This is a genomic window from [Ruminococcus] lactaris ATCC 29176 (assembly GCF_025152405.1).
Lineage (GTDB): Bacteria > Bacillota > Clostridia > Lachnospirales > Lachnospiraceae > Mediterraneibacter > Mediterraneibacter lactaris.
Genome location: NZ_CP102292.1, coordinates 1,903,160 through 2,133,845, shown reverse-complemented (window position 1 = coordinate 2,133,845; position 230,686 = coordinate 1,903,160). Strand labels below are relative to the sequence as shown.

The window sequence follows — 230,686 nt, the reverse complement described above, 5'->3', positions numbered from 1 at the left end:
AAGGGAGTCGGCGGTGTTGTAGAGATGAGCGAATATAAGGCAAATCTCGGACAGCCGATCTATATTGATGGAATGTTTGTGGGATCAGAATTCCCGGAAACTGATACACAGATTGAATCAGGTTTGGGACATGTACGCTACTATACAGGAAAGAATTTTACAGATTTTGAGAGAGACGGACAGCTGACTGAGGATGGAAAGTATATTTCCTGGCAGACCGTTGTTGGTGCAAGCCATAGTGACGGAAGTGATCAGGGAGTCATCCAAAGTGATTTTTATGATTATATCGACAGTATTGCAACTCCGTCAGATTTCCGTCTGCAGTACAACTCCTGGTTCGACAACATGATGAGAATTGATGATGATAATATCCTTTCCTCATTCATTGAAATCGAGAAGGAACTGACACAGACCGGAGTTCGCCCGATGGATTCCTATGTAGTGGATGATGGATGGAACAACTACAATGATACATCGGTTGTAGATTCCGTACGTTCAGGAACGACCCTGAATACAACAGGATTCTGGGAGTTTAACTCCAAGTTCCCGAATGGACTGACGACATCCAGTTCCCTGGTAAATAAACTGGGATCTGATTTCGGTGTATGGATTGGACCAAGAGGAGGATACAACTTCTTCGGTTCTCTGGCAGATATCCTGACAAAGAGCGGAACAGGAAGTAAATCCGGTGGTTCCATTGATGTTGCAGATGCAACTTATGTTCAGAAGTTTGAAGAAATGGCGATCAACTGGATGCACGACTATGGAGTGAACTACTGGAAGTGGGATGGATTTGCAGATGTTGCACAGTATAATGCATTCCCGTCAGGAGAAGGTGTTGTAGGATACAGTGAGGAACACCGCCATATGTATGGTGGACAGAATCAGATGTACCATGTGACAGACCTTTGGGAGAAATGGATCGTGCTGATGGAGAATATCCGTCAGGCTGAGAAAGATTATAATATTAAGAACTTGTGGATTTCCCTGACCTGTTATGTCAACCCAAGTCCATGGTTCTTACAGTGGGCAAACTCTGTATGGTTACAGTGTGCAGGAGACCGTGGAGAGATCAGTAATGGTACGCTGAATAATAAGATGGACAATATGCTGACTTACCGTGATGCGAACTACTATGAGTTTGTTCAGGTACACCAGTTTCAGTTCCCATTGGCAAATCTTTATAACCATGACCCGATCTACGGAAGTGAAGGAACAGGAATCGTAGCTGACTCCATGACAGCAGAACAGTTCAAGAATTACCTGTATATGATGGGAACAAGAGGAACTGCATTCTGGGAGCTTTATTACTCTGATTCACTGCTGGACAAGGATAAATATCTTGTAAATGCAGAGTTCCTTGAGTGGGAGGAAGAAAATTTCTCCAAGCTGAAGAATGCGAAGATGATCGGTAGCCATCCATCCAGTGCAACAAGACTCAGCACTTACAGAAATGGTGGAATGAGCAGCGGTGAAGTACAGAATCCATATGGATTTGCATGCTTCGATGGAAATGCAGGAATCATTTCCATGAGAAACCCGTCTGCAACAGAGAAGACGATCACATTTACACTGAATGATGCAATCGGAGTTACAAAAGCCGGTACTTACCACATGAGTACAGTACATACTTATTCTCCGAATGGAACGATTGCGACAGCAAAAGATACTTATACAAAGGGTGAAGAAGTATCCGTTACACTTCAGCCGGGTGAAGTACAGGTATGGTCTCTGAGCCAGGATGCAGATACAACTGCACCGACATTCAAGAGTCTGACAAGTGTTTCAGGAACAGAGCTTCGGGTACAGTTAAGTGAAAAGATCAAAGGAAATGCAATCCTGAAGGTCAAAGTAAATAATGAAGTTGTTGATAATGTGACAGTTTCAGAGTATGCAGACCTGCGTACATTTAAACTGACATTTGCTACAGCACTGAATGATGGCGATGTTGTAGAAGTATCCGCAGAGAGTGGAGCAGATGCAGCCGGAAATCAGATTACAGGAAAGATCTCAGCTCCATACTATGCAGAGAATAAGATTGCAGAGAAAGAAACTGTAGAGGGAAGCAACAGCGAGATCAGTGGAAAAGACCGCAGCGTAGAAGGAACCAACGGATTCACAGTAGCAGCACAGGTTCAGACAGCAGACAGAAGCGTTGTCCTTGTAAAGCAGGGAGATGCTTATGAACTCGGAATCAATGCGGAAGGACATCCGTATTTCACGGTAAACGGTGTGACAGCAACAGCTGATGCAGTTATTTCCGATGCAACAGAATCTATGATCGTTGGTGTAAAAGAAAATAACGGACTGGTTCGTATTTATGTAGACGGACAGATAAGTGCGTCTGTATATAATGCAGAGAACAAAGAGTTCGCAGTTCCGGCAGCAAAGATCGTTGGTAACGGTGTAAACGGAGCTGTGACAAATGTAGCAGTTTATGACAGAAGTCTTGGTTACGATGAAGTTCCGACATCAGGACTGGCAGAGACTGTGAAGAAGATCACAGCAGAAAAAAATAACTGGACAACAGAGTCCTGGACAGCAGCCAATATGGATACGCTTCTTTCCAATGCAACGAGTGCCATCTCAGGTGGAGATGCTTCAGCGATCCAGGCAGCAAAAGAGGCACTGACAGCAGGTTATGCAACACTTGTGCCGAAAGTAGTAGAAAATCTGGCATATCAGAAAAATGTAACAGCTGCATGGGTAGATGCAAATGAGACAACAGATATGACCAATACAAGAAGTCCGCTTTCCAAGGCAGTAGATGGTCTTAATAATGATTCTGACAGCTATGCAATTTACGGAAAAGACGGAAAAGATAAAGGTTCTTACATTACAATTGATCTCGGACAGCAGTGCAGGATCAACAATGTAAACTTATGGCGTTACTGGACTGATGGAAGAACTTATAAGGCAACCGCACTGGTAGTATCTGATACAGCAGATTTTGCGAAGAAGACAGTTCTCTATTACAGTGGAGATTCTGATGTATATAATTTAGGTGTGGATCCGACAGATACATTATATGCAGAAACTTCAGCAGGAAAAGCATTATACAGCGGAGAAGCTGTGACAGGAAGATATGTACGTCTGTACGCAATGGGTAAAGTTGGAAGTAATACTACAAGCGGACATGAGAACCATATCGTAGAGATTCAGGTAAATGGAAGTGCAACAGATTCAGATCCATACGATCTGACAGAATACCGGAAGATATTAAAAGAAGCAAAGACAGAGGCGGCAAAGGATATTTATACAGCAGAATCTGTAGCAGCCCTGAATGAGCAGATCACAGCATCTGAAGCACTGATCACAGAACTTGATGCAGCGATCAATGCAGGAAATCAGCCGGATAAGTCCTGGTCTGAAGTAGCCAATGCGAAGGCAGCTCTTGAGGCAGCCGTAGCAGCACTGGCAAAAAATGACGGACCGGTTGTAGAAGAAGATGCAGATTATACAGCAGTAAATTCAGCAAAAGAAAAAGCTGCAGGAGTAGACAGAAGCAGATATACAGATGAGAGTCTGAAAGCACTGGATGATGCAGTTGCAGCGGTAGTAGAAGGACTGAAGAAATCCGAGCAGAGCAGAGTCGATGCAATGGCAGCAGCAATTAACAATGCCTATGCAGCACTGGTTGAAAAAGATGCAGACTACACAGCAGTAAATGCAGCAAAAGAAAAAGCTGCAAGAGTAGACAGAAGCAGATATACAGATGAGAGTCTGAAAGCACTGGATGATGCAGTTGCAGCGGTAGTAGAAGGACTGAAGAAATCCGAGCAGAGCAGAGTCGATGCAATGGCAGCAGCAATCAATAATGCGTATGCAGCACTGGTTGAAAAACCGGCTGTAGAAGAGGATGCAGACTATACAGCAGTGAATGCAGCAATTGCAAAAGCAGATAAGATTGACAGAAGTAAGTATACAGAAGAAAGTCTGAAGGCTTTGGATGATGCAGTCGCAGCGGTAGAAAAGGGTCTGAAAGAATCCGAACAGGATAAAGTTGACGCAATGGCAGCAGCAATCGAGAAGGCACTGGATGGTCTGAAAAAGAAACCGGCAGCTGACGATGATAAGAAGAATGATTCAAAGAAAGATGATTCAAATAAGAATGACTTAAATAAGAATGATTCTGATAAGAAGGCAGATGCCGTTAAGACTACTACAGTGAAGACCGGAGATGCAGCCAATGTAATTCCATTCTTCGGAATGACATTGCTTGCAGCAGGTGCAGTGATCGTAATTGCATTTAAAAAGAAACGCAGAGCTTAAGAAATGCAGACAGGATGAAAATGAACTGAGCTGCGAAAAGCTTTGTTAAAAAGAAAAGAGTCTGGATATACAGAAAATGTATGTCCGGACTCTTTTGTTATCCTCCCCCAAAAAAATTATCCACAATTTTATCGACAAAAAAGATGAGTTATGAACAAAATACAAATTGCAATTCCAGTATTTGTCATGTATTCTGTAATTACTCCGATTCATGGAGCATCTGAATTCAGAACAAGGTCAACTGCTTTTATTCAAAGCATCGATTCAATGTAATTAAAATAAATGGTCAAAATGAAAATCTGCAGAGAACAGTCAGAAAAAAATCATCAGAAGAAAGGAATTGCCTATGAAGAACAAACTGCAAAATTATTTTCCAATCATAAGGACAAGAGGGGAGGTGCTTGAAGAATTAAGAGAAAATAAAGAGTTGTGGAAAACTTTTTGTGGATGGAAAGAAACCTGTCAGCAGGAATATCTCGATCTATGTACGGGAGTGAAGGGAATCAAATTATTATATGATACTTATTTTAAAGCTATTATGAATCCTGATACCAGACCGGATCGGTTTAATGATTTTATATCAGAGATGTTGGGACAGAGAGTGAAAGTATTAAAGGTACTGCCAAATGAGTCTGCAAGGATTGCGGCTGAAAGTTCCCTGCTGGTGATGGATGTTGTAGTACAGCTGGAGGACGGAAGTATTGCAAATGTAGAGGTGCAGAAGATCGGGTATCTGTTCCCGGGAGAGAGAAGTGCGTGCTATTCGGCGGATCTGCTACTGAGACAGTATAAAAGAGCAAGGGAGGAACTGGGTGCAACATTCAGCTATAAAAATATAAAAAAAGTATACACAATCGTCTTGTTTGAAAAGAGTGGCAGTGAATTCAGAAAATTTTCAGCAGAGCTGTACCTGCATCGATTCCGACAGACAAGCGATACCGGCGTGGAGATCAATCTATTACAGGAGTATACATTTGTATGTCTTGACATTTTTAATAACATCATCCACAATAAAGATAAAAAGATAGAGAATAAATTGGAAGAGTGGTTGGTATTTCTAAGTCAGGATGATCCGGATATGATTATGAAACTGTTGGACAGGAATCCTGAATTTCAGAAAATTTATGAAGAAATCTACACTCTGTGCCTGAATATGGAAGGGATGATGGAGATGTTTTCAAAAGAACTGGAAATTATGGATCGAAATACAGTAAAGCTGATGATCGATGAGATGGAAGAAGAACTGAACGAGACAAAGCGGAAAGCGAAAAAGGAAGTTGATGAGGTGAAAAGGAAGGCAAAAGAAGAAATTGAAGAAGCGGAAAAGCGTGCAAAAGCAGCGGAGGAAGAGACTGAAAGATTACGCAGGACTTTGGAGGAGCAAAAAGGTAAGAGGGATATTTCTTGACAGATCTTCAGGGAAGGTGTTAGAATATCCCCGTTACAATTAAATGAAAGATGCGTAAGGTGTCAGTCGGACAAAATGTCAGGACTGGTGAAAAGGGAAACAGGTGCGAATCCTGTACGAACTCGTCACCGTATTTCGTGAGCAACAGCCGTAAGACCACTGGGAGACCGGGAAGGTAAGCTGGATGCGTCTGAACGATCAGCCGGGAGACCTGCCTTTCGCAGTACAGGAACGAAGAGTTCAGGCCACGAGGAATTGGCGGTACGAAAAAGATGACAGACTGTTTTTTATAAGAAGACGGTTTATTCGTGCGAAGCAGATGTTATTTGAACCCTCGTTTTTTAACGGGGGTTTTATTTACTTATTTATGCAGACAAAAGCCAGAGTCGGTGTATATCTGTATATCTGAACCGTTCTGTTCCAAAAAGCATTGATCAAAGATCAGGGAGGAAAAGATGAAGAAAAAATTATTGACAGCATTTCTGGTAACTGCACTTGGAATATCCATGTTAAGTGGATGTGGTGGAAAGAACAGTGACGACAATTCAACCAAATCTGAACAGTCAACCAAAGAAAAAGATCAGGAGGCGGCAGATAAAGTGGCAAAGCTGATTGATGATATTTATGTGCAGGAGAGGACAGACAAGACAGATGAGCAGTGCGAAGCTGCAAAGAAGGCATGGGATGCATTGACAGATGCACAGAAAGAGTTAGTAGAAGGTGAAAATGCAGACCCGGATTATTTCGGAAGAGATACGGGAGACGCATCAAAAGATGATCCACTGAATGAGGATGAGATTGGGGAAAATGAACTTTTAGTTGTAAGTTTCGGAACTTCCTTTAATGACAGCCGTGCAGAGGATATTGGTGGAATTGAAAAGGCACTTCAGGCAGCTTATCCTGAGTGGTCTGTAAGAAGAGCATTTACGGCTCAGATCATCATCAACCATGTTCAGGCACGTGACGGAGAAAAGATTGATAATATGGATCAGGCTTTAGAAAGAGCTGTAAAGAACGGTGTCAAGAATCTGATCGTGCAGCCGACGCATCTGATGCATGGTGCAGAATATGATGAGCTGACAGAAGCAGTGGAAAATTATAAAGATAAGTTCGAGTCAGTAAAAATTGCAGAGCCACTGCTTGGAGAAGTTGGTTCCGATGCAACTGTGATCAATGCAGATAAGGAAGCCGTAGCAAAAGCGATCACAGCAGAGGCAGTAAAAGTAACCGAGTATGAAAGCCTGGATGCTGCAAAAGAAGCAGGAACAGCATTTGTATTTATGGGACATGGAACATCCCATACAGCAAAGATCAGCTATTCCCAGATGCAGACGCAGATGGAACAGCTTGGATATGAGAATGTATTTATCGGAACAGTAGAAGGTGAACCGGAAGAGACTTCCTGTGAGTCAGTGATTGAAAAGATCAAAGCAGCAGGATACAAAAATGTTGTACTTCGTCCGCTGATGGTTGTAGCAGGAGATCATGCCAATAATGATATGGCAGGCGATGATGATGATTCCTGGAAGAGCCAGTTTGAAGCGGCAGACGCATTTGACAACATTGAGACTCAGATTGCCGGTTTAGGTGAGATTAAAGAGATCCAGCAGCTTTATGTAGCTCATACAAAAGCAGCAATGGATGCAGAATAGGAGATTATTTTTCATGAGAAAAAGACTGTTGGCAGTGACACTTTCTGTTATGATGACTGCCTCAATGCTTGCAGGATGTGGCGGTAAGGCAGATACGAAAGATACTAAGAAAGTACAGACAGAACAGGATTCTTCAAAAGAGGAAGGAACAGCAGAAGAATCTTCGGAAAAGAAAAATGCAGCAGAAGATGCAGGACTGGAAGATGGTGTATATACTGCAGAATTTCATACAGACAGTTCGATGTTTCATGCAAATGAGACAAAGGATGGAAAGGGAACTTTGACTGTGAAAGACGGAAAGATGGTCTTTCATGTCACCCTTCATTCAAAGAATATTGTCAATCTGTTCCCTGGTAAGGCAGAGGATGCCCAGAAGGATGGAGCAGAACTTCTGCAGCCGACCGTAGATACGGTGACCTATTCCGATGGAACTACGGAAGAGGTTTATGGATTTGATATTCCGGTTACAGTGATCGATCAGGAGTTTGATCTGGCTCTGATCGGGAAAAAAGGCGTGTGGTATGATCACAAGGTAAGTATTGAAAATCCGTTGAAAGATGAATAAATCTTCTTATAAAGCAGATTTGTACAGATGGCAGAGTCGGGGACTTTTGCCCCCGACATCTATGAATCTGTATAAAGAATAATTCGAGCTTAAACGGAGCATACTGAGTACGATAAAAAGGAAAGGTATGCTCTTTTATTATGAAAAAATCGCATCTGTATGATTTCTTATATAATATAGCAGGAAGTATTTTGTATGCGGCAGGGATTGATACCTTTGCCGGGGCAGCAGGATTTGCACCGGGCGGTGTATCAGGACTTGTCCTGATCCTGAATCATCTGTGGGGACTGCCGGTGGGGATCATGACCCTGATTTTAAATGTTCCGCTAGTTCTGATCAGCTATAAAGTAGTAGGAAAAAAGTTTCTTCTGAAGACGGCGGTGACCATGCTTATTTCAACCTTTTTTCTGGATCTTGTATTTCCCTTTTTTCCACTGTACCGCGGACAGCGTCTGCTGGCAGCAGTTTATTCAGGAGTCTTGCTGGGCGGAGGAATGGTGTTGTTCTATCTGCGGGGTTCGTCCTCTGGAGGAATCGATTTTCTGACTATGGCAATAAAAAAGAAGCATCCGTCGTTTTCGCTTGGGAAAATCACCCTGATGATCGATCTTGCAGTCATTCTTCTTGGCTGGCCGGTATTCGGGGATGTGGATGCAGTGCTGTACGGACTGATCTCTACCTTTGTGTCGGTGGTGGTGATCGATAAAGTTCTTTACGGGATCGGGGCAGGAACACTTGCGATCATTATTACGTCTGACGGGGGAAAGACGGCAAAAGCGATCCGGGAAAATGCAGACCGGGGTGTGACCATTTTAGAAGCTACCGGAGGGTATACCGGACAACAGAAAAGTGTACTGCTGTGTGCCTGCTCCAAGTCGGAAGCCTATATGGTTCAGGAGGCAGTGAGAAAGACGGATGAGACCGCATTTCTGATGTTCACTGAGACGAGTGAAGTATTCGGGGAAGGGTTTAAGCATTCCTGAAGAGATGGGGATATCCGGAGAAGGCTTTCAGCATTCCCGGCTTGCAAATTCCCGTGTCATACCGTACAATAAAATCCGTTGGATAAATGAAATTAGAAACTCGATGAAATACGATTCAGGAGAGGCGGTATACCATGGGCATGATACGTGCTGAAAAGCTTGTATTTGAATATGATAAACGAGACGAAGACGGCAATGTGATCGGAAGCCGCAGAGCCATTGACGGAGTGGACATCGACATTCCGCAGGGGTCTTTTGTGGCAGTGCTGGGGCATAATGGTTCAGGAAAATCCACACTGGCAAAGCATATGAATGCGATCCTTGTTCCGACAGACGGGACAATGTGGGTGGACGGAAAAGATACAAAGGATTTGGAGAAACTGTGGGAGATCCGGCAGAGTGCCGGAATGGTCTTTCAGAACCCGGACAACCAGATCATCGGAACGGTGGTAGAAGAGGATGTCGGATTCGGACCGGAAAATCTCGGAGTTCCGACAAAAGAGATATGGAAAAGAGTAGAGGACAGTCTGCGTGCTGTCGGGATGCTGGACCGGAGAAAAGATTCTCCCAATAAGCTTTCAGGCGGTCAGAAGCAGAGAGTGGCGATCGCAGGAGTGATCGCAATGGAGCCAAAATGTATTGTACTGGATGAGCCGACTGCCATGCTGGATCCAAATGGAAGAAAAGAAGTAATTCATGCAGTGGAAAAGCTTCGGAGAGAAAAAAATGTGACTGTGATCCTGATCACTCATTATATGGAAGAAGTGGTGGATGCAGATCAGGTCTTTGTCATGGATGATGGCCGGATCGTTATGCATGGCACACCACGGGAAATTTTCAGCCGGGTTGATGAACTGAAAAAATATCGGATGGATGTACCACAGGTTACGATGCTGGCAGATGAGCTGATCCGCCGTGGAGTGGATCTGCCAAAAGGAATTTTAAGAAGGGAAGAACTGGTAGAAGCATTATGTCGATTACGTTAGAACATCTCAGTTATGTATACAATCCGGGAACCGCTTACGAGAAGCACGCATTGAAGGATGTCAGTCTTGAGATTCCACAGGGACAGTTTGTCGGGATCATTGGTCATACCGGTTCAGGAAAATCTACTCTGATCCAGCATCTGAACGGATTGATGAAAGCGACCTCAGGAAGGCTGCTCTATGAAGGAAAAAATATTTATGAAGAAGGATACGATATGAAGCAGCTCCGCACGCAGGTCGGACTGGTGTTCCAGTATCCTGAATATCAGTTATTTGAAGTGGATGTATTAAGTGATGTCTGCTTTGGTCCAAAGAACCAGGGGCTTTCAAAAGAAGAATGCGAGGCACAGGCAAAAGAGGCATTGCAGTTAGTCGGATTCCCGGAGAAATATTATCATCAGTCTCCATTTGAACTCTCAGGAGGGCAGAAAAGGCGTGTGGCGATCGCAGGGATTCTTGCCATGCATCCAAAGGTACTTGTACTGGATGAGCCAACTGCGGGACTTGACCCGAAGGGAAGGGACGAGATTCTGGATCAGGTGGCACAGCTTCACGAAAAGACCGGGATGACAGTAGTTCTGGTATCCCACAGCATGGAAGATGTGGCAAAATATGTAGACCGTCTGATCGTGATGAACCAGGGGGAAAAAATGCTGGACGGAACACCGCAGGAAGTCTTCCGGCATTATAAAGAACTTGAGGCAGTCGGTCTTGCTGCACCGCAGGTAACTTACGTGATGCATGACCTGAAAGAAAAGGGATTTGAAGTGTCAGCAGATGCGGCAACGGTAGAAGAAGCCGCAGATGAGATCATGAAATGCCTGAAGCAGACCCGAAAGGCAGAAAGAGAGGTGCAGGCATGATCCGTGATATTACAATAGGACAATATTATCCGGCACAGAGTCAGGTACATAGGTTAGATCCACGGGTGAAGATCGTCTGCACGCTGGCATTCCTGGTTTCCTTATTTTTACAGAACAGTATTTTAGGATATGTAGTTGCATTTGCATTTCTTGCAATGGTGATCCGACTTTCAAAAGTACCGGTAAAATTTATTGTCAGAGGACTGAAACCCATCGTGATCCTGCTGCTTTTTACGGTGCTGATGAACCTGTTCCTTACGAGGAATGGAAATATCCTCTTTCATTATGGAATCCTTACGATCACGGAGGGCGGTCTGCGGACATGCGTTTTTATGACGGTGAGACTGATCTTTCTGGTGATGGGATCTTCCATCATGACATTTACGACGACCCCGAACAGCCTGACAGACGGAATCGAAAAGCTGCTTCATCCGATGAACCGGATCCATGTTCCGGTGCATGAGATCGCGATGATGATGTCGATCGCTCTCCGCTTTATTCCAATTCTTTTGGAAGAGACGGATAAGATCATGAAAGCACAGATCGCAAGAGGGGCAGATTTTGAATCGGGAAATATCCTGCAAAGGGCAAAGGCGATGACCCCGATCCTTGTGCCACTGTTCGTATCTGCATTCCGACGGGCGAATGATCTTGCAATGGCAATGGAAGCAAGATGTTACCATGGCGGGGATGGAAGAACAAAGATGAAACCATTGCAGTATCATAGAAACGACAGAGTTGCTTATCTGATCACACTGCTGTATTTAGTGGCGATTGTAGGTGCAGGAAGATATATTCCATTTAAGATATGGATTTTTTGATAATCAGATAATAGAAAAAGAGGACAGGAAAAGAATGAAACGAATCAGACTGACAGTTGCCTATGACGGAACCGATTACTGTGGCTGGCAGGTCCAAAATAATGTGGCAACGATAGAAGGAGAACTGAATACGGTACTGACTCAGCTGACCGGGCAGACAGTAAAGGTGATCGGGGCGAGCCGGACAGACGCAGGGGTTCATGCGAGAGGAAATGTAGCGGTATTCGATACGGAATCTTCCATTCCACCGGAACGGTTTCTTTATGCCGTGAATGCGTTGCTCCCGGAAGATATCGTAGTAGTTGATTCCTGCGAGGTGGCGGCAGACTGGCATCCAAGACACTGCAATACAGAAAAGACCTATGAATACCGGGTGCTGAATCAGAAACTTCCCGATCCGATGAGGAGGAGAGATACTTATTTCGTCTCTTTTCCGCTGGATTTGGAGCGGATGAGACAGGCAGCAGGATATCTGGAGGGGGAGCATGACTTTAAAAGCTTCTGTAATGTGCATACGCACGTAGAAGATACAGTCCGCACCATATACCGGCTGGAAGTGATCCGGGAAGAAAATGTGATCACATTCCGGGTCAGAGGAAACGGATTTCTTTACAATATGGTGCGGATCCTTGCCGGAACACTGATCGGAGTCGGAAGAGGACTGATCGATCCGGAAGAGATCCCTGCGATGTTGGAGGCAAAAGACCGGCAGGCAGCGGGAATGACCGTGCCGCCGCAGGGACTGACACTGATGAAGATCGATTATCTGGATGGAAGAGTGCAGACGGGCGGTAAGGGCCGACGGTTGAAAGCTGAGCCTGGTGAGGGTCAATTATTTAGAACGAGTTTATAAGGGATGGGGGAATGGAAAGTTGAAGGCAGTGGTCTGCGAAGATGAAGAGGCACTTCAGCTTTTTTTAGAAAAGCAGGTATGTGAGTGTATGGAAGAAGCCGGGATCAATGGGAGTTGCGAAGTATTTTCATCGGCAGAAGAATTACTGGACAAAGGAAATCCTTTTTATGATCTTTATCTGCTGGATATTCAGCTTGGTCAGATGACGGGAATGGAACTGGCGGAAAAGATCAGGGAGAAAGATGACCATGCAGTGATCCTTTTTGCAACAAATTATAAAGAAATGATCCGTAAGGCATTTCAGGTATCGGCACTGGATTATTTGGTGAAACCATTGGATGAGGTGGAAGTAAGACAGGCATTATTGCGTTCTTTCCGGTATCTGTCAAAAAAAAGAAACCGGATTGCTTTAAAAAATCAGTCAGGAGTGGAGATCTTTTATCACGAAGAGATTGAGTACATAGAAAGTGAAAAAAGAAAAGTGCGGATCTGCAGCAGGCGAGGCAGCGGTGAATTTTATGTGCGGCTCAATGACCTGGAACAGGAGTTAAAAGGCAGTCTGCTTGTGAGAGTTCATACTTCTTTTATCATTAACCTTGAGAAAATACGAAGTGTGCGGAAAGATACGATCACGATGGAGTCAGGAAAAGAAATTCCGGTGACAAGGAAATATAAAGATCGGTTTAACAGGGCATTTCAGAATTATTGCCTGGAAATGCGAAGATGAGAGTGGGAATGATATGATAATACCAATAATTGAGGTGATACAGACCTATTTATTCGTATCGTGCTTTTTAAAAAGAAAAGTAAGGTTTGGAAAGGTGCTGGACTGGTTGGTTCTGATTGGAGTTTCGGAAGTTGGAACAATCGGAAATCATTACTTTCAGGATGCGAATATAAATATATTGATTGCAGTGATAGAACTGTTCATTCTTTTATCCTTTTTTGAGGGTGGGGTGAAGAGGAAAATTCTGGCTGGACTGCTCTATTTAGTCTTTGCATTTTTAGCTGAAGGTGTTGTGGCTGTGGGGCTGTCAAGAGCATATGATATCCGGATCAGTGACATGGGAAATCAGGAGGAGGCAGTGATCCTGCTGGGAAAGAGATATTCCAGAGAAATCCGGATTATTGCAACAATTTTCTTCTATTTGCTGTCAAGAAAAAAGAGAGATACAGAGAAAAGGGATATACAGGGACAACTACTGGTCATCCCGGCACTTAGTGCGGTTCTGCTTGTAATTGTGACAGAGGATCAGTTTGCAAGAGAGCAGATCAATGTGTGGATGGAAGTGATGCTGATCCTGTTTATTCTGATTATCAATGTAGTATTATATGTGCTTTTTCGCAGGCAGGAAGTTTATTTCAGGGAAGAGGAAATGATCCGGAATCAGTTAAAAGAACTGGAATATGAATCAGCCCATTACAGGGAATTAGAACAACATCAGCAGGAAATCCGAAGAATCAGGCATGATATAAAAAATGAATTGTCGGGCATTTATGGTTATCTTGAAAATGGAGAAGTGGGAGAAGGAAAAAAGGAGATTGAGACACTTCTTCAGCAGATGACTGCGGCAGAACAGAAAATTTTTACTGCAAATGCAGTTGTAAATGGAATCCTGAATCTGAAGTTACAGAAAATGGAAATGGCTCAGATAGAATATGAGTTTGATATTCACATACCGGAACAGTTAAAAATTCAGGGAACAGATTTAGGCGTACTGCTGGGGAACTTACTGGATAATGCAATCGAGGCATGCCAGGAGTTTCAGGGAGAAAAAAAGATCCGGCTTCTGATGGAATATCAGAATAGCGGAGTAGTGATACACTGCGAAAATCCATGCAATGAAGATACAGAGACACTTCAGACAAAGAAGAAAGATAAGATAAACCATGGATTTGGGATGGGAAGTATTGCACAGATTGTAAAAAAATATGATGGTTTTTGGGAATATCAGATGAAGTCAGGTTTATTTAAAGTTACGGTAAATCTGTGGGAAAGAGAAATGATATAGAAGTATATTGATATAGAAAATAGATGGATATGGTATAAAATTGAAAATAATACCCTCTTTTTGTGTGAATTATTACATAAAAAGGGGGTATTTGTTACATTTTCGGAAATGAGAGGGGAAATCCAAATATAATACAAAGTAAAAGAGACTTTATATACCGGACGGAGGTGACAAAATGAAAAGAAAGTTATTTTTATTAACTGGAATTATTTTTGTGCTTTTGAGCGGATGTGGGAAAGAAAAAAATTCTGCTGTGAAAGATCAATTTGAATCCGGGTATATGGAATTATTTGGAACGCATCCTGCTGTAACAAAAAAAGGAGATTTTCAGGTAATGGAAGGAATTGCATATTTTACAGATTACAAAAATCAGATTTGTACCCCCATCTGTAATAAACCGGATTGTCGTCATTTGTCGGTATATGAAGATGAAGATACACAATGCAATGCAGTTTGTGATGGGGTAAGAATTTTTCCATATAAGGAGAAGCTTTATCGTATCAGGACAGCAGAAAATGGGAAGAGTGAACTGGTTCTGTCAGACTTAGATGGGAGCAATCCCAAAAGTGGAGGAACTTTTGATACCGGATCACTCTTGACGGATGCAGTTGTGAGAAAAAATAAGCTGTATTACGTCAGTATGGTGATGAATGATGCAACAGGAGAGATAACCGGATCAGGAGAAGCGACTGAGACACCTGTCTGGAAGTTATGTTCACTGGATTTAGATACCATGGATCAAAAACTAATTTTAGAAATAAAGGATGCACGAAGTTTTTGCCTGTTGGGAGGGAATGAGGAGTATCAGTTTTATGCGGTAATAAAAGACCGTGGTGCAGAGTATTACAGATTTGATTATCTGAATGAAGAGACGGTTTCGATACTATTGAATACAGGAAGTTATTCAAAAATAAAAATGTCAGATGACGGAAAGGCTCTTTACTATGTAGGAAATGATGGAAAAGAGATTTATAAATATGAGACTGAGACAGAAAAAATAAGTTCTGTTGTGGGAGCGGGAGAACTGAAAAAAATTACTGCGGCTACGGAGATAGAACTTGTGATAGAAGGAGAGCATGAGGGAACGGTTTTATTCAGGATATTACCCGAAAATGAACTGTATGTAAAGAAGGGGACGGAAATTCTGAGAACAGGGCTTAGTGAGCGGCTGCCGGAAGAAGCAGCGTGGCTGAGCGGAATTAGAAGTACCACAAAGGAAGGCTTTTTCTTTTCTTATCAGGCGAACAATGAAAAATCAGATACAGAGGGAGATCTTATTAACTGGTATGCGTATATTAGCTGGTCGGAGCTGTTCGATAAAGAGGGAAAAATAAAAGTAGTACATAGTCCGCATATTTCATCCGCAGGAAATCTTCTTTAGAAATTCTTTCATTTTCTCCAAAGGCTCTCTTAAGTCATACTTGATAAATTAAAAGAAAAAGGGGTGTTAGAGATGAAGAAAAGGGGAAAAAGGCAGTTCGGATCGAGAATCCTTGCAGGAATGATCGTGTTGTCTGTATGTGGGTGTGCGGGGCGTATCCCTCAGGAAAAAAGAGCAGCGATCGGGTCGGATTATATGGAAATATATGGCGGGAATACAATAACCAGGACAGGCTATTTTACAAATGCAAGCGGAATCCTTTATTATGTAGATTTCACAACGCAGGATGCAATTCCGGTCTGCAATAAACCGGACTGCAGGCATCTTTCAAAAGCGGAAGATGCTGATACAGAATGTGATGCAGCGATTGACGGGGCAAGAGTGTTTCCATATAAGGGGAAGCTGCTCGGAATCAGTGAAGATTCAAAAGGAAATGAAGAAATCTACAGTTCTGATATAGACGGGAGCAACCGGAAGGTGAAGAAAAAACTGGAAAGTTCTAATATGTTCATTAATGAAGGCGTAATTGCGAAAGATTCATTTTTTTATGTAGCAACAATGCCTGAAGTGGATGACCAGGAAAATATGAAGTGGATTTCAGTATTGAAAAAACTAAATTTAGATACTTTTGAGGCAACGCAGTTAGATTCTGTAGAATGTAAAGACGCTTTGGGATTTCAATTACTTGGAGGAACTGAAGAATATCAGATTTATTCTTTGATCAATGATAATGAAACTTTATTTTACAAGCTGGATTATGAGTCATGTGAATCGGAACAGATTGAATTATTTCAAAGCGGATATGAGCGGATTTTACCTGAAGAAAATGAAAACAGCTTTTATTATCTGAGTATTGAGGGCGGAGAAAGAAATCTTTATCAATATGATATTGACAGTAGAAAAAATAAGCTTTGCCTTGAAAATGAGAAAATTCTGGAGAATGCCGGAGGGAATATTGTAGGATCAGACCTGTGTGGAAAATGTCAGGAAGGAATCGTGTACTGGGTCAGAACATGGACTGAGGAGCGAGAAGAGAAGATGTTCTTACTGGATCATAATGGAAAAATACAGGAACTGTCGATGCCACAACAACTTCCGGTTGCAGGTACTCATTTCTATGATGTGATATGTGCAACAGAGAAAGGAATGTACTTTTGGTATTTAAAGGATTTTGAATCCAATGGTTTTCAGGACAATGTCGACTGGCAGGCATACACGGAGTGGGAGGATTTAGTCAATGAGAAAAGTGTCATAAAAAATGTGATAAAGCCACATATGACAGCTATGGGTGAACTGGTTGACGAAAATGGAAATCCGATAAACGGACAGTAACTGGTTGGTGATATTAAAAAAAGGGGTGCTGGAGATGAGGAAAAGGGGAAAAGTTTTCGTTTTAACAGGCAGTATCGTTGCAATGCTGATCACAGGAACCGGATGCTCGAAAAAGAATACAGGAATCAAGAATCCGGTGGATGAAGACGGCAATATGACCGGCAGCAAATGATTTAGTATTAAAAGGGTCAGGGGATGTTTCGGGAGGAGGGGATGCGGATGCGGCATCTGAAATATGAATGGGAGAAGTTTTTCTCTTTTCGTTATTTTTGGTTTTTATGTGCAGTATTTTTGTTATTTAATTTATGGAATCTTTCGGAGCAGATCCGGATGGAATTTCCGGCATCTTCTGTCCGGCAGCTTTATACAGATTTTCAGGAGCAGCCGGAAGAATCGAAAGGACAATGGCTGGAAGAGCAGAAAGCGAAGAAAAATGCCCACTATACAGGCAACCAGTATATGGAAGAAGAATTATTTAAAAAGCTTTCGAGAGAATGGATCCAGACAGAAAAATATGATGAATATCTGGAGGAGATCAAAGAGAGAAGTGCAAAAATGTCAGGTTCTATTTTCTCGGATGAAGGAACCTTTGCCTGGAGAAACGCAAAAGTGACTCCTGTGGCTTATGAGAAACTGAAAGGAACGAAGCTTTCCTTTGATCTGTCGGATGGTATTGTAAAGGCAACAAAGGCAGATTTTACTGATCTGTGCATGACGATCCTGTTGATGGCAGCAGTTTATTTCCTGATCCTTGATGAGAAAAAGAATAAATTGTATCCATTATTGAGGTCTGCCAGCCGTGGCAGGGCAGAGGTCATCGGTGCAAAACTGGGAGTGATGGCAGGGATTACGGGACTTTTGGTTCTGCTGCTATATGGAAGTAATTATCTTTTTATTTTCCATCAGTATGGTTTTGGAAATCTCACACGTCCCCTTCAGTCAGTGACAGCGTTTTATGAAAGTCCGTTCAGACTGACAGCAGGGCAATATCTGTGGATGTATCTGCTTTTGAAACTGGTGGTGTGCTATGCGGCTGCATTGCTGATGATATGGATCGCACAAAAGGCAGGGACACCGGCAGGAGCGATTCTCGCGATCAGCACAGGAGCAGTTGCAGAATATCTGCTGACCGTGCTGCTCCCGTCAGTCTCTTATGCGGACGGACTGAAGTATATCAATCTTGTGGAGTATATCAAAATATATCCGCTTTTTACGAAGTATCATAATCTTGATTTTTTTGAATATCCGGTCAATGCAATGAGGATTTTTCCGATTGTGCTGCCGTGTCTGCTGCTTCTTTTTATCGTGCTGAATCTGACCACATTTTGTAGCCACAGATATGGTACAAAATCTGGCAGACAGGGAGGTACAGAGAAACTATGGAGAAAACTCCGGAAGACTGCCCGGGGTAAAAAAAGAAGGAAGCGGAAGAAAAAAGGCTTTATTTCGGACAGCCTGGTATGGCATGAGAGTTTCAAAAGTTTTCTGACGAACCGGACAGTGTGGGTGTGCGTGGCAGTATTGTATGGAGCAATTCTTCTCGGAAGAGGTCTGATGATATGGAACAGCGTGGAAGAAGAATACTATAAATATTATATGACCAAAGGACAGGGAGAACTGACGCAGGAGAAACTGGAAACTTTTGAGAATGAAAAGAAACGTTATGATGACATTTATTCCATGACCCCGGAGCAGTGCGGACTGAGCAGTGAGGAGATCAGCAGCCGGCAGGAGGAAATACAGTATCAGTACAGTGGGTTCATGAGAGCATATGAACAGGTTCAGTATGTGGTGGAAAATAACCGGGCAGCAGGAACGGACGAACAGCAGCTGATCTATGAAGGTGGATATGAGCAGTTGTTTGGAGAGATTTCCATGAAAGGAAGGCTGATCGGAGAGTTGCTTTGTGTTCTTGTGGCAGTATACAGTGCTGCAGGACTTCTTGGGATGGAATATGACCTGAAGGTGATGAATCTTCTGCAGAGTACGAAGAAAGGAAGGGGAACACTTCTGCGGGTAAAACTTGGAGTGGCAGCGGGAGTCACTACTGTCATGTTCGTTCTTGTAAAGATACCGGTTGTGATGCGGATCGTTCAGAATTATCCACTGACAGGATGGACGGCAAAAGTCCGTTCCATGCGATTTGCAGGGACATCGGTTTTTAACTGTCCGGTGTGGGCGTATGTGTTGCTTTTGCTTCTGTTGCAGCTGGGAACTTTGTATGTGGTGATCCTGTGCGTGACAGCATTGTCGGCAGTCTTAAAAGATACGATGCTGACACTGATCCTGTCGGTTCTGTTATTTGGCGGTACGCTGGTCATGGAATGGGGCGGACTTGGAATGATTCATTCCTGGAGCATCAATACATTACTGGACGGACACCGTCTGCTACAGTCAGGAGGAATGCAGTTTGCACTGACGGTACTGGTCTTTTGGGGAGTCCTTCCATTGGCGGCAGGAACCGTTCTGCACAGAGTCTATAAGAAGAGGGGGCAGGCGATATGGAATTAAAGATACAGGATCTGTGTAAAAGTTATGGAAAGAAAAAAGCATTGTGGAAATTTACAACAGAATTTGAAAATGGTATCTACGGGATCCTTGGTCCCAACGGAGCCGGAAAAAGTACACTGCTGAATATTCTGACGGATAATCTTCTGCGGGATTCCGGGAGTGTCCTGTATGATGGAGAGGAAATATTGAACCTGGGGGCATCTTATCGGGAAATTATGGGATATATGCCGCAGCAGCAACAGCTTTATGATACCTTTACGGTTACACATTTTATTTCTTATATGGGAACGCTGAAAGGGATGAAAAGCAGGGACATCCAGAGAAGAATGGACGAGCTGCTCCCGCTTCTGAATCTGCAAAAGGTAAGAAAGAAGAAACTGAAAGAACTTTCAGGTGGAATGAAGCAGCGGGTGCTGTTGCTGCAGGCATTGCTGAATGATCCGAAATTTCTGATCCTGGATGAACCGACTGCCGGACTTGACCCGAAAGAGCGGATCAGGATCAGGAACCTGATCTCAGATCTGAGTGAAGACAGGATTGTACTGATCGCAACCCATGTGGTATCGGATATCGAATTTATTTCTAAAGAAATTTTATTAATGAAAAACGGGAGACTGGTGGATCAGGACAGCCCGGAAAATCTGCAAAAGAGGATTTACGGTCATGTTTATGAACTGTGCATCAGCCAGGATGAACTGGCGGAAGTGAAGAAAGAATATGAAATCAGCAATCTGTTCCGCAGAGACGGCGAGATCATCGTGCGGGTGATTGCGGACAAGTGTCCCGTTAAATATGATGCAGTGAAAGTCAGCCCGACGCTGGAGGATGTATATCTGTATGAATTTGAGGGAGTAAAGAGGCGGTAACATTTTCCCACAAAGGTCAAAGAGGTGTTGACAATAGAACGTTTCACTGCTAAGATTAACAGTAGTTGAAAATACTGGATTGTTACTTATCAGAAGGCAAAACCAGATTTCGGAAAATAAAGGTTGCTTTATGGACTGAAAGTCTGGTTTTCTTTATCTGACAGTGCAGAACGATATCTGCCGGATAAGAAGGATTGGATATAAGAAGTCAGGTCCGGTATTTGCAAAGAATCTAATATGATGAGACAAGTCAGAGCTGAGGAGGAAAAAAGATGAAGATTTATGAGACAAAAGACTATCAGGAGATGAGCAGACAGGCTGCTAATATTCTTTCAGCACAGGTTATTTTAAAGCCGGATTGTGTACTGGGTCTGGCAACAGGTTCTACACCGATCGGAACATACGATCAGTTAGTAGACTGGTATAATAAAGGAGATGTTGATTTCTCTCAGGTAAGAACAGTAAATCTTGACGAGTACAGAGGACTGACCCGTGACAATGACCAGAGCTATTATTATTTCATGCATAAGCATTTATTTGACCGTGTAAATATTAAGTTAGAGAATACAAATGTACCGGACGGAACTCAGGAAGATGCAGAGAAAGAGTGTGCAAGATATGAAGCACTGATCGAGTCCATGGGTGGAGTTGATATCCAGCTTCTCGGACTTGGACATAATGGACATATCGGTTTCAATGAGCCTGCAGCAGACTTTGCTGTTACAACTCACTGCGTAGATCTGACAGAAAGCACGATCGAGGCAAATAAACGTTTCTTTGAATCCGCAGATGATGTACCGAGACAGGCATATACAATGGGAATCGGAACGATCATGAAAGCAAAGAAGATCCTTCTGGTTGTTAATGGAGAAGGAAAGGCAGATATCGTTGCAAAGGCATTTTTCGGCCCGGTAACACCGGAAGTTCCGGCGTCTATCCTTCAGCTCCACAGAGATGTGACGATCGTTGCTGATAAGGCTGCACTGTCAAAGATACCTAGATAATTTTCAATATAGTTCGGTGCAGATTGTAAAAATCTGACAACTAAATGAGAATGTTTATTAAAAAAATATAAATAGTATAAAAATAAAATAAAATAATCGGTTGACTTTCCTCGTGATTTTTGATAGACTGAAGTTACGAAATAAGTCAACGGATTGTTACTGTAAGGCAGGCAAAACCAGATTCAATGAGCATACGGTGATGATGTATGTTCAGTTGGTCTGGTTTTTATTTTCACAGGAAGTTTTCTGGTGAAAGAGTTGCATTTAGCAGAAGGAACAGTAAGACATGAAAAGCGTGTCGGAGTCGGTACGTTATTTTGGAAGGTCGGTTGTATGACGATAGAAAAAGTGATCAATAATAATATTGTTTCAGCTTTTGATGAGACGGGAAGAGAAGTCGTAGTCATGGGACGCGGGATCGGTTTTGGAAGCAGACCGGGAGCAAAGATCCCTGAAGATAAGATAGAAAAGATTTTCAGGATCGAAAGCGGAAGCGTGGCAGATCAGTTTAAAGAGCTGCTTGCCGGAGTCCCGTTGGAGCATGCAAAGATCTCGAGTGATATTATTTCTTATGCAAAAGGTGCATTGAAACTGAAGCTGAATCAGAGCATTTATGTGACGCTTACGGATCATATTAATTTTGCACTTGCGAGATGTGCAAAGGGGATCAACCTTGAAAATGCACTGTTGTGGGAGATCAAGAGGTTTTATCCTCAGGAGTATGAACTCGGAAAATATGCGATTACCCAGATCAAAGAGCGTCTGAAGGTAGAATTGCCGGAAGATGAGGCAGGGTTTATTGCACTTCATTTTGTGAATGCAGAGTATGGAACCAATATCCGGGATGCGTTGCGTTTCCCGAATCAGATGAAAGAAATTCTGGAGATCGTGACGAGGGAGCTTGGTATCAAGCTGGATGAAGGGACGCTTCATTATGAGCGGTTTATTACTCATATGAAATTTCTGCTTCAGAGAGTTTACAGGAAAGAGCTTCTGCCGGACGAAGAAAGTGATCTGGCGGACATGATCAGCCAAAAGTATCCGAAAGAATTTGCCTGCAGTAAGAAAGTAGCGGATTATATAGAAAAGACCGCAGAGTGCAGGTTATCCGGTGAAGAAGTGATGTATCTTGCAATCCACATACGAAGGATTACAATGGCAGAAGAATAAAAATGCAATCAATATAAAAATAGAAGATAAAAAGCAGGAGGAAATGTAAATGTTTGGTGGACTTTTTAAGAAAAAGGATAATAAAATGATTCTTGGAGCTCCGGTAAAGGGAAAGGCAGTACCTCTTTCAGAGGTCAATGATCCGACTTTTGCAGAGGAGATGCTTGGAAAAGGAATGGCAGTCATTCCGGCAGAAGGAAAGATTTATGCTCCGGCAGATGGCGAGATCGGTATGGTATTTGATACACTCCATGCAGTCAGCCTTGTATCTGAAGAAGGGACAGAGATTCTGATCCATGTAGGTCTTGATACAGTCAAGATGAACGGAGAGGGATTTACAGGTCACGTAAAAGCAGGAGACAAGGTTAAGAAGGGAGATCTTCTCTTAGAGGTTGATCTTGATAAGGTAAAGGCTGCAGGATATGATACGATCACTCCGATGCTTGTCTGCAATACAATGGATTATGCATCAGTAGAAGGCGTGACCGGTAAAGAGGTAGAAGCCGGAGATGACGCAGTCATTATCGAAAAATAGGCGTGGCTGTTGCCTGAAAGCAGCGTACAACTTAGATTTTGACCGGAATCATGACCGGTTAAAATAGATAAAAGGGATTCAGCAATGAGAGATTTTGAGAAGGAGGAAAATTATGAAATTTTTACAGAAATTAGGTAAAGCTCTTATGCTGCCTGTTGCTTGTCTTCCTATCTGTGGTATCCTTATGGGTATCGGATATGCACTCTGCCCGGAAACAATGCAGGGTGGTGACATCACAGGTGTTGTTCAGCAGATTGGGTTCTTTCTTGTTAAAGCAGGTGGTGCCCTGATTGACCATATGGCAATTCTTTTTGCAATTGGTGTTGGTGTTGGTATGGCAGATGATAATGATGGTACAGCTGGTGTTGCAGCTCTTGCTTCCTGGCTGATGATCACAAACCTTCTGTCTACAGGAACAGTTTCAGTTATTAAGACACTGGAAGAGGGAACTACAAACTTTATCGCATTCAGCAAGATCGAGAACCCGTTCATCGGTATCCTTGCAGGTATCATCGGAGCTCTTTGCTATAACAAATTTAAGAGTGCGAAACTTCCTGACTGGCTGTCATTCTTCAGTGGAAAGCGTTGCGTAGCAATCATAGCCGGACTGGTTTCCATTATTGCATCTGCAATTCTTCTCTTTGTATGGCCTGTACTTTTCGGAGCACTGGTTGCACTTGGAAAAGGTATCGAAGGACTTGGAGCAGTTGGAGCTGGTATCTATGCATTCTTTAACAGACTGCTGATCCCATTCGGTCTGCATCACGCACTGAACAACGTATTCTGGTTCGATACAATCGGACTTGGAGACCTGTCTCACTTCTGGGCTGGAGAGACATCTGCTGATGTATCATGGAGCCTTGGAATGTACATGTCAGGATTCTTCCCATGTATGATGTTCGGTATCCCGGGAGCAGCTCTTGCAATGGTACATACAGCTAAGAGCAACAAGAAGAAAGCAGCAATCGGTCTTGTATCTTCAGCAGCAATCGCAGCATTTGTCTGCGGTGTTACAGAGCCATTCGAGTTCGGTTTCATGTTCCTTGCACCGGTACTGTACCTTGTATATGCATTACTCTATGGTATCTTTACAGTAGTTACAGTTCTGCTTGGATTCCGTGCCGGATTCAGTTTCTCAGCTGGTCTGACTGACCTGGTCTTCTCTGCTTCCCTTCCGGCAGCAGCTAAGACATGGCTGATCATTCCGCTTGGTATTGCAGCATTCGTAGTATTCTATGTAGTATTCCGTTTCGCAATCGTGAAATTCGACCTGAAGACACCTGGTCGTGAGGATGATGATGACAACGAAGCTGAGAAGTCAGCAGTTCTTTCTAACGATGACTTCACAGAAGTAGCTAAGATCATTCTTGAAGGTGTTGGCGGAAAAGAGAACGTTAAGTCTATCGATAACTGCATTACAAGACTTCGTCTTGAAATCAACGATTATACTAAGGTTGATGAGAAGAAGATTAAATCTGCCGGAGTAGCAGGTGTTATCCGTCCTTCCAAAACTGCAGTTCAGGTAATCGTTGGAATGAAAGTACAGTTCGTAGCTGATGAGTTCAAGAAACTCTGCAAATAAGAACGTATAAAATTGAATAAGTAATCCCTTTTAATGACCGGGGGCATGGCTGAAGGATTTGGCTGTGCACCCGGCTTTTCTATATAATTGGAAGAAAAAGAAAAGACCGGGGTGGAAAAAGGAAGGGAAATTGATGTAAAATGTGGATAAAGCAGTGAGAATAAGAAAAGCTGAAAATGTAAAAGCAGAAAGAGGGAAATGTGATGAAATATACTTTGGAAATCTGTACTGACAGTGTAGCATCAGCGGCAGCGGCACAAAAGGGCGGTGCAAAGAGGATTGAGCTTTGTTCCGGACTGGTGATCGGAGGACTGTCACCGGATCCTGCATTATTTAAAGGTGTACGGGCAAATACAGACCTGAAGATCAGGACTCTTCTGCGTCCGAGATTCGGGGATTTCTGTTATGATGAATATGAGTTTGAAATGTTGAAAGAAGAGGTTCAGATGTATCGGGAACTCGGGGCAGACGGAGTTGTGATCGGAATTTTAAGACCGGATGGGACAATGAATGTAGAGCAGATGGAAGAGCTTGTCAGGATTTCAGGAGATATGAAAGTGACGATGCACCGGGCCTTTGATGTGTGTAAAGATCCATATGAAACGCTGGAACAATGTGTCAGCCTTGGGATCGATACGATCCTGACCAGCGGACAGAAAGATTCTGCATGGAATGGAAGAGAAATGTTGAAAGAGCTGGAAGAAAGAGCGAAAGGCAGGATCGAAATCCTTGCAGGAGCAGGAATCAATCCGGGGGTGATCAGTAAGCTGCATGAATATACCGGACTGAAAGCATTTCATATGTCGGGAAAGACTGTGAAAGAAAGTAGAATGGAGTTTAGAAGGCAGGGAGTTCCGATGGGGATGCCTGGCATAAGTGAATTTGAAATCTGGCAGACAGACGAAGAAGCAGTCCGGGAGGCTGTGAAAGTCTTAAAGAATATTTCCGGTCTTGACAAAAGGGATGAGATAGTCTAATATCTGAGAGGAATGGACATGGGAATGTCCGAATATAATCAGGTAATAAAAGAAGGCTGTGAAGAGAAGAAGTAGCGGACAGAGGGACATACAGAAAGTTGCCGGCTGATGAGAGGCACATGGAAGACTGTCAGCGAATACATCTTGGAGCTTCGCATTGAAATCCACTGTATTTTGAGGAAAAGATAAATGCAGACAGGAGAGTAGGCTGCGACGGAGTTTGCACGTTATAGCACAAAAGAGGCTGACAGAGAAAGGTCAGCGAATTAAGGTGGTACCACGAGAGATTCGTCCTTATTGCGAGATGCAGTAAGGGCGTTTTTTATAGTCTTTAAGAGGAGAAAAGATCATGGGAATTTATGAAGAACTTCAGGCAAGAGGCCTGATCGCACAGGTAACAGATGAGGAGCGTATCCGGGATTTGGTGAACAACGGAAAGGCGACATTTTATATCGGATTTGATCCGACAGCGGACAGTCTTCATGTAGGACACTTTATGGCATTATGTCTGATGAAGCGTCTTCAGGAGGCTGGAAATAAACCGATCGCACTGATCGGAGGAGGTACAGGTTATATTGGAGATCCTTCAGGAAGATCTGATATGAGAAGTATGATGACACCGGAGCAGATCCAGCATAACTGTGACTGCTTTAAGAAGCAGATGAGCCGCTTTATTGATTTTTCAGAGGGAAAAGCACTGATGGTGAATAATGCAGACTGGCTGCTTGATCTGAACTATATTGAAGTGCTCCGGGAGATCGGACCGCATTTCTCAGTCAACAGAATGCTGACCGCAGAGTGTTATAAACAGAGAATGGAAAAAGGACTTAGTTTCCTTGAGTTTAACTACATGATCATGCAGGCATATGATTTCTACGAACTGTTTCAGAATTATGGCTGTAATCTGGAGTTTGGCGGAGATGACCAGTGGAGTAATATGCTGGCAGGTACAGAGCTGATCCGTCGTAAGCTTGGAAAAGATGCAAGTGCAATGACGATCACGCTGCTTCTAAACTCAGAAGGAAAGAAGATGGGAAAGACCCAGTCAGGTGCAGTGTGGCTTGATCCAGAGAAGACTTCTCCGTTTGATTTCTATCAGTACTGGAGAAATGTCGGAGATGCAGATGTACTGAAATGTATCCGCATGCTGACCTTCCTTCCACTGGAAGAGATTGATAAGATGGATGCATGGGAAGGTGCACAGCTTAATACTGCAAAAGAGATTCTTGCATATGAACTGACAAAGCTGGTTCACGGTGAAGAAGAAGCAAAGAAAGCACAGGAAAGTGCAAGAGCATTGTTCAGTCAGGGAAATGCTGATAATATGCCGACAACGGAATTGGAAGAGGGAGATTTTCAGGATGGAAAGATTGATATCCTTGCAGTTCTTGTAAAAGGCGGACAGGCATCATCCAGATCTGAAGCAAGACGTGCTGTGACCCAGGGCGGTGTATCTGTGGATGGAGAGAAGATCACAGACATTGCGACAGCGTATGTTCCGGCTGACTTTGAAGGCGAAGGAAAGATCGTGAAAAAGGGAAAGAAAAATTTCCGCAGAGTGATTGTAAAATAATAGAAAGAATATTAAAATAGAAATAACAGCGTTACTGGTCACAGAGGTTATGGACAGTAACGCTGTCTTGCAAGGAGGAAATAAAATGGCACTGAAAGAAGTAAAGATTGAAGACCTTACATTTAATCCTTTTACAAAGATTGGAAAAGAATGGATGCTGATCACGGCGGGAAATGAAGAGAAGCACAATACGATGACTGCAAGTTGGGGTGGCGTAGGTATTATGTGGGGAATGAATGTAGCTACTGCATATATCCGTCCTCAGAGATACACGAAAGAATTTGTGGATGCAGAGGATATGTATACACTTTCCTTCTTTAAAGAAGAGTACAGAAAAGCATTGAACCTGTGTGGTACAAAATCGGGACGTGACTGTGATAAAGATAAAGAGGCAGGACTGACACCGTATTATGTGGAAGGAACGACAACCTATGAGGAGGCGGATCTGGTATTTGTATGCAGGAAATTGTATGCACAGCCAATGAAGCCGGAATTTTTCACGGTAGATGGACCGGATGAAAAATGGTATCCTCAGAAAGATTATCATACGATGTATCTTGGAGAAATCGTAAAAGTTCTTGTAAGGGAGTAAGATCCGGTGATGAAAAAAGTTCTTTTACCGCTTGTCGGTGCAGGAATATTTCTGTTAGATGAAAGTCTGAAAAATTATGTAGAAGAGAATTTGCAGCCGGGAACAGAGAAAAAGCTGACCGGCAGGATCGTGCTTCGGAGAGTACATAACCAGGGGGTAGGATTTGAACTTTTATCAGAATGTTCGGAAGAAGTAAAAAAACTTTCCCTTGCAGTGACAACTGTGGTAACAGGAGCAGGAGCTGTTGTCGGTGCAGGAAAAGGAAGAATACTGGAAAAGCTTGGGCTGACTCTGACCGCTGCAGGTGCGTGGAGTAATACATGGGACAGATTCCGAAGAGGCTATGTGGTAGATTATATAGGAATCAGACAGAAAAATAAAAAATTCGACCGACTGACATACAATGTAGGAGATTTCTGTATCGTAGCAGGAAGTATTTTGTGGGTTGCGGGAAATACAGTGAAATCAGGAAAAAGCCGAAAAAATAAGCAGAAAGATTTAAAAATCAAATAGAAACGAAATAAAAATGGAAAATCCGGGGACTGCGATCAGTTCCCCGGACAGGTGATTTTTAATACTTGTTCGATCATAATATGCAGCAGTCGGCTCTGTTCTGTGTCGGCCGCTTTATAATACACTTCTTTTCCCTCACGCCGGCTGACGATCAGTCCGGCACTTTTAAGCTGACGCAAATGATGAGAGACAGCAGGACTGCTCATATCCATCATAGCGGAAATGTTAATGACACATTCTTCGCAATGGCAGAGCATCCAGAAAATACGGATACGGGTCGGATCTCCGAGAATTTTAAAAGATTCTGCAACGGTCTGAAAATTATCTGTCTGAGAGATTACATGAAGAATATGTTCGGTATTCATAGATTCACCGTGGCTGTGGGGAAGAATATGTCCTGGCATAAAAAGCCTCCTGTTCTTAATAAAAATTTCTCAAGATGTAAAAAGCTGTTAGTTCTATTTTATCATAAGATGTCAAGAGGGGAGAAATTTGTAGTTGTTGGGGTGAAAATATCGCGACAGCAAGAAGTGTTTCTGACAGAAGAGCGTCCATATCCACACTTGTTGTTGCATCGCAGTGCAGGACCCGCTTTACCTCAGCCCGTTGACAACTTGTAACAGGAATGTGGAAACACTCGTGCAGAGGCACTCCTGTTTACGTTCCTTAACAAGTTGGGCAAAGTGTCTTCGGAACGCTCCCTGTCAATGCACTGCTCACGCAACAACAAGTGTGGATATTAGGCTTTTCAAGTCAGAAAGAGTTCCTCGTACCGGGACATTTTCTCTCAACAATACGAAATTTCAATAAGAAATAAAGAGCCGGAAGGCTATCAACTAAGATGAATGATTAGTCAAATATTAAAGATGTTGGGGTCAAAAGCCCCCAACAATGATGCCAACGGATTGTTTCGTGCTACGCACTCCCACAATCCTACCCGCTATTCGCATATCCTGGTGCTTACGCCCCACTTTTATGCTCATATCGGGGCGGGTCTCAAGGTCATTCTACCACCTGTGTGCAAGCACACGTGGTTTCAGACCTTTTGATCCTGACATCATATTAAATACAATATCTATTATCTGATATTTATGATCGAATATCTTAGTCAATAGCCATCCGGCTTTTTTCTATTCTTTTTAAATTTGCATTGTTGGGTGGATACGCTGTGGAGCTAAAAAACTTCTTATCGAGATGGTCAGCGGAAAGCAGGGTGTTCCTAAGCAGGTGCATTAGCAGGAGCGTTCCGAAGACACTTTGCAGCGTTTGTTAGAGAAAGTAAATCGAGTGCCATTGCACGAAGATTTCCACTTTCGAGTTACAAACGGTCAACGGGCTGAGGTAAAGCGGGCCTGCACTGCGAAGGAATATCTCTGATTTCCGCGTCCGCTTCGCCATAAAGAGGTCTTTTGCTTTACAAGCGTATCATTCCAACAAATACAAATTTCCCTCTTGACATTTCCCTCCTGATTTGTATAATGAAGATATAACAATTAAACAAATATTTAATTGATACCCCTAAAAGATATTCTGATTGAAAAAGGAGACGGAACTATGAAAAAGACTTACAAAATCGAAGTAGACTGTGCAAATTGTGCAAATAAAATGGAAGAAGCTGCAAAGAAGACTGCAGGTGTCAAGACTGCAACAGTTAATTTTATGACTCAGAAAATGATCGTGGAGTTTGAGGAAGAACAGGATGTAAAGGCAGTTATGAAAGATGTCCTCAAAAACTGCAAAAAAGTAGAAGATGATTGCGAGATTTATCTGTAAGAGGCAGAATAAAAGGAGTGAAGGTTTATGACGAAGAAGCAGAAAAAGATGCTGATCCGTATTATCATTGCAGCAGTACTGCTGATCGCACTGAATTTTATACCGGTAAAGGGAATTTTGCGGATGATTCTTTTCCTGATCCCATACCTGGTTATCGGTTATGATATTCTGAAAAAAGCAGGAAAAGGAATCCTTAACCGACAGGTATTTGACGAGAACTTTCTGATGGCAGTTGCTACAATAGGAGCGATCGCCATTGCAATTTATGACCGATCGGGAAATTTCAACGAGGCGGTAGCCGTTATGCTGTTCTATCAGATCGGGGAATTATTCCAGAGTTATGCAGTTGGAAAGAGCCGGAGAAATATCAGTGAACTGATGGATATCCGTCCGGATTATGCAAACATAGAGCAGGATGGAAAGTTGGAAAGGGTAGATCCGGATGAAGTAGAAATCGGCACAGTGATCGTTGTTCAGCCGGGAGAGAAAGTTCCGATTGATGGAATAGTTATAGAGGGAACTTCAACATTGAATACAAGTGCTTTGACCGGAGAAAGTCTTCCGCGTGAGACAAAAGTGGGAGATGAGATCATCAGTGGATGTATCAATATGACCGGAGTGCTGAAGATACGGACAATAAAAGAATTTGGAGAGTCTACTGTTTCTAAGATTTTGGAACTGGTAGAAAATTCAACTTCAAGAAAATCCAGATCCGAGGACTTTATTTCAAAGTTTGCAAAATATTATACCCCGGCAGTGTGCTATGGGGCATTGGCACTGGCAATCCTTCCTCCGTTAGTCCGTATGCTGGCGATGGGAGCAGCCCCGCAGTGGGATATGTGGATTTATCGTGCGTTGACATTCCTTGTAATCAGTTGCCCGTGTGCATTGGTCATCAGTATTCCGCTGAGTTTCTTTGCCGGAATCGGTGGAGCGAGTCACGAAGGTGTGCTGGTGAAGGGATCAAATTATCTTGAGGCAATGTCTCAGACAAAATATGTTGTATTTGACAAGACCGGTACACTGACCAAAGGCGTATTTGAGGTAAATGGTGTTCATCATAGTGAAATGGAAGAAGAGAAGCTTCTGGAATATGCGGCACTGGCAGAGAGTGCATCCTCTCATCCGATCAGCAGGAGCATCCAGCGTGCTTATGGAAAAGAGATCGACAGGACGAGAGTATCCGAAATTGAGGAGATCAGCGGAAATGGTGTGACCGCAAAGGTGGATGGAAAGCTTGTTGCTGCAGGAAATGATAAACTGATGAAGCGGCTTGGAATCACTCCGATTGCGTGCCACAGTGCAGGAACGATCATCCATATTGCGATTGACGGAAAATATATGGGGCATATTCTCATTTCTGATGTGGAGAAACCGACATCCAAAGAGGCAATCAGAGCATTGAAATCTGCCGGAATCGAGAAGACAGTAATGCTGACTGGTGATGCGAAGCGTGTAGCAGACCAGGTAGCAGAAAAGCTGGGACTGGATGAGGTTTACAGTGAACTTCTTCCGTCTGACAAGGTAGCCCAGGTGGAAAGACTGCTGGCTGAAAAACCGGAAAAGGCGAAGCTGGCATTTGTGGGAGATGGAATCAATGATGCTCCGGTGCTTGGCAGGGCTGATATCGGAATTGCCATGGGAGCCATGGGTTCAGATGCAGCGATTGAGGCGGCAGATGTTGTCCTGATGGATGATGATCCACTGAAGATTGTAAAAGCAATCAAAATTTCAAAGAAATGTATCCGCATTGTCTATCAGAATATCATCTTTGCATTGACGATCAAGGCAATCTGTCTGATCCTCGGTGCAATCGGTATTGCGAATATGTGGGTTGCAATCTTTGCGGACGTAGGTGTTATGGTGATTGCAGTTTTGAATGCAATCCGGGCGTTGTATGTAAAAAATCTGTAGAAATGATTCTGTTGGTGTATTCTATGAGATGTTGTAGAACCTGGGGACAGACAACAGACAGGAAGAAGGCAGGATGGAAATTCTGCAGCAGCCCTTTCAGAAAATGTGGTCATGATTTTGGGGATAGTTCTTTTCCTGTTGCCAATTTTGTGGGAACAGGGAAAAAGATTTTACGAAGGAAAAGTGAAAAAAGAGCAGCCTGTGAATAAGCAGTAAAATGGCAGACAGTTCCTGTGCCGAAAAAGCAGAGGCTGGTACGAAACCGGCTTTTGGTAGAGAACTGTCTGCCTACCTATAGAATGATTAAAAATTGCAAAAATCGAAAAAAATAAAATTAGCACTTGCAATTTTTGAAAAGTATGGTAATATATTATTTGTGTTTGACACGCGGGTGTAGTTCAATGGTAGAACACCAGCCTTCCAAGCTGGATACGTGGGTTCGATTCCCATCACCCGCTTATTTTTATACCTTTGAAAGTCTTCGGTTATGTAACGGAAGACTTTTGAAGGTTTTTTCTTTTATTCAGAGCATATATTATGATGTAGGATTGTGGGAGTGCGTAGCACGGAGCAATCCGTAGGCATCAAAGTCGGGGGCTTTTGACCCCGACATCTATATTATAGGAAAAGGCGGGGGAAATTGCAGATGACAGACGAAAGAAAAAAAGTAACAGGGCATATACTGGCATGTGGAACGCAGATCATGTGGGGAGCAACTTTTGTATCGACAAAAGTATTGTTGAAATATTTCCTTCCTGTGGAAATCCTGTTCACAAGAGCGGTACTTGCATTTTTGGCATTGTGGGTTTTCTTCCCGCACCGTCTAAAAGTTGCAGATAAGAAGAGAGAACTGGGATTTGCGGCTGCAGGTTTCTTTGGGATTGTGATGTATTTCATGATGGAAAATACTGCATTAACGATGACTTATGCATCCAATGTAGGAATTATTGTTGCATGTGCACCGTTTTTTGTTGCGGTTATGGTTGGAATTTTCTTTAAAAGTGAACGACCGGGAAGAAACTTTTTTATAGGATTTGTGATCGCCATAACCGGAATTATTCTGATCAGCCTGAACGGGCAGAAAAGCCTGAATTTAAATCCGGCAGGTGATTTCCTCGCTTTTCTTGCAATGATTTCCTGGGGATTGTATTCTGCGACTGTTAAAAAGATTGAAGAGTGGAATTATCCAACGGCTGCGGTAACAAGAAGAATTTACTTTTATGGAATTATTTTTCTGATTCCGGTGCTTATTTTGCAGCATGCGATGTGGGATATGGACGCATTGAAACGACCGGAAGTAATCTCCAATTTTCTGTTCCTCGGTGTCGGTGCAAGTGCTGTTGGATTTTTCCTCTGGAATTTATCAACAAAATGGATCGGAGTCGTCAAGACCAGTGTATATATCTATGTTTCCCCTGTCGTGACGGTAGTATTATCAATGTTTGTATTGGATGAGAAAATGACCGTCGCATCCGTTTCAGGTTCGATCTTGATACTGATTGGACTGATTATTTCGCAGAAAAGAAAAAAAATTAATTAGAAAGCGAGGAAACCGGAATGAAAAAATGGCAGAAGACCGGATTACTGATCGTGTGGTGTATCATTATTGCAGGATGCTTTTATTTTAGAAAAGAACTGACAACTGAGCAGATCCTGAACCATACACCCGGAAATTTATTGGCAGCATTCTTTATGATGATGGGACTGTTTGCTGTAAAAAGCGTCAGTGTCGTTATTTATTCCGGTCTGCTTTTTGCGGTAAGCGGAATGATCTTTCCAATGAAATTTGCCATTGCCGTGAATTTCTGCGGTGCTGCCATCATGGTTACACTTCCCTGGCTCATAGGGAAAAAAGGTGGCGGTACGATGGTCAGTTCGATTATGAAGAAGTATCCGAAGACGGAGAAGTTAAAAGAGATCTGTACAGGAAATGGGTTCATACTGACATTTCTTCTTCGGGTGATCGGAAAAATACCGAGTGATGTCCTGAGCCTGTATCTTGGGGCAATTGGAATTGATTATAAAGTCTATTTTGCCGGAAGTATGCTGGGACTTCTGCCTCATTTATTTACATTCCCGATCATGGGAATGAATATTCAGAATATTCATTCAACGGAATTTCGGATCTCTGTAGGAATTGAGGCCATCTATATGGCATGTTCAGCCGGGTTTTACTGGATTTATTCAAAGAAAAGAAAAAGAAAGTAATAAAAATAAAAAGCAGCAGAAAAGAAATCCCAGTCCGTGAAGAGCCATCACTCCGGCATTTGTGCCGAGATTGCTGGTAAATATAATGTCCAGTTTATCAAAATCATTGCCAAACCAGTTGGCTAATTCACTTTGGATTGTGGTACGTTCCGGGAGAATCAGCGGAAGACCGAGCAGATCCTTTTTTGTGAAAGAGGATCATCTGCCTTCATAGTAACAACCCAGTGGTCGCTGCCCTGAATGCGTAGATAGTCTAATCCCTCTGTGCTGACAGGCTCATTATGAAGTCCAGGAAAATGTGCTTTATAAAAAATATGATGTTGGGGTCAAAAGCCCCCAACAATGATGCCAACGGATTGTTTCGTGCTACGCACTCCCACAATCCTACCCGCTATTCGCATATCGTGGTGCTTACGCCCCACTTTTATGCTCATATCGGGGCGGGTCTCAAGGTCATTCTACCACCAGTGTGCAAGCACACGTGGTTTCAGACCTTTTGACCCTGACATCAAAAATTTTTGAAAAATTAGCACTCAACTCTTTACAGTGCTAACAATACGTGCTATATTTCTACTAGAACACGAAAGAAAGACTCCGCAGATCATCTGAAAGAAGAGTTTCGTGGAGAAAGCTTGTGGTTCAAAGGAGGGAAAGACTATGAATATTAATAAATTTACGCAGAATTCTTTGCAGGCTGTTCAGAACTGTGAGAAGATTGCCGCAGATAATGGCAATCAGGAACTGGCACAGGAGCATCTGCTGTATGCATTGCTTACGCAGGATGACAGCCTGATTTTAAAATTACTTGAAAAAATGAGTATCCAGAGTCAGCTCTTCGTAAATCGTGTAGAGCAGGCGATTGGGAAAAGACCAAAGGTTCAGGGAGGCAAGGCTTATGTCGGCCAGGATCTGAATAATGTTCTGATTCATGCTGAAGATGAGGCAAAGCAGATGGGGGATGAATATATTTCCGTTGAGCATCTGTTCCTTGCCATGATGAAATATGCAAGTCGTGAGATGAAAGAATTATTCCGGGAATTTGGTATCAGCCGGGAAGGATTCCTGCACGCTCTTTCTACTGTCCGGGGAAATCAGAGAGTCACCAGTGATAACCCGGAGGCAACTTATGATACTTTAAATAAATATGGTCAGGATCTGGTGGACAGGGCAAGAGAGCAGAAACTGGATCCGGTGATTGGACGAGATGAAGAGATCCGCAATGTGATCCGGATCCTTTCAAGAAAAACGAAGAATAATCCGGTGCTGATCGGTGAACCCGGTGTAGGTAAGACGGCAGTTGTAGAAGGACTTGCCCAGCGGATCGTCAGCGGAGATGTACCGGAAGGACTGAAGGACAAGACAATCTTCTCATTGGATATGGGAGCATTGGTCGCAGGTGCAAAGTACCGGGGAGAATTTGAAGAGCGTCTGAAAGCCGTTCTTGAGGAAGTAAAAAATAGTGATGGAAAGATTATCCTTTTCATTGACGAGCTGCATACGATTGTTGGTGCCGGTAAGACAGATGGTGCTATGGATGCAGGAAATATGTTAAAGCCGATGCTGGCAAGAGGAGAGCTGCACTGTATCGGAGCAACGACACTGGATGAATATCGGAAATATATTGAAAAGGATGCGGCACTGGAACGTCGTTTTCAGCCGGTTCTCGTAGATGAGCCGACCGTGGAAGATGCCATTTCAATCTTAAGAGGATTGAAAGAAAGGTATGAAGTTTTCCATGGAGTAAAGATTACCGACAGTGCATTGGTAGCTGCAGTTACACTATCCAACCGTTATATTTCAGACCGTTTCCTGCCGGATAAGGCAATCGATCTTGTGGATGAAGCGTGTGCATTGATCAAGACAGAACTTGATTCCATGCCGACAGAATTGGATGAACTGCGTCGGCGTGTAATGCAGATGGAAATTGAAGAGTCTGCATTGAAAAAAGAAGAAGACCGTCTGAGTAAAGAACGGCTGGAGCATCTGCAGGAAGAGCTGGCAGAACTGAAAGAGCAGTATGCAGGTAAGAAAGTCCAGTGGGAGAATGAAAAGAAATCGGTTGAGCATGTTCAGAAGATCCGTGAGGAGATCGAGCAGGTCAATAAGGAAATTCAGAAAGCACAGAGAGAATATGATCTGAATAAGGCAGCAGAACTGCAATATGGAAAACTCCCACAATTGCAGAAGCAGTTGGAAGAAGAGGAAGAACGGGTGAAAGCCAAAGATCTTTCCCTGGTGCATGAAGCGGTGACAGATGAAGAAATCGGACGAATCGTTTCAAGATGGACGGGGATTCCGGTAGCAAAATTAAATGAAAGTGAGAGAAATAAGACGCTCCATCTTGCAGATGAACTGCATAAGCGTGTGGTTGGTCAGGACGAAGGCGTAGAACTTGTAACGGAGGCAATCATCCGTTCCAAAGCCGGAATCAAAGATCCGAGTAAGCCAATCGGTTCATTCCTGTTCCTTGGTCCGACCGGAGTCGGTAAGACGGAACTTGCAAAAGCACTTGCTCAGAGTCTGTTCGACGATGAGAATAATATGGTCCGTATTGACATGAGTGAGTATATGGAGAAATATTCCGTGTCCAGACTGATCGGAGCTCCTCCGGGATATGTCGGATATGATGAAGGCGGACAGTTGACAGAAGCAGTCAGAAGAAAACCGTATTCGGTTGTTCTTTTTGATGAGATCGAGAAAGCCCACCCGGATGTCTTTAATGTGCTGTTACAGGTACTTGATGACGGACGAATCACAGATTCTCAGGGACGCACGGTCGATTTCAAGAATACGATCCTGATCATGACCTCCAATATCGGAGCAAATTATCTGTTGGAGGGCATCAAAGAAGACGGATCTATTGACGAACAGTGTCAGAAAATGACAATGAATGACCTGAAAGCTCATTTCAGACCGGAATTTCTGAACCGGTTGGATGAGATCATTATGTTCAAGCCACTGACGAAGACCAATATCCGCTCGATTATTGATCTGCTGGTCAAAGATGTAAACCGTCGGCTGGAAGAAAAAGAACTTCAGATCGAACTGACAGAAGCTGCAAAAGATTTTGTAGTGGAAGGCGGATACGATCCGATGTATGGTGCAAGACCACTGAAGCGGTATCTGCAGAAAAATGTGGAGACGCTTGCAGCAAGACTGATCCTTGCAGGAAATGTCGGTCGGGGTGATACAATTCTGATCGATGTCAGAGATGGAAAACTGGAGGCTGTGGTAAAGCAGGGATAAGCTGGACGGCATAAATTGATAGCCGGAAGAGAGCAAAGAAGAAAGAGATGAAAAGCTCCCCGTGGTATGGTACAATAAAAGTACTGTATCACGGGGATTTTTTAATGTATACAAGAAATGAAAGGTATCTGACTAGAATATAAGAAGGGGAGCATCTTATGCGGAAAATAATTTTTCATATTGATGTCAACTCTGCATACTTAAGCTGGACAGCAGTAGAGGAATTGAAAAAAGGAGCAAAAGTAGATCTCCGGCAGATTCCTGCGATCATTGGTGGGGATCAGAAGTCCCGCCACGGAGTTGTCCTTGCAAAATCTCCATTAGCAAAAAAGTACGGGATCAGGACGGGGGAACCGGTTGTAAATGCATTCCGGAAATGTCCGAATCTTATCATGAAAGCACCGGATCATAAAATGTATCGTGAGAAGAGCCGGAGACTGATGGAGTATCTGCGTACATTTACTGAAGAGATTGAGCAGGTCAGTGTGGATGAGTGTTATATGGATTTTACGGAGATCGCGGACAGATTTCCATCTCCGCAGGAGGGAGCTGAATGGATCAGGAAGGGCGTGAAGAAGCAGTTCGGTTTTACGGTGAATATTGGTATTTCAGAGAATAAGCTGCTGGCAAAGATGGCTTCAGATTTTGAAAAACCGGATAAGACGCACACCCTTTTCCCGGATGAGATCCGGCAGAAGATGTGGCCGCTTCCGGTCAGTGAGCTGTATATGGCAGGAAGATCCAGTGTGGAAATACTGAAAAAGCTGGAGATCAATACGATCGGTGATCTGGCAAGGTCAGAGGAGGCACTGATCGAGCTTCATCTGAAAAGTCATGGACGTATGTTGTGGGAGTTCGCCAACGGGATCGGAGATGATCAAGTGCAGTCTGTACCGGATGAGGCAAAAGGAATCGGAAATTCAACGACACTGGCGGAAGATGCAGTCACCTATGAAGAAGCAGAAAAAGTGCTGAAGAATCTGGCAGAGAGTGTCGGCATAAGATTGAAGAAAGCAGGGAAAAAAGCCGGAATGCTCAGTGTGGAGATCCGGTATTTTGATTTTCGGAATGCATCGCATCAGATGCAGCTGGAAAAGCCGTCCGCACAGCCGGAGGTACTGCTTGAAAAGGCGGGGAAATTATTTCAGGAGTTATGGAGCGGAGAGCCGGTAAGACTGCTGGGGATCAGGACTTCTAAGTTGGTGGAAGAGTCCGCACCGGAGCAGTTGACCCTTTTTGACCTGAAGCCACCGGAAGAACCGGATGAAAAGCATAAGAAACTGAAAGCGGCACTGGAGGAATTGAACAGCCGTTTTGGGAAAGATACTGTTATAAAAGGAACTCTGTACCGTCCGAAGAAAAAGTGAGAGCAGAAAAATGCATTGCCCGGCACAGGCAGTGTGGGCAGCAGAGGCAGGAGAAAAAGTGGCACATAAAGAAAAATTATGTTATGCTATAGCAGTGAAAGTCTATGCAAGGAGGGAAGCGTTGTGAGATTAGATACATTATTGGAGCGATTGGAATATAAAGTGGTTCAGGGAAGTGCAGAAACGGAAGTGACAACCTTGATCAATGATTCAAGAAAAGTAGAGAACGGGTCTGTCTTTGTCTGCATCAGCGGTGCAGTGTCAGACGGTCATAAGTATGCGGCAGAAGTTGCAGAAAAAGGAGCGGCTGCAGTCGTTGTGGAGAAAGATGTGGAAGTGCCGGCAGATGTGACGGTCATTAAAGTCGAAGATACGAGATATGCACTGGCACTGATGTCAGCAGCGTATTTTGGGTATCCGGCAGAGAAGCTGAAGATTGTGGGAATTACCGGTACAAAGGGAAAGACGACGACCACTTATATGATCAAGTCTATTCTGGAGGAGACAGGACATAAGGTCGGACTGATCGGAACGATCGAGGCGATCATCGGAGAGAAAAAGATCCCTGCAGCCAATACGACACCGGAGTCCTATACGATCCATCAGTATTTTGCAGAGATGGTAAAAGAAGGATGTGACTGCGTGGTCATGGAGGTGTCTTCGCAGGGACTGATGCTCCACAGGACAGCAGGGATTCCGTTTGAGATCGGTATTTTTACGAATCTCGGAAGAGATCATATCGGCCCGAATGAACATAAAGATTTTGAAGATTATAAGAGATGTAAGGGACTTCTGTTCAAGCAGTGCAGACTGGGAATTGCGAATGTGGATGATAAATATTTTGAGGATGTTTTCTCAGGTGCAACCTGTAAAGTGGAGACCTTTGGATTTTCGGAAAAGGCAGATCTGCGTGCAGAGAATGTGCAGTTGGTATCCAGACCGGGATATCTGGGAGTGGCATATCATGTAGCAGGAGTGATGGATTTTGATGTTGAAATCGACATTCCGGGAACGTTCAGCGTCTACAATTCTCTGACTGCGATCTCAGTATGCAGACATTTTGAAGTGCCGGCAGAACTGATCAAAGATGCCCTGAAAAAGGCAAAGGTAAAGGGAAGAATTGAGATGGTCAAGGTGTCGGATGATTTTACGCTGATGATTGATTATGCTCATAATGCGATGAGTCTGGAGAGTCTTTTGACCACATTGAAGGAATATCATCCGAAGCGTCTGGTATGCTTATTTGGATGCGGGGGAAACCGTTCCAGAGACAGAAGATTTGAAATGGGAGAAGTTTCAGGAAGACTGGCAGACCTGACGATCATTACTTCGGATAACCCAAGATTTGAAGAGCCGCAGGCGATCATTGACGATATCAAGACCGGTATTGGAAGAACCAATGGAAAATACGTGGAGATCTGTGACCGTAAGGAGGCCATCAAGTATGCCATCAGCCACGGTGAAGTGGGGGACGTGATCGTGCTTGCTGGAAAAGGTCATGAGGACTATCAGGAAATCAAGGGTGTGAAATATCCGATGGATGAGAGAGTCCTGATTGCAGAAGTTCTTGAGGAACTGAAAGAAGAAAAGCAGGAGAAGGATCAGAATAAGTAGGTCCTGAATAAAAGCAGGGCAGTAAAATCGGGATAAAAAGTCAGAACCGAAAATAAGCAGGAAGTGTGGCAGGAAAAGCGTGTTTGCAGATGTAATAGTAGATATTCAACATGAAAAACTGGATAAGATCTTTCAGTACCGCATCCCGGAAGAACTGGAGTCAAGACTTCAACCGGGAATGGAAGTGGTTGTGCCATTCGGAAAAGGAAACCGGCAGATCAAAGGATACGTGACAGGTTTTTCGGAAAAATGCGAATACGACCTTTCCAAAGTGAAATCCATCCTGTCTATTTCTGAAAAGGGAATGGAGATTGAGACCAGGCTGATTGCTCTTGCAGCATGGATGAAAGAGCATTATGGCGGGACAATGATCCAGTCGCTCAAGACCGTTCTGCCGATCAGGCAGAAAGAGAATGCAAAGGTAAAGAAGCATTTACGGCTTCTCCTTTCGGAAAAAGAGGGAGAAGAAAAGCTTGCATTTTATAGAAAAAAGAACCAGAAGGCACGGGCAAGACTGCTGGAAGCACTGCTTGCAGACCGGCTTTTAGATTATGAACTGGTGACCGGAAAGCTGAATATTACCCTGCCGGTGATCCGTGCGTTAGAAGATCAGGGAGTACTGAAGCTCGAATCCGAGCAGATCTACCGTAATCCGGTGCAGCAGGGAACGCAGCAGGAGCGGACCATCACCTTTACTTCAGAACAGGAGCAGGTAATCCGGGGATTCCGTGAGGATTATCTGGCGGGAAAGCGAAAGACCTATCTCATCCATGGAGTGACAGGGAGCGGCAAGACGGAAGTTTATATGGAAATGATCCATACGGTTGTGGAACATGGCAGACAGGCGATCGTTCTGATCCCGGAGATCGCACTGACGTATCAGACTGTCATGCGGTTTTACAGGAAGTTCGGAGACCGGGTTTCAATTATGAATTCCAGGCTTTCTGCGGGGGAACGTTATGATCAGATGATGCGTGCAAAGCGGGGAGAGATCGATGTGATGATCGGTCCCCGCTCTGCCCTGTTTACACCATTTCCGAATCTTGGACTGGTGGTGATCGACGAGGAACATGAGCCGACTTACAAAAGTGAGCAGATTCCCAGGTATCATGCACGGGAAACTGCGATCCAGAGAGCAAAAGAAGAGGATGCAAGCGTTGTCCTTGGAAGTGCGACGCCCTCGATGGAGTCGATGTACCGGGCGAGGAAGGGTGAGTATGTTCTGTATGAAATGCGGCATCGTTCCAGAATGCAGCAGATGGCAAAGGTGTATACTGTAGATATGCGGGAAGAACTGAAGAACGGGAATCATACGATCCTGAGCGGAAAGCTGCAAAGTCTGATGGAAGAGCGGCTGGAGCGGGGAGAGCAGATCATACTGTTTTTGAACCGGCGTGGATATTCGGGATTTGTGTCCTGCAGGGAATGTGGACATGTGATCCAGTGTCCACACTGCAATGTATCCCTTTCCGTTCATAAAGGAGGGAAAATGGTCTGCCATTACTGTGGATATGAGCAGCCGAAGATTCGGGTCTGCCCGGAGTGCGGGTCCGGTTTTATCGGAGAATTTAAAGCCGGAACGCAGCAGATCGAGGAGATGGTGAGACGACGTTTCCCACAGGCAAAAGTCCTGCGGATGGATATGGATACGACGAAAAAGAAAGATGCACATACAAAAATTCTTTCAGCATTTGCCAATGAAGAGGCGGATGTGCTGGTAGGAACGCAGATGATCGTAAAGGGACATGATTTCCCGAATGTGACGCTGGTGGGGGTGCTGGCAGCAGATATGTCATTGTATACCGATGATTACCGTTCAGGGGAACGAACCTTTCAGTTGCTGACGCAGGCAGCAGGACGTGCCGGAAGAGGGATGCGGGAGGGAGAAGTGGTCATTCAGACTTATTCCCCGGAGCATTATGCAATCAAAGCTGCTGCGGCACAGGATTATAAAGCTTTTTATGAGCAGGAGATCCGGTACAGGGAGCTGCTGGGGTATCCTCCGGCAGAAGAACTGATGGCTGTGCTGGCAGCAGGAGAAGATGAACGGCTTCTGGAGACTGGGTGTAAATATTTGAAAGAATATGTCTTAAGGATCAAAGGAAAAGCACCACTGGAAGTGATCGGTCCGGCAAGTCCGGGAGTAGATAAGATTAAAGATATTTACCGCCGGGTAATCTATATTAAAGCACCGGAATACAGAACGCTGATCCGGGTAAAAGATCTGATGGAGCAGTATATTGAGATCAATTCAGGCTTTGCAAAGCTGAGGATCCAGTTCGATTTTAATCCGATGAACCTGTGAGAATAAAAGAGAAATTAAGGTAAGATTAAGAAGGAGAAGGTTATGGCAATCAGAGAAGTAAGAAAAATCGGGGATGAAATTCTCGGAAAGCAATGTAAAGAAGTAAAGAAAATGACCATCAGGACAAAGATTCTGATTGGTGATATGCTGGATACGATGTATGAAAAGATGGGAGTCGGTCTGGCAGCACCACAGGTAGGAATCCTCAAGCAGATCGTGGTGATCGATGTAGGCGAGGGACCGATCGTACTGATCAACCCGGAGATCATCGAGACTTCCGGTGAGCAGACCGGAGAAGAAGGATGCCTGAGTGTTCCGGGAAAATGGGGCATTGTGACACGTCCGAATTATGTGAAAGTGCGGGCATTGAATGAAGAGATGGAAGAATTTGAAATCGAGGGAGAAGGACTTCTTGCAAGAGCATTCTGCCATGAGATCGATCATCTTTCAGGGCATCTTTATGTGGATAAGGTGGAAGACGGACTGCATGATGTAGAACCGGTGGAGGAACCGGAAGACTGAAAATCTCTGAAATACAGACATTGCAGAGAAGAATAAAAAAAGGGAGGATCATGATGAAGATTATCTTTATGGGAACGCCGGATTTTTCAGTGGGAACGCTGGAGGCACTGATCGAAGCAGGACATGAAGTGTGTCTGGTGGTAACGCAGCCGGACAAGCCGAAGGGGAGAGGCAAAGAAATGCAGCCCACACCGGTGAAAGCAGCGGCAATGAAGCATGGAATCCCGGTGTATCAGCCGAAGAAGATCAGGGATCCTGAGTGTGTGGAAGAATTAAGAAAATATCAGGCAGATGTTATGGTTGTGATTGCATTTGGACAGATCCTTCCAAAGTCAATTCTGGAAATGACACCATATGGGTGCATCAATGTGCATGCCTCACTTCTTCCAAAGTACCGTGGTGCAGCACCGATCCAGTGGGCGATCATCAACGGAGAAAGTGTGACCGGAGTAACGACCATGCAGATGGATGAAGGACTGGATACAGGAGATATGATCCAGAAGACGGAAGTTGAGATCACACCGGACGAGACCGGTGAGTCACTGCATGATAAACTGGCAGCTGCAGGTGCGGCATTATGCGTGGAGACGCTGAAAGCAGTGGAAACACATACAGCAACCTTTGAAAAGCAGGGAGAAAGTCCCACCGCTTATGCACGGATGTTGGATAAAAAGCTTGGAAATATCGACTGGAGCAGATCTGCCGTTGAGATCGAACGGCTGGTTCGTGGTTTAAATTCCTGGCCAAGTGCCTATACTCACTGGGACGGAAAGGTGATGAAGATCTGGAAAGCGAAAGCAGAGCCGGGAGCGGGTGTGCAGGCAGGCGGAACAGAGACAGAAAAGTTTCAGGGAGAATCACAGACAGTGGCAGGAACTGTCGTTGCAGTGGAAAAAGACAGCTTTACAGTACAGACAGGTGAAGGACGACTGAAGGTGCTGCAGCTTCAGATTCCGGGGAAAAAGCGGATGGATGCGGATGCATTTTTAAGAGGATATAGCCTGAAGCCGGGAACTGTATTTACAACAGAAGCATAGAGCAGGAAAATGGACAGAATTTAAATTCAGGAGGCAGAGAAGATGTTCTACTATTATTATGACTGGACTTATATATTAGTACTGATCGGTGTGGTATTAAGCCTTTTGGCATCGGCAAAAGTAAAAAGCACGTTTGCAAGATATTCTAATGTACGCAGTTATTCAGGCATGACGGGAAGGGATGCGGCAGAAAAGATTTTGCATCGGAACGGCATTTATGATGTACAGATCATCCATATTTCAGGAAATCTGACAGATCATTATAATCCAACGAACAAGACACTGGCATTATCAGATCCGGTTTATCATTCGACTTCCGTTGCAGCAATCGGTGTCGCAGCACATGAATGTGGTCATGCAGTGCAGCATCAGGTAGGGTATGCACCGCTTTCTGTCCGTTCTGCTTTAGTGCCGGCGGCAAATTTTGGTTCTATGATCTCGTGGCCATTGATCATTATTGGACTGATGTTCAACGGGCAGATGTCCGCAATGCTGATCAATCTGGGAATCCTGTTGTTCTCACTGGCAGTCCTTTTTCAGATTGTGACTTTACCGGTAGAGTTCAATGCGTCACACCGGGCAGTAAATGTTCTGGAGACGGCAGGAATGTTGCATCCTGAAGAGATCAGCGGTGTGAAGAAAGTACTGGGAGCAGCGGCACTGACGTATGTGGCAAGTGCAGCGGCACAGATTTTACAGTTATTACGTCTTCTGATCCTTACAAGAGGACGCAGAGACGATTAAAGTGCAGAACAGAAATGCTGGAGGAAAAAGATGGGCAGACAGGTCAATGAGCGGGAAATCGTTCTCGCAGTATTGATGGAAATAACAGAAAATGGAGCATACAGCCATAAAATTCTCGGAGAGGTACTGTCGAAATATCAATACCTTGAGAAGAAAGAGCGTGCGTTTATTACCAGGGTGACCGAGGGAACGCTGGAGCATCTGATTGAGATCGATTATATTCTGGATCAGTTCTCGAAAGTAAAAGTGAAGAAGATGAAACCGGTGATCCGCAATATCTTAAGAAGCGGAGTTTACCAGTTAAAATATATGGACAGCGTACCGGATCATGCGGTGTGCAGCGAGGCAGTCAAACTGGCAGTAAGAAAAGGCTTTTCAGGATTAAAGGGGTATGTGAACGGAGTGCTGCGGAGTGTGGCAAGAGGACTGGATACATTGGACTATCCGCAGGAAGGAATTGAGGCACTTTCAATCCAATATTCTATTCCGACATGGATTCTCAGGCTGTGGGAAAAAAGTTATGGGGAGGAAGTCACCCGTACCATGGCAGCCGATTTCCTGAAAGAAAGGCCGGTCACGATCCGGTGCTGTCAGAATAAAGTAACTCCGGAGCAACTGAAAAAGGAACTGGAACAGGAAGGGGTAACTGTGCAGGAGCATCCTTATCTGCCGTACGCCTTTTTCATCAGCGGATATGATTATCTTGAAAGCCTGGACTGCTTCTGGAAAGGCTGGTTTACTGTGCAGGATGTAAGTTCTATGCTGGTGGCAGAGCTGGCAGCCCCGGAAGCAGGGAATAAAATTGTGGATATCTGTGCTGCTCCGGGTGGAAAATCCTTACATATTGCGGAGAAACTGTGGATAACTGACCGAAATGAAGCGAAAAAAGGCGAAGTAGAAGCCAGGGATCTGACGGAATATAAAGTAGGACTCATTGAAGAAAATATTGCCAGGATGGAACTTGAAAATATTCATGCGGTCTGCAGGGATGCAACCGTACCGGATGAAGCATGGAAAGAAAAAGCAGATATTGTCCTTGCAGATCTGCCCTGTTCCGGGCTGGGAGTCTTTGGAAAGAAACCGGATCTGAAATACCGGGTGAAAGAGGAAGACCTGAAAGAACTGGCTGGACTGCAGAGAAAGATTCTTGAAAATGCACAGGCAATGGTAAAAAAAGGAGGTACATTATTATATAGTACCTGTACCATCGACCCCATGGAAAATGAGGAGAATGTACACTGGTTTTTGAAAAAGTACCCGCAGTTTTCTCTGAACAGTATCAGAGAGAAGCTTTGCCCGCAACTGGCAGAGTCGGTAGAAGAGGAAGGATGCATCCAGTTACTTCCGGGTATACATTGCAGTGATGGATTTTTTATAGCAAGGTTAAAAAAGAACGGGGAGAACTGATATGAAGAAGGATATCCGGGCTTATGGATACGACAGATTAAAAGAAGAGATGGAGGCACTGGGGGAAAAACCATTCCGTGCAAAGCAGGTTTATGAATGGCTTCATGTAAAGCTGGCAGATGATTTTGATGAGATGACGAATCTGTCAAAAGCGTTACGGGAAAAGCTGAAAGAGGAGTATGTGATCCTTCCGGTGAAAATGCTGGAGCGTCAGATCTCGCAGATTGACGGGACGAATAAATTCTTATTCCAGTTATATGACGGAAATGTAGTCGAAAGTGTCCTGATGCGTTATAAGCATGGTAATTCCGTCTGCATTTCTTCACAGGCAGGCTGCCGGATGGGATGTGCATTCTGTGCTTCTACGATCGGAGGTCTGCAGAGAAACCTGTCTTCTTCGGAGATGCTGGGGCAGATCTATCAGATTCAGAAGATCACGCAGGAAAGAGTATCCAATGTGGTAGTCATGGGAACGGGAGAGCCACTGGATAATTACGAAAATTTCCTGAATTTTGTACATCTGCTTACGGATGAACACGGTTTGAATATCAGTCAGAGAAATGTGACAGTATCTACCTGCGGGATCGTTCCGAAAATCCTGGAACTGGCAAAAGAACATTTACAGATCACGCTTGCATTATCCCTGCATGGTTCTACGCAGGAAAAGAGAAAAAGGCTGATGCCGGTAGCAAATAAATATCATCTCCCGGAAGTGCTGGATGCCTGCGATACCTATTTCCGTGAGACAGGACGCAGAGTGACCTTTGAATACAGTCTGGTACATGGAGTCAATGATACAGAGGAAGATGCAAGGGAACTGACGGCACTTTTAAAGCCGAGAAACTGTCATTTGAATCTGATCCCGGTGAATCCGGTAAGAGAGCGTGATTTTGTACGCCCAAGCCGCAAAAATGCCCTGAATTTCAAAAATAAACTTGAAAAAAGCGGAATAAATGTTACTATAAGAAGGGAAATGGGCTCTGATATTGATGGGGCCTGCGGTCAGCTCAGACGCAGCTATGTAAAGGCGGATGTGGCAGAAGGAGAAGAAGTATGAGGACATTTTCAATAACGGATGTCGGAATGGTACGACAGGTGAATCAGGATTACGTTTTTGAAGGAGGAAGACCACTTGGTATCCTTCGGAATCTGTTTGTGGTGGCAGACGGAATGGGCGGACATCAGGCAGGCGACTATGCTTCCAAGTATACCGTGGAAGTATTGCAGCGTGAGCTGGAGAAAAGCCAGGGCGAAGATATCGAGAGAGTCCTTGTAAATGCTATTAAGACGGCAAACCGGGAGATCATCCGGGAGGCATCGAAGGACGAACATCTCAAGGGGATGGGAACAACGGTCGTAGCAGCTACGATCATGAATCAGATGATGTATTTTGCGAATGTGGGAGACAGTCGTCTCTATCTGATCAATCACGGAATACAGCAGTTGACGAAAGACCATTCACTGGTAGAAGAGATGGTACGTCTGGGCGGTATCAAACCGGAAGAAGCAAAGCATCACCCGGATAAGAATATTATTACCAGGGCGATCGGGGCAAAAGCAGATGTCGATGTAGATTTTTACGAGCATCGTCTGAAAAGGGGAGATATTATACTGATGTGTACAGACGGTCTGAGCAATATGGTGGAAGATGAAGAACTTTTCCATATTGTACAGGGAGCAAGAGACATTGTAGAAGCAGGGCAGAACCTTGTGAATGCTGCCAAAGAGAACGGCGGTACAGATAATATTGGAATCGTTCTGATCGAACCATTTGCAGATGAGGTGAGTATATGATTAAAGAAGGAGTTTTCTTAGGAAAGCGGTACGAGATACTCGGCCGTATCGGTTCCGGAGGTATGGCAGATGTATATAAAGGAAAAGACCATAAGCTGAACCGTTTTGTTGCGATTAAGGTTCTCAAGAGCGATTACCGTTCGGACGAGACATTTATTAAGAAGTTTTTGAGCGAAGCACAGGCGGCTGCAGGACTGATGCATCCGAATGTGGTGAACGTTTATGATGTAGGACAGGATCGTGGCTTATATTATATGGTCATGGAACTGGTTGAAGGAATTACGCTGAAAGATTATATCGAGAAAAAAGGAAAGCTTTCAGCCAAGGAGACCATCAGCATTGCAATTCAGATGGTGACGGGGATTCAGGCGGCACATAACTGTCATATTATTCACAGGGATATCAAGCCTCAGAATATTATTATTTCGAAAGAAGGAAAAGTAAAGGTAACAGATTTCGGTATTGCACGGGCGACTACGTCTACGCAAACGATCAGCACCAGTGTAATGGGATCCGTTCACTATACATCACCGGAGCAGGCAAGAGGCGGAATTGTCGATGAGAAGAGTGATCTTTATTCTGCCGGCATTACCATGTATGAGATGATCACCGGTCATGTTCCGTTTGATGGGGATTCTACTGTGACAGTGGCGTTGAAGCACCTGCAGGAGGAAATCAAGTCTCCGGCGGAAGAAGTACCGGATATCCCGTACAGTCTGGAATGTATCATTATGAAATGTACGCAGAAAAATCCGGCGATGCGATATCAGAGCTGCGATGAGCTGTTACAGGATCTGAAGCACTCGCTGGTTGACCCGGAAGGCGATTTTGTTGTCCTTGGGGGCAGACGGAGAAGTGACCGGACTGTTGTTATGTCACCGGAAGAAGTAGAACGTCTTCAGCGGGAGCGTGGTTATGACGAGGACGATGAGTATGATGAAGACTATGATGATGAAGACGACGAGTATGATGATGACTACGACGATGAAGACGACGAGTATGATGATGACTATGACGATGAAGATGACGAGGATGAACGTGACCGCCGTTCTTCAGGAAGAGGAAAAAAGAAGGATGTAAATCCTGATACAAAGAAGATCATGCGGATTCTGATGATTGTGGCAGGTGTAGTGATCGCACTGCTGATCCTGTTCCTTGTCGGAAATGCAGTCGGAATCTTTAAAGGTTCGGGGAATGCGACCGTCACTCAGTCGGAGAAGGTCAAAGTGCCTGATGTCCGTGGCATGACAGTAGAAGAAGCTACAAAAGAGCTGAAAAAGTATGATCTTGGAATCGATGTAGTAGATAAAAAGCCATCGAATGAATATAAAAAGAATCAGATCATGAGTCAGTCACCGGGGAAAGGGGAGAAGGTGAAGCGGCATAGTACCGTGGAAGTTGTTCTCAGTACCGGTGAGGAGGCAAAGAGTACCAAAGTTCCGTCTGTCATCGGACAAGATGAATCGGATGCAGAGGCCGCCATCAAAGCAGCGAATCTTGTTGTTGTAAAAGGAGATCCGCAGTACAGTGATTCAGTGGAAGAAGGAAAAGTTATTTCAGTAGAACCGGATGAGGGTACAGAAGTGGATGAAGGATCAGAAGTTACGATCGTTGTCAGTCTTGGTTCACAGCCGGCAACTGTTCCGTCCATTGAAGGAAAGAGCCAGTCAGAAGCTGAGTCAGCACTTGCAGCGGCAGGACTTCAGGGAAGTGCCAGTGAAGAATATAGTGATTCTGTAGCAGCGGGAATAGTCATTTCACAGGGAACGGCATCCGGAAAGCAGGTATCAAAAGGAGCAACGGTCAGCTATGTGGTAAGTAAAGGACCAAAGCTGAAAGTGACTACAGTACCGAATATCCTTTCTTCTAATAAGACGACGGCAGAGAAGTTGCTCCAGCAGGCAGGTCTTACAGCCGAATATCTTGGAGAAGACTACAGTGATGATTATCCGAAAGGACAGGTATTTTACCAGTCTGTCAGTGCAGGAACCCAGGTGGAAGAGGGAACTTCCATTCAGTATATGGTAAGTAAAGGACCACAGCCATCGGATCCATCCGGTGAAGACGGTACAGAGTAAAGCAGAGAGCAGTAATATATGCAGGGAAAGATTATAAAAGGAATTGCCGGATTCTACTACGTGAATGTAGTAGAATCCGGTCTTTATGAATGTAAAGCAAAGGGGTCATTCAGGAAGAATGGCATTAAACCACTGGTTGGAGATGAAGTGGAGCTGGAAGTCCTGGATGAAGAAGAAAAAATCGGAAATGTAACGAAAATCCTGCCGAGGAAAAATGAACTGATCCGTCCGGCAGTGGCCAATATAGATCAGGCACTGGTCGTATTTGCGGTAACGGAACCAAAGCCGCACTACAATCTGCTGGATCGATTTCTGGTTATGATGGAGCGGAAAGAGATTCCGGTCATTTTGTGTTTTAATAAGACCGATCTTGCAGAACATCCTGAGATTGCAGAATTGGAGGAAGTTTATGCGTCCTGTGGCTATCCGGTGCTGTTTACCAGTGCAAAGAAAGAAGAAAATATAGAAAAATTAAAGCAGATGCTGAAAGGAAAGACGACTTCCATCGCAGGTCCGTCAGGAGTAGGAAAGTCCTCTCTGATCAATCTGCTCCAGTCAGGCGTACAGATGGAAACCGGAAGTATCAGCAGAAAAATTGCAAGAGGAAAGCATACCACGAGGCATTCCGAACTGATCATGATCAGTCCGGATTCCTATATTATGGATACACCGGGATTCAGTTCCCTTTATGTGAATGATTTTGAAAAAGAAGAACTGAAATATTATTTTCCGGAATTTTCTCCGTATGAAGGAAAATGCAGGTTTAACGGCTGCGACCACATTCATGAACCGGGATGTGCAGTGAAAGAAGCAGTAGAGAGCGGAGCAATCCATAAGATACGCTATGAAGATTATACAGAGATGTATCGTGAATTAAAAGAAAAGAAGAGGTATTAGAAATGAAGAATGTGTTAGCACCATCGATCCTTTCTGCGGATTTTAAAGTCCTCGGAGAGCAGCTTAAAGTGACAGAGGCAGCAGGAGCAGAATATATTCATTTTGATGTAATGGATGGGATTTTTGTACCAAGTATTTCTTTTGGAATGCCGGTACTTTCCTGTATCAAAGGATATACTTCGCAGATACTGGATGCACATCTGATGATCACAGAACCGATCCGCTATGTGGAAGAATTTGCAAAAGCAGGAGCGGATATCATCACGGTTCATTTAGAGGCATGTGAAGATCTGCAGGCGACGATCGACAAGATCCATGCAGCAGGTGTGAAGGCGGGGATTTCGATTAAGCCAAAAACTCCGGTGGAGGCATTTGTTCCGTATCTGGATCAGGCTGATATGTTCCTGGTCATGTCAGTAGAGCCGGGCTTTGGAGGCCAGGCGTTTATTCCGGAATCACTGGATCGTATCAGGGAACTGAGAAAAATGCTGGATGAAAAGGGATTGAAGACAGATATTGAAGTGGATGGCGGTATCTACCATGCAAATGTTGCGGAAGTATTGGATGCAGGAGCAAATATTATGGTTTCCGGTTCAGGCATATTTAAGGGAGACATCAGAAAAAATACAGAAGAATTTATGGAGATATTAAAGAGTCATGAGTAAGAGAACTGTGATCGTGAGCGGAGGAATCCTGGAAAAAGAATTTGTACTTCCGATTCTTCAGTCAGAGGAGACCGAGTTTATTATCGGGGTAGATAAAGGACTTCAGTTTTTATACGAAAATGGGATCAAACCGGATTATATTGTCGGAGATTTCGACAGCGTCCCAAGAGAGATCGTGGAATATTACCGGACAGAGGAAAATGTACCAATTCGGGAGTTTAATCCTGTAAAAGATGCTTCTGATACAGAAATCGCACTCCGGTTATGCCTGGGACTTAGAAGAAAGGAAATTTATATCCTTGGAGGAACAGGAAACCGGATCGATCATCTCTGGGCGAATATCCAGTGCCTGAATATTGCACTGGCAGCAGGTTCAGAGGCAATGATCCTGGACAGTCATAACCGGATCCGGATTTTAGAGCATGGGATCACGCTGACGAGAGCGGAAGCTTTTGGAAAATATTTTTCCGTATTTCCACTGGAACTTCCTGTAGAAGATTTCAGTATCAGCGGAGCAAAATACCCGCTGCAGAATCATCTGCTTTCTGCAGGGGACAGTCTGTGTGTGAGTAATGAATTTGCAGAAGATGAAGTGAAGATTTCTTTTGTATGTGGAAAAGTGATTCTGATGGAGACCAGGGATTAGTCGAGGCGAGGCAACTTTTTACAAAAACAATCTTGACAGTGGCATTGAAAGCTGTATAATAACATTAACAGAACCCACCACGCCTCTGATTTTTCATGCGCAACCCGGTGGGACTTTCTTATTTATGGGGTGTTTTATGTATCAATATCCAAAACAAATATTAACAATAGAACAGCAGGTGCAATCTTATGTGGATGCAGGAATGAAGATTACATCTCAAGAAGATGTAGAGAAGGCATTGAAGTCAATTGGATTTTATCGTTTGAGAGGTTATTCGTTTCAATTATATGATAATGCTGCAAAGAAGTATGTTTCGGGAACAAAGTTTGAAGATATTATAAAATTGTATCAATTTGATCAGGAATTATCTGCTTTGGTTTTTCCAATGATTTCTAAGATTGAGGTTGCTTTGAGAGTGCGATTGGTGGAAGCATTGCTTATACACGGAGAACCACTTGTTTTGCAAGATTCATCGATTTTTAAAGAGAAAAAACGGTATTGGCAGAATATGGCTACTGTAGCATCAGAAATTGCTCGTTCTAATGATGTGTTCATCAAACATAATTTTGACAATCATGATGGAGAAGTACCTGTATGGGCGGCCGTTGAAGTTCTTTCGTTCGGTACATTATCGAAGATAATTAAGAATTTGAAAACAGGTACCGGAAGTTCATATTCTATCTTGGCGTCAAATTATCAGTATAGATCGAAAAAAGGAAATTTGGTAAAACCATCACAGAAAATGCTTGCTTCATGGATACAGGGTGTTTCAGTATTGCGTAATATGTGTGCTCATAATTCCAGAATTTATAATCGTACAATTCATACGACACCGGAAATTCTGGATGCAGATAAAATTACGCCGCCACCAGCACATAATGGCTTGTATCAAATCTTACTGGCGATGAAGTACCTGCGTTCATCCGATGAAGAGTGGACAGTATTTGTAAATGCTTTCGATAAGTTGATTCAAAATAATAGTGATGTGGTCAGTTTCGCAGCAATGAATCTTCCGGCGGATTGGAAAGAACATTTAAGTGTATAAATGCAGTGGAATTGCATAAAATAATAAAGCAGACCTAACCAAGCATTTAGCTCAAATCGGTTAGGCTTTCGGCGAAGTGTTACGATAAGCACTTCGCCATTTTTTAAAAGAATTATGATCAAGCGTGAGTTGTTCGGCAAGTGGCTGGATCAGCAGACGGTTATTTAAACTGCATGAGATGTGGCCATTCCCTTAGCCAAAAAGAACTTCTATTTCGGATTCCGCATCATAGATGGTCATTCCGTCAAAAATGGTAGCTTTCTCAAATTGCTCAAAGCACTCTCGGAAATCTTTTCCATGACAGCGAAAAACATAGTTCTCATCGTCTTGCGAATGAAGAATTTTCTGATTTTGAGGATTGCTTACAAATGGAATGTGCAAAGAGTTATGGGGCGGAATATATTGTTACAAGAAATGTGTCGGATTATTCTACATCAGATATGAAGGCAATTTTACCAAGTGAATACTTAAGACTGTAATAAATAAAGCACCAACGGAAAGAAGCAGATCTTTCTGAAGGTGCTATTTTTAATTTTCAGTCTGAATATAATGGTGCTAGAATATAAATAGTACAAGTCAAAATGAGAAGTTCCAAATATATATAAGCATGGTACAATAGAAACATGCTGAAGGAGGATCTCATTATGGCAAAGCAACATGACAAACAGTTTAAACTTGATGCAGTCCAGTACTACCAGGATCATAAAGAGTTAGGAGTACGTGGATGTGCAGAAAACCTCGGAATCGGATACAGCACATTAACAAAGTGGCTGAAGGATTTCCGGGAATCTGGTGATATCCCTGTTCGCGGATCTGGCAATTATGCATCCGATGAGCAAAAAGAAATCGCCCAGCTCAAACGCGAATTGCGTGATGCCAAAGATGCACTTGATGTATTAAAAAAAGCAATCAACATTCTGGGAAAATGACAGAAGCCATTTATCTCGAGGTGTCTGAGAAGACGGAAGCTGCCAAAAAGGCTGGACGCCGGGTTTCCGTCTCCGGAATGTTGAAACTTCTAGGTGTCTCACGCTCAGGATATCAAGCATGGCTCCACCACATACCTTCCAATACGGAAAAACGTCGTGAAGCTGTAAAATCAAAGATAAAGGATATTTATGAAAACTCCAGGCAGAACTACGGTGCCCCAAAAATCACTGTAGAACTGCGAAAAACCGGTGAAGTTATTTCAGAAAGAACCGTTGGTACATATATGCACCAAATGGGAATCCGTGCTCAATGGAGCAAGCCTTGGACAATTACCACAAAAGATTCTGATTTCAGCACCGAATTACAAAATATCCTTGATGAACAGTTTAATCCTGACCGTCCGAATGCTGTCTGGTGTTCGGATATCACCTATATCTGGACGATAGATGGATTTGTCTATCTGACCAGCATTATGGATTTATTTTCCAGAAAAATCATTGCATGGACACTTTCAGAAACACTGGAGGTATCCTGTGTGATTGATACTATAAATAAAGCTAAAGCCCGCCGAAATATCGATCAGCCACTTATTATTCACTCTGATCGTGGCAGCCAGTACGTTGCAAAAGAATATATAAAAGCAACAGAGCATATGAAACGTAGTTATTCAAAGAAAGCATTTCCATGGGATAATGCATGCATTGAATCCTTTCATTCTATTATCAAGCGTGAATGGCTCAATCGCTTTAAAATCCGCGATCACAAGCAAGCATACCGGTTGATTTTCGAATATCTGGAAGCTTTTTACAACACGAAACGAATTCACAGTCATTGCGACTACATGTCACCGGATGAATTCGAGCGGGTGTATGAAAGAACACATACGGAGGCGGAACTTCTGGCAGGTTAAAATGGGTAGAAATTTCTCATTTTAACTTGTACTAAATCTTGACATAGGACCATAACTCTATATAAATGATGTCGGGGGCAAAAGCCCCCGACTTTGATGCCTACGGATTGCTCCGTGCTACGCACTCCCACAATCCTACCCAATATTCGCATATCGTGGGATTATCATCCCACTTTTATGCTCATATCGGGGCAGGTTCTAAGGTCTTTCACCCACCTATGAGCAAGCTCATGTGGGCTTAGACCTTTTGAACCTGGCATCATATAAATTCATATAAGTTTTTGAAAAATGAAACTGAATATTCACAAAGATAACAGGCTGTGGTATAATACAAGGTACTGTATTGAGGCTTCTGACAGAAGAAGTAGTTGCTATACTAAAACTAAAAAGAATAAGAGAATTTCAGAAATTTCAACAGGATGGGAAGAGAATCCCTTGAAATCAAAGGATTTATAGGAGGAATATAGAAAGATGAAACTTGGTATCGTGGGTTTACCAAATGTAGGAAAAAGTACATTATTTAATTCGCTGACAAAGGCAGGAGCAGAGTCAGCCAATTATCCATTCTGTACGATCGACCCGAACGTGGGAGTTGTAACAGTGCCGGACAAGCGTCTTGATGTGCTGGGAGAGATGTATCATACAAAGAAGATCATCCCTGCAGCCATCGAGTTTGTAGATATCGCAGGTCTTGTAAAAGGTGCATCAAAAGGAGAGGGCCTTGGAAATCAGTTCCTTGCCAATATCCGGGAGGTAGATGCAATCGTTCATGTAGTAAGATGCTTTGAAAATACAAATATCGTCCATGTAGATGGAAGTATTGATCCGCTCCGAGATATTGAGACGATCAATCTGGAACTGATCTTCTCTGATCTCGAAGTTCTTGAGAGAAGAATTGCGAAGACGGTGAAATTGTCAAGAAATGATAAGACAGCAGCCAAAGAACTGGATCTTCTGCAGCGTCTGAAAGCACATCTGGAAGATAATAAGATGGCAAAAAGCTTTACGACAGATGATGAGGACGAGCAGGCATGGCTTGCTGAATATAACCTTCTGACAGCAAAACCGGTTATTTTTGCTGCCAATGTTTCAGAAGATGACCTGGCAGATGACGGAGCATCAAATGAAGGCGTGCAGGCAGTCCGGGAGTATGCAAAAGAAGAGGACTGTGAAGTGTTCGTTGTATGTGCAGAAATCGAGGAAGAGATCTCTCAGTTAGATGAGGATGAGAAGAAAATGTTCCTGGATGATCTCGGACTGGAAGAGTCCGGTCTTGAAAAGCTGATCAAGGCAAGTTATCATCTGCTTGGACTGATCAGTTACCTGACAGCCGGTGAACCGGAAGTACGTGCATGGACGATCAAAAGAGGCACCAAAGCACCTCAGGCAGCAGGAAAGATCCATACAGACTTTGAGCGTGGATTTATCCGTGCGGAAGTTGTAAGCTATGATGATCTGATTGCATGCGGTTCTCATACAGCAGCGAAAGAAAAAGGGCTGATCCGTCTGGAAGGAAAAGACTATGTAGTACAGGACGGCGATATCATGCTGTTCAGATTTAATGTATAAAAATTAGACAGAGAATGTCAGAAGTGGCACCATTTGCAGCAGAAGAAAGAAGAAAGTGCATATGGTGCCTTATTTATTTGATGTCGGGGTCAAAAGCCCCCGACTATGATACCTACGGATTGTTACGCACTACGTGCTCCCACAATTCTACCCAACATTCGCATATAGTGGTGCTTACGCCCCACTTTTATGCTCATATTGGGGCGGGTCACAAGGTCATTCTACCACTCGTGTGCGAGCACACGTGGTGTCAGACCTTTTGACCCTGGTATCTTTATTTTAGTTGGCAGAAAGAAAGGGGATGGAGTTATGCATTATGATATTAGTTTTCCACATTTGGGAATTACGTTAGATCATGTAGGAAAGAGTGTGGACCTTTTTGGAGTTTCTATTGCATACTACGGAATTATTATAGGAATGGCGATTCTGATCGGATTTGCAATCGCTACATCAGAAGCAAAAAGAACCAGGCAGAACCCGGAAGATTATCTCGATATGGGAATTATCGGGGTAATTGCGGGGATTGCCGGAGCAAGAATCTATTATGTGATTTTTTCCTGGGATATGTATAAAGATGATCTGCTGGATATTTTTAACCTCAGAGAAGGCGGTCTTGCAATTTATGGTGGTGTGATCGCAGCGGTTATTTCTGTTTTTGTCCTTGCAAAAGTGAAGCATCTTTCTCCGTTTCAGATCTTTGACACGATTGCAATGGCATTGCTGAACGGACAGATGCTGGGACGCTGGGGAAACTTTTTTAATAGAGAAGCATTTGGTGAGTACACGGATCGCTTATTTGCCATGCGTCTTCCGGTGGATGCAGTCAGATCAGGAGATATTACGGAGAAGATGCGGGAGCATATGGAGCGGATCAATGGAGTGAGCTATATCCAGGTACATCCGACATTTTTATATGAGTCCCTGTGGTGTGCTGTATTGCTGATCATTTTGGTTCTTTACAGAAAGCATAAAAAATATGAGGGAGAGCTTTTCCTATTGTATCTGTTCGGATATGGTCTTGGAAGAGTCTGGATCGAAGGACTCCGCACAGATCAGCTTCTTCTTCCGGAAATTGGATTACCGGTATCTCAGTTACTTGCGGGAGCATTGGTGATCGGAACAGGAATTGCCCTGCTCTATCTTGGCAGGCATCATAAAAACAGTCCGATGCATCGGAGCGTAACGAAGTATGAACCGATGCCGGAAAAGATCAAAGGGAAGAAACCACCGAAGTGGAATGAGCGGTTATTTAAAAATATGAAATAAAATCAAAGGGGGGCGAAAGAAGAAAATGAGAGATTATCTGGAAGGATGGAAGGACGAGAGGGAATGCGAAATACCTCCGATAAGGAAAGCCGGATTTAAGGAAGAAGTACTGATCAGGAGCCAGGTACCATTGAAAAGAACCAGAAAGGAGATGCGAGATGTCAAGAAGAACTTTAACAATTATTGATACAACCAGTGAAATGAGAGAAATTGATCTGGATCGCATCGGAAAAAGAGAACTGTTATTGGGGCGAAATGCCGAACAGTGTGAGGTGGTGCTTGCGGATCCGATCATATCCAAAGTTCAGGGAAAGTTTTTAATGAAAAAAGATTCTGTTGCATATGAAGATCAGGACAGCAGTAATGGAACGTTTGTTGCCAATATGGGAGAAAACCGGCTTTTGAGTAAGAAAGACGGATATGTAGAGCTGTCGGACAAGAGTGTGCTGAGAATTGGAAATATCCATCAGCCGGATCAGATGGTATTGCTGTTGTACAGGGATTCTGAAGAAACCGAAAAGTGGAAAAGGCAGGCGTTTGGATTACAGCCTATATCGATTGGACGAGACGGCAGTAATCAGATCGTACTTCACAGTCCCGGAGTTTCAAAAGTACATTGCACTATTTGCAGACAAAATGGCAAAATGATGTTGTATGACAGAAATAGTGTGAACGGAGTGCTTGTGAATGGCCAGCCGGTCAGAGGAATGACAGCATTACAGGACAAAGATCTAATACAGATTCTGGATTTTCAGATGTTCTATACCAATGGTTATATTTACTATAGAAGTGCAACTTCAGGTATTTCCTTATACGCTAAAAATATCAACAAGATTGTAGGACGCGGGAAGAAAAAGAAGAAAATTTTGAATAACGTAAATTGTGAGATCAGACCCAATGAGTTTGTTGCGATTATTGGAGGATCGGGTGCCGGAAAGACCACTCTGATGAGTGCAATCAGTGGATTTGACAAAGAATTTACCGGAGCAGTTTACTGTAATGGAGTGAACCTGATCGAACAGTTCCATTCACTGAAAAGCATTATAGGATTTGTGCCGCAGCAGGATATTATTTATGAAAATCTGACATTGAAAAGAATGCTTTTATATACTGCGAAATTAAAAATGCCAAAAGATACGCAGAGACAGGAGATGGAGCAGCGGATTCATGCAGTGTTGAAAATGGTGGATTTAGAGGAGCATCAGAATACCTATATCAGAAAACTTTCGGGAGGACAGAAAAAAAGAGCAAGTATTGCTGTTGAATTACTGGCAGATCCCAAATTGTTCTTCCTGGATGAACCAACATCAGGACTCGACCCGGGAACAGAAAAAAATCTGATGATGACGTTGAGCAAATTGTCAAAAGAACAGAATAAGACGATCGTAATGGTAACGCATACGACGCAGAATCTTCATCTCTGCGACAAAATCATCTTTATGGGACCGGGAGGAAGGCTCTGTTTTTGTGGGAATGTTGAAGAAGCAAAGAAATTTTATCAGACAGATGATCTTGTCAATATCTATAATATGATTGCAGAAAACCCGGAACTGTGGCAGAGAAGATTTGAACAGTCACGTGACCGGTCAGAAATTTCCGGACGAAGAGGCAGTATGGATGAAACCCAGTCAAGGGAAATTGCAAAGAAAAATAAGGGTACTTCAGGTTTCAGGCAATTTGGTATTTTAACCGGAAGATATGCAGAACTTCTGTGGAATGATCGGCAAAGACTGGCATTGCTGTTAATTCAGCCATTGCTGATCGCAATTTTACTGAAGATCGTAGCAGATAAAGATATATTTAAAATCTACGAAAGTACAAAGTCGATGTTATTTGCATTGAGCTGTTCAGGAATTTGGATTGGAATGTTCAATTCGATTCAGGAAATATGCAAAGAACGTGTAATTCTGAAAAGAGAATATATGTCGAATTTGAAGCTACCGTGTTATATGATGTCAAAATTTGTACTGCAGGCATTACTAGGACTGATTCAGTCAATTATTTTGACATTAGTATTTTTGAGCCTGGTAGGAAATAGCAAAAAAGGAATTTTCTTCTCTGATTTCCGACCGGAAATGTTATTTACGGTATGGCTGACTGTAATTGCATCGGTTGCCATGGGATTTATTATTTCATCTGTAGTTCAGTCGGGAGACAAAGCGATGGCAGCGGCTCCATTCGTTCTGATCGTGCAGCTTTTATTTAGTGGAATTTTATTTACACTGAAAGGTGCAGGAAAAATCATCTCTTATTGTACGGTCAGCCGCTGGTCAGTGGAGGCACTTGGAAGTATTGCAAGACTGAATAAGCTGGATTTGCGGATGCAGGCAGATTTTCCGATGTTGGAGCATGAAGCAGAAAGCTTTTTCAAAGCAACGGCGGGACATGTATGGACTGCAAGTGGAATCTTGATCCTGATGACAGCGGTGCTGATGGTTGTTGCTACATTGCTGCTTCGTAATGTGGCGAAAGACCGAAGATAATTGTCAAAAGACCGGGGATAGAAAATTTTCATTTATAAAAAGATGTTGGGGGCAAAAGATGCCAACAATGAGAGATGAGTAAAGGAATTGAGAAATGTACAGCAGAAAAGGATATATGGATGAAACCTATGAAATACTGGGCTATCTTGGATCAGGAAGCGGTGGAGTCATCTATAAAGCATATCATAAACGTTTGCAGAAGGAAGTTGTCTTAAAAAAGATCAAAAGGAAAAGCAGAGATGCCAGGATCAACAGAAATGAAGTAGATATTCTAAAAAATCTGAATCATATGTATCTCCCTCAAGTGGTAGATTTTTTTGAGGAAAATGGTGAGATCTATACGGCGATGAGCTTTATTCCAGGAAGATCATTGAAAGAACTTATGGAAGAAAGAAGACAATTTTCCCAAAGACAACTGATCCGTTGGGCGATGCAATTGTGCAGTGCATTGAATTATCTGCATACCCAGACTCCACCGATCATTCATGGAGATATCAAGCCGGCAAATATCATGGTGACTCCGAGGGGAGATGTCTGTCTGATTGATTTTAATGTATCATTTGCTGTGAATGGAAATACAGTTTTAGGGTATACGGAGGGATATGCATCACCGGAACAGTATATTATTGCATTGGATTCAAGAGAAGGGCGGGAGCTGCCGCAGTATCGGGTGATTGATGAAAAAAGTGATATTTATAGTACGGGAGCGACACTTTTTCATCTGATCACAGGGAAAAAAGCAGGAAGAAACCGCACAAAGGCAGAAGAGTATCTGCTTAAAAATTATGTAAGTGAAGCTTTTGCAGCGGTGATCTTAAAAGCAATGGATCCTAAGTCTGAAAAGAGATATAAAAATGCAAGGGAAATGTTTCAGGCTTTACAGAATGTATATAAGAAAGATGCCAGATACAGAAAACTGGTGATCGGTCAGAGAGTGGCAATGCTCGGGCTGGTAGCCGGAATGGGACTGTCGATCATTGCGATCGGATATGGAATCCATACCATGAAACTTGAAAAAGTAAATCGGTATAATGAAATTGTAAAGCAACAGACGGAATATAGAAAATCAGGAGAATACGAAAAAGAGGAAGCACAGTATCAAAAAGCAATTAATCTGCTTCCGGCTAAAGAAGAAAGTTATTATCAGAATGCCTGTGCATTGTATGAACAGAAAGAATATCAGGATTGTATTGATTTTATTGACTATGATATATTTCAGAATGAAAAAGTAGATCTTTCAGATGACCGAATTGCAGATTTGTATTATCTGAAAGCGGAAAGCTGCTTTGAACTGGAAGATTATGGAGAGGCAGTAAAAGCATTTAAGAAAGTATTCCAACATGGTGGACAAAAAAGTGAGTTTTACCGTGATTACGCCATTGCACTTGCTTATAATGATGAACTGGATAAGGCAAAAGAGGTGTTGGATCATGCAGAAGATTATCAAATAGCAGATGATTCGCTTCTTTATGCGAGAGGAGAAATAGAAAAGTCTTCTGGAAATACAGCTAAGGCAGAGGAAGCTTTTAGGGATTGCATTTCAAAAAGTGAAAATGAGGAACTTATCATGCGTTCCTATGTCATGCTGAGTGAACTGGCAAAAGATAGTGGTAATCTGAGTGAGGAACGAAATGTTCTGCAGGAGGCAAAAGAAGTACTTCCTGTATCCAGACAGATGGTGATTCTGGAACGACTGATACAGGTTGATATTGATTTAGCAGATGCAGGAAAGACAAGTTACAGAAATGAAGCGATTGAATTGCTGCAGGAAGTGATCGATCAGGGCTGGGATACGTATGAGACATACAATAATCTTGTCATTCTCAATGAAAAGCAGGGCAATCTAACGGAGGCACAAAATGCGTTAGATACAATGAAAGAACAGTTCGGAGATGATTATAATATTGAAAAGAGAGCAGCATTTCTGGAAATAGACAAACAGGAACAGAAAGCAAATAAGAATCGTGATTACACTGCTTTTGCAGAATATTATGAAAAAGCAGAAAAAATGTATTATGAACAGTTGAAAAATAATGATACAGATGCGGAAATGGATCTGCTTGAGAATGTATATCAGCAGGTAAGAAGTGGAGGGTGGATAGAAGAATGAAAGTGACTGCAGGAATGATGATCCTGATTGCTGGAATTATTGGAGTGATCTTTTTTGGAGTTATGTTGATTGTAACAGCAAAAATATTTAAAAATAAGAAAAGAGAAATGTTAGAGAGATTAGAAAGAGAGTAAAGGAGACGTTATGTCGGGAATAAAAGGAGTAATTAAATATATTTCACAGTTGTTGATTCTATCATCTTTTTCCATTATTTTTTTACCGATTATCTGCTTGAAATGTTATGAGGAAAAAAGTGAGATATCTATTTTTAAGTTCATGCAGTGGAGCATAGGAAAGTCTACAAAATCATTCCTGGATGCTGATATGGAATTTGTAATAGGCAGACAGATGAAAATATATATCGTCTGTGCTTTGATCTGGGTTATGGTTACAGTAATTTTTACAATCATAATTCTTCTTGTGCAGTCACAGTTATCATACTATATTGCGATTGTTGCACAGCTTTTTACAATTTTGAGTGGTGGATTGATCTATCTGATGCTTTGTATGGAAACGAAAGGCCCGATTTTGGAAAAAATTTCCAATACATCCGAAGATTATCTTGGAACAAAAGCACTGTTTCCGGTAAAATCATTACTTATTTGGGGTGGAATACAGTTGCTTGCTTTGATTTTAAATTTTGCCGGAGCATTGCTCAAGGAGAAAAAAAGATCAGGCAGACATCAGGAAATGTATATTGCACCAGAGGAAATGGTGGGTGATCGAAGAAGTGGAATGCAGAGAACCGTAAAAACTCAGGCCACAGAATATGTTCCCCAAAGAAGAAATGAAAATAGAATAAAAAAGGATTGGGGGATGGATCAACAAAGGAGCAGAATGCAGGGACGGAGTACCTTTTCAGGTGCGATCCGTGGCCTGCAGAGAATGTATGAAAAAAAGGTCTATCCAATGAGTATGGGAGAAGCTGTATGGATCTGTTCAGATGGTGTACATATCTTTATGACGAAGGCAGATCAGAGTATAGAACATGAATTGCTTGCAGAGGTGTTTTATGTCGCAGAATATGAAGAATACTGGCTGACACCGGAGAAAAAAAGAATGGTTTTTCTTGAAAGCGGACAACCGTTAGGTGAAAAAAGAGAGTATTATATCCCGCGTGGAACGATCATTCAGGTAAGCTACAGCAATAATATGGAACCAATGAGATTTGAACTTGCATAAAAGAAAGAAGGCAGAATCATGAATTACGATGAGACAGTTTTTGTAAATCCAGACAAATTAGGATTGGATGAAGGAGATACTTTAGATGAACTATACAGAAAATTAGGGAAAGCCTATTATGAGGGAGCATTTGAAGATCCATTACCGCAGTTATTACCTTTATTTGATAAAATTACAAAAATAAAAGGCTTGTCTGCAGGCAGGGGTCAGCAGAAAAGGGACGACGTTCCTGCACAGAGATATTGTCCTTCCTGTGGAAAATTAATTGATGGTCAAGACAGATTTTGTGGTGGATGCGGATACGATTTAAATGATGTCGGGGTCAAAAGCCCCCGACTTTGATGCCTACGGATTGCTCCGTGCTACGCACTCCCACAATCCTACCGAATATTCGCATATCGTGGGATTATCATCCCACTTTTATGCTCATATCGGGGCGGGTCCTAAGGTCTTTCACCCACCTATGAGCAAGCTCATGTGGGCTTAGACCTTTTGACCCTGGCATCTTTAAATAAATGATGCAAAAAAAGGAAATTTATATTAAAATAAAAGAAAAGATTAGGTTGTAAGAACGGAGGATGAAAAAATGGCTTTTTTTGATGAAATGGACAGAAAATTATCACAGTTTGGACAAAGTGTATCGAACAAATCCCGTGAAGTTTCGGAAGGAATGAGGCTTTCAAGTGCGATTAAAGCGGAAGAGGAAAAGCAGAATAATCTTTACAGAGAAGTCGGAAAATACTATTTTGAAAATTGTGCGGCAAATGCAGAGGGACAGTTAAAGGTACTTTGCGATCAGATTGTAGCCAGTATGGAACTGACAAGCCAGTATAAGCAACAGCAGAATGTATTAAAAGGAATGGTCAGTTGTCCGAATTGCGGAGCACAGATTTCTGCCAACTCTGGATTTTGCAATGTATGTGGATCAAAGATTGAAAAGCAGGTTTCACCAGCACCGCAGCCGGGAGCAGGAAAGATTTGTCCGAAGTGTCAGAAGACGGTAGAGGCAGATGCACTGTTCTGTACATTCTGTGGAAATCAATTTGAAGCACAGCCGGCCGCCCCGGCATATGAAGAACCGGCCGCTCCGGCGTATGAAGAACCGGCCACCCCGGCATATGAAGAACCGGCCGCTCCGGTATATGAAGAACCGGCCGCTCCGGCGTATGAAGAACCGGCAGCTCCGGCATATGAAGAACCGGCCGCTCCGGCATATGAGGAACCGGCCGCTCCGGTATATGAAGAACCGGCCGCTCCGGCGTATGAAGAATCGGCCGCCCCGGCATATGAAGAACCGGCCGCTCCGGCGTATGAAGAATCGGCCGCCCCGGCATATGAAGAACCGGCCGCTCCGGTATATGAAGAACCGGCCGCTCCAGTATATGAAGAACCGGCCGCTCCGGCATATGAAGAAGTACATATTCCGGAAGTGACCGTGCCGACCTGTGTGAAATGTGGAGCTGTATTAGAAGAAGGACAAAAATTCTGTACAGTATGTGGTACAAAAGTAGAGGAAGAACCGGCAGCTCCGGTATATGAGGAACCGGCCGCCCCGGCATATGAAGAACCGGTAACTCCACCATATGAAGAAGTACATATTCCGGAAGTGACCGTGCCGACCTGTGTGAAATGTGGAGCTGTATTAGAAGAAGGACAAAAATTCTGTACAGTATGTGGTACAAAAGTGGGGGAGGAACCGGCAGCTCCGGTACAGCATATGCAGAGTTTGACATGCCGTAGCTGTGGGGCTGCATTAGAGGAAGGACAAAAATTCTGTACGAAATGCGGAACGCCGGTTGCATAAAAGTTAAGAAGCTGATGAAAGGAATGTAAGAGATGAGATGCCCGTATTGTAATCATATAACGGATGACGATTCTATGTTCTGTGCTTCATGTGGACGAAAGATAGAGCCAAGAGGAAATACCTATCAGCATACGACAGAAATGCCGAAAATGTCATTATATGAAGACGATTTTGATATGGAAGAAGAACGGAAAGGAAAATCTTCTTCCAGTTCTGTGCCGGTGATTATTGCAATAATTATTGCAGTATGTCTTCTGATTACGGCAGGAGTTGCAGCATGGTTTCTTTTGAACCATAGAACAGATACATCGTCAGATAATTCTGTCAGTAATGAATTGAAGACAGAATTAAATCAAAGCACGAATAAAAAAATTAAAGAAGAAAAAGAAAGTAAGAAAAAGAAAGAAGACGCTGATAAAGCAAAAAAAGAGGACTCTGAGAAAGAAGAGGAGACGAAAGAAGAGGCGGAAGCAGAAGAAAAGACAGATAATTATATACTTCCGGATAGCAGTAAAAGAATATTGGCAGACAGTGAAGTAAGTGGATTGTCAAAAAGTGAACTTCGACTGGCGAGAAATGAAATTTTTGCCCGTCATGGAAGAATGTTTGATGATCAGGAACTTCAGGATTATTTTAATTCAAAATCCTGGTACAGAGGAACGATTCGTCCGGAAGATTTCAGTGAATCAATGTTGTCAGAGACAGAAAAAGCGAATATTGAGACGATAAAAAAATATGAGTAGGGTCTATTATGAAATGTAAAAAGCTAGTGTGTGGCTGTATGGTATTCATGCTGATTTTTGGTATGTGTGCATGTGGAAAAAAGGAAAAAGCAAAAGAAGCTGCACCGGATCTGGTGCTGGAATTGCCCAAGGAAAAAGAAAATTCAGCGTCCGATTCAGAAGAGACGGTTTCAGGAATGGATGAGGCGACTCAAAATGAAGACATTCCGGAAAAGAAAGGAATTTTGATTGCGATTGACCCAGGGCATCAGGCTCCGGATGTGGATATGAGTGCGAAAGAGCCTAATGCTCCTGGGAGCAATGTTATGAAAGCAAAGGCTACCGGAGGAACAAGCGGAAGGTATTCCGGCATAGCGGAATACGAATTGAATCTTGCTATATCATTAATGCTTCGGGAGGCATTGCAGAACGAAGGATATGATGTGATCATGACAAGAGAAGATAATGAAACTGCAATCAGCAATGCGGAGAGAGCAACCATGGCAAATGATGCGGGTGCAGATATTGCAATCCGGATTCATGCGAATGGAAGTGAAAATAGTTCGGCAAATGGAGCATTGGTTTTAATCGGATCTGCAGGGAATCCTTATGTTGGAAATCTGTATGATGAAAGTAATCGATTAGCACAGGATGTCCTGGACAATTATTGTGCAGCGACCGGAATGGCAAACCAGGGAATTCAGGTGAATGATACAATGACCGGGATTAACTGGAGCAAAATTCCGGTCATCATATTGGAAATGGGATTTATGACCAATCAGCAGGATGATCTGAATATGGCAGACAGTGCATATCGTCAAAAGATGGTTGAGGGAATTGTGTCTGGTGTAAATGAGTATTATCAACAATAAGAAGATGCCAGAGTCAAAAGGTCTAAGCCCACATGAGTTTGCTCATAGGTGGATGAAAGACCTTAGGGCCCGCCCCGATATGAGTATCAAAGTCGGGGGCTTTTGCCCCCGACATCACAAGAAGAAAGAAGGAAAGAAGATGTATTGCCCTTTCTGTGGGAGTGAAATTTCAGACGACAGTACATTCTGCCCGATGTGCGGACAGAGTATTAATTCACCTGATGTGAATGTCAGAAAAGAAGAAAAAGAATCGAAAAAAGCGACAGGAACGATGCACTGGGTGCTGGTTCTGATAACGGTAGTTCTATTATTGGTTACGATGATCGGAATTGGCACTGCTCTTTATCTGCATTTTCGGGATTCCTCAGAAAAGATCAGTCAGGAAATAAAAAAAGACGATTTAAAAAAGGAAGTAAAAAAGGAGAAAGCTGAAGAAGAGACAAAGGATGAAGAAGATCTGAAAGAAGATGTACTGCAGGAGGAAGATGAGAGCAGTGATCTGGAAGATGAATTTTGGATCGATGAGGATACAAAGGCAGATTATAGTGAAAATCTGGATCCGGATCTGTATGAATCTTATGATTCCAAGATTACGGATTTCAAGTTTTATTATCCGGTAGATCTGTATAATGAAGTGTCCGTCGATGAGGATCCGGATCTGGTCAGTTATGGAGAAAACTGCCAGACAATTACATTTGAAGGAAGTGATGGGTCTCAACTGATCTTTTCTCTGACTTCCAGAACAGATGCCCTTTCTATCGAGAATATGACAGAAAATGTATACAATATTGAGAGTAAGGGGTTAGTTGAACCTGAAAAAATTGTAAAATCCTCAGAAGGAGATCATGGGAAGGCAATTCTGACCGGATGGGACAGCTCAGCTCATAACAGTGCAATCTATGACATGACTAAGATCGAAGCCGGATATGTTCTTCAGATGAAAGTGATCTTCCCGGATTATACAAGTGAAAAAGACCGGCTCGAAAAAGCATATGTTACAGAATGTTTATATCGGATGTGCGGCTTTTCGGATTCAAGTCAGCAGGTAAGAAGCTGGGATGAGTTTATGGAGGAAAATTAGATGAAAAGGGCATTTCCAGTGATGGCAGTTTTGTTCTGCTGTATGATTTTCTGTATGACAGGGTGCGGAAGTTCTGAAAAATCCGACAGTGGAGCTAAAGAAGAGAAGACAGTGAAAAAGCAGGAACAGCAGAATGAAAAAGAAGAAGAAAAAGAATCCGAAAAGGAACCGGAGATTTTGCAGTTTGTTGATGTATATGGGCAACAGTATTCAGTAGAAATTAATCAGAACATTGCAAAAAAGCAATATAATGATACATTATTTATTCATGATGGAGACAGATTGACCTATGCAGATGAGAAATATACTTCCAGACTGGGGATTGATGTTTCTTACCATCAGGGAGAGATTGACTGGAAAAAGGTAAAAGCAGCAGGTTATGACTTCGCTTTTATCAGAATTGGATACCGCGGTTATGCAGAGGCAGGAACTGTGAATGCGGATATCCGCTTTGACGAATATATACAGCAGGCACAGAATGCGGGACTCGATGTCGGAGTTTATTTCTTTTCGCAGGCGGTAAATGAAGAGGAAGCGAGGGAAGAAGCAAAGTTTGTGCTGGATCACCTTTCAGGATATAATCTTCAGCTCCCGGTAGTATTTGACCCGGAAAGCATTCTTGATGATGATGCAAGGACAGATCATGTATCAGGGGAGCAGTTCACAAAAAATACAGAAGCATTTTGTAGTGCGATTGAAGCAGCAGGTTATGATGCTATGATCTACAGTAATATGTTGTGGGAAGCTTATGAGCTGGATCTGGAAAAATTATCCGCATATCCGGTCTGGTATGCGGATTACGAATTAAAGCCGCAGACTCCATATCATTTTGAAGTATGGCAATATACGAATCAGGGATCCGTGGACGGAATTAATGGAAGAACAGACATAAATATCCAATTAATCGAAAAGCCTTCAAAATAGGATTGAAGTGTGCAGAGAAAAATAGTATAATCGTTTATGTGATGTCGGGGTCAAAAGCCCCCGACTTTGATGCCTACGGATTGTTTCGTGCTACGCACTCCCACAATCCTACCCGCTATTCGCATATCATGGTGCTTACGCCCCATTTTTATGCTCATATCGGGGCGGGTCCTAAGGTCTTTCACCCACCTATGAGCAAGCTCATGTGGGCTTAGACCTTTTGACCCTGGCATCATTTATGTTAAGGAATTATGAAACTGTATTTCCTGGCAAAGAATTGTGAAAGGATAAGAAATATGTATTGCCCATTTTGTGGAAAGCAGATTCCGGATGACAGCAGTTTTTGTCCGGAGTGTGGAAATGATATAAGAGATTCGTGGGAAAAGCAGCCATATCCACCGGAAATACCCCGGCAGCCTCAGAAGAAGACCGGAGCAGCGAAGATCATTCTGATTGTAATATTGATTCTTTTGGTGATAGCGGCAGGTGTGATAGCGGCCATTATTTTCTTAAAGCCTTCACCAGCAGATAAAGCTGAGACAAAGACCAAGTCTGAGTCAGTAAAGTCAGATAAAGAAGATAAATCAGATAAATCAGCAAAAGATGAAGCGAAAGCCCCGGCAGATGAAGAAGAGGATGAAGAAGAGAAATATGATCCGACAGAAGGCGGGATTCATCGATATGAATTTATTATTGCAGATGTAACGTGGAGTCAGGCGTTTGCCGATTGCAAGAGCAGGGGTGGATACCTGGTGCGTATCAATAGCGAGGAAGAGTATCAGTATATATTGAAGCAGTTAGATGCAGGCTCTTACCAGAAGATCCAGTTTTTCATCGGAGGCCGGAGGGATTCGGGAAGCAGCGAGTATTATTGGGCAGATGAAGATGATGAATTATATGGAGATCAGATTAATACTTCATCATACTGGTGCAGTTCAGAATGGCTGAGTGGGGAACCGAGCTTCAGAGATGGAGCAAATGAGGAAGAATATCTTGATCTTCTTTATTACAAGAATGAGGGAAGATGGACATGGAATGATGCACCGAATGACATTCTTGCAGTAGTTCCATCCTTTTCAGGCAGGATAGGATACATTTGTGAATACGAGGATTGATTGAACTGTCAGAAAACTTCCATGATGAGAATTATGGGAGTTTTTTTGTGCTATTAGAAGGAAAAAAGAACAAGGAGAAAAAGAAAATGTATTGCAGAAAATGCGGTGCCAGGATGAGTGAGCAGGATAGATTTTGTCCTGAATGTGGAACGGAGGCTTCAAAAGGAAATACTCAACAGGATGAGTTAAACGGATTCCCGGGAAATGAGCAACCGCAAGAAAATCCGCGGATGAATAAAAAGACGGTAATTTGGATTTGGATTCTTGCAGCATGGATTTTGCTGATAGCAATTGGAATTTCAGCTTTTTTTATCGTAAAAGGGCAACATGTGAAAAAGCAATATCAGAGTTCGCTGGAAGCAGGTGATAAGTATCTGGAAAATCTGGATTATGAAAAAGCAGAAGATGCCTATCTTCAGGCAATTAAAATTTCACCAAAAGAAAAAGAATCATATGAAAAGTTGATTCAGTATTATGTGGACCATAATGAAATTGATAAAGCGAAGAAGATTGTGAAAAAGGCGAAGAAAAATCTGCCGAAGAGTGAGAGTAAGAAAATTGAGGAAAAGCAGAAAGAGTGGGAGAGCCTGGAAGAATATACCTGGGTAGTAGAGCCGACAATTGAAGCGGATGAGATTTATTACTTACAAGGTGGAGATTTCTTTGAATATTCAGCCAATGAGATGAGAAGGCAGATGGATTCAAAATATGCCGTGATTAAGAAAGGTGATTCATATGGGCTGATCGGTATGGATGGAAAATTGTTGGAGGGAATGGCTTATAAAAGTGTAAAAACAGAAAATAAATATTATAGCGTAATTTTAAAGGAAGAAAAATATGATATAGAAAAAGGAGACATGGAACAGTTATATTATCTGAATGATTCAGATGAGATGATTCCAGGAAGCTCACTCATAGGTGATCCAGAGTTCGCAGAAAAAGGAATGTATTATTATACCTCTAATGAAATTCGCAATTCCATAGAAGATGAGATAGAATTATATGACCGTGAATGGAGAAAAAATTATATTAGTATGCCTGAAGTGGCTATTCCAGTAAAGGAAACCGAAGAAACAATGGCAGATGAGATTACAGAGGGCAAAACGGAGGATAGATATGAGTTTATTGATTCCTCAGATTCTGGATATGGAATCTGGGATGAGGATAAGATGACGACAAAATTCATTTATGATGAATGTGGATCTGAAAGCTCCGGGCTTCTGGCCGTCGAAAAGGATGGAAAATGGGGGTATGTAAACGATCAGGGAAAAGTAATGATACCAATCAAATATGATGCATCCTGGAAACACTATAATGAGACGAACGGTGATAAAGAAAAGGAATTTTGTTATGCAGCGACAGAAGGATATGTCCCACTTGTAAAAGATGGAAAGTGGGAGATGCGGAACAGCAAAGGAGATCTGGTTATTTCGTCAGGTGCATTTGAGGAAATCCTTCCAGTTTATGATGGAAAATGTTGGGTTAAAAAGGATGGAAAATGGGGAATCCTGAAATTGGAAAATGCTAAGATAGATAAGGATTCAGAAAAGGAGGATTCATCAGATACACAGAAGGTTTCCAATAAAAATGCAGATAAGCCGGGGAATACGAAAAAGGAAAATGGATCGTCGCAGGATGATAAAAAGACCATTTCTTCTGAGACATATCAAAAAGTCTATGGACCGCTGCTTGATCAGGCCGGTAACGAATATGGTCAGTCTATGGATTATTTTTTATATGATATTGATAAAGATGGTGTAAAAGAACTGCTTTTATTGAATGGAACGTGTGAGGCAGATTATGTATACAAGATCTATACCATCGGTAATGGAAGTGCCAGGTATATTGATGAGGTTAATGGATCGTGCGTGATGTTCTATGAAGATGAAAATGGAGGGACAGAAAAATATATCATCAGTGTGCAGGCTCGGATGGGATGTGAACGAGTGAGCAAAATCTGGTTGAAAGATGGAAAAGTTTCGACAGAAGAAATTTCCTATAAAGAAGAGGTGGGAATAGATGAAGACTATTATTCTAATCCATATCCATTGGACTATGCAGATGTAACAGATAAGTCATTATTAAAGTAGAAAACTATGGGGAATGAGAAAATGTATTGTGAAAAATGTGGTCATGAGATGAAAAATGGAAGATGCCCCAATTGCGGTTTTCCGGTCGGAGAGCCACAGTGGGAGGAGCAGAAAAGTAAGAAAAAATCAGGGAAGAAGATAGGCATTATCATCTTATCGGTAGTGATTGTTCTGATTTTTGCAGCAGCGATTCTTGCAGCTATTTTTTGGCTCAAGAAAGAAAATACGCAGAAAAAGTTTGATACACATATAGAAAAGGGGCAAAAATATCTGGAAGAAATGGATTATGAGAAAGCTGCGGACAATTATCTGGCAGCAATTGATATAGATCCAAAGGCAGAAGATCCATATATGAAACTGGCAGATTTGTATTTGGAAATAGATCAGCCGGAAAATGCAGCAATCGTATTGAAAAAGGGTGTAAAGAATACAGGCAGCCGGGCGATGAAAAATCGATATGATCTTTATACTTATGTAGATCAAAATCTGATTCCGGAAGAGGGGCAATGTGAAGAAGGCGAGTATGAATGTGATTATTATGAAGGCACAGGATATTGGGCATCGGTAAGTCTTGAAAGCAATCATTCACAAAAAGGCGTCATGAATTGGAAAATTATGGATTTTGATGGAGATGGAGAAGAAGAACTGCTTGTAATTTATCTGAATAATAAGGAAGAACAGGACGGGGGACCATATCAAAATGGAATTTACCTCAGGATGTATGAAAGTGAAAAAAATGAAATTGTCCTGAAAGATGAATACAAAGCATTATATCCGGTCATTGGAGCTGGCGATGAAGAGGATGACGGAATTTTCCTGAAAAAGCACGGGGGAAACATCTATCTGTGTGGAAGTAGTTATGCAATAGCGGATATTTATGCGGATGGAGCAACCATCAGCTCATTTATATTAACCTATGAAGAGGGGGCGTTCGTGCAACAGGCAGGAACAGAAGAACCAATCAGTGGTTCAGAATTTTACTGGTATAGCGGATACTGGGATATGGCAATGATGATGGATGAACTGGATATGACTGAGGATGCAGCACAGGTGAGACGGGATCATATGCCAAGATTTCAGTCCTGGGATGAAGCGGACGAGATGCTGGTCAGAATTACGGGAGAAAATAAAGGATATAAAGAACTTTTGTATGAAGAGACCGGAGAGATTAAATATCTTGGACATGTGGAAGTTTTAGTACAGTTAAGCGGTTTTTAAGAGTGGATGCAATGGAGTTACACGAAGTTGGAGTGTATTAAAAAAATGAATTTGACAATGTGAAAAAGATCGAAATATGGTAAGATAAAATAAAAAAGGAAGGGGAGGAAAGGGATGTATTGTAAAAAGTGCGGAAATGAGATCAGTGACGGAGCAAAATTCTGTAAGTTTTGTGGTGCAGTGCAGGAAACCCAGGCAGCAGGATCATTCCAAAAGCCGCAGAATGTTGATCCGGTAAAAGAGGCTGAACAGCAGCGGCAAAGAGAACGGTTAGATCAGCAGATTGTCAGTCTGGAATCTGAAAGAAAAGCTTTGGAAGAGAAAATCAAGGAAGATCTGCTAAGATTGAGTCAGAAAGTGGTGCTGCCAGCAACGGACTTGCAGCAGAAAAAGTGTCCGAATTGCGGAGGAATGGTAGCAGGAGCAAGATTTTGTCCCAAATGCGGTTATGATCTGAACAGTATAAAAGAAAAGTAAGGGAGGGAAAAATATGTCTTACGATGATATGCCACAGAAGCAGGCAAGGATAGAAGCTCTTAGAGAAGAAAAGGGCAGGTTACAGAAAGTGAGACAGACGATTGCTTTTTATGAAGCAAATGCAGCGAGTGGAAAGGTAAAAAAAGCAGTTCTCCCACAGATGGCACAGCAGATTCAGCCGGCAGAGGGGGCGAAATACAGTACCAACGGTGCAGGAAAAGCTCTTGACCGGGGACTTATGAGATGGATTTTGGGAGGTGGCAGCATTCTGTTGGTTTTACTTCCGTTTCTGAGCTGGATCACGGTTGCGGGATATGATGTGAGTTTTTTTAAGATGGCATCTGGAATAGAAAAGTTAAATGATTTTCTGGGAGCTTTTTCCACTGATGATGTCAGAGTTATGCAGGGGATTTGTATCTTTATATGCTGTGTTATGATTGGAATTGCAGTTGTGAATGGAATTGCGGCATATTGTACTTTGCGTAGTGGAAAGACAGGCTGGATTTATGGAGGAACAATCTATGGTATGGCAGTGTTCGGAGTTCTCTGGCTGTTCGTTCTTTACATCAATATGAAGCTAAAAGAAGCTTTAGGCAGTTATGGTGATTATATTAAGTTTAAGATGACTTTTCCGGCGTGGCTGGCAGTGATTCTTGCTATTGTGCTGTGCGTTCTGAATGCAAATCGTGAAAAGCTGGAGCGTAGTTTTAAAGGAGAGACTTTGTCGGGAGCAAATGCTGTGAGTGGGACAAATCAGGGGATATTGCCGATTACAAATTATTATCCATGGGAAGAACTTCAATTGTGTACGTTACATATGACGGGACATGCAGTGAGAAATATCTGGATGGATTATAAATATGTAGGATGTGCCGGAGAAGTAGATAGGAAATCCGCACAGATTGTTGCAGATATAGTCTTTAAGACGACAAAGGGAGTTTTTATTATTCCGGGAATAAGCTGGTTTATCAGTCAGATACAGAGACAGGGAGAGACAGAAAGAAAATCATTTCAGGCAGTTCCATTTTCAGCACAGGACGTGATCAACGTAGAGTGTATGCTGCGGACAGTAGAAGTCGTGGGAACGGAAAAGAAAATCATTTGTGATGTGAGTGTGGATTCCGGACTGGATTGTAGGGAACTGTTAAATTATCGTGGGCTGTCAGGCCGGCAGTTTGCAGTATGCAAAGAACAGGAATTGAAAGCAGGCAAGATAGATAGCGAGGGAATGTATTGCACATATTAGGAGGAAAAAGGAATGTTTTGTAAGTATTGTGGAGAGAATAATGTAGATGGGGCAAAGTTTTGCAAGAATTGTGGCAAACCATTAATGACGACATCAAGTGCAGACGGTACTGCTGCAGGATATAATCCGGAAATGACTCCGGGATATACACCGACATCACAGCAGAACCATAAAAAGACTGGGATTATAGCAATCGTGGCGATTGTGGCAGCAGTGCTGATCGCTGTAGCAGTGATTTTTTCAATTTTCCATGCGGTAAAAGGACGCAGCCCGGAAAAAACGGTAGATCAGCTTGTGACATCGATGTTTAAACTGGATGCGGATGGCATCATCGATACATTTCCAAAAGAAGCGGTAAACAAGTTAAAAGAAGAAGGAAACTGGGATGATGAGTATGACGACCTTGTAAGTGGCATAGAATCGATCGCACAATCCGTGGGAGAGTATGTTGACCTGGAAAAGATGTGTTCTTATAAGATCACAGAGACAAAAGATGCCACAGAAGATGAGATAGCGGAAATTCAGGAAGATTATGACGATGAAGGAATTGATGTAAAGATTAAGGATGCAAAGATAATGACAGTTGAACTCACAATCAATATTCCAATTTATGGTTCGGAGACAGATTCAGAAGATATCGTAGTGATAAAGATCGGAAATAGTTGGTATATTGATCCAATGAATTTCAGTCTGTAGTTGTAACTGTTGAATTTTGGATATGCAAAAAGAGCCGGTGATTTCAGTATAAAGCTGAGATGACCGGTTTTTTAACTGTCTGGAACAAGGGAAAAAGATCCAGTGAATCTTGTCAGTTATCAAGTATGAGCTAAAATGGTTCGTCGGCTTTTTGTGAAAAAATTATCATTTAAAAAATAAGGAGAAAGAGTGACAAATTTCAGAATCTGTATACGAAAATATACAAAGAAGGAGTCCGGTCATACTGGACTTTTGTTATTTTTGGCGATATAATGTGGATACATATGAAAAAATTATACTTTTAGTGTAAATTTCAAGGAGGAACAAAAAATGGCAAGAAAAATGAAGACCATGGATGGTAATCAGGCAGCAGCTCACGTATCTTATGCGTATACAGAAGTTGCAGCAATTTATCCGATTACGCCATCATCCGTTATGCCGGAGCATGTCGATGAGTGGGCAACAGAAGGCAGAGAGAACATTTTTGGACAGACTGTACAGGTAACAGAGATGCAGTCCGAGGCAGGTGCAGCAGGAGCTGTGCATGGTTCTCTTGCAGCAGGCGCACTTACCACTACTTTCACAGCATCACAGGGACTCCTGCTCATGATTCCTAACTTATATAAAGTAGCAGGCGAGCAGCTTCCGGGAGTGTTCAACGTATCTGCACGTGCACTGGCAAGTCACGCACTGTCAATTTTCGGAGATCATTCAGATGTTTACGCCTGTCGTCAGACTGGAGCAGCTATGCTCTGCGAGTCCAGTGTCCAGGAAGTTATGGACCTGACACCGGTTGCTCATTGTGCAGCACTTGAGGGCAAGCTTCCATTCATCAATTTCTTCGATGGATTCAGAACATCCCATGAGATCCAGAAGATCGAGACATGGGATTACGAAGATCTGAAAGATATGGTAAGCATGGATGCAATCGATGAGTTCCGTGCACATGCACTGAACCCGAACCACCCATGCCAGAGAGGTTCTGCACAGAACCCGGATATCTTCTTCCAGGCAAGAGAAGCTTGTAATCCTTACTATGATGCACTTCCGGCAATCGTTCAGAAGTACATGGATAAAGTAAATGCAAAGATCGGAACAGATTACAAGTTATTTAACTATTATGGAGCAGCAGATGCCGAGCATGTGATCATAGCAATGGGATCTGTCTGTGATACGATCGAGGAGACAATCGATTACCTGACAGCAGCAGGCGAGAAAGTCGGAGTTGTCAAGGTCCGTCTTTACAGACCATTCAGTGCTGAGGCTCTGATTGATGCGATCCCGGATACAGTTAAGAGAATTTCTGTACTTGACAGAACAAAAGAGCCTGGATCACTTGGCGAGCCACTGTACTTGGATGTTGTTGCAGCATTGAAAGGATCTAAGTTCGATGCAGTTCCGGTTTATACAGGACGTTATGGACTTGGTTCCAAGGATACAACACCGGCACAGATCGTTGCTGTATATCACAATGATGCAAAAGCTAAATTTACGATCGGTATCAATGATGATGTAACGCATCTGTCACTGGAAGCCAATGAACCACTGGTCACAACACCGGAAGGAACGATCAACTGTAAATTCTGGGGACTTGGAGCTGACGGAACAGTAGGTGCGAACAAGAACTCAATCAAGATCATCGGTGATAATACAGATATGTATGCACAGGCTTACTTTGATTATGACTCAAAGAAATCCGGTGGTGTTACAATGTCTCACCTCCGCTTTGGTAAGAAGCCGATCAAGTCTACATACCTGATCCATCAGGCAAACTTTGTAGCATGTCATAACCCGTCCTATGTTGACAAGTACAACATGGTACAGGAGCTGGTTGACGGAGGAACATTCCTTCTGAACTGTCCATGGGATGCACAGGGACTGGAAGAGCATTTACCGGGACAGGTAAAAGCCTATATTGCACAGCACCATATCAAATTCTATACGATCGACGGTATCAAGATTGGTAAAGAGATCGGACTTGGCGGACGTATCAATACAGTTCTTCAGTCTGCATTCTTCAAGCTGGCCTCCATCATTCCGGAGGAGCAGGCGATCGATCTTATGAAAGCAGCAGCAAAGGCTACTTACGGAAGAAAAGGTGATAAGATCGTACAGATGAACTATGATGCGATCGATGCAGGAGCAAAGCAGGTTGTAGAAGTAGAAGTTCCGGAGAGCTGGAAAGATGCTGCTGATGAAGGACTTGCTACACCGCATATCGAAGAAGGCGGAAGAGCCGATGCAGTTGCATTTGCAAAGAATATTCAGGCAAAAGTAAATTCTCAGGAAGGAAATACCCTGCCGGTATCTGCATTTAATGATTATGTAGACGGTTCTACACCATCCGGTACATCTGCATATGAGAAGCGTGGTATCGCAGTTGATATCCCTGTATGGGATCCGAGCAAATGTATCCAGTGTAACCGCTGTGCATATGTCTGCCCTCATGCAGTGATCCGTCCGGTAGCACTGACAGAGGAAGAAGCAGCTCAGGCACCAGAAGGAATCAAGACACTTGGTATGATTGGAATGCCGGATATGAAGTTTACAATGACAGTATCCGCTTATGACTGTACAGGATGCGGATCCTGTGTAAATGTCTGCCCGGGCAAGAAGAATAAAGAGACCGGAGAAGTTGAGAAAGCTCTGACAATGGCAAGCATGGAAGAAAATGCAGGCGAGCAGAAGTACTTTGATTTCGGTACAGAGATTCCTGTAAAACCGGAAGTTGTTGCCAAGTTTAAAGAGACGACAGTGAAAGGAAGCCAGTTCAAGCAGCCACTCCTTGAGTTCTCAGGAGCATGTGCAGGATGTGGAGAGACTCCATATGCGAAGCTGGTAACGCAGTTGTTCGGAGACAGAATGTACATTGCAAATGCAACAGGATGTTCTTCTATCTGGGGTAACTCCTCACCGTCCACACCATATACGGTAACACCGGAAGGAAAGGGACCTGCATGGAGTAACTCTCTGTTCGAGGACAATGCTGAGTTTGGATACGGTATGTTACTTGCCCAGAATACAATCAGAGACAGACTGAAAGCAAAGGTTGAGAAGATCGCAGAGAAGACAGAGGATGAGGCAGTGAAGGCTGCAGCAGATGAATATCTTGAGACATATACAGTAGGAGCTACAAACGGAACAGCTACAGACAAGCTGGTTGCTGCTCTGGAAGCATGTGACTGTGACTGCGAGGATAAGGCAGATGTTCTGAAGAACAAAGATTTCCTGGCTAAGAAGTCCCAGTGGATCTTCGGAGGAGACGGATGGGCTTACGATATCGGATACGGCGGTGTTGACCATGTGCTTGCAAGCAAGAAGGATATCAATATCATGGTATTTGATACAGAGGTTTATTCTAATACAGGTGGACAGTCCTCCAAGGCTACAAAGACCGGTGCTACAGCACAGTTCGCAGCAGGTGGAAAAGAGACAAAGAAGAAAGACCTTGCAGGAATGGCTATGACATACGGATATGTCTATGTAGCTCAGATCGCAATGGGTGCTGACTTCAACCAGACCGTTAAAGCAATCGCTGAGGCTGAGGCTTATCCGGGACCATCCCTGATCATTGCTTATGCACCATGTATCAACCATGGTATCAAGAAAGGTATGAGCAAGGCTCAGACAGAGGAGCAGCTTGCAGTAGAGTGCGGATACTGGAATAACTTCCGTTTCAATCCGGCAGCAGAGGGCAATAAGTTCTCACTTGACAGCAAGGCACCGAAGTCAGAAGGATATCAGGACTTCCTGAATGGTGAGGTTCGTTACAATGCACTCAAGAGAGCAAATCCGGCGAAGGCTGACAGACTCTTTGCACTGAATGAGCAGGAAGCCATGGAAAGATATGATTACCTGAAGAAGCTGGTAGATGTATACGCATCAGAAAAAGAGTAATTGGATTTTTGGACTTTAATCTGACGGGTTGACCGGTCAGGAGAATGGCAGACGGTAATGCAGATACAACTGTAAAGCTGTCTGCCATTTTTGATGCAAAAGTATGTCAGAGAAACTGCAGACATCATGTACTTTCATAAGTACAATTTTATAGATTGCTCTTGCAAATGAGGCAAGCCTGTGGTACAATATGTATTGTTTATCCGTGGGAGGTGTGAAATGGACATTTTAAAGATTGTATTATACATTGTCTTTGTTATAGACTGTATCGCATTATCAGCGATCATTCTTTTACAGGAAGGTAAGTCTGCAGGTCTTGGAACGATCGGTGGTGTAGCAGATTCATATTGGGGACAGAACAAGGGACGTTCTATGGAAGGTGCACTTGTTAAGTCTACAAAGTTTCTTGCGATCCTGTTCCTCGTACTTTCAGTAGTACTGAACCTGAAGGTTTTTAATTAATGACATAAGATGATTCCAGATAAGGCATTCTATACGGTGAGTTATAGAATGCCTTATCTTTTTCTGCCCGGTATTCCGAATGAGAAGTGGAAAGAACTGCCGGAGTTACAATAGGCAGAGCGAGAGCGGGAAATCAGAAATTGAAGAGAAGGAACGCAGGGAAAGAATGCAGGAGTAAAAGCAAAGAGAAGGAACAGAAAAGAAAGAGCAGAGAAAGGAAAGATATGGATCAGACATTTGAAAAGCGTAAAAAGGTCATTTATGATTTTATCTGTGATGATTTTTATGTGCCGATGAAAATAAAAGAGATCGCCATGGTTCTTCAGATCACGAAGGAGCAGAGGAAAGAGCTGCAGGAAGTGCTGGACAGTCTGGTAGAGGAAGGCAAAATTTCTCTTTCCAAGCGTGGAAAGTACAGCAAGGGTCAGGCGAAAAGAATCATGGGAACATTCCAAGCGAACATCCGTGGATTTGGATTTGTTATGGTAGAAGGACAGGAAGAAGATATCTTTATTCCTGCGGAAAATGTAAATGGTGCATTCCAGGGGGATGAAGTGGAGTGTATTATTACAGGTAGTCCAAGCGGCAGACGGCAGGAGGGAAAGATTGTCGGAATTATTTCTCATCAGGTGACTAAAGTGGTCGGATTGTATGAGAAGAGCAAAAGTTTTGGATTTGTGCGTCCGGATAATCAGAGATTCCTGAAAGATATTTATATCCCTGCAGGAAAAGAACTCCATGCAATGACCGGACATAAGGTAGTTGTGGAACTGACATCCTATGGCGGGGAGCATATGAAACCGGAAGGAAAGATCATTGAGATCCTGGGTCATGTGAATGATCCCGGTACAGATATTCTTTCCATCGTGAAAGATTTTGATATCCCTACAGAATTTCCTGAAAAAGTGCTGAATCAGGCTGTTCGTGTGGGAAAAGAAGTATCAGAGGCTGATATGGCAGGAAGAATGGATCTGCGGGACTGGCAGATGGTCACGATCGACGGGGAAGATGCAAAAGATCTGGATGATGCGGTTTCTGTTGTGATGGACGGAGAAAATTACAGGCTGGGAGTTCATATTGCTGATGTGACAAATTATGTGCAGGAGAGAAGTGCATTGGACTGGGAGGCACTGAAACGTGGAACAAGCGTTTATCTTGCTGACCGGGTGATCCCGATGCTGCCACAGACTTTGTCAAATGGAATCTGCTCTCTGAATGCAGGAGAGAACCGGCTTACCCTGTCCTGTATCATGACGGTGACACCGGAGGGCGAAGTTGTGGATCATCAGATTGCTGAAACGGTAATCTGCGTAGATAAAAGAATGAGTTATAACGGAGTGGCAAAGGTTCTTGCAGGGGATGCCGAGGCACTGGAAGCGGATCGGGAGTTTGTCCCGATGATCCTGCGGATGAAAGAATTGTCTGATATTATCAGGGAAAGGCGTGCAAAGAGAGGTTCGATCGACTTTGATTTTCCTGAGACAAAAATCATTCTGGATGAAAAGGGACGTCCTGTTGAGATCAAGCCTTATGACCGGAATGATGCAACAAAGATCATAGAAGATTTTATGCTTCTTGCAAATGAGACAGTTGCAGAGGAATATTTCTGGAGAGAGATTCCATTTCTCTACAGAACGCATGATGTGCCTGACGAAGAAAAAATCCGTAAGTTAGGTACATTTATCAATAATTTCGGTTATAACCTGCATGTAAGAAATGAAGTCAGACCGAAAGAAATCCAAAAGCTTCTGTGCAAAGTTGAGGGAACCCCGGAAGAACCACTGATCAGCCGGCTTGCCCTGCGGTCAATGAAGCAGGCAAAATATACAACAGAAAATACAGGGCATTTTGGACTGGCAGCGAAATATTATACGCATTTCACTTCTCCGATCCGCCGATATCCTGATCTTCAGATCCATCGGATCATCAAGGAAAATCTGCGGGGAAGGCTGACCGGGGAACGGATGGAGCATTACAGAAAGATTCTGACCGAAGTTGCATCTCAGTGCAGTCAGCGGGAGCGGACAGCGGAAGAGTCCGAGCGTGAAGTGGTCAAATTGAAAAAAGCAGAGTATATGCAGGCTCATATTGGCGGAGAGTATGAGGGCGTGATCTCCGGTGTGACAAAATGGGGAGTTTATGTAGAACTTCCGAATACGATCGAAGGTCTGATCCATGTTGCAGATATGAGGGATGACCATTATAATTTTATAGAAGAAACTTATGAGATGGTTGGCGAGCATACAGGAAAGACCTGGAAATTAGGACAGAAAGTACAGATCCGGGTGACAGATGCTGACCGGTTGCAGAGGACAGTTAATTTTGAGTTTGTCTGACTGGCAGATGATTGAACAGAGAGAGGATGTAATACGAAGATGGCAAAGACAGAAAAAAAGCTGATCGCAAATAATAAAAAGGCATACCATGATTATTTTATCCTTGAAAAATATGAAGTGGGGCTGGTACTTCACGGAACGGAAGTTAAGTCTCTGCGTATGGGAAAGTGCAGTATTAAAGAGTCATTTATCCGGGTGGAAGATGGCGAGATGTATATTTACGGCATGCATATTTCTCCATATGAAAAGGGAAATATTTTCAATAAGGATCCGCTGCGTGTGAGAAAGCTACTTCTCCATAAAAAGGAAATTTTAAAGATTTCCGGCAAAATGAAAGAGCAGGGAATTACGGTAGTGCCGTTGCAGGTCTATTTCAGCGGAAGTCTTGTGAAAATGGAGATCGGGCTTGCAAAAGGTAAGAAGCTGTATGACAAGCGTGATGATATCGCAAAGAAAGATCAGAAGCGGGAAGCCCAGCGGGAGTTCAAAGTGAGAAATCTGTAGGGCAGAGCAGGGGGGGCAGGCTTTATAGCTGCCTGCACCCTGGCATCACGACATTTTTATCAGAAATCAATGGCATCTTTTACTGCCTGGATATCACCGGTAAAGATGATTCCGTCCATACCGGCATCTTTCGCTCCCTGGATATTTTTTTCAAGATCGTCAATAAAGAAGCATTCAGAAGGATTCAGATCAAATTTGCGGAAGAAATATTCGTAAATTTCCTGATCCGGTTTTGCCATGTGGATCGGAGCAGAGAACAGGATCCCGTCAAAAGGCTTCAGGATCTCGTGATCCTTCATATAATCTGCAAAGTAAGTCGGTGCATTGGAAAGGAGATAGACCGGGATTCCCCGCTCTTTCAATTCCCGGACAAATGCAAGCGTCTGTGGCAGTGGCTTTGCACAGCCAGGCCATTCACGGAAGAAAAGATCCACGGGATCATAAAGCCTTTCGGGAATCGTACGCAAAATTTCATTTCGATACTCCTGATAATCGATCGCACCGCTGTCCAGTTCAGCCCAGTGTGCATAGATCAGATCGCAGAGATAATCGACATCAGTCGCATCAGTAACAAAAGAACGAATGATCTCTCTGCCGTTAAAAGTTCCAATCACATTTCCAAAGTCAAATACGATATTCTTATATTTCATAGTAAAGCTCCTTTCAGAGAATATTCTCATTTATCATAACAGTGTACAATAAATCGAATAAATTTGCAAAAAATATAGTAAAATCTACGAAACCATATAATACCTATTGACATAGTAGGTTAATGGGGTGTATCATACGCCTATCGAATCTGAACAGGATAAATTGGAGTGAACGATATGATTAAAGTAGAGCATACAAATAAGACCTTTTCAGGAAAATACGGAGAGGTACATGCCTTACAGGATGTAAGCATTCATGTGGAAAAAGGCGATATTTATGGAATTATCGGATTTTCAGGAGCAGGAAAATCAACGCTTCTGCGACTGGTGAACGGACTGGAAACCCCGGACAGTGGAACAGTCATGGTACATGACCAGGATCTTGGAAGTCTGAAAAAGGCAGAGCTGAGAAAATTAAGAAGAAAGATCGGAATGGTATTCCAGCAGTTTAATCTTCTGGATTCCAAAACCGTTTTTCATAATATAGCACTTCCGCTCATCCTTGAAAAAGCACCGAAGGATGTGATTGAGGAGAAAGTAAATGAAGTACTGAGATTCGTAGAACTTGAAGATAAAAAAGATACTTATGTAAGCCAGTTATCGGGCGGACAGAAGCAGAGAGTCGGAATTGCAAGAGCGTTGACTACGACGCCAGACATTCTGCTCTGTGATGAAGCAACCAGTGCACTTGATCCACAGACAACCGAGTCGATTCTGAAGCTGTTAAAAAAGATCAATAAAGAAATGGGAGTCACGATTCTTCTGATCACGCATCAGATGCAGGTTGTGCAGATGATCTGTAATAAAGTGGCAGTCATGGAAAATGGAAAAGTTGTAGAGTCAGGCAGTGTGCTGGATGTATTTGGAAAGCCACAGGCACTGGTCACAAAGCGGTTTGTGCAGACGGTCATCAATGATCAGATTCCGGAGAGCATTGTCAGTCTTGTAAAAGAGCAGAAAGAACATTTCCAGGTAGAGCGTCTGAAATTTATCGGCAGCAGTGTAAAAAGGCCGGTTATCTCGGATATTTGTCAGGTAGAAGGAATTGTCGTCAATATTTTGGGAGCAACAGTACAGGAATTACAGGAGAACGTAATGTGCGTCTTTATTCTGCAGTTGATCGGATCGGAAGATAAGATCTGCGAGGCTGAAAAGCAGATTGATGCAAATGGCGTAATCCGGGAAAGAGTGGAGGTAATCTGATGGAACAGCAGTTTTTTGGAGTATCGCTGGAGAAGCTTTTAACCAGCGGAGGACAGACCCTGTATATGGTCGCTTTGGCACTGATCATCGGAACTGTGATCGGAATCGTGCTGGCACTGATCCTGGTGCTTTGTAAAAAAGGCGGTCTTGCAGAGAATCTGATCCTTTATAATATTGTGAGTATCTACATTAATATCGTACGAAGTATTCCGTTTGTTATTCTGCTTGTGGCAATCATGCCGATTACCCGTGCAATCGTCGGAACAACGATCGGAAGTACGGCAGCACTTGTACCACTGGTCGTTTATATCAGTCCTTATCTGGCACGACTGATGGAGAACAGTCTCCTGGAGGTCAATCCGGGAATCCTGGAAGCTGCTGAGGCAATGGGAGCATCGACCTGGCAGGTAATCCGCTATTTCCTTCTTCCTGAGACATTAGGATCAATCGTCCTTGCACTGACAACCGGAACGATCGGACTGCTTGGTGCATCTGCGATGGCAGGTTATGTTGGAGGAGGAGGTGTCGGAGACCTGGCACTGACATATGGTTATCAGAGAATGAACACCCCACTGATGATCTTTACCGTTGTCGTATTAGTAATCTTTGTGCAGATCCTGCAGCTTGCCGGAAATGCAGTTTCAAGAAAATTAAGACAGCACCGCTAAAGTAAAACTGACAAAGAAAGAGAAAGATTGAAAATAAAGCGAGATTAAAATTAACATAAAAATCGAAAATAAAGCGAGATCGAAAATAAACATAAAGATCAAAAAATGAAAAGGAGTAAGAAATTATGAAAAAGGTATTAGCAGGCATTTTAGTAGCAACAACAGTCCTTGGACTTGTAGGCTGCGGAAATTCAGGCACAAAGGATTCCTCCAAAGACAATGCAGACAAAAAAGAGATTGTTTATGGAAAATCCCAGGGACCATATACAGAGCTTTTTGAAGATGCGATCGTTCCGATCCTGGAAGAAAAAGGCTATACAGTGAAAGGTGTGGATCTGTCAGATCTTCAGACAGCAGATATCGCCCTGAATGATGGAGAAGTAGATGTCAACGTAGAGCAGCATACAGCTTATATGGATAATTTCAATAAGAGCTATGACGGTGATCTTGTAGCAATCAGCCCGATCCCGACTGTACCGGCTGGTGTATATTCAGATAAATATGATTCCCTGGATGATATTAAAGATGGTGCGAAAGTAGCAGTTCCAAATGATGCGTCTAATACAGCACGCTGCTATCTGATGCTTCAGAAGATTGGCTGGATCAAGATTGATGAGAATGCAGATCCGTCCACAGTTACGCAGGAAGATATTGTAGAAAATCCTTACAACATCCAGTTTACAGAGATGAACAGTATGACGATTCCGGCAACGATGGCTGATTTTGATTATGTAGCAATCACAGGAAGTGTTGTATACAATGCAGGGATTGATGCTTCTACAGCACTGGCAAATGAAGACATTCAGGATTACCTGGTTCTTCAGGTCGTTGTAAAAGAAGAGAACAAAGATGCTGACTGGGCAAAAGCAATCGTGGATGCATATCACTCAGACGAATTTAAAAAGTACATGGAAGAAAATAATGACGGATTATGGTGGATTCCTGAGGAACTTCAGTAAGTAAAGGAATTACCGTAAGGGAATCTGAGTAAGCAGAGAACGGAGAGGAGTGGCATACAGTGGATCAGACAGAAGCACTTATTATAGAAACGATCGACCGGCACAGAGAAGAAATCCTTGAATTTGCACGGGATATTTATTCCCATGCAGAGCTTGGATATAAAGAATTTCAGACTTCCGGGAAGTTTGTGAAAAAAATGGAACAACTGGGACTGCGGACTGAAAAGGGATTTGCGATCACAGGAGTAAAGGCGTATCTGAATGAGGATAAAAAAGAAAATGCAAGTCTTGCACTGCTGGGAGAACTGGATGCACTCCGTATCCCGGAGCATGCCTTTGCAAATCCTGAGACCAATGCGGCACATTGCTGTGGACATCATGCACAGATGGCAGGCGTGTTCGGGGCTGCACTTGCACTGACGGTTCCTGAGATCGCTGAGAAACTGGATGGACAGGTTGTCTTCTTTGCCACACCGGCAGAAGAGTATGGAGAGATTGAATTTAAAAACCAGCTCCGGGAGCAGGGAAAGATCCGTTACGGTGGTGGAAAATGTGAACTGTTGAGAATCGGTGCATTTGATGATATTGATCTTTGCCTGACACATCATATCCGTCCGGGAAATGAGATCCTCGTGGGAAGCGGGACAGGAAACGGATTCGTTTCCAAAGTAATCCGGGTACTTGGAAAGGCATCGCATGCCGCCGGGGCACCGGAAAAAGGAGTGAATGCACTTTCAGCAGCATCCCTTGGACTTCAGGCTTTGGGACTGAACCGGGAAACTTTCCGGGATGAAGATTGCGTGCGGGTGCATCCGATCATTACAAAAGGCGGAAACCTGGTCAATGTGATTCCGGATGAAGTTGTCGTGGAGACGCTGGTTCGAGGAAAGACGATCGAAGCATTTACAGATGCAGCCAAAAAGACAGACCGTTCCTTTAAGGCAGGAGCGATTGCAATGGGAGCAAAGGTTGAGATCAGTACTTTACCGGGTTATCTTCCGACGCTGGCAGAAGAGGCACTTCCGGAACTGAAGCATGCGGCAGAAATCAGTGCATCAGGTATACCGGTGATAGAAGCTTCCGGTCATGCCGGAGGATCAACCGATGTAGGAGATGTGCAGCATCTGATGCCGGTTTACACCTTCAATACCGGAGGCGTAAAAGGCGGACTGCATCAGATTGATTTTGAGGTGACAGATGAAGAAGAGGCATATATCGTGACTGCGAAAATGTTTGCACTGGCAGCGTATGGTCTTCTGAAAGAAAAAGCACAGCGTAGCAGAGAACTGGTGGATCAGTATGAGCCGGTCTTCAAAAATTCAGCAGAGTATGTAGAATTTATGGAACAGTTCGATTCAAAAGAAATATTTGAATGATGCGATAAACGAATTTGATAAAGTGAATGGAAGAAAAGAATCTCTTTTACCGGATGAGAGACCGGTGGAAGGGATTCTTTTTTGATTGAAAATGCGGAAATTACAAAATATAATAACAAGGAGAAAGATTGTCTTATCATCTTAGATAAGAAGAAAAGAAGAGAAGCTTATGTGTGATAAAAAATTAAATGAAAAAATGAAATTTCCCACTGCGATTTACCATCTTCCGGGGTTATTTGAATTTTACGAATTGTATCGTGTGTTTCTGCCACTATTCCGTGAGCATAGAGAATATTTTTATGACTGGTGCGAGATCGGCTCAATCTACGGTGCATCAGCCGACTGCCTGTGGGGTGGTGGACGTATCGGGGAAGGAGATTATGATCCACGGGAAGTTCTGGCACTCTTGAAGGAATATGGTATTTCTGCCCGTCTGACTTTCAGCAATTCCCTGCTTCGGAAAGAACATCTTTCAGATGGGAAATGCAACAGCCTTTGTGCTATGTTCGCAGAGAGTGATGCAGTTCAAAATGGAGTGATCGTCCATTCTGATTTATTACTGAATTATCTGAAACGGACTTATCCGAATCTGTATTTTGTTTCTTCTACTACGAAAGTATTGACCGATTTTCAGCAGTTTGTGGAAGAAGTCAACAGGGAAGAGTTCCGTTATGTTGTACCGGATTTTCGTCTGAACAAATCTTTGCGTCAGTTAGATACGCTGACAGAATCACAGAAAGTCAAAGTAGAATTTTTATGCAATGAATGTTGCTGGTCGGGATGTAAAGAACGAAAGCGATGTTATGAAGTGGTCAGCCGGCAGAATCTTGGGGAGGAATGTCCGGATCACCGATGTGCCGCACCAGATGGGGCGGAAGGATATCAATTTTCCAAAGCGATGAAAAATCCGGGATTTATAGGAATCCAGAATATAAAAAATACCTATCTGCCAATGGAATTTACTAACTTTAAAATTGAAGGAAGAGGACTTGGCAGTGCATTGATCCTTGAATTTCTGCTTTATTATATGACGAAACCCGAGTATCAGATCCACGTCAGGGAAAAGGTTTATCTGGACAATATGCTGGATCTCTTTTAAGGAGAAAATTGCTGACCTGATGCAAATGTATTTCAAAAGTTCTTGAAAAAAGTCAGTTTTTCGTGTATAACATGGTATGTATAGTTACATATGCTATGCAAATTACTCATAGTGAAAGAAAATAAAAAGAACAGGAGATGAATTGTTAATGAAGACAAAGAAGAAATTCTTAACGATTCTGCTGACGGTATGCCTTGTCATGGCAATGATTCCAATGACAGTGTTGGCAGCAGATGAAGTGCAGGATTCAGATACCTGGGATGGCAGTGTTGCTACTGCATTTGCAGGTGGAACCGGTGCGGCGGAAGATCCATATCAGATTTCCAGTGGGGCAGAACTGGCATATCTTGCAAGTGCGGTAAATAGCGGAGAGAGTTATGAGGATAAATATTTTGTCCTGACGAAAGATATCGATCTGAACGGATTATCCTGGACACCAATCGCAAATTCTTTTTCCGATGCTTTGTTCGGAGGTTCAGATTATTCTATGTTTTCCGGAAATTTTGATGGAAAAGGACATATGATTTCCAATCTGACTATCGGAACAGCAAGTACACCGGCAGAAGGAGATGTATTTGGATTATTTGGTGCAGCAGATGGGAAGATCAGTAACGTGAATCTGAATCACGTTTCTATAAACGGTGTGGCAAAAAAAGTTTCCGGTTATGCAATCGGACTGGCTGGAGGACTTGCAGGTTCTGAAAGTGGAGGAATTGAAAACTGTCATGTGACGGAACTTTCAATAAATATGACTACACCGGAGAATGGCAATGCGGCTGCCTATTGGATTGGAGGACTTGTGGGTGCTTTTGACGGAACGCAGGGAATTAAAGAATGTAGTGTATCCGGTAATATTAATGAAGCATCAGGTAAAGGTTCAATTGGTGGCCTGATTGGTGAGCTGGGAGAAGCGTCGGAAATTTCATACAGCAGAGCGGATGTTTCACTGGATGTTGAAGCAAATGCTCGTGGTGGTGCAGATGTCGGAGGCTTTATCGGCAAGGGAAATGGTAACAAAAATGAAGAAACTGTTATCAAGAATTGTTATGCCACCGGAAATGTAACGGGCGGTTCCTATATCGGAGGCTTTGCCGGAAGTCTTTGGGGGCTGAATATCAAAAATTGTTATGCTACCGGAAATGTGACACAGGCAGTTGCTTCCATGGCATCTTTTGTTGGAACAGATGCTTCAGCAGGGTATGGATATGGTTCTGTTAAAAACTGTTACTCGACGGGAAGTGTAATCGGAACTGTTGCATATCGGTATGCGTTTGCTATGCAGGATGCAACAGAGAGAAGTGAAATTACAAACTGCTATTTTGCGGACAGTAATTTGGAAGTTAAAAATGCACATGAAGCTGCGGTCGCAAAATCTTTGACTGAAATGACAACAGAAGATTTTACTGCCGTACTGAATGCGGATGATAAAAATAATGGTTGGACTTTTGTAGAAGGCAGAACACCAATTTGTGGAGCAGAACCTGCAGATTACAGTGCTGTTGATGCAGCATTGGAATCTATTCCATCAGATCTGACAGTATATACTGATGAGTCTGTTGAAGGACTGAATGTAGCGACAACAAGTGTTGTCAGAGGAAGAGTGATTGCAAGACAGTCAGAAGTAGATGAAATGGCGAAAGCGATCGAAGAAGCAATCGCAGCATTGGAATATAAAGATGCGGACTACAGTAAAGTCGAAGAGGCAATCGAAAAGGCGAATGGCCTGAACAAAGAGGACTACAAAGATTTTACAAAAGTAGAAGAAGCAATCAACGCAGTTGTCCGTGGTAAGAATATCAAAGAGCAGGCAGAAGTAGATGAGATGGCAAAAGCAATCGAAGATGCTATTGCAGCTCTTGAGAAGAAACCGGCACAGGCAGGAAGTAAGACAGATCAGAATACGAAGACAAATACAAAGACAAATACAAAGACAAATACAAAGACAAATACAAAGACAAATCCGAAAGCAGATAGTTCAGGCATTCCGAAGACTGGCGATCATGAAAATGCAGGACTGATGCTTGCAATGCTGTATCTTAGCGGAGCGGTAATAGCAGGATCAGTTGTAATTTGGAAAAAGAAAAAGTATAGAGCCTGAGAAGAAAAGTAAAAAATGAAAGGCAATAAAAGAAGTTGGGAACGTACGTTGTGACGTTTCCTTTTCTTTTGAAAAAACTGAAATATTACAGAATTTATTGCCCCCGACATCTTAAAAAGAAAGAGGAGAAAAAATATGGATCAGATAAAAAGAAGAGATGCAGGAATTGCATACATAGCGGATAAAGAAGTGATGGAGCAGCAAAAGCGTGCGAGAAAGCTGACTCAGGAATTGAATACGGTTGACCGGAGCGATTTTGAGAAAATTGAAAAAATTGTAAAAGAATTACTTGGAAAATCAGAAGGTGCTTTTATCAATCCTCCGTTCTATTGCGATTATGGATTTAATATCGAAGTCGGAAAGAATTTTTATGCAAATTATAATTGTACAATTTTAGACGTTGGGAAAGTTACGATCGGAGATAACTGTATGTTTGCTCCGAACGTGGCAATTTATACGGCAGGACATCCAATCCATCCGGATTCCCGAAATAGTATGTATGAGTATGGAATCCCGGTATCCATTGGTGATAATTGCTGGCTGGGAGGAAATACGATTGTCTGTCCCGGAGTGAAGATTGGAAATAATGTAGTGATCGGAGCAGGGAGTGTGGTGACAAAAGATATTTCCGACTGGTCTATAGCAGCAGGAAATCCATGCAGGGTGATCCGCACGATCACAGAGGAAGACCGGAAATATTATTATAAAAAGAATGAGTTTGATGAAGATGCCTGGAAGGATCTGACGGCAAGGGGATTTGGCGGCCTGGAATAATGTTTCTCAACAGGAAAATTTATAAACAGAGAGTTGTTTCTAACAAAAAGGTATGCTAATATTTCATCTATAACAATCAGGTTTGAACCAGAACAGATGGAGGGACTGACATGAAACTTTACTATGATCATCCGGCAGAAAACTGGCATGAAAGTCTTCCGCTTGGAAATGGGCGGATAGGTGCCATGGTTTATGGTGGAACGAAGAAGGAAATACTTGCATTAAATGAAGATACACTCTGGTCAGGGTATCCTGAAAAGACGCAGAAAAAACTTCCTGAAGGATATCTTGAAAAAGTAAGAGAACTGACGGAAAAAAGAGAATATCAGAAGGCGATGGAATATCTTGAAGAGTGCTTCAGCAGTTCAGAGGACGTTCAGATGTATGTTCCTTTTGGAAATGTATATATGGAAATGCTGGACGGGACAGAAGAAATTTCGGATTATCACCGGGAACTGTGCCTGGATACAGCAGAAGTGAGGATAACTTATAAAAATCAGGGAGCTTTGGTGGAAAAGTCCTGTATTGTCAGTCAGCCTGCACAGGTATTGGTTTATAAGATCCGTTCTGAAAAAGCCTTTTCACTGAAGTTGTATGTGGAAGGAGGTTATGCCAGGGAAAGCTGTTGCACGGATGGGATTCTGAAGACAAAAGGGCAGTGTCCGGGCAGAGTTCCATTTACCGTAGGCGAAGGTGGCTCGGAAAAAGCTGTTCCCGTATTCCCGGAAGAGCCGGAAAAGCAGGGAATGTGCTACGAAGGCTGGGGAAAGATCGTCACAGACGGAAAAGTAAACGAAGCAGGCAATGCAGTTATTGTGGAAAATGCAGAGGAAGTAACGCTTTATTATGGGATCCGTTCCAGCTTTGCAGGCTTTGACAGACATCCGGTTATAGAGGGCAGATGTCCGGAAGAACTTTTAAAGGCAGATTTTGATTGTACTGGGAAAAGTTATGAGGCTTTGCGAACGGAGCATCTGAAAGAGTATCAGAAGTATTATAAGAGAGTGTCCTTTTCTCTTGGAGAAAAGGATGAGTATGCAGAAAAAGACCTCCGGCAGCGTCTGACAGATTTTCAGGATCACCCGGAAGATGTAGGATTGAATGCTTTGCTGTTCCAGTATGGAAGGTATCTTCTGATCGCAGCTTCAAGACCGGGAACGCAGGCAGCCAATCTTCAGGGAATCTGGAATGCAGAGTTAGTGCCACCGTGGTTCTCAGATTATACGATCAATATCAATACCGAGATGAATTACTGGCAGACAGGTCCGTGTAATCTGGAGGAAATGGGAGAGCCGCTGGTAAGGCTCTGTGAAGAGATGGCAGCAGATGGAAAAGAGACTGCGATGCATTATTTCGGAAAAGAGGGAGTCTGCAGTTTCCATAATACGGATCTTTGGAGAAAGACGACACCTGCTGATGGAAGAGCTGAGTGGAACTTCTGGCCAATGGGTTATGCCTGGCTTTGCCGGAATCTTTATGACCAGTACTTATTCACAGAGGATCGGGCATATCTGGAGCGGATTTATCCGGTATTAAAAGAAAATGTACGTTTCTGTGTGGAAAGTGTTGTGGGGACAGCACAGGGTTATGCGATGTCACCGGCAACGTCACCGGAGAATGATTTCCTTTTCGGAGAGGAAAAGAAAGAAAAGCTCACGGTAGCACAGTATACGGAAAATGAAAACGCGATTGTAAGAAATCTTTTGAGAGATTATCTGGAGGCGGGCAGGATTTTGGGAATCCGGGATGAGCTGACCGGACAGGCAGAAAAAATCTTTGAAGAGATGGCAGCACCTGCTGTTGGAAGTAACGGACAGATCCTTGAATGGAATGAAGATTTTGAAGAAGCAGATCCACATCACCGCCATCTTTCCCAGCTCTATGAGTTGCATCCGGGAAGAGGGATTACCGAGAAAACACCGGAGCTTTATGAGGCTGCGAGAACCAGTCTTTTACGGAGAGGGGATGCCGGAACAGGCTGGAGTCTGGCATGGAAGATTCTGATGTGGGCAAGAATGAAAGACGGAGTACATACCGGAAAGCTGATGAATGAGATCCTCCATTTGGTAGAGCCAAAAGAGTCTATGAATATGGCGAACGGGGGCGGAGTTTATGCAAATCTGTTCTGTGCCCATCCGCCTTATCAGATTGATGGAAACTTCGGTTATACTGCCGGTGTGGCAGAAGCCCTGCTTCAAAGCCATGACGGAGTGATCACGATTCTCCCTGCATTGCCTGAAAAATGGACAAAAGGAGAAATAAGCGGTCTGAAAGCAAGAGGTAATATTACTGTGAGCATTCGCTGGGAAAATGGAAAAGCAGAAGCCTGGCTTTCTTCTGATACAGAGAAGAAAGTTACTGTGCGTATTGGAAAAGGCAGTGAGAAAGAAGTTTTACTGAAAGCCGGAGAACTCTGCATGATAGCAGAATAAAGCTGGAAAATCCTGGTAAATAACAGGACTGAAAAAGAAAAATAGAACGAAAATAGAAAAGAATGCACAGAGCGGTTTTGAAAAGAACTGTTCTGTGCGTATTTTTTTCTGTTAAAGTGAAAAAAAGAAGTTAAGTAAGGAGATAAAATGCCTTGACATAGATAGATGTTCGATATAATATATAGATAGACGATATATAGACAATCGATATACAGGAAAGGGGAGATTGTAGTGAAAATTGAAAAATCATTAGTTTCAGGGAGCATGATGCTGTTGATCCTGCGGCTGCTGGAAGAGAAGGATATGTATGGATACGAGATGATAGAAGCTTTGCGGGAAAAATCGCAGAATGTCTTTGAACTGAAAGCGGGAACTCTGTATCCGCTCTTACATGGGCTGGAAGAGAAAAATTTTGTAACGTCCTATGAGCAGAAAGTAATGGGAAAGGAACGAAAGTATTACAGACTTACGGCAGCAGGACATGGACGTCTGGAGGAAAAAAAGGAAGAGTGGAAGGCATATCAGAAAGCGGTGACCGATGTACTGGCGATGGAGGGGCTGGGATGAAAAAAGAAGAATATCTGCGGTGTGTGACGGATCAGATCCGTTGTAAAAAGGCATGCCCAGGCATAGAAAAAGAACTGGAGGATCATATTACTGATCAGGCAGAAATGTATTTGAAAAAAGGGATGACAGAAGAGCAGGCATTAAAAAAAGCAATCGCGGAAATGGGAGATCCGGTACAGGTTGGGGTAGAGCTTGACCGGATCCACAGACCACAGATGTCCTGGGGACTTGTATTGCTGGCAGGGATACTGGGAATCATCAGTATCGTTTTGCAGTATGGATTGAAAAGTCATGGATATGAAATGGGATTTCCACAGAGGCAGTTACTGTTTACTGTAGTTGGATTTGTTCTGATGTTGGGCATTTATTATCTGGACTACAGTATACTTGGAAAATATGGAAAATGGATGGCAGGGGTCTTTCTTGCATTGATGGGGCTTACCATTCCATGCCGACTGTATATGGGAGGAGCGGGAACGTATCTCCGGCTCGGAAATATGGCAGTGTCTGTACCACTGCTGATGTACCTTTATGTTCCTTTGTTCGGAGCAGTATTATATTCCTATAGAAGAAAAGGCTATGAAGCATTATGGAAGATCGCTGGGTGGATGATTCTTCCGGTAGGACTGGTAGTGCAGAGTGCATCGCTGATTCATGCCGCTCTCCTGGCACTGGCTCTTCTGATGATGGTTACGATCGCAATTCAAAGAAGCTGGTATGATATATCCAAAAAGAGGACCCTATTTGCTTTATGGGGAGGCGGTACCGCATTTTTTATAACAGGAAGTGTCATAATTTTTGAAAAAATATTGAAAGCGTATCAGCAGGAGCGGATTCAGGCATATTTTGATCAAACAGGTATTTACGGCTATATGCAGAATCAGATTGCAGGAGTTTTTCGAGAAAGTAAAATGCTTGGAAAAAGTATTTCAGGTATGAAGATCCTTGAGAGCAACCTTGCAGGATTTAACGGAGAGCTGATCTGGATGAGCCTGATTGCCTGCTTTGGTATTATAGCGGGAATGATTGTGGCAGGTTTATATGTTATGCTGATATGGAAAATTTTCCGGATTTCGGGAAAGCAGTCAAATGAACTTGGGAAAATGATCGGATATGGTTGTGGACTGGTATTTGCCGGTCAGATTGTATACAGTTTTCTGATCTGCTTAAATATTGTACCGGAAATGCCTGTCATTCTTCCATTTTTGTCATATGGAGGAAGTGGAACGCTGCTTTCCTATATTTTGATGGGACTCGTGCTGAGTGTTTATCGGTATAAAAATATTCCGCTTGAGTCACAGAAAAGGAAATCTCTGAAAATCAGGATTTCTGTGGAATAGAAAAGCAGAATAGATCAGTGATTTCTGTGGAATGGAAAAGCAGGATACATCAGTATTTCCTGTATACAATGAGCCAGAAGTCCGGGACAGCTCGGAAGTCTGGCTTATTGTATACAGGAGCAGTGGGAACTTTGGAGAAATTTTCGTTTTTACAAACTGGAAGTTGTACTTATGCACAGGCAATCAAGCATCCCGTTTAATCAAAGCGGCATCGGAGTCCGGGCAATCACAATGACTGCCAAAACAGCACCCGCAAACGCTGCTGCGCCGATAACTGCCGCCGTTTTTTTGCTGAAGTTCTTCTTTACTGCCTTACAGATTAGCATGGCACAAACCACGCAAACAGCCGCAGCCGCAAGCACAATGACCAGCGTCTCCCATAACCATGAAAGTTCGTATAATATTCTCATTCGCTCACCATACCTTTCTCTGGCAAACTGGAAGTTTTATTTCCGTTTCCACGTCATTATATACTCTTTTTCACCAGTATTTTCATCAACATTCTCACTCTGAATGTTGAAATCCTCTTTTTGATAAAAATTAACTGCTCGTATATTCTTTTGATATACGCTCAGGCTTAATTGGTTCTTGATGTTTTTTACATAACACATCAAAAGGTTGCCTATCCCCTTAGACTGCTCTTTACTGGAAACAAATATTCCCTCAATATACTTATCACTCAATCCTACAAAACCTTGGATTTCATTTTTTTCCTCATACACGTATATCTCTGACTGTGAAAGCATTTCTTTCACTATACTAAAATTGTTCTGCCAGTATTGTTTGGAAATAAAATTATGCACTCTTATATTAGTATCAAGCCAAATATCTGCAACTCTGTCTATATCTGCTCTCTGCATTCTTCTAATCACTTATAATCCTCCAGCAACCTTGAAGTTATCTTTCTTTTCGCTTGTCCTGCTCTAATGCAATAAATCCAGCGGTAACAGCAAGGGCAAGCATAATATCATGTTCGCCTAATGGGTCTGTTACTATGGAATAAATCAAAAACACCGCACAAACCAGCAATACTGCCAATATAATCCCACGAACAATTTTTCTTTTTTCCATTGCATAACGCTCCTTTACAACTTACGATTTTCTCAACCGCGAACGTTTTCGGAAACAGGTCGATGTGCTTGTCCCTACATATATAATGGAACCGCACATATTATTCAATCGTCTCCACTCATCGCTCTGAGGGAACATGTCCGAAAATATGAGATTTCCCATCCACTCGACCTTATTTCTCAGGTGTTGCACAATCAAAGATAGTCTTCTGTGCGTCTCAGCTGGGTATATGGCTTCTTATTCCGCAAATCGGACGATTCTTTCAGATCCACTTCTGCGTAGAGCCCCCCTTCTTCGTCACCGGCCTTACAGATCAGATTCCCATAAGCATCGGTTACCAAAGATTCACCGGCAAACTGCATGTCGTCCTCTGTGCCTACCCTGTTGCACATAGCGATGGCTACAGAATTCTGAAACGCCTGCACCCTGATTTCCCACTCAAACATCGTGAGTGGCTCTGCCTTTTCGTTAACGGTCGGCACAAGGATTAGGTCGGCACCCATCAGTGCTTCTGTCCTGATACTCTCCGGATAATGCCGATCAAAGCAAACCACGATTCCTATCCTGCCTATGTCCGTATCGAACACATGGAATCCGTCATTGGATGGCGTGTAGTAATCCTGCTCGTAGAAATGCTCCGCCTGTGCGACATGTACCATCTTCTGAATACCAATGATCTCGCCGTCACGCCCAATCAGAATACTGGCATCATAATCGTGCCCGCCTTCACGCAGATAAACATTTGGAACTGCCATGATATGATTTTCCCTGCAGGCTGCCTGAAATGCCTGTATAATCTCGCCGTCAAGTTCACAGGCATATCCGGAAACGTCCTGTCCGGGATATTGCGGGAAGAACTCTGTCAGCTGCACTTCTGGAAAAAGAATCAGGTCAGCACCATTTTCTGCTGCCTCTTTGATTGCTGAGATCCCGGCATTCAGATTTTCATTCACGCTTCCTTTATTTTTATTTTGGAATAAAGCAATTCTTGCCATAGTTTATTATCCTCCTGTATATGCATCATCGACGCTGTTCTTAAAATTCTGCTTTGCCAGCCACTCGTGCTCTTCATCATTCTCCGGAATATCGATAATGCCTTTTCCCCCTGTATCAGCAAGGCTTACTCTGTAGTTTTCTTTTCGCAAGAAATCGCACAGCAGTGTACCTATTTCTTTGTTGTCCTCTACTATGATTATATCTGGCATTGTTCCGCCTTTCTCCTATAAAATATATTCCATCTGGCGTTCCTTTGTCTTAAGCCCCATCTTCTCATAAAATTTCTCTGCAGATGTGTTTCCACTCCATACATTGAGGGTGACCTCGTAGCAACCGAGACGCTTTGCCTCACTCTTTACATGTTCAAAAAGCTGCTCTCCGATATGCTGTCCTCTGGTCTTTGCATCTACACACAGATCATCTATGAAAAGTGATGTAAACGGCACCATGTTGTTGGAAAACGGCTGCTGTCTTATCTGACAGAATGCGTATCCCATGCAGATATCATCATCTCCTGCCGCAACATATATCGGCTTTGTATCGTCCTTTATCATATCTGCAAGCTCTTCATTTGTATATTTTGTCGTTCCTGGGATAAAAATATCCGGTCTGATATCGGCATGGATCTGAAGCACCTGCTCTAACAATTCTATAAGTCTTGGTATGTCTTTTTCCTGTGCTCTTCTAATATTCATTTTTGAGAATCATCCTTCCTGTTGTGGTTTATATGTTGATCTACAATAAATCAATTCAATGTTATATCTGATTACATTTCAGAATAAATCCAGCATATTATCGAGATAAATGTGCTCTCTGACATGTATCTGATACGGTGGCTTCGTCATATAGTAAAGCAGAAATTCAAGTATCATGACACTTCCAAGCCCTCTGCCCTCTATTTTAAAATTGCTAAAGCCCATTGGCAGATAAGTGTTCTTTATATCATCTACTCCTATAAACACCGATTTGTTCAATTCATATCCGAATTATATCATAAAAAATAACGACACTGTATATCACTTTCGCAACATACAATGCCGTTACTTTTATTTTTTTCGATACACCAAACAAAACGTATTCCTGTATACGATAATATCACATACAGAGTTCGACATGTTCAGCCTGAGTGGACCTGGCGGGAATCGAACCCGCGTCCAAAAACCTGTCCCATGTACTTCTACTATCATAGTTAGTTCTTTAACATTCCCTCTGCCGCACGAAAACTAACATCCTTACGGGGTCAGTAGCTTCATGATACGCCTGACGGTTCAAAGCTTTGCCGCCATCGTTTCTCACAGGATCGGTGCCAGATTCCTGAAGTGTGAGTGCTTCAGGGCTGACATGCAGCATTTAGGCTGCAGCTAATTCGAAATTATCGTTAGCGTTTAATTTTAAGTTTGCGATTTGACGCATCTGCCTGCGGATAGCTTCTCCATCTTCGAGATCCCTGTCGAAACCAGTACAAGCCCGAATCACTGGAAATGTACATTCCCATGTACTGTTAATATACGACCGTCCTCAGTCGTATATTATAAAATATTACAATCCTGAAGAAATGTCAAGAAAAAATTAAAAATATTTTAGATATTTTTCAGATATATTCTGATGAGTTTGTTGGTGATATATGTTAAGATAGATTTAACATATATCAGCAGATCCGTTTACGGGATTGCGGAGAAAGGAGTCCGTGATCTTACAGGAAATAAAAAGTAGCAGAAAAGAGGAATCAATATGCCGACGACCTATGCACACTACAGATTTGGAAAAGAAGTGACGGAAGCACTTCCGCGGGGACTACAGAATACCATTGAATATCATAGAGACCTTTATGATATCGGACTGCATGGACCGGATATTCTCTTCTATTATAAAGCATTGAAAAGCCACCCGGTTAATCAGCAGGGGCATACAGTACATGAGAATTTCGCGGATACATTCTTTGAACATGCAGTGAGTGTGATTGAAAAGGCAGAAGATCCGACTGCGGCAAGAGTGTACATTTATGGTGTGATTTGTCACTTTGCACTGGACAGTGAATGCCATCCTTATATAGAAAAGATGATCCGGGAGAGTGGAATTTCACATTGTGAGCTGGAGATGGAATTTGACCGGATGCTGATGAGTGATGATTTTATCAATCCGGTACGTCATCTGAATACAAAGCATATCCATCCGACTATGCGGAATGCAAAGATCATAGCTCCGTTTTTTGAAGATGTGACACCTGAGGAGATGCAGAGATCACTGAAATCCATGATCTTTTATCATAAGCTTTTTCTTGTACCGGAACCGGCAAAAAGAAAGGCACTTTTTATGGCAATGAAGGCGATTGGAAAGTATGATGCCCTGCATGGAATCGTGATGAGTCTGGAGCCGAATCCGGCATGCCGGGAATACTGTATGCTTTTGAAAAGGCTGTATGCAGGGGCAGTACCGCTTGCGGCAAGTCTGATCCTTCAATTTCAAAAAAGACTGTTCAATGGGCAGCAGTTACCGGAAAGATTCCACAGGACTTTTGGGGCGGGAACAGACTGGGAGAAACTGCGTTTATAGTAAAAGGAGGCTTTTATGAGTTTTGTGATATTAGATGAGATCACCAAGACATATAAGATGGGAGAAGTAGAAATCCATGCGGTTGACCATATCAGCTTTTCGATAGAAAAGGGAGAATTTGTAGTTATTGTAGGACCAAGTGGAGCAGGAAAGACGACGGTGCTGAACATTTTGGGAGGAATGGATACAGCAACCAGTGGAAAATTGATCGTAGATGGACAGGATATTACGTCTTATGATTCGAAAAAGTTGACAGGATACAGAAGGGACGATATTGGATTTGTATTCCAGTTTTATAATCTGGTCCCGAATCTGACTGCAGTGGAGAATGTAGAGCTGGCTCTTCAGATCTGTAAGGATCCACTGGATGCGGAGACGGTTCTGGAAGAAGTGGGACTTGGAAAAAGGCTGAAAAATTTTCCGGCACAGCTTTCAGGAGGGGAACAGCAGAGGGTGTCAATCGCGAGGGCACTTGCCAAGAATCCCAAGCTTTTATTATGCGATGAGCCGACAGGAGCATTGGATTATAATACAGGAAAGGCGATTCTGAAACTTCTGCAGAACATGTGCAGGGAGAAAGGGATGACCGTGATCGTGATTACGCATAACCAGGCACTTGCACCGATGGCTGACCGTCTGATCCACATTAAGAACGGTCAGGTTTCAAAAATGCAGGTGAATGATAATCCGGTGTCGATTGATGAGATTGAATGGTAAATCAAAGAAATTGATCGACGAGATCGAATGGCAGATGAGAGAAGTCGCATGATAGATGAATGAAATGAGAACAGAATGGTAAGGTGACCAGATGAAAAAGAAAGCACTGAGAAAAGATTTTTATATGGAGATCCGTAAAAGTATGGGGCGGTTTTTGTCCATCTTTTTTATCGTTGCGATCGGCTGTGCCTTTTTTGCGGGAATCCGTTCATCAGAACCGGATATGAGGTATTCGGGAGATGCTTATTTTGACAGGAAGAATCTGATGGATCTTCAGGTGATCAGTACAATGGGACTGACAGATGAGGATGTTGAGGCAATAGAGAAGCTGGATGGGATCGAAAAAGCGGAAGCAGGATATTCAGTGGACGCACTTTGTACAGAGGGAGACAATCAGATCGTCATGCATGTCATGTCGCTGCTTCCGTCCATGAATCAGGTGCAGGTGGAGAATGGAAGACTGCCTGAGAAGTCAGACGAATGTGTGGTGGATGCAGATTTTCTCTCAAAAAGCACCTTGAAGATCGGAGACCGGGTGACACTATCAAGCGGGACAGACAAACCGGTTACGGATTCTCTGAAGGAGGATACTTTTACGATCGTAGGAAGTGTGAGCAGTCCATGTTATATTGGATTTCAGCGTGGAAGTACGACGATAGGAAGTGGAAATATCAGTGCCTTTTTATGTGTACCGGAGGAAAGCTTCTGCATGGAAGTATATACGGAAATTTATGCACAGGTCAAAGGAGCGGAGAAACTGACTGCTTTTACAGATCAGTACGATCAGCGGATCGACTCTGTCATGAAAGAAGTAGAAGCCATCAAAGAGGAGCGGGAGAAGGCACGGTATGATGAAATCGTGACAGAAGCTTCGGAAAAGCTGGCAGATGCAGAAAAAGAGATTACGGATGCAGAGGCTGAGCTGGAGCAGGGAAAGGCAGAAGCACAGGAGAAGCTTACAGCAGCAAGGGAAAAGCTGGAAAATGCACAGAAAGAGCTGGAACAGGCGAAAAAAGAACTGGCATCGTCTCAGGCGAAGATTGCCTCATCCAAAGAAGAACTGGAGCAGGCACAAAAAGAATTAAATGAGTCTTCCGGGAAGATTGCGGCAGGCGAAAAAGAACTGAATGAAAAGAGCATTGCACTGGCAACTTTAAAGGAACAGAAGGATACATTGCAGGGGCAGCTTGCAGCATTGGAGCAGCAGAAAGAGGAATTATCAGGTCAGAAGACAACGCTTGAAGCACAGAAAAGGACGCTTCAGGAAGGTCAGAAAAATCTGCTTGATACGCAGGCGGTCCTGCAACAGCAGATTTCCCGGTTGAAAGCGGAAAAAGAAGACCTGAATGCAGAAGGAATCCGTCTGTCAGAAGAAAAGGAGACTCTGCAAAAAGAATATGAAGAATTAAAGAGTCAGTATGAAGCATCCGGTGATACGAAGATACTGAAGCAGGTTGAAGCAAAGAAAGCACAACTGGATGAAGTCAATGCCAAAATTGCAGAAAATAGTGCAAAAATAGAGCAGAATAAGACACTTTTGGAGACAGTGGAAAGTCAGATGGATCCGTTGGAAGAAAAGCTGGTTCAGATGAAGAATGGACTGGAGCAGACGGAGACGGCACTGGAAAAGATTTCGGCAGGTCTTTCTGAGATAGAAGCAGGACAGGAGCAGATGCAGACCGGACTTACCCAGATGGAATCTTATATTTCTTCAGGAGAGTTTCGGCTTCAGGCGGCAAGAGAACAACTGGAATCCGGAAAAAATCAGATTCTGTCAGGACAGCGTCAGATTGAAGATGCCAAAAAAAGGATTGCTGATGGAGAAGAACAGATCCAGGCCGGAATAAAGCAGATTCAGGATGGAGAAACCGGGCTGGCTGATGGATGGATAGAATATCAGGACGGGGAGCGTCAGGCAAATGCGGAAATTGCAGATGGAGAAGCACAGATCGCCGATGCAAAAGTCCAGTTGGCGGATGCAAAGAAAGAGATTGAACAGATAGAAAAGCCGACCTGGTATATCTATGACCGGTCGCATTTGCCGGAATATTCAGGCTATGGAGATAATGCGGACAGGATGAAAGCAATCGGGGAAGTTTTTCCATTGATTTTCTTTCTGGTTGCAGCACTGATCAGTCTGACCACGATGACGCGTATGGTAGAAGAAGAGAGAACGCTCATAGGAACGTTGAAAGCGTTAGGATACAGCAAGAAGTCTATCGCAGCGAAGTATCTTGGATATGCAGTGCTTGCGACTCTGACCGGTGGTATTTTTGGTGTGATGATCGGAGAGAAAATCCTTCCCTATATTATTATAACAGCGTACAAGATCATGTACCGGCATTTGCCGGATGTAGAAATCCCGTATAATCTGTATTACGGAGTACTTGCATGTGTAGCGGCATTGCTCTGTACTGTAGCGGCAACGATTTTTTCCTGTATGAAGGAATTGAAAGAGCAGGCAGCAGAATTAATGAGACCGCCGGCACCGAAGCAGGGAAAAAGAGTCTTCCTTGAATATATACCGTTTCTATGGAAACGATTAAATTTTACATGGAAATCGACAGTACGGAATTTAATGAGATATAAGAAACGGTTTTTCATGACGATTTTCGGAATTGGCGGATGCATGGGACTGATGCTGGTTGGATTTGGTCTGAAGGATTCTATTTCATCCATTGTACCACTACAATATGAAGACATTCAGTTATATGATGGAAATGTGATCCTGCAAAGTGATGTTACAATGCAGGAAAAGCAGGAAGTGTATGAAGCACTTGAAAAAAACAGTCAGGTTGTTGCAACGGCGGAAGATCTTTTGCAGAAGATCACGATAGAGCATGACGGAGTTTCAAAAGAGGTTTATCTGAATGTCCCGGAAAATGTAGAGAAGTTTTCGGATTTTGTAGTATTGCAGGACAGAACAACCAAAGAAAAATATCAGCTTACAGACAAGGGCGCTGTACTGACAGAGAAGATGGCAAAGGAGCTTGGAGTGTCAGCAGGTGATACCGTTACGATTAAGGAAGAAAATGAAAAGGAACGAACGGTTAAGATCAGCCAGATCTGTGAAAATTATATGAGCCATTATCTGTATATGACACCGGCTGTCTATAAGGCAGCTTATGGAAAAGAACCAGAGTATAATTCCATTTATTACCGGACAGAAGGGCGAACCACAAAGGAGGCCGAATCGGTTGGTGAGGCGGCGTTGAAACTGGACGGAGCTTTAAGTGTCAGCTATACGACAGAATTGAGACAGCAGGTGGATGATATGCTTCAGAGTCTGGATATCGTTATCGTGGTTCTGATTATTTCTGCGGGAATGCTGGCATTTGTGGTTTTGTATAATCTGAATAATATCAATATTACCGAGCGTAAAAGAGAACTGGCAACGCTGAAAGTGTTGGGCTTTTATGATAAGGAAGTGACAGAATATGTCTACCGGGAAAATATTCTGCTGACCCTGATTGGATCGGTTTTCGGGATGCTTCTTGGAAAGATCCTGCACCGGTTCATTATTGTAACGGTAGAAATTGATTCGGTTATGTTTGGAAGGAATATTAATACGATCAGTTTTGTATACGCATTTCTTCTGACGGTTGTATTTTCGTTATTCGTGAACGGGGTAATGTATTTTAAATTAAAGAAGATCAACATGGTAGAATCACTGAAAAGTGTAGAATAAAATACAGAATTGGTATCATTTTGAATAAGATGTCACCATGTAAAAGGAAAAGAAATTAGGAGGTTTACAAAGAAATGAAAAAATATGATTATCTGATAGTAGGAGCAGGTTTATATGGAGCGGTCATGGCATATGAACTTGGAAAGAAAGGGAAAAAATGTCTGGTGATCGACAGAAGAGATCATATTGCAGGCAATATTTATTGTGAAGAGATCGAAGGAATCCATGTTCATAAATATGGAGCTCATATTTTTCATACATCAGATAAAAAGATATGGGAGTATATGAACCAGTTCACAGAGTTTAACAATTATATTAATTCTCCGGTGGCCGTATACAAAGACGAGCTTTACAATCTTCCGTTTAATATGAATACTTTCAGCAAAATGTGGGGAATCCGGACACCGGGGGAAGCGAAAGCAATCATTGAGAAGCAGAGAAAAGAAACCGGGATCACAGAACCGAAGAATCTGGAAGAGCAGGCATTGTTTCTTGGAGGCCGGGATATTTATGAAAAGCTGATCAAAGGATATACAGAAAAGCAATGGGGAAGAAAGTGTACGGAGCTTCCGGCATTTATCATCAGGCGTCTGCCGTTTCGGTTTATTTATGATAATAATTATTTCAATGACCGTTATCAGGGCATTCCGATTGGCGGTTATACTGCAATCGTAGAAAAGATGCTGGAAGGGGCGGAAGTACGCACCGGAGTTGATTTCTTTGAGTTCAGAAAAGAAAATCCGGACATTGCTGAAAAGATTATTTTTACAGGAATGATTGATGAGTATTTTGGATACAGGCTTGGAGCTTTGGAGTATCGTTCAGTGCGGTTTGAGACGGAAGTGCTTGACTGTGAAAACTATCAGGGAAATGCAGTAGTAAATTATACAGAGCGGGAAGTTCCATATACAAGGATCATTGAGCATAAGCATTTTGAGTTTGGCAGACAGGAAAAGACGGTGATCTCCCGGGAGTATTCTTCAGAATGGAGTGTCGGAATGGAACCATATTATCCGGTGAATGATGAGAAAAATACAGCTCTCTACCAGGCTTACAGAGAACTGGCAGAAAAAGAAGAGAATGTCATCTTCGGAGGAAGGCTTGGAGATTATAAATATTATGATATGGATAAGGTTGTTGCAGCGGCACTGGAACGGCTGGAAGAACTTTAAAGTTTCTTAAAGAATAAAAAAATGACAGTTATTAAAAGAATATAAAGAATGAACAGGATGCCCGGAAAGAACTTGATTTTTTCCGGGCGTTCGATTATTATAAAATAACCATTCAGGATTCTTTACTGAATGCAGGAAAATCAATTCAGAGGATCAGATCAGTTTCTGATAATTTTCAATGGACATGCTATCAAAGATTACGAGGTGGTGATGTGAGGACTCACCGGCAAAGTGATCGCAGAAGAATAGAATATGGAAAAGATGTATGAAGTCCTTCGCTTTCAGGAGTATAAGGATCAGTGTCGGCAAAGTGCAGACTGCCTGGAGGGATGCCTGCTGATTTATTATCTGCAGGAGCATGAATGTATAGGAAAAGGACAGCTTTTTAGCTGGTTTCGGCAGCTTTGGAAAAGCCTGTATGATTATCAGCGGAGTAATGGGATGAATTATGGATGTCTGACACCATACAGTGTGCTTGTCGTGGGAGAAGCCGGGCTTTTTTTGCTGGATCCTGTAGGAGAGGAGAACGGATTTATCATTAAGCGGATGCAGCAGCGTGCAGTGAGAAATCACTTTATAAAAAAAGACGGCAGACAGCAGGGCAGGGAACAAAAGAGTGCGGATCTGTATGGATACGGGAAATTGATGCAGTTTCTTCTTGCCTCAGTAAGGACAGAACCGGAACTGACAAGAAGAGAGGCGGCCAAATGTCAGAAAGTAATCGCAGGATGCACAGGAGAACGTCAGCGTCCCTATGAGAGGATCTGTCAGGTTCAAAAAGATCTGCCGGAGATTTCCGGGCAAATACGGCTTTTTGAAAAAGCAAAGGATCTGTTTCATGGACAAAAGAAAAAGAGGTTCTTAAAAATCAGTGTGGCAGTGCTTGCGGTGCTTGTATTGAAGAACAGTGAAAGAATGAGAACAGATACGGCAGAATTAAGAATGGATGCAGAAAAACTGGAGGCTGCAGATAGAGAGGCAGACGCTGCAGAGGGGGCAGATAATACAGAGAAAATAGAGGCAGAGGATGAGAGTGCAGCAGAAGCGGCAGAGCGGAGATTCAGAAGCTATCTTCTGTCGAATACAAGAAAAGGCAATGAACTGGTTATGTCAGAAGGAGAAGCGTTGGAACGATGTGCATTGTGGGCATTAGGGACGGCTTATGAGCGGGAAACGCGGGTTGAGAAAGCAATCGATGTATACGGAAGACTGGTTGAGATTGAAGAAAACCGGGAACAGATTGCAACAGCGGGCATCCGTAAGATGAAATTAGAAGCAGGGAAAGAACAGTATTCAATAGCACTCCTTACGGGAAAAAGAGTTTTAGAACGTACGGGAACCGAACCTGAGGTTGAGAAACTAATGCAGGAGTATGAACTTCGTATTCAGGAGCAGGAAAGCGGAGTGCAGAACGGACAGAGTCGGGAAGAGCAGAAGAAAGAAGAACAGAAGCAGGAAGGGGAAATAAATGAGCAGAATGTGGATAAATAAAAAGAATAAAAAGGAAAATGTGAATAAAGTAAGTTGCTGGATCCTTGCAGTAATCTTTGCAGTGGTTGTATTTGGAAGTGCAGGACTGGCGGCTGCAGATGAAGAGGAGAGCAAAGAGATTCCGGTTCTTAGGATAGACGGAAATGTGTACGATGAAAGTGGAGCGAACCGATGGTACACAGAAGATCCAAAAGTGGAAGTATGTCTGGAGGGGGCTGCAAAAATATCGGATAAAGAAATACGGGATGAAGAAATGCAGGGTGAAAAAATACCAGATAAAGAAATGCAGGATGAAGAAATACCAGATAAAGAAATGCAGGATGAAGAAATACCGGATCAAGAAATATACTGTAACATGCAGTATGAGATTACATATACGTCAGGAGAGAAAAAAGCAGAAACTGTGAATTTTACAGAGCAGGAAGAGGAAGGTAACTGGAGATATTCCTTTGAGCCTGCTGTATGGAAGGAGGGAAAGAACCAGCTTCGGTTGTGGCAGGAGTCGGAAACCGGGGAGACAGAGTGGGAGCAGAAAGCGGTGATCTGTATAGATAAGACAGTACCGGCGGCAGTGGTATTTTCCTATCCGGCGGGAAGTGAGGAGAGGGGATATTGTTATCAGACGGAGACAGAGATGCTGGTAAAAAGCCAGGATGAAAGCTCCGGTGTTGAAAAGATCATCGTACAGCAGGAAGATGGTACAAAATTGGAAGTAGAAGGAGCAGAGGGAAGCGTGTATCTGCCATTGGGCTATCAGGGACGGCTGGAGGCTTATGCGGTAGATTATGCCGGACTGGAAAGTGTGAGAAGCAGCTCAGAACAGATCATTTGTGAAGATGAGAAACCACTGATCGCTGTTACGGGAGCGGGAAAATCTGGTGAATGGCAGAAAGATTTGCCGAAGATCAGGCTGTGGATTGGAGAAAGATCAGAAAAGTATACCTGCAGTGCCGGTTTGCGGCTGGCGGTATGTTATGTGAACGGCGAGGAAATCAACAGGAAGTATTATGAGAATCCGACAGAATCAGACAGTTTTACTGTAAAGCTTGAGAAAGAATCAGTGGATGGGAGTCCGGTAGAACTGATGGTTCATGCGGTCGATCGTGCCGGGAACAGTACGGTCAGAAAAGAAAAACTTTATATAGACAGAAAATCGCCGACGGCAGAGATGAATGGTGTGACAGATGCAATGATCACAGGGGAGAAATGCAGCGGTGAGATTGTGCTGAAGGATGAAAATCTACTGGGAAAGTATGAGGTGTCTGTTACGAGAACAGATCAGGAGAAAAAGAAGGAGCTGATTTTAAATCAGGCAAAGCAGGAACTTTCAGAAAAGGAAGTCAGCATACCATTTGTATTTGAAGAGGATGGTTATTATGAATGCCGGATTCAGGTTGAAGACCGGGCTGGCTGGAAGACGGAAAAAGAGTATCGGTTTGTTATTGACCGCTGCAGCCCGGTAATCCGATATGTGGATCAGCTCAATGGAACAGATCTTCCCTTTTTTCAGTGGAATTATGAAGTTGAAGAAGCCGTTTCGGATTTGACAGATTATCAGTATCAGATGCTTCTGGATGGACTGGAATATGCAAAAGGAAGGCTTGTAACCGAAGAGGGAGTACACCGGTTGAGAGTCAGGGCAGAGGACGCAGCAGGAAATGATTCGGTTGCAGAAGCAGTATTTACCATAGATCATACACCACCGGTGCTTTATATGGGAAGATTAAAAGATGGGGCGATCTATGAAGAAAAGGTGAAGATAGAAGTCTGGGTTGACGGAGAAAAAGAGTATCTGACCGATCTCACTTTAAACGGAGAGAGACAGAAGCTGAGTACCGAAAGCAGGATGTTTCAGTGTGAAATTATGGAAAGCGGGAATTATATAATGGGAGTCCAGGCAGAGGATGCAGCAGGAAACCAGGTGAAAAAAGTGATACGGTTTGAAATAAGACCGGGAAAAAGTATCGTGCAGAAGATATGGAAGCCTGTTGAAGATCTTTTTTCAGGACATGGAGAAGAAACTGAAAATAAAATGGATCAATGGATATGGGCAGAAATTTTTGGAGCAGCAGGGATTCTGATCCTGCTATGGTATGGATGGAGAATGAAAAGAACGGGAAAAAGAAGAAAATAAAAAAAGCCCCATAAAAGGGAGGATGCCAGGTAACCGGCGACCGGCTCCTGGCAAGTATTATGAAAAAGTTTATCTAAAATAAATCTTGTTGGCTTAATGAATTTGTATTTCTTTGATGGTTATAGTATATGAAAGAGAAATGAAGAAAAAGTGATGAGAAAGTGAAAGAATTTTTAATGATAAATGAACAAATTGTGAACGCAGAAAAAGACTTTGTCAAATGAAGAATGATATGCTATTCTACAGATGAAAGAAGCTTTGAAAAGAAAAAGCTAAGAATCAGGTTCATAAGGAGGACAAGATGACCCGGGAAGAATTTTTGCAGGGATTGAAAGAAGCACTGGATGGAAATATGGATGCCAGTGCGATACAGGAAAACCTCAATTATTATAATGAATATATAAATGAAGAAGTCAGAAAGGGAAAGACGGAACAGCAGGTAGTCGATACTCTGGGAGATTCATGGGCGATTGCACAGACTTTGCTGGAGGCAGATGAAAATGGAGCTGACGGTGGAGCGGCAGCAGGCAGCAGTTATGGTACTTATATGAAAGAGGAGGAAGGCAGAGTATTTGAGATTCCATGGTGGAAAAAAGCACTTTTTATTCTTGCTGTTGTACTGGTGATTGTGGTGATCATTTCATTCGTTGCGGGAGTGATCCGGATCCTTGCTCCGATTCTTATTCCACTGCTGATCGCAATGTTGATTATTCGACTGATCGGAGGAAGTGGATCGCAGCGATAAACGGAATAATTATAATGCATTATATCCTTGATACCAGGGTCAAAAGGTCTGAAACCACGTGTGCTTGCACACTGGTGGTAGAATGACCTTGAGACCCGCCCCAATATGAGCATAAAAGTGGGGCGTAAGCACCACGATATGCGAATGTTGGGTAGGATTGTGAGAGCACGTAGTGCGTAACAATCCGTAGGTATCATAGTCGGGGGCTTTTGCCCCCGACATCTATCCTTATATAAAGTAAAAGACCGATGGGGGAGCCATCGGTCTTTTGAGGGGAGTATAAATAATTAATAAGGGGTTGTAGAAAGTAACCTCTCTACAAAAGATAGTATAATATATCAAAATGGAAAAAGCAAGAAAAATATTTAAATAATGGTTTATATATTTGGAATATAAAAATTGTTCTGATTAATTTCCTCCAATGCGTATAAAGATCTGGTTTTCAGAGATAATAAGACTGTACCAAATAGATAGGAGGAATCATCATGGCAAAAAATTATACGAATGTGAACAAGAACAAAAATATGGAGGACAGCTCTTATTCATCCTATGCAGATGAGCAGAACAAGAATAAGAATAGTACCAACAAGAACAGTGTGAACAAGAACAGCACAAATAGTACGAATGGTACTTCATCTGCATCGCAGAATTGTGGAAAGAACAAAAATTCCTACGATAAAAATTCTTCTAATAAGAATGGATATGATTCGACAGACAGATATTAATTTGATCGAAAAAGCCAAAAGGGGAATCAGAAGAGAAGTCACGGAAGAGACTTGAAAAGCAGAGAATGTGACCGCAGGGGCAGGGTAAATTCAACTTTACTCTGCCCCTGATTTATAGTAGAATAAAAAGAAGTGAATTAAAAAATGTATTTATAATGAGGTAGTAAATGAATGAATAAAATGGAATGGATTGCACCATGTCATTTTGGCCTGGAATCTGTACTGAAAAGAGAAATTCAGGATCTTGGATATGAGATTTCCCAGGTGGAAGATGGAAGAGTGACATTTTATGGTGAGGCAGATGCTGCATGCAGAGCGAATATTTTCCTGAGGACAGCGGAAAGAGTTCTTTTAAAAGTGGGAAGTTTCAAAGCAGTAACGTTTGATGAACTGTTTGAGAAGACGAAGGCATTGCCATGGGAGGCGTACATACCGAAAGATGGAAAGTTCTGGGTGGCGAAGGCGTCATCGGTTAAGAGTAAGCTTTTCAGTCCCTCTGATATACAGTCGATCATGAAAAAAGCAATGGTAGAAAGGCTGAAATCAAAATACCGGATTCAGTGGTTTCAGGAGGACGGAGCATCGTATCCGCTGAGAGTTTTTCTGATGAAAGATATTGTGACTATCGGGATTGATACATCAGGAGATTCTCTGCATAAGAGAGGATATCGTCCGGCAGCAGGAAAAGCTCCGATCTCAGAGACGCTGGCAGCGGCTCTGATCATGCTGACACCATGGAGAAAAGATCGGATCTTGGTAGATCCTTTCTGCGGAAGTGGTACCTTTCCAATCGAGGCTGCAATGATGGCTGCAAAGATTGCCCCGGGAATGAACCGTTCTTTTACCGCAGAGACATGGACTAATCTGATCGGAAAGAAATACTGGTATGAGGCAATCGATGAGGCAAATGATCTGATCGAGGATGAGATAGAGACAGATATTCAGGGGTATGATATAGATGGAAGTGTTGTGCGGATGGCAAGAGAAAATGCAGAGAATGCAGGAGTTGCCCATTTGATCCATTTTCAGGAGCGTGCAGTGAAAGATCTGAGACATCCAAAGAAGTATGGATTCATTATCACGAATCCCCCATATGGAGAGCGGTTGGAAGACCGGGAGACACTTCCACAGATCTATCGTGAATTTGGAGAGAGTTTTAAGGGACTGGACAACTGGTCAGCTTATATGATCACAAGTTTTGAAGATGCAGAGCGTTATTTCGGAAGAAAAGCAGATAAAAACCGAAAGATTTACAATGGAATGCTGAAGACATATTTTTATCAGTTTCAGGGACCAAAGCCGCCGAGACAGAAAAGATAGAGGGAACAGAAGATGAAAAAAAGAATTATATTTGCTACCGGAAATGAAAATAAAATGAAAGAGATCCGAATGATCCTTGCAGATCTGGGACTGGAAATTCTTTCGATGAAAGAGGCCGGTGTATTTGAAGAAATCGAAGAAGATGGAATGTCGTTTGAAGAAAATGCAGAGATCAAGGCGAGAGCAATTTCAAGAGTTATGACAAATGATATTGTCCTGGCAGATGATTCCGGTCTGGAAATTGATTATCTGGACAAAGCTCCTGGAATTTATTCAGCAAGATTTGCAGGCGAAGATACTTCTTATGATATAAAGAACCGCATTTTGCTGGACAGGCTGGAAGGTGTGCCGGATGAAGAGCGAAGAGCAAGATTCGTCTGTGCAGTGGCAGCCGTATTTCCGGATGGGACAGTAAAAGTAGTGAGGGAGACGATTGAGGGACAGATTGCACATGAGATCGTCGGAGAAAATGGATTCGGATATGATCCTATTTTTTACGTGCCGGAATATGGATGTACGACGGCTGAAATGACTCCTGAACTGAAAAATGAACTCAGCCACAGAGGCAAGGCACTTCGTGCGATGAAGAAGATACTGGAAGAAAAGTTCAGAGAGGGAGAACTATGAAGATTTTGATCGTCAGCGATACACATGCAAAGCATGGAAATTTGGATTATGTATTAGAGCAGGCAGGTTCGATCGATCTGTTTATCCACCTCGGTGATGTAGAGGGGGATGAAGAGTATTTGGATGCAGTGATAGAATGTGAAAAGCATATTGTGCGGGGGAATAATGACTTTTTTTCCAGGCTTCCAAGGGAAGAAGAATTTGATATAGGAAAGTATCATGTCTTTATTACGCATGGACATTATTATTATGTGTCTATGGATGTCGATACGATCATAGAAGAGGCAAGATCGAGAAATGCCGATATTGTGATGTTTGGTCATACGCATAAACCGTATTTTTCTCAGAAGGACGGACTTACCGTTCTGAATCCGGGGAGTCTTTCTTATCCAAGGCAGGATGGCAGGAAACCAAGTTATATGGTGATGGAAATAGATGAAGAAGGAAAAGCCCATTATGAGCAAAAATATCTTTAATGTATGAAAAAATCAGAAAATTCGACGCTGATATATTGAGAAAAATAAAAGTTTCTGAAAAAATAGCAAATAGTCTTTTGAAGAAATGCAAATTTTTTTGAAAAATAGTGTTGACATTCTTTGAATCCTATAATATAATTGTTCTTGCGTTACGGATGAAGTAAACGAAACGCAGGAACAACTTACATATCGGGGTGTGGCTCAGCTTGGCTAGAGCGCCTGGTTTGGGACCAGGAGGTCGCAGGTTCGAATCCTGTCACCCCGATGCTGTGCGGGTGTAGTTCAATGGTAGAACACCAGCCTTCCAAGCTGGATACGTGGGTTCGATTCCCATCACCCGCTTTCTCACTGAAAAGTGAGATGCCTCGAAAAGAGGAAAATGAGTCTGTAGCTCAGCTGGATAGAGCAACGGCCTTCTAAGCCGTAGGTCGTGGGTTCGAATCCCCCCAGGCTCGTTTTGTGGTGGGTATGGTGCAGTTGGTTAGCGCGCCAGATTGTGGTTCTGGATATCACCGGTTCGAGTCCGGTTACCCACCCTTTCATAATTATTAATGGCATGCAGTGTCAGACATAAAGTCTTTAATGGGCTATCGCCAAGCGGTAAGGCACAGGACTTTGACTCCTGCATACGCTGGTTCGAATCCAGCTAGCCCAGTTTATCCAGTTACTGGGAAGTTAAATAAAATACGGGCGTGTAGCTCAGGTGGTAGAGCACTTGACTTTTAATCAAGTTGTCCGGGGTTCGAATCCCCGCACGCTCATCAGAACAAGCGATTGCTTGTTCTATTTTTTTCTTTCAAAGAAGAAAATAAAAGAGAATAAGCGGATGTGGCGGAATTGGCAGACGCGCCAGATTTAGGTTCTGGTGTCTACGACGTGCAGGTTCAAGTCCTGTCATCCGCATTGAAAAGAAAACTCCGGAATCCCCGTGTTTGTAAAAATACGAGGATTCCGGAGTTTTTGTTCAGGTAGAAATGTAAGTTCCCTGGGTTCCCAAAGAAAAGCCTTGTCAGGAAACAGAGTTTTCTCTTAATTCTTTTTCTCTGTCAATGAACATAATCAGAAAAGCAACGAACAAAAGGAAGGAACATCCTAAGATCGCCTTTTCGTGAAGAATCCGCACAACGGCATTTCCGATGACGGCTCCGATAATGAAGCAGATGATAATGCCATAGTAGAGAAGACTGGAATCAAGGAATTTCCGTTCTTTTGTATGTAAATAATGGTGAAGGTTTTCCGTTCCGCTTCTCAAATTACCGATGCACATAGTTGTGGCAATTCCTTGTCCGTGAATTTTGCGGAAACTTTCAACCTGAATGCCACAGGCAAAAGAGGTAAGCGAGTTGGCAGGCAGATTGAGCGTCGTAGGAAAGAAACTGACTGCAATCAGGATCAGGGCTTCTGTAAGGACAGAAATCTGTCTCCAGTGAAGCAGGTTCGGTTCTTTTGTACGGACCGTGTCTGCCAGTGCGATTCCCAGTGCAAAAGCAAGTACCGGGAAGAGGTAATTAAGCATGGTCTGATAGTTTCCCTCAGAAAGATTTACACCAAAAAGGAGCATATTTCCCGTCTGAGCATTGGCAAAGACTTTTCCACGTTCAATATAGGAATAAGCGTCCATAAAGCCGCCTGAGAGGGCGAGAATCGTTCCAAGACCGATGGATTCGGAAATCTGCATGGAATGTTTCATAAAGAAGTCACCTCATTTAATTGGATTTACGTGAGAAATTCGCAAGGCACGTTTCTCACAGTTTGCAAATTTATTATAGAAAGGATTGGAAGGAATGTCAAATCTGGTAAGAAGTAAAAAGAAAATGTGGCGTGGATTCAAAACGATTGTTCAGGGTATCTTAAGATTGTTTTAAAATTAAGAAAGTACAGGTTGAAGTTTGAATGAAATTCTGATATCCTATATCGGTATGCCTGAAAAAGAAGCAGAGCGGCATGCCTTGTCAGATGGAGGTTTTATAATGATAGAAAAGAAAATTAAATTAATGTCATCCGGTCAAATCTTAAGTTTCTGCAAGGCATGTCAGAAACTGGAGTCAGATGTGGATGTGACGGATATGTCTAATAGAAATTATCAGATTGATGGAAAGTCCCTGCTGGGGCTGATGTCCGTAAAGCTGGGACTTCCCATGAGAGTTGTCATATCAGGCTCAGATGAAGAACTGGCAGAGCAGTATCTGGGTAAATATGAGTTTGAATGATTATTCGATATTTTTGAGTGCCTCGTCCATAGGCACTTTTTTTATTTTCCGGTACTCCAGTAAAGCTACGATCAGGTAAGTGCCAAATCCAAGAACGAACATTTTTACATAAATAACCGGATCCATATACAGCGGAATCCATCCGGTGATGCTGGTGATCATGATCGCACGGAACAGACCGGTCATGATAATGCTTTCAATCGGAAGGCTGATCAAAAGGAACAGTACGACAACAATGGAGGTAGAGAGAATGTAAAGCCGACTGATCTCCCAGTTGGTATATCCGAGAATTTTGGTCATGGAAATCGCCTGTGCATTTTTATCGATAATGATCTTGGAAAGCAGATAGATCAAGATAACAAACATCAGAATCGCAAAGCCATCCACAAGAGACATCATACTTCCCATTGATACGGTGAGCTGTCTGGAGATTTTGGACAGGCTGTCCAGATCAATGACAGAAGAAATATATTTCTGGTCAATATCTGTAATCTCCGTTTTGGAGAGATAACCGCTGAAATAGTCGCTTCCAAGATCGAAGGTATCGTTTAACTGTTTCTGTGGCATGAAAATGGTAAGTCCGCCTTCGTAGTTATAAATGCCGTCTACTGTAAACTGATAAGTATCATCTTCATAAATTTCCTTTAATTTAATCGTATCGCCCTTTTTCAGGCTGTATTTATCCGCATAGGCAGAGGAGATGTAGACACCATTGTAAAGATCATCTGAATCTGCTGCATCTGCGAAATCAATGGAAATATAACGGCTGTCATCTGTCAGGCCATAGAGCAGGATTTCTTCTTCTTTGTAGCCGGTATCATAAGTATTTAATGAATAGGCACTGAATTTTTCAGCGTCTTCATTATCGGTTTCCACAGCACTTTGAAAATACATCATAGAAAGAAGACTTGAAAGTTTATTCTCTTCATTCATTGCCTCCAGTGGAATCTGCAAAATATACTGATAATTGCACAACAGGTTATCGGAGAGGACTTCCTGATAATGATCGAGTACTGCAGGGAAAAGCAGTCCGAACATTAAAAGGAGATTTGCAAAAAGGATTCCGACAAATAACAGTACATAGTTGCTGATATTCTGAAAAATAACACGCATGCGGAAACGGCTGAAAAATGCCAGCTTCGGGCTTAAATAAAGAGCATGCTTCTGACGTCTTTTCTTCAAGTCTCTTCTTAAAAACTTAAGTGGAGAAAGAGAAAGCTTTCTGTAGAGTATTGTAAAGTTTACAAGGATCATCAAAATGATCGGAATCACGGTTGTCAGAAGGAAAGCTTCCGCATTCCAGATGGTAGTATAAGTCGGAAGACTGTAGCTTCCGTAATACATACCGGCACATACATCTTTCAGGACGGTATAACCTAAAATATTTCCGATCACGGCACCGATCAGGGTGACAATAATCGGCATGGACATATAATGGCGGATCAGTTCGGCACGGGTATAACCGGATGCAAGCAGTGTTCCGATGACATGGGATTCTTTCATGATGGTATTGCTGCTCGTAATTCCAAAGACGAATGCCATGATTACGATAATAATATAAAGAAAGACAATAATCATAGCACGATCACTGCCCATATCGTCACCGGTGAAATTGATCGCCTGGTTCAGATAGCGGGGAACGTAGTCCTGCAGAGAAACTTCCTTATTAATAGCCTTCATCAGGTCATCGGAAACCTTCTTTTCTTCCTTATCATTGGCAGGTTCTTTTGCATATTTCCAGGAGTAGACATATTTAATGGAAGAACTTTCAAATTTGGAAAAAGCCTCAGGTGTTACGACAGCCACTCCGAATTTTACCGAGTCGAACATCGAATCATTATTATTCTGGAAAAGGCAACTGTAATCAGGAAGAGCAACCAGTCCGGTGATCGTCCATTCATGGGAATCGCTCTTTAAAGTGTCACCGACTGACAGATGGTTGTTATCTGCATACATACGGTCGATTGCAATCTCATTTTCGCCGGAAGGAAAATCTCCCTTCATCAGGCATACCAGGTTGACATCGGTACGATTGGAAAAAATACGGAGCGTACTTCCATTGGTTATGGATTCTTCGGAATAAAAATTTTCATACAGGGTAATGTCATTTTCTTCGATTGCCTGAATCTGTGAAGTTGTTGCTTTTTTGGCAATCTGAAAATGTCCGTTCTCAATATTATACTTCTGAAATCCTTCATTATAAGTCCTGATCATACTTCCGTCTGCCACAAGGAAACCGGAAACAAATCCAATGGAAATGATCAGGAGCAGAAAAATTACAAGATACTTTCCAAATTCACTTTTCAGTTCCCTTGGAAGACGTTTGGTTAATGGATTTTTCATCGTTTCAGCCTCCTTACCAGTCTAATGCTTCGGCAGAAACTTTATGCTCATTCAGATAATTTTTGCGGATCATACCGTCACGGATACGGACAACCCGGTCTGCCATGTCTTTGATGGCATCATTATGAGTAACCATGACAACGGTATTTCCGTATTTCTGATTCACGGTTTCAATCAGCTTCAGGATCTCTTTGGAAGTATTGTAGTCCAAAGCACCGGTTGGCTCATCGCAGAGCAGGATATCCGGGTTCTTTACAATCGCACGTCCAATGGCAGTACGCTGCTGCTGACCACCGGAAAGCTGATTGGGGAGTTTACGCTGATGATCTGCAAGACCAAGTGTATCAAGAAGTTCATCCACATCCAGGGCATGGTCGCTTAAATAAGCTCCGACTTCGATATTTTCGCGGACAGTCAGGTTCGGGATCAGATTATACATCTGGAAAACGTAGCCCAGATGTTTGCGGCGGTAGAGTCCGAGCCGCTTCGGAGTCATTTTCTCCATGAGTTCTCCGTCGATCGTGATCTGTCCGCTGTCAGCATGATCGATTCCACCGATAATATTAAGCAGGGTGGACTTTCCGGAACCGGAAGGACCTAAAAGAACGCAGAACTCACCTTTTTCAATGGAAAGATCAATCCCTTTCAGGACTTCCACCCGGCTGTCGCCCTGTCCAAATGATTTTTTAATATGATTTAGATTAAGAAACATGGTAACCTCCTTCAAACTCTGGTTAGAATAATCTAACCAAACTATACCATTTATTCTTTCTTATGTAAAGATGTCGGGGTCAAAAGCCCCCGACTTTGATGCCTACGGATTGCTCCGTGCTACGCACTCCCACAATCCTACCCAATATTCGCATATCGTGGGATTATCATCCCACTTTTATGCTCATATCGGGGCGGGTCCTAAGGTCTTTCACCCACCTATGAGCAAGCTCATGTGGGCTTAGACCTTTTGACCCTGGCATCATGTAAATAAAACCAAATAAAGTTTCGTTCACAATAAGGACATATTTTTTTGCTACCATACGTGCATAGAATGGATTCAAAATAAATAGAACTCCTGAAAAAGAGGAGTTCAGAGAGAAATTGATCTCAGAGCAGAACAGAACCGGAGGGAAAAAGAATGGACAGAGCAAAAATATTGGTCGTAGATGATGAAAGCAGAATGAGAAAGCTGGTGCGGGATTTCCTGGTCAGAGAAGGATACAATGTACTTGAAGCTGAAGACGGGGTGGAGGCAATGGATATTTTCTATGAGGAAAAAGATATTTCACTGCTGATCCTCGATGTTATGATGCCGAGGATGGACGGATGGCAGGTGTGCCGTGAGATCAGGGAGTCTTCAAAAGTGCCGATCATCATGCTGACAGCAAGATCAGAAGAAAGAGATGAACTGCAGGGATTTGATCTTGGCGTAGATGAATATATTTCCAAGCCGTTCAGTCCAAAGATCCTTGTGGCGAGAGTGAATGCAATCCTGAGAAGAACGCTTGGCAGTGATGCGGGAGATGTGATGGAAGCCGGTGGAATTACGATCGATAAAGCGGCTCATATTGTGAAAATAGATGGAAAACCGATCGAGCTGAGCTACAAGGAATTTGAACTTCTCACTTATTTTGTGGAGAATCGCGGAATTGCACTGTCAAGAGAAAAGATCCTTAATAATGTATGGAATTATGATTATTTTGGAGATGCAAGGACGATTGATACGCATGTGAAGAAATTAAGGAGCAAGTTGGGCGATAAAGGGGAGTATATCCGTACGATCTGGGGTATGGGATACAAATTTGATGCAGAATAGAACAGGTGATGCAGATGGAAAAGCAGATGAAAAAATCGTTAAGCAGACAGATGACTGCAGTCTTTGTCGGTCTGCTGGCATTTGTGCTGGCAGCAGTTTTTATTGTCAATGCGGTGTTCCTGGGACATTACTATACCACGCACAAAGAGAGTGATCTTCTGAATACGTATAATGCATTGAAAGAAGCACAGGAGTCTGATGAGCTGACGGATGAGAATAAGCAGTGGAAATTATCTTATGAACTGGAAAAAATGAATATTGATGTCTGCGTGATGAATGTAGACCGGGATGCAGGAACCATCAATGAAATTTTTTCTAATGTAAAAGAAAAGAGTCTTCTTTACGATCAGACTCTGCGGATCTTTTTTTCAAAGGATACAGGGAATGAGACTGTTTTAAAATCGACAGATCAGTATGTGATGCGGAAGATGACGGATCGTCAGAATGGAACCGATTATCTTGAAATGTGGGGGTATCTGGATGATGATTTTTTTGTGCTGATGCGTAGCCCACTGGAGAGTATCCGGGAAAGTGCTTCTCTGGCGAATCAGTTCCTGATCTATCTTGGTATCATAGGGATGGTAGTTGGAGGTCTGCTTGTATGGATTTTTTCAAGAAAGATCACCAGGCCGGTGATGGAATTGGCAAGGCTGTCGGAAGATATGGCGAATCTGAATTTTGATATGAAGTATACCAGTGGTGGAAATAATGAGATCGGAATCCTGGGGGAGAACTTTAATAAAATGTCCCTGCAACTGGAAAAGACGGTTTCGGAATTAAAGACAGCAAATAATCAGTTGCAGAAAGATATTGAACAGAAAGAAAAATTGGAAGATATGAGAAATGAATTTCTGGGAAATGTATCACATGAGCTGAAGACTCCGATCGCATTGATCCAGGGATATGCGGAAGGACTGAAAGAAGGAGTCAATGATGATTCGGAAAGCAGGGAGTTTTACTGTGATGTCATTATGGATGAAGCGTCAAAGATGAATCAGATGGTCAAGAACCTTCTGACACTGAATCAACTGGAATTTGGAAATGATGAGGTAGAATTTGCACGGTTTGATATTGCGGCTCTTGTAAGAGGCGTGATCGCAAGCTGTGATATCCTGATCCAGCAGGCGGGTGCATCGGTAGATTTTGTGAGTGAAGAGAAAGTCTATGTATGGGGAGATGAGTTTAAGACAGAACAGGTAGTACGAAACTATCTGACAAATGCAATCCATCATGTGGATAATGAAAAGCGGATTGAAGTCAGAATCGTATCATCGGATGGAAAAGTAAGAGTTTCTGTCTTTAACAGCGGAAAGCCGATCCCGGAGGAGGATGTGCCGAAACTGTGGGATAAATTTTATAAAGTGGATAAGGCTCATACAAGAGAATATGGCGGAAATGGAATCGGTCTGTCGATTGTAAAAGCGATCATGGAATCGTTCCATCAGGGATACGGAGTCAGAAATTTTGATAATGGAGTAGAATTCTGGTTTGAACTGGATGCAAAATCATGATAAAGTATATAGAAAGATGCCAGGGTCAAAAGGTCTAAGCCCACATGAGTTTGCTCATAGGTGGGTGAAAGACCTTAGGACCCGCCCCGATATGAGCATCAAAGTCGGGGGCTTTTGACCCCAACATCTATAGAAAAGAACGAAAACCCCTGATTTGAAAGGATTAAAGAATGATAGCAATAATTGATTATGATGCCGGAAATATAAAAAGTGTGGAGAAAGCATTGCTTGCACTTGGACAGGAAGTGGAAGTAACTTCAGACAGAGAGAAGATCCTGTCAGCAGATAAGGTGATCCTTCCGGGGGTAGGAGCCTTTGGTGATGCAATGGCGAATCTGAGGGAGAGCGGACTGGATGAGGTGATCCGGGAGGTCGTAAAGAAAGAGATTCCTTTCCTCGGAATCTGCCTGGGATTGCAGCTCCTTTTTGAGAGCAGTGAAGAAGCACCGGGTGTTGCAGGACTTGGAATACTGAAAGGAAAGATCTTAAGGATTCCGGAGCGGGCAGGATTGAAGATTCCGCATATGGGGTGGAATTCGCTGCATTTAGAGCATGACGGAAGACTCTTCCGGGGAATCGAGGAAAATGCCTATGTCTATTTTGTGCATTCCTATTATCTGCAGGCAGAAGAGAAAGAAATCGTGAAAGCATCGACTGAATACAGCACGCATATCCATGCATCGGTTGAACAGGGAAATATATTTGCCTGTCAGTTCCATCCGGAGAAGAGCAGCGATGTAGGTCTGCATATCTTAAAAAACTTCGTGGAACTGTAAGGAGGAAAGAAAAATGTTTACGAAAAGAATTATTCCATGTCTTGATGTCAATGCAGGAAGAGTTGTAAAAGGTGTGAATTTTGTGGATCTCAAGGATGCCGGTGATCCGGTGGAGATTGCAAAGGCATATGACCAGGCAGGAGCAGATGAACTGGTATTCCTGGATATCACCGCTTCTTCAGATGCGAGAGGAACTGTGGTTGATATGGTGCGGAAAGTTGCAGAATGTGTATTTATTCCATTTACAGTAGGAGGCGGAATCCGTACGGTAGATGATTTCCGGGCATTGCTCCGGGAGGGAGCAGATAAGATTTCCATCAATTCTTCTGCGATCAATACACCGGAATTAATTCGTGAGGCGGCTGATAAGTTTGGTAGTCAGTGCGTGGTTGTGGCGATTGATGCCAAAAGGCGGGCAGACGGAAGTGGCTGGAATATTTATAAGAATGGTGGACGGATCGATGTAGGGATCGATGCAATGGAATGGGCTAAAAAAGTAGAGTCGCTCGGTGCAGGAGAGATTCTTCTGACGAGTATGGACTGTGATGGAACAAAAGCCGGATATGATCTGGAGCTGACCCGTGCAATCGCTGACAGTGTTTCAATCCCGGTGATCGCATCCGGTGGTGCAGGGAAGCTGGAGCATTTCCGGGAGGCATTGACGGAAGGCGGAGCCGATGCAGCTTTGGCAGCATCGTTATTCCATTATAAAGAGCTGGAGATAAAAGAAGTGAAAGAATACTTACGAGAGAATGGAGTGTCTGTAAGATTATGAGTGGTTTGAACGGAGACTGGTATGAAGCCTTAAAAGGTGAGTTCGCGAAGCCGTATTATAGAAAATTATTTGCAACAGTGAATGAAGAATATAAGACAAGGCTGATCTTTCCACCGGCAAAAGATATTTTTAATGCATTTCATCTGACGCCGCTGAAAGATGTAAAGGTTGTTATCTTAGGTCAGGATCCTTATCATAATCACGGGCAGGCACATGGATTGTGCTTCTCGGTGCAAAAGGGCGTGGAGATTCCACCTTCACTGGTGAATATTTATAAGGAGCTTCATGATGATCTTGGATGTACGATCCCGGATCATGGCTGTCTTACAAAGTGGGCAGAGCAGGGAGTGCTGATGTTGAATACTGTTCTGACGGTGCGTGCCCATCAGGCCAATTCTCACAGAGGGATCGGTTGGGAAGAATTTACAGATGCTGCGATCATGGCACTGAACAGCCAGGATCGTCCGATCGTCTTTATTTTATGGGGAGCACCGGCACAGAGGAAGAAGCGGATGCTGAACAATCAGAAGCATCTCATACTGGAGGCACCGCATCCGAGTCCGCTGTCTGCGTACAGAGGATTCTTTGGAAGCAGACCATTCAGTCAGACGAATGCATTTCTTGAAAAGAACGGGATCGAGCCGATCGACTGGCAGATTGACTGAACCGGGGAAGAGAGTAAAATCAGGCAGTTCCGAGTGGAAACTGCCTGATTTTTTAAGAAAGCTGCTGTATTTTGGAGATAAGAAGCCGTCCAACAGCACTGGCAAGCTGAGCAGGACGCTCGATGCGGGTAAAATCTTTTCCAAAGATTTCACGGGCAGCTTTCGTATCTCCGAAATTTCCATTTAAGATGGCCATGACCTGGATGCCATCTTTTTTTAATGCCCGGACTTCTGTGGCAACATCTTTGACAGCAGCATTGCCGGAGTAGTCACGGCTCAGAGCAAATCCATGTTCCAGACTGGCGGGAATCTTCCGGTCATCATTGGGACTTGCATCTGTAAAAATGATGGCAATCCGGTTTGGGGCAGCAGGCTCTTCCTCCATCAATTGATGGATCGCACGCAGGGCAAGTCCGTCACGATTCCACCCGGCAGCAAAATATCGGAATAGATTCGTGTTTTTATCGGTTTCATTATAGCGGATAAAGCGATGGATCACAGTATAGCTGCGAAGGCTGGAAAAAGAAGTGACCTGCACTGGAATCCGGCACTTTTGGAGACTTTGTGCGATGACATAACTCTGTGCTGCGAGAGTTTCCTGATAATCCATGCAGGAGGCGGAGGCATCCAGTACAAGATCTACGGAAAAGGAAGGCTGTTCTTCCTCCTTCTTTGTATAAAAGATCCGGTCGTCATGAAGAAACAGTCCCCGCCAGATCTCGGATGTGGCAAGCTGGCCGCTCCGTCCACGGATCGGAAGTGGTACAGGAGAGACTAAAATAGCATTCTGAATCTGTTCTGACAGTTTACAAATGGAACTCCTGTAAATAAATTGATGTTCATCGAAATGAATTTGATTCCTTTTCTCCTGATGATCAATATCTTTTCGTGCCTGAAGAATCGAAGCATCTGTCCGGGTACAGGTTTCAGAAATTCCATCCGTATAATAAAGATGGGAATGATCATGTGGCCAGGTACAGAGAGCAGTATTCAGGCGGCATTCTTTTTCTTTCGGGTAGAGGGGGCGGCCAAAGCATTGGCGGATATATTCATAATCTTTTTCAGAGGCATCCGCTGTCCGGTTAAAGTCAGGACCGGTTCTGCCGGTTCCTTTTCCTCCAGGGGCTGATGAAGAACCAGATTCAACGAAAAGTCTGTCATTTCGGACAATACGTGAAGGAAAGTGATTCAGAAGTTTCCTCTTTAGACGCATGGAACAACGATAAAGAAAAGTAAGTCTGTCCGGCTGTCCACTGTAATGGAAATATTGTTGAAAAACCGAAGTGACCCTGTGGATGATCTCCTGATCGGTTGCAGAACCACTTAAGGTAAGTTCGTTGAAAAGTTTTTTCTCTTTTGTGGAGACAAGCCCTGTATCCTGCCCGAGAATAGTATGACATCTTGCGGCCTGCAATGCATAGACAGTACTGTTCTGAGCCATCCACTGCTGTCTGGAACGGCTTGATTCCTGATCCAGGAATTTTTTTGCATAGGAATAACGCATTTCATTGAGAGCGGGACGGGCAGAGACTTCCCGTTCAAAAGTGCAGTTCTCAAGAACAAACCAGAGAAGTCCATCGTAGAGATCCCGGTGAAGCGAATCATTGATCGTGGAAAAAAGTGTCTGCATGGCAGTTGTAAAATACCATTTATGGGCGTAACCAATAATGGAATTTGTATAAAAATCAGGAGTTCCATCCTGCCAGAAGGAGAGAAACTGTGGTTCAAAATCATAGACACCGGCTGCGGTCCAGACCATATTTTCGGCTCGTCTGACAGCAGAAATTCTTTTTCCCTGAGAAGGGTTCTTTTTTATTTCTGAAAATTCTTTGTTTTTGTTGTACTTCATGTGGTTGCTCTCTTTTCCTGGTGCTGGTTTTACAATCTGAAAGATGAGGTTCTGCTTTCTGCCGGTGCTTTTGGTTCTGCTTCTGTTAGGAGAAGATCGTGGTACTTTCTGTCTTTTTTGAGATCCTTGTAGTGATGATATCCCGGATCAGAGTTTGTTCGTACGCATCAAAAGTTTTATTGGTAAGTCCCATATCCAGTGCAGGATAGGGGGAGAGTCCATTCTGGATAAGCCGCAGAGCATCCAGCAGTCCACGCAGGTCAAGGACTTTTTCAGTCAGTTCTCCGCTTTCGCATTTTTTCTCAATGTCGGAAAAAAGACCGGAAAATTGTTCTGCGAACTGCTTTTTAATTCCGGGAAATTCCCGCAGCAGTAACCGGGTCAGATTGTCCTGCGTGATGGAAGGCATCTGAAGGATCACAAACCGGGAGGCGAGAGCCTCGTTCAGTTCCCTTGTACCGGAATAACCATAGTTCATAGTAGCAATAAAACGAGTTGCCGGATGTACCGGAATCTGATCGTAGCCCGGAATGTGGATCGTGCGTCGGAAATCCAGTACAGAGTGGAGAACAGCGAGAGCTTCATTTCGTGCCATATTGATCTCATCGAGAATGCAGAAACCTCCGTCAACGGCACTCTGGTAGATCGGACCGGGGCGAAAGACAACTTCTCCGTTTCTAAAGGTATCATTTCCTATCATGGAAGAGGCGTCCATATTAATATGGAAAGAGAGATTATAGCAGGGACGGCGGAATGCACGGGCAAGATTTTCAGCCAGTACATTTTTTCCGGTTGCTTTTGATCCTGCGAGAAGGAGATTTTCACCGCAGAGTAAAGCGTGTACAGCAGCCTCCCAGATCTCTTTTCCATAGTAAAGATAGCGAAGGGAAGTTTGGGAAGTATCAGCAGTGTCAGCATATTTTTGCCGGTATTTTTTAATCTCTTCTATAATAGATGGGTTGATCTGTTCCTTTTTCAAATGTTCAAGCAATTTTTTCACCTCTGTCAGGAGCGGAATCAGGAGAGCTGATTCTGTTCTGTATTGTAATTTCAAAATAGATTTTAATTAAGATGCCAGGGTCAAAAGCCCCCGACTTTGATGCCTACGGATTGCTCCGTGCTACGCACTCCCACAATCCTACCCAATATTCGCATATCGTGGGATTATCATCCCACTTTTATGCTCATATCGGGGCGGGCCCTAAGGTCTTTCGCCCACCTATGAGCAAGCTCATGTTGGCGAAAGACCTTTTGACCCTGGCATCAATTTTATACTATAGCCGGATATAAGGAATGTCAATAAACGGAGAAGAGACATTTTTATTAAAAAATTATAAAGAGTTTGTACAAATTTTATGATTTTAAAAATATTTTTATAAAAGGGGTTGATATCTTACTTTAAAGTGATAAACTTATGTCTAGCAAAAAGAGAGCGTACTCTAAATTATGCGAGCAACAGTTCTTTTTGGAATATCATTATTGGGAGATGAGAAAAATGACAACCTTTTTAATCGGACTTGCAATTCTTATCATCGGTGGCTTCTTATACGGAAGCTTTGTCGAGAGAATTTTCAAGCCAGATGACAGACAGACTCCGGCTGTAAAACTGGAAGACGGTGTGGATTATGTTCCTATGAGCAAATGGAAAAATGCACTGATCAACTTATTGAACATTGCAGGAACAGGACCAATCTTCGGACCAATTCAGGGTATCTTATTTGGACCGGTTGCATTCCTTACGATTCCTATTGGATGCGTCATCAGTGGAGCAGTTCATGATTATTTAAGTGGAATGATGTCGCTGCGACAGGACGGTGCACAGATGCCGGGAATCGTTCATAAGTTTCTGGGGGGAAAAGTGTATCAGGTTTATAATATTTTCCTCTGCCTGCTGATGCTCCTTGTCGGTGCGGTATTTACATATACACCTGGAGATCTCTTTGCAGGTCAGATCTGTGGTTTTACAGATGTAAATGTATGGACCTGGGTTATTTATGGTGTGATTCTGGTTTATTATCTTGTAGCTACGCTGTTTCCGATCGACAAGATCATTGGAAGGATTTACCCGATCTTTGGAGCAATCCTTCTGCTTTCAGCAGTAGGGGTATTCTTTGGTATTTTCGCCCAAGGATATCAACTGGATAATATTGATTTCAGTCACGGAATTAAGGGAATCTTCGATGTTTATCCGTATTTTGACGGAATCGTGGGAGCAAGTGCACCTGGAACAAAATTTGTTCCGGTATTCTTTGTGACAGTTGCCTGCGGTATTACATCCGGTTTCCATTCTACTCAGTGTACAATGATCGGACGTTCCGTAAGACATGAAAAAGAAGGAAAAATGACATTCTACGGAACAATGATTCTTGAAGGTCTGATTGCTATGATCTGGGCTGCAGCAGCAATGGGACTCTATAATTCAGGCTCTACAGCAGGAGCAACAGCAGCGGTTGGTGAAGTCGCAAAAGGACTTCTCGGACCGGTTGGAGGAATCATCGCAATCCTGGGAGTTATCGTACTTCCGATCACTTCAGGAGATACAGCACTTCGTTCCTGCCGTCTGATGATCGCAGATTATATTCATTATGATCAGAGAAAGAAAAAGAACAGAGTGATCCTGACCATCTGTATGTTTGTTCCGGTTATTGCAATCCTTGTATTTGCAAAACTGAATGCGGAAGGATTTAATATCCTTTGGAGATATTTCGCATGGAGCAACCAGACGATCGCAGTATTCGCATTTGCAGCAATCACAGTTTACCTGATGGCGAAAAAAGGTTCAGCAAAATGGGTATTCCTTGTACCGCTTGTTCCGGGAAGTTTTTATATGTTCGTAATTTCTTCCTTTATCTTAAGTGCAAAGATCGGATTCGGACTTTCAATGAATGTAGCATACATCATTGCAGCCATTCTGACAGCGGTTTATGCAGTTGGTGTATATATGCTTGGCAGAAAATACGCTGCAAAACATACAGAAGAATAATAAAAACAGAATATGAGAAATAAAATGAGGCTGTAAAAAGTCCTTAACTAACAGAGCTGCATTGGCAATGGTCAATGCAGCTCTTGTTATATTCCGATATTAAGGTGTCGGGGTCAAAAGCCCCCGACTATGATACCTACGGATTGTTACGCACTACGTGCTCCCACAATCCTACCCAACATTCGCATATCGTGGTGCTTACGCCCCCACTTTTATGCTCATATCGGGGCGGGTCCTAAGGTCTTTCACCCACCTATGAGCAAGCTCATGTGGGCTTAGACCTTTTGACCCTGGTATCATATTAATTGCCTACATAAATCAGAAATGACAAAAATATAAAAATCAGTATTGACAGATATAAATAACTAGTGTACTATCTAACTATAGCACTGATACAGAGAGATTGGAGTGATAGAATGGAATACAATACAGCAAGTCCGATTTACTTACAGGTGATCAATGAACTGAAAAAGCGGATGGTGAAAGGTGAGTTAAAGCCGGGGGAGAAGATGCCTTCCAACCGGGAACTGGCCGTACTGTTTAAGGTGAATCAGAATACAGCAGCCAGGATCTACCGGGAGATGGAGAGCATGGGGCTGTGCTATACAAAGCGTGGGATCGGAACATTCGTTTCAGAGGAGGATGACATGATAAGCGGATTAAAAAAAGAGATGGCAGAAGAACTGGTCAGAAATTTTATGCAGGAGATGGAGGATCTGGGATTCCAAAAAGGAGATATCATTGACCGGATCGCGGATTATAAGGAGGAAGAAAAATGATGCAGGCAATACTGGAATGTAAGAATCTGACAAAAAAATTTGGGAGAAAGACAGCCCTGGATGATGTATCACTTCAGTTAAAAAGCGGGAAGATTTATGGCCTTCTCGGGGAGAACGGAAGTGGAAAGACGACCTGGATGAAGCTGATCGCAGGGCTGTCAAAGCCGGAAAAGGGAGAGATCTTTTACGAGGGACATCCGCTTTGTGCAAAAGACAAAGAATCGATCGCCTATATGGCAACGGAAAATTTCTTTTATAGTTATATGAAGATCAAGGATGTTGAAAAATATTATACGGATTTCTTTGCGGGATTTGACCGGGCAGCATTCTGGAACCTCATTGGAAAAACCGGACTTGACGGGGAGATGAAGGTAAGAGAGCTGTCCAGTGGAATGAATGCGAAGCTCCGGATTGCGGCAACGCTGGCAAGAAAGGCAAAATTAACTCTGCTGGATGAGCCGTTGAACGGAGTAGACTTTAAGGCAAGGGAGCAGATCGTCGAAATGATCTTAAGACAGGCAGATGAAAGCCGGACGATCGTAATGTCTACGCATCTGATCGAGGAGATAGAAAGTTATGTGGAAGAGGCGATCTTTATCAAAGGCGGTAAACTGGCAGATGTCGTAAATCTTGAAAGAGAACGGATGACGACCGGACGTTCCTTGACAGAGCTTTATATGCAGTTAATGTAGGAATGTTGAGCTGAAGGAGGTAAGAAAATGGTAAAGTTATTGAAATATGAGATGAAAAAGCAACAGACTTCAAGGATGGTGATTGGAAGTATTCTTCTGGTATGCGTACTTGGATTTGCACTGGGAATGCTGCTGGGACGGGAGAAGCTGGCAGCAGTAAGTCTGGCAGTGATGATGATGGCAACCTTTTTTGTAGTTTTTTATGTCGGGATTGAAAGCATTCTTGTACTGAACAGAGATCTGAAGACGAAGCAGAGTTATATGCTCTGGATGGTTCCAAAGTCCATCTGGGAGATTCTTGGATCAAAATTCCTTGCAGCGATCCTGCAGATGCTGATCGTCTTTGTGATGTATGTGGCAGTCGGACTGATCTGTATCCTGGTCACATTACAGCATACAGGACATTTGAGTGATCTCTTTAAAATGATCTGGCAGGCAGGAGAATTATATATAGACGGCCTCCCTTCGATCATTTGGGGATCTGCAGAGATATTCCTGGGATGGACCGTAGTGATCATGGCAGGATTTGTGGGAGTGATCCTGTCAAGAACACTGCTTCTGAATGCAAAATATTCAGGATTCCTGGCAGTTGTGGTATTTTTTGCAATCATTATTGCCGTGGAGAAGATCTATGATCTGATCTGTCCTGCAATCTGCGTCAATATCGGAACATCGGGATTCAACCCTGGTTTCGTACTCTATTACCTGGTTGTAGGATTCATACTGTTTGGAGTCAGCGGATGGATGGCAGATAAAAAATTAAGTGTATAAAAATCTGACTTGCAATCAGGAAAAAATAGCGTTATAGTAATAAAGGTAAAAGGAAGTAATCTTCGGGGTCGGGTGAAAGTCCCAACCGGCGGTATAGTCCGCGACCCGCAGTATCTGCGGCTGAACCGGTGACTTTTCTGTGCAAAGGATGCATGGCAGGGGATTCCGGTACCGACAGTAAAGTCTGGATGAGAGAAGAAGGTTCGTGCTTTGAGAATCAGGAAGAAATTCAGGATCAGAAAGAGATTCAGGATCAGAAAGAGATTCAGGATCAGAGAAAGCAGGAGCATCTCCTTACGATATGGAACAGCACCCCGGATGGCAGAGGCCTCCGGGGTTTTTTAGTATTAAAATTTTGCTGATCCTGCATGGAAGATTACCTTTTTCAGAAATTTAATACTGTGGTTTGGAAAACTGCAAAGAAAAAGGAGAGAAAAGAAATGAGTACAAAGACTATGATGCAGTCAGAGAAAAAAATGGGAGTAAGAGCGGTCGTTCAGATCGGCATGCTTGCAGCGGTAGCGGTGATCCTGATGCTTTTTGAGATTCCACTTCCGTTTGCACCGTCTTTTTATAAGATCGACTTCAGTGAAGTCCCGGTGCTTGTGGGATGCTTTGCAATGGGACCGGTTGCCGGAGCATTGATCGAACTGGTGAAGATTCTTTTGAATTTTGTACTGACAGGAACTTCAACAGCAGGAGTCGGTGAGATTGCAAATTTTGTGATCGGTTGTGCGTTATGTGTTCCGGCAGGAATTATTTACCGGAGAAACCGGACAAGAAAAAATGCACTGATCGGAATGGCAACAGGAACGATCCTGATGACGGTTCTTGGATGCTTTGTCAATGCGTATGTTCTTCTTCCGGCATATGGAGCTGCTTTCGGAATGCCGGTCAGTAAGCTGGTAGGACTTGGGACAGCAGTAAATCCGCATATTACAAGCCTTTCAACCTTTGTTATTTTCGCGGTAGCACCGTTTAATCTGATTAAGGGAGTGGCTGTTTCTGCGATTGTATTTGTTATCTATAAAAAGATTAGTCCGGTGCTGAGAATGAGATAAAAACCGGTAATTCCGTAGTGGGAAAAAAGGCACGAAAAATAAAATGAAACAAAAAAGTTGACAGTAGCATTTTTTTGTGATAGTATACTCGTCGTAACAATTTTGTAATATCTGTAATAAATGCGAAAATAATTGCATAAATTTAATAAGGGAGTTGTAAAGATATTGCAAAAATAGTTTAGGAGGAGTATATGAAATTTAATAAAAATAAGTGCTTTTTTGCTTCTGTATACGTGGCAGCAGTGAGTGCGATGACATTTACCGGGTTCACAAGCTACGCCGCAGAGCAGAATGCACAGATCAATGAGACGCTGTCACTGATAAGGGGAGAAGAAATACAGTGGGCTGTTTCAGAGATCGTACAGAATGCACAGAAAACCACAGTGGAAGAGACGCTGACTGCAGTGAATGAGGCGAAAGCTGCTTACGAGGCAAAGCTGGAAGAGGAGAGAAAGGCAGCCGAAGAAGCAGAGCGGATTGCCCGGGAGCAGGCAGAGAAAGCGGCAGCACTTCAGGCAGAGAAAGAATTGATGGCATCGCTGATCTTCTGTGAGGCTGGAAATCAGCCATATGAAGGACAGGTTGCGGTTGGAGCAGTCGTGTTGAACCGTGTAAAGAGCAGTGTTTATCCGAATTCTGTCAGTGAGGTGATCTATCAGTCAGGGCAGTTTTCACCGGCAATGTCGGGATGGCTTGACCGTGTGCGTGCCAATGCAGGATATTCTGAGTCTGCACTGCAGGCAGCGGAAGATGCACTGAACGGAAGTAATCCGGTTGGCGACTGCCTTTATTTCAGCACCGGTGGATACGGAATGCAGATCGGAGATCATTTCTTCCACTGATATTTCCGCGGGAATGCATTAAGCAAAAAGATCGGGAAATAATGAAAGTAAAAGGGAAGACTTGTTGTGAATGTAAGATTCACGACAAGTCAATTTTATTTTCAGGAGGTAGGATTATGGATATTTGTCTTCCAATCCGTGATATTTATGTAAGGAAAATTCTTGATTCCGGCGGATCACCGGCGGTGGAGGCGGAAGTACTTGCAGGAGAAGATATTGTTGGAACTGCATCGGTTGCAGGACAAAAAGGTGAACAAGAAATTGAGGCAGGAATTGAGCAGATGCACAGTCAGATCGCAGAGGAACTGATCGGGAAGAATCTGTTCGAGCAGGAAGAGATCGACCATTTACTCGAAAAAAGAAAAGAGATCCCGCAGGAAGTATCACTGGCAGTTTCCATCGCGACAGCAAGGGCAGCGGCAGGAAAGCTGAAGCTTTCTCTGTACCGGTATTTAGGTGGGACTCATGCACTGAAACTTCCGGCCCTGCTGATCCTGGCGGCAGACGGAACTGCAGAAGAGACAGAAATGGATTTCAGGGAACTGATGCTTGTCCCGAAAGGAATTTCTTCTGTACAGGGACAGATCAGGGCGGCAGGTGAGATCGACAGTCTGTTCAGGGAGGCTCTGAAAAAAAGAAATGGAAGAGAGGGAGAGCCTGACAGAAAAAAGCAGGATGCGGCAGATGGAGGAGTGCTGAAATTACTGGAAAAGGCAGTGGAAGAGGCGGGATATCAATGTGGAAAAGAAATCTTTTTTGCAGTCAATGCAGGAGCTGGAAGACTGTATGAAAAGCAGTCGGGAGTATATCGTTTTCCGGCAGAGAGCCGACGATGCGGACAGCGGGTGGAACGCTCACGGGAGGAACTGATCGAATATCTGACCAGACTTACCGGAGAGTATCCGATCAGTCTTTTGGAAGACCCTCTATACAGAGAAGATCGGGAAGGAATACAGGAGCTGGAAAAGAAACTGGAAGATCGGGAGGATTGTGAAAAAAAGACGGTATTGGGAAGACGGTCTGTTATGATCGATCCCGGAGAAATCTATACCCTGACAGAACTTTCAGAGCGTGTACGGGAAGTAACGGAGCAGGGAAAAGGAATTATTTTATGCAGGCAGCGGAAGGAAACCGAAGATGCGGCACTTGTAGATGCAGCGGTTGCATTTGGAATCGGACAGATGAAGCTTGGAAGTCCGGGATGCCTGGAGGCGGCAGTGAAGTACAATCGTCTTTTGAAGCTGGAAGAAAAACTGGGAAAATCGTTGGGAACGGATTGTCCTTAAGTTGAAAGCAGGGGATAATAAAAAAGGCAGTACGTTGAAAGCAAAGAGATAAAGCAGCGGGCGAAGTACAAAAGAAAATAAAAAGAAAGAGGATGAATTTGAAGATGAGCAAAAAAGTTGAGCAGGCAATGGCATTTCATGATAAAGGATATAACTGTGCACAGGCGGTAGCCTGTTCTTTCTGCGAGGAGTTTGGAATCGATCAGGAGACGATGTTTCGTGTTTCTGAGGGATTTGGACTCGGAATGGGAATGATGGATATGTGTGGAGCAGTGACTGGAATGCTGATGGTCATCGGTATGGAGAACAGTGTTGGAAACCTGGATGGAAAAAAGCCGAGTAAAGGAGATACATATAAGAAAGCAAAAGCGTATGCACAGAAGTTTAAAGAGATGGAAGGTTCTTACTATTGCCGTGAGTTAAAGGGTGTGGCAACAGGGAAGCCGCTTGTTCCATGTTCCCAGTGCATTGCGAATGCAGTGGAGCTGACGGAGCAGTACCTTGCTTCTGAGAAAGAATAAAAAGCAGAGCTGACCGGATTGCCGCCTGCATCCATGAAAGTAGACAGGGCGGAATTGACAAAGCAGTGACCGGCATCCGTGAAGGCGGCTGCCGGTCACTGCCGACCGGGCAATAAGCGGGGGATCAGATCATCCCCCACATCCAGTAGAGCAGGCCGAAAAACCAGCTTGTGAAAATCCCATAAAGTATAACAGGCCCGGCGATGGTGAAGATCTTGCATCCGATACCAAAGACCTGGCCTTCTTTTTTGTATTCAATGGCAGGTGCGGCAACAGAATTGGCGAAACCGGTAATCGGAACCAAAGCTCCTGCACCGCCCCATTTTGCCAGTTTCGGATAAATTCCGGTTCCCGTCAGAATGACACTGATCAGGACGAGAAGCATGGAAGTCCAGTTGCTGCAGTCATCCTGGGAAAGTTTTTGCAGTTCGCAGAGGTTGAAAATAATCTGACCGAGAACGCAGACAGCCCCTCCTGTGAGAAAAGCCCTGAGCATATTCAGCCAGAGATTGTGGCGTGGCGTCTTCTGATCTACATAAGTTTTATATTGTTGCTGTCGTTTCATTTGTTCTGTAGGATTCATAACAATACTCCTTTCCTGAAAGTGATCCCGCAAGTTTCATGACTCTTTCAGATCATCATGAATAGTTTGTATCATTTTGAAAATAATATCCCTGTAACCATTCAAATGTGAGAAAATACGGAAAGCAGAAATGGGGAATTTTCTTATGGATCAGACAAAACTATGCGGAACACAGAGCCTGCATTTTCAGAGACCGGCATACATTTTAAGTGCGGCATCTGTTGCAGGAAAGAAAGAGGCGGAAGGTCCGCTTGGAAAAAAATTTGATATGGTAGATGAGCAGGATAACCTGTTCGGGGCAAAGACCTGGGAAGAGGCAGAGAGCAATATGCAGAAAGAAGCCTGTATACTGGCCATCGGAAAAGCAGGACTGAAACCGGAGAAGATCCGGTATCTGTTCGGGGGAGATCTTCTGAGGCAGGGGATTGCCACTTCCATGGGAGTGGAGGCACTGCAGATTCCCATGTTCGGGCTTTACGGGGCATGTTCAACATCAGGAGAGGCACTGGCACTGGCAGCAATGAGTGTGTCGGCAGGGTATGGAGACTCTATGCTGGCGGTTACATCAAGCCATTTCGGAAGTGCGGAAAAGGAGTTCCGTTTTCCGTTGGGTTATGCCAGCCAGAGACCTTTATCTGCACACTGGACAGTGACCGGGAGCGGGGCCTTTGTAGTGGGAACGGATCCGGGAAATGTGAAGATCAGCGGGATCACAGTGGGAAAGATCGTGGACTACGGACTGAAAGATTCGCAGAATATGGGAGCATGCATGGCTCCGGCGGCTGCTGATACGATCGTCAGGAATTTGAAAGATTTCGGACGGACGGCAGAAGATTATGACCGGATCATTACGGGCGATCTTGGCTCCATCGGTCAGTCAATTTTATTTGATTTGGCAGCAGAAAAGGGATATGATCTCCGGCAGAAGCATCTGGACTGTGGAATGTTGATCTTTGATCCTGAGACGCAGGATACCCATGCAGGGGGAAGTGGCTGTGGATGTGCGGCAGTGACGCTGGCATCGTATCTGCTGCCAAAGATTGAAAGCGGGGAATGGAAAAGGATTTTATTTGTCCCCACAGGAGCATTGATGTCAACGGTGAGCTTTAATGAAGGTGCAAGTGTACCGGGGATCGCACATGGGATTGTGATCGAACATTGTCGGAAGGAGGCGGCGGGATGGACTATCTGATTTCATTTCTGATCGGGGGTGTGATCTGTGCGTTGGTACAGATTTTACTGGACCGGACAAAACTGATGCCTGGCAGAGTCATGGTATGTCTGGTATGCGGAGGCGTGATTCTTGGATTTGCCGGACTGTATCAGCCCTTTCAGGATTTCGCGAAAGCAGGAGCAAGTGTGCCGCTGCTTGGATTTGGAAATGTTTTGTGGAAAGGGGTAAAAGAAGCGGTAGATAAAAATGGATTTATCGGTATTTTTATGGGAGGTTTTAAAGCAAGTGCTGTGGGGATATCGGCCGCATTGGTCTTTGGATATCTGGCTTCGCTGATCTTTGACCCGAAAATGAAAAAGTAGCAGGAAGAAAAGGTTTTCGCAGGAAAGCCTTTTTTTCTCTTTTGCGGAAGGGGATAGTGTGGTATAATAAACCAATAGCGTTTAGAATGAAGACGCAAAGATAAGCGACTGACGTGGAATGTGAGGAAGATAAATATGGATGAGAACAGCAAGAAGACAGCTTTAAGAGAGACACTGCAATCCCTTCGTACACCGGGAGAATTATATGTGATCATGTCGGGAGCGACAAAGCTTCCGTTTGTGGTATGCAATCCGGAGACTTTTGATGATGAGATCCTTCTTTATCATAGAGAAGAGGATGCGAAAAATAAAGCAAAGGAACTGACGGAGGCTCATTATCTGGCAGGTGTGGCAAAGCTGGTGGATGACCAGTTACTGGCATTTTATACCAGTCTGTATCTGATGGGTGTGAACGGTCTTTCTGTGAATGTAGGGACAGACCAGGAGAAAAGAGTCCAGCTCAAAGATCTTGTAGTCCGTCAGAATATGAAGGAAGCAGGAGAAGGAAAGATGATCGTGGAGAATCCTGAGATGCACCTGACCGCTATTTATCTGATGCAGGAACTGCGTCATCAGACAGGTGGAGAAGTGACGGATCAGATCAAAGAACTGCAGGAAGAGTTACTGGCACATTATCAGAAAGGCACATTTCTGATCTCGGTACAGGAGGATGGACAGATTCCGGTTCTGAAGCAGAAAGATGGAAGTATGTATCAGCCGATCTTTACAGATATTCTGGAGTTCCGCCGTTTTGCGGGAGACAAAAAGTTAAAGATGCTGGCAATTCCGTCAGCAAAGATTCCGGAGGCACTGATCCCGGATGCAAGGGGCGTGGTGATCAACCCACTGGGCGTGAATGTCCAGCTTACGGTACATCGTCCGAAAAAAGAAAAGCCGGAGGCATAGGAAGATCCGAGTGTCTTCCGGAAAGTTGGAAGGACAGGAAAAGATAGATGGAAATTGCATTATACATTAGAAAAGAGTATTTCAGAGGCGTCACGCTGACGGATAAAAGTGCCCATATTCTGGAATTTCATTATGAAGGAGAGCATGTGGACGTATTCGAGAATGGAGGACTGGTCTTCCGTTTCCGATATGTGCTGGAGACAAAGTTCAAGGCGAATATCGTTGAGTTTTATATCCCGGATATGACGATGCGTGGAAAAGGATATGGAAGCGTCTGTATGTGCGAGATTCTGGATCAGCTCCGTCAGAAGCAGGTGACTGTGATCCGTTCGCCGTTTGGATATGCTCTGGCACCGATCGGTTATACAGGTCCGGATCAGTACCGTCAGCTTATGAGAGGCTTTTGGGGAGCAACCGGTTTTGAGATCAGTGGAGATGGAGATGAAGCGATCCAGATTTTAGACTGAATGGCGGAAAGGCTGATCTGAGAGCAGACACCGGAAATGCGGTACAGTAAAAATGCACAATACTGATTCAACAGGCATAAACTATCCTGAAAAGATCTACATTGGAAGTGGACTCCAGGGAATGGTTTGTGCCTTTTTAATATTGATAGCAGGCAACAGATTTAAAAGGGGAATGACGAATGTATAAGATCATGATCATAGAAGATGACCTTGTCATGGCAGAGGCCATCGCAAAAGAGATGAATGCGTGGGGGAATGAAGCGGTTTATGTAAAGAATTTTCAGAATGTTCTTTCCTTTTTTGCCGCTCAGGCACCGCATCTGGTCCTCATGGATATCACGCTTCCTTTCTATAATGGATACCACTGGTGCAGCGAGATACGGAAAGTGTCGAATGTACCGGTGATTTTTATTTCTTCCGCAGCAGATAATATGAATATTATCATGGCAATGAATATGGGAGGCGATGATTTTATAGCGAAGCCGTTTGATCTGAATGTGCTGACAGCAAAGGTACAGGCAGTACTCAGGAGGACTTATGATCTGTCGGGGAAAGTTCCCATGCTGGAGCATCGGGGAGCCATCCTGAATCTTTATGATACAACGCTGACTTATGAGGGAGAAAAAGTGAATCTTACCAAAAATGAGTTTAAAATCCTGCAGATCCTGATGGAGAATAAAGGCCGGCTGGTGAGCCGGGATACGCTGATGACGAAGCTGTGGGAGACCGATGATTATATCGAGGAAAATACTCTGACAGTAAATATTGCCAGGCTGAGAAAAAAGCTGGAAAAAGCAGGACTGGATGAGTTTATTACGACGAAAGTCGGTGGCGGTTATCTGATCGAGGTGGAACGATGAAGCTGGTATTGCAGTATTTTTATAAAAAAAGACAGGTGATCGGATGGAGTATCCTGTGCGGACTGATTTATCTGCTTATCTTTTCGTTGAGCGGGATTGATTTAAAGGCAGCAGTATATCCGGCACTTTTATGTCTGGTTTTTGGAATTGTCTTTTTGCTGGTCGGATTTTTCCGATTGATAGAAAGGCACAGGAGACTGGAGTTTTTGGAAAAGGACAAGGGACCTTATGGAGAAAGTCTTCCAAAAGCAGCGGATCTGTGCGAAGCGGATTATCAGAAGCTTCTGAAAAAGGAAGAGCAGGAATGGAGAGACAGGCAGAAAGTATGGGATGATACCATGAGCGACATGGAGGACTATTATGCCGCCTGGGTGCATCAGATCAAAGCTCCGATCGCAGTCATGCAGGTACTTTTACAGCAGGAGGATACAGAGCAGAGCCGGGAATTAAAAGCGGAGCTGTTCCGTGTGGAACAGTATGCAGAGATGGCACTGAGTTATGTACGGCTTAATGATAGAGGCGGAGGATTTGACCTGGTTGCAGCAGAGTATGCACTGGATCCTGTTATCAGAAAAGCAATCCGTAAGTATGCAGGTCAGTTCATACGGAAAAAGATCCAGGTGGTCTATCAGGGAACAGATGAGGTTGTTCTGACGGATGAGAAATGGCTGTCTTTTATAGTGGAGCAGATTTTGTCTAATGCAGTGAAGTATACGCAGCAGGGATCGGTAACGATCCGGGTAGAGGGAGACCGACAGCTTGTAATCGAGGATACGGGGATCGGGATCGCAGCGGAGGATATCCCAAGAATATTTGAAAAAGGTTATACCGGAGAAAATGGAAGGCTTGGAAAAAAATCTACCGGGATCGGTCTGTATTTGAGTCAGATGGCTGCGAAAAAGTTAGGGCATACGATCTCGGTAGAATCCATTCCGGGAGAGGGAAGTTCCTTCAAAATCGACCTGAGTTCTTATGCTCTCCAGGTGGAGTAAAAAAGCAGAGAGGTTCGTCTTACAAAAAGGTCACATAGGACAGCGGAAATGTCACCCGATTCGATGGTAGCATTTCCGCTGAATTGTTATACTGACTTCAGTACCTGGGAAGGGTACATGAAGAGTATAAGAAGTTTAGAGAAGGGAGTTATAGAAATATGACTGTATTGGAAGTAGAAGACATCAAAAAAATATACAGGCCGAGGTTTGGCGGCAATCAGGTGCAGGCACTTTCCAAAGTGACATTTTCTGTTGAAGAGGGAGAGTATGTATCGATCATGGGGGAGAGCGGTTCAGGAAAGACAACACTTTTAAATATCATGGCGGCACTGGACCGTCCGACACAGGGAGAGGTTTATCTGGATGGAAGACCGTTATCTGCCATTAAAGAAAAGGATATTTCAAAATTCCGAAGAGAAAATCTTGGATTTGTATTTCAGGACTTTAGTCTGCTGGATACATTTAACCTCAAAGATAATATCCTGCTTCCGTTGGTGCTGAAAGGCGTACCGTACCGGGAAATGAGTCAGAAACTGATGCCGATTGCAGAAGAACTGGGAATTGCCGGTCTTCTGGAAAAATATCCCTATGAAGTATCCGGCGGACAGAAGCAGCGTGCAGCCGCAGCAAGGGCATTGATTACAGAGCCTCGTCTGCTCCTTGCAGATGAACCGACCGGAGCATTGGATTCCAAGTCCACGGACGAAATGCTTGGTATTTTTTCAAGGATCAATCAAAAAGGGCAGACCATCGTTATGGTAACACATTCTGTAAAAGCAGCGAGTCGTGCAGGAAGGGTACTATTCATCAAAGACGGGGAAGTGTTCCATCAGGTATATCGTGGTGAGCTGAGTGATGAGCAGTTTTATCAGAAAATCTCAGCTACATTGACCATGCTTGCGACAGGTGGTGAAAGACGATGAAAAGAGGACTTTATTTCAGACTTGCCGCAACCGGGATGTCGAAGAATAAAAAATTTTATTTTCCGTACATTTTTACCTGCTTCTGCATGGTGATGATGTATTATATCATTCAGTTTTTGCGGATCAGTGACGATTTCAGGACGATGAGGGGCGGAGAATCCATGCAGATGATCCTGGGAATGGGAACACCTGTGATCGCAGTCTTTTCCTGGATTTTACTGTATTATACAAATTCATTTCTGATCCGCAGACGGCAGAAAGAATTTGGTCTGTATCATATTCTGGGTATGGGAAAAAGAGAACTGGTAAAGATTCTGATCTGGGAAAATCTGATGACTGCTGTGATTTCGATTGCGGGAGGTCTGCTGGGCGGAATTTTATTTTCCAAACTTGCAGAACTGGCTGCAGTCAAGATCGTGGGAAACCATCTCGGTTATAAGATGACCATAGAACCGAAGGCAATCTATTATACCGTCTCCCTTTTCCTGGCGATTTTTGCGGTGATCCTTCTCAGGATGCTGATCTTTATTTTCAGGACAAAGCCGGTCGATATGCTGAAAAGTGAGACAGCAGGTGAAAAACCGCCGAAGGCGAACTGGATTCTTGCCATTGCAGGTCTTATAATCCTTGCCGGGGCATATTGGATCGCAGTGAGCATTGAAGAACCGATGGAGGCAATGCTGTGGTTCATGGTAGCGGTGCTGATGGTGATCGTTGCAACCTATCTGCTTTTTATTGCCGGTTCGGTGGCATTTTGCAGACTGATGCAGAAAAAGAAAAATTATTATTATAAGACAAGACATTTTGTATCCATTTCTTCTATGGTATACCGTATGAAGAGAAACGGAGCAGGTCTTGCGTCAATCTGTATTCTTTCAACAATGGTGCTTGTGATGGTCTCTTCCACGGTCTGCCTTTATGCCAGCATCGAAGGAAATTTAGCGAAAGGCTATCCACAGCAATTTTCGGTTGAAATGGCATCGGGAAGTTCTCTGGAAGATAAAGACAGGGAAGAAAAATTAAAAGAAACAGTCGGACAGACGATCAATGAAAATAAAATTAAATTAAAAGAAACAAAAGAATATCATATACTGAGTACTGCATGTGTAAAGACAGATGAGGGAATCAAGTTTGAGCATGAAAATATAAAAAGTCTGGACAGTCTGAAGATGCTGTATATTCTGACCGTTGCAGATTATAACCGGCTGACAGGAGAAAATCTGTCATTGGAAAAAAATGAGTTATATGTCTACTTACCGGATGAAGCATATGAAAAGGATACGTTTCAGGTGGAAGGATGTGGCAACTGGAAAAATAAAGGAACGCCGGACAATCAGTTTATCTGTGGAGATGATGTTGAAACTCTAAATTCCGGTGTGTATCTGATCGTGCCGGATGAGGCTGTGATGGATCAGTTTGAGGCTGCACAAAGAGCGGTGTATGGTGAAAATGCTTCCAGTGAAAAATTATGTTATGCATTTGATACGGATCTGTCAGAAGAAGGGCAGGTCAGTCTGGTCAGCGAGCTGCAAAATAATATTTCAACACTCCAGCTTCAGGATGAGCAGTTCCCGATGGTAAATGTGAATGCGAGAGCGGTGTCAAAGAGTGATTATTATGCACTGTATGGAGGATTGTTCTTCCTTGGTATCCTGCTTGGATCTGTCTTTATCTTTGGTATGATTCTGATCATTTACTACAAGCAGATTACGGAAGGATATGAAGATCAGGGAAGATTTTCAATTTTGATGAAAGTTGGAATGACCAGGAAAGAAGTACGGCAGAGCATTAATTCACAGGTCATGACAGTCTTCTTTTTACCGCTGGCAATGGCCGGAATGCATACTGCATTTTCATTTCCGATCATAAGGAAGATCTTGAAAATGTTTGCCATGAATGATGAAAAGCTGTTGATACTTGTCATGATCTGCTGCTATCTGGCATTTGCAGTTTTTTATGCGGCTGTGTATCTGCTTACATCAAGAGAATATTATAAGATTGTCAGCAGGGATGAAAAAAAATAGAAATAGCAAATTAAGTTTACTGAAAATTAAGAAAAAACCAGTTTCTTGTCGTTCTTATTCGTGATAAAATAAAATTATCAGAAAATAAGAACGGGAGGAGCTGGTTTTTATGATGGAACATACACTGATAACGATTGGAAGACAGTTTGGCAGCGGTGGACATGAGGTAGGCAACCGGCTTGCGGAACGACTGGATATTCCTCTTTATGACCATAATCTTTTGCGGATGGCAGCAAGAGAACTGGGAGTTTCAGATGAAGATGTAGCAAAAGTAGATGAGACGATGCTGGGACGTTTTCTTTCCGGTTATGTGGCAGGCAACGGTGAATATACAGCATTTATGAGCGGTGAAGAAGCGGGCAGGCCGTTAAGCGACCGGTTGTTTGAAGCCCAGTCAGAGCTGATCCGGAGACTGGCACAGAGAGGTCCTGGTATTTTTGTGGGAAGATGTGCAGATTATGTTCTGGGAGATTATTCAAATGTGATTAATACATTTATTTATGCATATAAGGATGACCGACTGAACCGGATCATGGATATCTATAAGCTGACAGAGAAGCAGGCAGCAGATAAGATCAAAAAGACAGACCGGGAGAGAAAACTCTATTATGAAGCCCGGACCGGAAGAGAGTGGGGCGGGATCGAGTCCAACAGTATGCTTTTTAATACCAGTCTTCTGGGGATCGATGGTGTGACAGATGCACTGGAAGCCATCTACCGGAAATGGGAATCCAGAGGATAGGCAGCAGGGGATGACGGAGTTATATCAGAAAAGATACGAAGAGGCATAGAAAATGAAAAAAGAACCATTAACGGTTCCGTTTCAGCAGACGGATCTGTAATGGTTCTTTTTCGTATCGGACTGCGTGCCGGAGGATGACGACGATAGAGATCAGAATGGTCCCATAGCGGATCGGAGCAAGCGGAACTGTCCGCAATACATTCAGACAAAGGCAGAGATAGGTGATCATGCTTCGGAAAAGATGAGGATCAATGACCAGAAGCAATGAAAAGATCAGATAAAATGCAGCCAGTGTCAGTACAGGGTGCAGATCAGGATAAAGTCCCAGCAGGCACCCAAAGGAGACGGCAATCGCTTTTCCACCCATTCGCGGATGAAAAAGCGGAAAGGCATGTCCGATCACCGGTGCGGCAAGAACCAGTGCGAAGAGTGGATCTGTCGGTGAAAGGACGTGCAGTGCAATATGCACCGGAAAGAATCCTTTGGCAAGTTCCAGGAGCAGGATCAGTGTTCCGGTTCTGATCCCGGTGTGTGCGAAAGCATTGAATGCCCCGGGATTTTGATCATCGCTCAGACGGCAGATGTCAATATGGTAAAAATATTTTGGAATCAGGTAGGCAAAAAGAATACTTCCTGAAAGATATCCTGCAAAGATGAAAAAAATCCCGTATATCATAAATGATTCCTCTGTGCATATAATTTTTCAGCGAGACGGCAGATTTCAACAGCAGAATCATGGGGAATGCAATGATTCTGTTGCTTTTGCATCTCAATTCTTGCATCTTCATTCTTCATCAGTCGGCGGCCCAGTGTAACCTGCCCATGGACAGTCCGTGCAGTGACAGACATTCCATGGGATGTGAAAAAGGCAAGGTTTTTTGTCTCACAGCCGGGGATGGGACTGGTATGCACAAGAGCGATCTGTCGGACAGCCGCTTCAGTGCTTGTAAGTCCGCCGGGTTTGGAAAAGATGACATCACTTGCATCCATATAGGCAGGAACATGATCTGTAAATCCAAGAATCCTGACCTGGGGATTCTTCCCGAAAGTGGTCTGAAGGATCTGCCGTAACCGTCGGTTATTTCCGCAGATTACGACTACATATTCATCTGCTTCAAGCTTACGGATCAGTTCAGCGACAAGAAGGTTGACCTTCCCAAATCCCATGCTGCCGCTCATGACCAGATAGACATGAGCATCCGAAGGCAGTTGGCAGAGCTTTCGGGCAAGAGAGCGTTTCTTCTGGGTGGAAAAAGCCTGCTTTACCGGAATACCAAGTGGAAAAAGCCGTTTTTTTGGAAGCCCTTTGTGGATAAGTTCTCCCAGCAGATCCTTCTGAGGGACGATATAGCAGTCACAGTCTGTCTCTTCCCAGAAAGGAATACAGGTATAATCTGTACCGATGGCAATCACCGGAACAGAAAGAAGCCCGCGATGCTTTAAACAGGTGAGGACTTCGGCCGCATAGAGATGCGGTGTCAGAATAAGATCAAAAGAATGTTCTTTAATATAACGATCCAGTCTGCCTGCAAGCAGCGAGTTCACATAATAGACCGGTGACTTCCGTGTGCTAGAACTGATCAGTCCTCCCACTTTGTAGAGCAGGGAGAAGAAAGCAGGGATATGTCTGACAATGGAAATATAAGCCCCACCGACCATATGGGAGACCGTTTTCCCGCCAAGCAGCATCAGATCCATAAATTCTACTTCATGGCCACGCAAAAGTGCAGCCTCCATAACTGCTTTACCGGCGGAGTTATGCCCTTCGCCGGTATTACAGGATAAGATTAATATTTTCATAAACTTTTATAACCTTTTAAAATCGGATTATTTCATCATGGATGCAAGGATCTGGTTTACTTCTTTGCCGTCCGCTTTTCCCTTGACTCTCGGCATCAGTTCCTTCATGATTTTTCCTTTCTCTTTTGCAGTTGGTGTCTCAATACCCAGTTCAGAAAGAACAGTCTGAATGACTGTTTTGATCTCATCAGCATCCATCATCTTTGGTGCATATTCTTCCAGAACGCTGAGACGCTTCTGAGCTTCTTCGATGAGATCGGTGCGGTCTGCAGGGGTCATTTCAAGAGTCTCTTTTAACTGCTTGATCTCTTTTAAGATAACCTGTCCTTCTTCCTCTTCAGTCAGGTCGGCTCTTTTGTCGATGGCTTTATTTTTAAGGGATGAAAGAAGGAAAGAAAGTGCAGCTTTTCGCTCTTTGTCTCCAGCCTTCATCGCAGCAACCATTTCACTTCTGATTTCATCAATTTTACTCATGATAATTGTCCTCCTTATTTACTTAAGATACATAAAGATTTTAGCAGATGAAAGAAGGCATTTCAATAAGCCAGGAGGTTTAATCAGGAAAATTAAAAGAAATAAAATCCTAGAATTAGCAAAATGAATAAAAGGTATAGCAAAACATATATAATTTTTAGAAAATTAACGAAAAATTTATAATTGGGTTGACAACTGTAGGATGAGGGGGTAAACTACGAGAGATAAAGCAAAGGTGCTTTGAGGAGAAGAACTCAAAGTGCCTTTTTCTTTTATAAAAAGAATACCTGAACATTGACACAAAGGCGTGTCCTTAATTCTGAAAAGCATGAAAACCATGCGGAGAGGAAGAAAGGATACGTTTTTTATTTTATGGGGAATCCTGTGAAATAAACCTCGGCTGGGGAGAGGAGATGCTTCGGAGGTATAAGGAGGAAGATGTATATGACACAAGAAATCATCACACAAATTTCAGAAACAGTCGGAACAGAAGTATTTGGAATCTGGTTCTTGATCGGTGCAGCATTTGTATTCTTTATGCAGGCTGGTTTTGCAATGGTTGAGACAGGATTCACCAGAGCAAAAAATGCAGGAAATATCATCATGAAGAATCTGATGGATTTCTGTATCGGAACGGTAGTGTTCATTTTCCTGGGCTTTGGATTGCTGCTCGGTGAAGATGCACTCGGAGGATTTATCGGACTTCCGACACTGGGAATTTTCACAGACTATGCAAATTTTGACTGGTCTAATTTTGTATTCAACCTTGTCTTCTGTGCAACAGCGGCAACGATTGTATCAGGAGCGATGGCTGAAAGAACAAAATTCCTTTCCTATTGTATCTACTCAGGAGTGATCTCCGCAGTTGTCTATCCGATCGAGGCACACTGGATCTGGGGCGGCGGCTGGCTTGCACAGATGGGATTCCACGATTTTGCAGGTTCAGCAGCAATCCATACAGTTGGTGGCCTGACAGCATTTATTGGTGCGGCAATGGTAGGTCCGAGAATTGGAAAGTTTTCAAAAGATAAAAATGGAACAGTGACAAAAGTACATGCATTTCCGGGACATAACCTGGTCATTGGTGCATTAGGATGCTTTATTTTGTGGTTTGGCTGGTATGGATTCAACGGTGCCGCAGCAAAGACGGGATCACAGCTTGCTTCTATCTTTATGACAACCACGATCGCACCGGCAGTAGCAACGGTGGTCTGCATGATCTTTACATGGCTAAGATATGGAAAACCGGATGTATCGATGTGCCTGAATGCATCACTTGCAGGACTGGTAGCAATCACAGCTCCCTGCGATGTAACAGATGCACTTGGAGCCTTGATCATTGGAGCTGTTTCAGGTGTACTTGTAGTTTTTGGTGTATGGTTCTGTGACTATGTGGCACATGTGGATGACCCGGTCGGAGCAGTTGCCGTACATTGCTTAAATGGAATCTGGGGAACGATCGCAGTCGGACTTTTTGCAACGACTACTGCTCCGGAATGTGAGATCAAAGGACTGTTCTACGGTGGTGGATTTAAACAGCTTGGAATCCAGCTTGTTGGTATTATCGCAGTGATTGCGTGGACGGCAGTGACGATGACGATCGTATTTGCAGTGATTAAAGCAACAATCGGACTTCGGGTATCAGAGGAAGAAGAAATTGTCGGACTTGATTCCAAAGAACATGGTCTTGCATCTGCCTATGCAGGCTTCAGTATCATGGATATCACAGAAGGAACCATGGCTGAGAATGAAAATACAGATCTGGGTGTGGCAGATTATGATGCAGCATCCAAAGTACAGAGAAATGCAGCCGTTCCGGTTGTAGGTGCAGCAGATCTGGATACAGGAATGCATAAAGTCGTTATTATCGCAAAACTGACCAAATATGAACGGCTGAAAACCGCTCTCAATAATCTGGGTGTAACAGGAATGACAGTAACGCAGGTTATGGGATGTGGAATCCAGAAAGGTGCGGGAGAAAAATATCGTGGAGTTGAGATGGATGTTACCGTACTTCCAAAAGTAAAAGTGGAAGTCATTGTCGGAAACATTCCGGTTGAAAAAGTCATTGAGACAGCAACGAAAACTCTTTATACAGGTCATGTCGGAGATGGTAAGATTTTTGTTTACAATGTACAGAAGGTTGTAAAAGTCCGTACAGGTGAAGAAGATCTGGAAGCATTGAAGGATGTGGAGTAAAAAAGCAGAGATAGCTTTTCCTAAAATTACATAACGGTAAGAATAGGAAGAATGACAGAAAAAAGATAGTGGATAAAAGGACTTCATTAAGAATCTGGAAAAGATTTTTGATGGAGTCCTTTTTGAGACTACGAAAGATGAAAAATCCTATGGTATAAAGATGAAAAGACCTGGTATTATTAATATGAAGAAACTCAGAAATATTCCAGAAAAAAGTTGTCATGCTCTTAAAAAAATACATAAAATTTTGGAAAAAGTGAAAGATTTTATGTTAGAGTAAGGTTGATACAACTAGTAAGGGAGGTAGATGAAGTTGGAAAACTATATGTATCTGGTTCCTGTCGCAGCAGTAATCGCCCTGATCTTTGCAGCGTATCTTGCAAGGAAGGTTGGCAGACAGTCTGCAGGAACTGAAAGAATGAAAGAGATTGCAGCAGCAATCGCAGAAGGTGCAAGAGCCTTTTTGACAGCAGAGTACAAGATTCTGATCATCTTCGTAGCCGTACTCTTTGTACTGATTGGAATCGGAATTGGTAACTGGGTTACAGCAATCTGCTTCGTAGTAGGTGCTTTGTTCTCAACGGTCGCAGGCTACTGCGGAATGACAGTTGCCACAAAGGCAAATGTAAGGACAGCTAATGCAGCAAAAGAGAGCGGAATGAATAAAGCTCTTTCCATTGCATTCTCAGGTGGTGCAGTAATGGGTATGTGCGTAGCCGGTCTTGGTGCATTGGGAGTGAGCCTGGTGTACATTGTAACGAGAAATGTAGATGTCTTATTTGGATTCAGTCTGGGAGCATCTTCGATTGCGTTATTTGCCCGTGTAGGTGGAGGTATCTATACAAAGGCAGCTGATGTCGGAGCTGACCTGGTCGGTAAAGTAGAAGCAGGAATCCCGGAGGATGATCCGCGTAACCCGGCAGTCATCGCTGATAATGTAGGTGATAATGTAGGAGATGTAGCCGGTATGGGAGCTGATCTTTTTGAGTCCTATTGTGGTTCACTAATTTCAGCACTGACACTTGGTGTGGCAGTAAGTGAGGTTTCTGGAGTATTATTCCCACTGGCAATCGCAGGCTGTGGACTGATCGCATCCATGATTGGCACATTCTTTGTAAGAGGTGGAGAAAATGCAAATCCGCAGAAAGCACTTACAAAGGGAAGCTATGCTGCTTCTGTGCTTGTAATGATTGCTTCTCTGGCACTGAGCCGGACCTTGTTCGGAAATATGAATGCAGCAATCGCAGTCATCGCAGGACTGATCGTTGGTGTGATCATTGGTAATATTACCGAGTACTATACTTCTGCAGATTATAAGCCGGTACAGGGAATTGGAGAACAGTCTGAAACCGGTGCTGCTACAACGATCATCAGTGGTCTTGCAGTTGGTATGAAGTCAACAGCAATCCCGCTGCTTCTGATCTGTGTCGGTATTTTTGTATCTTATAAAGTAAACGGTCTGTACGGAATTGCCCTTGCGGCAGTCGGAATGCTTTCTACAACAGGGATCACTGTTGCAGTAGACGCATATGGTCCGATCGCAGACAATGCAGGTGGTATTGCAGAGATGTCCGGTCTGGATGAGTCTGTCCGTGACATTACAGATAAACTTGACTCTGTAGGTAATACGACAGCAGCGATGGGAAAGGGATTTGCAATCGGTTCAGCAGCACTGACAGCCCTTGCACTGTTCGTTTCTTATGCTGAGACCGTGAAACTGAAGACGATCAACCTTCTGGATTATAAGGTAATCATCGGTATCTTTATTGGTGGTATGCTGACGTTCCTCTTCTCGGCATTTACAATGGAGTCTGTATCCAAAGCTGCCTACAAGATGATCGAGGAAGTAAGACGTCAGTTCCGTGAGAAACCAGGCATCATGAAAGGGGAAGAAAAGCCGGACTATAAGTCATGTGTGGCTATTTCCACAACGGCAGCTCTTCACGAAATGCTTCTTCCGGGTCTGATGGCAGTCATCGTTCCGGTCGTTGTCGGAGTCGTTCTTGGTGTTGATGCACTTGGCGGACTTCTGTCAGGATCTCTCGTGACAGGTGTTCTGATGGCAATCTTTATGTCAAATGCCGGTGGTGCATGGGATAATGCAAAGAAATATATTGAGACAGGACATCATGGCGGTAAGGGAAGTGAAGCCCATAAGGCAGCCGTTGTCGGAGATACGGTAGGAGATCCGTTCAAGGATACTTCAGGTCCGTCCATCAATATCCTGATCAAGCTGATGACAGTCGTTTCGCTGGTATTTGCTCCGTTGTTCCTTCAGATCGGAGGATTACTGTAGAAGATATTTGAAATAGCCTGAAACTATGACAAACCGACAAAAATAACTATTTTTCAATCTTTTTTTGCCATGGTAATCTATAGGAAGAAAAAGATTGGAGGATATGAAAATGAGTAAATATCAGACACCATGCAGATACGATTTTGTAGGAAGTTTTTTAAGACCACAGGAAGTGAAGCAGGCAAAGGCAGATTATGCTGAAGGAAAGATCAGTGAAGAAGAAAAAGACCGCATTATTGATGCTGCGATCACGGATGTGGTGAAAAAGCAGAAAGAACTGGGGTATCATGTGATTACTGACGGTGAGTTCAGAAGAACCTACTGGCATCTTGATTTTATGTGGGGATTTGAAGGCGTCGGACATGAACAGACCGGTGGCGGAGTTCAGTTTCATGAAGAGCTTGCATCAATGGAGGATACTTATCTGACAGGAAAGGTAAAAGCAAAACCACATCCGTTTGTTGAGTACTTCAAATTTCTGAAGCAGTTTGAGGATGAGAATACAGTTGCCAAGTATACGATCCCGGCACCGGCTCAGATGTTTCAGCAGATGATCGTACCGGCTAATTATGCCAATACGAGAAAATATTATCCGACGAATGAAGAACTGATCCATGATATCGGGGTAGCATATCAGGAAGTCATCAGACAGTTTTATGATGCGGGATGCAGAAATCTGCAGTTAGATGACTGTACCTGGGGAGCAATCGTAGGAGATGCGGCAAAGCAGAGATATAAATTACTGGGGTTGGATCTGGAAGAGGTGAAAAAAGAACTTCTGAAAGTGAATAACCTTGCCGTAGAAGGAAAGCCGGAAGATATGGTGATCACTTCTCACATTTGCAGAGGAAACTATCACTCTACATTTTTTACAAGTGGTCCGTATGATACAGTAGCAGACTATGTATTTGCAAAGGAAAATGTAGATGCACTGTTCCTGGAATATGATGATGAGAGATCCGGTGGATTTGCACCGCTGGCAAAAGTATCTCCGGATAAAAAAGTTGTTCTTGGTCTGATCACGACAAAGTCTCCGGAACTTGAAGATAAGGAGCGTGTGATCCACAGAATTAATGAAGCAGCAAAATATGTTCCGCTGGAGCGTCTGTATCTGAGTCCGCAGTGTGGCTTTGCATCCTGTGAGATTGGAAATAAACTGACAGAGGAACAGCAGTGGGAAAAATTAAAACTGGTGAAAGAGATCGCAGAAGAAGTATGGGGTGAATAGTAACATAATGCTAGAATAACCTGACTCTGCAACCAGGAACAGATTAAGCTGATGAGTGAAACTTCATGATACAGTCCTGTATTTTTGAAGTAACTTGTCAGCTTTTTTTTCATCATCACCGTGAATGATCAGTACATAAGGAAGTCCAAGTGGAATTGTTGCGAGTTCGGAAAGTTTTTTTGCATTGATATCGAGATGCTGGTTTTCTAGGTCTCTGACACGTACATCAGAGGAAAAACCTTTGCAGGTATTGTAAAAAGTGACAAACTGTCCGGTAGTGATGAATTTAATATTTTTCTTGATCATATCTGTGGCCTTTCTGTATTGAAATATGAAAATAAAATGGAATGAAATTTGATTTTTTCTTCATACAGTATATAATGAGTATAAAAATGAGAAAAATACATATTTGCTATAGCAGACATGTATTTAATACATGGAGGAAGTATGGAGATCACTTATGATTATTATCGGATTTTCTATTATGTTGCAACCTATCAGAGCTTTTCAAAAGCAGCAAAAATATTGATGAGTAACCAGCCCAATATTACCAGGTTTATAAATAATCTGGAAAATCAATTAGGGTGTAAGCTCTTTGTCAGGTCGAACAGAGGAGTGCAGTTGACCCAGGAAGGAAGAAAATTGTATCAGCATGTGTCTGTGGCATATCAGCATCTGCATATGGCAGAAGTTGAACTGATGAATGAACAGAGGATGGATCAGGGATATATTACGATCAGTGCAAGTGAGATCGCCTTACATCTGCTGTTACTTCCGGTTCTCGAAAAATTTCATAAAAATTATCCGGGGATCAGGATCCGACTGTTAAATCATTCCACACCGCAGGCGGTTCAGGCAGTGAAAGAAGGGGCGGTTGATCTGGCGGTTGTCACGACTCCGCTTACAGTAAAAAAACCGCTGAGATCCGCAGTCTTAATGGAGTTTCGGGAGATCCTTGTAGGAAGTCAGGCAACGGTGCAGAACACGAAGATAAAAAGACTGGAAGATATCAGGAATGAACCGTTGATCTGTCTTGGAAGGAAAAGTACCACATATTCTTTTTATTCAAAATTCTTTTTGGAGCATGATGTTGTATTGGAGCCGGATATTGAAGTAGAAACGATGGATCTGATTCTTCCGTTGATCTTGAATGGACTTGGGATTGGATTCCTTCCGGATTTATATGTGAAAGATCTTTTGAAATCGAATCAGATCCAGGAGATCCGGATGGAAGAAAAAATACCTGCCCGGGAGATCTGTCTTGTGGAAAACCATAATTTCCCGCCGGGAGTTGCAGCGGAGACACTGAAAAGAATGTTGTTGAAAGAAAATGGAATTATATAAAAATTACATAATGACCATGTAGAAAAAACTGTGGCTGTCAGTTTGACTTTGGTAAGAGTGCTTTCTATACTGAAACTAGAACAAAAAAGAAAGAAGGAAAGCAATTATGATGCATACAGTTTTACCCAGAGAAGAAGCTGTTGAGGCGATTTTTTCAAAAATAGTGGCATCTCCGGCTTCCTGTGAGCAGTTAAGAGAAGTGGTTTATGAACATTTGGAAGATGAACAGATTTTTGAAAAAAATCAGGCAGAGCATTTTACCGAAGTTTTATTTCAGGCATACAAGAATGGAGATATCAGTGCATTGTTGCTGGAATTGTGTGGAAGAAGTATGTTTGATCTGCTGAGGGAAGCATATTTGATCCCTAAGAAATTTCACGGAAAAGCAGGAGAAAATCCGGTCTTATTGACAGATGTTGATGGAAATCTGCTTCCCGGAAAAGAGAAGGAGGTTTCGGGGAGAGAGTACGAGAAGTTCAGAAATACTTATCAGTTACATGAGTGTGCACCCCGTTCAAAAGTATATCTGGCAGATGGATATGATCTGATTCGTTCCTATACGGAAGGGATGCAGATAGAGGAAACGAAAGAGAACAGACAAAGAGGAGTACTGGCTCTTTATGCACTACCGGATACGTGCAGTCTGGGGCTGACAGAGGCACAGGCTTATGCAATGGTCTGGGATACATTTCATGAAATTCAGATGGAGGCACCACGGGCTATCGTTTATTATGGACAGGAGACCGGAGTGAGGAAGAAAAAAGAATTTGATGAGATCGGAATCCTGCTTCCGATTCATGAATTTGAGAAAAAGATGCTTCATCATCTGCACGAAATTGATGGAATTGTCCTGACCTGCAGGGAAAAGTTACTGAAAAGAACCGGAAGTGCTGGCCTGGATCTGGAATAGGAGCAGGGGAGTGAAAAAATGGGGACAGAAAGAATTATAAAAAATCATATGGAGATTCTCTGGCATGAATATACGGATGCAGGCGGAGAAGAACGGCCGGTTACAGAAGCAAGCCTGACGGAAAAGGCATCCATTGTCGGGCGGGTCGGTATCATGCTTCTTTCCTGTGGTACGGGAGCGTGGAGAGTGAGAAGTTCTATGAATACATTATCAGAAGTCATGGGGATCACTTGCACTGCAGATATAGGTCTGATGTCGATCGAATATACCTGTTTTGACGGAGAACAGGGATTTACGCAGTCATTATGTCTGACAAACACAGGCGTTAATACGTCAAAACTGAATCGCCTGGAACATTTTATACGTGAGTTTGAAAAAGAAGGATGCAGTATGTCAGGGGAACAGTTACATCAGTTATTGGATGAGATCGAGCGGATTCATGGCCTTTATTCTCCTGTGGCACTGGGGTTCGCAGCAGCGTTGGCATGTGGTGGATTTACGTTTCTGCTTGGAGGAGGTCCAATCGAAATGTTCTGTGCTTTTTCCGGAGCGGGGCTTGGGAATTTTCTCAGGTGCAAGTTGACAAAGCATCATTTTACACTCTTTTTGGGAATTGTATCTTCAGTAGCACTGGCATGTCTTGTATATGCAGGATTTCTGAAAATCGCTGAAGTAGCATGGGGGGTATCAGTGCAGCATGAGGCAGGATACATTTGTGCCATGCTTTTTATTATACCGGGTTTTCCTTTTATTACAAGCGGGATAGACCTTGCGAAGCTGGATATGCGTTCCGGGGTCGAACGGTTTACTTACGCCTTGATCGTTGTTCTTGTGGCAACAATGTCAGCCTGGATTATGGCACTGATCCTTCATTTACAGCCGGTTGATTTTGAAAAAATGTCATTGCCACTGGAAGCGTGGATTCTGTTTCGGCTTCTGGCGAGTTTCTGTGGAGTGTTTGGTTTCTCTGTTATGTTTAACAGTCCGGTTCGTCTGGCTGCGGTTGCAGCAGGGATCGGAGCAGTTGCAAATACGTTCAGGCTGGAGCTGGTGGATCTTACGGCATGTCCACCGGCAGCAGCGGCATTCATGGGGGCTTTGGCTGCAGGTCTGCTGGCTTCTCTGATCAAAAGCAGGGTTGGATATCCGAGAATCTCTGTGACAGTGCCGTCAATCGTAATCATGGTACCCGGACTTTATTTATACCGGGGATTTTATAATCTGGGAATGATGTCATTGTCTGCATCTGCGTCCTGGTTTGCATCCGCGATACTGATCGTTGCGGCATTACCACTGGGGCTGATCTTTGCAAGGATTCTGACAGATAAGACATTTCGATATTGTACATAAAAATATTGCACATAAAATATTGCACATAAAAATACCCTCCTTACTGGTTGTCCAGTAAAGAGGGTATATATCATTTCCAGGGCCGGTTGCCTTTTATGATTATTTTTGATTCTATTTCTCTTTCGGTTCTATAATCCTTTTTTCAGTTTCTTCTTTTGGCCTGTAGCCATTGATATCGTATTTCTCTTCATACTTTTCAAAAGCAGAAAGGTAACGGTCATCTTTTAGCTTACGGACGCTCTTTGTATACTCATGCATATCAAAGTTTGAAGAATCCAGTTCCAGAATGGCAACTGCTATATTGGAACAATGGGCTGCGATTCGTTCATAGTTGGTCAGCAGGTCATTAAATGCGAATCCGGTATTCAGGTCGCACTGACCATTCCGAAGTCTTTTAATATGACGCATTTTCAGGTCATTGCAGAGAATGCCGATCAGCTCACGCAGCGGCTCTACTGTGGCAGCGGTGTTAAGATCTTCATCTACAAAAGAGTTGACAGTGAGATCTGTGATCTCAACGAGAGCCTGTTCAAGAACATCCAGTTCATATTTGGCGGCTTCAGAGAAAGTACGTGATTTCTCATGAAGTTCCTGTGCTACCTTGGAAATGTTCACTGCATGGTCGCCGAGACGCTCAAAGTCACTGATCGTATGCAGGAACTTGGATGTCTGCTTTGCCTGATCCGGTGTCAGATCATGCATACTTAACTGCATCAGATAAGTTCCGAGTTTATCTTCGTATTTATCAATGAGATTTTCTTTTTCCTGAATTTTATTAAACTTGCTGTCGGAAAAATCAGAGAGCAGTGCAAAAGCCCGCATGATATTTTTCCGTGCATTCTTTGCCATTCCATTGACTGCAAGCTGACTCTGGCTGATCGCCAGTGGCGGATAGTTCAGGAAACGTTCTTCAAGAAGATCAAAATCTGCCTGCTCTTCATTGTCCTCTTCAGTGTCTTTGATCAGAATAAAGACGAGCTTCTCAATCTTGCTGATGAAAGGTGCAAGTACGAGAATCGTCAGAATCCTGAATACAGAGTTCAAAAGTGCAGTACGGAATGGAGTCATAACTTCATCCATAAAAGTAAAGTGAACCACTGCATTGATCGAATAAAATACGATTGACCAGAAGATCATTCCGAATAAATCATTCAGCAGATAGATCAGTGCTGTACGTTTTCCATTCTTGTTCGTTCCGATGGAAGAGAGCAGAACAGGACAGGCTGCACCGACACCGATTCCCATGGTGATCGGAAGAGCTGCTGCAAAAGTAATCGAACCAGTGATCGACAGTGCCTGCAGGATACCGACAGAAGCAGATGCACTCTGAAGGACTGCGGTAAATGCGATACCGACCAGAATACCCATAAATGGATTCTTGAACATAGTCAGAAGACTGACAAAGTGAGGATTCTCTTTTAATGGAGAAACCGCACCGCTCATTGTCTGCATACCAACCATGAGAATGGCGAATCCAAGCATGATATCTCCCACATCTGTATAGGGCTTTTTCTTCACGAATGTACGTAAGATGATACCGATGATCGCAACGATGGCTGAAATTGTCGCAGTGGACAGAAGCTGGGCGATGCCGTTGGAGCCATCAATGTAGGACAGACATAAGATCCATCCGGTGATACTTGTACCGATGTTGGCTCCCATAATAATACCGATCGCCTGAGCAACTTTCATCATACCGGAGTTGACGAAGCCGACAACCATGACAGTCGTTGCTGATGAAGACTGGATGATTGCAGTTACAACTGTACCCAGCAGCAATCCTTTGATCGGGGAGTTCGTTAATTTATATAAGATCAGCTCCAGTTTATTACCGGCAACTTTCTTAAGACTGTCCCCCATCAGTGCCATTCCGTAGAGGAAGAGGGCAACTCCGCTGAGCAATGACAAAATCATTGTAATTCCCATTTTCTTTTTTCCTTTTTCTTAAGTTATTAAGTTGACGTGTTACGTTATTTTTAATGATACCAGGGTCAAAAGGTCTGACACCATGTGTGCTCGCACACTAGTGGTAGAATGACCTTGTGACCCGCCCCAATATGAGCATAAAAGTGGGGCGTAAGCACCATGATATGCGAATGTTGGGTAGGATTGTGGGAGCACGTAGTGTGTAACAATCCGTAGGTATCATAGTCGGGGGCTTTTGACCCCGACATCTTTTTAATACGTACGCCATCCATTATAGAACACTTTACATGTACTTTACAATTCTTTTCTTAAGAAATACCCAAAAAATTATTTGTCCGGGTGAAATTGCTGAAAATGGAAGTTCCGAATCAGACAAAAATCTTTGCCAAAGATGAAAAGAAATACAAACTGAAAAAGGGGAAAAAGATGAAGACTCAGTATTAAAACTATATGAAAAGGTGGTGAGTTAGATGGCAGTATATGGAAATGTCAATGTAAAATATGCTCCATGCAAGTCTGCAGCACAGCTTCACAGTGCTGCAGATTATATTCTGGGGAAGAAGAAGGAACAGCTAAGTTCCGGTGTTATCAAGACAAAGTCGGAGTTATATAATGCCTTTGGCTGCAATCGGGATAACTTTGCAAACAGTGTCCTTATGACAAGGAAAATGCATCAGAAGAAGTATAGTCGGTTCTTCCCGCGGGATCTTCTTGCACAGAAGCTGTCCATATCCTTTCATCCGGAGGACAATGATAAACTGACTTATGAAGATGCTTACAAGATAGCGGAGGACTTCGCTCATAAGTTCTTCTGGAAAAAGGGATTTGAGGTATTGGTTGCGGTTCATGTGGATACGGAGCATGTTCACGTGCATTTTCTGGTAAATAACTGTAACCAGAAGGATGGTTCTTCCTTTCGGAGAGGTCCGAAGGAACTGGTGGAAATGTCGGAGTATTTTGGAGAACAGTGCAGGAGCCGGAGCTTGACGCACTCTGTTCGTGACAGCTTCTACAATCCGGATAAGACCAGAGAGGAACGCACCTTTGCGGAGAGCCAGATGGAAAAGCGTGGAAAACTATCTTTTAAGGATGAAATACGTGTGTTTATCAGACTTGCCATGAATGACCCGACCACGCAGAACATCCATGATGTGGTAAATATGCTTGAGAGAACCTATCAGTCCATGAAGGATTATCCTAGATGGGAAGAGGATGAGGACGAAGTGAAAGAGTCTGCTTCTAAGGCTAAAAAGCAGGTACCAACACAGGAGTCACAGCCGACCAGAAAACCGGATGTTTCTGTATATGAGGCATATGACGAGTTTCAGGAAAAACATGAGATACCGGAGAATGACGAGTCTTTCTTTTATGCTGTTTTCAACGCTGCTGCGGAAGCATTTTTTCGGTATTGCCGATGCGGCGGATTATTCGAAAATGGCGGTTTGAACCCATCTGCAGTTCAAATAAAAAGGTATATGATAAAAAGGTTGAGTGATACATCGCCACATATAAGCCGCATAGAACCTGGTCATACGAAAGGCGAAGGGGGAACGGAAATGCTCCTATCTGCCTCGCCAAAAAGAGAAATGTGAAACGGGGGCGAAGCAATGAACCGTCCAAGCGGCTTGAAAGCAAATCGACCGTTGCTTTTTCTTCCTGCCGCGAAAACAGCCGAGAGTGACCACCAAATGCAGGATATGTACAGGCTGAACAAAACTGCATGAATTGACTTCACTCAAATATGACACAGCCCTGATCATGGAGAAAAATCTGCAAATATACCCTCTGTTTCGGATACTGCCGGACGGATATGCAACACCGTCTCCCGATTATTGATCGCAGATGAATTTGACAACCCCGAAAAAACTTCGTGAAAAGTCGTCCGTGTGGGCTTACTTTTATTCGGATATTCGTACATAATGTATTGTGTTGAGTATTATCCATGCGGAGGTGCGGTATGAACGGGATCAAGGGCTATATCTCCATTCGGGAGGCGTCCTACCGTTGGGGCGTATCGGAGCGGCGGGTCAATCAGTATTGCACCGAGGGGCGGATCCCCGGTGCGTCCCGATTGCCCTCGCCTTCGCCACCTTTGAAAATGTGTGCTATCTCATCCAGAACGGTGCTGACCGCTTCTCCTTCATCTTCTTCCGGGGCTTCGGCACGGGAGCCATGCACGTCCTCTGCGGCCTGATCGTAGGCGGCGGGAAGATGGTCCGTTTTCCGCTTATCGCGGAGGAAATAACCGAATATTCACTCCTTGAGAGCTGCTTTTTGGCGGCTCTCAAATTTTTTTGAAAAATTTTGCGTTTTGGGTGAGAGTTTTTTCGATTTTTTGTACCTATATAAGTGAAGGGGTTTTTAAGCCGCATTTCAAAAAATCCAGTGAGGAGGTTCAAACGATATGTACAATACCGCAAGACGGGTCGCACTCGTCAAGCAGCGGGTGCGGGAAAACACCCGCCGAAGGCAGCGGTGCGGCATATATGGGCTGAGCGCCGCGTGTATGCTGCTGTTCGCGGTGCTGATGCAGGCGGCAGACGCACTTATCGCTCCGGGACAGGCCGCCGCATGGGGCAGCTTCGGCACGATGCTGCTGCGGGAGGACGCAGGCGGCTATGTACTGGTGGCCGTTGTGTCATTCGCGGCGGCGGTGGTCATCACCGCACTGTGCTTCCGGCTCAGAATCAGAGAAAAACAGAAAAAAGGTGCGGCGAACAAGCACGCCCGACACGAAAAGGAGGAGAAAAGCCAATGAAAAAACGAATACTCAGTATCCTGCTGCTGTGCTGCATGGTGCTGACCATGGTGCTGACCATGCTGCCGACAACGGCCTTTGCTGCGGGTGAGCTACCGGATGTCAAGCTTTCCGTCCCAACGACGTTTGACAAGACAGTGGACCTTACGAAGCAGAACAAAGAATTGAAAATCAAGGACAGCAAGACCTATCTGATTAAGGGATCCGCAGATCCAAACTGGTATTTTCAATACCGGATCAAAATCGATGGCAAGAACAATACACCGCACATATTTCTGGACGGCGTCCGCCTTCAGGCACCCAAGGACGGCCCTGCCATCGAGCTTTACGGCGGTGCCTCTGCCTGTCTGTACTTTATCGGCGGGGACAGCGAGCTGATCGGCACGGAGAACTTCGCCGCACTGCAGAAAAACAAAACCGATGGTTATCTCCGGGTTCTGGTGCGGACGGGGACAAAGTTCACGTGTAAGGGCGGCACTTATGGCGCTGGCATCGGAGGCTCAAAGGTCGGAATCAAGAAATTCTCGCAGGGACACGGCGTGAACCTTCATTTCGGCTCTCTGGCGACGGATATCTATAGCGGTGAGATTTCTGCGACCAGCGGCCCATTCGCTGCGGGTATCGGCGGCGGTGCAAACGGCGGCGTCGGCGAGCAGATTTATGTGTATTCCGGCAAGCTGACGGCGACCTCCGTTTCGCAAGGCGCAGGGATCGGCGGCGGACAGGGCGGCCCCGGACGCTTTATTTATATCAGGGGCGGCACGGTGGTTTCCAGCAGCAGGTCAGCCGGAGCAGGAATCGGCAGTGGCGATCAAGACGGACTGAACGAGCGGGAGGATGCACATCATATCGAGATTTCCGGTGGAGCGGTCTTAGCTTTTAGTAACTATGCCGGCGCGGGTATCGGCGGCGGAAGAGACGGTTCGGGCTGTGACATTTCCATCACCGGCGGCGTGGTGCAGGCACAGGGCTACTTCGGTGCGGGCATCGGCGGTGGCATGAACGGCGACAGCTGGAACATTTTAATCAAGGACACAACGCTGACTGCGCTGGCCTTTCCGCTTTATCCGAGCTCCGATTATACAGAGCTGTCTGCATCCGCGGTCGGAAGAGGCTCAAACCGGACGCACTACATGTCAGCGATGAAAAATCAGGAAGATCTGTTGTATGAAGAGAACATCAAAATCGGAGCCTCGGACGGGAAGTCCGTGCGGCTGAGCGCGACAGGGTGGCAGTGGCACCGCAGCCAGGGACCGTATGAGATGGACTGGGGCACCACGACGGAGCTTCTCATACCCAACGAAAATGGGCGCGTGGACCTGCAGCGGCTGAGCCTGCCGTATGCCTACAATTACGGCAGAGTAATTAGCAAGCTGGAGCTGCGCTGCGTGGAAAGCACATGTAGCCATGAATTTGGCTGGGCGAACAGGGATGGCTGCCACATCTGGGCCTGCAAGAACTGCGGTGCACGAGACCCCGCCGCGGAGATGTCCAAGCAAAACGGAAAGCACATCCCCGGCGACTGGAGCAATCAGGAGCAGTTCTGCACTGTGTGCGGTCATGTGCTTGAGAGGGACACGAAAGCCCCGGTTATGGAAACTCTGACGGACGGCGAAAGCTACACCGTCGAGGATACCCTCGATGGAAAGCCCGGTGCGTACACCTTCACCGTGAGCGACCCGGCTGCATCGGGAGAGACGTCCTCCGGCGTCAAGTCCGTGACCATCAACGGTGTGCCGCAAGACGGCCCCACCTATCGTCTCCCCGCGCCGGATGGCGGCAACAATGACGCGGGAGCGGAATATACCGTGGTCGCGACTGACAACGCGGGAAACGAGACTACGGCGACAGTCAGAACATACAGGCGGCACCATGAGCACAGCTACAGCGACTGGAGCAAGGACGGCACGAGCCACTGGCACGAATGCACCGACTATGACTGCCCGAATAGGAACAAGAGCATCAAGGACAAGGCTGCACACGACTACACCGATGACGCGGATACGATCTGCAATGTATGCGGCTACGAGCGCACCGTCACGCCGCCTGCACCTGCCGAGTATACCATAACCGTGACCAGCGGCGGCAACGGCACGGCTTCCACCTCTCATGCAAAAGCCGTGGCTGGTACGGAGATCACCCTGACCGCCACGCCAAACACCGGCTATCACTTCAAGGAGTGGGAGGTCATGAGCGGCGGCGTGACTATCAAAGACGATAAGTTCCTCATGCCGGGCAGCAATGTGGAGGTCAAAGCCATCTTCGAGGATATGAGCAAGGAGCAGTTTACCCTCGCTCCCGGCGGCACCTATTACTTTGACCTCTCAGGCGAGAGCATTCCCGGCACAGCGAATGACGCACTGCCGGACAGTACAATGCACTATGTTCCCTTTACCTACGCCGGGACAGTGGACGCCTACAAGCTCACATCAGAGATGGCAACCACCGAGGAGTATGCACAGCAGAACGAATATGCCCACAGCCTGTTCGTGGCGGACTATGCCGTAACGCATGCGGTAAGCTGGGATAAGCTGCATGCCGAAGGGCTGATTTTTGGCAAAGGCTACGCTGCCGGCAGCGTGGAATATACGATGCGTGCGCCGTCCGGGGGAAGTGCCGCTACAAGCAATTATTCACTCGGCACGCCCCAAAGCAACGAATGGGACAGGATACTGGACAAGAACGGCGGATATATCAAAAACTGGGGAAAGATGGAGTCCTGGGGACAAGATACTTCACCCTATACGCTATCGAACCGTGTGGTTCGCGGGTACCATTCGCCCCGTAAATTTGCCGACGCCAATACTACGCTTGACTTCCCGTACTTCGGTTTCCGCCCCGTCCTGGAAGTCCTGAACCCGGACACTCTGGGCACTGACGGCCTGAAAGCCGTCACCCTCGACCTGGGCGGAGGCAAATTAGGCGGAAGCCCGGATACTATCCAGATTATTGTGAAAACAGGCGAGAGCTTTACCGCGCCTGCGTCCGACGGTCTGACCCGCCCGGACGGAAATACAGGCAGCTACTTTAAGTGGCGTGACAGCAATGGCAAGCTCTACGCACCGGGCGACAATGTTCCGGCAGACGTAACCAGACTGACGGCACAGTTTGATTCTGACACCTATACCGTAACCATCATTACAGAGGGCGGCGGCACGGCTTCAGCCTCTTATGCAAAAGCCGTGTTCGGTACCGAGATCATCCTGACCGCCACGCCCGATACAGGCTACCACTTCAAGATGTGGCAGGTCGAATCTCCGGCAGGGCTTGTAATCACCAACGGCAGGTTTACCATGCCGGACAACAATGTGGAGGTCAAAGCTATCTTCAAGGATATAAGCAAGGAGCAGTTTACCCTCGCTCCCGGTGGCACCTATTACTTTGACCTCTCAGGCGAGAGCATTCCCGGCACGGCGAATGACGCACTACCGGACAGTACAATGCACTATGTTCCCTTTACCTACGCCGGGACAGTGGACGCCTACAAGCTCACATCAGAGATGGCAACCACCGAGGAGTATGCACAGCAGAACGAATATGCCCACAGCCTGTTCGTGGCGGACTATGCCGTAACGCATGCGGTAAGCTGGGATAAGCTGCATGCCGAAGGGCTGATTTTTGGCAAAGGCTACGCTGCCGGCAGCGTGGAATATACGATGCGTGCGCCGTCCGGAGGAAGTGCCGCTACAAGCAATTATTCACTCGGCACGCCCCAAAGCAACGAATGGGACAGGATACTGGACAAGAACGGCGGATATATCAAAAACTGGGGAAAGATGGAGTCCTGGGGACAAGATACTTCACCCTATACGCTATCGAACCGTGTGGTTCGCGGGTACCATTCGCCCCGTAAATTTGCCGACGCCAATACTACGCTTGACTTCCCGTACTTCGGTTTCCGCCCCGTCCTGGAAGTCCTGAACCCGGACACTCTGGGCACTGACGGCCTGAAAGCCGTCACCCTCGACCTGGGCGGAGGCAAATTAGGCGGAAGCCCGGATACTATCCAGATTATTGTGAAAACAGGCGAGAGCTTTACCGCACCTGCGTCCGACGGTCTGACCCGCCCGGACGGAAATACAGGCAGCTACTTTAAGTGGCTTGGCAGCGATGGGAACCTGTACGCACCCGGCGATAACGTTCCGGCGGTCGTAACCAGGCTGACTGCGCAGTTTGATTCCAGCAGCCATAGCGTGACCATCACCTTTAACGGCAACGGCGGCACGGGCACTATGGATTCCGTGACCGTCAAGGCCGGGGCAAATTACACCCTGCCCGCCTGCGGTTTTACTGAACCGGAAGGCAAGCAATTCAAGGGCTGGTCAACCAGTGCCGACGGTTCGGTTATTTCCGGCACGACCTATGAAGTAAGCTCGGATACTACCTTCTATGCAATCTGGGAGAGTAAAGAGTATTCCATCATCGTAACGGACGGCAAAGCGACAATCGGTGCAGGAAGCGAAATCAGTAAAGCGGCGCAAGGCACAACCATTACTCTGACCGCAAATGCGGCTCCTGACGGTAAGGTGTTTGATAAGTGGGTAGTAGAAAGCGGCAGCGCTACTCTTGAAGATGCGAACAGTGAAACCACTACTTTCATAATGCCTGACAGTGAAGTCAGCGTGAAAGCGACCTACAAGAACGCACCGGTCACCACCTATAGCCTCACAACACAGGTAAACGGCGGTCACGGAACGATTTCCGCAAGCAAAACCGGACTGACCGAAGGTTCCACCGAAACGGTTACCTTTACCCCTGATGACGGCTATGAAATCGACCTTGTTACTGTGAACGGCGTTGTAACAGACGTACTTTCCAATATCCTGAATGTTACGATGGACGCAGACAAAACCGTTATTGTAACATACAAGGCAATTCCTCATACCCATACCTACGATCAGGAAATTCAGAAGCCGGAAACCCTCAAGTCGGCTGCCGACTGCACCAACGATGCAGTATATTTCAAGAGCTGCTCCTGCGGAGAGATCAGCACAACAGAAACCTTTACGGCAGCCGGTACACAGCTCGGGCACGCATGGGCAAGCGATTGGAGCAAGGACACAGACAATCATTGGAAAGAATGCTCTCGCTGCCACGAAAAGAAGGACGAGGCGGCTCACGATTACGGCAGCGATAACATCTGCGACACCTGCGGATATGACAAGACCGTACCGCATACGCACAATCTGACCCTCGTTCCCGCAAAGGCTCCTACTTGCACGGAGAAAGGCAACACGGCATATTACACCTGCGACGGCTGTGACAAGTGGTTTGAGGATGCAACCGGTGCATCCGAAATTACCGACAAGACAAGCGTAATCCTTGCGGCAACAGGTCATAGCGTTTCCGACTGGAAGTCCGATCATACCGATCACTGGAAAGAGTGCACCGTTGTCGGCTGCGGCGTGATCATCGAGGACAGCAAGGCGGCACATACCGCCGGTGAATGGATCATCGACACCCCGGCAACAGCTACCACAAGCGGCTCAAAGCATAAGGAATGCACCGTCTGCGGTTATATGATGGCAACCGAAACCATCCCGGCAACCGGCGGCGGTGAGCATACTCACAGCTACGGCTCCGACTGGAAGTACGATGCCGACAACCACTGGCATGAGTGCTCCTGCGGAGATAAGGCCGATAAGGCGGCACATACCGCCGGTGAATGGATTATCGACACCCCGGCAACAGCTACCACAAGCGGCTCAAAGCATAAGGAATGCACCGTCTGCAGTTATACGATGACAACCGAAACTATCCCGGCAACCGGCGGCGGTGAGCATACTCACAGCTACGGCTCCGACTGGAAGTACGATGCCGACAACCACTGGCATGAGTGCTCCTGCGGAGATAAGGCCGATAAGGCGGCACACGACTTCAAGTGGGTTGTTGATAAGGAAGCGACCGCAACCCAAAAGGGCTCCAAGCATGAGGAGTGCAAGGTTTGCGGCTACAAGAAGGCGGCAGTTGAGATTCTGGCTACCGGCTCCACAACAAAACCGACCGATCCTACGCAAACCAACTCGAACACCGGTGCAGAAGGCCCAAAAACCGGTGACAACAGCAATATGATCCTCTGGATTGCACTGCTGTTTATCAGCGGCGGTGCAGTGATCGGCATCACCGTTTACAGCAAAAAGAAGAAAGAAAACGCTGAATAAATCAGCTGCGAACCTTTGAGCAAAGGGTGGTGACGGACATTGCCGTCATCGCCCTTTCGCTTGGAATGGAGAAGAACCACATGATGCAGGATTATCAATCGAACCGCCCCGTCAGGCAGCAACCGCCGGGACGATTCCCGAACGAGTCAGATCGAACGGTAGAGAGAATCAGAAAAAGGAAGAAAAAACAGACGCAGCACCGTATGGTGCTTTGCGGTGCGATCGCCGCACTGGCGGTAATCATCGTTGGCATTATACTGCTGGCAAAAGGCTGCTCCGGCGGCACGGACGCACTTGCAGGCACATGGGAGTTCGACGGAACGACCACCTATTCCTTTGACGGCAGCGGAAGCGGTGCAATGGAGCTGCCCTCCATATCCTACGAATTCACCTATACCATCGACGGCAACAAGCTCATGATCGATTACGCCAATGAGTCGGTGCGGGATTCCGAATATGAATTTACCGTTGACGGAAATACCCTTACCTTGATCGGTGACGAGGGCACGGTCGGCGGGACATACGAGCTGAAAAGAAGCTCAAAGAAATAAGGGCTTCCGCAAAAAACAACAGGAGTGACGCTATGGCAGAATCCAAGAGCAGACTGTTACACATATTGAAATACCTTTGGCAAAACACGGATGCCGGGCATTATACAACAACGGCGGACATCCTCACCTATCTGAAGACTGATATTCCGGCTTCCTGGGAAGATCGGATGAAAATCTGGCAGACTTTTCTTTTTGTGATATAATGAAGAAATCAGAAAAGTCAGATTAAATCAATGCACATGGAGGAGACCGAACATGACAGATGAAAGATTAAAGCAGCAGTTAGAGTTTGTACTGGAGATTGATAAGGAAAAAAATATTTTCCGTCAGACGCATCTTTCAGGACACGGAAGAAATGAAAATGATGCAGAGCATGCATGGCATATGGCAATCATGGCATATCTGTTAAGAGAATATTCAAATGAAGAGATAGATATTGCAAGGGTGATGCTGATGTGCCTGATCCATGATATTGTGGAGATTGACGCAGGTGATACTTATGCGTATGATGCTGAAAATCTGAAGACGCAGAAAGCAAGAGAAGATACTGCAAAGGAAAGAATCTTCTCACTTCTTCCATCGGAACAGAAAGAAGAGATGATTGCATTATTTGATGAGTTTGAAGCGTATGAAAGTGCGGAATCAAAATTTGCACATGCAATGGATAATCTTCAGCCTCTGCTTTTAAATAACAGTAATGGTGGTGCGGACTGGCGAGAGCATCAAGTGACGGCAGAGCAGGTATACGGCAGACAGAGTAAGACACAGAAGGGATCAGTGAGATTATATGAAGTGATCAATCAACTGCTCCGGGAGAATATAGAAAAGGGAAATATTCTTGTATAATCCCCCATGATTTCCACATACTAACTCCAAAACTAATATATAGCAAAAGCGTGGAAAGATTCATGCCGAGGTATGGAATTGGAGGAAAATATTTGTGAAAGCGACAGGGATAGTCAGGCGGATCGACGATCTTGGACGGGTTGTCGTGCCAAAAGAAATCAGAAAGACACTGAGGATCAGGGAAGGCGATCCGCTTGAAATTTTTACAGACAGAGAAGGAAAGATTATTTTAAAAAAGTATTCCCCGGTGGGAGAACTGGGGGCGAATGCAGCTATTTTAGCAGAGAGTATTGCAAGAACACTGGGTTGTACCGTCTGCATTACCGATCTGGATCAGGTGGTTGCAGCGTCGGGGGCAGGGAGCAGAGAGCTGAAAGGGCAGTATATCAGTGAAGAACTGGAGCATATGATACAGGAGCGAAAGCAACGTACTGCGAAAATAGGAGAGAAGCACTATGTTCAGGCGGTACAGGGGATGGGAGAGTTCTGTCTGGAGACAATCTGCCCCATCATCAGTGGAGGCGATGTGACAGGGGCTGTGCTGCTTCTGGAAAAAGAAGAAAAGAAAAATCCTGAGCTGGATGAGAAAATGGCTCAGGGGGCAGCAGATTTTCTGGGAAGGCAGATGGGATAAGATGATCCGATGTCATAATTTCGGGGATCAGCTCATAAACTATAGCAGTTGGAGAGAGTACTGTAGTTTATGAGAAACCCGGGAGGAGACAGATGGACAGGAAAAATGAGAATCAGTTTCAGTTGAAAAAGACGGCGTCAGATATGGTGAAATCGTTGCTTATTGCGTATGTTGTTACCGGCATCTTTTTACTTATCCTGACGCTTCTGCTTTATAAGATGGGGCTGAGTGAACAGAAGGTAAATATTGGAGTGATCCTGATCTACGTAATCGCAACGTTTTCAGGAGGATTTGTAATGGGGAAACTTTCCATGACGCATAAATTCCTGTGGGGACTTCTGACAGGAGTGCTGTACTGGGGGCTGCTGATGCTGATCTCTTTTGGAATCTATCATTCACTGCAGGCTGAAATGGGAAGCCTTCTTACAACACTTCTTTTATGTGCAGGTGGAGGAATGCTGGGAGGAATGGTTTCCTGATTGCTGAGTGATTCTGTAAAAGCTAAATTGAAAATGTTCCTGATTCTGTAAAAGAGGAAAAAACTCTTTAAAAAAGCACCGCCTTATGCTATAATAGCAAAAGCAATATGTTCGATAGAGGAGGAATAGAAATGAAGCATATTAAGACGCTGAATACTCAGACACTGAATCATACAGTAAAAAAAGGCGGATGCGGTGAGTGCCAGACATCCTGTCAGTCAGCATGCAAGACATCCTGTACAGTAGGAAACCAGACTTGCGAGAACAGAAAATAATGCGGCATTGACCCGGAATCTTGAAGGGAGGGCAGCGATGAGAGTCGCTGCCTTATGCTTGTCTTAAGGGAAAGTTATAAAATACAGAAAGTGAGGTATTGGTGTGATACATCAGTATCAGAATAATGGATATAATATCGTTCTTGATGTGAACAGTGGTGCAGTTCATGTAGTGGATCAGGAAGCTTATGATGTGATTGCAGTCCTGAATGAAATGAACGCAGAACATACACCGGAGACGCTGAAGGCACCGGAGACGGAAACGGTGTTGAAAGAAAAGCTCGGGGACAGATATACGGAGGAAGACCTGAAGGATATTCTGGATGCGGTGACAGAGCTGACAGAGCAGGGAAGACTCTTTACAAAGGATATTTATGAAAATTTAATCGGTATTGTCAAGCAGAGAAAAACCGTAGTCAAGGCGTTATGTCTGCATATCGCACATGACTGCAACCTTGCCTGTCAGTACTGCTTTGCAGAAGAAGGAGAGTACCACGGAAGACGTGCTTTGATGTCCTATGAAGTGGGAAAGAAAGCACTGGATTTCCTGGTGGCAAATTCAGGAAGCAGAAGAAATCTTGAAGTAGATTTCTTTGGCGGTGAACCTCTGATGAACTGGAAGGTTGTCAAGGAACTGGTTGCTTATGGAAGAGAGCTGGAGAAGCAGTATGATAAGCATTTCCGTTTTACACTGACAACCAATGGTGTACTTCTGAATGAGGAAGTACAGGAGTTCGTGAACCGTGAGATGGATAATGTAGTGCTGAGTCTTGACGGACGAAAGGAAGTCAATGACCGGATGCGTCCGTTCAGAAATGGAAAGGGAAGTTATGATCTGATCGTTCCGAAGTTCCAGAAACTGGCAGAGAGCCGGAATCAGCAGAAATATTATATACGTGGTACATTTACAAGAAATAATCTTGATTTTTCAAAAGATGTGGAGCATTTTGCAGATCTTGGATTTGAGCAGGTATCGATTGAGCCGGTTGTCGGGGAAGATACAGATCCATATGCAATCCAGAAAGAAGATCTTCCACAGATCTTTGAAGAATATGACAGACTGGCAAAGATGATCATCGACAGGGAAAAGAGCGGAAGAGGATTCAATTTCTTCCACTTTATGATCGACCTTGAAGGAGGTCCGTGTGTGTCGAAGCGTCTTTCCGGATGTGGATCCGGAACCGAATACCTGGCTGTGACACCGTGGGGAGATCTGTATCCGTGTCATCAGTTTGTAGGCCAGGAAGAGTTCCTCATGGGAAATGTCGATGAGGGCATTGTGAAACCGGAGATTGCGGAAGAATTTCGCGGATGCAGCGTTTACTCGAAAGAGAGCTGTAAGACCTGCTTTGCAAGGTTTTACTGCAGTGGTGGCTGTATGGCAAATTCTTACAAGTTCCACCATACCATCAATGATACATATGAAGTGAGCTGCGAGATGGAAAGAAAGCGTGTGGAATGTGCGATCATGATAAAAGCTGCGTTGGCAGACAAGTAAGAAAGGAAAATGAGAGATGAAAAAAGGTAAAAGTTTTCTCAGCCTGTTCCTCGTCATTGCCGTAACGGTACTCTTTGGAGTATCTTGTATGTATGGTGTTGACCTGAAAGGAACAGGAGCTGCGAAGAACATCAATCTCGGCCTTGATCTTGAAGGTGGTGTAAGTATCACTTATCAGGTTAAGGGAGACAATCCGTCCCAGAAGGACATGGATGATACTGTATACAAGCTGCAGAAGCGTGTAGAACAGTACAGTACAGAGGCTCAGGCTTATCAGGTAGGAGATAACCGTATCAGTATTGAGATCCCTGGAGTAAATGATGCAAATGCGATCCTGGAAGAACTGGGACAGCCGGGTTCACTTTACTTTATCAAGCATAAGAACAGTGCCGGTGAAGAGAACTATACGCTTGGTTCTTCGGGTTATGTGCTGAATAAGACAATCGACGAACTCAAAGAAAGCGACTCAATCGTACTGACCGGATCAGAAGTAAAGACTGCTTCTGCCGGACAGATCTCTGATTCCACGACTGGAAGTAAAGAGTACGGTGTGGATCTGGAACTGACAACAGAAGGTGCTGAAAAGTTCAAAGAGGCAACCCAGGAAGCTGTTAATAACAGCAATGATACGATTGCAATCTATTATGATGGCGAACTGATCAGTGTGCCGAAAGTTAATACGGTAATTGAGAATGGAAAAGCACAGATCACGGGTTCTATGACTTATGAAGAGGCGGATAATATTGCGTCTACGATCCGTATCGGTGGTCTGAATGTAGAACTGGAAGAGCTGAGTTCAGAAGTAGTAGGAGCACAGCTTGGTCAGGAAGCAGTAAGCACAAGCCTGATCGCCGGTGCAATTGGTCTTGCACTGGTATGTATTTTCATGTGCTGGGTATATCTTCTTCCGGGACTTGCAGCCAGTATGGCACTGCTGCTTTATACAGAGATCACACTGCTTCTCCTGAATGCATTTGATATTACACTGACATTGCCTGGTATTGCCGGTATCATCCTTGGTATTGGTATGGCGGTGGATGCGAACGTAATTATTTTCGCACGTGTGAAAGAAGAACTTACAGCCGGCAAGTCTGTTCATGCAGCATTGAAATCCGGTTTCCATAAAGCAATGTCAGCCATCATTGATGGAAATGTGACAACGCTGATCGCAGCAGGTGTGCTGTGGCTTCGCGGAAGTGGATCTGTCAAGGGATTTGCACAGACACTGGCACTTGGTATCGTAATCTCCATGTTTACAGCACTGGTGATCACGAGACTGATCATTTTCTCTTTCTACGGAGCTGGTATCCATAATGTAAAAGCTTACGGAAGACATCTGAAAGAACGTAAACCATTTGACTTCCTTGGAAAGAAGAAAATCTTCTTTGTTCTGTCAATCATCCTCTGCCTGTGCGGACCGGTCATGATGGGCGTGAACCATGCAAGGGGAATCGGGGCAATGAACTACAGCCTTGACTTTGTCGGAGGAACATCCACGAATGTTACATTTGATAAAGAATATACTCTTGATGAGATCGATAAAAATATGATCCCGAGTATGGAAGAGATCACCGGAGATAAGAATATCCAGGTTCAGACGGTAAAGGGAACGAACCAGGTTGTATTTAAGACGCAGACGCTGGATCTGACAAAGAGAGAGGCTCTCGCATCTTATCTGAATGAGAATTATGGTGTTGAGACAAAAGATATTGCAACTGAAAATATCAGTTCCACAGTAAGTTCTGAGATGCGTGTGGATGCAGTCATTGCTGTGATCATTGCTACGATCTGTATGCTGCTTTATATCTGGTTCCGTTTCAAGGATATCCGGTTTGCGACAAGTGCTGTCATTGCACTGGTACATGACGTACTGGTAGTTCTTGGATTCTATGTGATCGCAAGAGTATCTGTCGGAAATACATTCATTGCGGTTATGCTTACAATCGTAGGATATTCTATCAATGGTACGATCGTTATCTTTGACCGTATCAGAGAAGAGCTGAAGACGAAGTCCAAGGCAGAAGATCTGAAGGATCTTGTAAACCGCTGCATTACGCAGACACTGACAAGAACACTCTATACCAATATTACGACATTTATCATGGTTGTTGTACTTTATATCCTTGGTGTCAGCTCCATCAAAGAATTTGCAGCACCTCTGATGGTAGGTATCGTATGTGGTGCTTATACATCTGTATGCATTACCGGTGCACTCTGGTATGTAATGAAGACGAAGATCGGTGCAAAGGCTGCCACAGTTTCTAACGGAACAAAAGCCATTGCTGATACAAAGAAGGCTGAACAGGTAGATAGTTCCGAAGCTCCGGCTGATGGAAATACTGCAAAGAGCGGCAAGAAAAAAGGGAAGAAAAAATCCTTTAAAGATAAGAAAAAGAAAAATAAATAAGCATTGAAGTTTCAGCCTGCTTTATGGCAGATATTCACAGGAAGCCTGTTCCGGCAGTAAAGTCGGACGGGCTTCTGTTCGTTTAAGTGAAGAACAGGAGAAAATGACAGATGGCAAAGTGGTTTATCAATATGAAAAAAGCAGATTTCAACGGAATTGCCAGGAAATATGGAGTTTCCACAGTAATCGCAAGGATCATGAGAAACCGGGAAGTCAGGACAGATGAGGAAATCAATCTGTATCTGAATGGCACACCAGAAGATCTTTATGACGGACGGCTGATGAAAGATATGGAATGTGCGGTTTCAATTTTGAAAGAGAAGATTGCAGAAGAGAAAAAAATCCGCATCATAGGTGATTATGATATTGATGGGGTGAATTCTACTTATATTTTGCAGAAAGGACTGGAACTGGCAGGTGCGGATGTGGATACAGATATTCCGCACAGGATCAAAGATGGCTATGGTCTGAACCGGGCATTAGTTGACCGTGCATACCAGGATGGGGTTGATACGATCCTCACCTGTGATAATGGAATCGCGGCAATTGAGGAGATTGCATATGGAAAAGAAAAAGGGATGACGGTGATCGTGACGGATCATCATGAAGTGAAATTTAAAGAAGAAAATGGTGTTCGCATTTATCAGATCCCCGCAGCAGATGCGGTGATCGATCCACATCAGAAAGACTGCAATTATCCATATAAAGAGCTTTGCGGAGCAGGGGTTGCCTATAAACTGGTGCGGGTATTGCTGGAGGAACTGGAGATGGATCCGGCAAAAGCAGAATATCTGATCGAGAATGTCGCGATCGCTACGATCGGCGATGTGGTAAATCTGACAGGAGAGAACAGGATTTTTGTCAGGACGGGTCTGGAAATGCTGAAAAAGACGAAAAATGAAGGGCTGAAGGCATTGTTTGAATGTACTGGAATCGATGTGGAAAATCTGAATACCTATCATATTGGTTTTGTCATCGGTCCATGTATCAATGCCTGTGGAAGACTTGATACGGCAAAAAGAGCATTGGAACTGCTCAATGCACCGGGACGCAGAGAAGCAGTGATGATGGCAGAAGATCTGAAAGCACTCAATGAAAGCCGGAAGGAAATGACAGAAAAAGGTGTGGAACGGGCAGTTGAAATGATTGAAACTTCCGCTCTGAAGGAAGACTGTGTCCTGGTTGTCTATCTGCCGGACTGCCATGAAAGTATTGCCGGGATCATTGCAGGAAGACTGAAAGAACGTTATTATCGTCCGACTTTCGTATTGACAAAGACAGAAAATGGAGCAAAAGGATCAGGACGTTCCATTGAAGCATATGATATGTTTGCAGAGATGAACCGGTGTGCGGAACTGTTCACCCGGTTCGGCGGACATAAACTGGCAGCCGGTCTTTCTCTGCCTGAGGAAAAGATTGGATTATTCAGAAAGAAGATCAATGAACTGGCACAACTGACAGAGGAGGATATGCAGGAGCGGGTATCGATTGATTTATGCCTTCCGTTTGAATATATTGATGAGAACCTGATCGCAGAACTGAAAAGATTAGAGCCTTTTGGCATGGGAAATGAAAAGCCTAAATTTGCGGAAAGAAATCTCAGTGTGATCGATCCGAGGATCTTTGGAAAGAACCGGAATGTATTAAAGTGCAGGCTGAGAAATGAACGAGGCATGCAGATGGATGGGATTTATTTCGGAGATGTAGAAGACTGCCTGAAAGTGATGGAACAAAGAAAAGTAATGCCTCTGACTTTTTACCCGAAGATCAACGAATATATGGGAAAAAGAAGTATTCAGCTTGAAATTGTAAATTATCAGTAATGAAAGAGTGAATTATCGGAATTTCACGTGCAATATGCTCAAATTGCACAACAGTTGGAAGTTGTTGTTTGAAAATGGGGAAAATGGTGTTATACTTAATGATATTAAGTTGAAATGTACCCAAAAGCAGATAATCTGGTGTACAGATTCAGATACAAAGGATGAGTGAAAGGGGAAGTCGATATGGCAGGCACTCTGGAGTATGAAGAGCTGAATAAAAATCTTGAAATGGTGGATGGACATGCGGTGAAAGCACCAGAAGATTACCAGGATCCGGAACAGTTGTACCAGGCACTGATTGCCCGGGTACGTAAGTATCATCCGTCAGCGGATATTACAATGATCGAAAAGGCATACCGTATCGGAAAAGAAGCTCATAAAGATCAGGTACGCAAGTCAGGAGAGCCATATATTATCCATCCTTTGTGGGTCGGGATCATTCTTGCTGAACTGGAGATGGATAAAGAGACGATCGTTGCCGGTATGCTGCATGACGTAGTGGAAGACACGGAGATGACGCTGGATGATATTACGCGTGAGTTTGGGGAAGAGGTCGCATTGCTCGTAGACGGAGTCACGAAGTTAGGGCAGTTGAGTTATTCACAGGATAAACTGGAAGTACAGGCAGAGAACTTAAGAAAGATGTTCCTGGCAATGGCAAAGGATATCCGTGTGATTATCATCAAGCTGGCAGACCGTCTTCATAATATGCGGACTCTGGAATTTATGACCGAGGCGAAGCAGAAAGAAAAGGCCCGTGAGACGATGGATATCTATGCACCGATTGCACAGAGACTCGGTATTTCCAAGATCAAGACGGAGTTGGATGATCTTTCTTTAAAATATTATCAGCCGGAAGTATACTATCAACTGGTAAAGGATCTGAATGCCCGCAAGACAGAGCGTGAAGAATTTGTGCAGCAGATCGTTGCGGAAGTTTCAAAGCATATGGAAAATGCATCGATCAAAGCCAAGGTTTATGGAAGAGTGAAGCATTTCTTCAGTATTTATAAGAAGATGGTGAACCAGAATAAGACGTTGGATCAGGTGTATGATCTGTTCGCTGTGCGGATCATTGTGGACTCAGTGAAGGACTGTTATGCCGCACTGGGAGTGATCCATGAGATGTATACTCCGATTCCGGGAAGATTCAAGGACTATATCGCCATGCCAAAGGCAAATATGTACCAGTCTCTTCATACGACACTGATGGGACCGGCAGGACAGCCGTTTGAAATCCAGATCCGGACAGAGGAGATGCATAAGACAGCAGAATATGGTATTGCGGCACACTGGAAATACAAAGAAACCGGAGGAAGTAATGCCAAGGGCCTGAATTCCCAGGAAGAGAAGCTGAACTGGCTGCGTCAGATCCTGGAGTGGCAGAGAGATATGTCGGATAACCGGGAGTTCTTAAGTCTGCTGAAAGGGGATCTGGATCTCTTCCAGGAGGATGTTTACTGCTTTACACCAAACGGAGATGTCAAGAATCTGCCGAATGGTTCCACACCGGTGGATTTTGCTTATGCGATCCACAGTGCTGTCGGTAATAAAATGATCGGTGCGAGAGTGAATGGACGGCTTGTAAATATTGATTATAAGATCCAGAATGGTGACAGGATCGAAATCCTGACGTCCCAGAATTCCAAAGGACCAAGCAGAGACTGGCTGAATATTGTAAAAAGTACGCAGGCGAAGAATAAGATCAACCAGTGGTTTAAAAGAGAATTTAAAGAAGATAATATTATCCGTGGAAAGGAACTGATCGGCAATTACTGCCGCAGTAAATCTATAGATCTTGTCAATATACTGAAGCCGAAATACGAGCAGATCGTTCAGCGGAAATATGGGTTCCGTGACTGGGATGCGGTGCTTGCAGCAATCGGACATGGCGGACTGAAGGAAGGTCAGGTTGTAAACCGTCTGCTGGAAGAATATGAAAAGGATCATAAGAAAGAGATCACGGATGAAAATATCCTGGAGAAGATTTCTGAGGCAAATAAGCAGAAAGTGCATATTGCCAGATCCAAGAGCGGAATTGTTGTCAAGGGAATCAATGATATGGCAGTGCGTTTTTCCAAGTGCTGCAATCCGGTTCCGGGAGATGAGATCGTCGGTTTTGTTACGAGAGGAAGAGGTATGTCTATCCACAGGACAGACTGCGTCAATGTGATCAATCTGTCTGCGGCAGAGAGATCCCGTCTGATCACTGCCGAATGGGAAGATCCGGGTGATACGGAAGAGGGAGGGCAGTATCTTGCAGAGCTGAAGCTTTATGCAGACGACAGAAGAGGACTTCTTCTGGATATCACAAAAGTATTTACGGAAGAAAAGATCGATGTAAAGTCCATGAATACGAGAACGAGTAAAAAAGGAACCGCAACGATGGATATGGGCTTTATCGTCCATGGACGTGAGGAGCTGAACCGGGTAATTAAAAAGTTAAGGCAGATTGAAAATGTCATTGATATAGAAAGAACGACAGGCTGATAAGAATGTCAGACAGCCTGAACAGATCAGAGGGGAAAAATATGAAAATTGAGAGATTTGTACTTGGACCGATTGAAACGAACTGTTATGTGGTAGTAAATGAGGATACAAAGGAGTGCTTTGCAGTTGATATGGCATATTGTCCTAAGGCGTATGTGGATCATATCAGGGAGCAGGGATATCAGATGAAGGCACTGTTCCTGACACATGGACATTTTGACCATATTATGGGAATAGAAGATTTTCTGAAAGCATTTGATGTTCCGGTTTATGTCGGCAGAGAGGAACAGCCGTTACTGGCAGATGACAGACTGAATGCTTCATCTATGTACGGATATCATTGTGCATATACAGGAGCAAAAGCTTTGGAAGACGGACAGACAGTTGAATGTGCAGGAACAGAAATTCACGTGATCCATACACCGGGACATACAGTAGGCGGATGCTGCTATTATCTTCCGGAGGATGAAGCACTGTTTTGCGGAGACACTTTGTTTTGTGGTTCGATCGGAAGGACAGATCTTCCTACAGGAAGCAGCCGGGATCTGGCACATTCTATCAGAGAAAAGCTGATGATTCTGCCGGATGAGACAAAGCTGTATCCGGGGCATATGGATGAGTCTACGATTGGCTATGAAAAAGAGATTAATCCTTTTATCTAAAAAAATAACAGAATAGGAAAAGAATGATAGAGATAAAAAGTAAGAAAAATAAATTTACCTATAATGTATATCATGTCACAAAAGCTTTTTTCCCTGAGGAGGAGATCGTGCAGACTGTTGATGAAGAGCAAGAGCCGCTGGTATGGATGCAGTTACCGGGAGGAGCTTGCTTTTCCCTTGCAGAGAGAAGTCTGACGATGGCAGACAGAAAAATGACTCCGGAGGAGGAACAGACAGAAAAGCGGGAAGTGACCCGGCAGGTCTATCGGTTTCTTTCCGAAGAATGCGACAGAGAACTGGCATGGGGAATGCTCACGGGAGTCAGACCTACGAAGCTTGTGATGCAGAAGCTGGAAGACGGAATGGATCAGGCACAGATCAAGAGGTTCCTTGAGGAAGAATACTGTGTTACGAAAGAAAAGGCAGAGCTTGCTTATGAGATTGCGTGCAGGGAAAAGGAGCAGCTTGGAAAGCTGGATGTCAGCGAAGGATTCAGCCTTTATGTCGGGATTCCGTTCTGTCCGAGTATCTGTTCCTACTGTTCTTTCAGTTCTTCTCCGGTCGGCGAGTGGAAAGATAAGATTGATGCCTATCTGGATGCACTGATCAAGGAACTGAAAGCACTTGGCAGGATGGCAGGAGAACGGAAACCGGATACGGTGTATGTCGGTGGAGGAACTCCGACGACACTGGAGGCGGGACAGTTAGATCGTCTTCTCGGAACAATCCGAAACTGTTTTGATCTGTCTGAACTGAAAGAGTTTACAGTGGAGGCAGGCAGACCAGACAGCATTACGAGAGAAAAGCTGGAAGTGATCCGCAGATATCCGGTGACGAGAATTTCTGTCAATCCACAGACGATGCAGCAAAAGACGCTAGATCTGGTCGGAAGAAAGCATACCGTTGAAGAGGTAGAACGCATTTTTTGTATGGCACGAAAGCTTGGATTTGATAATATCAATATGGATCTGATCGCAGGACTTCCGGGCGAGACAAGGGTAGATATGCAGGATACATTGAGAAGAATCAAAGCACTTGCTCCTGACAGTCTGACGGTGCATGCACTGGCAATCAAACGGGCGGCAAAATTCGGGCAGGAGGGCAGAACGATGGATCTGCATTCTGAGATTTCCGGGATGGTAGAGGATGCGGCTGAATGTGCAGAAGAGATGGGGTTAAAGCCGTATTATCTGTACCGTCAGAAAAATATTGCGGGAAATTTTGAGAATGTTGGTTATGCAGAGGTTGACAAAGCCGGAATTTACAATATACTTATTATGGAAGAAAAGCAGACCATCCTGGCAGCAGGAGCAGGAGCTTCGACCAAGCTCGTATTGCCGGAGAAGATTCAGACGGCAGGTGGAAAAAAGACGAATCTGATCCGCATCGAGAATGTGAAAAATATTATGGAGTATATCCATCGTATTGATGAGATGATAGAGCGAAAAGGAGAATGGTTATGGCATTAAAGAGAAAACCGGTTACCGGAATGAAAGATATTCTTCCGGGCGAAATGGAGATCCGGGATTATGTGATCAGTCTGATCAAAGAGACATACAGGACATTTGGATTTTCATCCATTGAGACACCGTGCGTAGAACATATCGAGAATCTTTGCAGTAAGCAGGGCGGAGATAATGAAAAGCTGATCTTTAAGATCTTAAAGCGTGGTGAGAAACTGAAGCTGGCAGAGGCAAAAGAAGAGGCGGATCTGGTAGACGGAGGACTCAGGTATGACCTGACTGTGCCGCTTTCCCGTTATTATGCGAACCACTCCAATGAGCTTCCGGCACCTTTTAAGGCACTTCAGATGGGAAATGTATGGCGTGCTGACCGTCCGCAGAGAGGCCGGTTTCGTCAGTTTATGCAGTGCGATATTGATATCCTTGGCGAGCCATCCAATCTGGCAGAGATCGAGCTGATCCTTGCGACAACAGCACTTCTCGGAAAGCTGGATTTCAAGAATTTTACAATCCGTATCAATGATCGCCGTTTCCTTAAGGCGATGGCAGCTTACAGCGGATTTGCAGAGGAAGATTATGATAATGTTTTTATTACACTGGACAAGATGGATAAGATTGGTCTGGAAGGTGTTGCCGCAGAGCTGAAAGAAAATGGTTATGCGGAAGAGTCAGTTGAGAAATATCTGCAGTTATTCAAGGAGATTACGAATGATGTTGCAGGAGTGCGTTCCTGTAAGGAGAGGCTGAAGGGATTTCTTCCGGCAGAAGCAGCAGATTCACTTGAGAGGATCATTACAAGTGTAGAGAGTGCAAAAGAGGCAGAGTTCCGTATGTTCTTTGATCCGACACTGGTACGTGGAATGTCCTACTATACAGGAACAATCTTTGAGATTTCCATGGATGAGTTTGGAGGTTCCGTCGGCGGAGGCGGTCGTTATGATAAGATGATCGGAAAGTTTACGGGTCAGGATACACCGGCAGTAGGATTTTCCATCGGATTTGAGCGGATTGTCATGCTGCTGATGGAACGTGGATACAAAGTGCCTACAAGTAAGGAAAAGAAAGCATTCCTGATCGAGAAAAATATGCCGCAGGAAGGCATGCTGAAAGTGCTGGCACTTGCAAAGAAAGAGCGTGAAAATGGCCGTCAGGTGATGATCGTGAATATGAAGAAAAATAAAAAGTTCCAGAAAGAGCAGCTTGCAGAGCAGGGATATACAGAGATCACAGAGTGCTACCGTGATTCTGTGGACAGCCTGTAAGACGGTAGAGCAGAGCGAAAAGAAAGAGCTGCGATAGAAAAAGCAGCAATAAAAAGCAGCGATAGACAGAACAGGAAGAAAGTAAAAAGGAAAGGATGAGATACAATGGCTGAATCAATGCAGGGGCTGAAGAGAACTCACCGTTGTGGCGAGTTGTCTGCAGTGAATGTCGGTGAGACAGTGACCATCATGGGATGGGTACAGAAGAACAGAAATAAAGGAGGTCTCGTATTCACAGATGTCAGAGACCGTTCCGGAATTATCCAGGTAGTCTGTGAGGAGGGGACGACAGAACCGGCTCTGATCGAGAAAGCGGCATCCCTCCGTTCAGAGTATGTTGTGGCGATTGTTGGTAAGGTCGCAAGACGTTCGGGAGCTGTAAATGATAAGATTGCAACAGGAGAGATCGAGGTGATCCCAAGTGAACTGAGGATTCTTTCCGAGGCAATGACTCCTCCGTTCCCGATTGAGGAAAATTCAAAGACAAAAGAAGAAATCCGTCTCAAATACCGTTATCTGGATTTAAGAAGACCGGATCTTCAGAGAAATCTTAAAATGAAGAGTCAGGTTATGACGCTGACCCGTCAGTATTTTGCAGAAGAAGGATTCCTTGAAGTGGAAACTCCGATGCTTGGAAAGACAACACCGGAAGGGGCAAGAGATTACCTTGTGCCAAGCCGTGTGCATCCGGGTTCTTTCTACGGTCTTCCGCAGTCTCCGCAGCTTTACAAGCAGCTTCTGATGTGCTCTGGCGTGGATCGTTATATCCAGATTGCAAGATGTTTCCGTGATGAGGATCTTCGTGCAGACAGACAGCCGGAGTTTACGCAGATCGATATGGAGTTGTCCTTTGTAGATGTGGATGATGTGATCGATGTCAACGAAAGATATCTGAAGAAACTGTTCCGGGAAGTGCTGGATGTAGAGGTACAGCTTCCGATCCAGAGAATGACCTGGCAGGAAGCAATGGATCGTTTTGGATCAGATAAGCCGGATCTCAGATTTGGAATGGAACTGACGGATGTAAGTGAAGTGGTAAAGGACTGTGGTTTCGGTGTCTTTACAGCAGCACTGGAGAATGGTGGAAGTGTTCGTGGTATCAATGCCAAAGGACAGGGCGGCATGCCAAGAAAGAAGATCGACAAGCTGACAGCATTTGTAAAAGATTACGGTGCAAAAGGGCTGGCATATGTTGCCATTCAGGAAGACGGAACCGTGAAATCTTCTTTTGCCAAGTTTATGACAGAGGAGCAGATGCAGGCACTGATCGCAGCAATGAACGGAGAAGCAGGAGATCTGCTGTTATTTGCTGCTGATAAAAATAAAGTAGTATGGGATTCACTGGGAGCATTGCGTATAGAGCTTGCGAAGCAGCTTGAACTCCTTGATAAAAATGAATATCGTTTTGTATGGATCACAGAGTTCCCGCTTCTTGAGTGGAGCGAAGAGCAGAACCGTTTTGTTGCGATGCATCATCCATTTACGATGCCGATGGAAGAAGATCTTCAGTATATTGAGTCTGATCCGGGCAGGGTACGTGCAAAAGCATACGATATCGTCCTCAATGGAAATGAGATCGGCGGAGGAAGTGTCAGAATCTTCCAGGATGACATTCAGGAGAAGATGTTCCATGCACTTGGATTTACAGATGAGCAGGCATACAGCCAGTTCGGTTTCCTGTTAGATGCATTTAAATACGGAGTTCCACCGCACGCAGGACTTGCTTACGGACTGGACCGTCTGGTGATGCTGATGGCAAAGCAGGACAGTATCCGTGACGTAATTGCATTCCCGAAGATCAAGGACGCATCCTGTCTGATGACGGAAGCTCCTACGCCGGCAGATACAAAGCAGTTGGAGGAGCTGGGACTGGAAGTTGTCACAGAAGAAAAATAAAAGTTCTCTTCAGGATGAATCAGGCTGAGAATGAGAATGTGAGAAAGAAAATAAAAATCTTCTTGACAAATGAAGTAAGGAAGACTAGAATAGAGTTCATCAAAAGCAAAAACCGATGAGGAAGAGAAGTAAGTTTTAAAAGAATTTGCAGAGAGCAGCAGGTGGTGGGATTGCTGTAAGGATTTTAATTCCGAATGGACTTTCGAGGGTGGCCTGAAATGAAAAGAGTAGGAGTCGCCGGGAACCGAACCCGTTATCAATCAGGAGCGTATGTTAGTACGTGAGAAAGTGGACGCAGGTCAATTTGAGTGGTACCGCGATAGTAAAGAAATTTATTACCGTCTCAAGCATTTCGCTTGAGGCGGTTTTTTGTTGCATCAGCCGGAAATGAAAGCCTGTATCCAAGATCGGCTCCTTTGCTTTTGCAGAAAATGAAAAGAAAAAAGGAGACAAAGTATTATGAAGAAAAGAATTTTAGCAGTAGTTTTAGGTGCGGTAATGGTAATGAGCCTGGCAGGATGCGGCTCAGGAACATCAGGAGAGGATAAAAAAGCTTCCTCCGATGGAGAAAAGACTTATACGATCGGAATTTCCCAGTTTGCAGAGCATGGTTCACTGGATAACTGCAGGGAAGGATTCCTTGAAGGGCTGAAAGAAGAGGGAATTGAAGAGGGTAAGAACCTGACAGTTTCTGTAAAGAATGCAGCGGCAGATCAGGGTACAGCAAAGCAGATCAGTGATTCATTTGTATCCGATAAAGTGGATCTGATCTGTGCAATCGCAACTCCGAGTGCACAGGCAGCATACAATTCAGCGATGGATTCAGAAATCCCGGTTGTTTATACAGCAGTCACAGACCCGGTTGCGGCAAAGCTTGCAAAAGATGACGGAACAGCAGTCGGAAATGTAACAGGAACGAGTGATGAGCTTCCGATCAAGGCACAGCTTGAAATGATCCGTGAGATGATGCCGGATGCAAAGAAGATCGGTATCCTTTATACGACAAGTGAGGCAAATTCCGTATCCGCTCTTGCAAAATATGATGATCTTGCAGGAGACTATGGATTTGAGATCGTAGAAAAAGGTATTAGCCAGACCGCAGATATTTCTCTTGCGGCAGATGAACTTCTCGGAGAAGTTGACTGCCTGACGAACCTGACAGACAATACAGTTGTAGCTTCTCTGGCAACGATCCTTGACAAGGCAAATGCAAAGAAAATTCCGGTATTCGGAAGTGAGATCGAACAGGTGAAGATCGGATGCCTTGCAGCAGAAGGACTGGATTATGTGGCACTTGGAAAGCAGACGGGAAAGATGGCAGCCAAGATCCTGAAAGGTGAGAAGAAAGCATCTGATATGCAGTTTGAGACAATTACAGAACCTGGTTTTTATGTAAATAATGAAGTAGCGAAGAATCTCGGAATCACAGTTCCGGAGGATCTTCAGGACAAAGCTGTAGAAAGCTTTGATGAGATTACAAAATAATGAAAGAATCCGGAGGCGTAGAGTGATGGGGATTTATATAACAATATTGGAGCAGGGGCTGATTTATGGAATACTCGCCCTTGGAGTATACATAACATATAAGATTCTGGATTTCCCGGATCTGACAGTGGATGGAAGTTTTCCGCTGGGAGCAGCACTGACTGCAACAATGATCACGAAAGGTGTGAACCCGTATCTCACACTTCCGGCATCATTTCTGATCGGTGTTCTTGCCGGGATCTGTACCGGTCTGATCCATGTGAAATGTAAGGTGCGTGATCTGCTGTCCGGTATTATTATGATGACAGCATTATGGACGATCAACCTCCGGCTGGCAGGAACGGCAAATGTACCGATCTTTGGCGAGGACAGTATTTTTGACAATGCAGCCGTAAATGGGATCTTTCAGGGAGGAGCATCCTCGTATAAGGTTCTGGTGATCGTTCTGATCATTGCGGTAGTAAGCAAAGTCCTTTTAGATCTTTATATGAAGACAAAGTCGGGATTCCTTCTCCGTGCAGTCGGTGATAATGAAGTGCTGGTCACTTCTCTTGCAAAAGATGAGGGGAATGTCAAGATCCTCGGACTTGCGATCGCCAATGGACTGGTTTCCCTGGCAGGATCTATTTTCTGTCAGGAACAGAGAGTTTTTGAAATTTCCAGTGGTACAGGTGCCATTGTTATCGGACTTGCGAGCGTGATCATCGGAACAAGCCTGTTCAAGAATTTTTCATTCCTGAAAACCACAACGGCTGTTCTGATCGGTTCCATTATTTATAAAGCCTGTGTTGCTGCAGCCTTAAAGTTTTTTGAGCCGCAGGATATGAAACTGATCACGGCAGTTTTATTCCTTCTGATTTTGGTGATCGGAAGAGACAGAAAGAAGAAGGTGAAGAAAAATGCTTGAATTAAAGAAAATCGATAAATATTATAATCCCGGAACAGTCAATGAGATGTGCCTGTTTGACGGATTTGACCTGACGGTAGCAGACGGAGAGTTTGTATCGGTTGTGGGAAGTAACGGTTCAGGAAAAACCTCGATGCTGAATATCCTTTGTGGAAGTATTCCTGTAGATGGCGGAAAGATCCTGATGAATGGGAAAGATATTACAAATAAAAAGGAATTTAAAAGAAACCGTAACATCGGACGTGTATATCAGAACCCATCGATGGGAACCTGCCCGTCGATGACCATTCTGGAGAATATGTCTCTGGCAGATAATAAAGGAAAATTCTTTGGACTTGGTGCAGGAATCAATAAGGCGAGAAGAGAAGAGTACCGGGAAATGTTGAGCCAGCTAGGCCTGGGACTGGAAAATAAAATGGATGTAAAAGTCGGAGTACTTTCCGGTGGACAGCGTCAGGCAATCGCACTTCTGATGTCAACCATGACACCCATTGATTTCCTGATCCTGGATGAGCATACAGCAGCACTTGATCCAAAGACAGCAGAGCTGATCATGGAACTGACAGATAAGATCGTCAGAGAAAAGCATCTGACAACCATCATGGTTACTCACAACCTGCGTTATGCGGTAGAATATGGGAACCGTCTTCTGATGATGCATCAGGGCGGGATTGTGATGGATTTAAAGGGAGAAGAAAAAGCACATCTTGAGGTGGAGCAGATCCTGGATAAATTTAATGAGATCAGTATTGAATGTGGTAACTAGGTCTTTCATAAAAAAGTAGCTTTCCACAAAAATAAAAAGACGGGAACAGCGGATTGGCTCTGCTGTTCCCGTCTTTTTCGCGTATCATTTCTATAGTGTGATAATAGAAATGGTTCTTTTGTGCTGTGAAAGGTTATTCGTCCCAGCCTTCGTAAAAACGGATATTGACAGAAATATTGCGGATCAGTTCATCTTCGGCAAGGAGAATATCTTCCGGATCGGAGACATGAGGAAGAATCGGCTCGTCCTCTTCGAGTTCTACCGTGATCCAGGTTCTGGCAGCTTCATTTGCGTTGTCGATGGCATCATCCAGTGTCTCACCGGATGCTTCGCAGAACTCAAGATCAGGAAAGTAAGCAGCGTATCCTCCGTCAGTTTTCTTTTTAAATACAGCGGGATATATAAATTTCATGAATCATACCTCCTAAAATGATCTATGGTAAAGAAAAAAGCACTTGAAGTCTTTCGGGAACTCAAGTGCCTTCAGAGCGACAGACGGGGTTCGAACCCGCGACCCCAACCTTGGCAAGGTTGTACTCTACCAACTGAGCCACTGTCGCATACAGATTGTTCAAAGAACAACCAAACTATAAAATTGATAAATGAGAGCGACAGACGGGGTTCGAACCCGCGACCCCAACCTTGGCAAGGTTGTACTCTACCAACTGAGCCACTGTCGCATATTGCTCCGACGAACAATAAATATATTACTATATCGTGGAAAAATTGTCAATATTTTTTTGTGAAAAAAATATTTTCTTAATAGTTTAGGCTTTTTAAGAAGAAAAAATCATGGTATACTTAGAGCGTTAAACTGAAGCGTTCAGAATTTTGATGAAAGAGGTGTAGTTCATTGAATACGATTAAAGTTGCAATCCTCGGTCTTGGTACTGTAGGGACAGGTGTATATAAACTGATCCAGAAGAGAGCGGATGTGATGGAAAGAACGGCCGGTGCGAAGCTGGAAGTAAAGAAGATCCTTGTGCGGAATATGCAGAAAAAGCGTGAAGGTGTGGAGCAGGAGCTTCTTACGGATAACTGGAAAGAGATTCTTGAGGACGATGAAATCTCTGTCGTGATCGAAGTGATGGGTGGACTTGAGCCTGCAAAGACGATGATCCTGGAGGCACTGGAAGCCGGGAAGAATGTAGTTTCTGCGAATAAAGATCTGATCGCAGAGGAAGGGCATGTCCTTCTTGATACAGCACAGAAGAATCAGGTGGATTTCTTATTCGAGGCGGCGGTAGCAGGAGGCATCCCGATCATCCGTCCGTTGAAGCAATGTCTGGCAGCCAATGATATTTCAGAGATAGTTGGGATTGTGAACGGTACGACCAATTATATCCTTACCAAGATGACAGAAGAGGGAATGGATTTTGCAGATGCACTGAAAAAGGCACAGGAACTTGGATTTGCAGAGGCAGACCCTACTGCGGACGTGGAAGGACTGGATGCGGGAAGAAAAGTGGCGATCATGGCATCCATCGCATTTCATTCCAGAGTTGTATTCTTTAATGTACATACAGAAGGAATTACGAAGATTACGGCAAGGGATATTGCATATGCAAAGGAATTTGACAGCGTCATCAAGCTTCTGGGTGTTGCACATAATACAGAAAATGGAATCGAGGTCGGAGTCTATCCGATGATGATCCGGAAAGAGCATCCACTTGCTTCTGTACGGGATTCTTTCAATGCAGTTTTTGTTCATGGAGATGCAGTGGATGATGCCATGTTTTACGGAAGGGGTGCAGGTGAATTTCCGACAGCCAGTGCCGTAATGGGCGATGTGATTGATGTGGTAAGAAATATCGGATATGGCTGTACGGGAAGGATCAGTTGTACCTGCTATAAAGATCTGCCGATCAAGGAATTTGGTCAGGTGAAGAACAAGTTCTTTATCCGTATGCAGGTCGCAAATGAACCGGGAGTACTTGCCGCTATTGCAGAGGTATTTGGAGACCATAAAGTAAGTATTACGAGGGTAGTCCAGGAACATTCTGCACCGGAAGCAGCAGAGCTGGTTATCGTGACGGAGCGTGTGAAGGAATGCAATATGCAGGAGGCACTGAAAGCACTGATGGAGATTCCGAGTATCCAGGAGATCAGCAGTATTATCCGAGAGTATTAAAGGAATCAGAGTGTATTAGAAAGAACCGGATGACCGGTACAGAAAAGGACTGTGCGGGGAGCGTTGCAGGAAAAGAGTGGAAGAGAACGGAGGTGTACGGATGGAACGGAGAAGTCAGCCGATCGGTTTTATGATCAAGCAGATCAATAATGTATTTGAAAAAGAGTTGAATGAAAAGGTGAAAAAGCTGGGGCTTACTTCTTCCCAGTGTGCAGTACTCGATTACTTATTTCATACCAGTAAAGATGAGATAAGCCAGCGGGATGTAGAACGTCACCTCAGTCTGAAAAATCCAACGGTGACCGGTCTTTTGAAGCGGTTGGATGAAAAAGGATACATTCTCTGTGTTCCAAATGCAAAAGATAAAAGAAAGAAAAATATTTACCTTACGGAGAAAGCCTATGATATACAAAGGCGGATGGAGGCAGAGCGGAGAAAGCTGGATCGGGAACTGACCCGCGGGATGAGCAAAAGAGAAGTAGATGCACTGATGAGAAATCTGGAAAAGCTTCTATATAATGTCGCTGATCCGTGAAAGAAGTATTGAGCTTATGGCAGAAAAGAGAGACTGAAAGACAGGAGAACAGGATGAGTTACGCAGATAAAGTATTTATAAATATGTGCAGGGATATTATTGAAAATGGAACCAGCACAGAAGGCGAAAAAGTCCGTCCGAAATGGGAAGACGGCACAGCAGCTTATACAATAAAAAAATTCGGAGTAGTGAACCGGTATGACCTTTCAAAGGAGTTCCCGGCACTGACATTACGCAGGACAGCAATCAAGAGTTGTGTAGATGAGCTTTTATGGATCTGGCAGAAAAAGTCAAATAATGTGCATGAACTGAAAAGTCATATCTGGGATAGCTGGGCAGATGAAAATGGTTCTATTGGAAAGGCCTATGGTTATCAGATGCAGGTGAAGCATCAGTATAAAGAGGGGATGATGGATCAGGTAGACAGAGTTTTATATGATCTGAAAGAAAATCCCTACAGCCGCAGGATCATGACGAATCTTTACGTGCATGAAGATCTGCATGAGATGAATCTGTATCCGTGTGCATACAGTATGACGTTTAATGTAACGAAAGAGGAGGGCAGTGAACAACTGACTCTGAACGGAATTTTAAACCAGCGTTCGCAGGATGTGCTGACAGCAAATAACTGGAATGTATGCCAGTATGCTGTTCTGCTGCATATGTTTGCACAGGTATGTGGCATGAAAGCAGGGGAACTGGTTCATGTAATTGCAGACGCACATATTTATGACCGGCATATTCCTCTGATCGAGGAACTGATCTCAAGAGAGCCTCTTCCGGCACCGAAATTCTGGCTGAATCCGGAAGTGAAAGATTTTTATGATTTTACGCCGGATGATGTAAGGCTGGAAGATTATGAAACGCATCCGCAGATTAAAAATATTCCGGTTGCGATTTAGGGTTAAGGAGGAAGAGGACAGATGAAAGCAATCGTAGCAGCAGATAGGAATTGGGGAATCGGATATCAGAACAGATTACTGGTGAGCATTCCGTCTGATATGAAGTTTTTTCGACAGACTACCACAGGACACGTTGTAGTTATGGGTCGAAAGACACTGGAAAGTTTCCCAAATGGACTTCCACTTAAAAATCGTACGAATATTGTGCTTACTGCAAATAAGGATTATGCAGTGAAAGATGCGATTATCGTACATTCTGAAAAAGAATTATTGGAAGAGCTGAAGAAGTATGATACCGACGAGATTTATGTGATCGGAGGCGAAAGCGTATATCGTATGATGCTTCCATATTTGGATACAATTTATGTAACAAAGATCGACCATGCATTTCAGGCGGATACATTTTTCCCGAATCTGGATGAACTGGAAGATTGGGAAATGACAGAGGAAGGTGATGAGCAAACCTGCTTTGACCTGGAATTTGCATTTACCAGATATGAGCGTCGATAGGAAGAAAGGTGCAGGATTGAAGAAAAGAAAAATCTGTAGTGTACTCATCGCAGGGATTCTGTCGGTGGGAATGATTTTGACGGGATGCGGAGCAGGACAGCCAGGAGGACAGTCACAAAAAAAGGTAACAGAAGCTGAGAAAAAGCTTAAGGTTGTTACGACAATTTTTCCTCAATATGATTTTGTACGTCAGATCGCAGGAGATCAGGTGGAGCTTCAGATGTTATTGAAGCCGGGCGAGGAAACCCATTCTTATGAGCCGACACCCCAGGATATCATAGCGATCCAGAACTGTGACCTGTTCATTTATGTCGGAGGAGAAAATGATGCATGGGTGGAGGATATCCTGGAGTCCATGCCAGATAATGGCCGAAAGACATTGAAACTGACGGACTGTGTGGATACAGTGGAAGAAGAGCAGAAAGAAGGCATGAAGGAAGAACGTGATCATGACCATGAAGACGGACAGGATCAGGATTCCCATGATGAGGAGTCACATTCCGTCCATGAGATTGATGAGCATGTATGGACTTCACCTGTAAATGCGGAAAAGATCGTGGAAGTGCTGGCAGATCAACTGGAGGAACTGGATCAGAAAAATGCAGCAGTTTATAAAGAAAATGCCGCGGAGTATGAAGAAAAACTTCAGGAACTGGACGGGCAGTTCCGGGAAGTAGTTGAGAATGCAGATTCCAGACTGCTTATTTTTGGAGACCGGTTTCCGTTCCGGTATCTGGCAGAAGAATACGGACTGGATTATTATGCTGCATTTTCGGGCTGTGCATCGGATACAGAGCCAAGTGCGGCAACAATGGCATTTCTGATCAATAAAGTAAAAGAAGAAAAAGTACCGACGGTTCTGAAAATGGAATTGAGCAACGATAATATTGCTAAAGCCATTGCAGAAGCAACCGGAACGGATGTAAAGGTATTTTACAGTTGTCATAATCTGACGGCACAGGAATTTAAAGATGGGGAAACTTATCTGAGTATGATGGAGAAAAATGTGGAGACACTGAAGGAGGTTTTGAACGGATGGCACTGATAAAATGTGAGAATGTATCGATCGGCTATGAGGGTCAGACCGTCGTCCGGGATCTGAATTTTGAGATCGGCCAGGGAGACTATCTTTGTATTGTCGGTGAGAATGGTTCGGGTAAGAGTACGCTGGTAAAGAGTCTGCTTGGATTGAAAGCAGTGGACAGCGGTAAAATTGAATTTGGAGATGGTCTGAAGCAGAAAGAAATCGGTTATCTTCCACAGCAGAACGATTTTCAGAAAGATTTCCCGGCCAGTGTCTATGAGGTGGTACTTTCCGGGAGACTGAACAGCCGCGGATTCAGACCTTTCTATACAGCGACGGACAAAGCAGAGGCGGCAGAAAAGATGGAGATGCTCGGGATCACAGATCTGAGAGGCCAGTGTTTCCGGGATCTGTCCGGTGGTCAGAAGCAGAGAGTCCTTCTTGCGAGAGCGTTATGTGCGACGAAAAAACTGCTGCTTTTGGATGAGCCGGTGACAGGACTGGATCCAATCGTTACAGCAGAATTTTACCAACTGATCCAAAAGATCAACCGGGAATCAGGAATCGCAGTGGTGATGGTTTCACATGATATTGAAAGTGCAGTGGAGTATGCAAGCCATATTCTGCATTTGCAGGAGACGGTACTTTATTTTGGAAAGGCTTCGCAGTATAAAAAGAGCCGGGCAGGAAAAGCATTTCTCGGAGGTGAGTAGCAATGATACAGGAAATTATAGAGATGATGTCGTATCCTTTTATGACCAGAGCGTTTCTTGTTGGTTCACTGGTGGCACTTTGTTCTGCTCTTCTTGGTGTGAGTCTGGTATTGAAGCGTTATTCTATGATCGGTGATGGACTTTCCCATGTGGGATTTGGTGCAATGGCGATTGCAGCAGCAATGAATGCAGCACCACTTGCAGTAGCGATCCCGATTGTAATCGTGGCGGCAGTCCTGCTTCTGCGGATCAACAGTAATGCGAAGATCAAAGGCGATGCAGCGATCGCACTGATCTCCACCAGTTCTCTGGCGATTGGTGTTATGGTGATCTCGTTGACAACGGGAATGAATACCGATGTATACAATTATATGTTTGGAAGTATTCTGGCGATGAGTTCGGATGATCTGAAGCTGAGTGTGATACTTTCGGTTATTGTATTGATTTTATTTATATTCTTCTATCATAAGATTTTTGCAATTACCTTTGATGAGACATTTGCAAGGGCAACGGGGGTGAAAGCAGGTCTTTATAATATGTTGATCGCAGTTCTTACAGCAGTGACGATTGTGCTTGGAATGCGGATGATGGGAGCGTTGTTGATCTCCAGTCTGATTATTTTCCCGGCACTGACATCCATGAGAGTATGTAGAACGTTCAAGAGTGTTATCCTTAATTCAGCTGTATTGTCAGTGGTTTGTCTGATCGCAGGACTGACAATCTCCTATGTAGGTGCGACTCCAGCAGGAGCAAGTGTGGTCCTTGCCAATTTAGCGGCATTGATTGTGTATTCATGCATCGGAATGATCCGTAACCGGGCAAGATAAAAGGAAGCACGGGCAAATAAAATACATCAAGAATTGAACGTTGACAAGCCTATTTATACAAATTATAATATATATAAATTTCGCGTTGACGTGTCAGCAGAGAGGAGAGAGATTCTCTGAGATCAGGTGGCAACAAGGATGAAATATTCGCCCTGAGCATGACGTTCATGCTTGGGGTTTTCTTTTGGAGATAGGGAGGTACAGAATTTGAGACAGATTACAGGAAATAAGTTACTTGTCAGAGCTTTGAAGGAGGAAGGTGTTGATACACTTTTCGGATATCCGGGAGCCTGTACGATCGATATCAGTGATGAGCTGTATAAGCAGGATGAGATCCGTGTGATCCTTCCAAGACATGAGCAGGCACTGGTTCATGAGGCAGATGCATATGCAAGGACAACGGGAAAAGTCGGAGTCTGTCTGGTAACGAGCGGACCGGGAGCAACCAATCTGGTGACCGGACTTGCCACGGCAAATTATGACAGTGTACCGCTTGTGTGTTTTACAGGACAGGTAGCGAGACCTCTGATCGGAAATGATGCCTTTCAGGAAGTAGATATTGTAGGAATTACCCGCAGCATTACGAAATATGGTGTCACAGTCCGCAAGAGGGAAGATCTGGGACGGATCATTAAAGAGGCATTTTATATTGCAAGAACAGGAAGACCGGGACCGGTTCTGGTTGATCTTCCAAAAGATGTGATGGCGGAACTCGGAAGTGCTGTGTATCCTGATTCGGTGAATATCCGTGGGTATAAGCCGAATACGAGTGTGCATATGGGACAGCTTAAGCGTGCATTGAAAATGCTGAAAAAGGCAAAGAAACCACTGTTCCTTGCCGGCGGTGGTGTGAATATTGCACGTGCGAACGGCGTATTTACAGAAGTAGTTGAAAAGACGCAGGTTCCGGTGGTTACGACGATCATGGGAAGAGGGGCGATCCCGACGAATCATCCACTTTTTGTAGGAAATCTTGGAATGCATGGGGCATACGGAGCTAATATGGCGGTCAGTGAGTGTGACCTGCTTTTCTCTATCGGAACAAGATTTAACGACCGTATTACAGGAAAACTGCATCAGTTTGCTCCAAATGCACAGATTGTACATATTGATATTGATACAGCATCCATTTCCAGGAATATCCATGTAGATGTACCGATTGTTGCAGATGCCAAAGAGGCGATCACGAAAATGAATGAGTATGTAGAAAAATGTGAGACGAAGAAATGGACGAAAAAGATTGAAGAATGGAAGATGGAGCATCCGCTTACGATGAAAAATCGTCAGGCGATGGGACCACAGGACATCATTGAGGAGATCAACCGTCAGTTTGACAATGCAATCATTGCAACAGATGTCGGGCAGCATCAGATGTTTACGACTCAGTATATTGAGATTACAAATGACAAGCAGCTTGTCACATCAGGCGGACTTGGAACGATGGGATACGGGTTCCCTGCAGCGATCGGTGCAGCACTGGGAAATCCGGATAAAAAAGTTATTGCTATTTCAGGAGACGGTGGTATGCAGATGAATATTCAGGAATTTGCGACTGCGGTGCTGGAGGAACTTCCGTTGATCCTGTGTGTATTTAATAATGAATATCTTGGAATGGTACGACAGTGGCAGAAGCTTTTCTACGGAAAGCGTTATGGTATGACGAATCTGAAAGCAGGTGCATTATACCGTCGTACTAATGGAAAGGAGATGCCGGAATATACGCCGGATTTTGTAAAACTGGCAGAAAGTTATGGAGCGAAAGGTATCCGGGTTATGAGAAAAGAGGATATTGCGGCAGCATTTGAACAGGCAAAAAAAGAGACGAAAATCCCGACACTGATCGAGTTTATCATCGATCCGGAGGAACTGGTTTATCCGATGGTAAAACCGAACGGTACGCTGGAAGATATGATCATGGACTGCTAGGATGCTAGGAAAGGAAGTGAAAAAGATGGAAAGTAGTATGAAGAAAAGATGGATTTCTCTGTATGTAGAAAACCAGGTTGGAGTTCTGTCAAAGATTTCCGGGTTATTTTCAGGCAAATCTTATAATCTGGACAGTCTGACTGTTGGAACGACAGAAGATCCAAGCGTATCCAGGATGACCATTGCTACAGTCAGTGATGATGAGACTTTTGAACAGATCAAAAAGCAGTTAAACCGTATGATCGAAGTAATAAAAGTCATTGATTTTACCGATGTTTTTGTAAGAATGAAAGAGATCCTCTATGTAAAAGTCTTCAAATGTACACCGGAAGATAAGGTAGAGATTTTTCAGATTGCGACAACTTTTAAGGCAAAAGTGATCGATTATGGAAAGGACAGTCTTTTGATCGAGTTTGTGCAGACTGCGACAAAGAATGATGCAGTAGTGAAGCTGATGAAAGAAGAGTTTAAGAGTATTGAAGTTGTGCGTGGCGGAAGTGTCGGAATTGAATCAATCAGTATGATGGAACGCTAGATCAGAGAACAGGGACAATATAATTAATCAGTGGTTTAGGCAGAAGTGTTGAAAAATGTGTGATGGAAGAAAGGAAGAAACTCATGAAAGTATTAAAAAATAAAATAATATATACAGGAAACGGAAAAATTGACAATGGATATGTCCGATTCAACCAGAGAATCTCAGAAGTAGACGAAATGAGAAATTTCGTACCGCAGGAAGACGATGAGATCATTGAGACAGATGCGACTTATGTGATCCCGGGATTTGTTGATGTGCATAGTCATGGAGGATACGGAAAAGACAGCATGGATGCTTCCGCAGATGAGATTGACTGGATGGTACGTCAGATGGCAGCCAAAGAGGGAATCACAACTTACTTCTGCACAACGATGACGCAGACTTATGATAATATTGAAAAAGCCATGGTGCAGATCAAAGAAGCAGCGGAAAAAAATCCGATCATCCAGGGAATCCACCTGGAAGGACCGTTTATTTCAGTCAACTATAAAGGGGCACAGGATGCTTCTTATATTAAGAAACCAGATGAGAAAGCACTTGCTCACTGGAATGAGTTAAGCGGAAACCGTATCCGTGTGGTTACTTATGCACCGGAGGAGGCAACGGAAGAATTTGAGAACTGGTGTCTTTCCAACCGGATCGTTCCAAGTGCTGGACATTCCGATGCAACTTATGACCAGCTTGTGGCATCCAGAGCCTGCCATGTGACTCATCTTTATAACGCACAGAGAGGTCTGAAGCACAGAGAGCCGGGAGTTACCGGATATGGTCTTCTGACCGATGGCGTTAATACAGAGCTGATCTGTGACGGTATCCATATCAGACCGCAGATGATCGCATTGGCACATAAAGTAAAGGGCAGTGACGGAATCGAACTTATCACAGACTCCATGCGTGCAAAAGGAATGCCGGAAGGTAAAAGTGAACTGGGTGGACAGGTTGTCTATGTAAAAGACGGTACTGCACGCCTGGAGGATGGAACAATCGCCGGAAGTGTACTGACTTATATTAAAGCGTTCCAGAATATTATCAAGTTTACCGGTGTATCGATTGAAGATGCTGTAAAGATGTCTTCAGGAAATCAGGCAAAAGAGTTTGGACTGACTCAGAAAGGTGCGATTAAGACTGGAAAAGATGCAGACTTTGTATTACTGGATGAGGAACTGGAGTTAAAAGGAACGATCAGTTTTGGGGAAATGATGTAAAATTTGTATTTGTTGGAATGATACGCTTGTAAAGCAAAAGACTTCTTTATGGCGAAGCGGACGCGGAAATCAGGGATATTCCTTCGCAGTGCAGGCCCGCTTTACCTCAGCCCGTTGACCGTTTGTAACTCGAAAGTGGAAATCTTCGTGCAATGGCACTCGATTTACTTTCTCTAACAAACGCTGCAAAGTGTCTTCGGAACGCTCCTGCTAATGCACCTGCTCAGGAACACCCTGCTTTCCGCTGACCATCTCGATAAGAAGTTTTTAGCTCCACAGCATATTCACTCAACAATGCAAATTTAAAAATAAGAAGAAGAGCCGGAAGGTTATCGACTAAGATATCAAATCCTGCAGTTTGCAGATTGCTTATCCTGGTCAATAGCCATCCGGCTCTTTATTTCTTATTAAAATTTCGTCTTTGTTGGGAGAAACTGTTCTGGCATGAGGGAAAATTTTCTAATTTGAAAAGCCTAATATCCGCCCTTGCTGTTGCGTGAGCAGTGCATTGACAGGGAGCGTTCCGAAGACACTTTGCCCAACTTGTTAAGGAACGTAAACAGGAGTGCCTCTGCACGAGTGTTTCCACATTCCTGTTACAAGTTGTCAACGGGCTGAGGTAAAGCGGGTCCTGCACTGCGATGCAACAACAAGTGTGGATATGGACGCTCTTCTGTCAGAAACACTTCCTGCTGTCGCGATATTTTCACCCCGACAACTACAAATTTATCCCAACACTTTCCTCATATCCTCCGGCAGTGGTGCTTCAAAATGCATTGCCTCACCGGTGATCGGATGAATGAATGAAAGTTTCCAGGAATGGAGAGCCTGCCGGTTGATATATTCCATATCAGGATTATAGAGATAATCCCCGACCAGTGGATGTCCGAGATACTGAAGATGTACACGGATCTGATGGGTACGGCCGGTTTCTAAAATAAGGGAGACAAGACTGTGCTGGTTCTGTTCCTTTAATACTTTATAGTGCGTGACAGCATGCTCTCCATGTTCAAAGTCAACTTTTCGCTCAATTATAGAGCTGCCGGTACGGGCAAGAGGTGCATTGATCGTTCCGGAAGCAGGAGAAACTGCCCCCCGGACGATCGCCAGGTACTCTCTGTGGATTTCATGACGGACTGCCATGAAGGATAGGATACTGGAACTGACAAGATGCTTGGCGATTACAGTCAGCCCTGAAGTATCACGGTCAAGTCGGTTGGTACAGCGGAAAATAAATGGCTTTCCCTGTTCTTTATAATAATACATAAGTGCATTTGCAAGTGAATTTTTATAGTTATTCAGCGAAGGATGAATAGGCATTCCTGCCGGTTTATTTACAACAAGCAGATCATCATCCTCATAAATGATATCCAAAGGCAGTTGAACAGGTGGGATATGTTCGGAGTATTCAGATTCCTGAATATGGACCGTCAGAGTATCGCCGCAGGAAAGTGTACTTCGCATATAAGACCAGATTCCGTTGATCAGAATACTTTCAGGCATTTTCTTAAGCTGAGTCAGATTCTGATAGGAATAGCCTTTATGACGGAGATATTGTTCTACACGTAGTCCGTGTTCTGATTCTGAAATCTGATAAGTAATAGTTCGTTCCATATATAAAAATCCTTTCAAAGAAAACTATTTATTTCAAAAGAAACTATTTGAGAGTCAAAGGCTGATAAAAATAAATCGTATCCATTCAGACACAGATGATATTATAGCGTAATCCGGGGATATTTTCCAGGATTCCGGTAGATTCTTTCGGGTGGAATATGATAAAATGGGGAATAGACAGCGGAAATATGAAATAGAAAAAGCATAGCAGAAGAAAAGTGCTTATTATCAGAATCCGAAGAAAAGAGAGGATCATAAATTATGGATATTAATCAGAAAGTGACAGAAGAACTTGGGGTGAAAAGGTGGCAGGTGGATGCCGCGGTAAATCTCATTGACGAAGGATATACCATTCCGTTTATTTCACGATACAGAAAAGAAGTGACCGGTTCTCTGAATGATGAGCAGCTCAGAAAGCTGTATGAGCGTTTGATTTATTTGAGAAATCTGGAAGAAAAGAAAGAGCAGGTGCTTTCCAGTATAGAGGAACAGGGGAAGCTGACGGAAGAATTAAAGCAGCAGATTCTTGCTGCAGAGACACTGGTTTCCGTGGAGGATCTGTACCGGCCATACCGACCGAAGCGTCGTACCAGGGCGACCATCGCAAAGGAAAAGGGGTTAGAACCACTGGCAGCAGTTATTATGTTGCAGAAAAGTATGGAACCATTGGAAAAGATCGCAGAAGCGTATATTTCTCAGGAGAAGAGTGTTGTATCAGCGTCAGAGGCTGTTGCAGGGGCGAGAGATATCATTGCCGAGTCCATCTCAGATAACGCAGATTACCGGAGCTGGATCAGAAAGATTACGATGAATAAAGGAAAAGTTATTTCTACAGCAAAAGATCCTGAGGCAGAGTCAGTTTATGAAATGTATTATGAATTTGAAGAACCTGCGGAAAAGCTGGCAGGGCATCGGATTCTTGCATTAAACCGAGGAGAAAAGGAGAAATTTCTGACAGTAAAAGTGCAGGCACCGGAAGAAGAAATCCTGCGTTATCTGGAAAAGAAAGTGATCGTGAACGAAAATCCATATACAACGGAAGTATTAAAAGAGACGGTGGCTGACAGTTATAACCGTCTGATCGCTCCGGCCATCGAGCGTGAGATACGAAGCGAATTGACAGAACGTGCGGAGAATGGAGCGATTGAAGTATTTGGAAAAAATCTGCACCAGCTTCTGATGCAGCCACCGATCGCAGGAAAAGTGGTACTTGGATGGGATCCCGCATTCCGTACAGGATGTAAGCTGGCTGTTGTTGATGAGACCGGAAAGGTGATCGGAACGACGGTTATTTATCCGACGGCTCCTACAACACCGAAGAAGATCCAGGCGAGTAAGGATCTTCTGAAAAAGATTATTCCAAAGTACCATATTTCTCTGATTTCTCTTGGAAATGGAACGGCTTCAAGAGAGTCAGAAGAATTTATTGTAGAATTATTGAAAGAAATTCCTGAAAAGGTACAGTATGTGATCGTAAATGAGGCGGGGGCCTCTGTTTATTCAGCAAGTAAGTTGGCAAGCGAGGAATTTCCGAAGTTTGATGTAGGACAGAGAAGTGCTGCATCGATCGCAAGAAGACTGCAGGATCCGCTGGCTGAACTGGTGAAGATTGATCCGAAAGCAATCGGAGTAGGTCAGTATCAGCATGATATGAATCAGAAGAAGCTCGGTGAATCATTAAATGGTGTGGTTGAGGATTGTGTGAATAAAGTAGGCGTGGATCTGAATACGGCTTCTGCACCGTTGCTTGCATATATTTCAGGAATCAGCAGTGCAATCGCAAAAAATATTGTTGCTTACCGGGAAGAAAATGGAAAGTTTGCCGACAGACGGGAACTTTTAAAAGTACCGAAGCTGGGGCCAAAAGCCTATGAGCAGTGTGCGGGATTCATGAGGATCCAGGGTGGAAAAAATCCGCTGGATGCGACAGCAGTTCATCCTGAATCTTATGAAGCGGCAGAAAAGCTCCTGAAGAAGCAGGGATACAAAGCAGAGGATATCACAAACCATAAATTAACAGGGTTATCATTGACGATCAGAGATTATAAAAAGCTGGCAGAAGAACTGGAGATCGGAGAGATCACGTTGCGAGATATTGTAAAAGAGCTGGAAAAACCGGCACGTGATCCACGTGATGAAATGCCAAAGCCGATTCTTCGTACCGATGTACTTGAAATGAAAGATCTGAAAGAGGGAATGGTTCTGAAAGGAACAGTAAGAAATGTCATTGATTTCGGTGCATTTGTGGATATCGGAGTCCATCAGGACGGACTGGTGCATATTTCCCAGATTACGGATAAGTTTATAAAACATCCACTGGAGGCTGTCAGCGTGGGTGATATTGTGGATGTAAAGGTAATGAGTGTGGATATGAAGAAAAAAAGGATTCAGTTGACGATGCGGGGAATATAAATTTGTAGTTGTCGGGGTGATACGCTTGTAAATCAGAAAGCTTCTTTGTGGCGAAGCGGACGCGGAAAGCAGGGATATTCCTTCGCAGTGCAGGCTCGCTTTACCTCAGCCCGTTGACCGTTTGTAACTCGAAAGTGGAAATCTTCGTGCAATGGCACTCGATTTACTTTCTCTAACAAACGCTGCAAAGTGTCTTCGGAACGCTCCTGCTAATGCACCTGCTCAGGAACACCCTGCTTTCCGCTGACCATCTCGATAAGAAGTTTTTAGCTCCACAGCATATTCACTCAACAATGCAAATTTAAAAATAAGAAGAAGAGCCGGAAGGTTATCGACTAAGATATCAAATCCTGCAGTTTGCAGATTGCTTATCCTGGTCAATAGCCTTCCGGCTCTTTATTTCTTACAACTTAAACAACAACGTTGCAATATTAAAGTAGATAAGAATCGAGAACGTATCTACCAGTGTCGTGATCAGCGGAGAAGCCATGATCGCCGGGTCAAGATGAACCTTCTTTGCGAGCAGTGGAAGCATACATCCGACCATCTTAGCCATAATGACTGTTCCGATCAGAGAGAATGCAATCACCAGTGCAAGGGACGGATTCCGATACTGGATCAGGATCCGGAGTCCATTCACAATAGAAAGTGCAGCTCCTACGATCAGGGAGATACGGAACTCCTTGAATACAACCTTGAAGAGATCTTTAAAATGGATCTCATCCAGTGCAATTCCACGGATGATCAGGGTTGCACTCTGGGAACCACAGTTTCCGCCGGTATCCATCAGCATAGGGATGAAGGAAACCAGAAGTGGGATTGCAGCAAAAGCGTTCTCATATTTCGTGATGATCGTTCCGGTGATAATGGAAGTAAGCATCAGGATCAGAAGCCAGGGGATACGGTTCATGGCATGCTGGAAGACAGAAGTATCAAAATAAGTTTTTTCACTTGGATTGATAGCAGCCATTTTTGTGATATCCTCGGTTGCCTCATCGACCATGACATCCATTGCATCATCGAAAGTAACGATTCCGACCATCAGTCCATCGGCATCCAGGACAGGAAGTGCCAGCAGATCGTATTTGGTGAAAAGCTGGGCTACATATTCCTGGTCATTATGGGTCGTTACAGAAATAATCTCCGTCTCCATCAGGTCTTTGATCGGAACATCATCCTCGGTCGTCATCAGATCTTTGGCACTGACGATGCCGACCAGCTTTCTGCGTTCTGTGACGTAGCAGGTATAGATCGTCTCTTTATGGATTCCGGTACGCTTGATATGAGCCATGGCCTGTCCCACGGTCATTGTATCACGCAGATCAACATATTCGGTTGTCATAATGCTTCCGGCACTGTCATCCGGATAGTTCAGAAGCTGGTTGATCATCTTACGGTCTGTCGCACTGACGGTGTTGAGGATACGGTTGACCAGGTTAGCCGGAAGTTCTTCAAGCATATCGACCGTATCATCCATATACAGGTCATCTAAAAGTTCTTTTAACTCTTTTTCTGTGAACATTTCCACCAGATAGGACTGCATGGAAGTATCCATATTGGAAAATACTTCCGCAGCTTTATCTTTGGGAATCAGGCGAAATGCAAGAGCAAGCTCTTTGTCATCAAGTTTCGAGAGAAGTGAGGCAATGTCCACTTCGTTCATTACGTCCAGGATACTTCTGACAGCTTTGAACTGACGCTGCTGGAGAAGCTTGATAAAAATCTCTTTGTTCATGATAGATCCCTCTCATTCTGTCATTATTTACCATTAAGCTGCATATGTGGTAACCACTGGCACCAGAGTCCATGACCTCACCTCCCTTTTATCTTAGAAAAATCATTTCGTGAAGTATCTTTAAAATATAAAAACTCCGTCAATGCCTGAACAATGACGGAGTCTGAACCCCAACTAAATAATAGCACCGTTCAAGCTTTAGCATCACAGGGCATATAAATTGCATTAAGTTGCGCCTTCGCGACGCAGCCTGCTAACCAGCTCATCGTGTCTCCACAATTCCGCGGTAGCAATCTTCGGATTTAACGACATAAGCCGAATCATCCAATCCCTGTGGTAACCTCACCTACCGAAATGATGTAGTTATTTAAATTCCTTAATTATTGTAGTCCACAGACCGGGGCGTGTCAAGTCAAATAGAAAAACTTCATAATAAAATTGAGTAAATAGTGGGGTTCCCTACATATACTGTTAAGAAACAGGAAAGATTAAATTATAGAGTGCATTCTAAAATCAAATCTGTTATAATCAATGCGTGGACAAAATGGGGAAAACCTCAGAAATATTTAGAAGAAAAGAGGAAAAGTAATGGATTATAAAATTACAGGTTATGAGCCGGAAAAGTTATTTCATTTCTTTGAAGAGATCAGTGCGATCCCAAGAGGTTCGGGAAATGAAAAAGGAATCAGTGATTATCTTGTGAAATTTGCAAAGGACAGAGGTCTGGAGGTGATCCAGGACGATGCTTATAATGTAGTCATTAAAAAAGCGGGAAGCAGAGGGGCAGAGGATCATGCACCGGTTATGCTTCAGGGTCATATGGATATGGTCTGCGAGAAGCGTGCAGGGGTAGAGCATGATTTTGAAAAAGATGGGCTGGATCTGATCATCCGGGATGGCAGACTGACGGCAAATGGAACGACGCTTGGCGGGGACAACGGAGTTGCCGTAGCCCTGATGTTGATGGTGCTGGATGATGATGAGATCGAACATCCTCCGGTAGAATGTGTATTCACGACAGAGGAAGAAGTAGGACTCAACGGTGCGAAAGCATTGGACAAGTCGGTGCTGAAAGCAAGAACCATGATCAATATGGATTCAGAGGATGAGGGAGTTGCAACGGTAAGCTGTGCAGGCGGTCTCCGAGTTCAGTTTACAAAAGAGATTAAGAGAACTACCGTGCAGGGAAGCCTTCTCACGCTGAAAGTCGAAGGACTCTTAGGAGGACATTCCGGTCAGGATATTGATAAAGAGCGGCAGAATGCAGATCTTCTGATGGCAAGAATGATACAGAGATTATTAAAAGAGACAAAAGGACAGCTTGTAAGCTTTAACGGAGGAACGAAAGATAATGCGATTCCGAGAGAGTGTGAGGCATCTCTGATCTATGAATCCGATGAAGAAGCTGCGAAGGCAGAAGAACTGGCATGTGAGCTGGCAGAAACTTATGCAGAGGAACTGACACCGGCTGAGCCGGATTTCTCCTGTGAGATTTCCTGTGAGACAAACCGTACTGCTGAAGCAATCCCACAGGATGCAGCAAAAGAATTTATTTGTGCGATGCGTCTTGCCCCGAACGGGATTCAGAAGCGGAATATCAAAATGGATGGATTTGTAGTTGTATCATTGAATCTGGGTGTGGTCAGAACAGAGGAAGACCGGATCGTTATGATCTTTTCTCCACGTTCTTCTGTTGCATCACTTCAGGAAGATACAAAAGAACGTCTGAATACACTGGCAGAAACTTTTGGCTTTACAGTAAGCCATAGTTCAGAGTATCCGGGATGGAGCTTTAAAGAAGACTCTCCGGTTCGTGAGATCTGTAAGGAAAGCTATAAAGAATTATTTGGGGAGGATCTGAAGATTGAAGCAATCCATGCGGGACTGGAGTGCGGATTGTTCTCTGATGCGATCAAAGGACTGGATGCGATCGCGATCGGACCGACGATCGCCAACTGTCATACTCCGGATGAATATCTGACGTTGGATTCTTTTGAAAGATTCTATGAGTTCTTAAAAGATATTCTTTCACGGCTGGCAAAGTAGGAAAATCTGTTCCGCAATCCGGTAAAGAACAGCCAGAGAGAGCTGAGTTATATAAAGTCTGAAAAAGAAAAAGGAGGAAACCTGAACGGTATCGGTTTGAACCGACACCGCGTCAGAGTTTCCTCCTTTTTTCGGAAAGAGCAGAGTATGATCAGGATAATCCAGGATCATTCACAGACTGCTTTAATCCTTACGAATCTTATAAAAAATCTTTCCATTCTGACGTTCCTCGAGGATCATTTTCTGCTTGATCATATAAGGCAAAATGGAGTCCAGGAACTTTTTTGGATCAGTGACTCCGATGGAATCCTGCATAAAAGGCTGCTTTGCAGTAAGATCTTTTACAAAAGGTTCTAACTCTTTTCTGGTTAAAGGACCTTTCTTTTTCAGAGCTTTTTTCACTGCGGAGATTCCTTTGGCACTGAGCATATTGGCGAGGTCCTGATTCTGTCGTGAAGTACGCCAGAGTCCCCAGCCATAGACGATCATCGTTGCCACTGCAAAAAGAAGAACATAAGGAAGGTATTTCAGGATCGTTTCCATTATTTATGTTTTTCTCCTTTCCAGTAGATGAGATGATTATCGTGTAGTATTTCGAGGTATTTGATCAGACGGGGAACAGGCTTTTCCATTTTCGGAAACTGCTGTTCGAGTTCTTTGGAAATCTGATGGACATCCTTTTTCCCGTCGACCGCATTCCATACAAAGCTTCCAAGCTCATCAAGCCGGATATCACTGACTCTCGGGCGTCGGAACAGCTTTTGTGCGATTTTATGATAAAATCCTTTCCATTCGATAAGGACGGTAATAATACCGTCCTCATCTGCTTCATATTCAATTTCCGGATTCTTTTCCGGAACAAAATCCAGATAGTTTTTACTGTCTTTCTTTTTCATGAAATCCTTATTCCTTATCTGCTTTCATGCATACTCTGTAAAGTAATGCAAGTAATGCGATGAAAAGGATCAGACTGCCGATCTGTGGTAACTGGAACGGCAGAACGATCTTGCTGTCGATCTTAAAAACTGCAAATACTGCAAGGAGGATACCAACGATCCCTTCTCCTGCGATCATACCGGAAGTAAAGAGCAGTCCACGGTCTGTGCGGGCTTTCTTTTCCTTCTCTGTTCCTTTTCTCTTTTCAACCAGGATGCGTACAACACCACCAGCCATGATACCTGCACTTAAGGAGAACGGCAGATACATACCAACTGCAAATGGCATAACCGGCATATGAAGAATCTCAACTACGATGGCGATAAACACACCGATAAAGATAAGGGCCCATGGAAGTTCACCGTTCATGATACCCTCAACGAGCATCTTCATCATAGTAGCCTGAGCTGCCGGAATCTTTTCTGTACCATATCCCCATGCCTCATTCAGAAGATAGAGAACAAATCCAATTGCTGCTGCGGAAGCAACCACACCGATGATCTCACCGAGCTGCTGTTTCTTCGGTGTAGCACCTACAATAAATCCGGTCTTTAAGTCCTGAGAAGCATCACCGGCGATTGCTGCAACGATACAGATGATGCCACCGATGGAAATAGCTCCTACCATACCTGTAATACCAGTTGTACCGGTAGCCTTGAGGATAACAGTTGCAAAAAGCAGTGTTGCGATCGTCATTCCGGATACCGGGTTGTTGGAAGAACCGATCAGACCTACCATACGGGAGGATACTGTAGCAAAGAAAAATCCAAATACTACAATGATTAATGCACCGATCAGATTCACAGGGAATGTCGGAATCAGCCAGATCAGTACTGCGATCACAAGTGCGACTGCAATCAGAACCGGGATCGGAAGATCCTGCTCTGTACGGAGTCCCTTATGTGCTGCATTTTTATTCTTCATACTGTCAATAGCCTGTTTAAATGTTCTTATGATCAGAGGAAGACTCTTGATCAGACTGATGATACCACCTGTTGCAACAGCTCCTGCTCCGATGTATTTAATGTAATTGCTCCACAAAGCACTTGGGCCGCCGCCTTCCATAGTAAGAAGTTCTGTTACTGTTTTACTTGCCGGGAAGATGGTTGCATCTGCACCGAATAATGCGATCATCGGCATCAGTACAAACCAACTGAGTGTTCCACCGGCAAACATATAACTTGAGATCTTCGGTCCACAGATATAACCTACACCTGCGAGGGCAGGAAGTACCTGGATACCAACCTGAGATCCTTTGTAGCTTTCAAATGCATGACCAATCTCACTCTTAAAGAGCTGTGTTCCGTCTGCAAGGAATTTGTACACTGCTGCAATCCCCAGTCCTGCAAATACAGTGCCGGCTTTAGAACCTCCCTCTTCGCCTGCCAGAAGTACTTCTGCACATGCAGTTCCCTCAGGGAATGGAAGTGTTCCATGTTCTTCTACGATCAGAGCCTGACGGAGAGGAACCATAAAGCAAACGCCCAGGACACCTCCGAATAATGCGATCAGGAAGATCGTAAGAATACTTGGAAAATCAATTTTTCCTTCCTCTGCCCAGAGGAATAATGCAGGAAGTGTAAAAATTGCTCCTGCTGCGACAGACTCACCGGCAGAACCGATCGTCTGTACCATGTTGTTCTCAAGAATGGAATCCTTACGGAGAATCACACGTATTATACCCATAGAAATAACTGCTGCCGGGATAGAGGCGGACACAGTCATACCTACGAGGAGTCCGAGATATGCGTTCGCTGCCCCAAATACGATTGCCAGAAGGATACCAATCAAGAGTGCTGTTACCGTAAATTCAGGAACGACTTTGTCGGCTGGAATATACGGCTTGAAGTCTTTCTTGTTGTTGTCCATTTCTCTTTTCCTTTCTTTTGTATATTTCTTGCTAATGATTAGCATAGCTTCACTATTATATCATGATAAAGTGATAAAAGAAAGCGAAAAAGATTAAAATGTCAAGGAAATAATGTCCAAATATGGATGAAATCGTAGAAAACGGGTCAGAAAGACCTGGCAGCAACTTCGTAAAGACTTGATTTTGAGAATAGATATTACACGAAATATGTGATAAAATAAAAAGAAGTATGTCATTTTTACAGAGAAATGGAGGTTACATCGGATGGAAGCATATACGGGGTTTGCAGCAGTCTATGATATTTTCATGGACAATGTACCTTATGAAGAGTGGAGCAGCTATCTCCATGGTCTGCTTCTGGAGCATGGAATTGAAGAAGGGATCGTATTGGATCTGGGATGTGGGACAGGTGCGATGACAGAGCGGCTGGCAGCATTCGGATATGATATGATCGGAGTGGACAATTCAGAGGATATGCTGGAGCTTGCCATGGAAAAAAGAGTACAGTCAGGGCAGGATATTCTGTATCTGTTGCAGGATATGCGGGAATTTGAATTGTACGGTACAGTGCGTGCGGCAGTGAGTGTCTGTGATTCGGTAAATTATATTACAGAGCCTGAAGAGCTGAAAGAGGTATTCCGGCTGGTGAATAATTACTTAGATCCTGAAGGCGTCTTTATTTTTGATTTTAATACAGTATATAAATATAAGGAAGTAATGGGAGATACCGTTATAGCGGAAGACCGTGGTGAATGTAGTTTTATCTGGGATAACTATTACTATGATGAGGAAAAGATCAATGAATATGATCTGACGCTGTTTATCAGGGAAGAGGGAAAAGAGAAAAATTTGTACCGGAAGTATCAGGAGACGCATTATCAGAGGGGTTATACATTAGACGAGATGAAAGAGCTGATTCAAGGTTCAGGGCTGATCTTTGAGACTGCTTATGATGCATTTACCCATGAAGCACCGACAGAAAAAAGTGAACGGATCTATATCATAGCAAGAGAATATGGAAAGTTACAGAAATAAGCAAGAAATTTTATGATGAGAAAGGAAAAGAAGAATGAAAGATTATATTGTCAGGGCAACCGCAGGAAATACGCAGATCCGTGCTTTTGCCGCAGTAACAACGAACCTGGTAGAAGAGGCGAGAGTCCATCATCAGACAAGTCCGGTTGCAACAGCAGCTCTGGGACGGCTTCTGACCGGTGGAGTCATGATGGGAAGCATGATGAAGAATGATACCGATATGCTGACGATCCAGATCAAATGTTCCGGAGATATTGAGGGGCTGACAGTGACGGCAGACAGTCAGGGAAATGTAAAAGGATATGTATTTAATCCGGATGTCATGCTGCCACCAAAGAATGGAAAGCTGGATGTAGGCGGAGCATTGGGCCAGGGAGTTATGACGATCATCAAAGATATGGGACTGAAAGAACCATATTCCGGTCAGACAATCCTTCAGACCGGTGAGATCGCAGAAGATCTGACGTACTACTTTGCAACGTCTGAGCAGGTTCCGTCTTCCGTAGGACTGGGTGTACTGATGAACGGAGATAATACGGTCAGAGTTGCCGGAGGATTTATTGTTCAGGTTATGCCTTTTATTGAAGATGAAGTATTAAATAAACTGGAAGAAAATATTAAAAAGATCCGTTCTGTCACAGCTATGCTTGATGATGGACATACGCCGGAACAAATGCTGGAGCAGGTGCTGGAAGGACTAGATCTTGAGATCACGGATACGATGCCGACACAGTTCTACTGTAACTGTTCTAAAAAGAGAATTGAAAAAGCAATCATCAGTATTGGAAAGAAGGAAATTCAGGAGATGATTGATGAAGGAAAAGAGATTGAAGTAAAATGTCACTTCTGTAATACAGCCTATCATTATTCAGTGGATGAATTAAAAGAATTATTAAAAAAGAGCAGATAAATTTTTAAAGTTCTGCAGGAACGGACTGAGAATGAAAATGATAAAAATCCGGACTGAGGAACGGATCAGCGAAAGGAGAAGCATATGAGACATGGATTTGTAAAGGTTGCTGCGGCAACACCGGATATCCGGGTCGCAGATGTAGAGTTTAATAAAGAGAATATTTGCAGAGGGATTGAAGAAGCAGAAAAGGCGAACGCAAAAATACTGGTGTTCCCGGAACTGTGTGTGACAGGATATACGTGCAGTGACCTGTTTGACCATGCGGTTTTACTGAAGGCAGCGAAAAAGGCTCTGTTGGAGATCGCAGAGTTTACCAGAGACAGGGATCTGCTGGTGTTTGTGGGAGTTCCGCTTGAGGTGGATGGAAAGCTTTACAATGTGGCAGCAGCCCTGAATCATGGAAAGATCCTGGGACTGACGACAAAGACATTTCTTCCGAATTACGGGGAATTTTATGAGATGCGTCAGTTTACTCCCGGACCGGAGAAGGCGAGATATATTTCTTTTAACGGAGAAGAGATCCCGTTCGGACCACAGATTCTTTTCCAGGCAGCAGAAATGGAAGATCTGATCGTTGCAGCGGAGATCTGCGAGGATGTGTGGTCACCGGTTCCGCCGAGTATCGGTGCGGCACTGGAAGGAGCAACTGTGATCGTAAACTGTTCCGCAAGCGATGAGACGATCGGAAAGGATACGTATCGCAGAGAGCTGATCGCAGGGCAGTCTGCACGACTGATCGCAGGATATATTTATGCAAATGCAGGAGAAGGAGAATCAACAACGGATCTTGTCTTTGGCGGACATAATATTATCGCAGAAAATGGAACAATCCTGAAAGAAAGCGGTCGCTATAGAAATGAAATTATTTACTCGGAGTTTGACCTTGAGAGAATTACGGGAGAAAGAAGAAAGAATACGACATTTCAGACAGCAAAGGAACGCAGCCTGATCCGGGTAGGATTCCAGATAGAAAAAGGAGAAACTTCTCTGACGAGAACATTTCCAAAGAAGCCGTTTGTTCCGTCAGATGAACAGACGAGAGCTGCACGATGCGAGGAGATCCTGACGATCCAGGCAATGGGACTGAAGAAGCGTCTTGCCCATACCAATGCGAGAACCGCAGTGGTAGGAATTTCCGGTGGGCTGGATTCTACGCTTGCCCTCCTGGTTACTGCGAAAGCATTTGATATGCTTGGAAGGGATAAAAAAGATATTCTTGCGGTGACGATGCCGTGTTTTGGAACGACAGACCGTACCTATCAGAATGCCTGTGAGATGTCGAAAAAGGTCGGGGCAACTCTGATAGAGGTGCCGATCGCCGAGGCGGTGAATATCCATTTCCGGGATATCGGACACGATCCCGAGGATCACAGTGTCACTTATGAGAATGGACAGGCACGCGAGAGAACGCAGGTATTGATGGATCTTGCGAATAAGACGTGGGGCATGGTTATCGGGACAGGCGATATGTCAGAGCTTGCACTTGGCTGGGCAACCTACAATGGCGATCATATGTCCATGTACGGGGTGAATGCCTCTGTGCCTAAGACATTGGTACGCCATCTGGTCAAATATGCTGCGGATGATACGGAAGATGAGCAGCTCCGGGAAGTACTGTATGATGTACTGGACACTCCGGTAAGCCCGGAATTACTTCCGCCAAAAGACGGAGACATCGCACAGAAGACAGAAGATCTGGTGGGACCGTATGAATTGCATGACTTCTTCTTATATTTTATGCTTCGCTTTGGATATGAGCCTGCAAAGATCTATCGTCTTGCCTGCAGTACTTTTGAGGGGGAATACGACAGGGAAACGATCCTGAAGTGGCTGAAGACATTCTGCAGGAGATTTTTCTCCCAGCAGTTTAAGAGATCCTGTCTGCCGGATGGCCCGAAAGTGGGAACTGTGGCACTTTCTCCGCGTGGTGACTGGAGAATGCCGAGTGATGCCTGCGTTGCTGTATGGATGAAAGAACTGGAGACTTTATAAAAAGAAAAGATACGATAAAGAGAAAATGTAAAAAAAGAAAAGATGCTTTTCCGGAAATGGCAGATACACCCGGTCGGGAGTAAAGGTCAGATCAAAGAAAAGCATCTTTTTCAGTATAGTCCTGATTGGCACTGAAGGAAAAAACTGCTGCAAAAAGCTTCACAGTAAAATTCTTATACAGCGGCGATCACTTCTACTTCGCAGAGGACTCCTTTGGGAAGATCCTTTACAGCAACGCAGGAGCGGGCCGGATTTCCGGTGAAATATTTTGCATATACGGCATTGAATGCTGCAAAATCAGCAATATCAGCAAGGAAACAAGTTGTCTTTACAACATCTGTAAATGCTGCATTCTGACTGTCAAGCAGTCCTTTGATATTCTTCATGACCTGTTCAGCCTGTTCCTCAATGGTAGTTCCGACCACTTCACCTGTCTGTGGCGAAAGAGGAACCTGTCCTGAAAAGAAAGCAAATCCATTCACAACAACTCCCTGGGAATATGGTCCGATCGCAGCCGGAGCCTCTTTGGTTTCTACATATTTTAACATGATCTCTACCTCCATTTTTCTGAGTAAAAATTACTATAAATCATTATAAACCCGGCCTCGGATTTTTGCCACCCTAAATTTAAAACCATATTGAAGACGAAAAAAAATAGTGATATCCTATATCTGAAAAAATGGTCAGTTGCGTATTGCAGCGTGAATGAAAGAGAAAGGAGTGCGGCAGTATTATGAAAGCAGTACAGCGTGATATGACGGTGGGAAAGCCGATGAAAGTAATTATAAATTTTACATTGCCGATTTTTATCGGAAATGTGTTTCAGCAGTTTTATAATATGGCAGATGCTGTGATCGTGGGAAAGTTTGTCGGTACGAAAGCACTGGCAGCAGTCGGAAGCACCGGAACGATCATGTTTCTGATCTGGGGCTTTGTCGCGGGAATGACAGCCGGATTTACGGTTCTGACAGCACAGAAATTCGGAGCGGGCGATATGGATGGAATGAGGAAGACTGTTGCGGGGGCAGGCATCCTTTCTTTGGGAATCGGACTTTTTCTGACGATTGTATTTATGGCATTTATGAAACCACTTCTGATTCTTATGAATACACCGGAGGATATTTTCCGGGATGCATATGCTTATATTATGATTGTCAGCGGAGGAATCCTTGCACAGATGCTGTATAATCTTCTGTCCAGTATCCTGCGTGCGTTGGGAAACAGTAAGTTGCCGCTTTATTTTCTGATTATCAGTGCGGTGCTTAATATTTTCCTGGATCTGCTCCTGATCATCGTCTTCGGACTGGGAACTGCAGGAGCCGCCATTGCAACCGTTGTCGCACAGGGAATATCGGGACTTCTCTGCCTGGGCTATATCATGCTGAAGCTTCCGATACTGCATCTGAAAAAGGAGGACCGGCACGTAGGAGGTCAGATCTACCTGACGCAGATCCGCATCGGTCTGCCAATGGCATTGCAGTATTCCATTACAGCGATTGGAACTATGATGGTGCAGACTTCGCTGAATATTCTCGGTTCTACACTGGTAGCGGCATTTACTGCGGCAAATAAGATCGAGCAGGTAGTGACGCAGGCATATGTGGCAATGGGGACAACCATGGCAACTTACGGGGCACAGAATATGGGAGCGGGCAATGTCCCGAGGATTCGCCAGGGATTCAAAGCATGTACGATTCTGGGAGTTATTTATTCTTTTATTGCAGCAGCATTTGTTATGACTGTAGGAAAATATATGACTTACTTATTTGTTTCAGAAAATGTTGGTGTGATCATGGATTCGGTGGAGATTTATCTGTGGTGTATTGGAATCTGTTTTATTCCGCTTGCTGTAGTGAATATTTACAGAAATGGAATCCAGGGACTGGGCTATGGACTTCTTCCAATGATGGCAGGAGTGGCAGAACTGGTCGGAAGAGGTGCTGTTGCAGTGGCTGCGGCAAAGCAGAGAAGTTATACCGGAGCCTGTATGGCCAGTCCGGCAGCATGGATCCTTGCGGGATCGCTGCTGCTGGTCATGTATTACTATATCATGAAAGTTGATATGAAAAAGATTTTCGGAAAGTCATCCTCATAACGCAGGGAGAGAGAACAGGAGTCTGCCGTTATATTCAGACTTTCTTCAGAAAAAGAAGGGAAAAGATACATACGATCCCCTCTGTTACCGGGAGTGACATCCAGATCCCGGTGAGTCCGAATAAATGAGCCAGAAGAAAAGCGGCCGGGATGATCAGCAGGAATCCTCTTAGAAGAGAGAGGATAAATGCCTGTTTTGGGTGGTCCGTGGAACTTAAAAATACTGCGGCAACGATATTGATGCCGGAGAAAAAGAGGCTGGTAAAGTAGATCCTCATTCCGTCGGCCGCAATGGAAGTAAGGGCGGTGTTCTGATCTTTATTGAACAGATCAGCAATGGGGTCAGCCAGCAGGAAGATAACTGCGTAAGAAAGCAGAGCCAGAAGCAGAGCGGTCAGGAGTGCATAGCATCTGATCTGATGGCGGACCGGCTGTCCTTTTTTTCCTGGATGGCTGCTGACGATGGGCTGGATTCCCTGAGCAATGCCGGTGGAGATGGCAATAAGAACCAGTGCGATGTTTGCAAGGACCCCATAGGCAGCGACACCGGTATTCCCGCTTAAATCCAGGAGCAGGAAATTAAATACGAGAATCACGATCCCGGAAGAAACTTCAGTGATCAGGGAGGAGACACCTAGAGAACAGATCGAGGAAGCTGTGCTGAGGGAAGGTTTTGTCTTCATCAGCCGGAAGTGGCTGTTTCCTCTCAGAAAATGAGTGGAAAGAATCCCCATACTGATGAGCGGTGCGGTAGCTGTGGCAAGGGCGGCACCTACCATGCCAAGATTCAGAGGATAAATGAAAAGGTAATCCAGCAGGATATTGGAGAGGCTTCCGATGATCATTCCTGCCATGGATAAAGCGGGTTCACCGTCATTTCTGACAAAGCATACGAGAAGGTTATTGGCCAGAAATAAGGGGGCAAATGCCAGCAGGATACGGATATAGGGGACGGCAAAAGGGAGTGTCCGGCTGTCTGCTCCCAGGAGAAGGCATAAAGGCTCTGCCCCAAGAAGTCCTGTCAGTGCGAAAAAAATAGCTGCGATGACTGCCAGCAGGACGGACTGTGTAAAGACTGTGCGGTGCGTTTCTCCTTCCGGGTGCGTGGAGGAGAGGGAATAACGTGAACCGCCTCCCATTCCGATCATGAGACCGGTTCCGTTGAGCAGACTGTATGCAGGCAGAACCAGGTTCAGGGCGGCAAGTGCATCGGAGCCAATGCCTCTTGCAATAAAAAAGGTATCAGCAAGAATGTAGCAGGAAAAGCCGATCATTCCGAGAACATTCGCAGAGACATATTTCAGAAAAAGTGAAAAAATATGCCCGGAAGTGTCGGAACTGTGGATAACTTTTGTATCTGACATAAAAAACTCCCTTCTGAGTGCGGTTAGGTGCGGTTAAATGATGAAAAAGGCATTCACTTTTCGTCCCTTCTAATAACCGGTCTGTTACCTGTCTTCAGCCTGTGCATATCACCTGAAAACTGGTCAAAGAGGTATTAGAGCCTGTCGGTCCGAAAATGAATGCCTTACGATCTTACCCGGCGGCAAGATCCACATTTTCATATAAAACTGTAGGTATGATATCATAGATATCAGGGGAAATCAAATCTTTTTTTCAGGATGAATCAGGTGTAAAATAAAAAGACCGAGTGGAAAATGAAGGAGAACGACCGATGAATAAAAAAGAAGTACTGGAGATCCGTAAGCAGTTTTCGCCGAAGAACTGTGCGATCACGAGAATTTGTGGCTGCTATGTGGATCATGAGAAAAATAAAAAGATGGAATCGAAAGAAGCCTTTCTTTCCCTGCCGGAAGAAGAGGCATTTAAATATTTTGATATTTTTAAGAAGACACTTTCGGGTTCGATCGGTAAAAATATGATTAATATGGAATTTCCAATCGATGCGGAAATGCCGGGAGGAACGCAGGAGTTCCTGCTGAAACTCCGTGACAGCAGACTGGAAGATGATATGCTGCTGGAAGAATTTTACGACAAGGTGATCGCTACTTATGAATATGCGGAGAATTATTATATTATTCTGATCCATGCCATGTATGATATTCCGGGAAAGTCTTCTGATGATATGGAAATGTTTGACGCTTCAGATGAAGTATATCAGCATATCCTCATGAGTATCTGTCCGGTGAGTCTGTCCAAGGCGGGACTTAGTTATAATGCAGAGGAGAATTGTATTCAGGATCGTATCCGTGACTGGATCGTGGACAGACCGGATAAGGGATTTTTATTTCCGGCGTTTAATGACAGAAGTACAGATCTTCACAGTGTTCTTTATTATACGAAGAAGTCGGAAGATCTTCAGCCGGAGATGATCGACCAGCTTTTGGGAGCTAAGATGCCGATGTCTGCTGATACTCAGAAAGAGACATTTCAGATGATTATCGAGGATACACTGGGAGAGGATGGAGATTATGAAACGGTCCGTAATATTCATGAGACGCTGAATGAGCTGATTGAAGAGCATAAGGAAGACCCTGATCCGCTTTCTCTGGATAAGACGGATGTGAAAAAAATATTTGAGCAGAGCGGTGTTTCCAATGAAAAGATGGAAAATTTTGATCAGAATTTTGAGGAAAATGCAGGGGAAAAGGCATCGCTTCTTGCATCCAATATCGCAGAGACGAAGAAGTTCAATATTGAGACCCCGGATGTGGTGATCAAAGTCAACCCGGAGCGGATGGATCTGGTAGAGACCAGAATGATCGACGGAAGGCAATGTCTGGTGATTCCGGTGGATGATCATATTGAAGTGAATGGACTCAATGTCAGAACGATGAAAATAAAGACAGAGTGAGAAGCGAAAAGCCGAGAGACTGGTTAGGATATCCGTTCGGGAGTATTTCCTGCATGAGAAGAAATACTCCTGAACGGGATTTTTTCTTTGAAGTATTTGAAATCGTATCTGAACGGGATTTCTATGCGTTCTGAGTTTATAGGATGGTATACTGCATCAGTTCATAATGCAGCGTACATCCTTCAACGATTTCTGCAGGGAGCAATGCCCTGGCAACAAGTTTCAATTCTTCATCCGGCAGATCAGTTCGTCTTAAATGAGCATAATCTCCGTCAATCTGCTCAACAATGTAATCGCATACCAGCATTTTGAAATCTCCTTTCTTTCATTCGCTCGCTAACGCTCATTATATCATGATCGGCATCGATGATGCCTGGAGCTGCTTTGCAGCGATCATGATCGTCATTCGCCACTCGCACTGAAAAAGCAATGCTTTCTCCTGATCGTTAACGCTCATTATATCATACAGAAAAAAGAAATGGCAAATTACTTATTATAAGCAGATTTACGAGGAAGAAGGGCTTCAGGGATTGCTGGAGCAGTTGTGATGTGATAAAAACAGAGTGAGTATATAGTTCTGGTTTATAAGCCGGTGACCTGGAGGAAGAGGTGACTGGTTTTTCTCTTAAAAAATCCTCCTGTTTTTTCGTGAAATCTTACAAAAATCAATTCCCGTCTTTGTGTAAAATTCCAAAATTGAAAACGATACCAAAAATAGCTTTGACAAATCGAAAATCAGGGTGTATTGTGTAATCACAACAAAGAAATACAGTAGCAACAACAAGGAGATGATAAATTGGCAACGATATCAGATGTGGCAAAGCTTTCAGGATTATCAGTCTCTACCGTATCAAGAGTTATCAATAATAAGCCTCATGTATCAGAAGCAAAAAGACAGCGGGTACAGGAGGCGATGGATGCACTGGGATACAGTCCCCTGCAGGCAGCAAGACAGATGAGAGGTTCCGGTTCAGGAAATGTGGCTGTGGTTGTTCCGACGATCACGAATAACTTTTTTGCTCATCTGGTTGATTCAATCGAAAGAACATGCAGCAAATATGCATACAGGACGTTGATCATCCAGACTTACGGAGAACGGGCAGGAGAGGAAGAAGCATTGAATCTGCTTCGTATGCAGCACGCAGACGGTGCAATCCTCTGTGCGATTGAGAACCAGTGGGAACTGATCAGGAAGTTTACCCAGTATGGCAGGCTGGTTGCATGTAATGAGTACAATGAAGACCATGAGATCTCAATGATCTGTGGAAGACAATATGAGGGATTTCAAAAAGCAACCGAGTATCTTTTAGGTAAAGGACATCAGAGAATCGCTTACTGTACAGGAGCAAAAGCGTTGGTTTTACAGCCAAAGGGACTGAATATCGACAGTGACCGCTACAGAGGTTTTATTGAGACATTAAGCAAGGCGGGAAAAAGTGCTGACCCGGATCAGATGTTTACGAGAATACATACGATGGAAGATGGAAAGAGAGTGATGAAAAAGATCTTAAATCTCTCTTTGCAGGAAAGACCGGATGCAGTCATTGCAGGAAGTGATGAAGTGGCAGCCGGAATGGTGATCGAAGGACTTGCAAATGGAATCCGGATCCCGGAAGATATTGCAATTCTGGGAGTGGATGACCAGCCGCTGGCATCCTGCATACAGATTCCTCTGACGACGATCCGTCAACCGATTGCTCAGGAAGGCGAGTATGCGGCAAAAGAAATGATCCGTCAGCTCAGGGACGGAGCGGAAGATACGATCCGCAAAGAACTGGATCTTGAATTAGTGATCCGGCAGTCAGCCTGAGGGCAGCAGTAATTTAGTAAATAACCAGTACGAAATCCAGTGCTGGTTTTTAAAAGAAACAAATTGGTAACGATACCAAAAAAGCAAAAATCAAGGAGGAAAAGAAAATGGTAGTATTAGCAAGAGTTGATCAGAGACTGATTCATGGGTTGATCGTAAACCAGTGGGCACCACATCTTCAGGTAAAAAGATTTATGGTGGTAGATGATGTGCTTTGCAATAACGAAGAGATCAAGGCAAGTATGAGAATGGCAAAGCCGGCAGGAACAGGAGTGTCTGTCATCAGCACAGAGACAGCAATCGCCAATTTTAAAGCCGGTAAATATGACGGACAGAGAGTGTTCGTTCTTGTAAAAGAGCCGGAGACACTGATCCGTCTGATGGAAGGCGGCGTCGAGATCCCGAAAGTAGATCTTGGAATTATTTTCAATGAGAATGGAAGAACACCGGTCACAAAATTTATTGCACTGAATGAGAAAGAAAAAGCAGATCTTGAAATCATCAGAAGCAAGGGTGTTCCGATCGTGATCCAGTATGTTCCGACTGATGCAGAAGAGGCATACTGATTCAGAAAAATATATTGATTCAGAAAAAGAAAAGATCAGTGTCAGATAAGTAAAAAATTGAGAGGTGACAGATATGCATATCATACAGGATATATTAATCATTCTTTTGGCAGGGTACATGACGATCGACCAGAATGGTCCGGTTGTTATGTCCTGGTTCTCCGTAATCGTTGGTACAATTTCAGGTCTGATCATGGGAGACTTAAATACAGGTCTTATGATCGGAGGTACATTCCAGTTGATGTCGCTTGGTGTGGCAGCACTTGGAGGAGCTTCTGCCCCAAATTACGGACTTGCAACAATTATCGGTACATTTATCGCAGTCCGCACAGGAACGGGAATTGATGCGGCTGTAGGTGTTGGACTTCCGGTTGGACTTCTTGCGATCCAGTTAGAAGTTGTAGTGCGTATTGTAAATAACTTTGTAGCACATAAGATGCAGAGTGATAATAATGAAGGAAAATGGAAAAACATGAACCGGATCGCATGGGTCGGACCGCTGCTCTGTTCCCTTCAGACAATCATTCCAACAGTGATCGTTGTATGCTTTGGTGCAAATGTAGTGAATTTTATCCTGGATGTGATCCCACAGTGGGTGACAGACGGGCTGTCCATTGCAGCAGGAATGCTTCCTGTAGTCGGTATCGGAATGTTGATGCGTTATATGCCGGTTAAGAAATTCCTTCCATTTATTCTGATCGGATTTGTACTTTCAGCTTATCTGTCCATGCCGGTACTCGGAATTGCGATTGTCGGATTTGCCGCAGCATTCTGGTATTTTACGACAGAAATGAAAAAAGCCGCAGAGGCAGAGAAAGCAGTAGCTGTTACAACAGTGGATGAGATGGGAGATGATTTTGATGAGTAAGATGGAAAATAATACAGTAAATAAAGCAGGCAGCACAGGTGTTGAGCTGAACCTGAATGATGGAACGCAGCGTTATCAGGTAACAAAAAAAGATCTGAAAAAGACAGCCGACAGATATAACTTTATGGCATGTAACATTTTCAATTACGAATCCCAGATGGGTCCGGCTGTAGCATGGGCAATGGCACCGGTACTTCGTAAGATCTATAAAAAAGATGAAGAATACAAAGAGGCACTGAACAACCATTTTAATTATTTCAATTCCACAACAGTCATGTCCAGTATGATCCTGGGTGCGACACTGGCGATCGAAGAGAAGGACGGCATCGAGGCGAAAGAGACAGTACAGTCGTTAAAGACCAGTCTGATGGGACCGTTTGCCGGAGTTGGTGATACGCTGGTATGGGTTCTCTGGCCGACGATCATGGGATCTATTTCAGGATATATGGCACAGCAGGGAAATCCGCTGGGTGCGATCATCTGGTTTATTGCAAACATCATTTTCTGGTTTGTAAAGAGAAAAATGTTTGAAGTGGGATATACTTCAGGAACAAAGCTGATCACAAACCTTGGAAAAAGCCTTACGACATTTACAGAAGCCGCTTCTATCATGGGACTGAGTGTTGTCGGTGCATTGATCGCTTCTTCTGTAAAAATGACAACAGCATTAAATTTTAAAGTCGGGGAAGTTTCACTGGCACTTCAGACCGATATACTTGACAGGATCATGCCATCCCTGCTTCCGGTACTTCTGACAGCACTTGTCTACAAGCTGCTCGGAAATAAGAAGTGGACAGCAACGAAACTGATCCTTCTGATTATTGTTATTGCACTGGTATGCTCTTTCTTTGGAATCCTCACAGTATAGCGGAAAGGAAATAATATCTATGAAAAGAATTTTAGTTACAGCATCTCATCATAAGATGGCAGATGGATTAAAGGATACTCTGAATTTTGTTTCAGGCGGAGTGCAGGAGACGATTGCACTCTCTGCCTATCTGGATAACCAGCCGGTGGAAGAGGCAGTCGATGAACTGATGAAAGGATTTGCAGAGGAAGATGAAGTGATCGTTCTGACAGACCTGACTTCAGGAAGTGTGAACCAGCAGTTTTTCCGTTATCGCAACAGACCGCATACGCACATTGTGAGTGGTATGAACCTTCCACTTGCATTTCAGGTAGCCATGGAGCCGCAGGGAGAATATATCACGGTGGAACGGATGCGTGAGATGGTGGAAGAAGCAAAGAATGAAATAAAATATGTCAATGATATAGCAGATGATGGAGATGACGAAGATGAGTAATAAAACGGCATGGTGGAAAAAGAGTGTAGTATATCAGGTATATCCGAAAAGCTTTTGTGATTCAAATGGAGACGGGATCGGGGATCTGAATGGAATCCGCAAAAAAATTCCTTATCTTGTAAAGCTGGGGGTGGATGTTCTCTGGTTGAATCCGATCTACGCGTCTCCGCAGGTGGATAACGGGTATGATATTTCCAATTACAGAGAGATCGAGCCGACATTTGGTACCATGGAAGATTTTGAAAATCTGCTTGCAGAAGCACATGAGGCAGGTCTGAAGATCATTCTTGACCTGGTTGTAAATCATACCTCTGACCAGCATCCATGGTTTCAGGAATCAAGAAAAAGTAAGGACAATCCTTACAGCGACTACTATATATGGAAAGACGAAGTAATCAATAACTGGGGATCCAGCTTCGGCGGATCTGCCTGGGAGTATGCAGAGGAGCGTGCCCAGTATTATCTGCACTGCTTTGCAAAAGAGCAGCCGGATCTGAACTGGGAAAATCCGAAAGTGCGGCAGGAAGTATATGATATCCTGCGGTTCTGGCTGGATAAAGGAATCGATGGATTCCGGATGGATGTAATTTCGCTTCTTTCGAAAGATCAGAGTTTTCCGGACGGGCCGGTGATTCAAAATAAAGCTTACGGAAGTTATTATGCCGGATGTGCAAATGGACCGAGAGTACATGAATTTCTCCAGGAGATGAACCGGGAAGTATTGAGTAAATACGATATTATGACCGTAGGAGAGGCACCGCATACCAATGCAGATGAGGCGGCTCTTTATACAGATGAATCAAGAAAAGAACTGAACATGGTCTTTCATTTTGACCATATGCATCTGGATTATGATGAGAATGGAAAATATGCAACGAATCGTGTGCCTCTTGTGGCACTGAAAAAAATCATGACGCAGTGGCAGGATAAGATGCATGAGTGCAATGGCTGGAACAGTCTGTACTGGTGCAATCACGATCAGGCGAGAGCTGTGACACGCTTTGGAAACGATTCAGAAGAATACAGAGAAATCTCGGCAAAAATGCTTGGAACATGTCTTCATATGATGCAGGGAACTCCTTACATTTATGAAGGGGAAGAGCTTGGAATGACCAATGCAGATTTTACAAGGATCGAGGAGTACAAAGACGTAGAAGCACTGGATATCTTTAAAGATTTTACAGAAAGAAAAGGATTTTCAAAAGAAGATACCCTCCATTTACTTCATTTGAAGTCCAGAGACAACGCCAGAACTCCGATGCAGTGGGATGCTTCTGAAAATGCCGGATTCTCCGAAGCACAGCCATGGATTCGTGTCAATGCTAATTATAAAAAGATCAATGTAGAAAATGCTCTGGCAGACAGTGACTCTGTTTTCTATTACTATCAGAAGCTGATTGCCCTGCGTCATGAACTTCCGATTATTACGGATGGAGTTTATGAACTGCTGGATGCAGAGAATGAAAAGATTTATGCTTACCTGAGAAAAGGAGAGAAAGAAAGTCTGATTGTTCTTTGCAATTTCACGGATGAGACAGTGGAATACGAGGTGGATGAGTCTGTAAAAGCAGAGAGAAGTGAGCTTGTAATTTCCAATTATAAAGATGCTCCTGAAAAGTTTGCATCAAAGATCACAATGAAGCCTTATGGGGCTTATGTATACTATACAAAATGAGGTAAGAAAAATGGTGTAATCCCGATTATGGGGTTACATCTTTTTTTGCAAGGATTTTTTGCAGTTATACCTGATTTGCAAATAAATCCGTTTCAAGGCTGAGTAAGTTGCTGATTTCCAAAGCTATGTCGTTTAAATTGCAATCAAGTTCTCCCAAAAACCATTGCTTAAGTGGTGATCTTTTTATAGATTGCTTCAGCCAGAAGCCGATGCCCCAGAGCATCCAGATGCTGACGGTCGGTTTCACTGGCATTGGCAACAGAGGCAGCATCGAGAAAATCAGCGTGATACCGGGCAGCAATTTTTTTATATTCAGTGGCAAGGTTCTGAGAGACAAGCTCAGAACCTTTATTAAATTCCGGGTCAAATCCAGGATCGCCGACACCGGGAGCAAGGAGGATCGGTGAGATCACGAGAAGACGAAAAGGGTGGGGAGAACTTTTCTGAGCTTTGGTGATGACCTGTTCCAGTCCCTTGGCAATCGTGCCGGCAGAGGCGTTGTAACGGGTCTTGCAGTCATTGGTTCCGAGCATCAGGATGAGCAGATCCACAGGGGCATGGCTTTCCAGGAGAATACCGATCGTATCCAGTCCACGGCGGCCTTCCCGCAATTCATCGGAAAAGACGGTAGTTCTTCCACAGAGACCTTCTTCAATAATACGGTCATTGGTTCCAAGCTTTTTCTGAAGCAGACCGGTCCAACGGGTATCTGCATCAAAGCGTCCTGATCCGTCAGGGCAATATCCATAAGTATTTGAATCTCCAAAACATAAAATATTCATAACGTCAACTCCTTTATAAACATACTAATCATATATGAATAGTATATTAAAGCGAAGAAAGAGAAATGTCAAGTGTCATATATGAGAACTTTCAGAGATCCAGTTGCTTCAGTGCAAGTGCAATTCCATCCTGATCATTGTCTGCTGTGATAAAAAAGGACTCTTGGGTCTGAGGGATCTTTTACAATCCAGTCAGATCGGGTATAAGCCGCGTCCTTTGCTGTGAAGCCTTTTTCATAAAGAACAGAACGGTTTTCGTCCAGGATCAGTCCTCCTGAGAAGGCTATGATGGAACAGGTAAGTCCATAGTTACTTATGATCAGTTCAATGGCAGCAGGATAACGTGCAGAGGCGAGGACAAAAGAAGTTCCGTTGTTGCAGGTATGGGGTATTTGCAAAAGCCGTCTGTAGTGGTAAAATAAAGATTAAGGCTGAAAATAAAGATGGAGTGTAGAGAATGATAAAAAAGATCAGAGCGGGGGTGCTGCTCCTCTTCTTTCTGCTGCTTTCTTTCGAGGCCTGTAAAGCAGGTGATGCGGAAAAAGAAGCAGGCACAAAAGGCTGGAAAGAAGCTGCGGATGCCGCAGAGAATGAAGAGCAGGTGAAAAAGTCCTCATCCGATACGACCTGTTATACTTTTGAGGATGTGGAAGGAAATTCTTATCAGGCAGAGCTGCTTGACGAAGTGGCAAAGAACCCGTATAATTTTAAGAATCTTGTGACGGACCCGGAAAGCGGATATAAGACTTATTCAGATACGAAGAAGCATATTTCTTCAAAGCTGGGTGTGGACGTTTCTGAATTTCAGGGCGAGGATACAGACTGGCAGCAGGTAAAGGAAAGTGGGATTGATTTTGTGATCGTACGGCTGGGATATCGTGCCTACGGAGAGAGTGGTGTTCTAGTACTGGATGATATGTTTGACCAAAATGTGCAGGGTGCATTGTCAGCCGGCCTGGAAGTAGGAGTTTATTTCTTTTCACAGGCAACAACTTTGTCCGAGACAGTGGAAGAGGCAGATTTTGTACTGGAGCATATCAGGCAGTATGACATCACAGCACCGGTTGTATTTGATACAGAAGAGATCAAAGGGGATGAGGCAAGAACCGATTCCAATACACGGGAAGATTTCACAAATTACTGTAAGGTATTTTGCGACAGTATCAAAGCAGAGGGGTACGATGCAATGATTTATGCCAATATGAAATGGATGGCATTTACGCTGAAGCTGGAAGAACTTGAAGGATATGATTTCTGGTATGCGGATTATCACGAAGAGCCACAGTGTCCGTATGCATTTAAAATGTGGCAGTACAGTGAGACGGGAGAAGTACCCGGGATCACAGGACATGTTGATTTAGATTTATGGTTTCAGGAGGAAAATTAAATGAAATGGAATAAATTCCGGTTGAAGACAACGACAGAAGCAGAAGATATCGTCAGCAGTATGCTGGCAGATCTTGGGATCGAAGGTGTGGAGATTGAAGATAAGATCCCGCTGACAGAATCAGATAAGGAGCAGATGTTCGTTGATATCCTTCCGGAGATCGAGCCGGATGACGGAGTGGCATATCTGAGTTTTTATCTGGAAGAAGAGGCAGACACAGAAGCTGTGCTGGCGAATGTAAAAAAGGAATTAGAAGAGATGTCTGCTTATGTGAACGTCGGTGAATGCACGATTGAAGAATCCGAGACGGAGGATGTGGACTGGGTCAATAACTGGAAGAAGTATTTTCATCAGTTCTATGTGGATGATATCCTCATCATCCCGTCCTGGGAGGATGTAAAGCCGTCCGATGAGGATAAAATGGTCATCCATATTGATCCGGGTACGGCATTTGGAACAGGAATGCATGAGACAACCCAGCTTTGTATCCGGCAGATCAGAAAGTACGTGACGGAGAAGACGAAGATTCTTGATGTAGGATGCGGAAGTGGTATTCTTGGAATGCTGGCACTGAAATTCGGGGCAGAACATTCCGTGGGAACAGATCTTGATCCATGTGCGATCGATGCAACCTATGAAAATATGGAGAATAACGGGATCTCCAGAGACAAGTATGAAGTCATGATCGGAAATATCATTGATGATAAAGCAGTGCAGGACAAGGTCGGTTATGAATGTTATGATATCGTGGCTGCCAATATCCTGGCACCGGTACTGGTAGAGCTGACCCCGGTGATCGTAAACCAGCTTAAACCGGGCGGAATTTATATTACAAGCGGAATTATTGATGATAAGGAAGAAACTGTAAAAGAGGCAGTGGCAAAGGCGGGACTGGAACTCATTGATGTGACCTATCAGGGCGAGTGGGTGTGTGTAACTGCAAGAAAAAGGAATTAAAAGAAATTAGTAAAAGGAGAATGGAATGCAGCATTTTTTTGCGGATCGGTCCTGGGTTCAGGGAGATAAGATCCGGTTGGAAGGATCCGATGTCAATCATATGAAGAATGTCCTCCGTATGAAAGAAGGCGAAGAGGTACAGGTCAGTGACGGGACTGGAAATGCTTACCTGTGTCAGATAGAGGGGTATGAAGGTAATCAGGCTGTGCTGAAGATCCGGGAGAAGACGGAGAAAGATACAGAACTTCCGTCAAAGATCTGGCTGTTCCAGGGACTTCCCAAAGGGGATAAGATGGAACTGATCGTTCAAAAGGCGGTAGAACTGGGAGTGTACGGCATTGTTCCATTTGCGGCAAAGCGTTCAGTTGTCCGGCTGGATGAGAAAAAGGCCGGGAAAAAGCAGATTCGCTGGCAGGCGATCGCAAAGGGAGCTGCGGAGCAGTCAGGCAGAGGTCTGATTCCTGAAGTGGAGATCGTGAAGACCTATGCCGAGGCACTGGAGTTCGCAAAAGAGCTGGATGTGATCCTTGTTCCATATGAACTGGAAGAAGGCATGAAGGCAACGATGAGCATAATCGAAGCGATCAGACCGGGACAGTCTGTCGGAATCTTCATTGGCCCGGAGGGCGGCTTTGAAGAGCAGGAGATCGGGCAGGCACGAAATGCAGGAGCCGTTCCGGTCACACTTGGAAGAAGGATACTGAGAACAGAAACTGCAGGAATTACGACACTTTCAATTTTGATGTATCATCTGGAGTGTGCAGAGGTTCAGTAGCATTCTCAGAGAAAAGAACATATTTTATATAGAAAGAGAAGAAAAGGAAAGGGAAAATGGAAGCTTATTTAGATAATTCTGCCACGACAATGGCATATCCTGAGGTGGGAGAGCTTGTATATAAAGTGATGTGCCGGGACTACGGCAATCCGTCATCCATGCACCGCAAGGGTGTGGATGCAGAGCATTATGTCAAAGGAGCAAAAGAATCTTTGGCAAAGCTTATGAAAGTAAATGCAAAAGAGATCTTTTTTACTTCAGGTGGAACGGAGAGCGATAATCTTGCACTGATCGGATGTGCAAGAGCAAATAGACGGGCAGGGAATCATCTGATCACTACGTCCATCGAGCATCCCGCCATTTTAAATACGATGCGGTATCTGGAAGAAGAGGAAGGCTTCCGTGTGACCTATCTGCCGGTAGACTGCTGCGGACGGGTCAAGCTGGATGCATTAAAAGAAGCGTTATGCCCGGAGACGATCCTGGTATCGATCATGTATGTGAATAATGAAGTGGGAACAGTTCAGCCAGTGGAAGAGGCAGCGTCGATCGTGAAAGATTATAATCCGTCGATCTTATTCCACTCAGATGCGGTACAGGGGTTTGGAAAATACCGGATCTATCCGAAACGTCAGAAAATTGACCTGCTCAGTGTCAGCGGACATAAGATCCATGGACCGAAGGGAACGGGATTTTTATATATTGGTGAGAAAGTGAAGATCAGGCCGATTCTGTTCGGTGGTGGCCAGCAGAGGGATATCCGTTCCGGTACAGAGAATGTACCTGGAATTGCAGGGCTTGGTCTTGCGGCTGAGCTTGCATACAAAGATTTTGATATCAAGACTGCCCTGATGAGAGAACTAAAAGAATACTTTATCAGTGAGATCGGTCAGATGGAAAATACTGTGATCCATGGAGTGGCGGATGAGGGAAGTGCTCCGCATATCATCAGCCTGGGTGTAGCCGGGGTACGGAGCGAGGTTCTGCTGCATACACTGGAGGACAAGGGAATCTATGTATCGTCCGGATCAGCATGTGCTTCAAACCATCCGGCAGTCAGCGGAGTATTAAAAGGAATTGGGGCAGCGAGGGAATACCTGGATGCAACCATCCGAATCAGTATGTCGGAGTTTACAACAAAGGAAGAGATTGACTATCTTTTGGAGACACTTTATAAGTGTGTTCCGATGCTGAGAAGATATACAAGACACTAAGTGTATAAGAAGAGAAGGAGAAAGCAGATGAAATTTCATTCATTTTTGATCAAATACGGAGAGATTGGAATCAAGGGAAAGAACCGTTATATTTTTGAAGATGCACTGGTGCGTCAGATCCGTTATGCCCTGCAGGGAGCAGACGGAGAATTTCTGGTTCATAAGTGCCATGGAAGAGTTTATGTGGACTGTGAGGGAGAATACGATTTTGAGGAAACGGTAGAAAGCCTGAAAAAGGTCTTTGGCATCGTGGGAATCTGTCCGGTTGTACGCGTTCCGGTGGCTGAACTGGAGCAGTTAAAGAAAGATGTTGTATCCTATGTGGATCAGGTCTATGAGGATAAGAACCTTACTTTCAAAGTGGAGGCAAGAAGAGCAAATAAGCGTTATCCGGTCAATTCTATGGAAATCAACTGTGCAGTGGGAGAAGCGGTACTGGAGGCATTCCCGGAGACAAAGGTAGATGTGCATGATCCGGATGTGAGACTGAATGTGGAAATCAGGGAAGAAGTTTATATCTATTCAAAGATCATTCCGGGACCAGGAGGGATGCCGATCGGTACAAATGGAAGTGCCATGCTGCTTCTGTCAGGAGGAATCGACAGTCCGGTTGCCGGCTATATGATTGCCAAGAGAGGCGTTGAGATCGAGGCAACTTATTTCCATGCACCACCGTATACGAGTGAGAGAGCGAAAGAAAAGGTAGTTGACCTTGCACGCCTGGTATCTGCCTATGCAGGACCGATCAAGTTGCATGTTGTCAATTTTACGGATATCCAGCTTGCTATTTATGAAAAATGCCCGCATGATGAGCTGACGATCATTATGCGTCGTTATATGATGAAAATTGCCGAGCATTTTGCAAAGAAAGACGGATGTCTTGGGCTGATCACCGGAGAAAGTATCGGTCAGGTGGCAAGTCAGACGATGCAGAGTCTGAATGCGACCAATGCGGTTTGTACGCTTCCGGTTTACCGTCCGCTGATCGGATTTGACAAAAAGGAGATCGTGGAGATTTCGGAGAAGATCAACACATATGAGACATCAATCCAGCCATTTGAGGATTGCTGTACGATCTTTGTGGCAAAGCATCCGGTGACGAAACCGAACCTTGAAAGAATTGAGAAGTCTGAACTGAATCTGACCGATGTGATCGATGATCTGATGAAGACGGCGATTGAGACAGCAGAAGTGATCCGGATCCGTCAGAATGAAGCATAAACCGTGAGAAACACGCTTTACAGGTTTCGCTGATTATCGCGGCAGTTGCCAGGCATGGAGTCTGGCATGTTGCCCGCATAATAAAAAGAGGAAAGTCCTCTCAGGGCTTTCCTCTTAAATCGGCAAATATTTGGTTTATCCTGAATGCTTATTTAATGATATAAGCATCAAGTGCTGTAAGAATTTCATCAACGTTTCCGTCAGCGTGGATGTTCAGATCAATCGGCTTGGAAAGATCAAGACTGAAAATTCCCATGATTGATTTGGCATCTATAACATATCTTCCGGATACTAAATCGAAATCATTGTCATACTTGGTAATAGTATTAACGAATGACTTAACCTTGTCGATTGAATTTAATGAAATCTGTACTGTCTTCATTTCAAATCCCTCCTTGAATCTGCAATATTTGAGGTCTGTTACGACCTATGTATATTCTAAGGGATGATAAAGTAAAAGTCAAGGAACATTAGAGGAAAAAAGAGGTAATAACTATGTCAAAAAAAGCTGCATTGCACAACCTTGGATGCAAGGTAAATGCATATGAAACTGAGGCTATGCAGGAAATGCTGGAAAAGGCCGGATATGAGATTGTCCCGTTTAAAGAGGGGGCAGATGTCTATGTGATCAACACCTGTACCGTGACGAATATTGCAGACCGAAAGTCCCGTCAGATGCTGCACCGGGCAAGGAAAATGAATCCGGATGCAGTGGTTGTTGCAGCGGGATGTTATGTGCAGGCACAGGAGGGAAAAGTGGATTCCTGTATTGATATCGTGCTTGGAAATAATAAAAAGAAAGATCTGATCAGGATACTGGATGAATATAGGAAGTCCCGTGCAGAGAGCGGGCGGGAAAAGGAGATACTGCCGGATGTGGAACTGGAAGATATCGGGCATACAAAGGAGTATGAATCCCTCAATCTGACCAGACCGGGAGATCATACGAGAGCATACATCAAAGTACAGGATGGATGCAACCAGTTTTGCACGTACTGTATTATTCCCTATGCAAGAGGAAGAGTCCGCAGCCGTTCCATGGAAGATGTAACGGAAGAGGTCCGGACATTGGCAGAAAATGGATACAAAGAGGTTGTCCTTACGGGAATCCATTTAAGTTCCTATGGAATTGATTTTGATAAAGAAAGACATCTGCTGGATCTGATCCGGGCGGTTCATCAGATCGAGGGGATCGAGAGAATCCGGCTTGGTTCACTGGAACCGGGAATTATCACAGAAGAATTTGCAGAAGCAATTTCAAAGTTACCAAAGATGTGTCCACATTTCCATCTCTCACTGCAGAGTGGCTGCAATGCGACATTGAAGCGTATGAACCGGAGATATACAAGCGAAGAATATGCAGAACGTTGTGGTATCCTGAGAAAGTATTTTGAAAATCCGGCATTGACAACCGATGTGATCGTCGGTTTTCCGGGAGAGACGGAGGAAGAATTTGAAGCTTCCAGGAACTTTGTGGATTCGATTGATTTTTATGAAACCCATATTTTCAAGTATTCGAGAAGAGAAGGGACAAAGGCAGCAGTTATGCCGGATCAGGTAAGTGAGGGAAAAAAATCTGCGCGGAGTGCTGAAATGATCGAAATGGGTGAGCAGAAGCGGAGAGCTTATGAGGAAAGCTTTATTGGAAAAGAAGTTGAAGTTCTGGTGGAAGAGGAAATCGAAAGGAACGGAGAAATCTTTTGGACAGGACATACAAAAGAATATATAAAAATTGCACTACAAAGCAGGGAAAACCTGAGAAATTGTATCGTAAAAGTTCAAATTGAAGATGCTTTACAAATTATTCATTGAATTTCAGGGTGAATTATATTAAACTTGAGATAAGGCATCGGTTTCAGTCAGGAGACCAGTGTGATTGCAGACTTCCGGGTCAGGCAGCATCCGGGGTGTGACAGACAGATAAAAGCAAGACAGGAGGAAGAAAAATGGGCGATTTAAGTAATACGCAGTTCTTTCAGGTAGAGCCGGGACCGCAGATTTCTGCGAAGGATATTCTTGATATCGTATATAAGGCTCTGAAGGAAAAGGGATATAATCCGGTGAATCAG

The 230,686-nt window shown here is 43.9% G+C and carries 206 protein-coding genes, 10 tRNA genes, 1 other RNA gene, 4 pseudogenes, 3 riboswitches and 2 other annotated features (2 of these 226 cut by a window edge); of the genes and pseudogenes, 183 read left to right on the top strand and 38 right to left on the bottom strand.

The window, feature by feature from the left end:
• From NQ541_RS09990 to NQ541_RS09875, 24 genes are all read left to right on the top strand, one after another.
• On the top strand, nt 1-4,272 hold the 3' portion of the coding sequence (locus NQ541_RS09990) for a discoidin domain-containing protein (protein ID WP_005611576.1). 1,059 nt of this gene lie to the left of the window's left edge; only the last 4,272 of its 5,331 coding nucleotides appear in the window; its start codon lies off the left edge, out of view; its stop codon occupies nt 4,270-4,272.
• Nucleotides 4,273-4,618: 346 nt separating this feature from the next.
• Nucleotides 4,619-5,680, top strand: a complete 1,062-nt coding sequence (locus NQ541_RS09985) for a PD-(D/E)XK nuclease family transposase (RefSeq protein ID WP_005611579.1) — start codon at nt 4,619-4,621, stop codon at nt 5,678-5,680.
• Between the two features lie 40 nt (nt 5,681-5,720).
• A riboswitch (cobalamin riboswitch) is annotated at nt 5,721-5,913 on the top strand.
• 222 nt (nt 5,914-6,135) lie between these two features.
• Nucleotides 6,136-7,332, top strand: a complete 1,197-nt coding sequence (locus NQ541_RS09980; RefSeq protein ID WP_005611582.1) for a sirohydrochlorin cobaltochelatase — start codon at nt 6,136-6,138, stop codon at nt 7,330-7,332.
• A 13-nt stretch (nt 7,333-7,345) separates the two neighbouring features.
• Complete coding sequence (locus tag NQ541_RS09975; RefSeq protein ID WP_023920938.1) at nt 7,346-7,897, top strand: hypothetical protein; 552 nt, start codon at nt 7,346-7,348, stop codon at nt 7,895-7,897.
• Nucleotides 7,898-8,037: 140 nt separating this feature from the next.
• A complete protein-coding gene (locus NQ541_RS09970; RefSeq protein ID WP_005611586.1) occupies nt 8,038-8,880 on the top strand; it encodes a YitT family protein in 843 nt (280 codons plus the stop codon).
• A gap of 134 nt (nt 8,881-9,014) precedes the next feature.
• On the top strand, nt 9,015-9,866 hold the full coding sequence (locus NQ541_RS09965; protein WP_005611590.1) for an energy-coupling factor transporter ATPase: 852 nt from the start codon (nt 9,015-9,017) through the stop codon (nt 9,864-9,866).
• Nucleotides 9,851-10,729, top strand: a complete 879-nt coding sequence (locus NQ541_RS09960; protein WP_005611592.1) for an energy-coupling factor transporter ATPase — start codon at nt 9,851-9,853, stop codon at nt 10,727-10,729. The genes NQ541_RS09965 and NQ541_RS09960 overlap by 16 nt, the downstream gene beginning before the upstream one ends.
• Nucleotides 10,726-11,550: an energy-coupling factor transporter transmembrane component T family protein gene (locus NQ541_RS09955; RefSeq protein WP_005611595.1), complete on the top strand. Its 825-nt coding sequence runs from the start codon at nt 10,726-10,728 to the stop codon at nt 11,548-11,550. Before NQ541_RS09960 ends, NQ541_RS09955 begins: the two co-directional genes overlap by 4 nt.
• 34 nt (nt 11,551-11,584) lie before the next feature.
• Complete coding sequence (truA, locus tag NQ541_RS09950; protein WP_044940809.1) at nt 11,585-12,403, top strand: tRNA pseudouridine(38-40) synthase TruA; 819 nt, start codon at nt 11,585-11,587, stop codon at nt 12,401-12,403.
• The gene (locus tag NQ541_RS09945; protein WP_005611599.1) at nt 12,372-13,130 is read left to right on the top strand and encodes a LytR/AlgR family response regulator transcription factor; all 759 of its coding nucleotides are present in this window, start codon (nt 12,372-12,374) and stop codon (nt 13,128-13,130) included. The genes truA and NQ541_RS09945 overlap by 32 nt, the downstream gene beginning before the upstream one ends.
• Before the next feature lie 13 nt (nt 13,131-13,143).
• Nucleotides 13,144-14,415, top strand: a complete 1,272-nt coding sequence (locus NQ541_RS09940; protein ID WP_005611601.1) for a sensor histidine kinase — start codon at nt 13,144-13,146, stop codon at nt 14,413-14,415.
• A gap of 175 nt (nt 14,416-14,590) precedes the next feature.
• Nucleotides 14,591-15,796 (top strand): hypothetical protein, encoded by a 1,206-nt coding sequence (locus NQ541_RS09935; protein WP_005611605.1) that lies wholly within the window; start codon nt 14,591-14,593, stop codon nt 15,794-15,796.
• Nucleotides 15,797-15,868: 72 nt separating this feature from the next.
• The gene (locus NQ541_RS09930) at nt 15,869-17,128 is read left to right on the top strand and encodes a hypothetical protein (protein WP_005611608.1); all 1,260 of its coding nucleotides are present in this window, start codon (nt 15,869-15,871) and stop codon (nt 17,126-17,128) included.
• A gap of 34 nt (nt 17,129-17,162) precedes the next feature.
• Nucleotides 17,163-17,300 carry a hypothetical protein gene (locus NQ541_RS09925; protein ID WP_155813741.1) on the top strand — a complete coding sequence of 46 codons (138 nt, stop codon included), beginning with the start codon at nt 17,163-17,165 and terminating at the stop codon, nt 17,298-17,300.
• A gap of 47 nt (nt 17,301-17,347) precedes the next feature.
• Nucleotides 17,348-19,639, top strand: coding sequence for an ABC transporter permease (locus tag NQ541_RS09920; protein WP_044940814.1), 2,292 nt, complete (start codon nt 17,348-17,350; stop codon nt 19,637-19,639).
• Nucleotides 19,630-20,505: an ATP-binding cassette domain-containing protein gene (locus NQ541_RS09915; RefSeq protein WP_005611615.1), complete on the top strand. Its 876-nt coding sequence runs from the start codon at nt 19,630-19,632 to the stop codon at nt 20,503-20,505. The genes NQ541_RS09920 and NQ541_RS09915 overlap by 10 nt, the downstream gene beginning before the upstream one ends.
• Before the next feature lie 272 nt (nt 20,506-20,777).
• Nucleotides 20,778-21,509, top strand: a complete 732-nt coding sequence (gene nagB, locus NQ541_RS09910; RefSeq protein WP_005611617.1) for a glucosamine-6-phosphate deaminase — start codon at nt 20,778-20,780, stop codon at nt 21,507-21,509.
• A gap of 333 nt (nt 21,510-21,842) precedes the next feature.
• Nucleotides 21,843-22,679, top strand: coding sequence for a BglG family transcription antiterminator LicT (gene licT / locus NQ541_RS09905; RefSeq protein ID WP_044940820.1), 837 nt, complete (start codon nt 21,843-21,845; stop codon nt 22,677-22,679).
• 49 nt (nt 22,680-22,728) lie between these two features.
• A complete protein-coding gene (locus tag NQ541_RS09900) occupies nt 22,729-23,214 on the top strand; it encodes a PTS sugar transporter subunit IIA (protein WP_005611622.1) in 486 nt (161 codons plus the stop codon).
• 112 nt (nt 23,215-23,326) lie between these two features.
• Nucleotides 23,327-24,796: an N-acetylglucosamine-specific PTS transporter subunit IIBC gene (nagE, locus tag NQ541_RS09895; protein WP_005611624.1), complete on the top strand. Its 1,470-nt coding sequence runs from the start codon at nt 23,327-23,329 to the stop codon at nt 24,794-24,796.
• A gap of 203 nt (nt 24,797-24,999) precedes the next feature.
• Nucleotides 25,000-25,773: a copper homeostasis protein CutC gene (locus NQ541_RS09890; RefSeq protein ID WP_005611626.1), complete on the top strand. Its 774-nt coding sequence runs from the start codon at nt 25,000-25,002 to the stop codon at nt 25,771-25,773.
• A gap of 49 nt (nt 25,774-25,822) precedes the next feature.
• Nucleotides 25,823-26,072, top strand: a binding site (T-box leader).
• A gap of 50 nt (nt 26,073-26,122) precedes the next feature.
• Nucleotides 26,123-27,346 (top strand): tyrosine--tRNA ligase, encoded by a 1,224-nt coding sequence (gene tyrS, locus NQ541_RS09885; RefSeq protein ID WP_005611628.1) that lies wholly within the window; start codon nt 26,123-26,125, stop codon nt 27,344-27,346.
• 85 nt (nt 27,347-27,431) lie between these two features.
• Nucleotides 27,432-27,938: a flavin reductase family protein gene (locus NQ541_RS09880; RefSeq protein WP_023920974.1), complete on the top strand. Its 507-nt coding sequence runs from the start codon at nt 27,432-27,434 to the stop codon at nt 27,936-27,938.
• A 9-nt stretch (nt 27,939-27,947) separates the two neighbouring features.
• The gene (locus tag NQ541_RS09875; protein ID WP_005611632.1) at nt 27,948-28,451 is read left to right on the top strand and encodes a signal peptidase II; all 504 of its coding nucleotides are present in this window, start codon (nt 27,948-27,950) and stop codon (nt 28,449-28,451) included.
• Between the two features lie 35 nt (nt 28,452-28,486).
• Here the strand turns inward: NQ541_RS09875 and NQ541_RS09870 are convergent, their stop codons facing one another.
• On the bottom strand, nt 28,487-28,855 hold the full coding sequence (locus tag NQ541_RS09870) for an ArsR/SmtB family transcription factor (protein ID WP_005611635.1): 369 nt from the start codon (nt 28,853-28,855) through the stop codon (nt 28,487-28,489).
• A gap of 462 nt (nt 28,856-29,317) precedes the next feature.
• Here NQ541_RS09870 and NQ541_RS13250 point away from each other — a divergent pair, with 462 nt between their 5' ends.
• The 6 genes from NQ541_RS13250 to NQ541_RS09840 all read left to right on the top strand — a co-directional run bounded on the left by NQ541_RS13250 (nt 29,318) and on the right by NQ541_RS09840 (nt 34,346).
• Nucleotides 29,318-29,500 (top strand): hypothetical protein, encoded by a 183-nt coding sequence (locus NQ541_RS13250; protein WP_226968662.1) that lies wholly within the window; start codon nt 29,318-29,320, stop codon nt 29,498-29,500.
• A 505-nt stretch (nt 29,501-30,005) separates the two neighbouring features.
• Nucleotides 30,006-30,224 (top strand): cation transporter, encoded by a 219-nt coding sequence (locus tag NQ541_RS09860; protein ID WP_044940586.1) that lies wholly within the window; start codon nt 30,006-30,008, stop codon nt 30,222-30,224.
• Between the two features lie 27 nt (nt 30,225-30,251).
• A complete protein-coding gene (locus tag NQ541_RS09855) occupies nt 30,252-32,138 on the top strand; it encodes a heavy metal translocating P-type ATPase (RefSeq protein WP_005610710.1) in 1,887 nt (628 codons plus the stop codon).
• Between the two features lie 387 nt (nt 32,139-32,525).
• Nucleotides 32,526-32,596 (top strand) — tRNA-Gly (locus NQ541_RS09850).
• A 188-nt stretch (nt 32,597-32,784) separates the two neighbouring features.
• Entirely contained in the window at nt 32,785-33,678 is an 894-nt protein-coding gene (locus NQ541_RS09845; RefSeq protein WP_005610709.1) for a DMT family transporter, read from the top strand.
• Nucleotides 33,679-33,695: 17 nt separating this feature from the next.
• Entirely contained in the window at nt 33,696-34,346 is a 651-nt protein-coding gene (locus NQ541_RS09840) for a TVP38/TMEM64 family protein (RefSeq protein WP_005610706.1), read from the top strand.
• A 24-nt stretch (nt 34,347-34,370) separates the two neighbouring features.
• Here the strand turns inward: NQ541_RS09840 and NQ541_RS13245 are convergent.
• Nucleotides 34,371-34,633: pseudogene (locus tag NQ541_RS13245) on the bottom strand (LysR family transcriptional regulator); the annotation flags it as partial.
• 27 nt (nt 34,634-34,660) lie between these two features.
• On the opposite strand from NQ541_RS13245, the gene NQ541_RS13240 reads away from it, so the two are divergent.
• The 43 genes from NQ541_RS13240 to smpB all read left to right on the top strand — a co-directional run bounded on the left by NQ541_RS13240 (nt 34,661) and on the right by smpB (nt 83,607).
• On the top strand, nt 34,661-34,846 hold the full coding sequence (locus NQ541_RS13240; protein WP_081442944.1) for a hypothetical protein: 186 nt from the start codon (nt 34,661-34,663) through the stop codon (nt 34,844-34,846).
• Nucleotides 34,847-35,003: 157 nt separating this feature from the next.
• The gene (gene clpB, locus NQ541_RS09830; protein ID WP_044940581.1) at nt 35,004-37,592 is read left to right on the top strand and encodes an ATP-dependent chaperone ClpB; all 2,589 of its coding nucleotides are present in this window, start codon (nt 35,004-35,006) and stop codon (nt 37,590-37,592) included.
• Between the two features lie 158 nt (nt 37,593-37,750).
• Nucleotides 37,751-38,959, top strand: a complete 1,209-nt coding sequence (locus NQ541_RS09825) for a Y-family DNA polymerase (protein WP_005610697.1) — start codon at nt 37,751-37,753, stop codon at nt 38,957-38,959.
• Between the two features lie 123 nt (nt 38,960-39,082).
• On the top strand, nt 39,083-40,573 hold the full coding sequence (locus tag NQ541_RS09820; RefSeq protein ID WP_005610695.1) for a UDP-N-acetylmuramoyl-L-alanyl-D-glutamate--2,6-diaminopimelate ligase: 1,491 nt from the start codon (nt 39,083-39,085) through the stop codon (nt 40,571-40,573).
• Between the two features lie 79 nt (nt 40,574-40,652).
• Nucleotides 40,653-42,878 carry a replication restart helicase PriA gene (gene priA / locus NQ541_RS09815; RefSeq protein WP_005610692.1) on the top strand — a complete coding sequence of 742 codons (2,226 nt, stop codon included), beginning with the start codon at nt 40,653-40,655 and terminating at the stop codon, nt 42,876-42,878.
• 42 nt (nt 42,879-42,920) lie between these two features.
• Complete coding sequence (def, locus tag NQ541_RS09810; protein ID WP_005610689.1) at nt 42,921-43,400, top strand: peptide deformylase; 480 nt, start codon at nt 42,921-42,923, stop codon at nt 43,398-43,400.
• Nucleotides 43,401-43,453: 53 nt separating this feature from the next.
• Entirely contained in the window at nt 43,454-44,437 is a 984-nt protein-coding gene (fmt, locus tag NQ541_RS09805) for a methionyl-tRNA formyltransferase (RefSeq protein ID WP_023920997.1), read from the top strand.
• Nucleotides 44,438-44,479: 42 nt separating this feature from the next.
• Nucleotides 44,480-45,181 carry a zinc metallopeptidase gene (locus NQ541_RS09800; protein ID WP_005610683.1) on the top strand — a complete coding sequence of 234 codons (702 nt, stop codon included), beginning with the start codon at nt 44,480-44,482 and terminating at the stop codon, nt 45,179-45,181.
• 30 nt (nt 45,182-45,211) lie between these two features.
• Nucleotides 45,212-46,588: a 16S rRNA (cytosine(967)-C(5))-methyltransferase RsmB gene (gene rsmB / locus NQ541_RS09795; RefSeq protein WP_005610681.1), complete on the top strand. Its 1,377-nt coding sequence runs from the start codon at nt 45,212-45,214 to the stop codon at nt 46,586-46,588.
• A 1-nt stretch (nt 46,589) separates the two neighbouring features.
• Nucleotides 46,590-47,645, top strand: a complete 1,056-nt coding sequence (gene rlmN / locus NQ541_RS09790; protein ID WP_005610679.1) for a dual-specificity RNA methyltransferase RlmN — start codon at nt 46,590-46,592, stop codon at nt 47,643-47,645.
• The gene (locus tag NQ541_RS09785; protein WP_005610677.1) at nt 47,642-48,382 is read left to right on the top strand and encodes a Stp1/IreP family PP2C-type Ser/Thr phosphatase; all 741 of its coding nucleotides are present in this window, start codon (nt 47,642-47,644) and stop codon (nt 48,380-48,382) included. The genes rlmN and NQ541_RS09785 overlap by 4 nt, the downstream gene beginning before the upstream one ends.
• Nucleotides 48,379-50,460, top strand: coding sequence for a Stk1 family PASTA domain-containing Ser/Thr kinase (gene pknB / locus NQ541_RS09780; RefSeq protein WP_005610676.1), 2,082 nt, complete (start codon nt 48,379-48,381; stop codon nt 50,458-50,460). The genes NQ541_RS09785 and pknB overlap by 4 nt, the downstream gene beginning before the upstream one ends.
• Nucleotides 50,461-50,478: 18 nt before the next feature.
• Nucleotides 50,479-51,357: a ribosome small subunit-dependent GTPase A gene (gene rsgA / locus NQ541_RS09775; RefSeq protein WP_005610674.1), complete on the top strand. Its 879-nt coding sequence runs from the start codon at nt 50,479-50,481 to the stop codon at nt 51,355-51,357.
• Nucleotides 51,358-51,359: 2 nt separating this feature from the next.
• The gene (gene rpe, locus NQ541_RS09770) at nt 51,360-52,022 is read left to right on the top strand and encodes a ribulose-phosphate 3-epimerase (RefSeq protein ID WP_005610673.1); all 663 of its coding nucleotides are present in this window, start codon (nt 51,360-51,362) and stop codon (nt 52,020-52,022) included.
• A complete protein-coding gene (locus tag NQ541_RS09765) occupies nt 52,015-52,668 on the top strand; it encodes a thiamine diphosphokinase (RefSeq protein WP_005610672.1) in 654 nt (217 codons plus the stop codon). Before rpe ends, NQ541_RS09765 begins: the two co-directional genes overlap by 8 nt.
• Before the next feature lie 136 nt (nt 52,669-52,804).
• Complete coding sequence (locus NQ541_RS09760; protein WP_005610671.1) at nt 52,805-53,713, top strand: Abi family protein; 909 nt, start codon at nt 52,805-52,807, stop codon at nt 53,711-53,713.
• A 368-nt stretch (nt 53,714-54,081) separates the two neighbouring features.
• A complete protein-coding gene (locus NQ541_RS13345; RefSeq protein ID WP_023921005.1) occupies nt 54,082-54,192 on the top strand; it encodes a hypothetical protein in 111 nt (36 codons plus the stop codon).
• Between the two features lie 165 nt (nt 54,193-54,357).
• Nucleotides 54,358-54,642 (top strand): transposase, encoded by a 285-nt coding sequence (locus NQ541_RS09755; protein ID WP_023920455.1) that lies wholly within the window; start codon nt 54,358-54,360, stop codon nt 54,640-54,642.
• Nucleotides 54,639-55,553: an IS3 family transposase gene (locus NQ541_RS09750; RefSeq protein ID WP_005610668.1), complete on the top strand. Its 915-nt coding sequence runs from the start codon at nt 54,639-54,641 to the stop codon at nt 55,551-55,553. Before NQ541_RS09755 ends, NQ541_RS09750 begins: the two co-directional genes overlap by 4 nt.
• A gap of 471 nt (nt 55,554-56,024) precedes the next feature.
• Nucleotides 56,025-57,122 carry a redox-regulated ATPase YchF gene (ychF, locus tag NQ541_RS09745; protein ID WP_005611158.1) on the top strand — a complete coding sequence of 366 codons (1,098 nt, stop codon included), beginning with the start codon at nt 56,025-56,027 and terminating at the stop codon, nt 57,120-57,122.
• An 80-nt stretch (nt 57,123-57,202) separates the two neighbouring features.
• Nucleotides 57,203-57,385, top strand: a complete 183-nt coding sequence (locus tag NQ541_RS13235; protein WP_081442962.1) for a hypothetical protein — start codon at nt 57,203-57,205, stop codon at nt 57,383-57,385.
• A 46-nt stretch (nt 57,386-57,431) separates the two neighbouring features.
• Nucleotides 57,432-58,388, top strand: coding sequence for a prolipoprotein diacylglyceryl transferase (gene lgt, locus NQ541_RS09735; RefSeq protein WP_023921008.1), 957 nt, complete (start codon nt 57,432-57,434; stop codon nt 58,386-58,388).
• Nucleotides 58,389-58,413: 25 nt separating this feature from the next.
• Nucleotides 58,414-58,575 carry a hypothetical protein gene (locus tag NQ541_RS09730; protein WP_005611163.1) on the top strand — a complete coding sequence of 54 codons (162 nt, stop codon included), beginning with the start codon at nt 58,414-58,416 and terminating at the stop codon, nt 58,573-58,575.
• On the top strand, nt 58,547-60,871 hold the full coding sequence (locus NQ541_RS09725) for an ATP-binding cassette domain-containing protein (RefSeq protein ID WP_044940709.1): 2,325 nt from the start codon (nt 58,547-58,549) through the stop codon (nt 60,869-60,871). Before NQ541_RS09730 ends, NQ541_RS09725 begins: the two co-directional genes overlap by 29 nt.
• A gap of 94 nt (nt 60,872-60,965) precedes the next feature.
• Nucleotides 60,966-62,981, top strand: coding sequence for a protein kinase domain-containing protein (locus tag NQ541_RS09720; protein ID WP_233417829.1), 2,016 nt, complete (start codon nt 60,966-60,968; stop codon nt 62,979-62,981).
• On the top strand, nt 62,978-63,115 hold the full coding sequence (locus tag NQ541_RS09715; protein WP_005611169.1) for a hypothetical protein: 138 nt from the start codon (nt 62,978-62,980) through the stop codon (nt 63,113-63,115). The genes NQ541_RS09720 and NQ541_RS09715 overlap by 4 nt, the downstream gene beginning before the upstream one ends.
• A 190-nt stretch (nt 63,116-63,305) precedes the next feature.
• Complete coding sequence (locus NQ541_RS09710; protein WP_147416772.1) at nt 63,306-64,163, top strand: hypothetical protein; 858 nt, start codon at nt 63,306-63,308, stop codon at nt 64,161-64,163.
• Between the two features lie 18 nt (nt 64,164-64,181).
• Nucleotides 64,182-64,505 carry a zinc ribbon domain-containing protein gene (locus NQ541_RS09705; protein WP_005611173.1) on the top strand — a complete coding sequence of 108 codons (324 nt, stop codon included), beginning with the start codon at nt 64,182-64,184 and terminating at the stop codon, nt 64,503-64,505.
• Between the two features lie 244 nt (nt 64,506-64,749).
• Nucleotides 64,750-65,967: a zinc ribbon domain-containing protein gene (locus NQ541_RS09700; protein ID WP_005611176.1), complete on the top strand. Its 1,218-nt coding sequence runs from the start codon at nt 64,750-64,752 to the stop codon at nt 65,965-65,967.
• 32 nt (nt 65,968-65,999) lie between these two features.
• Complete coding sequence (locus NQ541_RS09695) at nt 66,000-66,710, top strand: YARHG domain-containing protein (protein ID WP_081442960.1); 711 nt, start codon at nt 66,000-66,002, stop codon at nt 66,708-66,710.
• 8 nt (nt 66,711-66,718) lie between these two features.
• Nucleotides 66,719-67,561, top strand: a complete 843-nt coding sequence (locus NQ541_RS09690; RefSeq protein ID WP_023921020.1) for an N-acetylmuramoyl-L-alanine amidase family protein — start codon at nt 66,719-66,721, stop codon at nt 67,559-67,561.
• A gap of 139 nt (nt 67,562-67,700) precedes the next feature.
• Entirely contained in the window at nt 67,701-68,642 is a 942-nt protein-coding gene (locus NQ541_RS09685) for a zinc ribbon domain-containing protein (RefSeq protein WP_023921022.1), read from the top strand.
• On the top strand, nt 68,643-69,566 hold the full coding sequence (locus tag NQ541_RS09680) for a glycoside hydrolase family 25 protein (protein ID WP_005611187.1): 924 nt from the start codon (nt 68,643-68,645) through the stop codon (nt 69,564-69,566).
• 296 nt (nt 69,567-69,862) lie between these two features.
• Nucleotides 69,863-70,681, top strand: a complete 819-nt coding sequence (locus NQ541_RS09675; RefSeq protein WP_023921024.1) for a lectin-like protein — start codon at nt 69,863-69,865, stop codon at nt 70,679-70,681.
• A gap of 86 nt (nt 70,682-70,767) precedes the next feature.
• On the top strand, nt 70,768-72,771 hold the full coding sequence (locus NQ541_RS09670) for a WG repeat-containing protein (protein ID WP_023921026.1): 2,004 nt from the start codon (nt 70,768-70,770) through the stop codon (nt 72,769-72,771).
• Nucleotides 72,772-72,792: 21 nt separating this feature from the next.
• Nucleotides 72,793-73,989: a tetratricopeptide repeat protein gene (locus NQ541_RS09665; RefSeq protein WP_023921028.1), complete on the top strand. Its 1,197-nt coding sequence runs from the start codon at nt 72,793-72,795 to the stop codon at nt 73,987-73,989.
• Between the two features lie 114 nt (nt 73,990-74,103).
• On the top strand, nt 74,104-74,466 hold the full coding sequence (locus NQ541_RS09660; RefSeq protein ID WP_005611199.1) for a zinc ribbon domain-containing protein: 363 nt from the start codon (nt 74,104-74,106) through the stop codon (nt 74,464-74,466).
• Between the two features lie 13 nt (nt 74,467-74,479).
• Nucleotides 74,480-75,712 carry a hypothetical protein gene (locus tag NQ541_RS09655; RefSeq protein WP_005611202.1) on the top strand — a complete coding sequence of 411 codons (1,233 nt, stop codon included), beginning with the start codon at nt 74,480-74,482 and terminating at the stop codon, nt 75,710-75,712.
• 12 nt (nt 75,713-75,724) lie between these two features.
• A complete protein-coding gene (locus NQ541_RS09650) occupies nt 75,725-76,408 on the top strand; it encodes a zinc ribbon domain-containing protein (protein ID WP_005611204.1) in 684 nt (227 codons plus the stop codon).
• 330 nt (nt 76,409-76,738) lie between these two features.
• Complete coding sequence (gene nifJ / locus NQ541_RS09645) at nt 76,739-80,305, top strand: pyruvate:ferredoxin (flavodoxin) oxidoreductase (protein ID WP_005611208.1); 3,567 nt, start codon at nt 76,739-76,741, stop codon at nt 80,303-80,305.
• Between the two features lie 219 nt (nt 80,306-80,524).
• Complete coding sequence (gene secG, locus NQ541_RS09640) at nt 80,525-80,767, top strand: preprotein translocase subunit SecG (RefSeq protein WP_005611215.1); 243 nt, start codon at nt 80,525-80,527, stop codon at nt 80,765-80,767.
• A 224-nt stretch (nt 80,768-80,991) separates the two neighbouring features.
• A complete protein-coding gene (rnr, locus tag NQ541_RS09635; protein ID WP_044940726.1) occupies nt 80,992-83,103 on the top strand; it encodes a ribonuclease R in 2,112 nt (703 codons plus the stop codon).
• Nucleotides 83,104-83,142: 39 nt separating this feature from the next.
• Nucleotides 83,143-83,607, top strand: a complete 465-nt coding sequence (gene smpB, locus NQ541_RS09630; RefSeq protein WP_005611220.1) for an SsrA-binding protein SmpB — start codon at nt 83,143-83,145, stop codon at nt 83,605-83,607.
• 59 nt (nt 83,608-83,666) lie between these two features.
• On the opposite strand, the gene NQ541_RS09625 is transcribed toward smpB, so the two are convergent.
• On the bottom strand, nt 83,667-84,257 hold the full coding sequence (locus NQ541_RS09625) for an HAD family hydrolase (protein WP_044940713.1): 591 nt from the start codon (nt 84,255-84,257) through the stop codon (nt 83,667-83,669).
• A gap of 177 nt (nt 84,258-84,434) precedes the next feature.
• Between NQ541_RS09625 and NQ541_RS09620 the strand changes: the two genes are divergently transcribed.
• From NQ541_RS09620 to NQ541_RS09575, 10 genes are all read left to right on the top strand, one after another.
• A complete protein-coding gene (locus NQ541_RS09620) occupies nt 84,435-85,460 on the top strand; it encodes a methionine ABC transporter ATP-binding protein (protein WP_005611224.1) in 1,026 nt (341 codons plus the stop codon).
• Entirely contained in the window at nt 85,460-86,128 is a 669-nt protein-coding gene (locus NQ541_RS09615; RefSeq protein ID WP_005611225.1) for a methionine ABC transporter permease, read from the top strand. The genes NQ541_RS09620 and NQ541_RS09615 overlap by 1 nt, the downstream gene beginning before the upstream one ends.
• A 125-nt stretch (nt 86,129-86,253) precedes the next feature.
• A complete protein-coding gene (locus NQ541_RS09610) occupies nt 86,254-87,087 on the top strand; it encodes a MetQ/NlpA family ABC transporter substrate-binding protein (RefSeq protein WP_005611227.1) in 834 nt (277 codons plus the stop codon).
• Nucleotides 87,088-87,146: 59 nt separating this feature from the next.
• Complete coding sequence (locus tag NQ541_RS09605) at nt 87,147-88,463, top strand: amidohydrolase (RefSeq protein WP_005611229.1); 1,317 nt, start codon at nt 87,147-87,149, stop codon at nt 88,461-88,463.
• Nucleotides 88,464-88,632: 169 nt separating this feature from the next.
• The gene (locus NQ541_RS09600; protein ID WP_005611230.1) at nt 88,633-89,562 is read left to right on the top strand and encodes a hypothetical protein; all 930 of its coding nucleotides are present in this window, start codon (nt 88,633-88,635) and stop codon (nt 89,560-89,562) included.
• 148 nt (nt 89,563-89,710) lie between these two features.
• Nucleotides 89,711-91,660, top strand: coding sequence for a GLUG motif-containing protein (locus NQ541_RS09595; protein ID WP_005611231.1), 1,950 nt, complete (start codon nt 89,711-89,713; stop codon nt 91,658-91,660).
• A 135-nt stretch (nt 91,661-91,795) separates the two neighbouring features.
• Nucleotides 91,796-92,434: a sugar O-acetyltransferase gene (locus tag NQ541_RS09590; RefSeq protein WP_005611233.1), complete on the top strand. Its 639-nt coding sequence runs from the start codon at nt 91,796-91,798 to the stop codon at nt 92,432-92,434.
• Between the two features lie 110 nt (nt 92,435-92,544).
• On the top strand, nt 92,545-94,866 hold the full coding sequence (locus NQ541_RS09585; protein WP_005611234.1) for a glycoside hydrolase family 95 protein: 2,322 nt from the start codon (nt 92,545-92,547) through the stop codon (nt 94,864-94,866).
• A gap of 231 nt (nt 94,867-95,097) precedes the next feature.
• Entirely contained in the window at nt 95,098-95,433 is a 336-nt protein-coding gene (locus tag NQ541_RS09580; RefSeq protein WP_023921049.1) for a PadR family transcriptional regulator, read from the top strand.
• Nucleotides 95,430-96,773, top strand: a complete 1,344-nt coding sequence (locus tag NQ541_RS09575; RefSeq protein WP_005611237.1) for an FtsW/RodA/SpoVE family cell cycle protein — start codon at nt 95,430-95,432, stop codon at nt 96,771-96,773. The genes NQ541_RS09580 and NQ541_RS09575 overlap by 4 nt, the downstream gene beginning before the upstream one ends.
• A gap of 200 nt (nt 96,774-96,973) precedes the next feature.
• Here the strand turns inward: NQ541_RS09575 and NQ541_RS09570 are convergent, their stop codons facing one another.
• From NQ541_RS09570 to ssrA, 8 genes and pseudogenes are all read right to left on the bottom strand, one after another.
• Nucleotides 96,974-97,183 carry a hypothetical protein gene (locus tag NQ541_RS09570; RefSeq protein ID WP_005608356.1) on the bottom strand — a complete coding sequence of 70 codons (210 nt, stop codon included), beginning with the start codon at nt 97,181-97,183 and terminating at the stop codon, nt 96,974-96,976.
• A 36-nt stretch (nt 97,184-97,219) separates the two neighbouring features.
• Entirely contained in the window at nt 97,220-97,645 is a 426-nt protein-coding gene (locus tag NQ541_RS09565) for an N-acetyltransferase (protein ID WP_044940716.1), read from the bottom strand.
• A 25-nt stretch (nt 97,646-97,670) separates the two neighbouring features.
• On the bottom strand, nt 97,671-97,844 hold the full coding sequence (locus tag NQ541_RS09560; protein ID WP_005611244.1) for a hypothetical protein: 174 nt from the start codon (nt 97,842-97,844) through the stop codon (nt 97,671-97,673).
• Nucleotides 97,845-98,038: 194 nt separating this feature from the next.
• On the bottom strand, nt 98,039-98,839 hold the full coding sequence (locus tag NQ541_RS09555) for a carbon-nitrogen hydrolase family protein (protein WP_005608338.1): 801 nt from the start codon (nt 98,837-98,839) through the stop codon (nt 98,039-98,041).
• A 6-nt stretch (nt 98,840-98,845) separates the two neighbouring features.
• Nucleotides 98,846-99,049 (bottom strand): response regulator, encoded by a 204-nt coding sequence (locus tag NQ541_RS09550; protein WP_005608336.1) that lies wholly within the window; start codon nt 99,047-99,049, stop codon nt 98,846-98,848.
• 15 nt (nt 99,050-99,064) lie between these two features.
• Entirely contained in the window at nt 99,065-99,535 is a 471-nt protein-coding gene (locus NQ541_RS09545) for a GNAT family N-acetyltransferase (RefSeq protein ID WP_005608335.1), read from the bottom strand.
• Between the two features lie 78 nt (nt 99,536-99,613).
• Nucleotides 99,614-99,799, bottom strand: a pseudogene (locus NQ541_RS13230) (hypothetical protein); the annotation flags it as partial.
• A 165-nt stretch (nt 99,800-99,964) separates the two neighbouring features.
• Nucleotides 99,965-100,309: a transfer-messenger RNA gene (ssrA, locus tag NQ541_RS09535) on the bottom strand.
• Nucleotides 100,310-100,571: 262 nt separating this feature from the next.
• Between ssrA and NQ541_RS09530 the strand changes: the two genes are divergently transcribed.
• From NQ541_RS09530 to NQ541_RS09500, 7 genes are all read left to right on the top strand, one after another.
• Entirely contained in the window at nt 100,572-101,393 is an 822-nt protein-coding gene (locus NQ541_RS09530; protein WP_005611246.1) for a zinc dependent phospholipase C family protein, read from the top strand.
• A 15-nt stretch (nt 101,394-101,408) separates the two neighbouring features.
• On the top strand, nt 101,409-102,110 hold the full coding sequence (locus NQ541_RS09525; protein WP_005611248.1) for an ABC transporter ATP-binding protein: 702 nt from the start codon (nt 101,409-101,411) through the stop codon (nt 102,108-102,110).
• A gap of 91 nt (nt 102,111-102,201) precedes the next feature.
• Nucleotides 102,202-105,798 (top strand): FtsX-like permease family protein, encoded by a 3,597-nt coding sequence (locus tag NQ541_RS09520; RefSeq protein ID WP_005611250.1) that lies wholly within the window; start codon nt 102,202-102,204, stop codon nt 105,796-105,798.
• 74 nt (nt 105,799-105,872) lie between these two features.
• Nucleotides 105,873-106,970 carry a UDP-galactopyranose mutase gene (gene glf / locus NQ541_RS09515; RefSeq protein WP_005611252.1) on the top strand — a complete coding sequence of 366 codons (1,098 nt, stop codon included), beginning with the start codon at nt 105,873-105,875 and terminating at the stop codon, nt 106,968-106,970.
• A 252-nt stretch (nt 106,971-107,222) separates the two neighbouring features.
• Nucleotides 107,223-108,461 (top strand): hypothetical protein, encoded by a 1,239-nt coding sequence (locus NQ541_RS09510; protein ID WP_005611254.1) that lies wholly within the window; start codon nt 107,223-107,225, stop codon nt 108,459-108,461.
• A complete protein-coding gene (locus NQ541_RS09505; protein ID WP_044940720.1) occupies nt 108,439-110,595 on the top strand; it encodes an Ig-like domain-containing protein in 2,157 nt (718 codons plus the stop codon). Before NQ541_RS09510 ends, NQ541_RS09505 begins: the two co-directional genes overlap by 23 nt.
• Before the next feature lie 301 nt (nt 110,596-110,896).
• Nucleotides 110,897-111,340 carry a DUF1700 domain-containing protein gene (locus tag NQ541_RS09500; RefSeq protein WP_005611258.1) on the top strand — a complete coding sequence of 148 codons (444 nt, stop codon included), beginning with the start codon at nt 110,897-110,899 and terminating at the stop codon, nt 111,338-111,340.
• A 39-nt stretch (nt 111,341-111,379) separates the two neighbouring features.
• Here NQ541_RS09500 and NQ541_RS13225 read toward each other — a convergent pair whose 3' ends face one another.
• Nucleotides 111,380-111,562, bottom strand: coding sequence for a hypothetical protein (locus NQ541_RS13225; RefSeq protein WP_081717056.1), 183 nt, complete (start codon nt 111,560-111,562; stop codon nt 111,380-111,382).
• 263 nt (nt 111,563-111,825) lie between these two features.
• On the opposite strand from NQ541_RS13225, the gene NQ541_RS09490 reads away from it, so the two are divergent.
• The 11 genes from NQ541_RS09490 (at nt 111,826) to NQ541_RS09440 (ending at nt 115,391) form a co-directional block, all read left to right on the top strand.
• A complete protein-coding gene (locus tag NQ541_RS09490) occupies nt 111,826-112,065 on the top strand; it encodes a hypothetical protein (protein ID WP_005613109.1) in 240 nt (79 codons plus the stop codon).
• A gap of 171 nt (nt 112,066-112,236) precedes the next feature.
• Entirely contained in the window at nt 112,237-113,385 is a 1,149-nt protein-coding gene (locus NQ541_RS09485) for a THUMP domain-containing class I SAM-dependent RNA methyltransferase (protein ID WP_005613113.1), read from the top strand.
• 12 nt (nt 113,386-113,397) lie between these two features.
• Nucleotides 113,398-114,012 carry an XTP/dITP diphosphatase gene (locus NQ541_RS09480; protein WP_005613115.1) on the top strand — a complete coding sequence of 205 codons (615 nt, stop codon included), beginning with the start codon at nt 113,398-113,400 and terminating at the stop codon, nt 114,010-114,012.
• A complete protein-coding gene (locus NQ541_RS09475) occupies nt 114,009-114,488 on the top strand; it encodes a metallophosphoesterase family protein (protein ID WP_005613118.1) in 480 nt (159 codons plus the stop codon). Before NQ541_RS09480 ends, NQ541_RS09475 begins: the two co-directional genes overlap by 4 nt.
• Nucleotides 114,489-114,678: 190 nt before the next feature.
• Nucleotides 114,679-114,753, top strand: a tRNA-Pro gene (locus NQ541_RS09470).
• A gap of 6 nt (nt 114,754-114,759) precedes the next feature.
• Nucleotides 114,760-114,830: transfer RNA gene (locus NQ541_RS09465), tRNA-Gly, on the top strand.
• A gap of 39 nt (nt 114,831-114,869) precedes the next feature.
• Nucleotides 114,870-114,943: transfer RNA gene (locus tag NQ541_RS09460), tRNA-Arg, on the top strand.
• 7 nt (nt 114,944-114,950) lie between these two features.
• Nucleotides 114,951-115,024, top strand: a tRNA-His gene (locus NQ541_RS09455).
• Between the two features lie 47 nt (nt 115,025-115,071).
• Nucleotides 115,072-115,143: transfer RNA gene (locus NQ541_RS09450), tRNA-Gln, on the top strand.
• A 33-nt stretch (nt 115,144-115,176) separates the two neighbouring features.
• Nucleotides 115,177-115,249: transfer RNA gene (locus tag NQ541_RS09445), tRNA-Lys, on the top strand.
• A gap of 61 nt (nt 115,250-115,310) precedes the next feature.
• A tRNA-Leu gene (locus NQ541_RS09440) sits at nt 115,311-115,391 on the top strand.
• A 106-nt stretch (nt 115,392-115,497) separates the two neighbouring features.
• Here NQ541_RS09440 and NQ541_RS09435 read toward each other — a convergent pair.
• Entirely contained in the window at nt 115,498-116,178 is a 681-nt protein-coding gene (locus NQ541_RS09435; protein ID WP_005613122.1) for a YoaK family protein, read from the bottom strand.
• A gap of 280 nt (nt 116,179-116,458) precedes the next feature.
• On the opposite strand from NQ541_RS09435, the gene NQ541_RS09430 reads away from it, so the two are divergent.
• On the top strand, nt 116,459-116,698 hold the full coding sequence (locus tag NQ541_RS09430) for an HPr family phosphocarrier protein (protein WP_023921069.1): 240 nt from the start codon (nt 116,459-116,461) through the stop codon (nt 116,696-116,698).
• Here NQ541_RS09430 and NQ541_RS09425 read toward each other — a convergent pair whose 3' ends face one another.
• Nucleotides 116,699-119,041, bottom strand: a complete 2,343-nt coding sequence (locus NQ541_RS09425) for an ABC transporter permease (RefSeq protein ID WP_005613127.1) — start codon at nt 119,039-119,041, stop codon at nt 116,699-116,701.
• A gap of 13 nt (nt 119,042-119,054) precedes the next feature.
• On the bottom strand, nt 119,055-119,753 hold the full coding sequence (locus NQ541_RS09420) for an ABC transporter ATP-binding protein (RefSeq protein WP_005613130.1): 699 nt from the start codon (nt 119,751-119,753) through the stop codon (nt 119,055-119,057).
• Between the two features lie 420 nt (nt 119,754-120,173).
• Between NQ541_RS09420 and NQ541_RS09415 the strand changes: the two genes are divergently transcribed.
• The 5 genes from NQ541_RS09415 to ung all read left to right on the top strand — a co-directional run bounded on the left by NQ541_RS09415 (nt 120,174) and on the right by ung (nt 124,578).
• Nucleotides 120,174-120,851 carry a response regulator transcription factor gene (locus tag NQ541_RS09415; RefSeq protein WP_005609411.1) on the top strand — a complete coding sequence of 226 codons (678 nt, stop codon included), beginning with the start codon at nt 120,174-120,176 and terminating at the stop codon, nt 120,849-120,851.
• An 8-nt stretch (nt 120,852-120,859) separates the two neighbouring features.
• Entirely contained in the window at nt 120,860-122,362 is a 1,503-nt protein-coding gene (locus NQ541_RS09410; protein WP_005609413.1) for a sensor histidine kinase, read from the top strand.
• A gap of 170 nt (nt 122,363-122,532) precedes the next feature.
• Entirely contained in the window at nt 122,533-123,138 is a 606-nt protein-coding gene (hisH, locus tag NQ541_RS09405; RefSeq protein ID WP_005613169.1) for an imidazole glycerol phosphate synthase subunit HisH, read from the top strand.
• 13 nt (nt 123,139-123,151) lie between these two features.
• The gene (gene hisF, locus NQ541_RS09400) at nt 123,152-123,913 is read left to right on the top strand and encodes an imidazole glycerol phosphate synthase subunit HisF (RefSeq protein WP_005613166.1); all 762 of its coding nucleotides are present in this window, start codon (nt 123,152-123,154) and stop codon (nt 123,911-123,913) included.
• Nucleotides 123,910-124,578, top strand: a complete 669-nt coding sequence (gene ung / locus NQ541_RS09395; protein ID WP_005613162.1) for a uracil-DNA glycosylase — start codon at nt 123,910-123,912, stop codon at nt 124,576-124,578. The genes hisF and ung overlap by 4 nt, the downstream gene beginning before the upstream one ends.
• 52 nt (nt 124,579-124,630) lie before the next feature.
• On the opposite strand, the gene NQ541_RS09390 is transcribed toward ung, so the two are convergent.
• Complete coding sequence (locus NQ541_RS09390) at nt 124,631-126,427, bottom strand: vWA domain-containing protein (protein ID WP_005613159.1); 1,797 nt, start codon at nt 126,425-126,427, stop codon at nt 124,631-124,633.
• An 85-nt stretch (nt 126,428-126,512) separates the two neighbouring features.
• Complete coding sequence (locus NQ541_RS09385; RefSeq protein ID WP_147644435.1) at nt 126,513-127,427, bottom strand: AAA family ATPase; 915 nt, start codon at nt 127,425-127,427, stop codon at nt 126,513-126,515.
• Between the two features lie 71 nt (nt 127,428-127,498).
• Here NQ541_RS09385 and NQ541_RS13220 point away from each other — a divergent pair, with 71 nt between their 5' ends.
• From NQ541_RS13220 to NQ541_RS09330, 11 genes and pseudogenes are all read left to right on the top strand, one after another.
• Nucleotides 127,499-127,717: a hypothetical protein gene (locus NQ541_RS13220; protein ID WP_081717057.1), complete on the top strand. Its 219-nt coding sequence runs from the start codon at nt 127,499-127,501 to the stop codon at nt 127,715-127,717.
• A gap of 205 nt (nt 127,718-127,922) precedes the next feature.
• Nucleotides 127,923-129,410, top strand: a complete 1,488-nt coding sequence (locus NQ541_RS09375) for a carbon starvation CstA family protein (RefSeq protein WP_023921078.1) — start codon at nt 127,923-127,925, stop codon at nt 129,408-129,410.
• 74 nt (nt 129,411-129,484) lie between these two features.
• Nucleotides 129,485-129,689: pseudogene (locus tag NQ541_RS13215) on the top strand (hypothetical protein).
• Between the two features lie 137 nt (nt 129,690-129,826).
• Nucleotides 129,827-130,189 (top strand): GntR family transcriptional regulator, encoded by a 363-nt coding sequence (locus tag NQ541_RS09365; protein WP_005612608.1) that lies wholly within the window; start codon nt 129,827-129,829, stop codon nt 130,187-130,189.
• Entirely contained in the window at nt 130,186-130,881 is a 696-nt protein-coding gene (locus NQ541_RS09360) for an ABC transporter ATP-binding protein (RefSeq protein ID WP_005612609.1), read from the top strand. Before NQ541_RS09365 ends, NQ541_RS09360 begins: the two co-directional genes overlap by 4 nt.
• Nucleotides 130,882-130,908: 27 nt before the next feature.
• Nucleotides 130,909-131,652 (top strand): hypothetical protein, encoded by a 744-nt coding sequence (locus NQ541_RS09355; RefSeq protein WP_005612611.1) that lies wholly within the window; start codon nt 130,909-130,911, stop codon nt 131,650-131,652.
• Nucleotides 131,653-131,706: 54 nt separating this feature from the next.
• A riboswitch (FMN riboswitch) is annotated at nt 131,707-131,856 on the top strand.
• Nucleotides 131,841-132,014: a hypothetical protein gene (locus NQ541_RS09350; RefSeq protein ID WP_155983963.1), complete on the top strand. Its 174-nt coding sequence runs from the start codon at nt 131,841-131,843 to the stop codon at nt 132,012-132,014. It overlaps the preceding riboswitch by 16 nt.
• A gap of 159 nt (nt 132,015-132,173) precedes the next feature.
• Nucleotides 132,174-132,713, top strand: a pseudogene (locus NQ541_RS09345) (ECF transporter S component); the annotation flags it as partial.
• A 191-nt stretch (nt 132,714-132,904) separates the two neighbouring features.
• Nucleotides 132,905-133,555 carry a cell wall hydrolase gene (locus tag NQ541_RS09340; protein ID WP_005612616.1) on the top strand — a complete coding sequence of 217 codons (651 nt, stop codon included), beginning with the start codon at nt 132,905-132,907 and terminating at the stop codon, nt 133,553-133,555.
• A 116-nt stretch (nt 133,556-133,671) separates the two neighbouring features.
• Nucleotides 133,672-134,841: a hypothetical protein gene (locus NQ541_RS09335; protein ID WP_023921082.1), complete on the top strand. Its 1,170-nt coding sequence runs from the start codon at nt 133,672-133,674 to the stop codon at nt 134,839-134,841.
• Between the two features lie 104 nt (nt 134,842-134,945).
• On the top strand, nt 134,946-135,362 hold the full coding sequence (locus NQ541_RS09330) for a C-GCAxxG-C-C family protein (RefSeq protein WP_147644436.1): 417 nt from the start codon (nt 134,946-134,948) through the stop codon (nt 135,360-135,362).
• A 124-nt stretch (nt 135,363-135,486) separates the two neighbouring features.
• Here the strand turns inward: NQ541_RS09330 and NQ541_RS09325 are convergent, their stop codons facing one another.
• Complete coding sequence (locus NQ541_RS09325; protein ID WP_005612620.1) at nt 135,487-135,945, bottom strand: SpoVA/SpoVAEb family sporulation membrane protein; 459 nt, start codon at nt 135,943-135,945, stop codon at nt 135,487-135,489.
• Nucleotides 135,946-136,090: 145 nt separating this feature from the next.
• Between NQ541_RS09325 and NQ541_RS09320 the strand changes: the two genes are divergently transcribed.
• The 9 genes from NQ541_RS09320 to NQ541_RS09280 all read left to right on the top strand — a co-directional run bounded on the left by NQ541_RS09320 (nt 136,091) and on the right by NQ541_RS09280 (nt 144,395).
• Nucleotides 136,091-137,137 (top strand): stage V sporulation protein AD, encoded by a 1,047-nt coding sequence (locus NQ541_RS09320; protein WP_044941155.1) that lies wholly within the window; start codon nt 136,091-136,093, stop codon nt 137,135-137,137.
• Nucleotides 137,125-137,481, top strand: coding sequence for a SpoVA/SpoVAEb family sporulation membrane protein (locus NQ541_RS09315; RefSeq protein ID WP_005612622.1), 357 nt, complete (start codon nt 137,125-137,127; stop codon nt 137,479-137,481). Before NQ541_RS09320 ends, NQ541_RS09315 begins: the two co-directional genes overlap by 13 nt.
• Nucleotides 137,482-137,616: 135 nt before the next feature.
• On the top strand, nt 137,617-138,387 hold the full coding sequence (locus NQ541_RS09310) for an SseB family protein (protein WP_005612623.1): 771 nt from the start codon (nt 137,617-137,619) through the stop codon (nt 138,385-138,387).
• Between the two features lie 47 nt (nt 138,388-138,434).
• Entirely contained in the window at nt 138,435-138,854 is a 420-nt protein-coding gene (locus tag NQ541_RS09305) for a hypothetical protein (protein ID WP_005612624.1), read from the top strand.
• Nucleotides 138,855-139,033: 179 nt separating this feature from the next.
• Nucleotides 139,034-139,714, top strand: a complete 681-nt coding sequence (locus NQ541_RS09300; protein WP_005612632.1) for a response regulator transcription factor — start codon at nt 139,034-139,036, stop codon at nt 139,712-139,714.
• On the top strand, nt 139,711-140,706 hold the full coding sequence (locus NQ541_RS09295) for a sensor histidine kinase (protein WP_005612635.1): 996 nt from the start codon (nt 139,711-139,713) through the stop codon (nt 140,704-140,706). The genes NQ541_RS09300 and NQ541_RS09295 overlap by 4 nt, the downstream gene beginning before the upstream one ends.
• Nucleotides 140,707-140,864: 158 nt before the next feature.
• The gene (locus NQ541_RS09290; RefSeq protein WP_005612638.1) at nt 140,865-141,629 is read left to right on the top strand and encodes an ABC transporter ATP-binding protein; all 765 of its coding nucleotides are present in this window, start codon (nt 140,865-140,867) and stop codon (nt 141,627-141,629) included.
• A complete protein-coding gene (locus NQ541_RS09285; protein WP_005612640.1) occupies nt 141,626-143,653 on the top strand; it encodes an ABC transporter permease in 2,028 nt (675 codons plus the stop codon). Before NQ541_RS09290 ends, NQ541_RS09285 begins: the two co-directional genes overlap by 4 nt.
• Before the next feature lie 109 nt (nt 143,654-143,762).
• On the top strand, nt 143,763-144,395 hold the full coding sequence (locus tag NQ541_RS09280) for a cytidylate kinase-like family protein (protein ID WP_005612643.1): 633 nt from the start codon (nt 143,763-143,765) through the stop codon (nt 144,393-144,395).
• 67 nt (nt 144,396-144,462) lie between these two features.
• Here NQ541_RS09280 and NQ541_RS09275 read toward each other — a convergent pair whose 3' ends face one another.
• The 3 genes from NQ541_RS09275 to NQ541_RS09265 are packed head-to-tail and all read right to left on the bottom strand — an operon-like array spanning nt 144,463 to nt 146,669.
• Entirely contained in the window at nt 144,463-145,071 is a 609-nt protein-coding gene (locus tag NQ541_RS09275; RefSeq protein WP_005612646.1) for a glycerol-3-phosphate acyltransferase, read from the bottom strand.
• Complete coding sequence (locus NQ541_RS09270) at nt 145,068-146,195, bottom strand: MGDG synthase family glycosyltransferase (RefSeq protein WP_005612649.1); 1,128 nt, start codon at nt 146,193-146,195, stop codon at nt 145,068-145,070. Before NQ541_RS09270 ends, NQ541_RS09275 begins: the two co-directional genes overlap by 4 nt.
• Nucleotides 146,196-146,222: 27 nt before the next feature.
• Nucleotides 146,223-146,669 (bottom strand): GatB/YqeY domain-containing protein, encoded by a 447-nt coding sequence (locus NQ541_RS09265; protein ID WP_005612650.1) that lies wholly within the window; start codon nt 146,667-146,669, stop codon nt 146,223-146,225.
• 444 nt (nt 146,670-147,113) lie between these two features.
• Here NQ541_RS09265 and NQ541_RS09260 point away from each other — a divergent pair, with 444 nt between their 5' ends.
• The 3 genes from NQ541_RS09260 to NQ541_RS09245 all read left to right on the top strand — a co-directional run bounded on the left by NQ541_RS09260 (nt 147,114) and on the right by NQ541_RS09245 (nt 152,392).
• Nucleotides 147,114-148,868 (top strand): ammonium transporter, encoded by a 1,755-nt coding sequence (locus NQ541_RS09260; protein WP_181973143.1) that lies wholly within the window; start codon nt 147,114-147,116, stop codon nt 148,866-148,868.
• Between the two features lie 313 nt (nt 148,869-149,181).
• A complete protein-coding gene (locus tag NQ541_RS09250; protein ID WP_044941161.1) occupies nt 149,182-151,164 on the top strand; it encodes a sodium-translocating pyrophosphatase in 1,983 nt (660 codons plus the stop codon).
• A 109-nt stretch (nt 151,165-151,273) separates the two neighbouring features.
• Nucleotides 151,274-152,392 carry a 5-methyltetrahydropteroyltriglutamate--homocysteine S-methyltransferase gene (locus tag NQ541_RS09245; RefSeq protein ID WP_044941118.1) on the top strand — a complete coding sequence of 373 codons (1,119 nt, stop codon included), beginning with the start codon at nt 151,274-151,276 and terminating at the stop codon, nt 152,390-152,392.
• Between the two features lie 63 nt (nt 152,393-152,455).
• Here the strand turns inward: NQ541_RS09245 and NQ541_RS09240 are convergent, their stop codons facing one another.
• Nucleotides 152,456-152,698 (bottom strand): HPr family phosphocarrier protein, encoded by a 243-nt coding sequence (locus NQ541_RS09240; RefSeq protein WP_005612662.1) that lies wholly within the window; start codon nt 152,696-152,698, stop codon nt 152,456-152,458.
• Nucleotides 152,699-152,839: 141 nt separating this feature from the next.
• Here NQ541_RS09240 and NQ541_RS09235 point away from each other — a divergent pair, with 141 nt between their 5' ends.
• From NQ541_RS09235 to NQ541_RS09225, 3 genes are all read left to right on the top strand, one after another.
• Nucleotides 152,840-153,736, top strand: coding sequence for a LysR family transcriptional regulator (locus tag NQ541_RS09235; protein WP_005612664.1), 897 nt, complete (start codon nt 152,840-152,842; stop codon nt 153,734-153,736).
• A 106-nt stretch (nt 153,737-153,842) separates the two neighbouring features.
• A complete protein-coding gene (locus NQ541_RS09230; protein ID WP_005612665.1) occupies nt 153,843-154,646 on the top strand; it encodes a DUF4866 domain-containing protein in 804 nt (267 codons plus the stop codon).
• An 18-nt stretch (nt 154,647-154,664) separates the two neighbouring features.
• Complete coding sequence (locus tag NQ541_RS09225; RefSeq protein ID WP_005612667.1) at nt 154,665-155,996, top strand: threonine/serine exporter family protein; 1,332 nt, start codon at nt 154,665-154,667, stop codon at nt 155,994-155,996.
• Between the two features lie 111 nt (nt 155,997-156,107).
• On the opposite strand, the gene NQ541_RS09220 is transcribed toward NQ541_RS09225, so the two are convergent.
• Both NQ541_RS09220 and NQ541_RS13210 read right to left on the bottom strand, forming a co-directional pair.
• Nucleotides 156,108-157,922 (bottom strand): Na/Pi cotransporter family protein, encoded by a 1,815-nt coding sequence (locus NQ541_RS09220; protein ID WP_005612669.1) that lies wholly within the window; start codon nt 157,920-157,922, stop codon nt 156,108-156,110.
• A 65-nt stretch (nt 157,923-157,987) separates the two neighbouring features.
• On the bottom strand, nt 157,988-158,170 hold the full coding sequence (locus NQ541_RS13210) for a hypothetical protein (RefSeq protein WP_081442979.1): 183 nt from the start codon (nt 158,168-158,170) through the stop codon (nt 157,988-157,990).
• Between the two features lie 222 nt (nt 158,171-158,392).
• On the opposite strand from NQ541_RS13210, the gene NQ541_RS09210 reads away from it, so the two are divergent.
• The 20 genes from NQ541_RS09210 (at nt 158,393) to NQ541_RS09115 (ending at nt 186,285) form a co-directional block, all read left to right on the top strand.
• Nucleotides 158,393-159,514 carry a relaxase/mobilization nuclease domain-containing protein gene (locus tag NQ541_RS09210; protein WP_005612670.1) on the top strand — a complete coding sequence of 374 codons (1,122 nt, stop codon included), beginning with the start codon at nt 158,393-158,395 and terminating at the stop codon, nt 159,512-159,514.
• A gap of 412 nt (nt 159,515-159,926) precedes the next feature.
• Nucleotides 159,927-160,220, top strand: coding sequence for a hypothetical protein (locus tag NQ541_RS09205; RefSeq protein WP_049904993.1), 294 nt, complete (start codon nt 159,927-159,929; stop codon nt 160,218-160,220).
• A gap of 106 nt (nt 160,221-160,326) precedes the next feature.
• On the top strand, nt 160,327-160,680 hold the full coding sequence (locus NQ541_RS09200; protein WP_044941121.1) for a hypothetical protein: 354 nt from the start codon (nt 160,327-160,329) through the stop codon (nt 160,678-160,680).
• Nucleotides 160,677-166,841, top strand: coding sequence for an InlB B-repeat-containing protein (locus NQ541_RS09195; RefSeq protein WP_005612675.1), 6,165 nt, complete (start codon nt 160,677-160,679; stop codon nt 166,839-166,841). The genes NQ541_RS09200 and NQ541_RS09195 overlap by 4 nt, the downstream gene beginning before the upstream one ends.
• Nucleotides 166,842-166,921: 80 nt before the next feature.
• Complete coding sequence (locus tag NQ541_RS09190) at nt 166,922-167,392, top strand: DUF5640 domain-containing protein (protein WP_226980137.1); 471 nt, start codon at nt 166,922-166,924, stop codon at nt 167,390-167,392.
• A gap of 255 nt (nt 167,393-167,647) precedes the next feature.
• The gene (locus NQ541_RS09185; RefSeq protein ID WP_005612681.1) at nt 167,648-168,238 is read left to right on the top strand and encodes an HD domain-containing protein; all 591 of its coding nucleotides are present in this window, start codon (nt 167,648-167,650) and stop codon (nt 168,236-168,238) included.
• Between the two features lie 94 nt (nt 168,239-168,332).
• Entirely contained in the window at nt 168,333-168,872 is a 540-nt protein-coding gene (locus NQ541_RS09180) for a stage V sporulation T C-terminal domain-containing protein (RefSeq protein ID WP_005612683.1), read from the top strand.
• 92 nt (nt 168,873-168,964) lie between these two features.
• Nucleotides 168,965-169,351, top strand: coding sequence for a TIGR04086 family membrane protein (locus tag NQ541_RS09175; RefSeq protein WP_005612685.1), 387 nt, complete (start codon nt 168,965-168,967; stop codon nt 169,349-169,351).
• A gap of 131 nt (nt 169,352-169,482) precedes the next feature.
• Nucleotides 169,483-169,626, top strand: coding sequence for a six-cysteine ranthipeptide SCIFF (gene scfA / locus NQ541_RS09170; RefSeq protein ID WP_005612689.1), 144 nt, complete (start codon nt 169,483-169,485; stop codon nt 169,624-169,626).
• A gap of 103 nt (nt 169,627-169,729) precedes the next feature.
• Nucleotides 169,730-171,124: a thioether cross-link-forming SCIFF peptide maturase gene (scfB, locus tag NQ541_RS09165; RefSeq protein WP_005612690.1), complete on the top strand. Its 1,395-nt coding sequence runs from the start codon at nt 169,730-169,732 to the stop codon at nt 171,122-171,124.
• A gap of 16 nt (nt 171,125-171,140) precedes the next feature.
• Complete coding sequence (locus NQ541_RS09160; RefSeq protein WP_005612692.1) at nt 171,141-173,531, top strand: protein translocase subunit SecDF; 2,391 nt, start codon at nt 171,141-171,143, stop codon at nt 173,529-173,531.
• Between the two features lie 110 nt (nt 173,532-173,641).
• Entirely contained in the window at nt 173,642-175,354 is a 1,713-nt protein-coding gene (gene recJ, locus NQ541_RS09155) for a single-stranded-DNA-specific exonuclease RecJ (RefSeq protein ID WP_005612694.1), read from the top strand.
• A 183-nt stretch (nt 175,355-175,537) separates the two neighbouring features.
• On the top strand, nt 175,538-177,844 hold the full coding sequence (locus NQ541_RS09150; RefSeq protein WP_023921137.1) for a RelA/SpoT family protein: 2,307 nt from the start codon (nt 175,538-175,540) through the stop codon (nt 177,842-177,844).
• A gap of 41 nt (nt 177,845-177,885) precedes the next feature.
• Nucleotides 177,886-178,506, top strand: a complete 621-nt coding sequence (locus tag NQ541_RS09145) for an MBL fold metallo-hydrolase (RefSeq protein ID WP_023921139.1) — start codon at nt 177,886-177,888, stop codon at nt 178,504-178,506.
• A 23-nt stretch (nt 178,507-178,529) separates the two neighbouring features.
• Nucleotides 178,530-179,975: a coproporphyrinogen dehydrogenase HemZ gene (hemZ, locus tag NQ541_RS09140; protein ID WP_005612701.1), complete on the top strand. Its 1,446-nt coding sequence runs from the start codon at nt 178,530-178,532 to the stop codon at nt 179,973-179,975.
• The gene (hisS, locus tag NQ541_RS09135; protein ID WP_044941123.1) at nt 179,966-181,231 is read left to right on the top strand and encodes a histidine--tRNA ligase; all 1,266 of its coding nucleotides are present in this window, start codon (nt 179,966-179,968) and stop codon (nt 181,229-181,231) included. Before hemZ ends, hisS begins: the two co-directional genes overlap by 10 nt.
• 105 nt (nt 181,232-181,336) lie before the next feature.
• On the top strand, nt 181,337-183,127 hold the full coding sequence (gene aspS / locus NQ541_RS09130) for an aspartate--tRNA ligase (RefSeq protein ID WP_005612704.1): 1,791 nt from the start codon (nt 181,337-181,339) through the stop codon (nt 183,125-183,127).
• Nucleotides 183,128-183,233: 106 nt separating this feature from the next.
• Nucleotides 183,234-183,476 (top strand) — a binding site (T-box leader).
• A gap of 110 nt (nt 183,477-183,586) precedes the next feature.
• Entirely contained in the window at nt 183,587-184,612 is a 1,026-nt protein-coding gene (locus NQ541_RS09125; protein ID WP_005612707.1) for an ABC transporter substrate-binding protein, read from the top strand.
• 25 nt (nt 184,613-184,637) lie between these two features.
• Nucleotides 184,638-185,519 carry an ABC transporter permease gene (locus tag NQ541_RS09120; RefSeq protein WP_023921143.1) on the top strand — a complete coding sequence of 294 codons (882 nt, stop codon included), beginning with the start codon at nt 184,638-184,640 and terminating at the stop codon, nt 185,517-185,519.
• Nucleotides 185,512-186,285: an ABC transporter ATP-binding protein gene (locus NQ541_RS09115; protein WP_005612711.1), complete on the top strand. Its 774-nt coding sequence runs from the start codon at nt 185,512-185,514 to the stop codon at nt 186,283-186,285. Before NQ541_RS09120 ends, NQ541_RS09115 begins: the two co-directional genes overlap by 8 nt.
• Before the next feature lie 133 nt (nt 186,286-186,418).
• On the opposite strand, the gene NQ541_RS09110 is transcribed toward NQ541_RS09115, so the two are convergent.
• The 3 genes from NQ541_RS09110 to NQ541_RS09100 form a co-directional block, all read right to left on the bottom strand.
• Nucleotides 186,419-186,697 carry a type II toxin-antitoxin system HicB family antitoxin gene (locus tag NQ541_RS09110; protein WP_005612713.1) on the bottom strand — a complete coding sequence of 93 codons (279 nt, stop codon included), beginning with the start codon at nt 186,695-186,697 and terminating at the stop codon, nt 186,419-186,421.
• A gap of 75 nt (nt 186,698-186,772) precedes the next feature.
• Nucleotides 186,773-186,845: transfer RNA gene (locus tag NQ541_RS09105), tRNA-Gly, on the bottom strand.
• Between the two features lie 47 nt (nt 186,846-186,892).
• Nucleotides 186,893-186,965, bottom strand: a tRNA-Gly gene (locus tag NQ541_RS09100).
• A gap of 173 nt (nt 186,966-187,138) precedes the next feature.
• Between NQ541_RS09100 and NQ541_RS09095 the strand changes: the two genes are divergently transcribed.
• The 10 genes from NQ541_RS09095 to nagA all read left to right on the top strand — a co-directional run bounded on the left by NQ541_RS09095 (nt 187,139) and on the right by nagA (nt 196,596).
• Entirely contained in the window at nt 187,139-188,416 is a 1,278-nt protein-coding gene (locus tag NQ541_RS09095) for a homoserine dehydrogenase (RefSeq protein ID WP_005612716.1), read from the top strand.
• A gap of 100 nt (nt 188,417-188,516) precedes the next feature.
• Nucleotides 188,517-188,951: a MarR family winged helix-turn-helix transcriptional regulator gene (locus NQ541_RS09090; RefSeq protein ID WP_023921148.1), complete on the top strand. Its 435-nt coding sequence runs from the start codon at nt 188,517-188,519 to the stop codon at nt 188,949-188,951.
• A gap of 53 nt (nt 188,952-189,004) precedes the next feature.
• Nucleotides 189,005-189,853: a thymidylate synthase gene (thyA, locus tag NQ541_RS09085; RefSeq protein ID WP_044941126.1), complete on the top strand. Its 849-nt coding sequence runs from the start codon at nt 189,005-189,007 to the stop codon at nt 189,851-189,853.
• Nucleotides 189,854-189,874: 21 nt separating this feature from the next.
• Entirely contained in the window at nt 189,875-190,363 is a 489-nt protein-coding gene (locus NQ541_RS09080; RefSeq protein WP_005612722.1) for a dihydrofolate reductase, read from the top strand.
• Entirely contained in the window at nt 190,350-191,408 is a 1,059-nt protein-coding gene (locus NQ541_RS09075) for a metal ABC transporter substrate-binding protein (protein ID WP_005612724.1), read from the top strand. Before NQ541_RS09080 ends, NQ541_RS09075 begins: the two co-directional genes overlap by 14 nt.
• On the top strand, nt 191,399-192,100 hold the full coding sequence (locus tag NQ541_RS09070) for a metal ABC transporter ATP-binding protein (protein WP_005612725.1): 702 nt from the start codon (nt 191,399-191,401) through the stop codon (nt 192,098-192,100). The genes NQ541_RS09075 and NQ541_RS09070 overlap by 10 nt, the downstream gene beginning before the upstream one ends.
• Nucleotides 192,101-192,102: 2 nt before the next feature.
• Nucleotides 192,103-192,927: a metal ABC transporter permease gene (locus tag NQ541_RS09065; RefSeq protein WP_005612727.1), complete on the top strand. Its 825-nt coding sequence runs from the start codon at nt 192,103-192,105 to the stop codon at nt 192,925-192,927.
• A 207-nt stretch (nt 192,928-193,134) separates the two neighbouring features.
• Nucleotides 193,135-194,853 carry a biosynthetic-type acetolactate synthase large subunit gene (ilvB, locus tag NQ541_RS09060; RefSeq protein ID WP_044941129.1) on the top strand — a complete coding sequence of 573 codons (1,719 nt, stop codon included), beginning with the start codon at nt 193,135-193,137 and terminating at the stop codon, nt 194,851-194,853.
• Nucleotides 194,854-194,878: 25 nt separating this feature from the next.
• Complete coding sequence (ilvN, locus tag NQ541_RS09055) at nt 194,879-195,388, top strand: acetolactate synthase small subunit (RefSeq protein WP_044904990.1); 510 nt, start codon at nt 194,879-194,881, stop codon at nt 195,386-195,388.
• A gap of 83 nt (nt 195,389-195,471) precedes the next feature.
• Nucleotides 195,472-196,596: an N-acetylglucosamine-6-phosphate deacetylase gene (nagA, locus tag NQ541_RS09050; RefSeq protein WP_023921160.1), complete on the top strand. Its 1,125-nt coding sequence runs from the start codon at nt 195,472-195,474 to the stop codon at nt 196,594-196,596.
• Between the two features lie 726 nt (nt 196,597-197,322).
• Here the strand turns inward: nagA and NQ541_RS09045 are convergent.
• Complete coding sequence (locus NQ541_RS09045; RefSeq protein ID WP_005612739.1) at nt 197,323-198,210, bottom strand: RluA family pseudouridine synthase; 888 nt, start codon at nt 198,208-198,210, stop codon at nt 197,323-197,325.
• Nucleotides 198,211-198,471: 261 nt separating this feature from the next.
• Between NQ541_RS09045 and NQ541_RS09040 the strand changes: the two genes are divergently transcribed.
• The gene (locus NQ541_RS09040) at nt 198,472-200,622 is read left to right on the top strand and encodes a Tex family protein (RefSeq protein ID WP_005612744.1); all 2,151 of its coding nucleotides are present in this window, start codon (nt 198,472-198,474) and stop codon (nt 200,620-200,622) included.
• A gap of 403 nt (nt 200,623-201,025) precedes the next feature.
• Here the strand turns inward: NQ541_RS09040 and mgtE are convergent, their stop codons facing one another.
• Complete coding sequence (mgtE, locus tag NQ541_RS09035; protein ID WP_005612746.1) at nt 201,026-202,357, bottom strand: magnesium transporter; 1,332 nt, start codon at nt 202,355-202,357, stop codon at nt 201,026-201,028.
• 176 nt (nt 202,358-202,533) lie between these two features.
• Nucleotides 202,534-202,718: riboswitch (M-box (ykoK) riboswitch) on the bottom strand.
• Nucleotides 202,719-202,945: 227 nt separating this feature from the next.
• On the opposite strand from mgtE, the gene NQ541_RS09030 reads away from it, so the two are divergent.
• Nucleotides 202,946-204,403, top strand: a complete 1,458-nt coding sequence (locus NQ541_RS09030; RefSeq protein WP_005612749.1) for an aminoacyl-histidine dipeptidase — start codon at nt 202,946-202,948, stop codon at nt 204,401-204,403.
• 183 nt (nt 204,404-204,586) lie between these two features.
• Here the strand turns inward: NQ541_RS09030 and NQ541_RS09025 are convergent, their stop codons facing one another.
• Genes NQ541_RS09025 through NQ541_RS09015 form a run of 3 tightly spaced genes read right to left on the bottom strand, consistent with a single transcriptional unit; the run spans nt 204,587 to nt 207,208 of the window.
• The gene (locus NQ541_RS09025; protein ID WP_005612752.1) at nt 204,587-204,946 is read right to left on the bottom strand and encodes a hypothetical protein; all 360 of its coding nucleotides are present in this window, start codon (nt 204,944-204,946) and stop codon (nt 204,587-204,589) included.
• Nucleotides 204,946-205,299, bottom strand: coding sequence for a PqqD family protein (locus NQ541_RS09020; protein ID WP_005612754.1), 354 nt, complete (start codon nt 205,297-205,299; stop codon nt 204,946-204,948). Before NQ541_RS09020 ends, NQ541_RS09025 begins: the two co-directional genes overlap by 1 nt.
• 7 nt (nt 205,300-205,306) lie before the next feature.
• Nucleotides 205,307-207,208, bottom strand: coding sequence for an OPT family oligopeptide transporter (locus NQ541_RS09015; protein WP_044941132.1), 1,902 nt, complete (start codon nt 207,206-207,208; stop codon nt 205,307-205,309).
• 265 nt (nt 207,209-207,473) lie between these two features.
• Here NQ541_RS09015 and NQ541_RS09010 point away from each other — a divergent pair, with 265 nt between their 5' ends.
• The 3 genes from NQ541_RS09010 to NQ541_RS09000 all read left to right on the top strand — a co-directional run bounded on the left by NQ541_RS09010 (nt 207,474) and on the right by NQ541_RS09000 (nt 211,149).
• Nucleotides 207,474-208,244, top strand: a complete 771-nt coding sequence (locus tag NQ541_RS09010) for a class I SAM-dependent DNA methyltransferase (RefSeq protein ID WP_005612757.1) — start codon at nt 207,474-207,476, stop codon at nt 208,242-208,244.
• 34 nt (nt 208,245-208,278) lie between these two features.
• On the top strand, nt 208,279-209,154 hold the full coding sequence (hslO, locus tag NQ541_RS09005) for an Hsp33 family molecular chaperone HslO (RefSeq protein ID WP_005612759.1): 876 nt from the start codon (nt 208,279-208,281) through the stop codon (nt 209,152-209,154).
• 84 nt (nt 209,155-209,238) lie between these two features.
• Nucleotides 209,239-211,149: an NAD(+) synthase gene (locus NQ541_RS09000; RefSeq protein ID WP_005612760.1), complete on the top strand. Its 1,911-nt coding sequence runs from the start codon at nt 209,239-209,241 to the stop codon at nt 211,147-211,149.
• 173 nt (nt 211,150-211,322) lie between these two features.
• Here NQ541_RS09000 and NQ541_RS08995 read toward each other — a convergent pair whose 3' ends face one another.
• A complete protein-coding gene (locus tag NQ541_RS08995) occupies nt 211,323-211,697 on the bottom strand; it encodes a RidA family protein (protein WP_044941135.1) in 375 nt (124 codons plus the stop codon).
• A 185-nt stretch (nt 211,698-211,882) separates the two neighbouring features.
• On the opposite strand from NQ541_RS08995, the gene NQ541_RS08990 reads away from it, so the two are divergent.
• Entirely contained in the window at nt 211,883-213,244 is a 1,362-nt protein-coding gene (locus NQ541_RS08990) for an MATE family efflux transporter (RefSeq protein WP_005612763.1), read from the top strand.
• A gap of 34 nt (nt 213,245-213,278) precedes the next feature.
• Here NQ541_RS08990 and NQ541_RS08985 read toward each other — a convergent pair whose 3' ends face one another.
• Entirely contained in the window at nt 213,279-214,607 is a 1,329-nt protein-coding gene (locus NQ541_RS08985; protein WP_005612766.1) for an MATE family efflux transporter, read from the bottom strand.
• Between the two features lie 311 nt (nt 214,608-214,918).
• On the opposite strand from NQ541_RS08985, the gene NQ541_RS08980 reads away from it, so the two are divergent.
• Nucleotides 214,919-216,058, top strand: a complete 1,140-nt coding sequence (locus tag NQ541_RS08980) for a DUF4317 domain-containing protein (RefSeq protein ID WP_023921184.1) — start codon at nt 214,919-214,921, stop codon at nt 216,056-216,058.
• A 136-nt stretch (nt 216,059-216,194) separates the two neighbouring features.
• On the opposite strand, the gene NQ541_RS08975 is transcribed toward NQ541_RS08980, so the two are convergent.
• A complete protein-coding gene (locus NQ541_RS08975) occupies nt 216,195-216,365 on the bottom strand; it encodes a hypothetical protein (RefSeq protein WP_005612771.1) in 171 nt (56 codons plus the stop codon).
• 489 nt (nt 216,366-216,854) lie between these two features.
• Here NQ541_RS08975 and NQ541_RS08970 point away from each other — a divergent pair, with 489 nt between their 5' ends.
• The 6 genes from NQ541_RS08970 (at nt 216,855) to NQ541_RS08945 (ending at nt 222,281) form a co-directional block, all read left to right on the top strand.
• Entirely contained in the window at nt 216,855-217,868 is a 1,014-nt protein-coding gene (locus NQ541_RS08970) for a LacI family DNA-binding transcriptional regulator (RefSeq protein ID WP_023921187.1), read from the top strand.
• Between the two features lie 107 nt (nt 217,869-217,975).
• Complete coding sequence (locus NQ541_RS08965; protein ID WP_005612775.1) at nt 217,976-218,434, top strand: PTS sugar transporter subunit IIB; 459 nt, start codon at nt 217,976-217,978, stop codon at nt 218,432-218,434.
• Between the two features lie 73 nt (nt 218,435-218,507).
• A complete protein-coding gene (locus tag NQ541_RS08960) occupies nt 218,508-219,302 on the top strand; it encodes a PTS mannose/fructose/sorbose/N-acetylgalactosamine transporter subunit IIC (protein WP_005612777.1) in 795 nt (264 codons plus the stop codon).
• The gene (locus NQ541_RS08955) at nt 219,286-220,170 is read left to right on the top strand and encodes a PTS system mannose/fructose/sorbose family transporter subunit IID (RefSeq protein WP_005612780.1); all 885 of its coding nucleotides are present in this window, start codon (nt 219,286-219,288) and stop codon (nt 220,168-220,170) included. The genes NQ541_RS08960 and NQ541_RS08955 overlap by 17 nt, the downstream gene beginning before the upstream one ends.
• A gap of 19 nt (nt 220,171-220,189) precedes the next feature.
• Nucleotides 220,190-220,606 carry a PTS sugar transporter subunit IIA gene (locus NQ541_RS08950; RefSeq protein WP_005612782.1) on the top strand — a complete coding sequence of 139 codons (417 nt, stop codon included), beginning with the start codon at nt 220,190-220,192 and terminating at the stop codon, nt 220,604-220,606.
• Nucleotides 220,599-222,281, top strand: coding sequence for a glycoside hydrolase family 13 protein (locus tag NQ541_RS08945; RefSeq protein ID WP_023921195.1), 1,683 nt, complete (start codon nt 220,599-220,601; stop codon nt 222,279-222,281). The genes NQ541_RS08950 and NQ541_RS08945 overlap by 8 nt, the downstream gene beginning before the upstream one ends.
• A gap of 167 nt (nt 222,282-222,448) precedes the next feature.
• Here NQ541_RS08945 and NQ541_RS08940 read toward each other — a convergent pair whose 3' ends face one another.
• Nucleotides 222,449-223,063, bottom strand: a complete 615-nt coding sequence (locus NQ541_RS08940; protein WP_005612785.1) for an SGNH/GDSL hydrolase family protein — start codon at nt 223,061-223,063, stop codon at nt 222,449-222,451.
• Nucleotides 223,064-223,197: 134 nt separating this feature from the next.
• The gene (locus NQ541_RS08935; protein WP_081442977.1) at nt 223,198-223,461 is read right to left on the bottom strand and encodes an HAD hydrolase family protein; all 264 of its coding nucleotides are present in this window, start codon (nt 223,459-223,461) and stop codon (nt 223,198-223,200) included.
• Between the two features lie 59 nt (nt 223,462-223,520).
• On the opposite strand from NQ541_RS08935, the gene NQ541_RS08930 reads away from it, so the two are divergent.
• Genes NQ541_RS08930 through thiI form a run of 5 tightly spaced genes read left to right on the top strand, consistent with a single transcriptional unit; the run spans nt 223,521 to nt 228,617 of the window.
• Nucleotides 223,521-224,450, top strand: coding sequence for a glycoside hydrolase family 25 protein (locus NQ541_RS08930; RefSeq protein ID WP_005612789.1), 930 nt, complete (start codon nt 223,521-223,523; stop codon nt 224,448-224,450).
• Nucleotides 224,451-225,407 carry a 50S ribosomal protein L11 methyltransferase gene (gene prmA / locus NQ541_RS08925; protein ID WP_005612790.1) on the top strand — a complete coding sequence of 319 codons (957 nt, stop codon included), beginning with the start codon at nt 224,451-224,453 and terminating at the stop codon, nt 225,405-225,407.
• A 25-nt stretch (nt 225,408-225,432) separates the two neighbouring features.
• The gene (locus tag NQ541_RS08920) at nt 225,433-226,182 is read left to right on the top strand and encodes a 16S rRNA (uracil(1498)-N(3))-methyltransferase (RefSeq protein WP_005612792.1); all 750 of its coding nucleotides are present in this window, start codon (nt 225,433-225,435) and stop codon (nt 226,180-226,182) included.
• A 56-nt stretch (nt 226,183-226,238) separates the two neighbouring features.
• On the top strand, nt 226,239-227,396 hold the full coding sequence (locus NQ541_RS08915) for a cysteine desulfurase family protein (RefSeq protein WP_005612794.1): 1,158 nt from the start codon (nt 226,239-226,241) through the stop codon (nt 227,394-227,396).
• A 27-nt stretch (nt 227,397-227,423) separates the two neighbouring features.
• Nucleotides 227,424-228,617, top strand: coding sequence for a tRNA uracil 4-sulfurtransferase ThiI (gene thiI, locus NQ541_RS08910; RefSeq protein ID WP_023921203.1), 1,194 nt, complete (start codon nt 227,424-227,426; stop codon nt 228,615-228,617).
• A 148-nt stretch (nt 228,618-228,765) separates the two neighbouring features.
• Here the strand turns inward: thiI and NQ541_RS08905 are convergent, their stop codons facing one another.
• A complete protein-coding gene (locus tag NQ541_RS08905; RefSeq protein WP_005612798.1) occupies nt 228,766-228,999 on the bottom strand; it encodes an HPr family phosphocarrier protein in 234 nt (77 codons plus the stop codon).
• A 113-nt stretch (nt 229,000-229,112) separates the two neighbouring features.
• Here NQ541_RS08905 and mtaB point away from each other — a divergent pair, with 113 nt between their 5' ends.
• Nucleotides 229,113-230,429 (top strand): tRNA (N(6)-L-threonylcarbamoyladenosine(37)-C(2))-methylthiotransferase MtaB, encoded by a 1,317-nt coding sequence (gene mtaB, locus NQ541_RS08900; protein ID WP_005612800.1) that lies wholly within the window; start codon nt 229,113-229,115, stop codon nt 230,427-230,429.
• 134 nt (nt 230,430-230,563) lie between these two features.
• Nucleotides 230,564-230,686, top strand: the start of a protein-coding gene (locus NQ541_RS08895; protein WP_005612802.1) for an IreB family regulatory phosphoprotein. Its footprint extends 141 nt past the window's final position; the window shows 123 of its 264 coding nt (coding positions 1-123); its start codon is at nt 230,564-230,566; its stop codon lies beyond the right edge, outside the window.

What these genes read in the sequence shown, in the direction of transcription:
- NQ541_RS09985 (WP_005611579.1), top strand. Translation starts at nt 4,619, where the DNA reads ATGAAGAACAAACTGCAAAATTATTTTCCAATCATAAGGACAAGAGGG.
- NQ541_RS09980 (WP_005611582.1), top strand. Translation starts at nt 6,136, where the DNA reads ATGAAGAAAAAATTATTGACAGCATTTCTGGTAACTGCACTTGGAATA.
- NQ541_RS09975 (WP_023920938.1), top strand. Translation starts at nt 7,346, where the DNA reads ATGAGAAAAAGACTGTTGGCAGTGACACTTTCTGTTATGATGACTGCC.
- NQ541_RS09970 (WP_005611586.1), top strand. Translation starts at nt 8,038, where the DNA reads ATGAAAAAATCGCATCTGTATGATTTCTTATATAATATAGCAGGAAGT.
- NQ541_RS09965 (WP_005611590.1), top strand. Translation starts at nt 9,015, where the DNA reads ATGGGCATGATACGTGCTGAAAAGCTTGTATTTGAATATGATAAACGA.
- NQ541_RS09960 (WP_005611592.1), top strand. Translation starts at nt 9,851, where the DNA reads ATGTCGATTACGTTAGAACATCTCAGTTATGTATACAATCCGGGAACC.
- NQ541_RS09955 (WP_005611595.1), top strand. Translation starts at nt 10,726, where the DNA reads ATGATCCGTGATATTACAATAGGACAATATTATCCGGCACAGAGTCAG.
- truA (WP_044940809.1), top strand. Translation starts at nt 11,585, where the DNA reads ATGAAACGAATCAGACTGACAGTTGCCTATGACGGAACCGATTACTGT.
- NQ541_RS09940 (WP_005611601.1), top strand. Translation starts at nt 13,144, where the DNA reads ATGATAATACCAATAATTGAGGTGATACAGACCTATTTATTCGTATCG.
- NQ541_RS09935 (WP_005611605.1), top strand. Translation starts at nt 14,591, where the DNA reads ATGAAAAGAAAGTTATTTTTATTAACTGGAATTATTTTTGTGCTTTTG.
- NQ541_RS09930 (WP_005611608.1), top strand. Translation starts at nt 15,869, where the DNA reads ATGAAGAAAAGGGGAAAAAGGCAGTTCGGATCGAGAATCCTTGCAGGA.
- NQ541_RS09925 (WP_155813741.1), top strand. Translation starts at nt 17,163, where the DNA reads ATGAGGAAAAGGGGAAAAGTTTTCGTTTTAACAGGCAGTATCGTTGCA.
- NQ541_RS09920 (WP_044940814.1), top strand. Translation starts at nt 17,348, where the DNA reads ATGCGGCATCTGAAATATGAATGGGAGAAGTTTTTCTCTTTTCGTTAT.
- NQ541_RS09915 (WP_005611615.1), top strand. Translation starts at nt 19,630, where the DNA reads ATGGAATTAAAGATACAGGATCTGTGTAAAAGTTATGGAAAGAAAAAA.
- nagB (WP_005611617.1), top strand. Translation starts at nt 20,778, where the DNA reads ATGAAGATTTATGAGACAAAAGACTATCAGGAGATGAGCAGACAGGCT.
- licT (WP_044940820.1), top strand. Translation starts at nt 21,843, where the DNA reads ATGACGATAGAAAAAGTGATCAATAATAATATTGTTTCAGCTTTTGAT.
- NQ541_RS09900 (WP_005611622.1), top strand. Translation starts at nt 22,729, where the DNA reads ATGTTTGGTGGACTTTTTAAGAAAAAGGATAATAAAATGATTCTTGGA.
- nagE (WP_005611624.1), top strand. Translation starts at nt 23,327, where the DNA reads ATGAAATTTTTACAGAAATTAGGTAAAGCTCTTATGCTGCCTGTTGCT.
- NQ541_RS09890 (WP_005611626.1), top strand. Translation starts at nt 25,000, where the DNA reads ATGAAATATACTTTGGAAATCTGTACTGACAGTGTAGCATCAGCGGCA.
- tyrS (WP_005611628.1), top strand. Translation starts at nt 26,123, where the DNA reads ATGGGAATTTATGAAGAACTTCAGGCAAGAGGCCTGATCGCACAGGTA.
- NQ541_RS09880 (WP_023920974.1), top strand. Translation starts at nt 27,432, where the DNA reads ATGGCACTGAAAGAAGTAAAGATTGAAGACCTTACATTTAATCCTTTT.
- NQ541_RS09875 (WP_005611632.1), top strand. Translation starts at nt 27,948, where the DNA reads ATGAAAAAAGTTCTTTTACCGCTTGTCGGTGCAGGAATATTTCTGTTA.
- NQ541_RS09870 (WP_005611635.1), bottom strand. Translation starts at nt 28,855, where the DNA reads ATGCCAGGACATATTCTTCCCCACAGCCACGGTGAATCTATGAATACC.
- NQ541_RS13250 (WP_226968662.1), top strand. Translation starts at nt 29,318, where the DNA reads ATGTTGGGGTCAAAAGCCCCCAACAATGATGCCAACGGATTGTTTCGT.
- NQ541_RS09860 (WP_044940586.1), top strand. Translation starts at nt 30,006, where the DNA reads ATGAAAAAGACTTACAAAATCGAAGTAGACTGTGCAAATTGTGCAAAT.
- NQ541_RS09855 (WP_005610710.1), top strand. Translation starts at nt 30,252, where the DNA reads ATGACGAAGAAGCAGAAAAAGATGCTGATCCGTATTATCATTGCAGCA.
- NQ541_RS09845 (WP_005610709.1), top strand. Translation starts at nt 32,785, where the DNA reads ATGACAGACGAAAGAAAAAAAGTAACAGGGCATATACTGGCATGTGGA.
- NQ541_RS09840 (WP_005610706.1), top strand. Translation starts at nt 33,696, where the DNA reads ATGAAAAAATGGCAGAAGACCGGATTACTGATCGTGTGGTGTATCATT.
- NQ541_RS13240 (WP_081442944.1), top strand. Translation starts at nt 34,661, where the DNA reads ATGATGTTGGGGTCAAAAGCCCCCAACAATGATGCCAACGGATTGTTT.
- clpB (WP_044940581.1), top strand. Translation starts at nt 35,004, where the DNA reads ATGAATATTAATAAATTTACGCAGAATTCTTTGCAGGCTGTTCAGAAC.
- NQ541_RS09825 (WP_005610697.1), top strand. Translation starts at nt 37,751, where the DNA reads ATGCGGAAAATAATTTTTCATATTGATGTCAACTCTGCATACTTAAGC.
- def (WP_005610689.1), top strand. Translation starts at nt 42,921, where the DNA reads ATGGCAATCAGAGAAGTAAGAAAAATCGGGGATGAAATTCTCGGAAAG.
- fmt (WP_023920997.1), top strand. Translation starts at nt 43,454, where the DNA reads ATGAAGATTATCTTTATGGGAACGCCGGATTTTTCAGTGGGAACGCTG.
- NQ541_RS09800 (WP_005610683.1), top strand. Translation starts at nt 44,480, where the DNA reads ATGTTCTACTATTATTATGACTGGACTTATATATTAGTACTGATCGGT.
- rsmB (WP_005610681.1), top strand. Translation starts at nt 45,212, where the DNA reads ATGGGCAGACAGGTCAATGAGCGGGAAATCGTTCTCGCAGTATTGATG.
- rlmN (WP_005610679.1), top strand. Translation starts at nt 46,590, where the DNA reads ATGAAGAAGGATATCCGGGCTTATGGATACGACAGATTAAAAGAAGAG.
- NQ541_RS09785 (WP_005610677.1), top strand. Translation starts at nt 47,642, where the DNA reads ATGAGGACATTTTCAATAACGGATGTCGGAATGGTACGACAGGTGAAT.
- pknB (WP_005610676.1), top strand. Translation starts at nt 48,379, where the DNA reads ATGATTAAAGAAGGAGTTTTCTTAGGAAAGCGGTACGAGATACTCGGC.
- rsgA (WP_005610674.1), top strand. Translation starts at nt 50,479, where the DNA reads ATGCAGGGAAAGATTATAAAAGGAATTGCCGGATTCTACTACGTGAAT.
- rpe (WP_005610673.1), top strand. Translation starts at nt 51,360, where the DNA reads ATGAAGAATGTGTTAGCACCATCGATCCTTTCTGCGGATTTTAAAGTC.
- NQ541_RS09765 (WP_005610672.1), top strand. Translation starts at nt 52,015, where the DNA reads ATGAGTAAGAGAACTGTGATCGTGAGCGGAGGAATCCTGGAAAAAGAA.
- NQ541_RS09760 (WP_005610671.1), top strand. Translation starts at nt 52,805, where the DNA reads ATGTATCAATATCCAAAACAAATATTAACAATAGAACAGCAGGTGCAA.
- NQ541_RS13345 (WP_023921005.1), top strand. Translation starts at nt 54,082, where the DNA reads ATGGAATGTGCAAAGAGTTATGGGGCGGAATATATTGTTACAAGAAAT.
- NQ541_RS09755 (WP_023920455.1), top strand. Translation starts at nt 54,358, where the DNA reads ATGGCAAAGCAACATGACAAACAGTTTAAACTTGATGCAGTCCAGTAC.
- NQ541_RS09750 (WP_005610668.1), top strand. Translation starts at nt 54,639, where the DNA reads ATGACAGAAGCCATTTATCTCGAGGTGTCTGAGAAGACGGAAGCTGCC.
- ychF (WP_005611158.1), top strand. Translation starts at nt 56,025, where the DNA reads ATGAAACTTGGTATCGTGGGTTTACCAAATGTAGGAAAAAGTACATTA.
- NQ541_RS13235 (WP_081442962.1), top strand. Translation starts at nt 57,203, where the DNA reads ATGTCGGGGTCAAAAGCCCCCGACTATGATACCTACGGATTGTTACGC.
- lgt (WP_023921008.1), top strand. Translation starts at nt 57,432, where the DNA reads ATGCATTATGATATTAGTTTTCCACATTTGGGAATTACGTTAGATCAT.
- NQ541_RS09730 (WP_005611163.1), top strand. Translation starts at nt 58,414, where the DNA reads ATGAGAGATTATCTGGAAGGATGGAAGGACGAGAGGGAATGCGAAATA.
- NQ541_RS09725 (WP_044940709.1), top strand. Translation starts at nt 58,547, where the DNA reads ATGTCAAGAAGAACTTTAACAATTATTGATACAACCAGTGAAATGAGA.
- NQ541_RS09720 (WP_233417829.1), top strand. Translation starts at nt 60,966, where the DNA reads ATGTACAGCAGAAAAGGATATATGGATGAAACCTATGAAATACTGGGC.
- NQ541_RS09715 (WP_005611169.1), top strand. Translation starts at nt 62,978, where the DNA reads ATGAAAGTGACTGCAGGAATGATGATCCTGATTGCTGGAATTATTGGA.
- NQ541_RS09710 (WP_147416772.1), top strand. Translation starts at nt 63,306, where the DNA reads ATGGAATTTGTAATAGGCAGACAGATGAAAATATATATCGTCTGTGCT.
- NQ541_RS09705 (WP_005611173.1), top strand. Translation starts at nt 64,182, where the DNA reads ATGAATTACGATGAGACAGTTTTTGTAAATCCAGACAAATTAGGATTG.
- NQ541_RS09700 (WP_005611176.1), top strand. Translation starts at nt 64,750, where the DNA reads ATGGCTTTTTTTGATGAAATGGACAGAAAATTATCACAGTTTGGACAA.
- NQ541_RS09695 (WP_081442960.1), top strand. Translation starts at nt 66,000, where the DNA reads ATGAGATGCCCGTATTGTAATCATATAACGGATGACGATTCTATGTTC.
- NQ541_RS09690 (WP_023921020.1), top strand. Translation starts at nt 66,719, where the DNA reads ATGAAATGTAAAAAGCTAGTGTGTGGCTGTATGGTATTCATGCTGATT.
- NQ541_RS09685 (WP_023921022.1), top strand. Translation starts at nt 67,701, where the DNA reads ATGTATTGCCCTTTCTGTGGGAGTGAAATTTCAGACGACAGTACATTC.
- NQ541_RS09680 (WP_005611187.1), top strand. Translation starts at nt 68,643, where the DNA reads ATGAAAAGGGCATTTCCAGTGATGGCAGTTTTGTTCTGCTGTATGATT.
- NQ541_RS09675 (WP_023921024.1), top strand. Translation starts at nt 69,863, where the DNA reads ATGTATTGCCCATTTTGTGGAAAGCAGATTCCGGATGACAGCAGTTTT.
- NQ541_RS09670 (WP_023921026.1), top strand. Translation starts at nt 70,768, where the DNA reads ATGTATTGCAGAAAATGCGGTGCCAGGATGAGTGAGCAGGATAGATTT.
- NQ541_RS09665 (WP_023921028.1), top strand. Translation starts at nt 72,793, where the DNA reads ATGTATTGTGAAAAATGTGGTCATGAGATGAAAAATGGAAGATGCCCC.
- NQ541_RS09660 (WP_005611199.1), top strand. Translation starts at nt 74,104, where the DNA reads ATGTATTGTAAAAAGTGCGGAAATGAGATCAGTGACGGAGCAAAATTC.
- NQ541_RS09655 (WP_005611202.1), top strand. Translation starts at nt 74,480, where the DNA reads ATGTCTTACGATGATATGCCACAGAAGCAGGCAAGGATAGAAGCTCTT.
- NQ541_RS09650 (WP_005611204.1), top strand. Translation starts at nt 75,725, where the DNA reads ATGTTTTGTAAGTATTGTGGAGAGAATAATGTAGATGGGGCAAAGTTT.
- nifJ (WP_005611208.1), top strand. Translation starts at nt 76,739, where the DNA reads ATGGCAAGAAAAATGAAGACCATGGATGGTAATCAGGCAGCAGCTCAC.
- secG (WP_005611215.1), top strand. Translation starts at nt 80,525, where the DNA reads ATGGACATTTTAAAGATTGTATTATACATTGTCTTTGTTATAGACTGT.
- rnr (WP_044940726.1), top strand. Translation starts at nt 80,992, where the DNA reads ATGGATCAGACATTTGAAAAGCGTAAAAAGGTCATTTATGATTTTATC.
- smpB (WP_005611220.1), top strand. Translation starts at nt 83,143, where the DNA reads ATGGCAAAGACAGAAAAAAAGCTGATCGCAAATAATAAAAAGGCATAC.
- NQ541_RS09625 (WP_044940713.1), bottom strand. Translation starts at nt 84,257, where the DNA reads ATGAAATATAAGAATATCGTATTTGACTTTGGAAATGTGATTGGAACT.
- NQ541_RS09620 (WP_005611224.1), top strand. Translation starts at nt 84,435, where the DNA reads ATGATTAAAGTAGAGCATACAAATAAGACCTTTTCAGGAAAATACGGA.
- NQ541_RS09615 (WP_005611225.1), top strand. Translation starts at nt 85,460, where the DNA reads ATGGAACAGCAGTTTTTTGGAGTATCGCTGGAGAAGCTTTTAACCAGC.
- NQ541_RS09610 (WP_005611227.1), top strand. Translation starts at nt 86,254, where the DNA reads ATGAAAAAGGTATTAGCAGGCATTTTAGTAGCAACAACAGTCCTTGGA.
- NQ541_RS09600 (WP_005611230.1), top strand. Translation starts at nt 88,633, where the DNA reads ATGTGTGATAAAAAATTAAATGAAAAAATGAAATTTCCCACTGCGATT.
- NQ541_RS09595 (WP_005611231.1), top strand. Translation starts at nt 89,711, where the DNA reads ATGAAGACAAAGAAGAAATTCTTAACGATTCTGCTGACGGTATGCCTT.
- NQ541_RS09590 (WP_005611233.1), top strand. Translation starts at nt 91,796, where the DNA reads ATGGATCAGATAAAAAGAAGAGATGCAGGAATTGCATACATAGCGGAT.
- NQ541_RS09585 (WP_005611234.1), top strand. Translation starts at nt 92,545, where the DNA reads ATGAAACTTTACTATGATCATCCGGCAGAAAACTGGCATGAAAGTCTT.
- NQ541_RS09575 (WP_005611237.1), top strand. Translation starts at nt 95,430, where the DNA reads ATGAAAAAAGAAGAATATCTGCGGTGTGTGACGGATCAGATCCGTTGT.
- NQ541_RS09570 (WP_005608356.1), bottom strand. Translation starts at nt 97,183, where the DNA reads ATGAGAATATTATACGAACTTTCATGGTTATGGGAGACGCTGGTCATT.
- NQ541_RS09560 (WP_005611244.1), bottom strand. Translation starts at nt 97,844, where the DNA reads ATGGAAAAAAGAAAAATTGTTCGTGGGATTATATTGGCAGTATTGCTG.
- NQ541_RS09555 (WP_005608338.1), bottom strand. Translation starts at nt 98,839, where the DNA reads ATGGCAAGAATTGCTTTATTCCAAAATAAAAATAAAGGAAGCGTGAAT.
- NQ541_RS09550 (WP_005608336.1), bottom strand. Translation starts at nt 99,049, where the DNA reads ATGCCAGATATAATCATAGTAGAGGACAACAAAGAAATAGGTACACTG.
- NQ541_RS09545 (WP_005608335.1), bottom strand. Translation starts at nt 99,535, where the DNA reads ATGAATATTAGAAGAGCACAGGAAAAAGACATACCAAGACTTATAGAA.
- NQ541_RS09530 (WP_005611246.1), top strand. Translation starts at nt 100,572, where the DNA reads ATGCCGACGACCTATGCACACTACAGATTTGGAAAAGAAGTGACGGAA.
- NQ541_RS09525 (WP_005611248.1), top strand. Translation starts at nt 101,409, where the DNA reads ATGAGTTTTGTGATATTAGATGAGATCACCAAGACATATAAGATGGGA.
- NQ541_RS09520 (WP_005611250.1), top strand. Translation starts at nt 102,202, where the DNA reads ATGAAAAAGAAAGCACTGAGAAAAGATTTTTATATGGAGATCCGTAAA.
- glf (WP_005611252.1), top strand. Translation starts at nt 105,873, where the DNA reads ATGAAAAAATATGATTATCTGATAGTAGGAGCAGGTTTATATGGAGCG.
- NQ541_RS09510 (WP_005611254.1), top strand. Translation starts at nt 107,223, where the DNA reads ATGGAAAAGATGTATGAAGTCCTTCGCTTTCAGGAGTATAAGGATCAG.
- NQ541_RS09505 (WP_044940720.1), top strand. Translation starts at nt 108,439, where the DNA reads ATGAGCAGAATGTGGATAAATAAAAAGAATAAAAAGGAAAATGTGAAT.
- NQ541_RS09500 (WP_005611258.1), top strand. Translation starts at nt 110,897, where the DNA reads ATGACCCGGGAAGAATTTTTGCAGGGATTGAAAGAAGCACTGGATGGA.
- NQ541_RS13225 (WP_081717056.1), bottom strand. Translation starts at nt 111,562, where the DNA reads ATGTCGGGGGCAAAAGCCCCCGACTATGATACCTACGGATTGTTACGC.
- NQ541_RS09490 (WP_005613109.1), top strand. Translation starts at nt 111,826, where the DNA reads ATGGCAAAAAATTATACGAATGTGAACAAGAACAAAAATATGGAGGAC.
- NQ541_RS09485 (WP_005613113.1), top strand. Translation starts at nt 112,237, where the DNA reads ATGAATAAAATGGAATGGATTGCACCATGTCATTTTGGCCTGGAATCT.
- NQ541_RS09480 (WP_005613115.1), top strand. Translation starts at nt 113,398, where the DNA reads ATGAAAAAAAGAATTATATTTGCTACCGGAAATGAAAATAAAATGAAA.
- NQ541_RS09475 (WP_005613118.1), top strand. Translation starts at nt 114,009, where the DNA reads ATGAAGATTTTGATCGTCAGCGATACACATGCAAAGCATGGAAATTTG.
- NQ541_RS09435 (WP_005613122.1), bottom strand. Translation starts at nt 116,178, where the DNA reads ATGAAACATTCCATGCAGATTTCCGAATCCATCGGTCTTGGAACGATT.
- NQ541_RS09430 (WP_023921069.1), top strand. Translation starts at nt 116,459, where the DNA reads ATGATAGAAAAGAAAATTAAATTAATGTCATCCGGTCAAATCTTAAGT.
- NQ541_RS09425 (WP_005613127.1), bottom strand. Translation starts at nt 119,041, where the DNA reads ATGAAAAATCCATTAACCAAACGTCTTCCAAGGGAACTGAAAAGTGAA.
- NQ541_RS09420 (WP_005613130.1), bottom strand. Translation starts at nt 119,753, where the DNA reads ATGTTTCTTAATCTAAATCATATTAAAAAATCATTTGGACAGGGCGAC.
- NQ541_RS09415 (WP_005609411.1), top strand. Translation starts at nt 120,174, where the DNA reads ATGGACAGAGCAAAAATATTGGTCGTAGATGATGAAAGCAGAATGAGA.
- NQ541_RS09410 (WP_005609413.1), top strand. Translation starts at nt 120,860, where the DNA reads ATGCAGATGGAAAAGCAGATGAAAAAATCGTTAAGCAGACAGATGACT.
- hisH (WP_005613169.1), top strand. Translation starts at nt 122,533, where the DNA reads ATGATAGCAATAATTGATTATGATGCCGGAAATATAAAAAGTGTGGAG.
- hisF (WP_005613166.1), top strand. Translation starts at nt 123,152, where the DNA reads ATGTTTACGAAAAGAATTATTCCATGTCTTGATGTCAATGCAGGAAGA.
- ung (WP_005613162.1), top strand. Translation starts at nt 123,910, where the DNA reads ATGAGTGGTTTGAACGGAGACTGGTATGAAGCCTTAAAAGGTGAGTTC.
- NQ541_RS09390 (WP_005613159.1), bottom strand. Translation starts at nt 126,427, where the DNA reads ATGAAGTACAACAAAAACAAAGAATTTTCAGAAATAAAAAAGAACCCT.
- NQ541_RS13220 (WP_081717057.1), top strand. Translation starts at nt 127,499, where the DNA reads ATGCCAGGGTCAAAAGCCCCCGACTTTGATGCCTACGGATTGCTCCGT.
- NQ541_RS09375 (WP_023921078.1), top strand. Translation starts at nt 127,923, where the DNA reads ATGACAACCTTTTTAATCGGACTTGCAATTCTTATCATCGGTGGCTTC.
- NQ541_RS09365 (WP_005612608.1), top strand. Translation starts at nt 129,827, where the DNA reads ATGGAATACAATACAGCAAGTCCGATTTACTTACAGGTGATCAATGAA.
- NQ541_RS09360 (WP_005612609.1), top strand. Translation starts at nt 130,186, where the DNA reads ATGATGCAGGCAATACTGGAATGTAAGAATCTGACAAAAAAATTTGGG.
- NQ541_RS09355 (WP_005612611.1), top strand. Translation starts at nt 130,909, where the DNA reads ATGGTAAAGTTATTGAAATATGAGATGAAAAAGCAACAGACTTCAAGG.
- NQ541_RS09350 (WP_155983963.1), top strand. Translation starts at nt 131,841, where the DNA reads ATGAGAGAAGAAGGTTCGTGCTTTGAGAATCAGGAAGAAATTCAGGAT.
- NQ541_RS09340 (WP_005612616.1), top strand. Translation starts at nt 132,905, where the DNA reads ATGAAATTTAATAAAAATAAGTGCTTTTTTGCTTCTGTATACGTGGCA.
- NQ541_RS09335 (WP_023921082.1), top strand. Translation starts at nt 133,672, where the DNA reads ATGGATATTTGTCTTCCAATCCGTGATATTTATGTAAGGAAAATTCTT.
- NQ541_RS09330 (WP_147644436.1), top strand. Translation starts at nt 134,946, where the DNA reads ATGAGCAAAAAAGTTGAGCAGGCAATGGCATTTCATGATAAAGGATAT.
- NQ541_RS09325 (WP_005612620.1), bottom strand. Translation starts at nt 135,945, where the DNA reads ATGAATCCTACAGAACAAATGAAACGACAGCAACAATATAAAACTTAT.
- NQ541_RS09320 (WP_044941155.1), top strand. Translation starts at nt 136,091, where the DNA reads ATGGATCAGACAAAACTATGCGGAACACAGAGCCTGCATTTTCAGAGA.
- NQ541_RS09315 (WP_005612622.1), top strand. Translation starts at nt 137,125, where the DNA reads ATGGACTATCTGATTTCATTTCTGATCGGGGGTGTGATCTGTGCGTTG.
- NQ541_RS09310 (WP_005612623.1), top strand. Translation starts at nt 137,617, where the DNA reads ATGGATGAGAACAGCAAGAAGACAGCTTTAAGAGAGACACTGCAATCC.
- NQ541_RS09305 (WP_005612624.1), top strand. Translation starts at nt 138,435, where the DNA reads ATGGAAATTGCATTATACATTAGAAAAGAGTATTTCAGAGGCGTCACG.
- NQ541_RS09300 (WP_005612632.1), top strand. Translation starts at nt 139,034, where the DNA reads ATGTATAAGATCATGATCATAGAAGATGACCTTGTCATGGCAGAGGCC.
- NQ541_RS09295 (WP_005612635.1), top strand. Translation starts at nt 139,711, where the DNA reads ATGAAGCTGGTATTGCAGTATTTTTATAAAAAAAGACAGGTGATCGGA.
- NQ541_RS09290 (WP_005612638.1), top strand. Translation starts at nt 140,865, where the DNA reads ATGACTGTATTGGAAGTAGAAGACATCAAAAAAATATACAGGCCGAGG.
- NQ541_RS09285 (WP_005612640.1), top strand. Translation starts at nt 141,626, where the DNA reads ATGAAAAGAGGACTTTATTTCAGACTTGCCGCAACCGGGATGTCGAAG.
- NQ541_RS09280 (WP_005612643.1), top strand. Translation starts at nt 143,763, where the DNA reads ATGATGGAACATACACTGATAACGATTGGAAGACAGTTTGGCAGCGGT.
- NQ541_RS09275 (WP_005612646.1), bottom strand. Translation starts at nt 145,071, where the DNA reads ATGATATACGGGATTTTTTTCATCTTTGCAGGATATCTTTCAGGAAGT.
- NQ541_RS09270 (WP_005612649.1), bottom strand. Translation starts at nt 146,195, where the DNA reads ATGAAAATATTAATCTTATCCTGTAATACCGGCGAAGGGCATAACTCC.
- NQ541_RS09265 (WP_005612650.1), bottom strand. Translation starts at nt 146,669, where the DNA reads ATGAGTAAAATTGATGAAATCAGAAGTGAAATGGTTGCTGCGATGAAG.
- NQ541_RS09260 (WP_181973143.1), top strand. Translation starts at nt 147,114, where the DNA reads ATGACACAAGAAATCATCACACAAATTTCAGAAACAGTCGGAACAGAA.
- NQ541_RS09245 (WP_044941118.1), top strand. Translation starts at nt 151,274, where the DNA reads ATGAGTAAATATCAGACACCATGCAGATACGATTTTGTAGGAAGTTTT.
- NQ541_RS09240 (WP_005612662.1), bottom strand. Translation starts at nt 152,698, where the DNA reads ATGATCAAGAAAAATATTAAATTCATCACTACCGGACAGTTTGTCACT.
- NQ541_RS09235 (WP_005612664.1), top strand. Translation starts at nt 152,840, where the DNA reads ATGGAGATCACTTATGATTATTATCGGATTTTCTATTATGTTGCAACC.
- NQ541_RS09230 (WP_005612665.1), top strand. Translation starts at nt 153,843, where the DNA reads ATGATGCATACAGTTTTACCCAGAGAAGAAGCTGTTGAGGCGATTTTT.
- NQ541_RS09225 (WP_005612667.1), top strand. Translation starts at nt 154,665, where the DNA reads ATGGGGACAGAAAGAATTATAAAAAATCATATGGAGATTCTCTGGCAT.
- NQ541_RS09220 (WP_005612669.1), bottom strand. Translation starts at nt 157,922, where the DNA reads ATGGGAATTACAATGATTTTGTCATTGCTCAGCGGAGTTGCCCTCTTC.
- NQ541_RS13210 (WP_081442979.1), bottom strand. Translation starts at nt 158,170, where the DNA reads ATGTCGGGGTCAAAAGCCCCCGACTATGATACCTACGGATTGTTACAC.
- NQ541_RS09210 (WP_005612670.1), top strand. Translation starts at nt 158,393, where the DNA reads ATGGCAGTATATGGAAATGTCAATGTAAAATATGCTCCATGCAAGTCT.
- NQ541_RS09200 (WP_044941121.1), top strand. Translation starts at nt 160,327, where the DNA reads ATGTACAATACCGCAAGACGGGTCGCACTCGTCAAGCAGCGGGTGCGG.
- NQ541_RS09195 (WP_005612675.1), top strand. Translation starts at nt 160,677, where the DNA reads ATGAAAAAACGAATACTCAGTATCCTGCTGCTGTGCTGCATGGTGCTG.
- NQ541_RS09190 (WP_226980137.1), top strand. Translation starts at nt 166,922, where the DNA reads ATGATGCAGGATTATCAATCGAACCGCCCCGTCAGGCAGCAACCGCCG.
- NQ541_RS09185 (WP_005612681.1), top strand. Translation starts at nt 167,648, where the DNA reads ATGACAGATGAAAGATTAAAGCAGCAGTTAGAGTTTGTACTGGAGATT.
- NQ541_RS09175 (WP_005612685.1), top strand. Translation starts at nt 168,965, where the DNA reads ATGGACAGGAAAAATGAGAATCAGTTTCAGTTGAAAAAGACGGCGTCA.
- scfA (WP_005612689.1), top strand. Translation starts at nt 169,483, where the DNA reads ATGAAGCATATTAAGACGCTGAATACTCAGACACTGAATCATACAGTA.
- NQ541_RS09160 (WP_005612692.1), top strand. Translation starts at nt 171,141, where the DNA reads ATGAAAAAAGGTAAAAGTTTTCTCAGCCTGTTCCTCGTCATTGCCGTA.
- recJ (WP_005612694.1), top strand. Translation starts at nt 173,642, where the DNA reads ATGGCAAAGTGGTTTATCAATATGAAAAAAGCAGATTTCAACGGAATT.
- NQ541_RS09150 (WP_023921137.1), top strand. Translation starts at nt 175,538, where the DNA reads ATGGCAGGCACTCTGGAGTATGAAGAGCTGAATAAAAATCTTGAAATG.
- NQ541_RS09145 (WP_023921139.1), top strand. Translation starts at nt 177,886, where the DNA reads ATGAAAATTGAGAGATTTGTACTTGGACCGATTGAAACGAACTGTTAT.
- hemZ (WP_005612701.1), top strand. Translation starts at nt 178,530, where the DNA reads ATGATAGAGATAAAAAGTAAGAAAAATAAATTTACCTATAATGTATAT.
- hisS (WP_044941123.1), top strand. Translation starts at nt 179,966, where the DNA reads ATGGCATTAAAGAGAAAACCGGTTACCGGAATGAAAGATATTCTTCCG.
- aspS (WP_005612704.1), top strand. Translation starts at nt 181,337, where the DNA reads ATGGCTGAATCAATGCAGGGGCTGAAGAGAACTCACCGTTGTGGCGAG.
- NQ541_RS09125 (WP_005612707.1), top strand. Translation starts at nt 183,587, where the DNA reads ATGAAGAAAAGAATTTTAGCAGTAGTTTTAGGTGCGGTAATGGTAATG.
- NQ541_RS09120 (WP_023921143.1), top strand. Translation starts at nt 184,638, where the DNA reads ATGGGGATTTATATAACAATATTGGAGCAGGGGCTGATTTATGGAATA.
- NQ541_RS09115 (WP_005612711.1), top strand. Translation starts at nt 185,512, where the DNA reads ATGCTTGAATTAAAGAAAATCGATAAATATTATAATCCCGGAACAGTC.
- NQ541_RS09110 (WP_005612713.1), bottom strand. Translation starts at nt 186,697, where the DNA reads ATGAAATTTATATATCCCGCTGTATTTAAAAAGAAAACTGACGGAGGA.
- NQ541_RS09090 (WP_023921148.1), top strand. Translation starts at nt 188,517, where the DNA reads ATGGAACGGAGAAGTCAGCCGATCGGTTTTATGATCAAGCAGATCAAT.
- thyA (WP_044941126.1), top strand. Translation starts at nt 189,005, where the DNA reads ATGAGTTACGCAGATAAAGTATTTATAAATATGTGCAGGGATATTATT.
- NQ541_RS09080 (WP_005612722.1), top strand. Translation starts at nt 189,875, where the DNA reads ATGAAAGCAATCGTAGCAGCAGATAGGAATTGGGGAATCGGATATCAG.
- NQ541_RS09075 (WP_005612724.1), top strand. Translation starts at nt 190,350, where the DNA reads ATGAGCGTCGATAGGAAGAAAGGTGCAGGATTGAAGAAAAGAAAAATC.
- NQ541_RS09070 (WP_005612725.1), top strand. Translation starts at nt 191,399, where the DNA reads ATGGCACTGATAAAATGTGAGAATGTATCGATCGGCTATGAGGGTCAG.
- NQ541_RS09065 (WP_005612727.1), top strand. Translation starts at nt 192,103, where the DNA reads ATGATACAGGAAATTATAGAGATGATGTCGTATCCTTTTATGACCAGA.
- ilvN (WP_044904990.1), top strand. Translation starts at nt 194,879, where the DNA reads ATGGAAAGTAGTATGAAGAAAAGATGGATTTCTCTGTATGTAGAAAAC.
- nagA (WP_023921160.1), top strand. Translation starts at nt 195,472, where the DNA reads ATGAAAGTATTAAAAAATAAAATAATATATACAGGAAACGGAAAAATT.
- NQ541_RS09045 (WP_005612739.1), bottom strand. Translation starts at nt 198,210, where the DNA reads ATGGAACGAACTATTACTTATCAGATTTCAGAATCAGAACACGGACTA.
- NQ541_RS09040 (WP_005612744.1), top strand. Translation starts at nt 198,472, where the DNA reads ATGGATATTAATCAGAAAGTGACAGAAGAACTTGGGGTGAAAAGGTGG.
- mgtE (WP_005612746.1), bottom strand. Translation starts at nt 202,357, where the DNA reads ATGAACAAAGAGATTTTTATCAAGCTTCTCCAGCAGCGTCAGTTCAAA.
- NQ541_RS09030 (WP_005612749.1), top strand. Translation starts at nt 202,946, where the DNA reads ATGGATTATAAAATTACAGGTTATGAGCCGGAAAAGTTATTTCATTTC.
- NQ541_RS09025 (WP_005612752.1), bottom strand. Translation starts at nt 204,946, where the DNA reads ATGGAAACGATCCTGAAATACCTTCCTTATGTTCTTCTTTTTGCAGTG.
- NQ541_RS09020 (WP_005612754.1), bottom strand. Translation starts at nt 205,299, where the DNA reads ATGAAAAAGAAAGACAGTAAAAACTATCTGGATTTTGTTCCGGAAAAG.
- NQ541_RS09015 (WP_044941132.1), bottom strand. Translation starts at nt 207,208, where the DNA reads ATGGACAACAACAAGAAAGACTTCAAGCCGTATATTCCAGCCGACAAA.
- NQ541_RS09010 (WP_005612757.1), top strand. Translation starts at nt 207,474, where the DNA reads ATGGAAGCATATACGGGGTTTGCAGCAGTCTATGATATTTTCATGGAC.
- hslO (WP_005612759.1), top strand. Translation starts at nt 208,279, where the DNA reads ATGAAAGATTATATTGTCAGGGCAACCGCAGGAAATACGCAGATCCGT.
- NQ541_RS09000 (WP_005612760.1), top strand. Translation starts at nt 209,239, where the DNA reads ATGAGACATGGATTTGTAAAGGTTGCTGCGGCAACACCGGATATCCGG.
- NQ541_RS08995 (WP_044941135.1), bottom strand. Translation starts at nt 211,697, where the DNA reads ATGTTAAAATATGTAGAAACCAAAGAGGCTCCGGCTGCGATCGGACCA.
- NQ541_RS08990 (WP_005612763.1), top strand. Translation starts at nt 211,883, where the DNA reads ATGAAAGCAGTACAGCGTGATATGACGGTGGGAAAGCCGATGAAAGTA.
- NQ541_RS08985 (WP_005612766.1), bottom strand. Translation starts at nt 214,607, where the DNA reads ATGTCAGATACAAAAGTTATCCACAGTTCCGACACTTCCGGGCATATT.
- NQ541_RS08980 (WP_023921184.1), top strand. Translation starts at nt 214,919, where the DNA reads ATGAATAAAAAAGAAGTACTGGAGATCCGTAAGCAGTTTTCGCCGAAG.
- NQ541_RS08975 (WP_005612771.1), bottom strand. Translation starts at nt 216,365, where the DNA reads ATGCTGGTATGCGATTACATTGTTGAGCAGATTGACGGAGATTATGCT.
- NQ541_RS08965 (WP_005612775.1), top strand. Translation starts at nt 217,976, where the DNA reads ATGGTAGTATTAGCAAGAGTTGATCAGAGACTGATTCATGGGTTGATC.
- NQ541_RS08960 (WP_005612777.1), top strand. Translation starts at nt 218,508, where the DNA reads ATGCATATCATACAGGATATATTAATCATTCTTTTGGCAGGGTACATG.
- NQ541_RS08955 (WP_005612780.1), top strand. Translation starts at nt 219,286, where the DNA reads ATGATTTTGATGAGTAAGATGGAAAATAATACAGTAAATAAAGCAGGC.
- NQ541_RS08950 (WP_005612782.1), top strand. Translation starts at nt 220,190, where the DNA reads ATGAAAAGAATTTTAGTTACAGCATCTCATCATAAGATGGCAGATGGA.
- NQ541_RS08945 (WP_023921195.1), top strand. Translation starts at nt 220,599, where the DNA reads ATGAGTAATAAAACGGCATGGTGGAAAAAGAGTGTAGTATATCAGGTA.
- NQ541_RS08940 (WP_005612785.1), bottom strand. Translation starts at nt 223,063, where the DNA reads ATGAATATTTTATGTTTTGGAGATTCAAATACTTATGGATATTGCCCT.
- NQ541_RS08930 (WP_005612789.1), top strand. Translation starts at nt 223,521, where the DNA reads ATGATAAAAAAGATCAGAGCGGGGGTGCTGCTCCTCTTCTTTCTGCTG.
- prmA (WP_005612790.1), top strand. Translation starts at nt 224,451, where the DNA reads ATGAAATGGAATAAATTCCGGTTGAAGACAACGACAGAAGCAGAAGAT.
- NQ541_RS08920 (WP_005612792.1), top strand. Translation starts at nt 225,433, where the DNA reads ATGCAGCATTTTTTTGCGGATCGGTCCTGGGTTCAGGGAGATAAGATC.
- NQ541_RS08915 (WP_005612794.1), top strand. Translation starts at nt 226,239, where the DNA reads ATGGAAGCTTATTTAGATAATTCTGCCACGACAATGGCATATCCTGAG.
- thiI (WP_023921203.1), top strand. Translation starts at nt 227,424, where the DNA reads ATGAAATTTCATTCATTTTTGATCAAATACGGAGAGATTGGAATCAAG.
- NQ541_RS08905 (WP_005612798.1), bottom strand. Translation starts at nt 228,999, where the DNA reads ATGAAGACAGTACAGATTTCATTAAATTCAATCGACAAGGTTAAGTCA.
- mtaB (WP_005612800.1), top strand. Translation starts at nt 229,113, where the DNA reads ATGTCAAAAAAAGCTGCATTGCACAACCTTGGATGCAAGGTAAATGCA.